Here is a 178,952-nt window from a genome sequence, read left to right as displayed (position 1 = left end):
CTCGCCGCCCGCCCGTCCGTCCTGCATCTGGTCGCCCATGGCGAGCCGGGACGGGTCCTGATCGGCGCCCAGCCGCTGGACGCGCAATCGCTGCTCGACCGCTCCTGGCCGGACGCGCGCGGCACCGAGATCCACATCCACGCCTGCCATGCCGGTGCGGGCGAGGCGGGCCGCCTGCTCCTCGACCGCTTGGCCGCCGCCACGGGTGCGGTGGTCGCCGCCTCCTCGGGGCCGGTCGGCCCGGCGGAGCGGGGAGCCTCCTGGAAGCTCGATGTGCGCACCGCGCCCGTGTTCACCCCCTCCCCCTTCGCCGGGGTCGAGGGCGTCGGAGCGCGCGGCTGGGCCCACGAGCTGGCCGTCACCGGCACCCCGACCGACGGCAACGACACGCTGACCAGCGATGACGCGGCGGACAACATCAACGGCGGGGCCGGAAACGACATCCTGTTCGGCAACGGCGGCAACGACACGCTGGTCGGCGGGGTCGGCCACGACACCATGGACGGCGGCGCCGGTGCCGACGTGTTCGACGGCGGCGACGGCTTCGACGTCGTCACCTACGAGAACGCCACTTCCGGCATGGTCATCGACATCGGCAACCCGGCGAACAGCACGGGCGACGCCGCGGGCGACAGCTTCTCGGGCATCGAGCGCTGGATCGGCTCCAACTACGCCGACACCATGGTGGCCGGAAACGACCCCGTGTGGTTCTGGGGCCATGCGGGCGACGATGTGGAGATCGGCGGGGCCGGCAACGACACGATGGAGAGCGGCGACGGCAACGACACCGTCTATGGCGGTGCCGGCGACGACCGCATCTACAGCCGCGCCGACAACGACGTGCTCTATGGCGAGGACGGCAACGACCTGATCTACGGCGGCTGGGGCAACGACATGCTCGACGGCGGCGCCGGCAACGACACCCTGTTCGGCGAAGGCGACGCCGACACCATCAACGGCGGTGACGGCGACGACAGCCTGGACGGCGGCCAGGGCAACGACCTGATGAACGGCGGCGCCGGCAACGACACGCTGGTCGGCGGCATCGGCCACGACACCATGGAGGGCGGCGCCGGTGCCGACGTCTTCGACGGCGGCGACGGCTTCGACGAGGTGACCTACGCGAACTCGACCGCGGGTGTCGTTCTGGATCTGCGCAACCCGGCGAACAGCACGGGCGACGCCGCGGGCGACAGCTTCACCAACATCGAGCGCTGGATCGGCAGCGAGTTCGACGACCGGCTGGTCGGCAACGACAACGGCGTCTGGTTCTGGGGCCACGGCGGCAACGATGTCGAGATCGGCGGCGCCGGCAACGACACGATGGAAAGCGGCATCGGCAACGACACGATCTACGGCGGTGGCGGCGACGACCGGGCCTTCGGACGGGCCGACGACGACATGCTGTACGGCGAGGCCGGCAACGACCTGCTGGCCGGCGGCGGCGGCAACGACATGCTCGACGGCGGCACCGGCAACGACACGCTGATCGGTGACTGGGGCGTCGACACGATGGTCGGCGGCGACGGCGACGACGTCTTCTACAGCGGCGCGCACGATCCCCTGCCGGAGGCCGACGTCATCCAGGGTGGGGCCGGCAACGACACCTTCATCATCGCGGCGCAGAGCGACGCCGGTACGGTCTCCTACGACGGTGGCGACGGCACCGACACGCTGCGCATCAGCTCCGACAACGTCGCCGATCCGGAAAACAAGATCACCACGGCAACGCCGCAGATCGACATTTCCGGCATGACCCTGGCCAGTGTGGAAAGGCTGGAGCTGGTCGGCAGCGTCCGCCACGCGGTGACGATGACCACCGCCCAGGCCAATGGATTCACCAGCGGCATCATCGGGGCCACCGGCGGCGACGTCTTCACCATCACGGGCACGGCGATGGCCGGCACGGTTACCGCCGGCAACGGCGGCCAGCTCACCGCCGGGCAGGTCCAGGCGGAGACGGTGAACGGTGTCACCCTGCTGCACATCGGCACCGACGCCACGGCGGGCGCCGACGTCACCCTGCGCTTCGCCGGGGGCTTCACGGCGGACCAGTTCCAGGTCAGCGGCAGCGGGATCACCCTGAGCGGGACTCCCTCGACCCCGCCGACCACCGAGCCTCCCACCACGACTCCCCCGACCACCACCCCGCCGACGACGGAGCCGCCGGTGGACAACCGTCCCTTCGCGTCGATGCAGCGCACGGTGGGCGGCGTGACGGAGGACGTGAAGGCCTACGCCTACGACGGTCCGGTTTCCGGTCTGCAGTGGAGCTTCCTGGGCGACGACCGCGGCGAGGTGCTGGGCGGGTCCGACGGCAACGACTTCCTGAACCTGCTGGGCGGCGACGATGCGGCGGCTGGCGGGGTGGGCGACGACGTGCTGGACGGCGGCGCGGGCTCCAACTGGCTGATCGGCGGCTCGGGCAAGGACACCTTCTTCGTCGACGCCCGTGGGGGTGCGACGACCTGGTCCACCGTCACCGACCTGGAACAGGGCGAGTGGTCCACCCTGTGGGGCTACAAGGAGGGCGTCTCCAAGCTGTCCTGGGAGGAGATGGGCGGCGCCGACGGCTACAAGGGCGCCACGGTCCGTTGCGACATCGACGGCAACGGCACCATCGATGCCAGCATGACCTTCACCGGCAAGGCCGTGGGCGCGATGAGCATGACCACCGGTTCGGTGGGAGACCAAAGCTACATCGCCTTCATCAACCTGTGATCCGAGAACCTGTGATCTGAGACGGCCTGCCAAGCGCCGGCCCGGAGACCGCTCCGGGCCGGCTTTTTTTTCTGGATGGCCTGCCCTGACGACCTTGTCGGGTGGGGTTAGCCCGCTTTGGAGCGCTATCCCTCGAAATTTCAGACTGAGGTCTCCATGTTTTCCTCAATCACCTCTTGATGGGCAAGAACCTTATCTGTCCTTCATAATACGTCGCGCGATCATATGAATAACGAGATTTGTATTATCAAGTAAGATGATGGACTTGTTAAGTTATCATGATGACGACGTGTTATTTCTTCTTGGGCAATTGCGGGATGCATCTCCGAAGGCGCATGTGAATGGGTGTCGCGCTACCCCGTATCCGTGAACGATGCGACCGGGCGCCCCAGCGATCACAACAAAATCCACGGAGAGTCTCCCTTGACCGAAGTCATCATCGCGGACGCTGGACTTGAGGATCTCGACGGGCTGCTCAGCCGCCGCCGTTCCGACGTCCAGGTCACACTCGTCTCCGCCGCCGACGATGGCCACGCCGTGCTGGCCGCGGCCCTCGCCGCCCGCCCGTCCGTCCTGCATCTGGTCGCCCATGGCGAGCCGGGACGGGTCCTGATCGGCGCCCAGCCGCTGGACGCGCAATCGCTGCTCGACCGCTCCTGGCCGGACGCGCGCGGCACCGAGATCCACATCCACGCCTGCCATGCCGGTGCGGGCGAGGCCGGCCGCCTGCTCCTCGACCGCCTGGCCGCCGCCACGGGTGCGGTGGTCGCCGCCTCCTCGGGGCCGGTCGGCCCGAACGCGCTGGACGCCTCCTGGGCGCTCGACCAGAGCACCGCGCCGGTCTCCACCCCCTCCCCCTTCGCCGGGGTCGAGGGCTGGGCTCATGTGCTGGCCGTCACCGGCACCCCGACGGCGGGTCCCGACCTGCTCACCGGCGACGATGAGCCGGACACCATCGATGGTGGCGCGGGGAACGACACCCTGATCGGCGGCGGCGGCAACGACGTGCTGATCGGCGGTGCGGGAGCCGACGTGCTGAACGGTGGCGACGGCTTCGACCAGGCGTCCTACGACAACGCGACCTCCGGCATCGTGCTGGACCTGCTGAACCCGGGCAACAGCACGGGCGACGCCGCGGGCGACAGCTTCATCGACGTCGAGCGCTGGGTCGGCTCCAACTTCGACGACACCATGGTGGCCGGCAACGACCCCGTGTGGTTCTGGGGGCATGACGGCGCTGACTCGCTGGTCGGCGGAGCCGGCGACGACACGCTGGAGAGCGGCAGCGGCAACGACACCGTCCATGGCGGGGCCGGCAACGACCAGATCTTCGGGCGCGCCGACGACGACATGCTCTACGGCGACGACGGCGACGACCTGCTGGTCGGCGGCGGCGGCAAGGACAGCCTGATGGGCGGGGCCGGCAACGACACGCTGGTCGGTGACTGGGACGCCGACACGATGATCGGCGGCGACGGCGACGACGTCTTCTACAGCGGCGAACACGGCACCATGGACGAGGCCGACGTCATCCAGGGCGGCGCCGGCAACGACACCTTCATCGTCGCCGCGCAGGGCGATGCCGGCTCGGTCTCCTACGACGGTGGCGATGGCACCGACACGCTGCGCATCAGCTCCGACGACGTGACCGATCCGGAATGGAAGGTCACCACGGCGACGCCGCAGATCGACATCTCCGGCATGACCCTGGCCAGCGTGGAGAATCTCGAACTGGTCGGCAGCGCCCGCCACACGGTGACGATGACCACCGCCCAGGCCAACGGCTTCACCAGCGGCATCACCGGTGCCGTGGTGGGCGATGCCTTCACCATCACCGGCACGGCGATGACCGGGACGGCCACCGCCGGCAACGGCAGCCAGCTCACCGCCGGGCAGGTCCAGGCGGAGACGGTGGACGGCGTCACCTTCCTGCGCATCGGCACCGACGCCACGGCGGGCGCCGACGTCACGCTGCGCTTCGTCGGCAGCTTCACCGCCGGGCAGTTCCAGCTCAGCGGAAGCACCGTCACGCTGGTGGATGCTCCGCCCACCACCACGCCGCCGACTACGGAACCCCCCACCACGGAGCCCCCGACCACCACGCCGCCGACCACCGAGCCTCCCACCACGACTCCCCCGACCACCACCCCGCCGACGACGGAGCCGCCGGTGGACAACCGTCCCTTCGCGTCGATGCAGCGCACGGTGGACGGCGTGACGGAGGACGTGAAGGCCTACGCCTACGATGGTCCGTTCTCGGGTCTGCAGTGGAGTTTCCTGGGCGACGGCCGCGGCGAGGTGCTGGGCGGGTCCGACGGCAACGACTTCCTGAACCTGCTGGGCGGCGACGACGCAGCCTGGGGCGGGGCGGGTGACGACGTGCTGGACGGCGGCGCGGGCTCCAACTGGCTGATCGGCGGCTCGGGCAAGGACACCTTCTTCGTCGACGCCCGTGGGGGTGCGACGACCTGGTCCACCGTCACCGACCTGGAACAGGGCGAGTGGTCCACCCTGTGGGGCTATCAGGAGGGCGTCTCCAAGCTGTCCTGGGAGGAGATGGGCGGCGCCGACGGCTACAAGGGTGCCACGGTCCACTGCGACATCGACGGCAACGGCACCGTCGACGCCAGCATGACCTTCACCGGCAAGGCCGTGGGCGCGATGAGCATGACCACCGGTTCGGTGGACGGCCAGAACTACGTGGCCTTCATCAACCTGTGATCTGAGACGGCCTGCCAAGCGCCGGCCCGGAGAACGCTCCGGGCCGGCTTTTTTTGCGTTGATGCCGACTGTTGATGCAACGGAGGCGACCGTCAACCTTGACCGATTCGGGGCACCGTCGTATCGGTTGAACACGGCAAGCGCATTCGCTGTGGAGGTTGACGTGCGTGGCGAAGACATGAGGCTCCTGCGCGAGGAGCGCAAACTTTCACAGCCGGATTTCGCGGCTTGGCTGAACGAGCGGCTGGAGCGGCGCTACGACCGGTCCAAGATTTCCCGATGGGAAAGCAACAGCGAGAAGATCCCCGATGCGGTCGTCCGTTTCCTGCTGAAGGAGACGGCGGTGGTGGACGGCCAGCACGGCCCGGCGCTGGTCGTCTGTCTCGCCAACCAGAAGGGCGGGGTCGGCAAGACCACCTGCACGGTCAACACCGCCAGCATCCTGGCGCGCGAGGGCTACCGCGTGCTCATCATCGACGCCGATCCGCAGGCCAACGCCACGGCGCATCTCGGCATCGACCTGATCGAGTATGAGGAGGGCCGGCGCAAATCGCTCGCCCATGTGCTGCGCGAGGAGGTCGCCGTCGAGGACATCGTGGTCCCTGTCGGCGACATCGGGCTGGAGATCGCCCCGTCGAGCATCGAGCTGGCGTCGGTCGAGGTGGAACTGACCGCCGACCCCAGCGGTCCGATGGCCCTGCGGGAGCGGTTGCAGGACGCGCGGGCCGCCTACGACTTCATCTTCATCGACTGTCCGCCGAACCTCGGCCAGTGCACGGCCAACGGGCTGGTGGCGTCGGACGTCATCGTGATCCCCTGCCAGACCGAATATCTGTCCTCCATCGGCGTGAACCACCTGCTGAAGACGATCAACAAGCTGAAGCGGCGCTGCCACCCCAGCCTCGCCGTCCTGGGCATCCTGCCGACCATGCACAACGCCCGCCTGAACCAGCATCAGGTGACCCTGGAGCAGCTTCACAGCGCGCTGGGCGGCACGCTACGCATCTTCCCGCCGGTGCCGCGGGCGACCATTTACGGCGACGCCGCGCTTGCCGGCCGCGCCGCTCTGGAGGCGGTGCCCGACGCGCCGGGTGCGTCCTCCTACCGCGCGCTCGCCGACGCCATTGCCGCGGAACGCCACAAGCGCGTGGAGGTGGCCAATGTCGCGTAAGCTCGGGACCGGGAACCTCGCCCGGCTGAACGCCATGAGCCGCGGCGCGCTCGCCGTCTTCGCGGAGCCGGAGCAGGGCGTGAAGCTCGTCTACCCGGATGTGGAGTGGATCGAGGCCAACCCCGACCAACCGCGCCGCCGCTTCGACGAGGCGGACCTTGCCGCGCTGACCGAGTCCATCCGCAAACACGGCCTGCAACAGCCGATCGGTGTGCGGGAGTTGGGGCCGAGCCGCTTCCAACTCGTCTTCGGGGAGCGGCGCTTGCGTGCGGTCCGCGCGCTCGGCCAGCAGACGGTCCCCTGCATCCTGGTGCCGGACGGCATCGACACCGCCGAGGTGGCGGTGGTGGAAAACGTGCTGCGCGCCGACCTGACGCCCTTCGAAGAGGCAGACGCCTTCGTGGCGCTTGTCGAGCGGCACGGTTATTCCCACGCCGACCTTGGCCAGATCATGGGGCGTGATCGGGCCGAGATCACCCGGACCATCGCCCTGACGAAGGTGTCCGCCGCGGTGCGGGAGCGGTATGAGAACGCCCCCAGGAAGCTCGCGCGCTACAAGCTGTACCAGGTCGCCGCCCTCGACGATCCGGATGCACAGCTGCGCCTGTGGGACTCGCTGGTCAGCGAACCCCTGCCCGCCGCCCAGTCCCAGGCCGGGAATGGCGGCTCACCGGTGCAACGGACGGCCCGCCGGGAGGACGAGCCCGAGGTCGTGCTGAGCGCCTTCAGCCTGCGCGTGTCCCGCAACATCCTGCGGACACGGGAAGCCCTGCAGGCGTTCCAGGAAAAGCCGAAGCGGCTGGACGGCGTGGACCGCGAGGTTTTGCGCGCGCTGCGCACCACCATCGACGCCATCCTGGACGGCGACCCGGAGTGACAGGCGGCGGTGAGAATTCTCACCGTTATTCTTTTCTGGACATAACGGTGAGAATTCTCACCGCCTGCCAATCACCTTCTTCGGCGGCAACGCCCCGGAACCTCGTGTCTCGGAGCCAACAGCTCGATAGCCAATGTTCCGGCTCCGGAGGGGCAGTCACGACGGTGGATCGCCGCATCGCGCCACTTTCCTGAAGGTCCGCGGTGCAGCTGCGGGGTGAAAAGCCCCCGCTTGTGTCCTCTGGGAACCGTTTCCACACCTCGGTTGCATTTTGCCGTGATCGGTATCACTGTGGCGCCCGCCCGTTGGACTGTCGTCCGGACCACCGGCCTTTGCCGGCTGCCGTGCTTGGCTTGCCCAGTTCGGCGGAGGCCCGGTTGCTTCCGAACACGTTGTCACGGACCGTATTCATGACTGTTGAAAGTTTCGAGGGCACTGCAGCCGGTGCTCCCACCCGAACCGGTGACGCAGCTTCCCTGTCGCCCCGTCAGGAGAGCGTGCGGATGCTGTTCGACAGCCTTGCTCCCGAGCGCGACCGCTGGGTCGAGCGCAACCGGGCCTTCCATGAGGCCGACCGCGCCTATCTGCGTTTCCTTATTCCGGAAAACGCGTCGGTCCTGGAGATCGGTTGCGGCACGGGCGACACGCTGGCCTTCCTGGAGCCGTCGCGCGGGGTCGGCATCGACCTCAGCCCGGCGATGATCGAACGGGCACGGCAGCGCCATCCGGGCTTGGAGTTCCACACCGGCAACGCGGAGGACCCCGCCGTCCTGGCGGGGGTCGAGGGACGCTTCGACGTCATCCTGCTGTCCGACACCGTCGGCTTCCTCGATGACATCGAGGAGACGCTGCGCCAGCTCCATCGCTTCGCCACGCCGCAGACGCGCATCATCGTCAGCTACCATTCCCGCCTGTGGGAACCGGTGCTGGCCGCCGCCGAGCGGCTCGGCCTGAAGATGCCGCAGGGGCAAATGAATTGGCTGTCCAGCGCCGACATCGCCGGTCTGCTGACCCTGGCCGGCTGGCAGCCGGTGAAGCGCGAATGGCGGCAACTCGTGCCGCGCCGGCTGCTCGGTCTCGGCACGCTCATCAACCGCAGCATCGCCCCGTTGCCGGGAGTCCGGAAACTCTGCCTGCGCAATTATGTCGTGGGGCGTCCGATCGCCAGGGAGCAGGAGCGGCAGCCGTCCTGCACCGTGCTGATTCCCTGCCGGAACGAGCGCGGCAACATCGAGAACGCCATCCGCCGCATGCCGCGCTTCTGCCCTGATCTGGAGGTGATCTACGTCGAGGGCAACAGTCAGGACAACACCTACGAGGAATGTCTGCGTGTCCAGGCCGCCTATCCGGACTGGGACATCAAGGTCATGAAGCAGCCGGGCAAGGGAAAGGGCGATGCGGTGAGAGCCGGCTTCGCCGCGGCGCGGGGCGACATCCTGATGATCCTCGACGCCGACCTGACCGTGCCGCCGGAAAGCCTGCCGAAATTCTACCGCGCCATCGCGTCCGGGCAGGGAGAGTTCATCAACGGAACCCGGCTGGTCTATCCGATGGCCGATGAGGCCATGCGCTTCCTGAACTGGATCGCCAACCGCGCCTTCGCCCGCATCTTCTCCTTCCTGCTGAACACGCGCTTCACCGACACGCTGTGCGGCACGAAGGTGCTGTGGAGGCGCGATTACGACCAGATCGTCGCCAATCGCCATTACTTCGGCGATTTCGATCCGTTCGGTGACTTCGACCTGATTTTCGGCGCGTCCAAGCTGAATCTGGAGATCGTCGAGGTGCCGATCCGCTACGCCGACCGCAGCTACGGCGAGACGCAGATCAGCCGTTTCACCCATGGCTGGCTGCTTCTGCGGATGGTGCTGTTCGCCTGGAAAAAGCTGAAGGCGCTTTGATCCTGTCAGGCAACGCGAAGGCCTGCCCCATCTGAAAAGCGGGGGACATGCCAGACCGCGATGGGCCAGACCGCGATGGCGAAGCGGCCGTCGCGGCAGGGGCGGGGCGTATCATCACGGCGATGCGCCCGCCGTTCCCTCACCCGATCATCCTGGGTGACGGTAACGATTCCTTCCACGAATTCACATCAGCCATTTGAGGCCGGGCTCCCGATCACCGGCACGTGCAAGGAATCGGGCATGGGTGGCTCGGTAAAGCGCTGGGCCGCATGACGGCTGCCCGCTATCCGAACCGCGTGGATTGGCCGCTCTCATGGAAGCGCCTGTCGTGCGGCATCACTGAGGCCTTCGGTAGGGGATCTCCCTGAGGCACACGCCGGATGGCCGCCCGGCGATGCGGCACGATATTTCGTGGCGTGAGTGCGGGAGAGCGGGTGTGCAGCGACCTCGTCCAGCGGCGTCAATCCCGGCGTTCCTCGACCCCCCTGCCACGCTGTCGAGGGTGACGACCGCCTCCGAAGCATGATCTGCACACCGCCGCTGAAGGCCCTCCACCGGCGGAAAGCTCGACCCCGGACCTCCGGCTCACCGCCCCACGGCAGGCCGGAGGATCTCAGTCCACAGGCACGTTCGGGAGCATCCAATGGGCGTTTGCGTGAAGCGAGAATGGCTGCGTGAGGCACCGGGGGCATCCGCCGAGGGGAAGCCCTCCTCCGAGCTCCAGCAACGGCCGGCTGTCCGCAGCAAGGTTCCGGATCAGCCGCAGGAACGAGACGAATCGCGCGGTGAAAACACGAGGGACCGGTAGCATGCCGTTCGCTCTATACAGCCCGGCCTTCCCAAACGGGCAGACGATCCCGTCAAGGCACACGGCGGATGGCGACAACATCTCGCCACCGCTGGAATGGAGGGATGCCCCCGCCGGCACCCGCAGCTATGCCCTGATCGTCGAGGACCCCGATGCGCCACGCGGCGTTTTCCATCATTGGGCCGTCTACAACGTAGCCGGCGACCGCGACCGCCTGCCCGAGGGCGTCACCGCGGGCGCCAAGACCGAAAGCCTGGGGCACGGGATCAACGATTATGGCCACGCGCATTACGACGGCCCCAATCCCCCCCGCGGGCACGCCGCGCACCATTACCGCTTCCTCCTGATGGCGTTGGACGTGGACGCGCTCGGCCTCGGGCCCAACGCGACGGTTGACGAGGTGCGCAAGGAGGCCGGCAAACATCTGCTGGGCGAAGCCGAACTGGTCGGCACCTACGCGCACTAGCGCTTCGGCCCGCCAAAAGCCGCAAAGAACGCGACAGCCGATACGGAGGACAAGAATGGACAGACCAGCCGCGATCAACCGGACGGTCCAGGAAGCCGACATCTGGCTCAACGAACTCCTTGAGGACATGCAGGCCGCGAGCAAGGACACCGCCTATGCGTCCCTGCGGGCCGTTCTCCACGAACTGCGCGACCGGCTGACGGTCGATGAGGCGGCACAGCTCGCGGCACAGCTGCCGATGCTCGTCTGCGGCCTCTATTTCAACAGCTGGAAACCCGCGGCCAACCCCACGCGGGTGCGGACCGTCCAGGAATTCCTGGACGGCGTGCGCGACCGGGCTCCCGGCCACGAGGAGATCGATCCGGACCTGGCGACGCGGTGCGTCTTCGCGCTGCTCGCCCGCCATGTCTCGCCGGGCGAAATCGACGATGTCATCCGGCAGCTTCCCATGGAACTGCGCGCCCTGTGGACCTCTCCGCGCGCGGAGCGCAGCGCCATTGCGGAAGCCGCGTTGACGCTGGTGGAAATCGACCGTGGGACGGTCCTCGACGAGGATGCCGGCCGGGCCTCGCCGACACCGCCGACGGAGGTGTCGCGCTGACGCTTTGCGAGGGAACCATGAACAGGACGTTGAAAGTCGACATCAACCGCGCGAGTAAGGAGCAGTTGCTGTCGATCCCGGGCATCGGCGAAGAGCAGGCCGCCGCCATCATCGACTACCGCAAGACGCACGGCCGCTTTCGCCGCGTCGAAGAGATCGCCCTCGCCACGACACTGCCGGGCGTCACCATTGACGACCTGCTCGACCGGGTCGAGGTGTGAGACGCAGACGGATCTTGAACAGACTTTGAGAGGAGACAGCCATGACCGAAGACGACGACCATCTCCGTCGCAAGGCCGTCAGCGGCAGCAAGAGCCGGCCGAACGACCGGGACGGCGGTGATCACATCCGCCAGGCGCAGGAATGGAACGGCGGGTCGAAGGGCCGCAAGGGGCCGATCACGCCCAAGGACAAGCGGAACCCGAACACCAGCGTCAAGAGCTGATCGTCGACCGTTCGCCCGGCCTGAGCGACACGCCACTCAACGGTACGGCATCGAGGAACAATGGGGCACAAAGAGGCGGCGCTCCTGGCGAGCCTTGCACATTGGCCTGAGCGCGGGCAGCGGCCGCATCCTCGCCGCCACGCTGACCGACCGTGGTGTTGATGACGTTTCCCAAGTCGCCCGGTTGCTCAATCAGATCTCCGGGCCGGTGGCCTCTGTGACCGGTGACGGCGCGTACGACCGGACCGGGGTCTGCGCGTCTGTGCACAAGCGCCACGGCCGAGACGGTGCCGACCCAGCGCGACCACACATCCAGACGATCACGGAGAAAGGCCGCATGGCTTGGCAGCGGGCCGGCGGGTACAGCAGGCGGGCTGGTGTTGAGAGCCAAATGGCGCGCTGGAAGGGTATCCTCGGGGACGCGCTGCGTTTCCATTCCGACGCGGTGCTCAACCGCATGCTTGGTCTTGGACGCCCGAACTCCGTCCGCGTCGCCTGATCAGCGGTAAGGCTGGGGCGCTCTGGTACCTCGCCCGCCTCGCTGCAACACACCGTCTCAAATGGCTGAAGTGTGAATTCGTGGAAGGAATCGTTACCGTCTCCCATCATGGGAGTGTCGGCGTCCCAGGCATGCCGGAGCCATGCCCCCGACGCTTTCGTTGGCACGAACGATGATACTGTTTCATGATTTTGCTTCCGTGAGTGAGTGGTCTGTTGCCTCTCTCCGCGATTGATAGCCATCATGTCCTTAGGCATGGTGCAGCATGCCGGCTTCATTCCGTCCGACAAGAGGCATTTCCGGACGGAACCCTTGCGTGCGGCGCCGCGATCCCGCATCCTCCGCGCGAACCCCCCGCCCTCGCCGTCGGGAAGCCCGATGCCGCACGACACGCCGGACGATCCGATCCCCCGCCTTTCCCCGGACGGGATGGGCACCTCATGGCCGGCGCCGGACTCCGGCGTCGCCGTCGAAACCGGGATCTTCGGCCGCCTCGTCGTCCCGGCGGACCCCGCGCGCGCCGCGGAGATCCAGGACCTCGCCCGGCAGGCCGCCGTCTGGGCGACGCGGGCGCGCGGGGAGGGCACGCTGCGCGCCTACCGCTCCGCCTGGACGGCCTACACCGCGTGGTGCGAGCGCCTCGGCTTCGCCCCGCTGACCGGCGCGGCGGACGTCATCGGCATGTATCTGGTGAAGGCGGCCGAACGGCTGACCGTGCCGACGCTGCGCGTCCACCTCGCCGCCATCGCCACCGCCCACCGCCTCGCCGGGGTGCCGGTCGATCTCAAGCACCCGCGCATCGCCCTGGTGCTCGACGGCCTCGCCCGCGGCCAGGCCGACCGCCCGATCCGCCAGGCCGCGCCGATCCTCCTCGACGCCCTGCCGCGCCTGCTCGCGGCGCAGCCCGACGGGCCGCTCGGCCTGCGCAACCGCGCCATGCTGCTGATCGGCTACGGCGCCGCGCTCCGGCGCTCCGAGCTGGTGGCGCTGCGCGTCACCGACGTGGCCCGCCATCCCGACCGCGGCGTCGAGGTGACGGTGCGCCGCTCCAAGACCGACCAGCGCGGGCGCGGCGACGCGGTGGCCATCTGGGCGGCCGCCGACCCGGACCTCTGCGCCCTGCGCGCCCTCGATGCTTGGCTCGCCGCGCGCGGCGCCTTGCGCCCAGAGGACCCGCTGTTCTGCGGCGTGCTGAAGAACGGCGTGGTCACCGGCAAGCCGCTCTCCGACAAGGCGGTGGCCCGGCTGGTCAAGGAGAGCGCCGTCCGGGCCGGGCTGCCCGAGCCGGAGCGCTTCTCCGGCCATTCCCTACGCGCCGGCCTCGCCACCGCGGCGGCCGAGGAGGAGGCCCAGCTCCACGACATCATGCGCCAGACCCGCCACAAGTCCACCGAGGTGGCGCGGCGCTACCTGCGCTCGCGCGACCGCTGGCGCAACAACGTCACCGAGAAGCTTTTCCGCTCATGGGGTGACGGCGGCTCCTGATCGCAACCGCGCGCGTGCCCTTCGATGGTGCCTCGATGGCGCCGGTGTGCTTGCGTGCAGGCCGGCCGGAAACGGTGAGAATTCTCACCGGTCCCTCTTGCGGTCCGCGGGCAAGGAAAAGGCCCTCCCCGCACCCGCAGGGAAGGGCCTTTTCCGGTGGATACCGTCAGTGGGCGCTGCCGCCATCCTCGAAGGAGGGGGCCTGGAGGCCGGACGCCGCCAACTGCGCGACGACCATGTCCTTCAGCCGCTCCAGCCCTTCGGGGGTTCCGGATTCCGCACGGGCCACCAGCACGTCCTGGGTGTTGGAGGCGCGCAGAAGCCACCAGCCGTCCGCCGTCGTCACGCGAACACCGTCGATGTCGTTGACGTTGGCGCCCTCGGCCGTCAGCCGGTCCTTGACCTCCTGCACGACCTGGAACTTGCGCTCCTCGCTCACCTGGAAACGGGTTTCCGGGGTGTTCACCACCGCCGGAAGGCGGTCGCGCAGCTCCGACAGCGGCACGCCGAGCTTGCTGACTAGGCCGATCAGCCGCAGGGCGCAGTACAGCGCGTCGTCGAAGCCGTACCATTTGTCGGCGAAGAAGATGTGGCCCGACATCTCGCCGGCCAGCGGCGAGCCGACCTCGGCCATCTTCGCCTTCAGCAGCGAGTGCCCGGTCTTCCACATCAGCGGATTGCCGCCCAGCCGGGCGATCTCGTCGAACAGCGTCTGGCTGGCCTTCACGTCGGCGATGATGGTGGCGCCGGGATGGTCCTTCAGCACGTCGGCGGCGTAGATCGCCAGCAGCTGGTCGCCCCACACCACGCGGCCCCGGTGATCGATGGCGCCGATGCGGTCGCCGTCGCCGTCGAAGCCGATGCCGATGTCGCAGCCCTTCTCCGCCACCGCGGCCTTCAGATCCACAAGGTTCCGCTCGACCGTGGGGTCGGGATGGTGGTTCGGGAAGGTGCCGTCGATGTCGTCGAACAGCAGGGTGTGCGTGCCCGGCAGACGGGCGGTCAGGCGGCGCAGGATCTCGCCGGTGGCGCCGTTGCCGGCGTCCCAGGCGATCTTCAGGTCGCGGGTGCCGTCATAGTCCTTCAGCAGCCGCTCCACGTAGGCGTCCCGGACGTCGATCCGTTCCGAGGAGCCCTCGCCCGACGCATAGTCGGCCTTGGCGGCGATGACGCCGAGATCGAGGATCTGCCGGCCGTAGACCGGACCCTTTCCCAGCATCATCTTGATGCCGTTGTAGTCCGGCGGGTTGTGGGAGCCGGTGATCATGACGCCGGCCGCCGCCTCGCGGTCGCGGGTGGCGAAATAGAGCATCGGGGTGGGGCCGAGCCCGATGCGCAGGACATGCAGGCCGCAGGCGACCAGCCCCTCCACCAGGGCCGCTTCCAGCTCCGGCGAGGAGAGACGGCCGTCGTAGCCGACGCACACGGTCTTCCCGCCGCCGCGGGCGACCACGGTGCCGAAGGAGCGCCCGACCGCGCGGGCGTCGTCGGGGGTCAGGGTGCTGCCGACGATGCCGCGGATGTCGTATTCGCGCAGCACCGTCGGATGGAACGTGTGGGCCTCGTTCATGGTCTCGACCGACCTCCTTGGAGCGGTTCCGTTTCAGACGTTCTTGGGCTCCGCGGGCCGCCCGATGGAGGAGTAGGCGAAGCCGGCGGCGGCCATGTCGGCGGGATTGTAGATGTTGCGCAGATCGATCATCACCGGGCGCTTCAGCAGCGCCTTGACCCGCTTCAGGTCCAGCGCGCGGAACTCGTTCCATTCCGTCAGGATGGCGACGCAGTCCGCCCCCTCCAGGGCGCCATAGGCGTCCTTCGCCCACTCCACGCCGGGCAGCAGCCGGGCGGCCTCGTGCATGCCGGCGGGGTCGAAGGCGCGCACCGTGGCACCGGCAGCCTGAAGGGCCGGGACGATGTCCAGCGACGGGGCGTCGCGCATGTCGTCGGTGTTGGGCTTGAAGGTGACGCCCAGCACGCCGACGGTCTTGCCGGCCAGCGACCCGTCGCAGGCCGCGACGATGCGCTCGGCCATCCGCTTCTTGCGCGCGTCGTTGATCTCCACCACCGTCTCGACGATGCGCAGGGGGCTGCCCGCCTGCTGGGCGGTGCGCACCAGGGCGAGCGTGTCCTTGGGGAAGCAGGAGCCGCCGTAGCCCGGACCGGGATGCAGGAACTTCTTGCCGATGCGCCCGTCCAGCCCGATGCCGCGGGCCACGTCGTGGACGTTGGCGCCCACCTTCTCGCACAGGTCGGCGATCTCGTTGATGAAGGTGATCTTGGTGGCCAGGAAGGTGTTGGCGGCGTACTTGGTCAGCTCCGCCGTTTCCAGCGAGGTCAGGACGATCGGCGTCTCGATCAGGTAGAGCGGGCGGTAGAGCCGGCGCATCACGTCGGCGGCGCGCTCCGAGGAGGCGCCGATCACCACGCGGTCGGGGCGCATGAAATCGCCGATGGCCGAACCTTCGCGCAGGAATTCCGGGTTGCTGGCCACGTCGAAGTCGGCGTTCGGGTTGGCGCGGCGGATGATCGCCTCCACCTCGCGGCCCGTTCCGACCGGCACGGTCGATTTGTTGACCACCACCGCGTAATGGTCGAGATGGGCGGCGATCTCCTCCGCGGCGGCGTAGACGTAGGAGAGATCGGCATGGCCGTCGCCGCGGCGGGTCGGGGTGCCCACGGCGATGAAGACGGCGTCGGCCCCGGCCATCGCCTCCTTCAGGTCCAGCGTGAAGGACAGCCGCCCGGCGGCGACGTTGCGCGCGACGAGATCGTCCAGCCCCGGCTCGTAGATCGGGATCTCGCCGCGCTTCAGCCGCTCGATCTTGCCGGCGTCCTTGTCCACGCAGGTGACGTGCACGCCGAATTCCGAAAAGCAGGCGCCGGACACCAGCCCGACATAGCCCGTACCGATCATCGCTATGCGCATGAAAGTTCCTTTGCTGAAAGCCACGCGCCCTCGCCCGTCTCCGGAGCGGGAGGCGGTTCCTGGCGTTCAAACGCTGTGCGGTGCGTTTCGGGCCGCTGTCTGGGTGGCCCGGTCCGTTTGCAAGCGGCGGCCGCGGGCCGGACCGGCCCATGGCCGCACGCCGCGTCTCATCGGTGCGATCCGGCCTTCATGAGGCCATCCGGTCGGGGTGCCGCCTCAAATCGCCTGGAGATAGGCGGGGTCGAGGGCGCCGTGGCGGAACGGGATCCAGTCCTTGTGGTCGGCCCGGTACTGCAGGCCGTAGGGATTCTTGAAGAAGATCTTCTGCAGCGGCTGCCCGCCCTCGGCGCGGGTGCGCTCAAGGTCGATCAGGGGGGAAGGGGCGAACACCTTGTCCCACAGCTCGGCGTTGTCCACGTCGCGGCCCGCGTTCTTCACGTAGTCGCGCGCGGCGTCGCTCAGTTGCCAGGCCTCTTCGACCATCGCGTAATAGTCCACAGTACCCTCGGCCATGACCCTGCTCCGAAGCGTTCGAGATGACGCTTGGCATAGCGCATTTTTGGAAGGGAGAAAACCGTTCAGCAAGGGCGCCCGGGGCGTCACGCCGGAGCGGGCAGGCCCAGCGCCGCGGCCAGGGCGGCGGCGACCCGGTCCACGTCGGTATCGGCCATCGCCGGAAACAGGGGCAGCGACAGGGTCCGCGCGTAGTGCGCGTCGGCGCCGGGCAGGGCGAGGCCGCCGTGGCGCTTGCGCCAGTAGGGCTGGCGGTGGACCGGGATGTAATGGACCTGGGTGCCGATGCCCCGCGCCCGCAGTTCGGCCATGACCTGCGCCCGCGTCCGTCCGGCGGCGGCGAAGTCGATGCGGGCGGCGCAGAGATGCCAGGCCGGGCGGCACCAGGGAACGCGGGCCGCCGGCCGGACCAGCGGGGCGAGCGGGGCCAACCGCTCCGCATAGAGGTCCATCAGGCGGCGGCGGCGCTCCACGAAGGCATCCAGCCGCGTCAGCTGGCTGAGGGCGAGCGCCGAGTGGATGTCGGTCAGGCGGTAATTGAAGCCCGGCTCCGCCATCTCGTAGTACCAGGGATTGGCGGTCCCGCCTTCGGTGATTCCGTCCGCGCCGAAGGCGGCCTCGCGGTCCTCGAACGCCGTCGGGTCCCGCTCCATGCCGTGGTTGCGGAAGCGGCGCAGGCGGGCGGCGAGATCGGCGTCGTTGGTGGTCACGGCCCCGCCCTCGCCCGCCGCGATGGTCTTCACGGGATGGAAGGAGAAGGCGGTGAGCGTGCCGAAGGCGCCGCCGCCGACCGGCAGGGCGCGCCCGTCGGGCGCCAGATCCAGGCTGCCGATGGCGTGACAGGCGTCCTCGATCACCGCCAGCCCATGGCGGGCGGCGAGCGCGCCGAGCGCGGCCATGTCCGTGGTCTGCCCGGCGAAATGCACGGGCGCCAGGGCGCGCACCCGCCAGCCGGCGCGGGCGGCCCGCTCCATCGCCGCCGCCGCCTGCTCCGCCCCCATCAGGCCGGTGTCGGAATCGACGTCGGCGAAGGCGACCTCCGCCCCGACATAGCGAGCGGCGTTGGCGGTGGCGAGGAAGGTGACGGCGGGCACCACCACCGCGTCGCCGGGGCCGAGCCCCAAGGCGAGCGTGGCCAGATGCAGGGCGGCGGTGCCGTTGGCGCAGGCCACCGCGTGGACCGCGCCGGTGCGCTCGCACAGCGCCCGCTCGAAGGCCTCCACCGCCGGCCCCTGGGTCAGCCAGTCGCCGCGCAGGACGGCGGTCACCGCGTCGATGTCGGCCTGGTCGATGTCCTGGCGCCCATAGGGCAGGAAGCGCGGCGGTGATTGCGGCACCGGTTCGCCCATCACGGGGCTTCCGCGATCAGCCGCATCAGCCGCGCGCCGTCCAGCCAGTCGGCGTTGGTGTCGCTGGCGTAGCGGAAGCCGTCGGCCACCGGCTGCGCGCCCAGCCGCTGGTAGGGTTCGTGCGTCCAGAAGGCGAAGGCCGGCTCGATGACGAAGCGGTCCGGCAACTCGAAGGTCTGGCGGGAATCGTCCTCGGTGATCATCACCTCGTGCAGCTTCTCGCCGGGGCGGATGCCGACCGGCTTGTGCGGCAGGTGCGGCGCCATCGCGCGGGCCAGGTCGGTGATGCGCATGCTGGGGATCTTGGGCACGAAGATCTCCCCGCCCTGCATCATCGCGATGCAGGAGACGACGAAGTCCACCCCGTGCTGGAGCGTGATCCAGAAGCGGGTCATCCGTTCGTCGGTGACCGGCAGCGCCTCGGCCCCTTCGGCGATCATCTTGCGGAACAGCGGGATCACCGACCCGCGCGAGCCCACCACGTTGCCGTAGCGCACCACCGAGAAGCGCGTGCCGAGCGAGCCCGACAGGTTGTTGGCGGCGATGAAGATCTTGTCCGAGGCCAGCTTGCTGGCGCCGTAGAGGTTGACCGGGTTGGCCGCCTTGTCGGTGGACAGCGCGATCACCCGCTTCACGCCGGTGTTCAGCGCGGCCCGCACCACATTCTCCGCCCCGTAGACGTTGGTGTGGATGCATTCCATGGGGTTGTATTCGGCGGCCGGCACATGCTTCAGCGCGGCGGCATGGACGCACACGTCCACCTCGCGCATGGCCAGCTCCAGCCGCTCGCGGTCGCGCACGTCGCCGATGAAGAAGCGCAGCGTGGAGGCCCATTCCGGCCCCAATTGCTGCTGCATCTCGTACTGCTTGAACTCGTCGCGGGAGAAGACGATGACCCGGCGCGGGTTGGCCCGGCGCAGCACCGTTTCCACGAAGCGGCGCCCGAAGGAGCCGGAGCCGCCGGTGACCAGGATCGACCGGCCGTCCAGCAGGCCGAAGCCGGATTGCAGAGCCTCGGTCGGCGCGCCATTCGAACGGTCAAGCTGCTGCATGGTCACCGTGGTCGCACATATGGTGTATGAGGTCGTCCCGGCCGACCTTAGCCTGATACCCCTATCAGTGGGTTAATAAATCGACAACCGGTCGGGCGGTGCGAAGCCGGACGGGACAAGACACGAAACTCCTGACCGGTCAGGGCTTTGCAAAAAACTGTTGCGCCGGCACGGTTCCTTTGCACTCTGGCGTGCATGCCGACCAGCGATCCTTCTTTATTGGCGACACGGTCGGGAGCGCCCTCCTGCCCGCCTGCGGGCGTCGTCCATGACGGGGAGGCGTTCCTCCGCGCCGTTCTTCGCGACGATCCCCGCAACGCCGACGCCTTGCTCGGCCTGGGCGTGCTGTGTCTGGACACCGGGCGCGCCGGGGAGGCGGAGGCCCTGTTCCGGGCGTTGGCATCCGTCCGCCCGGGGCCGGACTGCAGCTATCATCTCGGGCTTGCGCTGACGGCTCTGGAGCGGGCGGATGCGGATGCGGCGTACCGGCAGGCCTTGGTCTTCCAGCCCTGTTTTCCCGAGGCGCTGTGCAATCTCGGCGCCTGCCTCAACGCGCAGGGACGGCTGGAGGAGGCCGGACGGATCTACCGCCGGGCCCTGGCGGTCCGGCCCGACCATGCCGAGGCGCTGTCGAATCTCGGCCTGATCCGGCAGGCACAGGGGATGCTCGATCGCGGGGTCGCGGCTCTTTGCCGCGCCCTGGCGGTCCAGCCCGGCAACCCGGACATTCTGCACAACCTCGCCCTCGCGCTGGACAAGCAGCGGCGGCTGGACGAGGCCGCCGCCGCCGCCCGGCGCGCCGTGGCGGTCCAGCCCTCCCACGCCGAGGCCCTGTCCACGCTCGGCAATCTCCTGCGGGAGCTGGACCGTCTTGCATCGTCCATCCTGGCGCAGCGGAACGCCATCCTCTTCCGGCCGGCCTGTGCGGAGGCGCTGAACAACCTCGGCAACAGTCTGCACGATCTGGGGCGGCTGGACGAGGCGGTCACGGCCTACGGCCGGGCCGTGGCGAGCCGCCCGGACTTCGCGAACGCCCATTGGAACCGCGCGCTGTCCCGGCTGCTGAGCGGAGACTTGTCCCGCGGCTGGGACGATTACGCGTGGCGGCTGCGCCAGGAGGGGTTCCAGGCGCCGGGCGGCCCCTTCCCGCAGCCGTTGTGGCAGGGGGAGGAGCCGGCTCGCGGAACCCTCCTCGTCCATGCCGAGCAGGGTTTCGGGGACACGATCCAGTTCATCCGCTACGTTCCGGCCGCCGTGGCGCGCGGATGGCGTGTCGTGGTGGAGGCACCGCGTCCGCTGCTCCGCCTGCTCGGGTCCCTGCCGGTTCCCGAGGGCCGTGTGGCGCTGGTGGCCAAAGGCGATCCCTTGCCGCCCTTCGACGCCCATTGCCCGCTGCTCAGCCTGCCGCGCGCCTTCCGCACGGAACTCGCGTCGATTCCGGCGCCCATCCCCTACCTGGGCGCCGAGCCCGACCGGGTCGCGGCCTGGGAGCGGCGGCTGCCGCCCCGCATGGCGGACACCGATGCGCAGGGTGGCCTGCGGGTCGGCATCGTTTGGCAAGGCAACCCGCAGGCGGCGGTCGATCGCGGGCGCTCCATGCCGCTTGCGGAATTCGCGCCGCTTGCGCGGATCCCCGGCTTGCGGCTGATCAGCCTGCAAAAGAATCACGGGCTGGAGCAGCTCGACCGGCTGCCGGACGGCATGACGGTGACGGTGCTCGGACCGGACTTCGACGATGGACCGGACGCCTTTCTCGACACCGCGGCGGTGATGATGGGGCTGGACCTGATCGTCACTTCCGACACGTCGGTCGTGCATCTGGCCGGCGCTCTCGGCCGCCCGGTCTGGCTGGCGCTGAAGGCGGTGCCGGACTGGCGGTGGCTGATGACGCGGGAGGACTGCCCCTGGTACCCGACCATGCGGCTGTTCCGCCAGACGAGACCGGGAGACTGGCGCCCCGTCTTCGCGCGGATGGCCGGGAACCTGTTCCAGATCATGATGGCGAGGGCGATGCGGAAGACGGAAATCCTTGTGGAAACCGCTCCGGGAGAACTTCTGGACAAGATCTCCATCCTGGAGATCAAGCTGGAGCGAATCCAGGACCCGCTCAAACGGCGCAATGTGGAGACCGAGCACGGCATCCTGACGCGGACCGCGGAACGGCATATCCCGGCGACCGCCGGGCTGCGCGAACTGGCCGCCGCCCTGAAGACGGTCAACACGGCCCTGTGGGAGATCGAGGACGCGATCCGCGACTGCGAGCGTGCTCAGGATTTCGGGCCGCGTTTCATCGAGCTGGCGCGGGCCGTGTACCGGACGAACGACCAGCGTGCCGCCATCAAGCGGCAAATCAACGAACGGCTCGGCAGCGCGCTCGTCGAGGAGAAATCCTATGCGGCCTATTGAGGCCATGCATGGGGGACAAAGTGTCGGGAGAATTGACCATCGCGATACTGGAGCGGGCGAAGGGATTCGAACCCTCGACCCCAACCTTGGCAAGGTTGTGCTCTACCCCTGAGCTACGCCCGCGCCGCTCCAACGAAGGAGGCAGGGAGATACCGCACCGACCCGGCGGAACGCAAGCCCCCTGTTCGGCTTTCATGGAGATTTTTTCTTCGGACACCTCCATCTGTCTTCTCTGGCGCATCGGAAGGGGGCGTTAGGCTTAAAGTTATACCCCGCTCAATGCTGTTGACTTCCCTGCGTCGACTGTGGAAATTTCCTCTCACAAAACAAAGGCCTTGAGGTCTGGGGAGGAAACCAAAAACATCATGATGCTCCAAGAGCATTAGGCTGCCGCGCCGACCTTGTGTCCGGGCGCGGCTTTTTTTTGCCCAGCGCCGTTCTTCTGTCGGAAGCCGGTAATACCACTCCGGGCGACGCCACATCGAGCAACGGCGGGCGGGATTTGGCTCCGCCCGCTTTTCCGCAGCGCTTCGCGTCACAGAGCGATGCCGCCGGCCTCCAGGTAGGGTTCCAGCGTCAGCGCCTCGACCGTCGTCCGCCCGGCGCGGAGTTGTCCACGCAGGCCCTCCTCCATCCGTTCGCGCTCCGCGGCCTTGGCGAGCGTGGCGGCGGCTTCGGCCTGGGGCACCACGACCACCCCGTCATCGTCGCCGACCAGGATGTCGCCCGGCATGACCATCACGCCGCCGCAGACGATCGGGGTGTTCACGTCGCCCGTGGGCTGGGTCTTGGTGGTGCCCTTCATGCTGGTCCCCCGGCAGAAGACCGGGAAGCCCATCTGGCGGATGGCCGCGGCGTCGCGCACGCAGCCGTCGATCACCAGCCCGGCCAAGCCCCTTTGGATCGCCGCCTCGGTCAGCACATCGCCCCAGGGGCCGGCTTCGGTCATGCCCTTGAAATCGACCACCAGCACGTCGCCTGGACGGGTCAGCGCCATGGCGGCGTGGATCATCAGGTTGTCGGTGGGGCCGCCGGACACGGTCACCGCGGTGCCGAACAGCGTCATGCCTTGATAGAGCGGCTTGATCGGAAAGGACATCGCACCCTTCTTGCCCATCGCTTCGTGCAGCGTGGCCGGGGACTGGCCGCGGAAGGCCGCGACCAGATCGGGGGCGGGACGGGGGAACTCTTTGACGACGGTCATCGCACAGGCACCTTTCACGGCGTGAAGGCCGCCGGCCTTCGGAAGAAAGGACCGGCGGGGGGTAGGGAAGCGTTTGGGGCTCACTCGTCCTTGAATGCCTCGTCGCGGCGGCGGCGCACCGTCGGCATCACCATCAGGAGCAGCAGAAGGGCGGCGACGGCCAGCAGGCTGCCGCTGATCGGTCGGGTGGCGAAGACGGTGGGGTCGCCGCCCGACAGCAGCAGGGCGCGCCCCAGATTCTCCTCCAGCAGGGGACCCAGCACGAATCCCAGCATCAGCGGCGCCGGCTCGCAGTCCAGCTTGCGCAGGACGTAGCCCAGGACGCCGAACAGGGCCATCAGCAGGATGTTGAAGCCGCTGTTGTTCAGCGTGTAGGTGCCGATGCAGCAGAAGACCAGGATGGCCGGGAACAGATAGCCGTAGGGCACCCGCAGCAGCCGCACCCACAGCCCGATCATCGGCAGGTTCAGGATCACCAGGATCACGTTGCCGATCAGCATGCTGGCGATCATGCCCCAGAACAGCTCCGGCTGTTTGGCCATGATCTGCGGCCCCGGCGTGATGCCGTGGATGGTCATGGCGCCGATCATCAGCGCCATGATGGCGTTGGGCGGAATGCCCAGGCTCAGCATCGGGATGAAGCAGGCCTGCGAGGCGGCGTTGTTGGCCGCCTCCGGGGCCGCCACCCCCTCGATGGCGCCCTGGCCGAAGCGTTCCGGCCGGCGGGCCAGCTTCTTCTCCAGCGAATAGGCGGCGAAGGAGCCGAGCGTGGCGCCGCCGCCGGGCAGGATGCCGAGAAGCGCCCCCATCACCGTGCCGCGCACCGTCGCCGGCCAGGCTTGGCGGACGTCCTCGCGCTTCGGCCACAGGCTGGCGATGGGGGCGGTGGTCCGCCCGGCGCCGCCGGTCTGCTCCAGGCTGGTGATGATCTCGGCCAGCCCGAACAGGCCCATGGCGAGCGGCACGAAGTCGATGCCGTCGTAGAGCTGCGGCAGGCCGAAGGTAAAGCGCGTGTCGCCGGAATTGACGTCGGTGCCGACCATGCTCAGCAGCAGGCCCAGCAGGATCATCGCGATGGCCTTCACCACCGATCCGTGGGCCAGCGTCACCGCCCCGATCAGGCCGAGCAGCATCAGCGACACATACTCCGCCGGCCCGAAGGCGAGCGCCACCCCGGCCAGCGGCGGACCGGCGACGGCGATCAGGACGGTGGTGACGATGCCGGCGAACAGGGAGGCGAGCGCCGCCGTGGCGAGCGCCACCCCGGCCCGGCCCTGCCGCGCCATGGCGTGGCCGTCCAGGCAGGTGACCACGGACGAGGACTCGCCCGGCAGGTTCACCAGGATCGCCGTCGCCGATCCGCCATACTGCGAACCGTAGAAGATGCCCGCCAGCATGATCAGCGCGCCCACCGGCGGCAGGTGGAAGGTCAGGGGCAGAAGCATCGCCACCGTCGCGGTGGGGCCCAGACCGGGCAGGACGCCGATCAGCGTGCCGATCAGCGCCCCGCCGAAGCAGAGCAGCAAATTGTCCGGGGACAGCGAGACCGACAGGCCGAGCAGAAGGTTGCCGATGAGGTCCATCACGGCGACACCCACAGGGGCCACACCCGCAGGGGCAGGCCCAGCCCCCAGACGAACAGCGCGACGCAGCCCGCCGCCAGAGCGCCGCCGAGCAGAGCCAGCGGAACCGGGCGGAGCGGCTGGCCGGCCAGATTGCCCAGCCCCACCAGGATCAGCACCGCCGGCACCAGCCCGAGCGCTTCCACCGTCCCGGCGAAGGCCAGCACCGCCGCCGTCACCCCAAGCAGTGGGCGCCAGCCCCAGGCCGGCAGGCCGGCCCCGTGGGTCAGCAGGCTTCGACCGGTCACCACGGCGCCGGCCAGCACCATCAGCAGCCCGATCATCCGTGGGAAAAAACCGGACTGCACGTAGGCGAGCGTTCCGGTGGGCCAGTCGCGCCCCATCCACAGGGCGGCCAGCCCGAAGGCCGCGATCAACAGGCCGGCGCCCAGATCCTGCGGGGCCGGCACCGGAAAACGCAGCGGCGTCCGTTCGCCGCCGGCCGCGTTCCGGGGCGCACTTCGGGCGGTGTCGCACGGCGCGGGAGACGAGTCACGGGGCGGGGCGGCCACGGAAGAGGATGGGCGAAGGTTTGAGAGGGGCAGGCTCGGCATGGGGCTTCCACGGCTTTCAATGAGCGGCTTTCGGAAGGATGGATTTCGGCTGCGGTCGGCAGCCGTCCGCGTTCTGCAAGCGTAAGGATAAAATTTAACGGAAAATCCTTATTCAGCGTTGTTTGTTCATCCTAAACTGATTACCGAGGAGAGCAATAGCGTCGGTTACGCTCGCCAAAAAGGCTGTCATGTCTCGGCGCGCATCGGAAAGTGCTTGATCTGTTGACCGCCAAGCCCCTGCGCGGTTGATGAGTGTTTTCGAATGCGCGCGGGGAATGCGAAACCGGGCGTTGCCTTTTGATGTTTCTTGCCTTCGGCGGCGACCACCCGTTACCCAGGCGCGCCGCGAACGAGGATGCGAGGATGAGGAGACCCAGGGATGACGCACCGCCTGCGCCCGTGGACCGTGCTTGAAAGCCGCGAACTGCTCGACGCCGATCCGTTCCTGAAAGTTCATGTCGAGACGGTGGAACTGCCCGATGGGCGGGTCATCCGGGACTACTACCAGTTCGACATGCCGTCCTTTGCCTGCATCTTTGCCGAGACGGAGGACGGGCGCGCCATCGTTTATCGGCAGTACCGGCACGGCCCGCGGCGCGTGAACCTGACCTTTCCCGGCGGCCATCTGTCGCCGGGCGAAGACCCGCTGGAGGCGGCCCGGCGGGAGCTTCTGGAGGAGACGGGCTTCGTCTCGGACCTCTGGACGGCGCTGGGCGGCTACATGGTCAACGCCAACCAGGGCGGTGCGGTGTCCCACATGTTCCACGCCACCGGCTGCCGGCGGGTGGCCGATCCCTTGTCCGACGACCTTGAAGAGACGGAGATCCTGTTCATGACTCGGGAGGAACTCCTGACCGCCGTCGGGCAGGGCGAGATCGCCCTGCTCACCCAGATCGCCCTGGTCAGCATGGTGTGGCAGAACGACATCCGGGCGGCGCTCAGCCACCGGCGTCGGTGACGCGGCTTCGCTTGCCGCTGTGCCGCACGCCGCCCTTTCCCAGATCAAGCGGAAGCTTGGCTTTTCCGGACTTTCTCAAAAAATGAGTATGTCTTCGGAATACATGGCCTGTTTACGTGCTGTTAATCAAATCAGTTCATAAATGGCCTCACCAAGTTCTCTTGGTTTCCTCCCTCCCAGAACTAGGCTGCGCCTCACCGGCTGCAGCCTTTTCTTTTTCCGGCGAATGTCATCCAAGGGGGTGCAGGGAGGGCCAGTGGAGGACGACGTCTTTTCAGAAAAGATTGCTCAGCAGGGGCTTGACCTTTGCTGCGTTGCAACATAAATTGAGTCCCGGATGCCCTTTGGGCGTTTCCTCCCTAGACTTGAAGGCCGCGCCGTCCTGGCTGCGGCCTTTTTCTTGCCTGCGGCCCGCGGGTGTGCGCCCGGCGCCCGCGCGATCGTCTCTCGCGGCGCGGTAACGCCCGTGATATGCAAGCCGGACCATACAGAACCCCGTTCGTTGAACCGAAGGCCCGCACCATGGCCGAGCGCCGCACGTCCTCCCTGTCCACCCTCCGCACCCTCGGGCGGGGGCTGCTCGTCCTGCTCCTGCTCGGTGGGGCGGGGGCATGGTGGGCATGGCATGGGACCTTCGGAATGGACGCGCTCCAGGACATCCTGCGCCATCACCCCGCGGCACCGGTCCTGTTCCTGTTCCTGCACATCCTGGCCAGCCTGCTGTTCTTCCCGCGCTCCGTCATGGCGATGGTCGCCGGGCTGGTCTTCGGCGTCTGGTGGGGCGGGGTGCTGGCGGCGGCGGGCAGCGTGATCGGCGCCTCCACCGGCTTCCTGCTGACCCGCTACGTCTGCGACGGGCTGGTCCCGGCCCTGGACAGGGCGCGCTGGGGCGACGTCCTACGCCGGCTGGAGACCGGCGGCTGGCGCGCCGTCGCCATGCTGCGGCTGGTTCCCGTGCTGCCGCACAGCGGGGTGAATTACGCGCTCGGCCTGACGCGGGTGCGGCTTGGCGCCTACGCCTTCGGGTCACTGGTCGGGCAGTTGCCGATGACCGTGGCCTTCGTGCAGTTCGGTGCGGCGGGCGACCACGCCCTGGCTGGCAAGCCGGACTGGATCGCGCCGACCGTCATCGGGCTCAGCCTGTTGATCCTGTCGGTTCTGCTGCCGAAGGTCGGGCCGAAGCTGCGGGAGAAGTTCGGCGCCGGGCGCGCCTGACGGCTGGAATCATGAAGGCGCCCCGTCCGGCGGTCCTTGCGGAGGCATCATGAACATCGTCTTCATCCACCAGAACATGCCGGGCCAGTACAAGCATCTGGCCGCCCGTCTGGCCGCCGATCCGGCGAACCGCGTCGTCTTCATCACCAAGCGCACCGACCGGGAGATCCCGAACGTCCGCCGCCTCTCCTACCAGCCCAGCCGCAAGGCGCGGGAGAACGCGCACCCCTATCTGGCGTCCACCGAGAACGCGGTTCTGCACGGCCAGGCGGCGGCCCGGCTGCTGATGGGCCTGCGCGAGGAGGGCTTCCGCCCCGATATCATCGTCGGCCATCCGGGCTGGGGCGAGACGCTGTTCGTCAAGGACGTCTTCCCCAACACCCCCTACCTGAACTACTGCGAATTCTTCTACCGCGCCCAGGGGCTGGACGTCGGCTTCGACCCGTCGGTTCCGGTCAATGTGGACACGGTGCTGCGGCTGCGCATGCGCAGCACGCCGCTGCTGCTGGCGCTGGAGGCCTGCGACCGCGGCATCGCCCCGACCGAATGGCAGCGCGATTCCCACCCGGCGCCGTTCCACCCGAAGATCGAGGTCATCCACGACGGGGTGGACACCGCGCATCTTCTGCCCGACCCGGACATCCGCGTCACCTTGGCCAACGGAACGGTGCTGACGCGCCAGGACGAGGTGCTGACCTACGCCGTGCGCAACCTGGAGCCCTACCGCGGCTTTCCCAGCTTCATGCGCGCCCTGCCGCGCATCCTGGAGGCGCGGCCAAAGGCCCATGTGCTGATCGCCGGCGGCGACGAGGTCAGCTACGGCGCGGCGCCCCCCGGCGGGAAGAACTGGCGGGAAACCATGCTGGCCGAGGTGCCGCTGGACCCGGCGCGCGTCCATTTCCTGGGACACCTTCCCTACGACCAGTATCTGTCGGTCCTGCGGGTGTCGCGGGCGCACGTCTATCTGACCTATCCCTTCGTCCTGTCCTGGTCGATGGTGGAGTCCATGGCGCTCGGCTGCGTGGTGATCGGCTCCGACACCGCGCCGGTGCGGGAGGTCATCCGGGATGGCGGGAACGGGCTGCTGGCCGATTTCTTCTCCCCCGAGGACATCGCCGCCAAGGCCATCGCGGTGCTGCAGGACCCCGGCGCCTTCGCCCCGCTGGCCCGCGCCGCGCGGGAGACGGCGGTCGAGCGGTTCGAGCTGTCCCATTGCCTGGAACGCCAGATCGCGCTGATCCGCGCGATGGCCTGAGGCGGGGAAAGCCCCCACTCCGGGCGGCAATATTTTCCCGGCGGGTGGGCAGCCGCCGTCGCCCAGGGGGAGGTTTTTGCCGGGCACACAGGCCGGAAAGGGCTTTTTTGCGCCCGCGAAACGCGGGGCCCGCACCCAGGGCGACGGCGGGGCGGACTCCCCGGCATTGGTTTGATTTTGAGATAATTTCCAAACGAAGGCCGGGAGTGGCCGGATCGGGGCACGGCGCATGGCATGACCCTTGCGATGGTGTGGGTACCAATCCGGCGAACCCGAACACGAGTGCCTGCCATGTCCATGACCGCAGTCCAGCCGATGCCGGCTGCCTCGGCGACCGCCCTGGAGGCGGACGACGTTTCCACCACCCCGCGCCGCGGCGGTTTCGCCTGGGAAGCCGTGAAGACGCTGATCGCCGTCGCCGTCTTCGCCGCGATGCTGCTGCCGGTGGCCTTCCCGTCAAAGGCGAGCCAGCAGGGCCGGCTTCAGCCGTTGTCCTCGGAGGACATGGCGCCGCCCGCCGTGAAGGCCGTGGCGAAGGCCGAGGTTCAGAAGGCCGTCCGCAAGCCGGTGGCAAGCAACTGAGATTCTGACAGCGCTTCCATACGCGAAAGGCGTCCGGTGCCGCCACCGGACGCCTTCGTCGTTCCTGCCGGACCGACGCCGCTCAGAGCGGTCGGGCGCCGTTGCGGATGCTGGTATGGATGATGGTGCCGACATGTCCGCCGCGCAGCGCGGCGGTCAGGCGGCCCGGAACCAGCCCGTTCACGATCTGCACGCGCTCCAGGTGGCGGGCGTTCGCCATCACCTCCAGCAGCGCGCCATCCAACGGCAGCGTGCCGCCTTGCTTCGCCAGCTCGGCGGCGGTGGTCTCGCGCAGCAGCTCCGCCGTGCCGGCCTCGGGGCCGCTCGGGTCGGCGGTATAAACACCGTCCACATCCTCCACGATGGTCAGCCCGGCTGCACCCAGAGCGTCGGCCAGCAGGAAGGCGCCCGTGTCGGCCCGGTGCTGCGGGATGCGCGAGCCGGGGAACTCATGGTGGTGGTAGGGCGGGAAGGCGCTGCCCACCACCGCGCGGGCGGCCGACAGATGGACCGCGAGCTGGTTCGCGATGGTCCCGTGCTCGACGTAGGACACACCGTCCGGTGAGAGCAGCGAGGCCAGGATGTGGCCGTTCTGCCCGGCCTCGGTCGCGGCGAGCGGGGCGAGCGAGCCGACCGGCAGGCCGAGATCCAGCCCGACGCTGTAGAGATGGCGGGCGCGGATGCCGGCGCCGGTCAGGATCAGCAGCCGGTGCTCCGGCAGGACGCTCCGGATCTCCTCGACGATCGGCAGGATCGCCTCGTGCCCGCGGTCCATGATCGACCGCCCGCCGATCTTCACGACCTGGAGCCAGGGCAGCAGGCGGATCGGGCGGACGCCGGCGACCGGGGCGGTCAGGCTGCCGTCGAGAAGGGTCTGGCGCGCGAGCGGCGAGGCCACATGCTTGATGCTGTTGGTGGTGTCGGACATGGCGTGTGGTCCTTCAGCGCGCGGTGATGATGGTGCCGACATGCTCGCCGGCGAGCGCGCGGGTCAGGTTTCCGGGGACGAGGCCGTTGATGACCTGCACCTCGCGGATGTGGCGGGCGTTCTTCAGCAGGTCGAGCACCGGAAATTCCAGGATCGAGTCCTGCAGCCCCTTCGCCTTCATCTCGTCCACCGAGATCTTCGGGATGAAGGTGGCGTTCATGGAGGTCTTCGGGTTCCCGGTGTAGAGCCCGTTCTCGTCCTTCACGTAGATCATCGCCTTGCAGCCGAACTGCTCGGCCACCAGGAAGCAGCCGGCGTCGGTGCGGTAGGGTGGAATGACGCCCTCGGCGGCGGGGCGCATCCACAGCTTGTAGGGCGGCATGCCGCTGAAGACGACGGCGTTCACTTCGGCCAGGAATAACGGTACCGACGACAAACCGGCGCCGTCCACCGCGGAGATGCCGTGCTTGGCGAGGAGCTGGCCGAGCATCGCGGCGTTCTGGTCGGCGACCGAGCCGCCGAGCTGCGAGAGCAAGCCCGCCGGCAGGTTCAGCCCCGCCGCGATCGAGTAGAGGTGGCGGGCGCGGGTGCCGGCCCCGGTTCCGATCAGCAGCTTGTGGTCCTTGCGGGCGGCGACGATCTCGTCGACCAGCGGGTAGACGGCGGCGCGGCCGCGGTCGATGACGCTCTGCCCGCCGATCTTGAGCACCGTCGCGTTCGGCAGGATGCGGAAATCCGCCGCCGCGTCCGCCGCCGCCAGAAGCTGCGCGTCGGTCAGCGACCGCTGCATGAGGAGCGCTTCAAGCTCCGCTGTCGTGCTGGTCATGAGGGACTGTTCCTTTTCGGTTCGGAGGCAAGCCGGTGCATTTCCGCCCTGTCGATCCCGCGAAACGGCGTATCGGAGACTGGGTTTTTTACTATCCGTTGTTCAAACCGTGATCCCTTCCCGTGTCATCGTCAACCCCGATAATAAAAAAATCGTTGTTTTCCATAGCGTTATGAAGGGCGCGGTGATAACGCGCGATGAAACGCGCTTCGCCCGTCCCTGCCGTCTGCCGGGGCGTGCGCGTGGGTCCTGCGGCGCATGGTGGGAAGGAGGAGGAGCCGGCTACAGGGTGATGAAGGCGATGTAGGAATCGTTGCCGGCCATGCCGGTGGTGACGGTCATGGTGCTCACGGCCAATCCGGTGAAGGTCATGCTGGCGTCGATGGTGCCGTTGCCGTCGATGTCGCAGCGGACCGTGGCGCCCCTGTAGCCGTCGGCGCCGCCCATCTCCTCCCAGGTCAGCCGGGACTGGCCGGGCACGAACCCCCAGAGGGTCGCCCATTCGCCCCGCTCCAGATCGACGATGGTGGACCAGGTGACCTCGCCCCCACGGCCATCGACGAAGAAGGTGTCATGACCCGGCCCGCCGATCAGCCAGTTGGAGCCCGATCCGCCGTCCAGCACGTCGTCGCCGGCACCGCCCCAGGCCGCGTCGTTGCCGCCCATCAGGTGGATGAAGTCGTTGCCGTCCGACCCGCCGACCACCTCGTCCTCGGCCATGCCCAGGAAAGCCCACTGCAGGTTGGCCACCGGACCCTCATAGGCATAGGCGGCCACCGTTTGCTGCACCCCGTTCACGGTGCGGCTGAAAGGCACGAACGGGCGTTCCGGCGCGGAGTCGGGAAGCGGGGAAGAGGCCGGCGGGGTCGGGAGCGTGCCGCTGTCGGGCTCGAGGACCGGCGGTGTGGCGGGTGTCCCGTTATCGGGCACCGGCTCCGGGGCCGGCGGCTGGTTGGTCTGGGGATCGGACGGGGGCAGGGGAGTGATGCCCCCGCCACCCTCCTGTGGGGGCGCCGTTCCGCCGGCGGAGACGATGCCCATCAGCGTCCAGGCGAGATCCTGGAGGCCAACGGTGAGCGCCGGGGACAGCGGCAGCAGGCTGTAGTCGTGGTTGTAGGCGTCGGCGAACAGCGGGTCCCCGGTCCGGTCGTTCGCCCCGTAGGTGCCGACCTGGTGCAGGAAGTTGGCGTCGATGGCGTTCTGCCCCGCCGACAGGATCGTCACGTAGCCGCCGAGCGGCGCCGCCCCCGACACGAGGTTGCCGGTGACCGTGTTGTTCGCCGGGATGCCGGCGGCGCCCGCCAGGGGAACCCATTCGAGGCGGATGAAGCTCTCGCCGTTGGCGCCCAGTACGCTGATGTTGTTGGTAACGGTGTTGTCGTGGCCGCCATGGATCATGACGGCGGCCCAGGCGGTGTCGTGCAGGAAGTTGCCTTTCACCGTCACGCCGCTGGTCAGGTCGTCCAGATAGATTCCGTAGCCCTTGTAGTCGCGCAGCCACTGGCCGGTGCTGGTGGTGGCGATGCCGCCGGTGTGCTCGACCCAATTGCCTTCGATCCGCGTGCCGGTGTGCAGGTTCGACCGCCCGAGCAGTTCGATGCCGCCGGAGTCCGCGGTTTCCTCGCCGGTGTTGCGGACGCGGTTGTGGAGGATGGCGTTGTTCAGGCTGATGGTCGCGCTGTCCCAGTTCTTGACCGAGATGCCGTAGCGCGAGCTGTGGTCGATGTCGTTGTGGGAGATCACCGTGTCGCTGATCCCCGACGCCATGATGCCGCCAGCGTATTTGCGCACCTCGCCGATGTGCTGGATGCGGTTGCCGGTGACCATGTTGCCGATCGACTGGCCGGTCAGCGCGATGCCGTTGATGCCGAGATGGTCCAGATAATTGCCGCTGACCAGATTGCGGTCCGATCCCTGGGTCAGTCGGATGCCGGTGCCGACGTTCACGAAGCTGTTGCCGGCGATGGTGTTGACGTCGCCGTTGAGGACGTCGAGCGCGTTGCCGTCCGTCGTCGTGTTGGCGAAGGTCAGCCCTTGGACCGTCACCCCGTTGGCGCCGTTCAACCGGATCAGCGTGCCGAGCCGGGCGACCTCCACCCCGGTCCCGGTGAAGTCCTCCCCCGCCTTGATGACCAGCCGCCCGTCCGAGGCGCGGTAGGCGAACTCCCCCACCTGGTCGACATGCGCGCTGTTGCCCAGCAGCTTGAAGGTGGAGCCGTCGCGCATGGTGAAAGGCGCGTCGGCGGTGAAGGTCAGCGTGCGCGTCACCGTGTCGATGCCGGCGACGGTCAGGATCGCGTCCTGGAGCCGTTCGGTGTCGAAGACCTGGACCCGGCTGCCCGGCACCAGATCGGCGGTCGTGACGTGCCCGGCCTGGTAGCGCAGGGCGTTCTTGCTGGCGCCATAGGCGCTCGCGTCGGCGACGAACCAGCCGGTGGTCGGGTCCTGCGGGTCGTAGGCCGCCTTGGAGGCCAGACGGTAGCGCACGCCGTCGACGGTGACGTCCAGACCCGGCGCCGCGGACAGGGGCGCCGACCAGACGCCGTTGCCCTCGTAGGTGAAGCCGGTGACCCGCTCACCGCCGCTGAGGACCGCCTGCTCGCCCGGGTAGCCGAGGATGCGGACGCCGCTGTCCGGCGCGCCGAGGCCGAGCGTGCCCGTCAGATTGTAGGAGCCCTCGCGGACGTAGGTGGTCTTGATGGTGCCGGCGCGCATGGCCGCCTGCGCCCGCTCCAGGCTGGCGAAGGGGCCGTCGGTGCCCTCGGCGTTGGGAGCGGCCAGCCGTCCGGACCAGGCGTCGTTGCCGTTCTTCGCCACGTAGAAGGCGTCGCCCTGCGGGGCCTGAGCGTCCGACGCGGTGCCCTGGAACACGGGGGCGGCGACCGCGAGGGTGACGGAGCCGTCCTGGGCGGGCGCGGGGGCGGCGAGGGTCTTCCCGTTCACCGCCACGGTTCCGATGGTCAGATCTCCCACAGGCAGGATCTGCACCGTGTGGGCAACGGACGGGTCCAGGGTGACGCCGAAGGTGAAGCGTTCGGCGGTGCCGGACGCGGCCTCGGCTTCCCCGACCAGCGTGCCGTCCACCAGAACCTTGACGCGCACCGCCCCCGTGGCGGACGCACCGCGCGCCGCCTCGACGGTGATGGGGATGGGCCGGGTGATGACCTCCTCCGGTTTCGGCGGGGGGCGGACCAGCGGACCGCCGAACATCTCCTCCCCCAGCCCGAAGGACAGCAGGCCGCCCCAGTAGAGCCCCGTCTGGCCGGCGACCACGTCCTTTCCATCCACCGCGCCCTTGTCGTAGGTGGCGCGCGCGTCGGTCGACCTGACCTCCTGCCCGTCGACGACGATGGAGCCGACAAACAGGTTGCGGTCCACCCCGTTCATCACCCCGTCGTTGTCGTACCAGATCGAGATCCGGTGGGCCTGATCGGGATCGACCGTGGCGGTGAAGCGATAGGGCGTGCTGGAGGTGGCGGCGACCCAGGCCTCGCCGATCATCACGCCATCGACCAGCAGACGGAAATGCGGCGCCTGGCCGGCGGACACGCCCCAGGCGTTCACGACGATCGGGATCTCGATGGTCCGTTGCGGGGACGTGGACATGCGGGACCCTGGAGCCTGCGGGCGGGAGGCCGCCCGTCCCAAGGGTTGCGAAATGCTCCCTCGAGTCCCAGAATTGACATACCACTATCGATTGGATGTGTGACAACGGTCCCAAAATGGCCACAGCGGGATCACTGGTCACAGCCGGTGCGGGAAGGCTTGCCGGGCCTTGCCGAGCAGCGGTAGATAGCGGTGCCTTTCCCGCCTCCCTATGCCGAGCCCCCATGACCCTGCCGCCGCTCTTCGACGCGGACGCCCTCGCCCGCTACGCGGCGGCGGACGTCATCTTCCTGGCCCAGGACGGCTTCAGGCAGCCCTCCGCGCGGGTGCGCTGCTACAACTTCGCCAAGGCGCTGCGCCAGCAGGGGCTGCGGGCGGAGGTGCTGTCCTTCTTCGACCATCTGGGCGCCACCGACCAGGCCGGCGCCTTGTCCACCATCCCCGAGGAGGAGAAGATCCGCCTGAACCTGGAGGCCCACCGGGTGCTGGCGACCAACCCGCGGGCGGTCCTCTATGTGCAGAAGGTCGGCTACCACACGCTGGCGGCGGCCCTGGCGGCGGAGCGGGGCGGCAACCGGATCGTCCTAGACTACGACGACTACGAGCTGGACATGCAGTCCTTCCGCCGGCTGGAGCCCTGGTTCCCCAGCCTGCGGCCCGATCAGCTCTTCCACACGGTCGCCAACCGGGCCGGAGCCTGCGTGGCGGCCAGCCACCGGCTGGAAAATCTGCTGGCCCCGCTGAACTCGAACACGCACCTGATCCACACGGTGGCCGACCAGGACCTGTTCACAGCTGACCGGCGCGAGGCGCCACGCCGCCGCTTCGGCGAGCGCGTGAACATCCTCTATTCCGGCGACTTCTGGGGCGACATTCCCATGAAGGACGTGCTGTTCGCGGTGGACGCCTTCGCGCTGGTGCCACGCGCCATCCGCGACCGGGCGTGCTTCCACATCATCGGCTTCGGCCGCGCCTGGGAGGAGCTGAAGCTTCGCGTGCGGGAGCGCTACCCGGACCTGCCGAACATCGACCTGCACGAGTTTATTCCGCCAACCGAGATTCCGGCCGTGCTGCGCGAGATGGACATCGGGGTGCTGCCCTACTCGCACAACGAGTTCAACATCGCCAAGAGCCCGACGAAGATGTTCGAGTTCCTGCTGGCCAAAGTGGCGGTCTGCGCCACGCCGGTGGGCGAGGTGACGCACTGCCTGGAGAACGGTGTGTCCGGCCTGCTGGCCGAGGGGATGGAGGGCTACTCCGCGGCGCTCGCCCGGCTGATTGGCGACGACGCCTTCCGCCGGGACGTCGCCGAGGCCGCCCACCGGGTGGCGATGCAACGTTTCTCCCTCCAGGGCATCGCCCCGCGGCTGGCCGCCGTCGTCCGCGGCCTGCTGGAGCCGGAGCCGCGGGCGGAGGCCCAGCCCTTGACGACGCTGGAGGATTTCCTGGCCGCCCGCCTCGCCCGGCCGGTCCCACCGGCCCCGCGCGAGGTGCATCTGATGCGCCGCGACCTGGAAGCCCTGCTGGCCACCGAGGACCTGGAGGCCGCCGACCCGCGCCGCTGGAGCGGGCCGCTGGTCGCCGCCCTCGACTGGCCCGGCCTGACCAGCGTGGAGCGGGTGGCGCCGGACCGGGTGGCCGCCCTGAAGGCCGCGGCGGCGCGCCACCGGAACGCCGCCCGGCTGCGCCCGGAGATCCTCCTGCCGGCGCAGGAACGCCCCTCCGGCCCCCCGGCGCTCAGCAAGCTCGCCGCCGCCGAGGATTGGGATGACCCGTCCTGGCGGCCCTGGGCGGTGCGGGTGCGGACCAACGTCTCCACCTTCCAGGCCCCTTACATCGATGATGCCGACGCGGAGCGCCGCCGCGACGAGGACGCCCGCAACAACATCGACAATTTCTTCAAGCGCAGCCGCGGCACCTGGGAGCGCGCCCAGTTCCTCTACGGCCTCGACCGGCTAGGGGTGCTGGAGCGTCCGTCCCGCGCCCTGGTGTTGAGCGCCGAGGTGGACGGCTTCTACCTCATGCTGACCGAGCTGGCGCGGGCCGTCGGGGTGGTCGATGTCGGGCCAGGGGCGGCGGCCCACGCGGAGCGGGTGGCGCGCGGCGACCGCGACCCCTGGCTCGCCAAGCCGCGCCGCTTCCACCGCGACCGCATCGCGATCCATCACGGGATGCCGGGGCGGGATCTGTTCGCCGACGCGCCGTGGGACGCCGCCGTCCTGCCGCAGAACACGCTGCCGCGTCTGGCGGCGGAGGGAAAGGCGGCGGAGGTGCTGGCCTGGATCGACCGGCGCCTGGCGCCGGGCGGGGTTCTGGCCTTCTCGGCGGAGATCCGGCTGAACGGGCGTCCGGGCGTGCCGGGGCTCACCCCGCGTCAGGCGGCGTCCCTTGGGGGCATCTTGTCGGAAAGCGGGCTGGAACCGCGGGGGCCGGTGGACCTGTCGCTCAGCGACGCCACGCTCGACCGGTTCGTGGCGACCGGCGCGCCGGGGTCTGGAAACCCGAACTTCGCCGCCCGCACCGGCGAAGCCCTGCATGTCACCGCGGTCTGGTTCGCCTGCAAGCGGACCCCGACTCCGGATGGCGGGTGGGAGAGGCTGGCCCGGTTCCTGGCCTGACCGCCTCTCCCCCGCCCGTCATTCCGCAGGAACGGGCGCGTCGTTGTAGAGATCGCGCAGGGCGGCGGCGGGAATTCCCAGCCGCGCCGCGTCCTGCCGCATCGCCGTGCGGGAGGAGACGATGCGCGGCGTGAGGAAGACCGGCCCGGCGAAGCCGGGCAGGGCGGCAGGGGCCTCCACCGGGGCGCCGTCCAGCGACTGCCCGGCCAGCTTGCCGTCGAACAGCCGCACGCGGCCCTCCGTGATGAGCGGCTTCAGCGCCGGCACCTGCCCCAACGTCTCGAAGAAGTCGGTGCCGACGCCCCACAGGGCCACCGGGCCGTCCGCCGCCGCTTCGGTCACCGCGGCACCCAGCGCGCGCCACTGGCGGATCAGGTAGTCGGAGCTGCTCTTGGCCTTGTCGGCCCCGATGGCGAGGTCGCCTTCGGACAGGAGGCGCATCTTCTCGCCGCCGTCGGGCACATAGAGATACTGCTCGTCGAGCGCCGCCCCCGCGTAGCGGTCGAGGTGGCCCTTCTCGCGCAGGGTGGACATGGGCGTGCCCTCGATCTCGCCGCAGCCCGTCTCCTGGAAGGTGTCGAGCGGCAGGCTGGCGATGTAGGCCTTGGTGTCCTGCATCTGCTCGCGCGTCTCGCCCGGCAGGCCGTAGGTGAAGGTGCCGTGCACCGTCATGCCCAAACGCTTGATCTCATGCACCGCGGCGCGCGCGGTCTCCAGGTTCAGGCGCTTGTTGACGATGTTGTCGTTGACCCACTGGTTGCCGCTCTCGAAGCCCAGCTTGACGCCAAAGCAGCCGCTGTCGCGCATGGCCTGCCACGTTTCCAGCTTGATGGTGTCGGCGCGGCACATGGCCGACCAGGGCAGGCCGATGCGGGTCATCACCTCGCAGATCCCCAGGACGTGCTTGTCGCCGAGGTTGAAGGTGTCGTCGTCGAAATAGATCGACCGGTAGCCGTAGCGTCCGACCAGCTCGCGCAGCATCCCTTCCACGTAGTCCGGCTCGTAGAAGCGGACCGAGCGCTTGCCGGTGCCGTCCGGGTCGTTGCCGGTCATGGTCGCCGGCCAGACGCAGAAGATGCACTTGTACGGGCAGCCGCGGCTGGCCCAGACCTGGAGCTGCGGCGCCTTCTGCCCGGCGGGGTTCACGTCCCAATAGCGGTGGGCGATCACGTCGTCGAAGTAGGGATAGGGGGCGGCGTTCATCTCCGCCACCGTCAGCAGCTCGTGGGAAAGCACGCCGGTGGCGCCGTTCAGCACGCGCACGCTGCCCTTCTCGTACTCGCCCTGGATGACAGCGTGGACCGGATGGTCGGCCAGCACCGCCTCGCCCTTGGCGGACAGGGCGCCGGTCAGCACGATCTTCGTGTCGGGCAGGATCTCCTTGATGCGGCGGACGATGGTCTGGTCGTGGTCCCAGCAGGGCGTCGCCGTCTCGATGAAGATGTACTCGTACCGCTCGTCCCGCAGATGCTGGAAATAGCTGTCGTAGGACTCGCGCAGCGCGATGGAATCGCGGAACGTCACCTTCGCCCCGGTGGCCTTGGCGGCGTAGGTCGCGGCGTAGCCCATAAAGAAGGGATAGGGCATGTATTCGCCGAACACGAAGTTGCCGGGCGAGGAGTGGGCTTGGTTGGTGTGCGGCCACCGCGAACCGGCGCGCACGCCGCTGAACCACGCCGAGGCCGGGGCGTCGTCGCCATCGAACTCGAACCGCTTGACCCACCAGGGCGGATTGCTGAACAGGACCTTCATCGCGCTTCCTTCCACCGCTCCCTGCGGATCGTCATTCTCAGGCCAATCATCACTGGCGGGCGAACCGGTCAGCCATTTCGGCGTGCATCTCGGCCAGGATGCCGTCGATGTCGCGGGTCAGCGACCAGTCCGGATAATGCTCTTGAAAGCGCCGGATGTCGCTGATCCACCAGATGTGATCACCGATTCGGTTGGTCTCGTCGTAGCTCCAGACCATCGAACGGCCGGTAAGTTGCTCGGCCTTGGCAATGGCCTCCGCCATCGAGCAGTTGGAATGGCGACCGCCGCCGATGTTGTAGACCTCGGCGCTGCGCGGCTTCTGGAAGAAGTGCCAGAAGGCGTTCACCAGATCGAAGGAATGGATGTTGTCGCGCACCTGCTTGCCCTTGTAGCCGAACACGCGGTAGGGCGTGCCGGTGACCGCGCATTTCATCAGATAGGCCAGGAAGCCGTGGAGCTGAGCGCCGGAATGGCCCGGCCCGGTCAGGCAGCCGCCGCGGAAGCAGGCGGTCTTCATGCCGAAATAGCGCCCGTATTCCTGCACCATCACGTCCGCGGCGACCTTGGAGGCGCCGAACAGGCTGTGCTTGGTCTGGTCGATGCTCATGTCTTCTGGGATGCCGTGTTCGGCCCAGGGGTGGGACGGGTCCAGCTCCCAGCGGGTCTCGCGCTCCACCAGCGGCAGGGCGTTGGGTGTGTCGCCGTAGACCTTATTGGACGAGGTGAAGATGAAGGGCGCGTCCGGGCAATGACGCCGGGTCATCTCCAGCAGGTTCAGCGTGCCGTTGGCGTTGACCGAGAAGTCGGTGAAAGGCTCGCGCGCCGCCCAGTCGTGGGAGGGTTGCGCGGCCGTGTGGATGACCAGCGCGATGGCCGAGCCGTAGCGCGCGAAGAGCGCGTCCATGGCGTCCTGGTCGCGGATGTCGGCCGTGATGTGGGTGTAGGACGGATGTCGTTTCTCCAGCCGTTCCCGGCTCCAGGTCGTGCTGGCCTCGTCGCCGAAGAAGTAACGCCGCATGTCGTTGTCGACGCCGACGACGCCAAAGCCCTTTTCCGCAAAGAACCCGACGGCTTCGGCGCCGATCAGCCCAGCCGACCCAGTGACAATGAGGACGGACATCTCGCTTCTCCTTATGTGTTCTTGGCCGTGGCGGCGACATTTCTTGTGTGCTTTCCGGCACGGCGTCAGCGGAGAACAGGTTCCAGGACATGGCGATGGTCGCCGAGCCATTGGAAGATGTCGTCGAGGATCATGTCCACCGAGCGGGTCGGAGTCCATCCGGTGGCTTCGGTGACGGCCGTGTTGTCGGTCACGTACCAGGGAATATCCGCCGGCCTAGTCTCGGGCGTCGACGCCACGGCGACGCGACAATCCACGCGGAGTGCGCAGGCGTCCGTCAGCTCGGCCAGCGACGTGCTGTTCGCCAAGCCGCCGCCGACGTTGAACACCTGCCCGCGGACGTGATCCATACCGGCGATCTGCCGGCGAACCAGGTCAAACAGATCATCGACATGAAGAATGTCGCGCACTTGGATGCCTTCGCCCCCGAAGCCGGAATAGCCAAGCGGGCCACCGAAGAGATGGCGGGCTGCCCAGAGCACAACGAATCCCTGATCCACCTTCCCCATCTGCCAGGGGCCGGTCAGGACCCCGCAGCGGTTGACGACGGAACGAAGCCCGTAGAGCGCCGCGTACTCCTCGATCAGAAGTTCCGAGGACAGCTTTGTCGCACCGTAAAGAGAACGGCTGCCGCGCATCGGGAAATCGACGGTGATGCCACGGGCCGACCATCCGGTGCCCGCGGCTCCGTCGCGGATGACCAAGCGATCGCCGCGCCGCTCCAGAGGCAATGCGCGCAGGCTGTCGATCGGATAGACGCGGCTGGTGGACAGGAAGATTATGTCGCCGCCGCACCGGCGCGCCGCATCCAGGCAATGGACTGTGCCGACGAGGTTCGTGTTCACGAGGTAGGAGGGGCTGCCGTCGTAGCCAGCGTGGACGGATGGTTCGGCTGAGCATTCGATCAGGAGATCGAAACGGCCGGCTTCGGCAAGATCCTCCGGATTGCGGATGTCGCCATGCTGGAAGGCGACACCCGCCTTGGACAACCGCTGCAGCGCCAGTTCGGATCCACGCCGCTTCAGGTTGTCGAGGCAGAGGATGCTTGCTCCGTCCAGATGGTGGGCCAGCCGCACAGCGAGATTCGATCCCACGAAGCCGGCACCGCCGGTGATCAGGATCCTATACGGGCGAGACGCAGACATGAAGGGACGGTGTCCTTAGGAGCAGTGCCGGCCTTGAGCGTGCGCACCGCCGTCGAAGCGTATGCGGTCCGCAACAATGTGGTGGCATTGGTAAATAAAGCTTCAATTTTGCACGGCACGCTGCGCCGCTCGCCCGTTGTCCGTTCAACGGTTGATTTCCTCCAGCCGGTCCGGTCCTGTCTCCATGTAGCGCCGCCCTTCGGAAGGGCAGGTCAGGTTGGGGCCGAGACGGTGCCCGGCATGCGACATCCAGCCGATGCGCCGCGCCGGTACACCGGCCATCAGGGCATGGGGAGGAACGTCGCGGGTCACGACCGCGCCGGCGGCGATGAAACTGTAGGCGCCCAGCGTGACGCCGCACACGATCGTCGCATTGGCGCCGATGGACGCACCCCGCCCGACGAACGTGGTCCGGAATTCGGTCTTGCGTTCGATCTCGGCCCGGGGATTGATGACGTTGGTGAACACGCAGGACGGGCCGCAGAAGACGCCGTCCGACAGTTCGACGCCCGGATAGATGCTGACGTTGTTCTGTATCTTGCAGCCATTGCCCACCGTCACGCCGGGGCCAATCATCACGTTCTGCCCGATGTTGCAGTTGCGGCCGATGCGCGCGCCGGCAAGCACATGGGTGAAATGCCAGATGCGCGTCCCCTCGCCGATCTCCGCGGGGGCGTCCACCCAGGCGCTTTCATGGACGCTGACGCCGGGAATCGTGGTGATCCTTCCCGTCCGGGCGTGCCTATCCCCTTCGCCAGCCGCGCGTGCGGCGTCCATCACGCGCAGGACCGGCATCGCGTCGGTGGCGTCGGTCAGTGGGCGCGATCCCTGCCGGACGACGTCAAGGAAATGCGCACAGGCCCGGTGGATTGCGCTTTCCGGGCCGACCGGCGCGGGAGCGCCGTCCTCGTCCCCATCCTCGCGCATCGGGAACAGCCGAAGCGCCCGGTGCGGCTGGGCGTTCCAGTCCAGGACCGCCCGCCGGCGGTCGCCGGCCACGGCGAACAGGTCGTCGCGCGCGTTTAAGAGCGTGGTCGCCGTCACCTCCGCCGTTTCCCCCGACGGGAAATCGAGAAGAACGGTGACCGCAGCCGGCAACATTCGCGAGGCGGTGGTGACGACACGGGCCTGGACCGTGGAGGGATCCCGCCCGACCAGCGCCATCACCGCGCCGATAGCCTCGTGACAGGCGGTCCAGGGATCGCTCCCGTCTCCACACGGCCGGAGGGCGGTGATGTGCCGCAACCGGCCGAGCGCGCCTTCCGCTTTGAGCGCTCTCAGCCGCAGGAAGGCGGGGGCGTACGCCCAGCGGTTCCAGACGCATAGGAACAGACCACGCGCGTCCGCCTCCCGTGCAAGCGCTTCGAGTGTTCCAGTCGACACCGCCGACGCTTCCATCATGACGTGCTTGCCGGCCGCGAGCGCGTGACGCGCCAGATTCGCTCCCGTGGCGGGCGGAGTGACGATGACGATGCCTCGCACATCCGGATCCGCGCATGCGTCCGGCCCTGGGGAGGCAAGGGCTGCCAGATCGGTCAGGGCTGCCGCGATGGCGGAGGCCTCCTCGCCATGGCTCGATGAGATCAGGGCAATGCAGCCACGCGGCATCAATCTATGCTCCATGCTGTGTCTGGATCATGCGATATACGGCAGAGGGCATGTTTTCCTTTCGAGAAAGCAAGGTCGTTTTCTCCCCGGAAAGATATTTTTCTTCTGTGCCAAAACATTCAGGAGAATATTTCGATGTAATTTCTTACGTGGCTGGCAACGCTGGTGTTCAGGCGACGGCAAAAGTGCCATCTACGAGGACGCGGATGGCGTTCCAGGCGGACTGGCCTTGCAAGCGGGCGGTTCCGGTGACAGATCGATAACCGGCATGGATCCCCAGCCCCCAGCTTGATCGGAACCCGTCCGTGACCTTGCGGAAGATGACGAAGGGTCGGATTTCCTGTTCGCTGGCGTTGTTGGTGGGCGGGACGCGGCGGTCGGCGAGGAATACGAAGAACTTGCCGCGCCACGCCTTGATCTGGCGCTGCAGGTCGCGTCCGGCTGGATGGGCGGCGGGAACGCCGAGCAGGGCATTGAGCCCGTGGCCAGCCCTGGCGGCATAGGCGGCGAACGTGCTGTCCTTCAAGCTGGGGCGTCGCTTGCCGATGCGGATGGCCCAGCGCAGATGGTCGCGGATTTTGGGAGCGACGACGGTGTCGCCGCAGTCGATGGCGTACTGGACGTCGCGCAGGACATGGGCGAGGCAGACCTGATGAAGGTGGGCCAACTCCTGCTGCCTGGCGTAGCGGTCCGACACCCAGATCTCCGGCCGATAATCGCCGAGAAGCTGTTCCGCCACGCTCCGAGCCCGGCTGGAGACGATATCGTGCAGCACGCCCTTGTCGGAATGGAGGACCCACTGCCACTGGGTGGCGCCGTTCACCCGCGTGGTGGTTTGGTCCGATGCGATGACCGGCGCCGTCAACAGCTTGGCCTTGATCGCTGCGCGGGCCGTGCCGAACGCTGCCCCCATCCGCCAGAAGCTGTTGGCGATGGCGCCTTCGGAGATGGTCAGCCCGAACAGTTCCTTCAGCATCCGCGACAGCCGCTCGAAGCCGACGTGATGGCTGTGGTGAAGGTAGGCCAGCAACGAGTGGATTCCCGGCCCGGTAGCGCCGCTCGCAGCCGCCGCAGCGACCGCCGAACAGTTCCACCCGTGTCACCACCGGGCGGATGACCGGAAGGTCGATGTGATCGTAGCGATGCCGGCAGCGCTGGAACATCGCCGACACCACCATCCCGCAATGCGGGCAGGACTCGGCAAACCGGCGCTCCGCCTTGTCCGGCTCCTCGCTCAGCGGACGCGACACACCGGGACGGGATGGCCGCGGCTTACGCCGACGCTTGGCCGCCGCCTTCGAGCCGGGGCGACCGAGGCCATCCTGTGACGGCGGCATGTGGGAGTTCGACGACGTCTTGCGCGGCTTGCCGACCAGCGCCTCGAGTTCCGTGATCCGCGCCGCCAACCGCTCGATCAACGCCGCCTGCTCAAAAAGCAGGGCGTCCTTCTCAGCATCACTCAGGCGGTGGCGCGGCGGTTTTTCCATTCGGACGTTGACTCATATTCAACGAGGTGGCGCAACCCATTTCGCCAGCCCCGTGAGCAGTTACATTTCGATTTCATTTTCGTTGAGCGGCATGGAATGCATGATGGAATTCATAGGAACGAACCGGCAGAAAGTTCATTTTAATATAAAGTTAAGCAATAAGGGGGCATAGGATTCGTTTCTGCAATTTTGTCCCTCGGCGATTGCCCCCGCAGCCCCTTTTTCCTGATGGCCTGAGTCGGTCCTGTCCATGTGCGCTATCGCAGGCTTCCTTCATCGTACCCAGCCGGCCGATCGCGGCGCCTTGTCTCGCCTGACTGATGCCATGGCTCATCGTGGCCCGGACGGGCAAGGGCTCTGGCTGGAAGGGCCGGTCGGGCTGGGGCACCGCCGCTTGGCCATTCTCGACCTGTCCGATGCCGGCCGCAATCCCATGGGGTACGGCGGCGAGGACGGGCAGCGTTATTGGATCGTCTATAACGGCGAAATTTACAACTACCTTGAACTTCGAAGCGTGCTGCAGGCTGCGGGGCACCGCTTCCGGACGGCTACGGACACGGAGGTCGTGGTCGCCGCCTTCGACCAGTGGGGGCTGGATTGCCTGCCGCGTTTCAACGGAATGTGGGCGTTCGCGATCTGGGACCGGCAGGAGCATCGCTTGGTGCTGGCGCGCGACCGGTTCGGCATCAAGCCCCTGTACTACACGCAGGACGACGAACGGTTCGTCTTCGCCTCGGAACTCAAGGCGTTCGCCAGCCTCGACGGGTTCACCCGGGCGCTGGACGGGGAGCAGGCGGCCGCCACCCTGGATGGGTTGAACGCTGCGGAGGGAGAAGGGCCGCGGACGCTGATGGCGGGTGTCCTGCGACTGATGCCTGGCCACGCCATGGTCGTCGAGCCGGACAAAACCCTGCGGGTCACGCGCTGGTGGGAAACCCGCGACCATGTTCCGGCTGTCCCGGAACGCTACGAGGAGCAGGTGGAGGCTTTCCGTGCCCTGCTGGTCGACGCTGTGCGCCTGCGGCTGCGAAGCGACCGGCCGGTTGGGGCAAGCCTCAGCGGCGGCGTCGACTCCGGCGCGATTGCGTCCGTGATGGCCATGCTGCGCAAGGAGACCGGGAGCGACGTGCACGCCTTTGTCGCGACCTTCCCCGGCACGGAACTCGACGAGCGCCCCTATGCGGACGCCGTCGTTGCCGGCGGCGGCATCACGCCGCATTACTGGGCCTTCGAACCGCAGGGTGCCCTCTCGGATGTTCTCGACAGCATCTGGGCCATGGAAGACGTGTGGAGCACCATCGCCGTTCCCATGTGGAGCCTTTACCGGGAAATGCGCCGTCGCAACATCACGGTGTCGCTGGACGGCCATGGCGGCGACGAGCTGCTGTGTGGCTATCACTGGTTCCTCGACTGGCCAATGGGCGTGGTCAATGACAACCTGTACCGCGCGGTGCATGTCGATCCGCTGCCGGCCATCCTGCGCAATTTCGACCGTTGCTCCATGGCGCATGGCGTCGAGGTCCGCATGCCCCTGCTGGACTGGCGCCTCGTGTGCTTTGCATTCGGCCTGCCGCCTGCCGCCAAGGTCGGCGGCGGCTACACCAAGCGCATCCTGCGGGATGCCATGGCGGGGATCATGCCGGAGGCCGTGCGTCGCCGCCGCTCCAAGCTGGGGTTTAACAGCCCGATGGTGACTTGGTTCAACGGCGCTTTGCGTCCTCTCATCCGCACAGTGCTGGACCATCCGCTGTGGTTGGAAAGCCCGTGGTGGGACGGTCCCGTCCTGCGGCGGGAGATTCTGGACCGGAGCGAAGCCGGAACCTGGACGAGCGAGGATTGGGACGGCGTGCTGCGGCATTGGACACGCATGAACCTCGTCCTGTGGCGGCTGCTCTTCGTGGAGGGGGAGCGCCTCGACCGTCTGCGGTGGGCCTCATGAAGCTGTTGCAGATCAACACCTTCTATGACGAGTACCTGCGCACGTTCTATCGCGCGCAACCGTGGCTGAGGGCCGCTGCTCCGGAGAAGCAGCGGAACGCCCTGCTGGCTGACGGCTTCAGTGCCGCGCACATCCTGGCGCCCTGGCTTGGACGTCACGGATACGAGGCGGATCTCCTGATCGCCAACGCTTGGCAGGAGCAGGCCCGCTGGGCGATCGACCGGGCGCTGACGCCGCCGTTTTCACGCCAGGACCTGATCGCGCTGACCGCCCGGCGCATTGAGGATGCTCGTCCGGATGTCCTGTACATCGTCGATCCGATCATGTTCGACAGCCGCTTCCTCCGTGCGCTGTCGTGGAAACCCCGCCTCGTCGTCGGCTGGCGTGCTGCGCCGATTCCCACGGATGCCGACTTTTCCGAGTACGACGTCATGCTGTCCAGTGACGATGGCTTTGCCCGTCAAGCCCTGGAGCATGGCGCCCACACCACCGAGCGTTTCCGGCCGGGCTTTCCATCTTGGATAGCCGAAGCGGTCGCTGAAGAGCCGAAGGCTTGGGACGTCGTCTTCGCCGGCCAAGTGTCGCCCGACCACCGGACGCGGCTTCGGCGGCTGACGTCCGTGGGCAAGCTGCCGTTGCGGTGGTCGCGGGAGGTCGGCGTTCGCTATCGTCTTCTGTGCGGTGCGCCGGACGACCTGCCGGCCGCCGTCCACATGCATGATGGGGGGCCGGTGTGGGGCGTCGCCATGCACCGCTTCCTGCGCAGTGGCCGCATCGTCTTCAACGTTCACATCGATTCTGCCGAGCAGGCCGGCCAGAATATGCGGATGGTCGAGACCGTCGGAACCGGCAGTTTCCTGCTGACGGAGGATGGGCCGGGCGTGCGGGCGCTGTTCGAACCGGGTCGTGAAATCGAGGTGTTCCGCGACGGTTACGAACTGCACGACAAAATCCGCCATTACCTGGACCATCCGGAAGACCGGGAGGCGATCGCCCGGGCGGGGCAGAGGCGCTGCCTTGTGGAACATTCCATGGAGCGGCGGGCGGAGGAATTCGACGCGATGCTGCGTCGTGCCTTGGCGCGCGCCGCCAACGGTGCGCGCACGTGGGGGGGCAGTGGTTCCGATCACACGGCAAGCGGCCTCGGCGCGCTTGCGGCCGGGCGCCCCATGGCCGCGTTCGGGCATCTGTGCCGGGCGGCCGCCCACTCCACGGACTTGGCCCTGAGGGGCGCTCTTGCCGCCGCAGCAGCGGGCCTCGGCGATCTGGACGGGGCCGAGGCGGAGTTGCGGCGGCTGGCCGGGGAGCGGCCCGGCGACCCGGCCGTCGCCGATGCTCTGGCCCGAATCGCCGCCACGCGGTGCATGGCGCCCATTTCCGTGGCGCCGCACCCCGCCGGTTCCATGACCGACCTCCTGGTCGTCACCGGAGTCAATCCGGGCGAAGGGGGAGCCGGGGCCGCGCTTGCCGGGATCGTTGCCGCTGCGCAGTACGGGGGCCGCCGTGTTTCCTGGCTGAAGCCGGGGCCGGTGTCCGACGACTCAGATCTCGATGCAGCACTTCTCTCCGGCGTGCCGGTCCTGTTGTTCCACCCCCAACTCATCGGGTTTGCCCGCACGCTGTCCGTGATCGAACGGAGCGCCCGGCCGCCGCTGCTCTACCTGCTGGACTCCAGCTTTTTCTGCGTTCGCAGCTACAACCACCGGACCGGGGAAACGGGGGCCTGCACGGCCTGCCTGGGCGGTGCGACGGAGTGGGCAGAGGCCAACGGCTGCCTTCCGTTTCCGGTGTCCAACCCCGACGCCGTGGCGTGGATCGACCGGCTGCGGCCGCTCGTCCGGGCGGGGCGCGTGCGGCTGCTTGCCCAGAATGCCCGGCAGGCCGCGTTGGCGAGGTCGCAGTTCGGTGAGGCGGTTCCCATTCCGGTCATCGGCATGTGGACCGAGGAACTCGGGCGTTTGCTTGCCCCGGCTTCTCCCGGCCCCCCGCCAGCCCCGGATGACGCGCACACCGTGGTGTTCCATGGTACCGACCATCCGGCCAAAGGCGCGCGGTGGAGCGTGGAGGTAGCGCGACATGCGCCGCGCCTGCGTTTCCTGTTTCCATTCGGGGTGCCGCTCGCTTGCGATCCACCTGGGAATGCGGTTTTTCAGCCCGCCCGCTGGGACAACGGGCTGGCCGATGCGGTGGCTCGCTCCGCCATGACGCTGGTTCCCTCGCTCTGGTCCGCTCCCATCGAAGCCGCGCTGGTGAAAAGCCTGGCGTGCGCACCGGCCGTGGCGGTGTGCGGCAATCCGACAGCTTTCTCCGATGAATTGCCCGGCGACCTCGTGCTTCGGCTGCCGCCGGATCCGGGTGCCGCGGCCGTCCTGCTCGAAGAGAAGGTGCTGAATGGCTGGAGACCCGCCGACACAACCCGTGCGGACTGGCTGATGCGCTTCCGGCGGGACAACGCCGGCATGGCCAACGCGGTTTTCGATGCGGGGGCGCAAGCGACGGCCGTGATGCCAGCTTGCAGGTTGCCCTTCCTGCATGGCCGATGATGGCGCCGGTTCTTGACCATCTCTCGGGAGAAGACGCACCATGACCATAACGACGCCCGGCGTCTCCAATTACCAAATCTGCGTGCGTTGCGTGATGGACACCTCCGACACGCACATCCGCTTCGACTCGGCCGGCGTTTGCAGCTATTGCCATGGGTTCGACCGTGCGGTGGTCCACGAAGGCCGCCTCGGCGAGGACCCGCACGGTATCCTTCCGCGCAAGATTGCAGAAATCCGGGCGGCGGGGGCCGGGCAGGACTACGATTGCATCGTGGGGCTCAGTGGTGGGGTGGACAGCACCTACCTTTTGCATTGGGTGGTGACGCAGGGATTGCGTCCGCTGGCGGTGCATGTCGACACAGGCTGGAACACGGATCTGGCCCAGCGCAACATCGAGATGGTCCTGCGCAAGCTTGACCTCGACCTGCACACCGAAGTCATCGATTGGCAGGAGATGCGGAGCCTGCAATTGGCCTTTCTCCGCTCGGGGGTTGCCAATCAAGACGTTCCCCAGGATCACGCGATCTTCGCCAGCCTATTCCGGGTGGCGCAGGCTCACGGCATCCGCTATCTGATCAACGGCTTCAACCGCGCGACGGAAAGCGTGCTGCCCCGCGTCTGGGGGTACGACAACCTCGACGCCGTCCAGATCCAGGCCATCAACAGGTTGTTCGGCGATCGCCCCTTGCGGACCTACCCATTGCTGAGCTTTATGGAGGCGACCGCCATCACCTGGGGCTATCCAGCGGATCTGCGGCTGGAAACGCTGTCGCCGCTCAACTTCATCCCCTATGTCAAGGAGGAGGCGACCGCCTTCCTGGAGCGGGAATACGCGTTCCGGCGCTATGAGGGCAAGCATGGCGAATCGCGGTTCACGGTGTTTTTCCAGAATGCGCTCCTGCCGCGCCGGCATGGGTATGACAAGCGGCGCGCCCATCTGGCCAGCTTGGTCCTGTCCGGACAAATGGCGCGAAGCGAGGCGTTGCGGCGGCTGGAGTTGCCCCCCGCTCCCGACTCCGAAATCCATCGGCAGACCCAGTATGTCCTGAAGAAGCTGGGCCTTTCGGAGGCAGAGTTCCAAGAGATCATGGCCCGCCCCGCCCGTGCCTTCATGGATTATCCGTCAGCCTACGACGCCAAGGTGGTCATAGGCTGGCTGTTGTGGCATTCGGACATGCCCTGCGGTGCGATCGACGAGGAGATCCTGAAGGTTGATTCGGCGCTCCTCGGCATCGAGGACGAGGCGGCCCTGCGGGCCACTCTGCGGAAGGATGCCCCGATCCACATCTACGGTGCGGGCGTGCATGGCCGGACGCTGCTGGAGATGTTGCGTGCGAGCGGCTACGACAACGTCGTCGGCTTCCTTGAAACGGAGCGGTCTGGCGAGGAGGCCGGATTGCCGGTACAATCGCTTCGCCAATATGTTCCGCTGCATCGGGCGACACACCAGATCCTCATCGCATCCGTGGGGTCGCGTTTTGCCATAGCCCGGACGCTGGCCAGGGCAGGGATCTCAAATTTCCGCTATTGTCACCGCCTGTTCGTCGCCGAGGGCTGAGGCAGAGCCGTGTGTCGGGCGGGGCGTGTCGTGCCGGCCGGGCGGCGTTCAACAAGGGAATGCAATGATCGACCTTCCTGATTTCGAGAAAGCCTTCGCTTACGAGAATGACTTCTACTTGACCTGCCAACCGAGCCGGATCGCCAAGGCGATCGCGCATTATGAGGCCTTCAAGATGATACGGGATGTTCCCGGCGTCATTCTTGAGTGCGGCGTGTTCAAGGGAGCGTCATTCGTTCGTTTCGCCGCCTTTCGCGAGATGTTTGGGGGCGCCGAATCCCGGCGGATGATCGCGTTCGACACCTTCGCGGAATTTCCCAAGACGGGTTATGCGGACGATCAGATGTTGCGGACGGGATTCATCGCTGCCGCTGGTGCAAGCAGCATTTCCGACCGGCAGCTGATGGATGTTCTGCAGCGCAAGGGCTGCGCCCGGAATGTCGAGTTGATTGCCGGCGATATTCTGGAAACGGTGCCGGCGTTTGTCGAGCGCAATCCTGGCCTCAAGATCGCCCTTCTGAACCTCGACACCGACGTCCTCGAACCGGCGCGCATCGTGCTTGAGCATCTCTATCCGCGCATGTCGCGGAACGGCGTCGTTCTCTTGGATAATTACGGAGTGTTTCCGGGCGAAACCGCGGCCATCGACGCCTGTTTCGCCGGTATGTGGGCCGATGGTGGGGGCGTCCGGCGTTTTCCCTTCGCTGCCACGCCGTCCTACATGGTGGTCGGCTGATCGCCCAGAATAGCGTCCTTGCGGGCACTACCCTTGAAGGCGCACGTGGGCGACCAGCGTGTCGGTCCGATCGAGTGCGTCCAGCGTCGCGGCATAGGCGTTGTGCAAGGCCTCGCCGGCAAGCTCGCTCCACAGCGCGTGCCCGCCCGGACGCCCGTGCCGAAGCCAATGCAGATGATTTGCGACGGGATAGCGCTGATACCCGGTGATGGTCACGTCGGTGTACCCGGCTGCGCGCACGAGCGCTTCCAGGCTCTCGCGCGTGTGCAGGACGAGATGCTCGCTCCATAGGGTGAAGCGGCGGAATGCCTCGCAATCGTACAGATCGAGCAGCGCGTCGCGTGCGTGGGGCACTTCGATGACGAGTTGTCCGTCCGGCGCCAGCCGTGCCCTCAGATCCGCCAACATTCGTTCCGGCTCCAGCAGATGCTCGAACACGTGGAACAGGGTGATCGTATCGAAGCGGCGGTCTCCCAACTTGGTCAGGGAGCCAACCACATGAAGGCCCCGCCGTGTCGCCGCGCCGCGCTGGGTCGCGTTCGGTTCGACACCGACGGCCTCCCGGGCATCGGAGTGGAGACGATCGAGGACGCCGCCCCGTCCGCAGCCGACGTCCAGCCAGCGGCGCCCCCGGATGAAAGCGCCGAAATCCGCGGCGCGCCGGGCGCTGTCGTCCAGTTCTGCTGGCGTGAGAACGCTGTCGCCGTCCTGGACCGCGAAGGCGCCGTCCTTGCCCTCGTAGTGTGCGAGATTCATGTGATCAGTGCGCGCCAGGAAGATGACGCCCGACCGTGTGCACCGGAGAACGGTGACGTCGTCGCGGTCGCGGACGCGGGGGTGATAAGGAATCACCGCGTCGCGGTCGATGACCCCCAAGGAGGCCAGCCGTTCGGCGATCGGGTTCTGAAGGCGGGGTGTGGCCGGACGGTCTTCTTTCCCTGGCATCGGGTCCATGGCGTTACGGATAGAGTATCGGGGAAGGCTTGCTGTGTCAGGGACGGGCTGTCCCCAGGAACGCGTCGCAGACGCGGTGAGCCTCGTCCTCGGTGAGGGAACCGCACAGGGGCAGGCTCATCACCCGGTCTGCCGCCGTTTCCGTCACCGGCAGGCTGCCGGTGCCGTAGCCCAGTCCGTCGAAGGCCGGCTGCCGGTGCAGGGGCACCGGGTAATGCACACCGGTGTCGATGCCCTGGCGGCGCATCGCCTCCATGGCATCCTCGCGGTTTGACGTCTCGACGACGTAGAGATGATAGGCCGGCAGGGACCCTGCCCTCGGCTCCAGCACCTTGAAGCCATGGGCTTTCAGGCGCTCGTCATAGAGCGCGGCGAGCGACCGGCGCCGCGTGGTCCAGGCGGGCAGATGGGCCAGCTTGGCTTCGAGGACTGCCGCCTGGAGATCGTCCATGCGATGGTTGTAGCCAACGATGTCGTGCACGTATTTGGAACGCCGGCCGTGGTCGATTAGGCGCGACACGCGGTCCACGACCGTGGCGTCGCGCACGACGATGAAGCCGGCATCGCCGTAGGCCCCCAGATTCTTGCCGGGGTAGAAACTGAAGCAGCCGGCGTCTCCGAGCGCTCCCAGGAACCGTCCGTTCAGGGTGGCGAGATGGGCCTGCGCGGCGTCCTCGACCACCTTCAGCCCATGCCGGGCAGCGATGGCCGACAGTGTGTCCATGTCCGCGGCCGCGCCATAGATATGGACTGGAAGAATGGCCCGTGTCCGCGGGGTGATGGCGGCTTCCACGGCCGTGGGATCCAGGGTGTAGGAGGCCCGCTCGATGTCCGCGAAAACCGGTGTGGCGCCGACATGGCGAATCGCTTCTCCGGTGGCGAAGAAGGTGTGGGCGCTGGTGACAACCTCGTCGCCGGGGCCGATGCCCAACGCCTCCAGTGCGATCGACAGGGCGGCCGTTCCGTTGCTGCATCCACTGCCGTGGCGGGCGCCGATCGCGGCAAGCCAAGCCGTCTCGAACGAACGAACGGCGGGGCCCTTGATGAATTTCTGGGACGCAAGGACAGCGGCGATGCCGCGCTCGATCTCGTCCTTCACCTCAAGGAACTGACGGTGGAGATTGACGAGCGGGATGGAGATTTCGGTCATCGGCGGAGGCCGAGGCGGCTGTGCTGAGGGCGGAAGCGCAGGCGCACTTCCTGACCGCTGAAGATCGATTCGTAGATGGCAGAGATCAGCTCAAGCGACTTCCGGCCTTCCAGCCCGTCCACGAGCGCCTTCGCGTCGTTCCGGATGCAATCGACCACATGATTCAGATAGGTCCTGTGGCCGAAGCCGTAGACGTCCGGCGGCATGGTTTGGTAGCGCTCGAAAACCTCCGCATCTTCCGCGCTTGCGTTGGCGAATTGCCAAGTACGGACTTCATTCACGGCAAAGCCGGCGATCTCGACCGTTCCATGCTCGCCCAGCAGCGACAGGGATCCTTCCAGATCCTTGGGGCGCGCTGCCGTCGTCGCCTCTACGATGCCTATGGCGCCGTTGCGGAAACGGATCACCGCGACCCCGGTGTCTTCGGTTTCAATGTCCACGAAGGCGGTTCGCGCGGTCGCGTACACGCTTTCCGGTTCGCCGAGAAACCATTCCAGAAGGTCGATGTGGTGGCTCGCCTGGTTGGCGAAGACACCGCCGTCGTCCGCCCAGGTTCCACGCCACGCATCCTGGTCGTAGTAGCGTTGATCGCGCCGCCAGCGAACGCGCACCGAGCCCATGGCGATCCGCCCGAAGCGTCCGGCTTCGAACGCTTCCCGCATTTTCATGACCGGGGGATTGAAGCGGTTCTGCTTGACCACGAACAGCTTCACCCGTGCCAGATCGCAGGCGCGAATCATCGCCTCCGCGTCGTCGAGCGTCAAAGCCATCGGCTTCTCGACCACGATGTGCTTCCCATGGGGGGCGAGCGCGATGCACATCGGCGCGTGATTGCCGCTGGGCGTGAGAATCGACACGACGTCGATCGCATCGCCTATGGCAGCCATCATCGCCTCCGCGCCGGTGAAGGCCGGGACGTTGTAGGCGTCTCCATAGGCTTTGGCCCGTTCCGGCGCCGTATCGCAGACGGCGACCAGCCGGGCATCGGCGATCTGGCCGTTGGACAGCAATTCGGCATGCTTGCGGGCAATGCGGCCGCAGCCAACAAGAGCAAAACCAAGAGGTTTCGGGAGCGGCATCGCTGGGAGCACTCACTGGAAAAAGTGGCTGCGATCTTGGTCGCACATTATTGCAGAATCGTAAATAGCCTTCCGCTTCCAGTAAAGTTCTTTGACATTAAGAGTTCTCGTTCGAGCGTTTATAGGAATGGATCATGGCCGGGAAGCGGAAAGAGCGGCCGGTTTGGAAGCGATCCGACCAGGTCAAGCAGGGTGAAGATTGGCCAAGGATTGCCGCGCCGATGCGGCCTCTTTCTGGAAGAGAGACATAATGCGGGTAGCATGCAGGTAGGTCCAGACGAAATTGGCGGCCCGCGGCTCGTTCTGCGACAGGAAATATTCGATAACGTCCGCCAAGGCCCGGCCGTCCCAGATCGATGATTCCAGGAATTCCTGCGACCGCAAGGTGTCGGTTAGCCAACTTTTCAGCGGCCCCGTGACCCACTCCTGGGTCGGCGAAACGAAGCCGAGTTTGGACTTGCGGGTTCGGACGCTTTCCGGGAGGAGGCCGCGCATCGCTTCGCGCAGAACCAGCTTGGTGAAGCCTTTGCCTATCTTCGCGGAGGAAGGTAGGGAAAAGGCGAAGCAGACCAGCCTCCAGTCGAGGAACGGGGCCCGGACTTCCACGCCGTGCGCCATGGAGGCGCGGTCGAAGTTGCGCAGGATGGTCGGCAGGATATGGTTGTGAAAGTCCGCGTAGCTCTGGCGGGTCAGCCGGTCGCAGGGGGCGTAGCGCTCGGCATCCTCGGTGCGGCCGGCGAAGGGGGGATTGGCCTGCTCCTGGCGTATGAACATCTCGTGGGTCAGGCCGAAGCCGCCGTAAGCCTGATTGAAGCCGGGAGCGTTGAGTTCGTGGCGGATGCGGATGCGCTCTACCAGGGTCTGCGAGTTCGGCGCGGTTTCGATGGCGGTGGGCAGGTGGTGATGGTAGCCGAGAAACAGCTCGTCACCCCCATGGCCATCCAGCGAGACCACGACGCCGGCCTCGCGGTAGGCCCGATAGAGCATCCACACCGGCGTATGGTTTGCCTGGATGTCCTCATAGGCGTAGATCGCCTGCTCGACCGCCGCCGCGACATCTTCGGTCCGCATGGTGCAGATGTGGGCCGATGTGCCGACGTGCCGGACGACCTCCTCGGCATAGGCGCGCTCGTCCTGGACGCTTCCCGGGAAATCCGCCACAAAGGCGCGCTGCCAGTCTTGGGAGGCTCGCCCGCCCGCCCGTCGCGCCCGCGCTGCTTCGACCAGCGCGACATGGACGGAACTGGAGTCCATGCCGCCGCTGAGCGCGGTTCCGACCGGCACGTCGCTGCGCAGACGAAGCGCGCAGGCGTTCAGCAGCAACTCCCGCAGCTGTTCGGCTTGTTCCGCCAGGGTGTCCGGAACCGCGACCAGATGGTCCAGCGTCCTCCACCACCGCTCCAGCTTGGGTGGGGAACCCGCGCGGACGACGAGGTGATGGCCCGCCGGCAGGCGGTGCACGTCACGGAGCAGGCACATCTCGGTGCCCTCGACACGCGTCTGATTGGAAATGGCCAGGGCGACCATGGATGGATCGAAACTGGGATCGAACCATGGCAGGGGAAGAAACGCCTTCATCTCGGACGCGAAGGCAAGGTAATCCCGTCCCACGGTGTAGTGCAGCGGTTTAACGCCGAACCGGTCGCGTGACAGAAAGAGCAGCTGTTCCTGCCGGTCCCAGATAGCAAAGGCCCACATGCCGTTGAACTTCATCTGGCATGCGGGTCCCCATTGGGCGAAGGCGGCGAGGATCACCTCCGTGTCGGTTTCCGTGGCGAAGGTCCAACCGCTTTGCCGGAGTTCGTCCCGCAGTTCGATGAAGTTGTAGATTTCACCGTTGAAGGTGACCCAGTAACGGTTGTTGCACAGGGCCATGGGCTGCGCGCCGGACTCAGAGACGTCCAGGACGGACAGACGCGTGTGACCGAGGCCGATCCCGTTCTCGATGTGAAGGCCATCGCCGTCCGGACCGCGATGCCGCAGCATCGCGGTCATGCGCTCCACCTCATGCCGCTCTACGGGAACACCGCTGAGAGAAGCAATTCCCGCAATACCACACATGAATTTCTCCCTTCTTTAAACATGTAACGCTTCAAATCACGTGTTGAGAAGCGAGTTTTTATTGATTTACGTCCGCTAAAGTTTAAAAAAACTGCTCGAGCCGGTCCAGAGCAATCCAGAATCCCTCACCGGCGTTTTTGTGTCCCTGCCAAATTTCCGGGATGAAGCTGGCATGGGGAGCAAGCTGATCGAGCTGGTCGGCAAGGGCCGCGAAGTCCACATCACCCTCTCCGATCTGCAGTCCTTCGCCATCGACTCCTCGCGCGTCGACGATGTGAAGGTGCGCAATGTATGGCGCTACCGTCGCGACGAACCGCCCGAAGGACCATTTGAAATGGTTACACGCCAGTTTTGAATGGGAAATATCCAGGCAAATCCTGAAATTCATAGTGCTCAAACAGAATTCTACGATTTCCTGAGGGTCGACGAACAGGTTGTGGAGGCGCTGTCCGCCAAAATGCCAGGGAAACGGCGGCATGGTCTGGGCAATGATCTCGACGCCGCTTGCGTCCAGGCGGCCAAGGCTGTCCTGCAAGAGCTCGTAACGCTTCTCCCGTTCAGCGGTGCTGAGCGGTTCCTCGTCTGTGAAGCCCCCAAGGTTGGTGACGATTAGCGGCCTTTGTGTGCGTCTGTGGAAGCCCTGGAGGGCGCGGGTTACGGCAATCACACGCCGCATTTCCTCGATGGAGCGGAGTCTGTAGGCCTCGTCGGGCGAGCACAGATCCAGGATATGGTCGTGGGCGAACAGCTCCGGTGCGTGCACCACCAGACCAGTGTCGAGCGGCCGGTCGAAATAGTCGCCCAGCGCGATATCCAGATCCTTATAGCTCAGATGATATTCGAGGAAGTCCGGGGTGACCCTGGACAGGATCTCCTGGTGGTCGTGATACCGCACCGGCACGCCCCAGGGACGGCGGAACCGGTATTGCCGCGGCGCAGCCCCCTTCTCGCCAAGGTCGCTGGGATAGAAGAAGTCGCCCCGACGGATCGGGCGGATGGCCGGCCGGCCCATCAGGCGGTTGCGGTGGTTTGGCTGCAACCCGCGCCCGGGGCTCTTGACGTCGATGGAATCGGACGTGATGATCTCGCCGGCCGCGATGTCACGCGCGGCGATCAGGCTCTTCGCCAGAACCTCACGGTTCATGATCTCGCCCTGGGTCAGTTTCCGTTCGCCGGCTGAGCCCAACGCCTGCTCCACTTCGCGGATCGCTTTCACCATCGCCGCGAACTCGGCCGGAAGCAGACTGACCTTGTGGTCGTTCCCTTCCATGGAGCGGTCGAGCGTCAAATGCTTCTCGATGACACGCGCCCCTTGCGCCACCGCGGCGACGGCCACGTTGTAACCGCGCTCATGGCCGGAATAGCCGACCGGGCATTGTCCGATGCCGCGCAGGCGCTCCATGTAGCGGAGATTGATGTCGCGGAAGGGGGCTGGATAGGTCGAGTTGCAATGGAGCAGGACGAAGCGTGCACCGCAGGCACGCAACTCGGAGACCGCTTCGCGGATTTCCTTGTCGGTGGACATCCCGGTCGACAGCAGGATCGGCTTACGGGTCTGCGCGACCCTGCGCAGCAGGTCGATGTTCGTCAGGTCCGCCGATGCCACCTTGTAGGCCGGCATCCCGTATTCTTCCAGGGCGGCGACGCTTTCGGCATCCCAGGGCGTGCAAAGTGGGATTATGTTGCGGCTGTGGCAGTGGTCGAAAGCCGCGAACAATGCCTCCTTGCTCAGATTGAAGCGCGACAGAAGGTCCAGCGTGTATTGCGAGCCGAGATCCTCGGACGGGTCGTCGGCCTGTGCCGCGCTGCGGTACAGCGATCCCAGGTTGCGCATCTGGAACTTGGCGCAGTCGGCGCCCGCCCAGGCTGCGGCATCGATCAGCTTCCGGCATAGATCCAGGTCCCCGTTGTGGTTGTTTCCGATCTCTGCCACGATGAAGGCGGGCAGTTCATCGGCGATGCGGTGGGGGCCGATCAGGATGCCGTCGGCCTGGAGGTAAGCGACTCCCGAGAGATGCATTTGGCGGTCGACGATCGGTACATGCGTCACCCGATCGTTGAACAGGCCCAGAATGGAAGACTGCGGATCATCCGAGAAGGCGAACACGAAGTCTTTGTTTGAGATCGTCTTGGCCGGGATGGAGAGATTGACGGACGGCTGGCTTACCAGCCAACGCCGGAGGTCACCGTCCGTCAGCACGCCTTCGAGCCGGCCACTTTCCGTGAGCAGGAAGATGATCCGGCAACGGTTGTCGCTGATCCGGCGCAACGCCTCCAGGACGCTGTCCTCGGCGTAGACGATGAAGCGCCGCAGGTTCCGGTCGATGATCATGATGCCCGCACGCCGCGCCGGGAGAGCAGCGCTTCTGCCAGGATGAGGTCGTCCGGCTCGTCGATCTCCAGGCTTCGCGCGGCGTCGGCGACATGGAGGGCGATCCGGCCGAAAAAGCGGTGGCCGCCCCGGCGGAAGCCGTCTTTCCGCATGACATAGACGGCACCGTTCTCCAGGTATTCGGGTTCCCGGTCCTGGCGCCGCGCGCGGACCGAGGAGGTATGGTTGATGCCGCGGAGCTGCCCGTCGGGCAGGTGGCGCCACAGAAAATGGTGGAAGGGGACGGCGGAAAAGGCGCAGTCGGCGGCGGCGTTCAGCAGGGCCGCGATGGTCCCGTCGATGTCTTCCGGCAGCATCAGCGGCGAGGTGCACTGGACCAGGGCGACCAAGTCCGGGTCGTACCCTTTCTCGTCCCGCAGCACGTCGAGGACGTGCAGGACCGCGCTTTCCGAACTGGCCGTGTCCCCGCTGATGTCCGCCGGGCGGCGCACCACCTCGGCGCCGGCCTCGGCGGCGATGGCCGCGATCGCGTCGCTGTCGGTGCTGACCACCAGCCGGGACACCGCGCGTGCGCCCAGGGCTGCCCGGATCGCGTGCACGATCAGAGGCAGTCCGCAAAGCGGGACGATGTTCTTGTTCGGTATGCCCTTGGAGCCTCCGCGGGCCGGAATGACGGCGAGGCAGGAAGGATGGGCGGGAGGTATCGGTTCGGTCATCTCGGTGACGGCTGGGGCCCGTGATTGGTGACGGCGATGATCCGTCCGCAACTCTGAACAATCTCTAAAAAATGCCCTTGCCGCCTCAGGCCTTCTCAGCCGGGTTCGGAACGGAACACAGTGGTTCCACGACCCGGCGAAGGTCCGACACCAGCCCACGGAACGTGAAGAGGTCGCCGGTCGCCTCGTAGCCCGCACGCATGCATGCCAGTTCCTCTGGCGCGGCAAGCAGGCGCCGGAGGCTCATTCCCAGGCTTTCCGCCCGGGAGCAGTCGGTCACGGCGCCGATCCCGTAGCGCTCCACCAAGCGGGCGCAACCCCTCATGGACGCGTCGAGAAGGATCGGAAGGCGGGCCTGGAAATAGTCGGCGAATTTGGCCGTCATCCAGGTTCGGTAGTAAGGGTTGAGCGCGATGTAGGGCAGAACGGCGAGGTCGCCGTGCGCAAGATGGTGTGCAATGTCGTCGTAGGCCATGTCGCCGAGAAAGAGCACGCGCTCCGCCCGCCCTTCGGTGTTCAAGACACGTTCCATGACGGCCCGCTGGCGACCGTCGCCGATCACAACCAGCGCTTGGCCATCGGCCAGCCACCGCGTCGCTGCCATGAGGGTTTCCAGGTTGCGCAGGGGCGTCAGGTTGCCCAGGAAGACGGACACCCGCGTTCCGGCTGGGACGCCGTAGCGGTCTGTCCAGAAGTCCGGAGAGGAAGCGTTCGGCGAGGTTTCGACGGCCCGAAGCTCGGCGCAGATGTAGACCGGCGCGAAGGGCACCGACAGATGGGCTTCCATGGCTTCGGCCAGTTCCTCGCCAACCGTGATGCGGGCGTCGGCGCGCGGATACAACTCCCGCTCCAGATCGTCGAACGCGGCGATGCGGTCCCGCGCGTCCGGCCACCAAGTCCGTTCCTGCCACATCCACCACTCGTGGGCGTCGTAGACGAGCGGGCTGCCGAGACGCTCCTTGAAGGCCAGACCCAACGGAAGGAGCGGTGCATCGGCGACGAAGATCAGCGCCGGCCGCTCCCGCGACACGGCGGCGAAGTGCTGCGCGCTAAGGCAGGCGGAATGCCGACGCTCGTAGCCGGGCCAGAGTCCCCGCGCCACCCTCATGTTGAACGGAGCCAGATCGATGGGCTGTACCGGCACCAGGGCGAAAGCGGACGCGCCGCCGCCCAGGCCGCCGAATCGGGTCTCCGGATCATACCAGGGACCGCCGTCGGCGGTCGACGCCGCCGGCACCGCCGCAACACCCCATATGGCATCGAGCGGCGGAACCACGGCCGTGCCCAGATCCTCAGCGAAGCGCTGAATGTTCGCGAGCAGGACAGCCCGTGTCGCGGCGCCGGGTGGCATGTTCGAATGGAACAGCCACCCGCCGGACGAGAGATGGCAGAAGACGCGGCTGATCTCGGGGTTGTGGTCGGGATGTTCAAGGAGTATGGCGTGCCCGCCGTCCCACACCGCGGCCTCTGCCGTCCATCCGCCGTCCAGATCGAAGTGTCGGACCACGCCGTCCGGCGGCGCCGAGGCGCACCGGGCGATGAGGGGATCCAGCATCCGCCGTGTGCTGGCGAACTCCACCAACGCATAGGGTTGCGCCGTCACATGGTAGGCCGTACGGGCGTGGAAGTCCTGGGTCATGACCGGCGTCGGGTCGGCCATGGAATGGGGATAGCGGATACGGTGGAAGGCCCGCACCAAGAAGCCGAGCGCGCGCAACGCTTCCACGACGGAGAAAATCCGTCCGCCGCCATGATCGTCATGGGTCAGGAGCCAAGCGACCGGGCGGGCGTCGTCCCCCGGCCGGGGCAGCGTGATGGAGGGCATCATGAGTGGGCACCCAGGTTCAGGACATCGCCGATCACCCGGTGGGCCAGCGTGCCGTCCGGCTCGACTGGCAGGCGGTTCGGTCTGATCAGCCCCTTCCACCCCTGCTCGATGCTAGCGATGATCCCGTCCGGGGTCGCTTCGAAATACGCATGCCGGGCATCGATCAGGTCTTTGTAGAAGCTGAGGCTGTACGGATTGATGTAGGTTGTCGGCACCCCGTCCTCCAGGCAGTTGAGCCCGGTGCTGGAGAGCTGGGAGACATGGTGGTCGCTCAGCGCGATGACCGGTTCGAGCGGGGCTCTGGTCGCGGCGCGGCATTCCGTGTTCGTGATGCCGGCGCTGCGCAGTCGGGTTTCGGCGCCACGCCAGCCGGTGGGACTGTCCTCCGGCACCAGCGGGTGGCTGCGGATCAGCCAGAACCAGTCAGAGGGTGCGCGCCGGATTGCGTCGACGAGGGATGGAGACAGCCCCTCGTTCATCAGGTTCCCCGGCGGAAGAGTGACGAGCACCACTTTGCGGCAGGCCTTGCGGATGCCGTTCAGGACGGCTCCCTCTTCCGGCGGCATCGGCGACGGCTCCCTTGTCATGGCTGACGGCCGCCCGCCGACGAGGATGCGGTGCCGCGTCTGCCGCCGGGAGAAGTGGGCATCGATGTTGCGGGCGGAAGAAAGCCCCCACACCACGAAATGCGTGGGCAGCAGATGGTAGCCTTCGTCCGGAACAACCGTCCACAGGCTGTAGGCCGGATGGAAGGGGCCGTTCGCTCCGTGCTGGATCTCCAAGGTCGGAATGCCCCGCTCGGCCGCCGACCAGATCAACCCCATATGATCCGTATCATAATAATTCTGGAAAAGAATGGCTTCCGGCTGAAGCGCCGTCAGCAGGTCGTCGAACATGAATTTTCTGATGATGGTCGAATAGGCGATCGTCCTCATGTCTTGAGAGACAAAATGGTAAAGGTCGAAGCCATACCGTTCATTGACGAAGGCGACCGTGCAGGCCAGGGCGGCCATGAAGGTCTGGATGAAGTGCTCGACCTCCGCGTCGCGTCCACGCTGGCGCACCGTCTCCATCGTCCATGGGACGATCAGGAGCGACGGATGCTTGCGGCGATGCAGGTTCTGGGCGGCGTCGGACGCGATCTCGACCTTGAGGACGGGACGGTGTTCCGCCAGGATCTCGATCCAGGGATCGATTACCGGCTCGATGACACCGGCGGGCGTGTTCAGCGTGTGGAAGGTTGGCGAGGCCGCGAAGACCAGCACCGGGCGGCCGTTCCGGGTGGGGGCGGCGTCCGCCGGGAAGAAGCGGTCTTCCGGGCAGGGCGGGTTTTCCGGCTGGTCGGCCAGGATGGCGGCGAAGCGGTGATTGACCGCCTCGGCGAACGCTGCCCACGGATGTCGCTCGGACAGCCAACCCTCGAACCACTGCATTCCGATTTCCCGGACATGCTCGTGAAGGCGGAAATACAGGACGATGCGAAGAAGCGGCCAGACCCGCACGCCATGGTGCATGAAGCTGTTGACTTGGCTGTCGTTCTCCAGAACGGCCAACAGCTTCGACGTGAAGCCGTAATACCGTTCCATGTCCTCCATCCGGTCTATCCGGTTCTGATCCATCAGACGCGAAGGGCGCTGTCGGGAAGGTCAAACGGATTGACGCTAGCGCCCATACGGGGACGTTCCAGCAGCAGCGTGCGGACCGCGTCGTCTACCGGTTCGACGGCATCCTTGAACAGCAGGTACAGCAGGTGCCGCCGGCCCTCAAGGCCCGGCAGGTCATCCATGTCGAACGGGGTCCCGGCCGCCTGCTGCTCGCGCAGGAACACGGCCAGCTCGGTCGGCACCGCGAACGCGTTCGCCCAGCGGACGTTCAGCAGGCAATAGCCGTCCTCCTGCCGGAACCGGATGCGTGGCGGGACCACTACCTGTGCCTTGCGGTCGACGGTTTGGACGATCTCAGCCGGGATGTCGAGCGTGTAGGGCACCCCGATCCTGTCGAATCCGACGAACAGGGGGTCTTGGGCGTCACGCCGCTTATAGTAGGAGTTCGCGGCCATGCGGCAGCCTGATCCGCAGATCTCCTGGTACGCACACCCGGCGCAGCCCTGGTAGCGGTAGCTGCCGTCGTGCCACCGGCTCATCCGGCCGAAGGCTTCCGTCAGCCCCACCTCGAAGACGTTTCCGTAGTTTTCCTCTTCATGGGTGCAGGCGTGGGAGTCGCCGTTCGCGTTCAAGACCATGCGGTTGCCGGTCTGGGCCGGGCAGCCGCGCCCCACGAAGTCGGCATAGGTGGCGAGATCGCCCAGAAAACAGAGGGGATAACTGATCAGCGTGCCAACATCGATGCCGAAATCGCGCTTGGCGCGCGCCAGATCCTCGACGGCGCGGCGCGCACCGGCGATATCGAGTTCGAGGATCGTCCCGTGGGGATCCTCGACCGTGACCGACGGGACGAGCCGCGTCGCGAAGATCTTCTGTACGCCGAGCGCCGCCGCAAGCCGTGCGGTTTCATATACGTGCTCGGCGTTCGGCGTGGAGATGACCATGTTGGCGCTGACGCGGATGCCGGCGGCGCGTGTCGTGCGGATGCCCTCCTTGATCCGATCCAGCGCGCCCGGCTTGTTCATCATGTGGTCGTTGGTCGCCGGGTCGTAGGAATTGAGGCTGGTCAGAATGTGGTCCAGCCCCGCCACCCTCAGACGCTCCATTTTCGTCGGGGTCGCCAGCATCAGGTTCGAGTTGGTGCTGATCGACAACCCCGCCTCCGACAGGCGGCGCGCGGCGTATTCCATGACAGGGAAATTGAGCAGCGGCTCCCCGCCGGTCAGGATGACGTGGAAGACCTTCGATGCGACGATCATCGCGACGAGTCGGTCGATTTTTTCCATCGACACGCTGTCCTTGAAGCTCGCCGGATCCTCACGCCAGAAATTGTAGCAATGGCGGCATTGTATGTTGCATCCGGACGTCAATTCCAGGTTGATGGAGATCGGCGCTGACAGGGGGGCACGCTTGGCTTTTCGCGAAACGACGCTATGAGCCATGCCGTCCATGTCTTTTCCCCTTGCCTTTTTCATTGTCGACGGTGTCGCTGCGGCACCCAGTGCCGGACCTGTGTGGGTTTTGGAAGCGAAATGCGTTATCCAGTTCACAAGAAATATGTTAATGACGCCTTAATTTGTACTTCTGTTGCAGCAATGGAAAAGCGGTCTTTCCGGCGCCGATCGAAATCCATAATGTTTCTGCGCAATTAATGAGGTCGTTCACAGTCCGGCTATGGATTCAGAGAAGCGGTGCCAATCGTTGGAAGGGTGATTGCCGCTCTTGCGGGCGAACCATACGGCTGGCATGTGCAGCGTCTTTCCTGTGCGGATGATGAAATGGGGATTCTCTGCATCGGCGGCGCCCGTCTCGACCATCCGGTCGAGGGTGGCGTCGCTGAGCGACGGGTCGAAGCCGTCCAGCATGCGGAACCCTGTGTGGTCAAGAAGCGGGGTGCCGAGCCCTTCCAAAGCGGTGGTAATGGACAGCCCCGGGGCGTCGCTTCCCGCGTTGAGCCGCACATCGCCGGCGAACGCGAGAACGCCGCCATCGGTCAGGCGCGGCGCAGCCCAATCCATCACCCGTGGGAAGGTCGGATTGAACAGGACGTTGCGCGGCGCAACCACCGCGTCCCAGCGGCGTTCGTCGAACGCTCCGTCCTCGACCGCGCCGTGATGAACGGTGAGGCGTCTGCGATCGAACAGGCGCGGGCGGAGCAGCCAGAGATCCAGGCCGCCGCGGGCGACGCGCTCGGCCATGGCCGGCGCCTCGTCGCCGATGTCGAGCACGTCGACGCGGGTGCTCCATTGCGTCAGGAACAGGTACAACCCATCGACATGCTCGCTCAGCACAAGGAACCGCGCATCGCCGGACAGCAAGCCGAGTCGGTCGAGCCCGTAGAGTATCTGCACCCGCTCCCACGCTCCCCGGCTGCGCTTGAAGTAGCTGTAGATGGCGTCGCGTTCCATCTCGCAGGCCGGCAGGGCATCGGGGCCCGCCACATCCGTCCCGTTTCCGTAGAAGGTCGAGCAGTTTGTCTTGAAGCGGCGGACCCAGGCGAACCAGGACGGATCTTCCCAATCCTCTGCCGCCGCAAGCTTGCAAAGCTTGGGAGGCCCGTCCGGCCGCGCCGTGCCCGGCAGGGCGATCTCGGGGCGTAGGCGCGCAGCCACCCGCAACGCGGACGCCGAGGCGCGCAGGGCTTCGACGCGCTCCGCCGGAATTTTCTCGGCGTCCGCCAGCCTGGGCCAGCCGAGCATCGCGATGAGCGGCGCGGACCAGCGCCGCCCCCCGGTGGTGGAAAGGTCGGGGGCCTTGGTCAACCCGTGCAGATCCTGCCGTGCCAGGAAAAGCTCCCGAGGGGCGATGTGTTGGGTCCGGCCGAGTGCGTTGCGGACGAACGCCTCGACGCTCTCGTCAGGGGAAGCCGTCCCGTCTCGCCGCGCCATGGCCGCACGGACGATGGACACGAGGCGGTTGCCGACGCCCTGCAACGAATACTTTGCGATGGCCAACTCGTGGGCGGCATCCGCAATCGAACGAAGCAGCGTGGGCTCCGCGATGAGCCGGGCCAGCTGTTCGGAAAAACCCATGAGGCCTTGGCCGAACAGGGCCGTCCGGCCATGCTCCAGGCAATGCACGGCTTCTCCCACCGGCGTGGCGCAGACCGCCACCTTGGCCAGCAGGTACTCGAACATCTTCGTCGGGCTTTTGGCGGTGTTGAACGGGTTCGCGTCGTAGGGAAGGATGCCGATGTCCATTTCGGCCAGGACGTTCCCGAACTCGGACGGTGGGATATGCTCATGGAAGACGAGATTGTCCATGTCCGGATAGCGGTGGCGCAGGCGGCGCTTCAATTCTTCCCATGCTTTGCCGAAGCCGATGATGTGAAAACGCGCGTTGCGCCGAACGCCAGCCGGCACCAGCGCGAAAGCGTCGACACCGAAGAATATGTCCTTCATCGGCAGGTCACCCCAGACATCGCCGCACCATAGGATGTTGACGGCGTTTCCGAAGCGGCGGCGCGGCGCGCTGCGCCCACGCGGATGGAACGTTTCCTGGTCCGCGACCGTGTGGATGAGATGCGTGTTGGGGTTGTGTGGCGCTACGAGGTCGAAAATCCGGCGGCTGGACACCACGCAGGCTGCGGCCCGAGTCGCCGTGTTGGCCAGGAGCTGGTCGGGCTTCAGGTTCGGCAGCCACGCTTCCAGGCGTGGAAACGACCGGTTGTCCACGTCATAATCGTCGTAATCGAGAATGATCGGGTTGTCGTTGCGGGCGGCTGCCAGAAAGCAGGACAGCGTGTGATAGCCGGTCTTCTGGACATACAGGATGGCATTCGGATTCTGCGACAGGATCTCCGCCGCCCGCAGGTTGAGGCGAAGCTTGTCGTCCTCCGGAATGCCGAGTACCGGTCCGCCCTGGTCCGCGGCGCCCAAATGGTCGTAGAAGGACAACACCGCCGCACGGATGCTGCGCTGTTCCAGCAATCTGGCGAAGCTGTAGCAGCGCACCCGGGCCGGGGCCAGCTTGAACCCGTCCTGCGCGACGAAGATGACCTCGGCCTCCCGGTAGCGGGCGAGATCTTCCGGGCTCAGGGGCGGTGTGACGGGCATAAGTGCTTCCAAGGGCATCTGGTCGGCAGTCACGCACACCCTTCAACCGCCGCTGCGGATGGTCAAGCCAAAAGATGGTTTGTCTGCCTTCGAACGGGGGTTGCGCCGGATCATGCGCTGCACCAGGATGCATGCATAGCAATACGCCGTTTTTTCCTTTTGGTGGCCTTCGATGATTTCAATTGTTGTCTATGGTCGGAACGATAGTCATGGCTATAACCTTCACAAGCGTGCGGCTTTGAGCCTGAATTGCATTGCCGAAGTCCTGACGGAAGAGAATGATGAAATCATTTTTGTGGATTATAACACGCCGGACGATCTGCCGACTTTTATTGAAGCCATTCGCGACACCTTGACGGAACGGTGCCGGAGGCGGTTGCGCGTCATCCGGGTTCGCCCGGCCCAGCACGCCCGCTTCGCTGGCCGGACCAGCTACGCCACCATTGAATCCGTTGCCCGGAACGTGGGAATTCGCCGTTCCGACCCGAGGAACCGGTGGATCCTGTCGACGAACACCGACATGGTCTTCGTAGGGCGGGAAGCCGGATGGTCCCTGTCGGACCTGGGGAAAGGGCTACCGGACGGATTCTACCAGAATCCCCGCCTCGAAGTGCCGGAATCGCTCTGGGAATCGTTGGATCGCCGCGATCCGTCCGCCGCCGTCGAAGCGCTCCGCCGCTGGGGCTCGGGCCTTCACCTGAACGAACTGGTCCACACCGACCCGGTGACCCGCTTCGACGGCATCGGCGACTTCCAGATGGTGTTGCGCGCCGATTTCTTCGCCATCCACGGCTTCAACGAGGAGATGCTGGCCGGCTGGAATGTGGACATGAATCTCTGTCACCGCCTGCACCGGCTACGAGGCGGGGTGGAGAGCGTCTTCGACCGGGTTCTCGCCTATCACTGCGGACACACACGCCTTCCGACGGCGATCCACCGGGAAGATACGGTCATGAACGACCCGGTCCGCTACATCCGGGGGGTGACCGCCCCCGAACTGGACGGGCAGGCTGGCAGTTGGGGGCTGGCGAACGAGACGCTGGAGGAGTTCCGGGCGGACGATCCGCCGACAGGCCGTCTCCCGGCGGTCCTGGAAGCGGTCTTGCCGCCCATGGATCGTCTCCATTACGAATCGTGGAACGACTTCGCCAATTTCGACGCCGGATTCCGCCTGTCGATCGATGCCGGGCACGTCCTGCCCTATATCATGGATCTGCTGGTCACGGCGCCGCCGGGAAGCGTGCTCGGATACGTCGGCAATCATCGCGACCTGTTCGACCTCGTTCTGAACGCCTGGCGCGCCCTCGGCCAGTGGAACGACGTCCTCGTCCCGTTGGGGTCCGTCAACGAACGCTCCGGGCAGGAGCGTGTGGACGCGGTGGACGATGCGGAACTTGATCGCCGAGCCTCCATCTTCCTGTTCGAGTTTGCCCTCGACGACAAACGGCTCACTCGCGAACCGTACCCCTGTTTCGACGGACTGCCGGAGGAGGCGCGCCGGCGCTTGGGGCATGTCTACGGACTCTTCGTCCAGCAGACGGAGCGGGAGCGGCAGCGCCTGTGCAGCGGCGCACCCGTCGGTCGCCGCTTCATCGGCGTGTCGGTCGTCAACACCTTCTTTGGCATGCGTTTTTCCGAACGGGTCGTCTTCACACGCACCATGTTCAGCACGCGCGTCCGGCATGGGGTCGTGCGCGCCGGGGGGCCGGTGTTCCGGATCGACCAGCAGGCGGATTCGGTGGGGCGGTGTCTTGCGGCCGCCCTCGGGCGGCGCTTTCCCATCGCGCGCCAGGAGGTCGAGATGGCGCGGAGCGATCTGGATCACGTTCTGGCGGCCGACAGCGCGGCCGACATCGCTCCCCATCGCTGTTCGGCCGTTGTCCTTGCCCTGCTGGACGCACCCGACCCGGCTGTACCCGACCCGGTGCGGGAGGAGCGGCGGCGCTGGGTCGAGGAGCGCCGTCCAAGCCGGGCTTGGCGTGGCCGGCTCACCCTGGCAATCGCCACGGCCGCTCGGCCGGACGGCGCTCCGGCGCTGAACAAGCTTTGCGCGGCCGAGGACTGGGAGGATGCCCGGTGGCTGGCCGCCGCCGAAGAGTTCACGCGCGAGGGGCTGCCTTTCCGCAGTTCCACCTACGTCTACTTCAAGCGCAGCCGCGGCGTGTGGGAGCGGGCGCAGATGGTGCATGGGCTGAACGTCCTCGGCAGGATCGGAAGCGGGGTGCGCAGCGCCGTTGTCAGCGATGCGCCGGACGGCTTCGGCCATTTCCTGTCGCTGCGCATGGGCGGGGTGGACGTCGTTGACGTCGGGTCCGCTCATGCCGGGGGGGGCGGCTTGCCGGAGCAGCGGCCGGACACGGATCTGTGGCTGGCGAAACGGCGACTGTATCGGGCGGACCGGCTGTCGATCCATCACGGCGGCTTCCAAGCCCTAGCGAGGGCCGCCGATCCGTGGGACGCCGTCGTCGTTCCACAGAACACGCTGCTGTCCGGGGGCTTTGACCGGACGGTCGATCTCTTGGAGGCTCTGGATCGTCACCTGAGCGTGGGGGGGGGGGTTGCCTGGTCCATCGAGATCGCGTTGGATGGACAGGAACGGGATGGCTGTCTCACCCCATCCCAGGCGGTCGATGCGGCGGCATTCCTGTCCGGAGAATGCGGGCTGCAGCCGGTTGGTGGCTTCGACTGGAGCATCAGCGATGCGACGCTGGACCGCGTCGGCGTGATCGATACGGGGCCGGTGAACCGCCCGCATCTGGTCACCCAGGATGACCGGGGGCTGCGCACCTGCTCGGTTTGGGTCCTGCGCAAGTGGCACTCGACGCCGGAGCGCCTATGGCGGCGGGTCGCCGAGGCCCTGCACCGGAAAGGTTGATCGGGAAGCCTGCCGGCTCATTCACCGCCGCAGAGCGCCAGGGTGCGCTGTTGGGAGCTTTAAAAGCTTGTTAACTGGAGGAAACGCAACGTCGGCGGAGATGCGGACGTCTTGCTTTTCTGGAAAGAATTTTGGGAGAGGCACAGAAACAGATGGACGGGTTTTCCTCGCAAGCGCTGGGCGATGAACCTCTGACGTTGAAGCGTTCCCTGCGCTGCTATCACCCGTTCCAAACCCTGAACGCCGACCGTACGGGAACAATCCATGCCTGTTCCTGCCCGGTCCATCGCCAGCGGGAGATGGGGCCGGACGGCAATTCACGGGAGCAGAGCATCGAAAGCATCTGGAACGGTGAACGGCTGCGGCAGATGCGCGAAGCGTTCCTGGCTGGAGACTACGGGCGGTTCTGCAATACCCGGAGCTGCTCTTTGCTGTATGGTCCTCCCGCCCTTCCCCCGACCGACCCGGAGGTTATAGCGGCGGTCAACGAGGGCAAGACGGTTCTCGATTACGGCGTACGAACCCTGATCCATGAGATCGATCATGGCTGCAATCTTCATTGCGTTCACTGCCGTGAAGAGAAGATCCCGGTCGATAGGAGCCATACGAAGCCCAACATCGAAGAGGTTCGCGATCTTATTCGCGCTAAAAAGCTCAAAACCTTTTACCCGCATGGCTGGGGCGAAGTCCTCATCATGAAAGATGTCGTCGAGCTTCTAGCCTCGAATCTTCTTGTCGACAACGGCGTCAGCGTCGAGCTGCACACCAATCTTTTGCCCCTGCGGCCGTCCCTTTGGGCGCGCATCGGCCACAACACCTTCTCGCACATTGTGTTTTCCGTTGATGGCTGCTCCAGCGCAACCTACGACGCGGTCCGGCGCGGCGGATCGTGGGAGCGCGTTCACGAGAACATGCGGTACCTTGCCTCGTTGCGGGTTTCCGGCCACGTTCAGCGCATGACATGGGCCTATTGCGTGATGAAGCGGACCATGCCGGACGTGCAAGCCGCCGTTCGGCTGGCGCGGGAACTGCCAGTGGATTTGCTGTATTTTCAGGCGCTTTCTGGACATCTGCCCGGACGGGGCGAAAACATTTTCGAGGAGAGCGACGTCGCTGCCCTTGATCACCTGCACGATGCGTTGGCGGAGGTCGGCGCGTTCGATGACCCGACAGTCAGGGTAGCGGCCCTGCGGTTGGAAGGGCGCCCCTATCGCCGCTTCGACACCCGCGTTGCAGCGGCCTTGAGGCTTGAGCGGGAAGGCGAACCCGAGATGGCGCAACGGGTGCTCGGCGCGCTTCTCGACGACGCCGAACAAGGTACGGTGAGCGTTCCGACGACCTTGGAACCGTCGGTGCGGAATTGGGTGCGCTGGATGGTTTCCGGACCGCTGGCATCGGACGCCCGGTCTCCGCGGGCTGGCTTCGCCCCCTTCGCTCTTCGCCATGCCTTGCTGGAGAATCCGGAACAGTTGGCGGGCAGCCGGAGGGTGTTCGTTTACGGTTCCGGGGCGAGTGGCCGGGACTGCATTGCCTGGTTGAGACAGGGCGGCGTGGAGCCGTTGGGGGTGATCGACAGTTTTCGCGCGGGACGTTTTCTCAATCTTCCTATGACGACGTTAGAGGATTATGCGCATGCGCAGGAGGACGGAGACGCGATCGTCGTTGCCTCCATGTTCCGCCATGAGATTCTTGCCGGCCTGGAGGCGACTGGTGTCAAACAATGCTGGTGGGTTTGAAGGGACATCACGCTTGGCACTGCCGTATGCCGCTACCTGAGCGTCGAGACCCAGCGGCAAGACGGCAATGATCGGACCCGCAATCGCCGGATCGCTCGCTGCTTGGGCGGTTTTCGCTCGCCACGCTGTGGGCTGACGAGACAGGAGCCACACGGCCACACCCCTCGTGACCGTGCCCCAGGGTGTGGTGTCTGAGGGGGCCTCTGTGCTCTTCGGCGAGGTGAAGTCGCCGGCCTACTCCGCGGCAATGGGCAGCGGATCAGCGGTTTGAGGGTGGCACAGCTCGTTCAGGCTTTTTCCATGGTCATGTACCGCCGGCACACCGCCCACTCGTCGTGCTGTTCGAGCAGCAAGGCACCGACGAGGCGGGTGACCGTCCCTTCCCCGGGAAAGATGCCGACAACGTTGCTCCGCCGCTTGATATCGCCGTTCAGACGTTCCAGCGGATTCGTGCTGTGCAGCTTGGTGCGTAGGTCCTTGGGGTAAGCCATGTAGGCCAGCACGTCGAACTCCGCTTCATCCATCAGTGCCGCCAGCTTGGAGAAGTGCGATCGCAGGCTGTCCGCCACCATCGTCTGGTGCGCCTTGCCAACGCAGGCGAGGAGATTCCTCATGCAATAAACACGACAGCGTTGGAGTGTCGCGCCCAGCACTTTGGAGGCGGCGGCCTTCAGCCCGAGATGCGCGTCGGCGATGACCAGCTTCACCCCACGCAGGCCTCGGCGGGTGAGCGAGCGCAGGAAGTCGCTCCAGAAGGTCTCAGCCTCCGATAGCCCGAGGCCGAGACCCAGCACTTCACGCCGGCCGTCGGTGTTAACGCCGATGGCCAGTATGGCGGCGAGCGACACGATGCGGCCGTCCTGACGCACCTTCACGTAGGTTGCGTCCAGCCACACGAAGGGGCAGTCGCCCTCCAGCGGGCGGTTCAGGAAGGCGTGGACCCGCTCGTCGATGTCCTCGCAGAGACAGCTGACTTGGGACTTGGAGATGCCGGTCATGCTCATCGCCTTGACTAGGTCATCGACGCTGCGGGTCGAGATGCCCTGCACGTACGCTTCCTGGATCATCGCGATCAGCGCCTTCTCCGTGGTGCGCCGCGGCTTAGGGATGCGCAGGTCGATGGCACCGGCGCGCGTCTCCCAGGTCCGCTCGCGGTAGCCGTTGCGCTTGTTCTGGCGGTCCTCGCTGCACTCACCGTAGCCGGCGCCGCACAGGCTCTCCACCTCCAGTTCCATCAGGCGCTGGGCGGCGAAGCCGACCATCTCGCGTAGGAAGTCGGCGTCAGCGCTCTTTCCAATCAGTTCCTGAAGAGCAATCCTGTTCTCGGTCATCGTGGTCTCCGTTCCAGTTGACAGTCGTCAAGCAACCTCAATTTACCGAAGACACACGGTGACCGCCCGCTCCCGAACGGCCGGCCCGCCTGCGCCAGCTATAGGGAGCGCTCCGACGGGCCGGCCCCACGCCTCAGACACCACTTGGCGGGACACTGCCGACCGTATGCGGCTCCCTTGTTCTGGTTGTCGGGATTTTGTAGGGAGCGTACTATCCGGCGGCTTTCGATAGTGGGATCTTATGAACGCCACCGACATCCACACCCAAGTCTCCAGCGAAGGCATTGCGTCCATCGATTATGCCGCTTGGCGTGAGCGCATCCGCATCGAAACGTTTGCGAACTATCATTGCGAGATGGGTTTGGCCATTCAACGCGCCGGCGATTTGGCTGCCGCCGTAGCCGCCTTCGACCGTGCGATCGAGATCGATCCGCTCATGCCCAGGGCGTATTTCGGTCTCGTCCAATGCCTGCGCGCCATGGGCCGGTCGGACGAGGCGGAAGCCGTGCACCGCCGGGCGGTGCAGGCCGATGCCGCGTATTACGTCAAGGTGTGCGACGCCGAGGCCGACGAGCACATCAGCAATCTGCGCGTGGACGAGGCGATGGACGTTTATCGCCGGCTTCTCGCCCACGACCCCGCGTCCACGTCGATCGTGGCCGCCCGCTTCGGTGCGCTGGCGCGCCGGATCGACAACTGGGGCGAATCCACCCATGCAGAGCATCGTGCGCGTGAAGCCCTGAAACTTGTCGGACACCCCAATCTGCACGGCCTGCTTGCCTTCCTTTGCCTGCGCAACGGCCGGCCCGCCGAGGCGGAGGATTGGGCAAGACTGTCTATCGGAGCTGGCACCAACGAGCCGGACGCAGACTACACGCTGGGCACCATCTACCAGTGGTTCGGCCGCTACGGTGAGGCGATCGAGCATTTCAGGGCCGCTGGCACCAAGAACACCGGGCAGATCGTTGCGCTGTTCATTCCCCTGCACACGGGCGTATCCATGATCGCGGCGGGGCGCTTCGCCGAGGCGGCGGATGCGTTGGAGCAGGCCCATGCGCTGCAACCGGCCTACGGCCTCGCATGGGCCTGGAAGGCCTGGGCGCTGTTCCTGAAGGGGCATGCCGACGAGGCGGAGGGCCTCGCGCGCGAGGCCCTGGCGCTGTCGCCGGACGAAGGAGTGTGCCACAGCATTCTCGGCCTCATCCTCCAGCGGCGTGGCCGGATCGCGGACGCCCTCCATCATCAGCGGCAGGCTGCGGCTCTGCGTTGCAACGACGCCTGGTGCCTGTCCAATCTCGCGCTCGCCGAACAGGAAAGCGGGAATCACGGCCCGGCCGTGCGGGTGCAGGCACGCGCCAAGCTCATCACGCCACCGCGCCATCGGTTGCTCGACGACATGCGGCCTTGGGCGGCAGACGCCTTGCGCGCGCTCAACGGTTAGACTGGTTTCCCGTTGCCTCTTCAAGGGCGAGGGTCTCCTCCATCCGGCGCAGGTCCCCGTCCAGGGAACGTGCGGCCGGGTGGCCGAACAGGGCGATCTGGCGGGAAATGTCGGGCACGAGGCAGCGCATCTCCGTCGGCCGATGAGGCAGCGTGCCGAACCGAAGCAGACTTTCCGCATCGTACCGGCGCGCGATCGCCCTGAGGAAATCCCGCAGCACGACGGCCTGTCCGGATCCCAGGTTGACGATCGATGGCGGGCATGGTTCGGCTACAGCAAGGTCGATTAGCCAATCCGCCATGTCCTCGACGTATGTGTAATCGCGCACAACATCACATGCGGTCAAAGCGACCGGGCGCCCCGTGCGACACGCCGCCAGCACCTGCGGAACCACCCGCTGCGCCGCTTCCCACGGTCCCCAGATGGCAAACGGCCGCGCAATGACCGTCTGCATGCCGAGGTTGTCCGCCCATTGCCGCACCAGAAGCGATGCCGCGGCCTTCGTTGCGCCGTACAAGGCCGTCGGGCGCAGCGGTGCATCCTCCGGAATGGGCGGTCCGCGATCGCCATACTCGAAGCAACTGCCGACATGGATCATGCGGCGCACCCCTTGGCGGGCTGCATGATCCAGGACGGTCAGCGTTGCCTGCACATTGACAGTGAAGGCCCGCTCCCGGTCCTGGTCGGCGTAGTTGACGCCGTAGGCGGCGGCATGCACGACGCACTCCGGCCGGACCAGCGCCATGGCGCGCGCCACAGCGTCCACGTCGGTCACGTCGGCCACCATGGCGGCGTCACGGACCTGCGGTGGAAAGCGGCGCGCCTGTTCCGGTGAACGGACAAGCGGAACAGCCTCCATTCCCCTGGCGCAGGCCCGGGCAATGACATGCCGTCCTACGAAACCTCCGGCCCCGGTCACCAGAATTCGAGAATTCGTCCGCATCGGAACAGATCCACAGCCCGCGCCACGCAAAATCAAGCCCGATTTAACGTTTTTTTACCCCGCTTGGTCAATCTTTGACCATGATCGGGCAAAAGTCACGTACAGGAGCATCCCGGATATGAAAGCCGTCATTCTCGCAGGCGGTTACGGCACACGCATGTCTGAGGAAACCACCGTGCGCCCCAAGCCGCTGGTCGAGGTGGGGGATCGGCCGATACTTTGGCATATTATGAAAATTTACTCGTCGCACGGCATCAATGACTTCATTGTCTGTCTTGGATACAAGGGTTATCTGATCAAAGAGTATTTTGTGAACTACCTTTTGCACACCTCCGATGTAACGGTGGATGTGGCGAATCGCCGTGTTGAACTGCGGCACAATGCAGCCGAATCTTGGCGGGTCACCCTCGTGGATACGGGGATCGACACGCTTACGGGAGGACGCATCCGCCGGATCCGCCCCCATGTCGAGGAAGAGGGCGACGGAACCTTTTGCCTGACCTACGGCGATGGGGTTGCCGACATCGACATCGCGGCGTCCGTACAGTTTCACAAGGCTCATGGGCGGCTCGCTACCGTCGCCGCGGTGCGTCCTCCCGCCCGGTTCGGCGCCATGGCCCTGGAAGGGGACTCGGTCCTTCGCTTCGAGGAGAAGCCGCCGGGAGACCGGGCCTGGATCAATGGTGGATTTTTCGTGCTGAACAGCCGGGCAATCGATTACATCGATGGCGACGACGTGTGGTGGGAGCGCGAGCCGCTCGAGCGCTTGGCAGCGGACGACGAGTTGAGGGCTTTCCGGCACGAGGGCTTCTGGCAGCCGATGGATACCTTGCGCGATCGCAACGCCTTGGAGGCACAGTGGAAATCCGGGAAAGCGCCGTGGAAGGTCTGGTAACCGGAAGTAATGCCCCGACGACCGCCTTCTGGAATGGGCGGCGCGTCTTTGTGACCGGGCACACCGGCTTCAAGGGGGCATGGCTGTGCCTGTGGCTGCAGCGTCTCGGGGCGCACGTCGCCGGCTTTTCCCTGCCTCCGGCGGCGGAGCCGAACCTGTTCGACCAAGCTCGTGTGTCCGAGGGGATGACGAGCCGGTTCGGCGACATCCGCGATCTCGAAGACCTGAGCCGCTCCGTTGCCGACCACCGGGCCGAGATCATTTTGCACCTTGCCGCACAGGCGTTGGTCCGCCCCTCCTACGACGACCCGGTGGGGACGTTCCTGACCAATGTGCAGGGCACGGTGCATGTCCTGGAGGCCGCGCGGCGCTCCCCAACGACACGGGCCGTCCTGGTCGTCACGAGCGACAAATGCTACGCCAATGTCGGCTGGGAGTGGGGATATCGCGAGAACGATCCCCTCGGCGGACATGATCCCTACAGCGCGAGTAAAGCCTGTGCCGAGATGGTCGCCGCATCCTGGCGCGCGTCCTTCGCCACCGGTTCCGCTCCAGCCATCGCCACCGCGCGCGCCGGCAACGTGATCGGCGGCGGCGACTGGTCGGTCGACCGCCTCGTGCCGGACATGGCGCGCGCCTTTCTCGGGAACCATCCCGTAACGCTCCGCAACCCCGACCATGTGCGCCCCTGGCAGCATGTGCTGGAGCCGCTGTCGGCCTATCTGTGCATTGCGGAAGCCCTGTGCTCCCAACCGGAGCGGGCGAGTGCAGCGTGGAACATTGGTCCCAGTCAGGACCACGCATGGCCCGTGGAAACACTCGCCCGGCAGTTCGCATCCGATTGGGGCGACGGAGCCCAGCTTCGGGTTCTGCGCGAGGGCGGCCAACGCCACGAGGCGTCAATCCTCATGCTCGACTCCTCCCGGATCCGCCGCCGCTTGGGCTGGTCTTCCCGCTGGGCGTTGCCACGGGCCATTGCCGAGACAGCCGCCTGGTACCGTGCCTTCCGAGACGGTGACGACATGCGGGCGGTCACGCTCGACCACATCACACGGTACGGGCGGAGCGCCATCACCGATACGCCCCCCATCCCTCAGGCAGCCCTCGAGCCCACTCCATGACAGAGCACCACCATGACGAGGCCGAGGCGCTGCGACAGGAGATCCTGCGCCTGACGCAGCGGTATGCTGAGATCACAAGCGCCCGGCCACCCTTCGATCCCGCATCGAGTCCGGTGCCGGTGTCCGGCCGGGTGTACGGCGCACAGGAAGTCCATAACCTCGTCGATGCTTCCCTGGAGTTCTGGCTGACCACGGGACGCTTCAACGACGCCTTCGAACGGCGCCTTGCGGAAACCGTTGGCGCCCGGCATGCATTGACCTGCAACTCGGGATCGTCGGCGAACCTCCTAGCCATCAGCGCGCTGTGCTCTCCTCTGCTTGGCGATCAGGCCCTGCAGCGCGGAGATGAGGTCATCACCTGCGCGACCGGTTTCCCGACGACCGTCAACCCGATCATCCAGAACGGGCTTGTCCCCGTCTTCGTGGACGTCGACATTCCAACCTACAACGCTGACCCCATTGCGGTCGCCGAGGCTGTAACGCCGCGCACACGCGCCATCGTCCTGGCCCACACGCTGGGCAACCCGTTCGACCTGGGCGCCGTCATGGACGTGGCCCGGCGGCACAATCTTCACGTCGTCGAGGATTGTTGCGACGCTTTGGGGGCTCATTATAACGGGCGCCCGGTCGGTTCTTTCGGCACCGTCGCAACGCTCAGCTTCTACCCCGCGCACCACATCACCACAGGCGAGGGAGGGGCGGTCGCCACCAACGTCAACCGAATCAAGCGCGCTCTGGAATCGATCCGGGACTGGGGCCGCGACTGCTGGTGCGCGCCGGGACGGGACAACACATGCGGCCGACGATTCGAACGCAAGCACGGCGGCTTGCCGGAAGGGTACGACCACAAATATGTCTATTCGCATGCAGGCTATAACCTGAAGATGACGGACCTTCAGGCCGCGGTCGGGCTTGCCCAAATGGACCGGCTCAGCGATTTCATCACGATCCGTCGGCGGAATTACGAAACCCTGCACAACGCGCTACGCGCGTTCGACGATCTTCTGGTCCTCCCCCAGGCAACGCCGGGATCGGACCCGTCCTGGTTCGGCTTCCCCATCACCTTGCGCGAGGAAGCCGGCGTAAAGCGGGAGGCTTTGCTGCGTTGGCTGAACGGTCGGAGGATTGGAACCAGGCTGCTGTTCGGCGGCAACCTGACCAAGCAACCCTATCTGATGGGGCGAGCCTGGCGCACACACGGCGACTTGGCCCGAAGCGACACCGTTATGAACCGAACATTCTGGGTCGGCGTGTATCCGGCGCTTGATGACGCGGCGCTCGGCTATGTGGTGGACAGCATCGCCGCCTACTTTGGGCGCTCCGTCTGACGGCCTTTAGAGCGGCTTCCAACCGAGCTGAATCGAAAGCGCGCGAGGGACTCCCGAGGGCCGGTAAATCGGCGAATTGATCTGCTCCATGAGGGGCCTCCTCGCGCGGGGGCTGTGATGAGACTTGTGCGCGGCTGGGAGATGTCGGCGGAAAATCCAGGCGTTGAGCGCCAACGACCTGATTTGTCGGCAGCCGTGGGCGCTGAAGACAGCGCCAAGCGCGCCGCAGACACACTCCTCCCCTGATCATGCCGGAACGGACTTCAGGATGGTCGCCGCCCGGCGCAGGTTGTAGGCGAGGGCCGTAAGCCGGACCTGGAGGCCGAAGCGGGCCAAGCCGCGGTAGCGAGCCCGCCGCAAGCCGTAGCTGCGCTTCCACGTCCCGAAGATCTTCTCCACCCGGCGCCGGATCATCCCGACTTGGCGGTTCCAGGTCTCCAGCCGCCGCAGCGCCGCCTCGCCACCCCAGGTGCCGCGAGCGGGAAGGAACGGACGACCGCCAGTGGCAAGAATGTGCTGGCGATTGGCATCTCCCACGTAAGCCAAGTCGGCGTAGACATCCCCTGGTTCCTGCGGAAGAACCGATTCCAGCATTTTCCCGTCGTGCACATTGGCGGGGGTCACCTCGATCGCACGCACGATGCCGCCCTCACCATCGGCGGCGACATGCGCCTTGAAGCCATGGACCGGCGCCTTGCGACGGTGCCCCACCCACTGGGCTTCGGGATCGCTGACGCTCGCCGAGGCGATGACCGTGGCGTCAATAAGTGTGCCGGTCCGGACAACGACGCCACGCGCGGCAAGCTGGTCGCCGACCGCGTCGAAGAGAATGCGGTCCAGGCCACGCTTCACCAACTCACGGCGGAAGCTGGCGCGATCGTCCACCGCCTCGGCGAGTTTGACATCGGACAGGTCATACCAGACCGCCAGCAGCAGCGCCTTGAACAGAGCCAAGGGAGGCCAGGCACGCTCCCCCTTCTCCGCGGCGTAGATGGGGGCGAGCAGGCGATCGATCCCGGACCAGTCGAGCAGGGCAGAGGCCTCATCCAACGCGCTGCTGCGCCGTCCCCCTTCAGCCGGGAACCGGAACTCTTCCTGCCCGATCCGACGCCGCGCCATTGCTCGCCTCCATCGCCACCAACACCATGGAATCAGCGATGCCGCGCCGCCTCAACAGCTCCCAAGGTGAGCGCCGCGCCCCTTTCGCGCACAGGTCTCATGACAGACCCAGCATGACACAGCGGTGCGGTCGAGGGCCGTCCACGCCAACAGCTATGCAACCTGATCAGAAACCTTCTAGGCGCAGCCGTTCCTGGCGTGCCAACGCTCGGCCACGGCGGCCTGGAACTCATCGTAGGTTGGCGGGTTAATGAGCACCGCGCGGCGGCGGCCGTAGAAGACGAACAGGCTACCCGCGGCTGCAGCCGTGGCATGGCCATCGACGATGACTGCGGCGAGGTCGTCGAGGCTGGACGCGCCACCGCAGGCGATGACCGGTACTTGGACGGCGGAGGAGACCGAGCGCACCAGCGCCAGATCGTACCCTTCGCGGGTTCCGTCCCGATCGACAGCGTTCAGAAGAATTTCACCCACACCAAAGCGTTCCAGCCGAGACGCGTAGCCCACCGGGTCAACGCCAGTATCACGGGTAGCGCCGTGCGTCCAAACGGAATACCGCCCATCCGGACCGGCGCGCACATCGATCGACGCGACAACGCTTTGCCGCCCGAACATATTGGCCACCTCCAACGCGAACTCCGGGCGTTCCCCCAGTGCGCTGTTGATGACCAGCTTTTCGATGCCGCTGCTGATAAGCCGGGCGCAATGATCCAATGTCGATATTCCGCCGCCGTAACTCACAGGCATGAAGCATTCGCTGACGATTTCACGGATTACGTCAAAATCGGGCGGGCGCCCACTCTTGCAGGCTTCGATGTCGAGAAGGCACAGTTCATCGACCTCTTTCTCATTGAAGATGCGCACAATGTTAATCGGATCACCAAGATAGACGGGTTCGGCGAAACGGGTCGTCTTGTAAAGACCACCGTTTGACAGAAGAAGGCATGGAATGGTCCGGGCATCCACCACGATCACACTCCCATCGCATGCGACGCGTGCAGAAAACCTTCCAAGAGCCGCTTGCCGAAGCGATGGCTCTTTTCCGGGTGGAACTGCGTTCCGGAGATGTTGCCATGCGCGACTGCAGCCATGAACTCGACGCCGTGCGTGCAGAAAGCCAGAGCATCGTCGGGATTGCTGGGCCGCATATGGTAACTATGGGCGAAGTAAAACCGCCAAGACGGTTCATCGACGGGGAACAGAGATGAAGATGTCCGCAAGGTGACGGGCCTCCAGCCTATGTTCGGCAGGCGGATGTCCGAATCGTCCGGAAGCTGGAACCGGACCACGTCGGCGTCGAGCCAGCCGAGCCCACTCACCCCTCCTTCCTCGCTGCCTTTGCCGAACAGTTGCATGCCAAGGCAGATTCCAAGAATAGGAGTGCCCTCGCCGACGACCTTGTCCGTCAAAGGACCGATGAAGTCGCGGCGCTTCAACTCCGCCATGGCCGCCGCGAACTGACCAATGCCAGGCAGCACCAGGGTCCTGGCCGCGGAGATGTCGGCCGGCGTTTCGGCGATCTGCACGGTCGCGCCGACGGCCTCGAACATCTTTGCGAGAGAGGCGATGTTGCCGATGCCAAAATTAACAATCGAGATCATGTTACTCTCCAACGGTCTCCGCTCGTCACGTTTCGGAAAATCGGGAGAGCAAAGCACATCGAGATGCACATCCCTTGTCAATGCCGTACGTGGATCGATGTGGCTTGGTCATTAAAGGCGGTTCAGGAAAGCTCTTAAATCACTTTCTGGTACTATAAGCGGTACCATGCCCTCAAGCTCCGCCTTCTCGAGGGTCAGGTCATTTCCCGGCTCCCCCGCTACAACGGAGCGTGTATAAGACAGCCCTTTCCCGTTCCGTTTTCCTCAAAGAAGCTTGTCCGCTATGACCCATTCCCGCCGTATTGCGGTGATCGGACTCGGCTATGTCGGCCTGCCGGTGGCCGTCGCGTTCGGCCGGACGGACGATCCCGCTGGTGCACCCGTCGTCGCTTTCGACATCAACGCGCACCGCATCGCGGCGCTGCGGGCCGGGCACGACCACACGGGCGAGGTTCCGGATGCGGATCTGGCCGCGGCCAATCTGCACCTGACCGACGACCCGGCGGATCTGGCGAAGGCCGATTTCCACATTGTCACGGTCCCGACCCCCATCGACAACGCCAAGCGCCCGGACCTGCGCCCGCTGTTGGCCGCCAGCCGCACTGTCGGGCGGCATCTGAAGCGCGGCGACGTGGTGGTCTACGAGTCCACCGTCTATCCCGGCGCCACCGAAATGGACTGCGTGCCGGTGCTGGAGGCCGAATCAGGCCTGACCTATGGGCGGGACTTCACCGTCGGCTATTCGCCGGAGCGCATCAACCCCGGCGACAAGGAGCACCGGTTCGAGACGATCACCAAGGTCGTCTCCGGCTCCGACCCGGCGACGCGGGCGCTCGTCGCCGCGGTCTACGGCAGCGTGGTGAAGGCCGGCGTGCATGAGGCCGCCTCCATCGCCGTGGCGGAGGCCGCCAAGGTGATCGAGAACACCCAGCGCGACGTCAACATCGCGCTGATGAACGAGCTGGCGGTGATCTTCCACCGCATGGGCATCGACACCCGCGACGTGCTGGCCGCCGCCGGCACCAAATGGAACTTCCTGGCCTTTCAGCCGGGCCTCGTCGGCGGCCACTGCATCGGCGTCGACCCCTACTACCTGACCCACCGGGCGGAGCAGCTGGGCCACAACCCCGAGGTCATCCTGGCGGGCCGGCGCATCAACGACACCATGGGCCAGTATGTGGCGCAGGAGACGGTGAAGCGGCTGCTGCGCGCCCACGGCGGCCGGCCCGGCCCGCTGCGCGCCACTGTGCTGGGGCTCACCTTCAAGGAGGACGTGCCCGACATCCGCAACACCCGCGTCGTGGACATCGTGGCGGAGCTGCGTGGCTTCGGGGTGGAGGTGGCGGTGCACGACCCGCTCGCCGCGGCGGACGAGGTCGCGCACGAATACGGTCTCACCCTGACCCCGCGCGGGGACCTGCCGCCGGCCGACGCCGTGGTGCTGGCCGTCCCGCACGCCGCCTTCCGGGCCGAAGGCTGGCGGCTGGTGGCCGGCCTGCTGAGGGACGGCCGCGGTCTGGTGATGGACGTCAAGGGCCTGCTCGACCGCGCATCGGTGCCGGGCGGCGTGGAGCTGTGGCGGCTGTAAGGCCGCTCAGCCCGGCAGCGAGCGCTCCCAGGCGAGCGCGTTGCGCACGATCTCGTCCAACCGGTCGTGCTTCGGGACCCAGCCGAGCCGCTGGCGAATCCGGTCGGCCCCGGCAACAAGTTGGGGCGGGTCGCCGGGGCGCCGATCGGCAAAGGTGGCGGGAACCGTCTCGCCGCTGACCGCCTCCAGCGTGCGCACGACCTCCAGGACGGAGGCTCCGCGCCCGTAGCCGCAGTTCAAGGTCAGGCTTTCGCCGCCACGGCGCAGGTGGAGCAGCGCCAGGACGTGGGCCTCGGCGAGATCGCTGACATGGATGTAGTCGCGGATGCAGGTGCCATCCGGCGTCGGGTAGTCGGTGCCGAAGATCGACAGGGCCGGCCGCCGGCCGAGCAGGGCTTGGCAAGCGACCTTGATCAGGTGGGTCGCGGTTGGTGTCGCCTGGCCGGTGCGGCCTGCCGGGTCGGCGCCGGCGACGTTGAAATAGCGCAGGATGACGCTGCGCAGGCCATGGGCGGGCTCGGCGTCGCGCAGCATCCGCTCCGTCATCAGCTTGGAGGCGCCGTAGGGGTTGATCGGGGCGGTCGGCGTCTCCTCGTCGATCGGCACGCGGTCGGTGGCGCCGTAGACGGCCGCGGTGGAGGAGAAGACCACCTTGTCGATCCCGAACCGCGCACAGGCGTCAAGCAGGGTCAGGCTGTTGACCGTGTTGTTGCGGTAATAGGCGAGCGGCTTTTCCACCGATTCCGGGACGACGATGGACCCGGCGAAGTGCATCACCGCGTCCACGCCATGCGCGCGAATCACCCGCTCCAGCAGATCGGCCGACCCGACATCCCCTTCCACCAGGGGCACGGCGTCCGGCACGGCGGCGCGGCGGCCGGTCGACAGGTTGTCGATGGTCACCGCGGGAATCCCGGCGTCGGTCAGGGCATGGAGGACGTGGCTGCCGATGTAGCCGGCCCCTCCGGTCACCAGGACGCGGCGCGGAGCCGCCGGTTGGTCGAGCATGCTGGGCACTTCCTTATCCCGTGTCGTCCGGACAGCGCCGGCCGGTTTCCCAGGCGGCGTGCTCCGGAACTAAGTGGGAGGGAAATGCCTGTCAACCTGACCGGAATGGCCGGACCAAACCGGACCGGCCATGTCGCGGCGTAAGGGGATTGCCCCGATCGACGGCCAGCCGGCTCCTGGAGCGACGCGAATCACTCCCCTCGATGCCCACCGGAATGCGAAGACCGCGGCGAGGAAAGGCCGTTCATTGCCAACGGAACCCAACACTTCAATTCCGACATGGACCTCATGCGTCCGACCGCGTGAATCCCTGACCGTATTAGGGTTTTACGCAACCCCACGAGCATATTTTAGAAATGAAACATTATCGCCCAGGAGCATCGGTCTGTGACATAGGTAACCTGATGGTGGTCCCCCCGATGACATGTTCCATTCCGCACTTGCAAAAAAGGATTACCAATGGTATCCGACCCTTAGGCATAAGTTTTATTCGCTTTTGCGGGGGGTCCTTACTATGTCCACGGTCACTACGGTCACAGGTGGTATCACCAATGCCGCCGCTCCGTCCACGCTGGCGGGTGCGATTCTGAAGAATACGAGCTTGGTTGATTCCAACAAGCTGGACGCCAACGCGATCGTCAACGCCACCGTTGGCGGCGTCTACTCGCTGTCGACCGTTTCGGGCGGCGCGGTCATCGCCTCCGACAACACCGCCCCGGTCACCCTGATCGGCGGCGCCGGCAACAACCAGCTCCTCGTCGCCAACGACAAGGCTGGCACGATCCTTCAGGCCGGCACGGGCACGAACCAGACCATCGTCGGCGGCGCCGGCGGTCAGCTGCTGGGCACTTCGACGGTCGCCGGCGGTTCGGCCACCATCCTCGGCGGCACGGGCGCTGACACCGTTGTGGCCGCGGCCGGCAACAACGTGCTGACCGCCGGTGAAGGCAACAACCTGATCGGCCTCGTCGGCGGCAACAACCAGGTCTTCGCGGCCGGCAACGACACCGTCATCGCGGGCGGCGGCAACGCCACCATCGGCGCCGGCGCGGGCAACGCCGTGATCAACGTCGTCGGCGGTTCCAACCTGGTCATCGGTGGTTCGGGCAACTCGACCATCGCGTCCGCGGCCGGCAACAACACCCTGTTCGGCGGCTCGGGCAACACCACGATCGCCGGCGGCGGCGGCAACGACCTGCTGATCGGCGGCACCTCCAAGACCAGCAAGGCGGTCCTGGGCGGCTTCGCCGGCAACGACACCCTGATCGGCGGCGTCGGCAACGACACGCTGTTCGGCGGCGACGGCAACGACGTCTTCGTGTTCAGCACCGTGTTCGGCGGCGGCAAGCACATCATCGGCGACTTCAAGGCCGGCACCGACCTCATCGCGGTCCAGGGCTACGGCCTCTCCGCGTCGCAGGTGGCGGCGAAGGTCACGGTGACGGGCGGCAGCTCGGTCATCTCCCTGTCGGATGGCACGCAGATCACGGTTGCCGGCGTCACCAACCTGACCGCCAGCAACTTCGCCGTCTGATAAGAGGGCCCCTGCAAGACCGCGATGGACCTGCCGAGCGATCGGCAGGTCCATTTTTATGCCGTTTTTGTGCCGTGCCTTTTCCTTGGGTGGCCTTCATCATGAAGCCTTCCCAAGAGGCACGTTGAGCGGTCCAGACACCGCGTTCCGCCACACCAACTCGGGACGCTTCGTCCGTGCCGTCAGCGTCGGGTGGATGCGGAACCGGCGGGGCATCCGGCCATCGTCGCCATTCCGTTCACGGGCCAGGGCCTGACGTCATGATGAATCTCCGTTCTGCCGGTGTGCAGGTTTCCACGCGGCGCATCGGATGAGTCCCCCGAAGACGCCCAAACCCGATCCGGGACCTCTGGAACGCGCCATCGCCGACGGCCGCTGGGCCGAGGCCGAGCGGGAAGCCCGCGCCCTTCTGCGCGACGATCGCAGCCACATCAATGGCGCCACCGGGCTGGCCCGTTGCGCCGTCGCCCGCGGCGACCTCGGCGAGGCCCTGCGCTGGGCCGAACGCAGCGCGCGCTTCGCGCCCAACGACATCGCGCTCAAGGCCTTTTTCGCCGCCCTGCTGGTCGCGGCGGACCGCCCTGGCGACGTGCCCCCCCTGCTGGAGACGGTGGCGGAGCGGGCGCCCACCCCGACCGCATCGATCGTGCTCGGCCAGGCTCTGGCCCGGCTCGACGCCATGGACCGCTTCATCCCGCTCGTCGAGCGGCTGCTGCATCGCTTTCCGGTGAGCGTCGCTCCGCTGCTGGCCGATCTCGCCGACCACGCCGCGCGGTCCGGCGCCGCCGCCGGCTGGGCGTCGGCCGACCTCGGCCTGCGGATCGTCGGCGCGCTGCACCCGGACCGGGCGGGGGCGGGCAGCGTCCTGCGCATCGAATCCGGGCGGGGGCCGCTTCTGGTTCTTGACGGCCCGTCCTTTCTGCAACGCCATGGCCAGCCCGATCCGGCCTCCGGCCTCGTCCGCTTCACCCTGCCCCTGGGACCGGAGGCCGAGGGCGAGACCCTGTCCGTCACGCTGGACGGCCGGCCCCTTCTTGGCGCGGCGCTGCATCCGTGCCGCCACGCCGCCGTCGAAGGCAGCGCCGTGCTCGAAGACGGGCCGAACGGCGCCACGTGCCTGTCCGGCTGGGCTTGGTGCCCGGGCGACCCGCCGCAGCGGGTGACGGTGCGGGTCAGCGATTCCGCCGGCCGCTCCATCACGCTGGACACCGACCGAGCCATGGAGGCCGCCGAGGCCTTTGGCATCGAGGAGGGTGACTACGCCTTCGCGCTCGACCTGGACGGCAGCGGCCTCGAACCCGGCCCGCTGCAGGTGGTTGCCGGACCGGGGGAGGTTCCGCTCGCCGGCAGCCCTCTGCCTTGGCCGGGTCCCGGTCGTCCGCCGTTCCGGCCATCGCCGGTCGGGCCGATCCCGGCCCGCCCGTCAGGAAGAACACCCGCTTCCCCCGTGGTCGACGTCATCGTCCCGGTCTACCGCGGACGGGAGGAAACGCTGGCCTGCCTGCGGTCGGTCGTCGCGGCTGCGCGGGAAGACGGCACACCGCACGAGATCATCGTCATCGACGACGCCGGCCCGGAACCGGATCTTGCCCGCGACCTCGCGGCGCTTGCCGGGGAAGGGCGAATCACCCTGCTGCGCAACGACCGCAACCTCGGCTTCCCGGCCACGGTCAACCGGGGCCTGCGCCTGCACCCGGACCGCGACGTCGTTTTGCTGAACGCCGACACGTTGGTCGCCGGGGACTGGCTGGCCCGCCTGCGCGCCGCCGCCCATGACTCGCACGACGTCGGCACGGTCACGCCCCTGTCCAATGACGCCACCATTCTCAGCTACCCCTCCGGGAAGGACCGCCCCTCTCCTCCCTCCCCCGCCGGGACGGCGCTGCTCGACCAGCGGGCCCGCGCGGTGAACGCCGGCGTCCGGGTCGATCTGCCGACGGCGGTCGGCTTCTGCATGTACATCCGCCGCGACTGTCTGGAGGAAACCGGCCCCTTCGAGGAGCGCCTGTTCGGCCGCGGCTACGGCGAGGAGAACGACTTCTGCCTGCGCGCACGGGGTCTGGGCTGGCGCCACCTGGGGGCGGCCGACGTCTTCGTGGCCCATGTCGGCGGCCGGTCCTTCGGCCGGCAGAAGACCATCCTGGCCGCGCGCAACGGCCGCCTGATGGAGCGGCGGCACCCCGGCTACGACACGCTTGTGCAGGCGTTCATCGCCGCCGACCCGCTGCTGGCGGCACGGCGGCGCCTGGACCTCGCCCGCTGGGCCGCCGAGGAGCCGGAGCCGCGCCCCCCAGCCATCCTGCTGGTCACGCTGTCCGGCCGCGGCGGCGTCGCCCGTTTCGTGGCCGAGCGCGTCGCGGCGTTGCGCGCGGAGGGCCGGCGCGTCCTGCGCCTGACGCCGGAGACCGGGGAGGACCCGGACGCGCCCCCCGCCGAGGATGAGGATGGAAGCGGGAGCGACGGGGCACCGGCCCGCCCCCCGGCCGACCCGCCCGAACGGCGCTGCCGGCTCGAGGTGGCGGACCGGCCCGAGCTGCGCGACCTGGTGTTCCGCACGCGCGCCGAGTTCGAGGAGCTGGTCGCGGTGCTGCGGCAGGCCGGAACGGCGGCGGTGGAGATCCACCACACGCTCGGCCACGATCCCGCCGTGCTCGACCTCGCGGCCCGGCTCGGCGTGCCCTACGACGTCACCGTCCACGACTATGGGCTGATCTGCCCGCGCGTGAACCTGGTGGATGGGAGCGGGCGCTATTGCGGGGAGCCGGATCTGGCCGCCTGCGAGCGCTGCACCGCCGACCCGGACGACCGCGCCGACCCGGACCTGACAGTGACCGCTCTGCGCCGGCGCACGCGCGCCCTGGTCGCCGGGGCCCGCCGGGTGACGGCCCCGACGCGGGACGTCGCCGCCCGCCTGGCCCGTTACACGGCCCCGCGCGCCATCGACCTGCGCCCCTGGGAAACGGTGGAGCCCCCCCGCCGACCCCACCTCCGACCGATCCTTCCGCCGGGGGGCCGTTGGCGCGTCTGCACCATCGGCGCCGTCGGCATCCAGAAGGGCTACGAGGTCCTGCTCGCCTGCGCGCGGGACGCCGCGGCCCGCGACCTGCCGCTGGAGTTCGTGGTCGTCGGCTTCAGCGAGGAGGACCCGCCGCTTTTCGAGACCGGGCGCATCGTCGTGACCGGCCGCTTCGCCGAGGAGGAGGCGGTCGCCCTGGTGCGGGCGCAGCAGGCCCACCTCGCCTTCCTGCCCTCCATCTCGCCGGAGACCTGGTGCTACGCGTTGTCCACCGCCTGGCGGGCCGGGCTGGAGGTCGCCGCCTTCGATCTGGGGGCGCTCGGCGAGCGGATCCGGCACGATGGCGGCGGCCATCTTCTGCCACCGGAACTCGCCCCTGCGACAATCAACGATATGCTCCTGGGTATCCTTGACGCTCACACAGTGCATAGCGTAGCAATCGAAAGGCCTATTTCCTTTCGGCCTGATTACAGGCGTGCCGGTCCAGTGACGGATTCGGAAGCGCCCGTTCATCATTTCTCAACCTTTCACGCCCGCAGGGGGTCGTCGATGATCGGTAGCGTTGCGTCCGCAGAAGCCACTCAGTCCAGCCAGATCAAGGCCACGGCGCAGACCCTGTCCTTGGTGCCGGGATTCTACTCCCTGATCGTCACGGGCGGCGGCGGCGCGGCGGCCCCGGGCGAGTTTCCGCTGCCGAGCGTGCAGTTGGCCGTCGCTCCCAACGGCCTGGCCGGTGCCGCCGTGGAGATGATCGGCAGCGTTCCGGGCAACTGGCTGACCAAGCCGGGCGACACGGTCATCATCAAGGTCACGGGCGGCCCCGCCAATGTGATCCTCAGCTCCTACAAGCACATCGACCGCACGAACGCGCTGCTGTCGCTCCAGTTCGCCCGCATCGACGACGTTCCGGCCGCCGCCCAGCCGTCGGTCGCGGCCCCCACGGCCGCCGCTCCGGTTGTCGCACCGGCCCCTGCACCGGTTCCGGCCGTCCGCCTCCCGCGCACCGAGATCCTGGCCCATGTCCAGCGCCAGGGCGACCTGCGTTTCGCGGACTCCAACTGGGCCGGCGCCGTCGGGCAGCGGCTGTGGATCGAGGCCTTCTCGATCACCCCGGTCGAGGGGATGGCGCCCGAGGATCTCGAGTACAAGGGCCTGACCGCCAACGGTTGGGAAACGCCCTGGATCACCGGCGGCGGCATGTGCGGCAGCCGCGGTCTCGGCACGCCGCTGATCGGCTTCTCGATCCGCCTGCGCGGCGCCACGGCCGAGCGGTTCGACTGCGTCTACGAGGGCGCCTTCGTCAGCGGCTATCGCTCGCCCACGGGGCAGAACGGCAGCCCCTGCCGGTCGGACGCCATCGGCGACCCGCTGGAAGGCATCCTGCTGCGCCTCGTCGAGAAGCAGGGCGCCCAGGCCCAGCCGCGCCCCTTCTGATCCGGAGTGGATTGCAGGCCGATGCCTCAGAGCGTTCCGGAGCTTGCCGGCCCGGAGGCCGTCGGCGACCAGCCGGCGGCACCAGCCCCGCGCAAGACCGTGCTCAACGTCGGGAGCGGTCCGCGGACCGCCACCGTCATCGGCACCGCCTTCCCGGCGACGGAGTGGCAGGAGCTTCGGCTCGACATCGACCCGGCGGTCGATCCCGACATCGTCGCCTCCATGACCGACATGCCGGCCGTCCCCGACATGTCGATGGACGCCGTGTGGTCGTCGCACAACCTGGAGCACCTCGACCGGCACGAGGTGCCGCGGGCCTTGCGGGAATTCCTGCGCGTGCTCCGGCCGGGGGGCCAGCTCCTGCTGGCCGTGCCCGATCTTCAGGCGGTGGCGCGGCTGGTGGCTGCGGACCGGACCGACGAGCCGCTCTACCGGACCGACGGCCGCCCGATCTATCCCCTGGACGCCCTCTACGGATACGAACCGGCGCTTGCCGGCGGCAACCGCTTCATGGCCCACCGCACCGGCTTCACGCCGCGGACGCTGGGCAAGGCGCTGCAGGACGCGGGTTTCGAATCCTTCGCCATGTGGCGCTGGGCCGAGGCTTACGAACTGCAGGTCAAGGCCTACCGATCGCCGGCGCCGGCCGGCGCGCTGGACGGCATCGTCCAGAACATCCCGACGACCTGACGGCGATAGACCTGACGGCCACAGATTGACGATGACACGGCCCATGACGGGCCCCCTGCGGAATCGGCGACGCGCATGAATTACCTCTTCGTCCACCAGAACTTTCCGGGCCAGTACCAGCACATCGTCCAGCATCTGGCGGCGCAGCCCGGCAACCGCGTGGTCTTCATCTCGCACGACAGCCCCGTGCAGATTCCCGGGGTGGAGCGCGCGATCTACCAGCCGTTCCGCGCGGCGCGGCCATCGACCCACCACTATCTCCAGGAGCTGGAGCAGGCGGTCATCTACGGGCAGGGCGTCTACGAGGTCTGCCGGCGCCTGCAGGCCGAGGGCTTCCGTCCCGACATCATGATCGGCCACAACGGGTGGGGCGAGACGCTGTACATGAAGGACGTCTGGCCGGACGTGCCGCTGCTCGCCTATTTCGAGTTCTTCTACCACCTGGCCGGGGCCGACATCGGCTTCGACCCGTCGCTGCCGGTCAGCCTGAACGACGGCCCGCGGGTGCGCACCAAGAACGCGATCAACACGCTGGGCTTCGAGGCCGCCGACTGGGGCCACACCCCGACCGGCTGGCAGTGGTCGCTCTACCCCGACTACATGCGGTCCCGCATCAGCGTCATCCACGAAGGCGTCGATACCAGCATCGTGCGGCCGGAACCGGACGCCTGGCTGCGCCTGCCCTCGGGCCTGACGCTGACGCGCAAGGACGAGGTGATCACCTACGTCGCCCGCAACCTGGAGCCCTACCGCGGCTTCCACGTCTTCATGCGCGCCCTGCCGGACATCCTCAAACGGCGCCCCAAGGCCCATGTGCTGATCGTCGGCGGCGACGAAGTCAGCTACGGCCATGCGGCTCCCGGCGGCCGGAGCTACCGCGACATCCTGCTCGACGAGGTCGGGGCCGGCATCGACCGGGAGCGGGTGCATTTCCTCGGCAAGGTGCCCTACCCCAGCTTCCTGACCATCCTGCGGGTCTCCTCGGCCCACGTCTACCTCACCTACCCCTTCGTGCTGTCCTGGTCCTTCCTGGAGGCCATGGCGGCCGGCTGTCTGGTCATCGGCTCCTCCACCATCCCGGTCGAGGAGGTGCTGCGCGACCGGCAGAACGGGCTGCTGGTGGACTTCTTCGACGGCGCCGGGCTGGCCGACCGCATCGAGGAGGTGTTCGAGCACCCGGACCGCATGCAGGCGCTGCGCGACCGGGCGCGGCGGACCGCGGTGGAGCATTACGACCTGCGCACCGTCACCCTGCCCCGCTTCCTCGCCCTGACCGACGACCTGATCGCCGGGCGGACGCCGTCCCAGGGGGCGTTGGCGGATGGAAAACTCGCGGAAAGGACCCCGGCATGAACGGTTGGAGCGACGGCTACAACGCCGACATCGCCTACACCCACGGCGCCTACCGCGAGCTGGCCCCCGGCTATCTCGCCTACGTCTGCCTGCTGAACGGCATCCGGCCGCCGCGCACCGACCGGCCCTTCCGCTATTGCGAACTGGGCTGCGGCCAGGGGATGACCCTGAACATCCTGGCCGCGACCCACCCGCAGGGGCGCTTCACCGGCATCGACTTCAACCCGCTGCACATCGCGGGCGCCCGCCGGCTGGCCGAAGAGGCGGAGCTGCCCAACGTCGCCTTCTACGAGCGCAGCTTCCAGCAGGTCGCCGCCGACGGCCTGCCCGCCGAGCAAGGCGGGGACAGGGAGGGGTTCGACATCATCGCCCTGCACGGCGTCTACAGCTGGATCAGCCCGGAGAACCGCCAGGCGGTGGTGGACATCCTGGAGCGGATGCTGAAGCCGGGCGGTTTGGTCTATCTCAGCTACAACAGCCAGCCCGGCTGGGCGCCGCTGATGCCCCTGCAGAAGCTGATCCTTGCGCACGCCGCGGCCAACCCGGGGCGCAGCGACCGCCAGTTCGACGCGGCGCTGGGCTTCCTCAACCGGCTGAGCGAGGCCGGAGCCGGCTATTTCGCGGTGAACAGCGCGGCCGGGCAGCATCTCGGCATGATGGCGGGGCAGGACCGCCGTTATCTCAGCCACGAGTACCTGAACGCCCATTGGGAGCCGCTGGGCCACGCCCAGGTGGCCAAGGATCTGGCCCGCGCCAAGCTCGGCTACGCCGGTTCGGCGACCATCCCGCAGAATTTCGACGACCTTGCGGTGCGTGCGGAGCTGCGCGCCATCCTGGGGGAGATCGCTGACCCGACCCTGGCCCAGACGGTGCGCGATTTCGCGGTGAATCAGGTGTTCCGCCGCGACGTCTTCGTGCGCGGCCCGGAATTGATGCCACCGGCCGAGACGGAGGCGGCGCTGCGGCGGCTGCGCTTCACGCTGCTGGTCCCGCGCGAGGACGCGAGCCTGGCGATCCCAGTGCCGCTGGGCGAGCTGCGCCACGACCCATCGCTCGGCCAGCCGATCCTCGACGCGCTTGCCGCCGGTGCGCCGAGCCTGGGCGAGATCGCCGCGATGCCGGAGATGGCCCGGCACGACTTCGGCACGCTGTCGCGGTTCCTGGCGCTGCTGGTCTCCTCCAACCAGGCGCATCCCCTGGTGGACGCGCCGGAGGAGGGTCGTGCGGCGGCCGGCCGGCTGAACCGGGCGGTGGCCCGGCGCATGAACCTCGATGAGTCGCTGTTCCATCTGGCCGCGCCGGTCGTCGGGCAGAACGTGGCGGCGGACTCGCTGGACCGCCTCGTCCTGGCCGGCCTGCTGACCGGCCAACGGGACGGCCAAGCGCTGGACATCCAAGCGCTGGACATCCAAGCGCTCGGCGGCTTCGTGGCCGGGGCGCTCGAGGGGCTCGGGCGGTCCGTGCTGGCCGAGGACGGCAGCCCGGTCACCGATCCCGCGGCCATGCGGGACCGGCTCGCCGTGGTGCTGCCCAACCTGCTGAACAGGAAACTGCCCGTCTGGCAGCGCACCGGACTCCTTTGAACCTCCCTCCCGATTCGCCAAGGGGGACCGCCACGCGGCCCGCTGCGAAGGAGGGTGGGAAAGACAGGATGGCGCCGCCGGGCGCCGCCATCGTATGGTGCGGGACGAAGGACCCGCCCTCCCGACGTTTCCAGGAACCTCTCATGACCCACCCCGCCGACCGCGTCCGCGATGCCTTTCTCGAGACGTCCCGCAACTTCGCCGCCTTCGCCGATCAGGCGGACTCCATCGTGGCCGCGGCCGCGCTGATGATCGACGGCCTCCGGGCGGGCGGCAAGGTGCTGTTCTGCGGCAACGGCGGTTCGGCGGCCGACTCCCAGCATCTGGCGGCGGAACTCACCGGGCGCTACCTGCGCGACCGGCCGCCGCTGGCGGCGGTGGCGCTGACGGTCGACACGTCGGCCCTGACGGCCATCGCGAACGACTATTCCTACGATGAGGTCTTCGCACGCCAAGTGCGCGGGCTCGGGCGGGCGGGCGACGTGCTCGTCGGCATCTCGACCAGCGGCAACAGCCGCAACGTGGTCGCCGCCCTCGAGGCGGCACGCACCATCGGCCTGCGCACCATCGGCCTGACCGGCGCCGGCGGCGGGCGGATGAAGGAGCTGTGCGACGTCTGCCTGTGCGTCCCCTCCTCCGACACCCCGCGCATCCAGGAAATGCACATCGCCGCCGGCCACATGCTGTGCGAGCTGGTCGAGAACGCCTTCGTCTGACGCGAACCGCAAGCCGCCTCGGCCCGGCGGGACACCCGAACCGTCCGCCCGGCCGTTGCGTCCGGGCGGACGCCGAACATTCGGGTGAGAGCATCCAGGCGTCCTGCCAAGCGGATGAGTGATGTGGAGACGCCCCGGCGCGACCGGGGCGCCGCCTTCATGCGGACCTCATCCGATCCGCTGTCCCCTTTGCGCACCCCGGCGCGGCCGGTTGCGCCCACAGACAACCCGGCGCACACCGATGGTATCCGCGATCCGGCGGAGCTACGTCCTCGCGCCACAGCAATTCACAAAAGAAATAAAATAATACTGCTTTAAATGCTCTCCCTATGGCGGCGAATGCTTCTGGATAGCCGCTCGTTCGAATAATTGTCTGTCTCAAATCCATCCTGAAATGAGGATCAATCCGCTCCGCGCGGCCCTTCTTCATTTCAGGAAATTGAGTGATGAGCGCAATTGATTACGCGTATCCCGTATCCGGGATTACCGCGAGCGGCACCATCGCGATCGATTCCTTGTTGTGGGGTTACAAATGGGGGGCGGACAGCACGCCCGGCACCGGCGTTTCCCTGACCTATTCCTTCGGTGTGGCCGGGCTCTCCGCCTACCGCGACGGCTATGCGACGCCGGACCCGGCCAGCGTCTGGACGCTGTCCGGCACGGCCGAGGCGGCGATCCGCCAGGCGATCGGCAGTTGGAGCGCGGTGGCGAACATCACCTGCACCGAGGTCGCCGACACGGCCGCCTCCTGCGGCGACCTCCGCATCGGCGGCAGCGCATCGCCCGCGGTCGCCTATACGATCATGACCACGGCCGATCTGCCCGAAGGGGGAGACGTCTGGTTCGGCACCACCTTCGCCGACCCCTCCCTGTCCTGGAGCAGCGGTTCCTACGCCTATCTCACCGCCATGCATGAGATCGGGCACGCGCTCGGTCTGAAGCACACGCACGAGGACGGCGGGGCCGGCTTCCCCGCGGCGCCCACCGCCATCGACAGCCAGCTCTACAGCGTGATGAGCTACAAGTCCTTCGTCGGGGCCTCACCAACGATGGGGTACTGGCAGGACCGCTTCGCCACCACGCCGATGGTCAACGACATCCGGGCGATCCAGTATCTGTACGGCGCCAACATGGCGACCAACGCCGGCGACACCGTCTATTCCTGGGCGCCGGGCCAGGCGATCTACGAGACCATCTGGGACGGTGGCGGCAACGACACCATCAACTGGGCCAACCAGACGACCGACGCGCGGATCGATCTGCGCTCCGGCCATTACAGCGATCTGGGCCCGGCCTGGTCGTCGGGCTTCCTGCTGGAGAGGCGGACGCTCGGCATCGCCTACGACTGCTGGATCGAGAACGCGATCGGCGGATCGGGCAACGACCTCCTGATCGGCAACGAGCGCGGCAACCTCCTGATCGGCGGCGGCGGCAGCGACACGCTGATCGGCGGCGGCGGCAACGACACGCTGGACGGCGGCGAGGGGATCGACACCGCCCTGTTCGAGAATCCGCCCGAAGCCTATAGCATCCTGCACACCGGCGACGGCGAGGTCACCGTGACCAGCTCCCAGGGCACGACAACCCTGCGCAGCATCGAGCGGCTGTCCTTCGGCGACATGACCCTGGCCCTCAACCCCGACGCCCAGGCCGGGACCGTGCCCACCACCTTCTACGCGGTGGCCGACAGCGCGACCGGAAAGGGCATCCTTCAGGAAGCCTCGTCCTACTCCGGCCCCTTGTCCTCCCTGAAATGGCAATGGATCGGCAGCGGAACCAACGAAGCCATCGCCGGCAGCGCCAGCAACGACTTCATCAACGGCCTGGGGGGCGACGACGCCATCAACGGCGGGGCCGGCGACGACGTGCTGGACGGCGGCACGGGGTCGAACTTCCTGACCGGCGGGGCGGGGCGGGACGCCTTCTTCGTCGACGGGCGCACGGGGGAGCCGGTCTGGTCCACCGTGACGGACCTGGAGGCGGGCGAGACGGTGACCGTCTGGGGCTGGCAGGACGGCCGCTCGGCCTTGTCCTGGGCGGAGATGAACGGAGCCGAGGGCTACAAGGGCGCCACCGCCCAGATCGACATCGACGGCGACGGACGCATCGACGCCAGCCTGACGCTGGCCGGCAAGACGGTCGGGGCGGTCGCGACGCTGCCCGGCACCGTGCAAGGCAACGGCTACCTCGCGCTCTGGCTGAACGGGTAACGCACGGCGCGGCGTTCAGGCGCGTTGCCCGGGGCGGGTAGCCCCGCTACTCTCCGGCGGGCATCTCCGCTCCGCCGCAACATCCAGGACGTCCGCCGCCCGTGTCCAACGCCGCCATCTACTTCCACCCCGAGGGCTACGAGACCGCGCGGGCGGACCTGAAGGGCCGCCATGTCGCCGGCGAGTCCTTCCTCATCGGCTTCTTCCGGCATTCGGGGCTGGACAGCTTCGCCTGCCACATCGACCGGCCGGAGTTGGCGGGCCTGTTCACGGATCTCGCCGCCCGTCACGCCCCGGGGCGGCGGGTGGCCCTCTACCCCACGTCGGAGCCGTCGAAGCTCGCCGCCGTGGGCTGTCTGTTCGTGCCAGGACCGGGCATCGATCACTACGCCTGGCGCCGACGCTCCCGCGACCAGCGCGGCTACAGCCTGTGCGGAATCACCCACACCACGTCGGAATCCCCGGACAATCTGGGTGCTCTGGCGACCGCGCCGCTGCAGCCCTGGGACGCGGTGATCTGCACCTCCCAGGCGGCGCGCGCGTCGGTGGAAGCCGTTCTGCGCCCCTACGCGGCCTATCTGCGCGACCGGCTGGGCGCCACCGAGGTGCCGATGCCGAACCTGCCGGTGGTCCCGCTGGGTGTGGACACCGACGCCTTCGGCTTCGACCCGTCGGTGCGCGCGGCGGAGCGGGCGGCGCTCGGCATCGGCGCCGACGAGGTGGTGGTGCTGTTCATGGGGCGCCTCAGCTTCCACGCCAAGGCGCACCCGCTGCCCATGTATCTGGCGCTGGAACAGGCCGCCCGCCTCACGGGCAAGCGCATTCACCTGATCCAGGCCGGCTGGTTCGGCAACGACGCCATCGCCACCGCCTTCGCCGAGGGGGCAAGGCGCTACTGCCCCAGCGTCAACGCGATCTTCCTGGACGGCCGCAAGCCGGAGGTGCGCACCCGCGTCTGGGCCGCGGCCGACCTGTTCACCTCGCTGGTGGACAACATCCAGGAAACCTTCGGCATCACCCCGGTCGAGGCGATGGCCGCCGGGCTGCCCTGCGTCGTCACCGACTGGAACGGTTACCGCGAGACGGTGCGCCATGGCGTGGACGGCTTCCGCGTGCCGACCGTCCTGCCGCCGCCGGGCGCCGGCGCCGACTTGGCCGACCGCTACGCCGCCGGGCTGGACAATTACGACCATTACATCGGCCGCACCTCGCAGATCAGCGCCGTGGACGTGCAGGCGGCGGCCGAGGCCTACACGCGGCTGATCGCGGACGAGGGCCTGCGCCGCCGGATGGGCGAGGCCGGGCGCGCCCGCGCCGCCGCCCTGTTCGACTGGCGGGCGATCATCCCGCAGTATCTGGACGTCTGGCGCCAGTTGGCCGACATCCGCCGCCACGCGCCGGAGCGCGCGCCGCGCCCCCCCGGAGGGGACGGCAACCCGTTGCGCCCCGATCCGCTGCGCATGTTCCAAGCCTACCCGACGCGCGTGCTGGAGCCGGGGCTGCGGCTGGTGCGCGCCGACGGCGCCACGCGGGAGGCCGTCAGCAACGCCCTGGCAATCCTGCAGGCCGACCCGCTGAACTCCCCGGCGCGCGCCATCCTGTCCCCGGCGGCCGACCTCGTCCTGGCGTTGGACGCCCTGAACCCGCCGGGCCTTGCGGTGGACGATCTCGCGGCGCTGGTGCCGCCGGAGCGCCAGTTGCTTCTGCTGCGCAGCCTCGTCCATCTGATGAAGTTCGGCCTTGTGCGTACGGTCGAGCCACTCGCCGCACGGGAGCCGTAGGGCCGGACGGCGCCGGCCGGGTGCGGAAGGGGATCCCCATGACCATCGTCCCCGAAGGCTGTCTCGACCCCGAAGGTTGTGTCGATATGGTCGGCCACCGGGTGTCCGGTTGGGCTTGGCTGCCGGCGGAGCCGGGCCGCCGCCTGCGCGTGGAGGTTCTGTTCGGCAATCCTCCCATGCTGGTCGAGGCCCTGGCCGACCAGCACCGCCCCGATCTGGAATCCGCCGGCAAAGGGGATGGGCAGCATGGCTTCGCCGTGCCGCTGCCCGACTCCCTGGCGGGACGGGAGCCTGTGGTGGACGTGCGTCTGACGGACTTCCCCGGCGTCCGGCTGCGGGGCACCCCGCGGCGGGCCATCCTCACGCTCGGCCTCGTCACACTGCGGGCCATCCGCACGATGGACGGGGATCTGAGGCGCCTGCGCGGCTTTCTGGCCGGCATGGTCCGGCTGAATGGTGGATGTGTCGACACCGCCGTTCCCAGTGTGGCGGACCTTCACGCCTGGCTGACCGGGCGGGATACCGGCCGCAATGGGGAGGACGATTGCTGGACCGACCGTTGCTGGCTGGTCGCGGAACGGGGTGGCCGCATGGTCGGGCACTGCCGGATCGGTCCGGGCTGGCCCGCCCCCCCGGGCTCGGGAGCCCTCGCCCTCGGCATCGAGCTGCACCCGGACATCCGCGGCTTCGGCCTCGGCCGGCAGCTCATGCTGGCCGCCCATCGTTGGGCCGCCGGACGCTGCGCGCGGCTGGAGCTGGCGGTCCTGCCGCACAACGCGCACGCTCTCGCGCTCTACCGCGCCCTGGGCTACGTCGACCTGGGGCCGGCCGCTCTCCCTGAGACGGGAGAGATCCACCACCGCATGGCCGTTGCGCTGCCCGCGCCTCACGGGTCCGTCTGGCACACCGGGCGGAGCGTCATCCTGGTGAACTGAGCCGGCCGAACGGCGTCATCCCTCGCCGGCCGCGCGGAGCTGGCCGGGAGAGTGGCCGTCGAATTGGCCATGAACGGCACCGGACGGATCGGTGGCAGGCAACCGCTCCAGCAGCATCTTGGCCCGCTCATCGCCGAGGGCCGCCGCACGCTCCAGCCAGGCGCGGGCGCGGCCGATGTCTTTCTGTTCGCTCCAATGCCCGTGCAGTTCGCCGAGCGCCGTCATGGCCGACGGCTCCTTCTGTTCGGCGGCGGCGGTCAGCCAGCGGAGCGCCTCCTTGATGTCGCGCTCCATACCCAGCCCCTGCATACAGAAACGGCCGAGGTTGATCATGGCGCCGACATGGCCCTGTTCGGCGGCCTTGCGCGACCAGAAGGCGGCGCGGGCGTAGTCCTGCGGCACTCCGTCGCCAGCGGCGGACATGGTGCCGAGCCGGAATTGGGCCAGCACGCTGCCCTGCTCGGCCGCCCGCTCGTACCAGGTCAGGGCGCCCGCCGGGTCGCGCGGCACGCCGAGACCGAGGCTGTGCAGCGTGCCGATGTTGTAGACCGCGTCGCTGTTGCCCTGTTCGGCCGCCCGACGGAACCAGTCGAGCGCCCGGTCGTAGTCGCGGGCCACACCGCGCCCTTCGGCGTACAGCGCGCCGATGCGCAGCTGGGCCTGCGGATCGCCCTGGCCGGCGGCGCGCTCCAGCCAGCGGACCGCCTCCATCTCGTCGCGCGGCACGCCGGACCCGGCGAAATACATTTGCGCGATGATCTTCTGCGCCTCGCGGTGCCCCATCTCCGCCGCCGCCCGATACCAAGTCGCGGCGTCGAACAGGTTGGGCTGCATCCCCGCGCCCCGGCTGTTCAGGTGGCCGAGCTGCAGCATCGCCTCGGTGTCGCCCTGGACCGCCGCCTTGCGCAGCCAGGTCTCGGCCATGTGCGGATCGGCCGCCACGCCGACCCCCCGCGCGTACAGCAGACCGAGCGCCCGCTGCGCCGCCGCGGCGCCCGCCTCGGCGGCGCGGCGGAACCAGGAGACCGCCTCGGCGGGGTCCTGCGCCACCCCCACGCCGGCGGCGTACTGGGTGCCGAGATAATACCAAGCCATCACGTTCTTCTGCTCGGCCGCCTTACGGAACCACTGGTGGGCGGCCTCGGGGTCGGACTTCCCACCGTAGCCGCCGGCCAGCAGCGTCCCGAGCCCGAGTTGCGCCGCCGCATTGCCCTGCTCCGCGGCGATGCGGTACCAGCGTTCGGCCTCGGTGTAATCCGGAGTGATGCCGAAGCCCGAGGCGTGCATGTAGCCGAGCATGGCCTGCGCAGCGACGACGCCCTGTTCGGCGGCGGCGCGCGCCCAGCGCAGGGCCTCCGTGTAGTCCTGCTCGATCTTCAGCCCTTTGGGGAAGAGGACCGACAGGGCCTCGTCGGTCGGGGTGATCCCCTTCGGCGCGTCGCAGCCGTAGTAATAGATCTCGGCCAGTCGTGCCTGGGCCTCGCCATGGCCGTTGTCGGCCGCCTGCCGGTACCAGCCGACCGCGTCGACGGCGTTGCGCACCACGCCTTTGCCGAGATCGTACAGGCGACCAATCTGGTGCTGGGCGCCGGCATGGCCGGCCTGGGCCGCCGACATCCAGGATTCCAGGGCCGCCTTGTGGTCCCCCCGCTCGAGCGCCTTCAGGCCCCTGGCGTAGTCGTCGTCCGGCGAAGCGGCGCCGAACAGCCGCCCGGCTGCCTTGATAAGCTTGCGCATCGGCCTCAACACCCTTTCCTTCCGTACCGATCACTGGCCGGCTTCTCACCGGCCGCGGCCGGTGCCTTCAGGTCTCGCCTTATTACGGTTCGCGCATGCCTTCGGCACCGCTCTTCAAGGCCCCTTCGACGAGATAGGCCATGATGGTCCTTGCGCCGACCACGATGTCGGCCGTCAACGGCATGCCCGGGACCAGCCGGAAATCGGAGGGCACGTCGCGCAGAGACACGTCGGTCAGCTCGATCCGGGCCCGGAAGAAGGGACGAGGCGCCTGGGACTGGTCCTCACGCTTGGTGAAGGAGTCCTCGCTGATCGTCTTGACCACGCCCTTGGCCATCCCGTGCTCGATATAGCGGTAGGCGTCGAGCTTGACCTGCACCGGATCGCCCGGCTTGATGAAGCCCTGGTCGAGCCCGGCGATTTCGGCTTCCACCTCCAGCTTCGCGTGCAGCGGCACCAGAGTGTAGATCGGCTGGGCCTGCTCCACCACCGACCCGACGGAGTACTTCCCGACCTCCAGCACCACGGCGTCATCCACCGCGCGCAGCTCGACCAGATCGCGGCGCTTCTGGGCTTTGGACAGCTCCTCGCGGACGCGCTCGAGGTCGACCTGGCGGGTCGACAGGTCGGTCAGCAAGGTGCTGCGCCACTGCTGGATGTAGACCTCGCGCTCGGCGCGCAGTGCCTCCAGATCGTGGCCGGCGGTGCGGATGGTGCTTTCGCTGTTGCCGAGGTTGCGCTCCGTCTCCACCCGCGTGTCGCTGGCGATCAGGGAGTTGAGACGGCTGCCGGTCTGGTTCTTTTCCAGAGTCCGCCGCATCGACTCGATCTCGCCGACGATCTTCAGGCGCGAGCGGTAATGCTCGGCGTCCGTCTGGTTGTTCTTGATCGTCGCCTGCAGGGTGGCCATACGCTGGTCGAAGTTGGCCAGCTTGGCCGCATACTCCGCCTGGCGGAAGCGCCAGATGGATTCCTGCAGGACCATGTCCGGGTCGTTCCCAGCCACCGTGAAGGCCGCGTTCTTGGCCTCCGCGTTCAGCCGGGCGATCTCGGCCGCCAGCTTGGACGCCTGGCGTTCCAGCTGGGCGACGTCGGCCGACGAGAAGGTCGGGTCGAGCGTGGCCAGCACCTCCCCGCGCCGCACGGTCTGCCCGACGCGCGCGTTGAGGCTGCGGATGATCGAGGTTTCCAGGGGCTGGACGACGATGGTCGGCGCCTGGGACACGACACGCCCCGAAGCGCTGACCACGCGGTCGAGCTTCATCACCGACGCCATCACGATCAGCACGACCAGCATGGCGGCGAGCGTCCAGATCACCACGCGCGCGCCTTGCGGGTCCGGCTGGCCGGTGATTTCCGAAACCTCGCCCTGGAAATCGTTGATCGCCTGCTCGGCGAAGCGGTCAGCTGTTTGCGGCCGACGTAAGAGGAGCGCGGTCATGAGTGCTTCCCGGGGAAAGGTGGCGGTTCTGCTGGAACCAGAGATGCCGGTAGACGTCGCAGCGCTGGAGGAGCTCGTCGTGCTTGCCCATGTCGTAGAGCCTGCCGCGCTCCATCACGATGATCTGGTCGCAATTCACCAGCGAGGCGAGGCGATGGGAGATGACGATCATCGTCCGGTCCTGGGCGATGCGCGTCAGGTTGTTGTTGATGATCGCTTCGCTGTCGGGGTCGAGCGCGCTGGTCGCCTCGTCGAGGATCAGGACGCTCGGATCGACCAGCAGCGCGCGGGCGATGGCGATGCGCTGCTTCTGGCCGCCGGACAGGTTGGCCGAGCCTTCCTCGATCATCGTCTCGTAGCCGCGCGGCAGGCGCTCGATGAACTCCTCCGCGCCGGCGAGACGGGCGGCCCGCATCACCTCTTCGAGGGAGGCGCTGCGGTTGGCCGCCATGATGTTCTCGCGGATCGTGCCGCTGAACAGGAAGTTGTCCTGCAGCACGACGCCGAGGTTGGAGCGCAAGTGACTGAGGTCGATCTCACGCAGGTCCACGCCGTCGATCTTGATCAGGCCGTCGTAGTTCTGGTGCAAGCCCTGCAGCAGGCGCGTGACCGTGGTCTTGCCCGAGCCGGACCGCCCCATGATGCCGATGACCTGGCCGGCCTTGATGGCGAAGCTGGTGCTGTCGAGCGCCGGGTTCTGCGAACCCGGATAGCGGAAGCGCACCTCCGAGAAGGAGATCTCGCCCTTGATCACCGGGCGCACGCCCTGGCGGCCCAGCCCCTGCTCCTGCGCCTGGTTCACGACCGACGACACCTGGGCGACGGCGCCGCGCGCCTCCTGGAACTGCTGCATCAGGCTGGCGATCTGCACGAAGGGCTGCGTTGCGCGGCTGGCGATCATGCTGAAGGCGACCAGCGAACCGCCGTAAACGATCGCCCCTTCGCCGATGGCGAAGTAGGCGCCGATCGCCAGGGTCCCGGCGTAGATCGATTTCTCCAGGGGCTGCAGGATGGTCTGCGGCTGGTTGGACAGCATCTGCATGGCCGTGTTGGCACGCACCGCCTCGGCGACACGAACCTCCCAATCGAGCCGCTTGCGCCCTTCCAGGGCCAGCGACTTCACGGTGCGCATGCCGTGCAGCACCTCGATCATGAAGGAGCCCTTGCGATGCTCGGCCTGGATGACCTTGCCGTAGGCGCGGGCCAGCGGGCCGATGTAAAGCACCACCACGAGGCACATGAGGGACGCGATGCCCAGGACGACGAAGGCGAGCGGCGGGCTCAGCACGAACATCGCCGGGATCAGCACGATCAGCGTCATGGAATCCAGAAGCGTCCCGAACAGTTGCCCGGTCAGGAAGCCGCGGATGCGCCAGACCTCGTTGAGCGAGTGGGAGATGACGCCGGTCGGCGTCCGCTCGAAGAAGTCGATCGGCAAGCCGATCATCCGGTCGAAGATGTAGGTGCTGATGCGTGCATCCACCTTGGCCGTGCCGATCGCCACCAAGCGGCGGCGCAGATAGCCGAAGAGGGTGTCGAACACCAGCATGATCGCAATCGCCGTCACGAGCAGGGTCAGCGTGGACATCCGCTGGTGAACGAGCACGCGATCCAGGATGACCATGAAGATCAGCGGCGGCCCCAGGGCGAACAGGCTGAGAACCAGCGCGGAGATGGCGACGTCGCCGAAGATCCGCTTCTCGCGCAGGATCTGTCCGACCAGCCAGATGAAGCCGAACGGCTGCTCCGTATCGGTCATGCGGTAGCGGCGCTTGACGAAGATGGCATCGCCATCCCAGACCGAAGCGAGGCGGAGTTCGTCCACGGCGACGCAGGCTTGGTCGGGGCTCAGCGGGTCCTGCAGCATCACCGCCGGGGTCCCGCCGTCCTTGCGGAAGGAGACCAGCACCATCGTGCTTCCGTCGCGCAGACGGAGCAGGAGCGGCAAGGCCTTGCCGAGGCGGGACAAATGCTTCCAGCGCAGCTTCGCGGCGCGGGCGGTCAGCCCGTTGCCCTCGGCGATCTTGACCAGATGCTGCGGGGATGGCTCTCCGGCCTCGACTCCGTAGTCACGCTTCAGCTGGTCCACCGAAAGATGGAGTCCGTGATGACGCGCAACGATGGCAAGCGCATGGAGGCTGGTGGTCCGTGGAGCCTCAGCAGAGGCCTTTTGCGGATCGGTGGCGGTCTTGCTCTGCATCGGGCCCCTGTGTTCCAGTCGCTCTTCCGGTGGCTTCCCAATGGCGCGACTGTACTTTACTACCTTCATCAGACACAAGCGCCGCACTGGGAAGCCTCAATTTGGGCGAGCTTTAAATGGCCATTGGGGCAACGTCGCCGGTTGTGACGTATTTGTGGGTACCCAAAAGGGCACAGCCTGCCCCGCCTTATCGCGCGGTCGGCGTGCAGCGACTGCGACACCGCGCCGCAGCGGGTCTCGGCCCGCCGGGTCGCCCTCAGCAGTCGTTCGGGGAGGGAGGAGGCAGCCCGCGCAGGGTGCCGGAGCCCAGATTGTCCACATACCAGCGATAGGTCCGCGCGAACCCCTCGCGCAGCGGCGTGGGCGCGGTCCATCCCATGGCGGCGAGCCGGCCGCCATCCATGATCTTGCGCGGCGTGCCGTTCGGCTTGGACGTGTCGAAACGGAAGCCACCCCGATAGCCGATCACCTCGGCCAGCAGTTCGGCCAGCCCGCGGATGGAGATCTCATGGCCGGACCCGAGGTTGACGTGGGGTTCGCCCGAATAGCCCTTCGCCAGGAAGACCAGCCCGTCGGCCAGATCCTCGACAAACAGGAATTCGCGCAGCGGGCTGCCGTCGCCCCACAGCACCACGCTGTCCGCCCCCTCTTCCTTGGCGCGGTGAATCCGCACCATCAGGGCAGCGGCGACGTGTCCCTGCGCGACGTCGAAATTGTCGCCGTAGCCGTAGAGGTTGGTCGGCATCGCCGCGATGAAGTCGCAGCCGTACTGCCGGCGGTAGGCCTGGCACATCCTGATGCCGGCGATCTTGGCGATGGCGTACCATTCGTTGGTGGGTTCCAGCGGTCCTGTGAGCAGCGCCTCCTCGCGCATCGGCTGCGGCGCCAGCCGCGGGTAGATGCAGGAGGAGCCCAGAAACACCAGCTTGCGCACCCCGACCGTCCGGGCGGCGTGGATGACGTTGGTCTCGATCGCCAGGTTCTCGTAGATGAACTCGGCCGGGCGGCTGTTGTTGGCGTGAATGCCGCCGACCAGGGCGGCGGCGAGGAACACGACGTCCGGCCGCGTTTCGGCCATCCAGTCCTCGACCTCCGCCTGCCGGCGCAGGTCGACGCTCTCGCGGCCGACCGTGAGGATCTCGCAGGGTTCCCGCTCAAGCCGACGGACGATCGCCGAACCCGCCATGCCACGGTGTCCCGCGACCCAGACCCGCTTGCCCTCCAGGGAAAAGGGCACGTCCGTGGTCATGACCCACCCCCCACGGAACCGGCGGCGGCGACATGGGCGTGATACGCCGCCAGCACCTCCTCGACCGGTCCGAAGCGCTGGACGCTCCCGCGCTCCAGCCACAGCACCTTGTTGCACAGCCGCTTCAACACCTCCTCGACATGGGAGGCGACGACCATGATGCTGGACCGGTTCACGAATCCCTCGGCGCGGCGCTGGGCCTTTTCCAAGAACTTCGTGTCGCTGACGGCGAGCCATTCGTCCATCAGCAGGATCTCCGGATCGACCGAGGTCGCCGCGGCGAAGGCGAGGCGGAGCGTCATGCCCGCCGAATAGGTGCGGACCGGCAGGTTGAGATAGTCGCCCAGTTCGGTGAAGGCGGCGATGTCGTCCATCTTCCGCTCCACCTCGTCGGCGTCGATGCCGAAATAGGCCGCCCGCATCCGGATGTTGTCGTAGCCCGACGCGTCCATGTCGAGCCCGAGGCCGAGGTCGAACAGCGGCGTCACGCGCCCTTCGACGCGAATCCGCCCGGCCGTCGGCTCGTAGACGCCGGCGAGCACGCGCAGCAGCGTCGTCTTGCCGGCACCGTTCCCGCCGATCAGCCCCACCCGGTCGCCGTGCTCCAGCGTCAGCGAGAAGTTGCTCAGCGCCTTCACGGTGACGCGGTGATGGGCGTCATGCTTCAGGACGCCGCTGGTGGAGGAGCGCAGCAGAGTCTTCTTCAGGGAGCGCGCGCTGCCCTGGTAGAGGACGAAATCGACCGATACGTCGTCGAGGTGGATCGCAGCCATCAGAGCCAGTAGGCGATGCGTTTGCGGAAACGGGCGAAGACGGCGAAGGTGAGCGCCCAGCCGGCCACGGCGAACAGCAGGCCGAACGCCCAGTTCTCCCAGTGCGGAAGCTGGCCGAGCAGCGGCGCCCGGATGGCCTCGATCAGATGGTAGAAGGGGTTGAGCACCATCAGGTAGCGCCGGTCGCCCAGCAGCTCCGGCTTCCACATGACCGGCGTCACGAAGAACAGGAGCTGGATGACGCTGGCGACGATGGGCGGCACGTCGCGGAAGCGCGTGCAGATCATGCCGCACAGAAGCATGATCCAGCTGGCGTTGACCAGCAGGAGCCCGAGCCCCGCGAAGGCCAGCAGAATGCCTCCGATCCCCGGCCATATCCCGAAGACCACCGCCACCCCCGCGAAGATGACGATGTTGTGGGCGTAGATGATCAGGTTCCGCCACAGCACGCGCAGGATGTGCAGCGACATCGGGATGCGCACGTTCTTGATCAGCGGCTCCAGGTCGATGAAGCTCGTGCAGCCTTCGTTCAGGAAGGACGCGATGAAAGTCCAGGTGGCCAGGCCGATGGCGAGGAACGGCAGGTAGTTTTCCAGGTCGAGCCGGAACAGCGTCCCGTAGATGAGGCCGAGACTGGCCACCATGACCGCCATGCTGAGCGTCAGCCAGAAGGGCCCGAGCACCGAACGGCGGTAGCGCTTGCGGATGTCGTGCCAGCCGAGCGTGCTCCACAGCCGCCAACGCCGGCCGCCGTCCAGCAGGTCTTCCCAGGCCCGCTCCGGCTGGCCGCGGTCGCCGGAATCATAGACGTCCGCGCTTTGCTTGCGGAACCGCAGGCAGGGCATGCTCTCACTCGTCATTGCGGGCACCCTGGGTGCAAGCCGCGACCGTACACAGGCGGCGCCACGGCGAGGAGGCTCTGGACAACACCACGCGAACTCCGGAACGAAACAAACCGAACGGCAGCTTGTATACTCCCTTCGTCAGTGGCTTCACAGCCTTAACCCGCGGCCCTCCCAAGGGGGGAAGGGAGCCCCGGGTCAGGCACGGCGCCCGGCTTCCTGCCTGAAACGGGCGAGATCGCTCTCCATCATCTCGCGGACGAGGTCGGGGAAGCTGGTGGTGTGCGTCCAATCCAGCCTGGCCCGCGCCTTGGACGGATCCCCCAGCAGCAGATCCACCTCGGTCGGGCGGAAATAGCGCGGATCGACCTCGATCAGCACCTCGCCGCTGTCGGCATCGACGCCCTTCTCGTCCACCCCCGTTCCCCGCCATACGATCCGGCGCCCGACATGGCTGAAGGCCAGCTCCACGAACTCGCGGATGGAATGGGTTTCGCCGGTGGCCAGCACATAGTCGTCCGGCTGTTCCTGCTGGACGATGCGCCACATGCCTTCCACGTAGTCGCGGGCATGGCCCCAGTCGCGCCTGGCGTCCAGGTTGCCGAGGTACAGCCTTTCCTGCAGGCCCAGCTGGATGGCAGCGACGGCGCGGGTGATCTTGCGCGTGACGAAGGTCTCGCCGCGGGTCGGTCCTTCGTGGTTGAACAGGATGCCGTTCGAGGCGTGCATGCCGTACGCCTCGCGGTAGTTCACCGTGATCCAGTAGGCGTAGAGCTTGGCCACCGCGTAGGGGCTGCGCGGGTAGAAGGGCGTCGTCTCCGTCTGCGGAACCTCCTGCGCCTTGCCGAACAGCTCCGACGTGGAGGCTTGGTAGAAGCGCGTCTTCCCCTCCAGCTTCAGGATGCGGATCGCCTCCAGCAGGCGCAGCGTGCCGAACGCGTCGGCGTTCGCCGTGTATTCCGGCGTCTCGAAGCTGACCTGCACATGGCTTTGGGCGGCGAGGTTGTAGATCTCGTCCGGCTGGACCTCCTGGACGATGCGCAGCAGGTTGGTCGCGTCGGTCAGGTCGCCGTAGTGCATCCGGAAGCGGACATCCTCCTCGTGCACGTCGCGGTACAGATGCTCCACCCGCTCCGTGTTGAAGGACGAGGAACGCCGTTTGACGCCGTGGACGATGTAGCCCTTCGCCAGCAGCAGTTCCGCCAGATAGGCGCCGTCCTGTCCTGTGACGCCGGTGATCAGTGCAACCTTGCTCAACGCCCGCCCCTGCTTTTGCGACTGCCATTGTTGCGTTCGTTCAGGGCGACGTGACTCTGAACCGGGGGCCGTGGCCGCACGGCGGCCATCCCGGCAACGCCGCCCCTTGCCGAAGCCGTGCATCAGTGCGCGGTTCCCCCGCGCCCGTCAACTTCTTTGCGTGGAACCCCATTGTGTGCGGGGGCAAGCAGACGGGCGCCGGCTGACCGCACAGCTGCATCGGCTCCGGATGGCAAACACTTTTATTTCTTCGCCCAATTTTGCAACCTTGGACATCAGGGCTCCGACAGCCGACAGGCTCATCCTTCGGCAAGCACGCAATAATTCAAAAAGCACGAAGGTCGAAAACATTCTTAAAATGACCCATGTCAATCGGATATTGCTTCGTCTGGCTTTAAAGCCCAGAGACTTCACCCCTCAAATACAATTCTCGATTTGCTTTTCTGCAATTGCAGAAACGACTTCACATCCGGCATGGTCCACTTCGCCTGTGACATTGCATCAAGAAGGTGGCATAGTTATGTTTTAACTATTTATCATTGACAAATTTATTTAAATAGTTTACCGGCATTGCGGCCTTCCAACGGCTATAAGAGCTTTCGGCAAGGACAAGACGCCGAATTTTTTCAGATTTCGGAAAATCTACAAACAGATCCGAGTGAAGGTGCATCATGTCGGGGCTTCAAATGAACATAAGCGAGAACCTGAATTATCAGGAAAACAAGCTCTTCATCACGAAGCGCTCAGACGAAATCGCATCGCTTGTGGACGCCGCGACCTTCATACAAGGAGGCGAGGGACACATTGTCACCGCGCCGGCCTCTGACATCGCCCTCAAGATTCCTGAAATCGCCAACCTCCCGCTGGACCATGTGCAGATCCAGCGTCCCGTCGGCATGCCCGCCCACATCAATGGGTTCATGGAGCGCCTCCCATATCCGGCCATAACGCTCTCCCGGCTGCACAACGTTGCCTGCTTGCCGGGGGGCTTGGCCATAGCCCAGGGCAACATTGTCCTCAAGGACTGCTTCACGTCGGATTGGAGCACCGATTTTCATCCGCTTCTCACCCAGATTCCCGACGGTCGGTATCAACCGCAGGCGGATTGCACCCCGAGGACCATTCTTTCGGGAAAGTTCATTTATTTGGATTACATGCATCAAAATCATTACGGACACTTCATTGTCGATGTCCTATCGAAGGCCTGGGCTTATCACTATTGCACCGACTATCTGAAGATGGCGGATGTGTCCGTGCTTCTGACCAAGAGCACGGCCAAATTCATCCCGGAACTGCTCGTCGGCTACGGCATTCCCAAAGAGGCGATCGTTTGGCTCGAAGAACCTGCGCTGGTGCAGGAACTGCTCGTGCCAAAGCGCAGCTTCATGATCCAGGAGTACACCACCCCGGTTGCCGGGGGCATTTGGCGCCGCCTGCGCGACGGTTACGACCGCCGTTCCGGAGGGTCGAAGCGCGTCTACATCTCCCGCTCCCACAACCCGCAGCGCATTCTGGTAAACGAGCACAGCGTGGAAGACATTTTCCGCAAGGAAGGCTTCCACATCGCCCACCCCCAAGACCTGTCCATTGCCGAGCAGGTTGACATTGTCGCCAATGCCGAACTGATCGCTGGCGCGAGCGGAAGCAACATGTTCAATCTGGCTTTCCAAAGAAAGCTGAAGTCGGCTTTTATCTTCGCCTCGCCTAATCTCGTGCATTATCACGATGTCTTTTTCAACGAGCCGTACAGCAGCAAAATTCGGTATTTCATCGGCGAGATCGACACGGGGCATGAGCAGTACAACCCCCACAACGTGCACACGCCTTGGAAGCTCCCGGATCTCGATGCGTTTGCCCAGGCCGTCCGGCAATGGATTGCCGATACAGAGGCGACAACGGCGCACGCCCCCGTCACGGGCACGCGCTTGCCGAGTCTCGACGACATCGGCTTCAAGCACGGGACCGACAAGTCGTCGAGGCACCATAATTTCCTCGACTTCTACGAACGCTTCGTCGGAGAGATGCGGTTCGACGAGATGACGATCCTCGAGATCGGCGTCAACCAGGGCCAATCCATGGCAATGTGGCTGGAATATTTCCCGAATGCACGATTTGTTGGGCTTGACACGAATCGGGAATGCCTCCGCTTGGCGTCCGGGCGGGCCAGGATCGAAATCGTCGATCAATCCGATCCGATCGCCTTGACGGACATCGCCCGCCGATTTGGGCCGTTTGGCTTGGTGATCGATGATGGCTCACATTACTGGAGTGACCAAATCACCGCCTTCCAGTATCTGTTCCCGCACGTTGCACCGGGCGGCTATTATATTCTTGAGGATCTCGACACCAGCTATGGACAATATCGCAACACATACAAAAAGGGCGACATTCCGGCGGCACAATATCTTCATCGGGTTTGCGATTTCCTGGTTGGGAACCAGGCGATGACCGAGGAGGAAGCCGGGGAACCTTTTGTACGTTCGTGTGCGGCCCACGTCGAATTCATGGCCTACTTTCCGCGCACGTCCCTGTTTCGACGCAAAATCCGATGATTGCTCCAGGCTGCCGGTCATGAACCGGCGGCGGCACGGCCTTCCGGACTTCTTTCCAGGATTTCCCCCATGACCAACGCCTTCCCGACGACGCCGGCCCCCGACACCACCACCGGCGACCTCGGGCGGCGGTCGGCGACCGAGCCCTTCTATGGGCGGCTGGAGGAGCGGGAGGGAACGCGGCTGCGCGGCTGGGCGCTGTCGGTGGCGGCGCCCGACGCCCCCGTGCCACTGCTCGTCTCCGCCGGGTCGGCCAGTGTGACCATCCTGCCGGACCGCGACAGCGGCGTGCTCTCCCACCTGCTCCGCCGGCCGGTGCGCTGCGGCTTCGAGTTGGACCTCGCCCAGCTCTTTCCAGGCATCGACCCGCAGCGGACGACCGTCGGCGTGCGCATCGCCGCGACCGGCCATCTGCTGGAGAACGGCCTGTCCGTCCCCGTCGCCCCGCGCGCCGTTGTCGCCAACCTGGACAGCGTGGATGGACCGCGGATCGTCGGCTGGGCGGTCAACACGGAGGATGAGCAGGAGGCCGTTGAAGTCGACATCCTGGTGGACGACCGCGTCGTCGCCGGGGCCGTGGCTAACCAGCAGCGCCGGGACCTGCTGTCGCGCTTCGCCACCTGCGACCACGGATTCGAGGTGCTGCTGTCCTTGCGGTCGGGACGGGTGCTGGAGGTTCGTGACCGGCGCGACGGCACGGTTCTCTGCGGCCCCGTCTCCATCGCGCTGGACGAGGCCGGGGCCGGTCCGGACGAGCGGCTGGCCGGACGGCTGGACGAGGTCTCCCGCATTCTTCAGGAACTCCGCGACGAAGTGCCGCGCCGCCGCGCCGCCGCCGCCCGCTCCATCGCGGACTACGCCGCCTATTTCGACGAGCATTACGCCGACACGGCCACCCGCCGCCTGCGGCTGTCGACGCGCGCGGCGGGGCTGGACCGGCGCCCGCTGTTCTCGGTCGTCATGCCCGTCTGCGACCCGCCCCTGTGGATGCTGGCGGAGGCGATCGAGTCCGTGCGCGCCCAGGCCTACGGGCACTGGGAGCTGTGCATCGCCGACGACGCCTCGCGCGACGACGCCGTGCGCCTGCTGATCCGCCAGGAGGCCGCCCGCGATTCCCGCATCCGCGCCGTGTTCAGCGCGACCCGCGGCGGGGTGAGCGCCAACACGAACCGCGCCCTGTCCCTGGCGTCGGGCGACCATGTGGCCTTCCTCGACCATGACGACCGGCTGGCCCCCGACGCCCTGCTGGTCATGGCCGAGGAACTGGCGAAGGCGCCCGTCCCGGTGCTCTACAGCGACGAGGACCGCATCGCCCCGGACGGACGGCACGTGGCGCCCGCCTTCAAGCCGGATTTCGATCCCGAGCTTTTGTCCTCCCTGAACTACGTCTGCCATTTGCTCGTGGCCGAGCGGCGGCTGGTGCTGGACGTCGGGGGCTTGCGCGAGGGGTACGAGGGGGTCCAGGACCACGACCTCGTGCTGCGGCTGCTGGAACGGGTCGGCGCCGCCGGCATCCGCCACGTCCCGCGCATCCTCTATCACTGGCGCATCAACCCCGCCTCGTTGTCGGGCAGCGGCGACCCGGCCGGCATCCTGGCCGGCATCGAACGCGTGGTCGGGGAACACCACCGCCGGACCGGCAGCCGCGCCACCGTGACCGCCGACCGCGACACGCACGCCCGCTCCGGCGGGTTGTTCTGCACCCGCGTCCGCTACCCCCTGCCCGCCCCGCTGCCGAAGGTCTCCATCGTCGTCCCGACCAAGGACGCGGTCGGGCTGGTCCGCGACTGCGTGTCAAGCCTGCTGGCGAAAACCGATTACCCGGACTACGAGATCGTCCTGGTCGATCACGACAGCGCCGACCCGCGCTCGCGCCCCTTCTTCGACAGCCTCGCCCGCGATCCGCGGGTGCGCGTCGCCGACTTCCATGGCCCGTTCAACTGGGCCGCGATCAACAACGCCGCCGCGGGGGTCTGCCGGGGCGACGCGCTGTGCTTCCTCAACAACGACGTCGTCGCCACCCACCCGGACTGGCTGGGCGAGATGGTGTCCCTGCTGGCCCGGCCGGGGGTCGGGGCGGTCGGGGCGAAGCTGCTCTACCCCAACGGCACGGTCCAGCACGCCGGCGTCGTGCTGGGCGCCGAGGGAGCGGCCGGGCACGCCTTCGTCGGGCTGGGCGCCGACGAGCCCGGGCACCTCGGCCAAGCGGTGCTGCCACGCACGGTCTCGGCGGTCACCGGTGCCTGCCTGCTGACCTCCCGCGCCGCCTTCGAGGCGGTCGGCGGCTTTGACATGGTGCGCCTGCCCGTCGCCTATGCCGACGTGGACTACTGCCTGAAGCTCCAGGGCGCCGGCCTGCGCGTTCTGTGGACGCCGCACGCCCGGCTCTATCACCTGGAAACCCAGACGCGCGGCACCGACGACACGCCGGAGAAGATGGAGCGGCTGGCCGGAGAGGCCCGCCAACTCCGTGCCCGCTGGGGCGAGCGGCTGAGCAACGACCCCTTCTACAACCCGCACTTCGAACGGCTGGGGCCGAGCCACCGTCGGCTGTGCCCGCCGCCCGGTCCGGAGCAAAGAGAGTGACGGCTCCAGATATAGGATAATTTTCCTTTATTTCCTAAGAAAATTTCCTTATTCTGCGCGCAGGACCAACCCGTGGAGCCTGCCGCCATGCCCACCCTCCTGCCTCGCGACGAAGACTCGATTCCCATCCCCGCTCTGCGCCTGCGGCCCGGCGGCGCCCAGTCCATCGCTGTCGGCGCGAGCAGCGCCAGAAACGCGCAGCCCTTCAACCCCACGACCCGCGTCATCGGAATCTACGCCACAGGGCCGGTCTTCCTGCGCAGCGGCACCGCGGGAGTGGTGGCCGCGACGGCGGACCATTATTTCCCAGCCCACACCTACTACGACCTGTCCCTGGGCGACGAGCGCACCGGCCGCCACACCCACATCGCCGCCGTGCGCGCGGTGGCCGATTGCATGCTTTACATCTCGGAAAAGGAGTGACGGGATGCTGCTCCGCCTCGGCCGCCTGACCGGCCGCGCCATCCTCGCCGCCATCCTCGGGCGCCTTACCGTCGGAAACGGTACGATCCTTGCGGCCCGCGACGGCCGCACCCTGGCCCGGAGGTGAGACCATGAGCGACGTCTTCATCGGCGACCTGCCGGCCGCCGCCAATCTGGCCGACGGCGACACGCTGCCGCTCGACCAAGGCACCCGCACCGTCAAGGCCACGGTCGCGCAGATCCGCGCCATCCCGCCGAACGGACTCAGCGGCGACGCGATCCACGGCGGCACGGTCACCGCCTTCGCCTCGACCGGCATCGCCGATCAGGCCACATCGCGGGTGCTGACCCTGTCGGCGGCGGGAAACGTCGGCATCGGCGCCACCACTCCACCCACTCCTCTGACCATTGAGCGAACGGACGGAAGCCCCCTTGCGGCTCAGCTCCTGCTCCGCAATCCAGGCGTCGCCAGCAACGCCGCCGGTATCGCCCTGCAGGTCTCGCACCCATCGGAGCTGACCAATTATGCGCCAAAGGCGGGCATTCTGTTCCAGCGAATCGCACCCACCGGCATCGGTTCCTTCAAGCTGTATAACCGCATGTCCGGTGACACGCAGGGCTATGGAACCGGTGACGCCTTCCTCACCCACAACGGCTGGACGGGTACCCTGGCGTTCACTCCCACCGGCGGTACGTCGGTAGCCGGGGCGCGGGGCGAAGGGCAGACGGTTTTGGATGTCCTGACCGGTTCCAGTTCCACCACGACCCTCTGCGAGGCGACCGGCACCGGGGCGGGCCTGCCCGCCACCGCCATCCGCGTGCAGAAGAACAGTGTCACCGGAAGGTCGATCAATGCCGCCGGCACGGTCAACGCCACCGGCCTGGACTACGCCGAGTACATGGAAAAGGCGGTGGACTGCGGCATCATCGCCAAGGGACAGCTCGCCGGGGTGGACGCCGATGGGCAGCTGACCGATCGCTTCGACCGCGCACACAGCTTCGTGGTGAAGTCCACCAGCCCCAGCTACGTCGGCGGTGACGCGCTGACCGAGGCCCGGCTGGGGCCGCCACCCGCCGAGCCGGTGTCCGCGCCGGACGAGGTGGGGAGCGAGGCAACCAAAGTCTTCGCCGACCAGTACGGAGCTTGGATGGACGAATTGACGGCTTGGCAGGCGCGCGCGGAGGCTCAGCGGGCGCGCTTCGACCGCATCGCCTTCTGCGGTCAGGTGCCGGTTGCCATCACAGGCCCTTGGAGCGTGGGCGACTATGTGCTGCCCGAACGAGTGAACGACGGCGCGCCGGGCGGCGCCATTGCCGCGGTGGCGGTGCCGGCCGGCGCTCTCGACGAGGCCTGCTACCGGCGCGCGGTGGGCCGCGTCTGGCGGACCGCGCCCGACGGCCGCCCGGTGATCGTCGTCAAAACAGTGTGAGATGGAAACCCTGATTGATCTGCCAACCCACGGATCAGTCAGGGTCCATAATTTTCACCATCTCCATTCCTCTATTTAATCAACTATCTCCGGCTCATTTTCATAACTTTCATCTTGGATTTCCTTGCAGTGGTTTTTGTTATTATCGTACTCTTCGTTCTTTATTAACTCCTCTCCTGCATTCCAGAGAATATATGACTTGTATCTGGCTTTTTGGACAACTCTACGTTCTATAGCGCTTTGTATCCTGTTTATAGAGTCGTCGACATTCGAGTAATCAATCTCGTTCGTCAGCGGGCTGAGATCAAAATCCCACCACTTAAGTTTCATCAGTCTTTCAATAGTTTTGCCGTCAAACCGGAACTTGATATGCTTGGCAGGGCATCCACCCACGACCGCATAAGGGGGAACATCTCTTGTCACGACGGCGCCAGCCGCAACGATTGCACCATCGCCAACCGAAACGCCTCGCTTTATTATGGCACCATGGCCAATCCACACATCATTCCCTATCCGGCATTGTCCAGGCTGGCCATGAAATCTTGTTGATTTTGCTCCAAACCAAGCCCGTGCTTCAGGATATATGCTGCTCACGCCAACGACGACGTCGTTTGGATCGCAAACAAAAGGGTGAGTGGACAGCCAATCGACGGGATGCTCACCACCGCCGATGCACGTCGATGCTGCAATCGAGCAAAATCTTCCAATCTCGGTTCCTTCGATTATTGTGTCCTTTTGCAAATAAGTAAATGCTCCTATGCTGCATCCCCGCCCAACATTTCCCAGTATTTTTAATGGAGCCTCGACTCGGCACGGAGCGGAAAAGCTGTTCTTGAATGCGACAACACCAATGTGCAAAAAATTTTCACTCATCACCGTAACTCCGCAAATTTGCGAAAAATCATGCTGTATGCGGAATATTTTACCCTTATTCCATTGTATTGCAAACATGAATTGCTCATCTCGCTGGCGGATTAAATCTGATAAACGTAAATCACCAAGACCGATGCACTCGAGCCGTCCGAGTCAACGAATCACCGAGCGACGCCCCATTCGCTCGTTAACAAAAAATTCACGACATCACCAAAATACTTGAGTTCCGACTAATCATCTGCATTTGATGCTGAAAAACAACTCTAAAAGAGGATTAACGGACAGCATGAAGAATGGCATATATTTCCTTCATATTCCCAAATGTGCGGGGACAACTTTCAGGGCGTGGATCGAAAACAACTATTACAAAGACGATGCAATAGGATTTTGGGATGATATCTCTGTCATCAAGACTCCACCAAGTGTATTGAAATCAAAGCATTGCATTTCGAGCCATAGCGGATGGGGTCTTATGGAGCACTTGGCGGATACCCATCGTGTTGTCACTGTGCTGCGCGACCCTATCGAACGCACCATATCAAGCTACAGATTCATTCAGCAGATCACCGGACATGCCCTGAACAAGTTGGCGCACAGCGTTGATACATTGGAATTCTTTCAACATCCGACCGTAAGACGATGCATGGCCAATGGCCAGACTCGTCAATTGGCCTTCAGTTCCATGAAAAACACAATAGAAATACAATCATTAACCGGCACGCTCATGCAACATGACCATGAAAAGAAATTAATCGACGATTTTGACAAGAACATGCTTCAAACGGCAATTGGCAGTATCAGTAAAGTTGATTTCCTGGGAACAAGTGAAAATATCAACCAGCTTGTTCTGTCAATGTGCGATTTTTATGGATGGTATCCGCCAAACAATCTCCCAAAATTGAATGTCACGCACGCCGAGTTCACGGCAAATGTAACGAGCGAGGTCATCGAAGAAATAAAGTCGATAAATGAAAAAGACATCATTCTTTATGAAAAATTTGCCAGAGATGGCGTCAGCGGAAAAACAACACCTCTCCAGAGGAACGAAGTAATTAGGAAATTTGAGGTTGCGATGCAAAGCGCAACGCCACGTTCAGATTTTCGGTTTGACTTCGAAAGCCCTCTCAGCGGTGAAGGATGGTATGGACGCGAACAAGAGCATGGCGGCTGGATTGTCCGATGGACGGGCCCGGAAGCATCTTCCTCTCTGTATCTGCGGCTCGATCCGTCCATCAATCATGCCATAACATTGATGGCTTCGTCTTATCTTCATGAAATAATGGACGGAATAGAAATATTTGCAAATGACAGGAAGCTGAATATGTCATTCATACAATTGGAAAGTCCGGCCGGATGCAAAAGGGTAATCAAGACAGCCATCGATTCCACTGTTTTGTCAACACGGGATGGCCTGCTAGAATTCAGAATCCAATTGCCATACACCATGATACCGCACGAGTTGTCCAGCACGGACCCGGACCGGCGTGCGCTTGGCATCTATGTGCACTGGTTGGATTTCACCAGGGCGTAGCGTCGCCCAAGCCGTGGGCCAAAGCCGAGCACTCTTGAGAACGGAGAACCTGTGCTGGGAATCGGCGCGCAGTTCCCGCCGGCTCCCATTCGGTCAGCGGATGCCGTCGAAGCCGGTCAGCGCGATGGTTCGCAGGCCGTTGTCGCGCCCGCTGGAGCGGGTGGACGATGCTCTCCGAATTGCCCGAGGAGCTGGCCGTGATCAGCAGATCGCCACGGAGCGCCGTTTCAACAGGCATAGACCCAATGGCTCGCTTACGATCACGGTTGGACGCTTAGATAGATACACAAAATTTTAACCTATAAATTTTAACGTGCAAAACTGAACGAAAGAAGTTGCAAGAAAATGTTTCCTGCAGCATTTGTGGAAATCGCGAAGAGGTAGAGTGGTTATGGATAAGGATGGGATCTACTTTTTGCACATTCCAAAATGCGCAGGAACCACATTTAGAACGTGGCTAGAGAACAATTTTCATTGCGATGATATAGTCAGCCTTTGGGATGATATAAATATTTCTAAAATTCCTCCAAGTATTCTTAGGAATAAGAAATGCATCTCAAGTCATAGCGGGTGGTGGCCAATGGATTACTTGGCACGTACCCATCGGGTGGTCACAGTGCTACGAGACCCGACAGAACGGACCATATCGAGCTACAGATATATTTTGCAGTCAAGCCATCATATATTGAATGGCGCAGCCAAAAGCATGGATATACTGGATTTCTTCAAGCATCCAAAAATTCGCCGATACATGGCTAACTGGCAAACTCGCCACTTAGCGTTTCAGTCGATTCAAGAATCCACAGACATTCAGGCATACGATACACCGTTGGACAATGAGTCCTTTATTGAATCGTATGATGAGAAGGCTCTTGAGAGAGCTATAAGGAACGTCAAAAATGTCGACTTCCTTGGGCTAAGCAAAAATGTAAATGAACTCATGCACTCAATTTGCCATTTTTACGGATGGTATCCTCCGGAATGCCTTCCCAAGTTCAATATGACACAGCCAGAATTCACTGCAAACACGACACAAGAAGTCTTGGACGAAATACGTTCTATAAATGTGATTGATCAGGCTGTTTACGATTTTGCCGTTGAAGAAATAGAAAGGAGAAATAACAAAATATTCAGCAGGGATGAAGCGATGGATAAATTTATCAAGCAAATAAGTTCACAAAATAGGCAAAATGGCGATTTTAGATTTGATTTTAATGAGCAATTCAGTGGTGAAGGCTGGTATGGCCGAGAGAGCGAGCAGAATGGATACACTGTTCGATGGACCGGGCCGGAAAACTCATCGTCTGTCTACGTCCGTCTCTGCCCATCCAATGATTATAACATCACTATGATGGCATCATCATACCTTCCAGACATCATTGATGGCATCGAGATGTATGCCAACGATGTAAAACTGCCACTATCACTTTACCAACCGCCCAATGTCCCCAGTCATACAAGGATGGTATCAACACGCATTGAGGCAAGCGCGCTAAAGGCAAGCAACGGAATTGTCAATTTCAGCATACATTTGCCACGCACTGTGGTTCCACATGAGATCAACAGCGCAGACTCTGACAGACGCGCATTGGGCGTCTACGTACACTGGTTAGACTTCACCAAATTGTAATATCAATCCACCATGAAGGAGCCGCTCATTCGAGCGGCTCCTTCATGCAGGAACCAGGAACGCTAAAACTTCAGCGTGGCAATGTCGCCGGCGGGCATGACGCTCTGGCGCACGAACTGGGCTAGGATGTGCATGACCGACTGGTGCACATCCTCGACGATGCCGTAGTTGTTGGCCGCGACATGGATGTTGACGTCGGCGAGCGGCGCGGAGCGGCCACCGTCGAAGCCGGTCAGCGCGATGGTGCGCAGGCCATTGTCGCGCGCCCACTGGAGCGGGCGGACGATGTTCTCCGAATTGCCCGAGGAGCTGACCGTGATCAGCAGATCGCCGGGCTGCCCAATGCCGCTCAGCTGGTAGGAGTAGATGTCGTCGTAGGAGAAGTCATTGCCGATGGCCGTGATCATCTCCAGATGCGCCGACAGGCTGTGGATGCGCGGGCGCAGGTTGGTGCCGGTGCGGATGCCCTTGCCGAAGTCGCAATGCAGATGATTGCAGATCGCCGCGGAGCCGCCGTTTCCGCAGGCATAGACCCAGTGGCCCGCCTCGATCGTGCTGCGCAGCAGATCGGCCGCCGCCCGCATGGCGTCCGGGCGGATGGTCTCGCTCGCCTCGTACAGGCGCTTGAAATACTGCGTGGTGTAGTCGGCGGCGTCGGGAATCGGAACAGCGGGAAACTTGCCGGACATGGCTGCCTCAGGTCAGTTCGAGAACACGCTCGGCCCGCTTCGGGGCCACAGCTTTGCGGACGGGCGGTTGGTAGAAGATGATCTTACTGCCTTCGCGCGCAAACGGCATATCCACCCGGCGCAGGTCGCCGAGCGCCCGGGTGATCGCCTCGTGCCGCTCGGGCGGCGCGTAGATCATCAGGAAGCCGCCGCCGCCGGCGCCCAACAGCTTGCCGCCCGTGGCGCCTTCGGCGCGGGCGCGCTCGTAGAAGCCGTCGATGGCCTCGTCGGTGATGCCCTGCGACAGGCCCCGCTTCAGCACCCAGCCCTCGTGCAGGATCTCGCCCAGAATGTCGATGTTGCCGGCCCGCAGGTAGCCCAGGAAGTCCTGCGCCAGCGACACCATGGTCTGCAGCGACGCGATGGTGGACGTGTTGCTGGCGCTCTTCTCCGACTGCTGCTTCAGGATGTTCGACGCGGAGCGGGTGCGCCCGGTGTAGAACACCAGGATGCTTTCCTCGAACCGCTGCTGGGCTGCCGGATCGCAGACCACCGGCGTGACCGTCACCGTGTCGTTCGGGTGGAACTCGATCGCGTTGAGGCCTCCGAAGGCCGCGGCGTACTGGTCCTGCTTGCCGATCGGCTCGCCGCAGACGTCGATCTCGATGTGGCAGGCGCCGCGCGCGAGGTCCTCGGCCGCCATGTAGGTGCCCTTGTAGGCGCTGAGCGCGTGCAAGAGCCCGACCGTGAAGGAGCTGGACGATCCCAGACCGGTCCCGCTCGCCGGGATGTCGGCGATGGAGGTGATCTCAAGGCCGCCCTCGATGCCCAGCTGGGCGCAGGACGCGCGCACCAGCGGGTGGGCGACCTCCTTGGCCGATCCGACGGTTTCCGTGACCGAGTAGCTGACGCGCACGCCGTCGTCGAATTTGGGGTTGACGTTGACGAAGACGTACTTGTCGATGGCCGTGCTGATGACCAGCCCGCCATGCTGGCGATAGAAGGACGGAAGGTCGCTGCCGCCGCCCATGAAGCTCATGCGCAGGGGGGTCTTGCTGATAATCATGGCAACTCCTCGGCAGAAGCCATCAACCTCTGTAACCGTACCGCGGCAGCCCGCCTTGGCGGCGGGCCGCTCGTGGACACTCTTGTCGCTGCCGGCAGGCGCCGGTGGAGGGAAAGGGCCGGTCCGGCCGGCCCCCTCCACCGGCGTCGGCTCATGCTGTGACCGCCTGCGCGTCGATCAGGTCAAGCCGCTTCAGCAACAGGCCTTCGACCCGGCGCACCGCCTCCACCTCGCTGGGGAAGTCCAGGATGAACTCCTTGCCCTTGCGGACGCGCTCCGCCCGCGCCGCGGGATCGTCGAGCAGCGCGATGACTTGGTTGGCGAAGGCGGTCGGATCGGGATCGCCGAGCAGGGCGATGTCCTCGCGCCCGCCGTAGTTCGTGATGTTGTCCTGGAAGCGGACGTCCACCACGGGCAGGCCGCAGGCCATCATCTCGTACGGCACCAGGCTGGGGTTGGTGAGCGAGAAGACGATGCCGAGATCCGCGTTGGAGTAGAGGCGCGCCAGATCGTCGATCGTCGGCAGGATGCCGAGGTTGCGCGCCTCGAACGGCAGACTGCCCGTGTCAACGTGGTGGGAGCCGTACATCAGAATCTGCACGCCCGGCCGCCGCATCTTCACCTCGGCCAGCATCATGTTGCCGAACTCGAAGCAGCGCCGCGGCATCTCCGGCCGGGCGAAGTACAGGATGGTCCCTTCCGCCGAGGTCTCGGTCCGCGGGCGCTGCCAGTAGTTCAGGCGATCAAGCGGGAACTTGAAGTGGTCGGCGTCGTTCGAATAGGTCTGCTTGAGGATGCGCTCGCAGTAGGGACCGGAGGTGATGTGGTACAGGCCCTTCCGGTAGGTGTTTTCCGCCATCAGATACTCCGAGCCCAGCGGCACGAAGCCCGGCTCGAAGTCCTGGACGAAGTAGCAGGCCTGCTTGGCGGCGGTCCGATGCCGCACCACGATCTCCACCGTCGTCCAATGGGTGGCGAACAGGATGTCGCAGGGCGGCATGCTGCCGTTGTAGTTCTGGACGCTGCCCTTGAACGGGTAGAAGTGGTCGTTGATCAGGCGGTGCGTCTCCACCGCCGGCCGGGACGAGTCCTTCACCACGATGCTGACGGTGTGGCCGAAGGTGGTCAGATAGTAGGCGAAGCGCAGGATGTTGCGCTGCCCACCGCTGCCCGCATGGATGTCGGGCACGACCCAGACGATCCGCATCTTGCGCTCGTTGAGCGGAAGGCCGAAACGCGCCGGGACCATGGCGCCCGCAGCGTCCGAGGACGCGGCTTTGGGGAACAGGCCGGCGATGGCCTGCTTCAGCGCGGGCTCGGAGAACTGGGTGAGCGCCCGTTTGCGGGCACGTTGGCCCATGGCGGCCCGCAGGTCACCGTCGGCAACCAGCCGCTCCAGCCGCTCCAGCCATTCCTCCGGCGTCGTCGCCAGGAAGCCGTCCACCCCGTCGGTGACGGCCTCGCGGAAGGACCGGGTCGCCGAGGCGATCGAGGGCACGCCGAACAGCCCCGCCTCGAACACCTTCAGCTGGCTCTTGGCTTCGCAATAGGGGTTGCCGACCTCGAGCGGCGCGATCGAGATGTCGATCTCGCGGTAGAAGGCCAGCATCTCCTGGTGGGACATGAAGCCGACCGGGACGATGCGGTCCTTGAACTCCTCCCATTCCGGGCCGAGGTCGATGCGGCCGACCGCCATCAGCGTAACGTTGGGATGCCGCGCCATGATCGTGCGCAGCGCCTGTTCGCACTGCGCGAAGTCGAGATGGTGGGTCCAGGACCCGCTGAGATAGGCGATGCGCACCTCGGAGCGCGCCGGCGCCGGCTCCTGCAGGAGCACGGAAGCGAGCTTCTCCTGCAGCGGCCCGAAGGTGTTCGGAACGACCCGGGCCGGTCGGCCGAGCGCCGCCAGTTCCTCGACCAGGAAGGAGGTCGAACCGGTGGCGCCGTCGGTGAGCATCAGCGCCTGGCGGAAATGCTCGATGCATTGGGCGGTGCCGGCGAAGGCCTCCGGGCTCATCAGCGCGGCGCCGGCGATCATCGGCAGCACCTTCGGCACGAAGAACAGGTCGTCGATGTCGTAGAGGAACTGCGTGCCCTGCGACCGGAACGTCTCCACCACGTTGCACAGGGTGCTCGTGTAAGCGGACCGGAAAATGACCATGCAGCGGATGCGGTTGCCTTCCGAGATCACCGTCGGGAATTCGGGCTCGGTGAAGCAGCCGACCCGGTAGCCGAGGCCGATCAGCGTGTCCATCAGGTTGAGCACGCGGTAGCGCTTGGACTCGCTCGTCGCGTCGCCGATGTAGAAGACGACGTCGTAGGTCTTGGCGCCCTTCGTGCCCTCAAGCCGCTGGTCCTCGAGGGACTTCGGATTCCTGCCCATCCGGCGGCCGGGATCCTGCCAGAACAGGGCATAGGCGTCGCCGATGCACCGGGCGGCCTCCTCCTGGTCACCGTCCTTGAGCCGGTCGAGACCCTGCTCGATCAGCGGCACGATGCGCCGACGCAGCCCGTCGCGCTTCCAGCCGAAGGTCTCGTTCGCCAGGGAGGTTGCGTGAATGGTTGCGTCGACCAGCCTGCCTTCGGCAAGGTCGAGCATCCCCAACTCATAGGTCGCCCGCTCGAACACGATGACATTGGGACGTGGCCGAGGCAGCGGCCGGTCCTTGTACTTGAAGCCGAGATCCCAATGGTCGCGCCGGATGCCGGTCAGCACGGCCCGGGCCTCGTCGGAACGGCCGTTGGCGCGCAGCAGTTGCGCCGCGCGCAGTCTGCTCCAGCCGCACACCTGTTCCGCCCAAAAATCCTTGCGGACAGCGTAATAGCGCGCCGCGGTTTCGCTCAGGATCTGGTATTGCCGAATCGATTCCTTAATGGAGCAACCCGTCAGCTCTTCAAAGACACGCCGATAATACAGCAAGACAAAGAAATCGACGGGAAGCTCGGCGCGGACATCCTCCGGATCCTCGATCTCCTCGATGTAGGAGCGCAGCCGGGGCAGGTTCAGCAGTTCGTCGATCTGGGGAAAGTCGGTCAGCTGGTTGAGGCGCCATTCATCGAAGGCGGACGACGCCAGCCCCATCTTAGCAGTGCAGACGGCGTCGATGAACAAGAGCTGTTCGGCGACCAGCGGCTGGGGAATGGAAAGCGGTGCATCGTTGGACACGATGCGGCTCTCCTTGGCCCCATACTGGAGCCAATGCTGGTAGCCGCTGGCGAACACGCCGCCGCGGATGGCCGCCTTCACGTCCGGGTAACGGCGCGTGTATTCCTTCTCGTTGAAGCCGCCGACCTTGTAGGTCAGATTCGTCGCGAGCGGCTGTGCGATGTCCTGGAAGATCCGGTCCTTGTCGACCACGGGGCCGCGCTCGTCAGCCTGCATGGCTGGCGGCGCCACGACGACCTCGCGCGGGCTGCCCGTCAGATGGAGATCCGTGCCGGCAACAAAGACCGTGACCATATGCGGGTTGCCATCGGCGAAAGCGGCCGGAATGTGAAAACGAAACCCCTTGTTGTCATAGCCGGTGCTCGCGGCAACGTCCGGCCGGGGGAGGTTGGCCATGACCGTCGCCACGCTCACGCCGTCGATGCAGATTTCGACGGCGGCGCTCCGCGCCGGGGCGTCCTGGTCGATCAGCCAGCCGCGGATCAGATTCCTATCGACAGGGTCGAAACTTCCCACCCACCGCTTCAATTCCGCTTCATCAGGAATATTTGTGCCGAATTCGATGGTTGTGGTCGCGACGGTCATGATCGAACCTTCTGAGGATATCACCCTGTGGACCTGGCCTTGGGCCGGATGAAAAACGCCCGCTTTAACAGAAACCGATGCAACGCGCGCCAAGCAAAGCCATGGCCTGCATTGGCCGAATTAGGGCGGCACAACGTTACTATGTCGTTAAGAACCTCTGTAATCTCCAACCCTGCTGAGCATTGATCCCGCACCAATTTTGACGGCGGGTTGCAGCCTTTTCACGGCGGGTCGATCGTGAAGCACGCTCGCGCATCATGCGTACCCGCGCGACTGGTAGCACTGCCCGGAGACAGGATAAAGCCGTGGGCTGTACCATCGGCTTGCGAACGGAACCGCCACGCCGAGACGGGCCAGCAGATCCTGGGACGGGATCTGAGGCTGGACGTTCATCCGTGCCATCAGCCGCCAGGGGCTGAAAGGCGTGTAGAGCACACGCTTCCCCTCGCCATGGGCGCGGAGCGCGATGGCACCGGCGATCTGGCCCGCCCCGGTGTCCGGAGCGAGGCGTCCCAGCAGGCCGCGCAGGAAACCGGCGCGCGCCAGCCAGTGGCTGGGCGACACGCCGTCCACGAACCTCTGGCAGAAGAGCATGCCGTGATAGCCGCTGTCGTCGGCGGCGCGCCCATAGTCGGCCGTCGCCAGGAAGCCGCCGATGCCGAAGAAGCCGCCGGCCCAGGAGACCTTGCCGTCGGGACCCAACACACGGCCGCCGATGGCCACCGCCTCCTCCACCCCATTGAGAAGGCCCGCCAGTTCCGGCAGACAGCCGGCCTGCAGCGGCAGGCAGCCGGCCTGCACGAAGGCGACGCACTCCCCATCCTCGCAGGCCTCGGCGAGAAGCGCCGTCAGGGAGCCGCCCTCATGGATGGTGGTGTTCGACAAGGCGCGCGAGCCGACGCCGTGGCGGTCCAGCAGCGTGGCGAAGGCCGCCGCCTCACCGGCCGGCACCAGCATTCGCACCGACGCGATCCACCGGTTCCGCTGCGTCAGCAGGGCGGCGACCGACCCGGCGGCCGCGTCGTCCACCACCGCGACGGCGATGACCAGCGCCGTGCACGGCTGCGTCGCCGCATCGGGCGCCAGCCGCCACATTCCCGGATGGGCGAACAGCGCGTTCTCGGCGACGCCGAGCTTCTGGTCCAGCCCGGTCAGCGCCAGATGCTGCTCCAGAACGTGCCGCTGGCTGTGCAAGGCCGCCGGCTTCAGGCTGCTTTCCACCGAGGCCGTCGAGCCGGGGTTGATCCGCCAGGCGTAGAGCAGGTGCGGAACGTGGACGATGGCATGGCCGGCCCGCTCGACGCGGGTGAAGGTGTCCCAGTCGTGGCTCCATGTCGCCTTCAGGTCCGTGTAGGCGCCGATCTGCACCGCCACGTCCCGCCGCAGGGCGCAGAGGTGGCAGGTGAAGCAGATGTTCATGTGCAGGACCCAGTCGAAGTCCGGCTTGTGGAAGGGGGAGAACAGCCGGGATTCGGGGTTGCTCTTGAACTCGTCGGAATACAGCACGGCCGGGCGGCCGTGGGCGTGGATGTGCTCCGCCATCACCTGCAGGGCATCGAGCGTCAAGAAGTCGTCGGCGTCCACCGGCAGGACGTAGTCGCCGGACGTGGCCCGGAAGGCCAGGCCGTAGCCCGCCATGATGCCCTGGTTCTCCGGCGCGACGATCACCGTGACGTTCTCGTGGACCGCCACCTCGCGCAGCCAGTCGAGCAATTCCGGCCGGTGGTCGCCGTCGCTCACGATCACCCACTCGAAGTTCCGGTAGAACTGGTTGAGGATCGTCTTCTCGATCTCCCGCAGGAACCGGATGGGTTGCTTGTAGGTACTCATGAAGAAGGAGAAGCGGATCGACTCCTCCACCGGCGGCCGGGACCGCGACGCGGCGATGCGCGTCATGATCTGCTCCTGCACGTCGCGCACCGGACGGTCGGCGGGATGACGCTCGATCTCGTAGAAGGGGCGTTCGGCTGAGAAGGCCGGATTGACGTAGGGGTCCTTCACGATGCCCCAGCGCCGGATGAGGTTCTGAAGTTCCCAGTTGAAGGTGCCCGACTTTGACAGGGATTCGAAATGGTAAAGCTCGATCGCCGGATCGACGACGATCCGCAAACCCCTGGCGCGGACCTTGTTGCAGAAGTCGACATCGTTGTAATTCAGCCAGAGGCCGGTGTCGAAGCCGCCGACCTCTTGGTAGAGCTTGCGGGACACCAGCATGCAGGCGGCGGTGACGGCCGCCGCGTTGTGCACCAACTGGCCGATCCCCTGCGGTCCCGGCGTCAGGCGGTGCTCGCCGATCAGGGCGTGGGTCGGCGAGCCGTTCAGCATCAGGATGCCGACATGCTGGATCGTGCCGTTGGCGAACAGCAGGCGCGGGCCGACGATGCCGACGCCGGGCTGGCTGGCCAGCCCGACCATGTCGCGCAGGAAATGCTTCGAGATGGCCTGGACGTCGTCGTTGAGCAGAAGCACGTAGTCGCCGCGCGCGTGCTCCACGCCCAGGTTGACGCGGTCGGAGAAGTTGAAATCCGCCCGCCGCGCGTTGACGTCCCGCACATTCGGGAAGGAGCGCAGGAAGCGCAGGGTCGAGGCCCCAAGCTCGCCGTTGTGCACGACGACGACCTCGACGTTCTCGTAGCACTCGCTGCCGAACAGGCTGGCGACGCAGTTCTTCAGGATGTCGACCTGCATCCCGAAGACCCCGCCCATCCGGCCGGCGCTGGGGATGACAACGCTGACCAGCGGAGCCTGGGCCGGCGGGGCGTACACGACGCGCCAGTTGCCCGTGGACCAGTGGGGCCGCACCTCGAACGGCGTGGCGGCGCCCTGCGCGACGGCGTCCTCGATGGCCCTCTTCTGCCGGTCGATCGCGTAGCTCTTGGCCGACAGCACCTCGGCGGTCGATCCCGGAATCGCGACCCAGTGGTAGAGGATTTTCGGGACATGGACGAAGCGGTCGGTCACCGCGGCGACGCGGAGCGCCAGGTCGTAGTCCTGTGTCCCGTCATAGGCGCTGCGGAAGCCGCCGACCGAGCGGACCACCGAGGCCCGGTAGCAGGTCAGGTGCCCGATGTACATGGTGCTGCGCAGCAGGTCGGGCGACCAGCCAGGCTTGAAGGTCGCATCGTAGAACCGCCCGTCAACGGTCATCTTGTCTTCGTCGGAGTAGACCGCGTCCGGGTCGTGCTCGACGATGGCGGCGGCGATCTCGTAGAGCGCGTCCGGCGTCAGCTGGTCGTCATGGTCCAGCAGCGCGACCCACTCGCCCCCCGCCAGCGACAGCGCGGCGTTCGACGCGGCGGAGATGCCGCCGTTGGCCGGCAGGGCGGTCACACGGATGCGGCGGTCGCGTGCCGCGAATTCCTGCAGCAGTTCCGGCACATGCGGGCTGGGCGACGCGTCGTCGACGATGCACAGCTCCCAGAACGGGTAGAGCTGGTTCAGCACGGACTCGACCGTCGCCCGCAGCCACCGCTCCGGCGTCTGATAGACCGGCATGACGATGGAGATCGTGGGCCAGCGGTCCCGCTCGGCGATCCGCTTCAGGATGTCGTTGGACGCGATGGTCCGCGCAGGTGGCTCGCCGAGATCGAGGCCGCCCTTGCGCCCCTCCCGGTACCCATAGCTGAGGAAGTGGTGATAGCCGGAGGGAAGCGTGCGCTGGGCAACCGCCGCGGATACGTCCGGGTTCTCGGCGAGGTAGCGGTGCTCGCAATAGCCGTTCAGGCGCGGCGTGGTGCCCGCCATGTCCTCCAGGAGACCGTGGCCCACCCAATGGGCGCAGGCCGAAGCCAGATGGCCTTGGGCGACCGCGCCGTCCACGTCGGGCCGCAGCGCGCGGTAGAGATCCTCGGCAAAGGCGTTCGACGGGTCCTGGGCCGGCGTGCTCCGGGCGTTGAATTCCGCCCAATTCCGGCCGCTCGGGCCGGGCAGCGACCGGGTGCCGTTCAGGATGGCCGCGAACTCCGGCCGTTCCAGCAGTGCCTGGGTGTGCTGCGGCGGCAGCGCGGCGCCGGGGGGCGGCCGGCGGTTCTCCAGGGCGCCGTACATCAGGTAGTGACGATAGCCGCTGACCAGTTGCCGTTCGTCCACCAAGGCTTGGACGTCGTCGTTGGCGTGCAGATAGGTCTGTTCGTCGAACCCCGGAACGGCGTCGAATCCGAAGACGCTGCCGACGTTGTAGTAATGGTCGACCAGGCTCCGGGCCTCGGTCCCGTGCATGCTGCGGATGACGTTCCCGTAGCGCTCCAGATACCAGGCCTCGTTCATGGGAACGTGCGGCCAGCGGTTCTGGGAACGGCCGATGAGCAGGTAATGCAGATAAGGCGAGCCCCCGGTCTCGCGGCACCAGTCGGGAACGTCCGGGTAGACCCGCTCGTACCAGTGTGCGTCGAAGACGCCGCCGTCGCGCAGCATGGCCACGTCGCCCACCACGTCGACCGGCATGTCCTCCGGCCGGACCCCGGCCTCGGCCAGGGTGGCCGGCCGACGGGCCTGGCTGCCGAACAGGGTCTGCAGCGGCGAACGGTCGTCGGGCCGCGTGAGCGTCGCGCTGCCGATCAGGTCCCCGTTGCCGACCACATGGAAGATGCGGGCCTCCTGCTCGAGGAGATGCTCCGAAGGAATCAGGATGGAGAAGGCGCTGAACCCGCTTCCCGTACCGTTTGCGAACAGATCGCGATGGAAATAACGGGCCCAGGACGTCGCAATGCATTGCCCGTCGACGACAACGCCGATGCCAACCTTCGCGGCCGGGTTGCCGACATTGATGGCCCAACCGGACAAGATGCAGCCGAAGCCCTTGTTCAGATGGACCGCATCGAGGCTGCCTGCCGTCTTCTTTCCCATATGCCCACAACCTTTTTTTGAGAGTCAGCCTCGCCCGAACGCGCACCGGTCACCGGAGGAGTCCTGCCTCCTCCCTCCCGGATCAGAAGCCGTTCCGGTCATGATCGCGCGCCCGCGAAATGGGTTTTCCCGAACGAAAGTTTTCTACGGAAAGCCGCCCGAACTCGGGCCATGGGAATAGATCCATACCATCGAGAGATACGACGAAATTTAACAAAAATAGAACGAATAGCCGGGACAAATATCGGAAAAAGCGCGACCACGGCTATTTTACTGCGGTGGGAAAAATTACACGCGCCCGGCCGCGAAATCTTTCGCTCCAGGAAACAAATTTCGATGCAATGAATTTTTTCTGCACGCAAGACGAGACGCCACTTTGGGATGTATAACCATTGACGACCAATCGATAAACCAGTGCTCCATTCTATTGATAATGTCAACGATTCCATGACTGATAAAGGGGTTTCTCAAATCTTGTTTCGACCAAGAATTCATTATTTCAAAAAAGAAACAAACCCACCCACGGAGCAGTAAAGACAAAGGGCTCACCGCTTGTGGAACTTATTGTTCGCGCCATGAACGGTCTGGAAAGCGAAAGGCTACGGGTGGCCATCGCGATGCACCCGTCACGCCCGACCGGCGACGCGCAACAGGGCGGACAAGGCCGCTTCCGGTGTGGTCTGGGAGACGACGAAGCCGTTTGGCCAGCACCGCAGCCGCTCGGCCGGCGCGCCGATGTCGAAGGCACCGACCGGCAGCCCCAGCCCGACCACCTCGTCCAGCACATAGCAATAGGTTTCCGGCCAGATCGAGGGCAGGAAGACCGCGTGGCACCCCCGTTCCGCCAGAAGCCGAGGAAGCTGCTCCGGCTCGTAGGGGCCGTGATCGTTGAAATGCGCCGAGCGCAGGGAGCGGTCGATGTTGCCGAACAGCTCGAACCGGATCGGCAGCCGATGCACCTCCGCCAGACGCACCATGCCCTCCAGGATTCGCGCGCCCTTGGCCACGTTGATCCCGCCGATGACGGCCACCCGCAAGACCGGGCCCGGCGCCGGCGGGGGCAGCGGCGTCACCATCACATGGTCGGCCAGATGCGGGATGAGCCGCACCCGATCGTCGCGCAACGTGAAGGCCCGGCGCAGAATGGCGAGCGCGCTGCGCGAGAAGACGACGTGGCGGTCGGCGAGGTCGAACAGTTCCTGCCACGCCCGGCGGTGGGCGGCCACGTCGGTGCCAGTGTCGGTGCCGGCGGCACTTCCCTCCCGCCACTGGACATGCGCGTTCGCCGGGGCGCAGGTCCGGCAGCGCTCCAGGGCCGGCACGCCGCAGAAGCGGTCCTCCGCGTCGATCAGGTTGAGGGACGGGCAGACCGGAAAATAATCGTGGTGCAGCAGGCGCAACGGCACGGCACGCCCACCGCCGCCCGACCGGAGCGACCGGATGAAGGCCATGACCCTGCCTGTGTCCGCGTGGCCCACCAGGGAACTGACCACCACCTCCGACAGCGGCAGCGCGGACACCAGGGCGGCGAGGTCGTCGAGACCGTTCGCGGGGAAGCGGACCGCAGCGTCGCGGTGGAGAAGCTCGATGTCCAGCGCTCCCTCGGGCATGCCGCCTTCGGACATGTGAAGGACCGGCTGCACCGTCGGCCGCACCAGCAGGACAGCCTGCCCCTGCCCCTGCAGGCGTGCGACCTCCTTGGCGCGGAAGGTGGCGGCCCCGCCTTTGCCCGGATGGTCGAACAGCAGCACCGTCCGCGGCCGGTCGGGCAGCCCCCGGATCGCCCCTTGGGCCGACAGAATGCGGACGGCCGCCGCGGCCCGGACGGGACGCAGCGGATCGGCGCGGATGAAATCCTGCACCTCCGCATCGAACTCCGGATAGCGCTCCCGGATGACGGCGCCGGACGCCTCGACCAGGGCCGCCTTCTCCGCGCCCAGGAAACTGCCGCCGTGGCGATGGTGCACGTAAAGGTCCGGCACGATCACGTTGGTGAAGCCGCGCCGCATGGCGCGCCGGCACCAGTCCACCTCCTCGCCATAGCCGCGCCCGAAGGCCGCCTGGTCGAAGAAGCCGATCTCCCGCAGTACGCGGCGGTTCAGGGCCATGCAGAAGCCGACGCCGGTCGGCGCCTCGACCGGCGGCAGCACGGCCATCGCCGCGAAGGCGGCGTCGATCTCCCCGACCGGGGCGTCGAGGAAGGGCGCGTTGTCCTCCGGCATCGCGGGAAAGCCGCAGATGGTGCCGGCGTTGGTGAAGGGGGTGGTGCTGGCGATCGACGGTGTGCGTTCGATCGGCCGGACGAGCCGCTCCAGCCAGCCGGCGGGCACCTCGACGTCGGTGTTCAGGAGGACGACATGGCCGTCCGGGTTGAGACGGGTCGCGACCTCCATCCCATCGATCACCGCCTTCAAGTAACCCTCGTTGCGCGGCTTGGTCACGACCGTCACATGGTCGAGCGAGACGCCGAGCGCCACCAGGAAGGCGGTGATGCTGCGGTCCGGGTTGCCGTCGTCGATGAAGATGAGCCGATGCCGCGGCTCCACCGTCTCCACCAGCGCGTGGACAAGCGGCGTCAGGAAGCTCTTGCCACCATAGACCGGCACGATGATGGACACGGGCGCGGCGAGCGGAGGGGCAGGCGGCGGGGCCTCGGCGAACAGGCCGAGCGCTACCCGCGCACGGGTCAGCGGCGCCGGCAGGGCGGCGGCGTAGCGCAGGCCGCGCTCGGTCAGGAAACGGTACTCCACCGCCGGCACCGCCTGTTCGCAGCCCACCTCCCAACTGCGCAGCGACAGGCCGGTGCGCAGCATCAGCGGGACGATCTCCTGCGCGTCCCCGGCGCTCAGCCGCAGGACGACGGCGGACGTGCCGGCCGGCAGCGCCGCCACCACCACGAAGCCCGACCGTTCCGCCATCGGCGTGCCGCGGGCCAGAGCGACGTCGCGGCGGCCGATGCCCCGTTGGACGTGGATGGCCGGCGGGCGGCCACCACCGTCGATCACCACGTCGAAGCCGCAGGGGCCGTGCCGGTCGTGGAACGCCCAGCCCTCGACCCGCAGTTCGGTCCCGACCTCGATGCGCTCGATGAAGAAGGCGAAGGCTCCGCGCGTGGTCATCGCATCATGCTCCTGCCTCACTCCGCGAAAATCCGGTCCCGGTCTTCCATGGACAGGACCAGGTCGGTGTCCCAGGGCATGACGCCCCGCACGGGACCGCTCTGCGGGCAGCGGACCTCGGTGTAGTCGAGGCCGCGCAGCGTCGCGATGAACCAGAAGAAGGTGTCGGGCATGCCGGCGGGCGTCAGGGTGACGACCTGCGCGCCGGGCGCGGCGAAGGCGATGTTGGTCATCGCCGCCCCCATGACGCCGATGATTCGCCTGGCCCCCTTGAACAGCGACACCTGCTGGGGCAGCGTCAGGGTGCTTGGCTCGACCAGCGTGTAGCCGCAAGCCTGGGCGTGGGCCATCAGCGCGTCCTCGCCGACGACGCGGCGGAAGCCGGTCGCCCGGCGGGTGACGAACAGCCGCTCCGCCCCCGCCGCCGGAACGCCGCCGGCCAGGGTGTCCAGGCCGTCGAGGACGAGCGGCGACATGTAGCCGCCATGCTCGCTGAGCCCGTCCACCACCAGCAGGTCGTCGAAGCGCCGGGGCGCGTCGTCGGCGACGATGGTCCGGGCCAAGTCGATTCCCAGCATGGACAGCGACTGGGCCATGCTGTCGTTCAGGTGCCCCGGCGCATGTGCGACGAGGAAGCGCGCCCGCAGTTCCGGCAGGTGGCGGTGGACGAGCTGCGCCTTGGGCAGCATCTCCATCATCCAATGGCCGTAATTGCCGATGCCGCGCTTTTTGCACAGCAGGACCGGGCCGCTCGCGTCGGGCACGGCCTCCGGCCCACCCTGCCCGATCGCCTCCAGCACGGCCGCGTGGGCCTGGTCGACCTCCGCCTCGGAATGCTGCGTGATGGTTTCGCGGTAGAGGTTGCCCTCGCGGTCGAAGACCAGCCCTTCCTTGGCCACCCACACGTCGGGCAGACGCAGGACGCGGACCGGGCGCTCTGGAAAGCGCGGGGTGTTCCACGCCCATTCCATCGATTGCAGGATCGGCTGGGGAATCAGCTCCCTGTTGACCACGCGCGGGTAGGCGGCGTCGAACGCCGGCGAGGCCAGGGTCAGGATGACGGAATCGTCGGGCGGGCTGATCGGTGTCGGACGCATGCGGGGGTGGAGGGCCTTCCATGGCGGAAGGCCCATCCTATGAAGTCCCGGCGTCAAAAAATCGATCCAAAAATCGGGCAAAGGCCGAATGACGACGGGAGCGGCCCGTCAGCCGCGTCAGGGACGGCCGTAATGGTCGTCGACGCGGACGATGTCGTCCTCGCCCAGATAGGCGCCGGACTGCACCTCGATCAGGTTCAGCGGCACCTTTCCCGGATTCTCCAGCCGGTGCATCGTGCCCAGCGGGATGTAGACGGACTCGTTCTCGCGCAGCAGGATCTGCTCCTCGCCACGGGTGACCAGGGCGGTGCCGTTCACCACGACCCAATGCTCGGCGCGGTGATAGTGCTTCTGCAGGGACAGACGGGCGCCGGGCGCCACCGTCAGCCGCTTCACCTGGAAGCGGTCGCCGGCGTGCAGCGACTGGTAATAGCCCCAGGGCCGGTGCACGCGGCGGTGCTGGCGCGGTTCGTCGCGGCCCTGCGCCTTCAGATGCTCGACCAGCGGCTTGATGTCCTGCGCCCGGTCCTTCGCGGCGACCAGGACCGCGTCCTCGGTGGCGACGACCACCGCGTCCTCCATGCCGAGCAGGGCGACGAGCGTGCCATCCTCGCTGCGGACGTAGCAGCCGCGGCTGTCCCAGGCGATCGTGTCGCCGTGGCAGACGTTGCCGTCCTCGTCCTTGGCGCCGATGTCCCACAACGCCGACCAGGCGCCGACGTCGGTCCAGCCGATGGCGCAGGGCACCACGGCGGCCGCGTCGGTGCGCTCCATCACGGCGTGGTCGATGGAGATGGACGGGGCGGCGGCGAAGGACTCCTCTTCCAGCCGGAAGAAGTCGAGGTCGGCACGGCCCCCGGCGAGCGCTGTGCGGCAGGCGGCGAGCACGGCCGGCTCCCAGCGCTCCAGCTCCTCCAGATAGCGGCGCACGGGCAGCAGGAACATCCCGCTGTTCCAGAAGACGTCCCCTTCGGCCAAGTACCGCTCGGCCTCTGCCCGCGGCGGCTTCTCGACGAAGGCGGCGACGTGGTAGGCGCCCTTCCGCCCGTTCAAGGAGCCATCCAGAGGGAGGCCCCGACGGATGTAGCCGTAACCGGTCTCCGGCGCGGTCGGCACGATGCCGAAGGTGGCGAGCCGGCCGGCGTCCGCGACCCGGGCGGCAACGCTCACCGCCTCCAGGAAAGCGGCCTGGTCCTGGATGACGTGGTCGGCCGGCAGCAGAAGGAGCCGCCCGTCGGGATCCTGCTCCGCGACGATCAGAGCCGCGATGGCGGCGGCGGCGGCGGTGTTCCGACCGACCGGCTCCAGCACGATCCGCGCCCCACCCAGCCCGCGTTCGCGGTCCTGGCCGCGCATCGACTCGACTTGGCGCATCTGCTCGGCGATGACGAAGCGGTGCTCCTGGTTGCAGACGACCAGCGGCGGCGCGAAGAGCGCCGGGTCGGCGACCCGCAGGGCGGTCTCCTGCAGCATGGAGCGCTCCGAGCACAGCGGCAGGAACTGCTTGGGATACTGTTCGCGCGACATCGGCCAGAGCCTGACCCCGGAGCCGCCGGAGAGGATAACGGGGAAGATGCGGGCGTGCTGGGAAGTGTTGGTCATGACCGCCGATCGTGTGCGTCGCAAGGGACCACCGCCCGACGTGCCGTGCGGCAGCAACCCATTGTGACTACGGGAGGTATCCGATTCCTGTCAACTTGGCCAAAGTGGGTCCTCCCTTCGGTGCCCCACCGGCGCCCGACCCGCATCAAACGCTGCGGTTCTTCAGCGACATCTCCAAGTGGCGCAGGATGAGGTCGGTGTCGTAGTCGGTGGAATTCTGGACCACCCGTTCCCAATAATTCAGCAGCGGGATGTGCGCCGGGTTCTTCTGGAGCAGGTCGCGCTTGATGAACGGGAACTCCATGCGGGCGATCAGGTAATCCCAGAAGAAATGCGTCCCGTTCAGCGGCACGCCCGCGTTGATCGTGTGGAAGACCTGCTGGATGAAGCGCTTGCGCACCGGGTCCTGCAACGCGTCGCCCGTGACGTTGCCTTCCACCACCGCCTCGATCAGGGCGGCGGCGGCCTGCCGGTACGGGAAGGCGGCCCGGCAGTGCAGGCCGGACCGGCGCAGGGCGCGGGTCAGCCCGATCTCGTACTTGCGCACGATCCACATCTTGGACTGGACGTAGCGCAACTGCCGCCAGAAGGCGGCGAAGGCCGGCGCGGTCAGGGCCGTCTTGTGGAACAGCAGGAAATAGCTTTGCAGATGGAAGGACCGCTCCCAGCTGTCGGACGCTCCCCAGACATCGGCCTCCTCCGGTCCCATCCGGTCCAGCAGGCCGCCCAGATGGTACAAGGGACCATAGACGCTGTCGTTGGCGAGCAGCAGCATGTCCAGGGCGCCCAGCTCGGGAACGGCCGCGATGCCCTCCTTGTAGGCCCCGAAGTCGTAACCGACGTTGTCGCGCCGGATGACCAGAGCGCAGATCTCCTGCAGCGCCTCCACCTGGACCAGACGCGGCGCGTTGCTCACGAAGACGATGGCGAAGCCGATGTCGTGGAGTTGGCGCAGGTAATGCCGCACGAAGTCGTGGACCACACCTTGGCGGTCGTAGTGGACGAACACCGCCACCCGGCGGGCGGTGGCCAGCGGCCGGTGCCCATCCCAGCGCTCGCGCACGTAGCTTTCCTTGCGGAAGAAGCTGGCGCCGTAGGAGAAATAGCCCCCCAGCAGCTTGACCTGGGCGACCACCCAGAAGAAGCCGATGCGCAGACGCATGAGAAGGCGGGCCAAAATGCTTGTCATCGGGACGGTCCCACCCTCGGCGCGGTCAAACGGAAAGCCGCTGGGAGCGGGCCAGATTCTCGGCCCGGATGCGCAGGTCGGCCGGCACCGCCGGCAGGCCCGGCGCGGGGGAGAGGAGCCCGCGCAACGCCTCGGCCGCCTGAGGCTTCTTCCCGGCGGCGGCCAGGGCCTCGGCCTGGTGGTAAAGCGCCGGCCACAACAGCGGGTCGCCCGCCTCCCGGCTCGCCTCGGCGGCCTTGCCGAACCAGCCGGCGGCCGCCTTCACCGCCTTGCGATGGTTGAGGGACAGGATGGCGATCGCAAAGGCCGCCGAGGCCGTCTCCGCCGCTCCCCACTGCGCAAGGTCGTCCTCGACGTCCCGGGCGAGGCGGTCGGCGGCGGCGTAATGGCCCAGATTGACCAAGTCGATGAAGGTCTGCCGGCGCAGGCCGGTCAGGATGGCCGTCGGGACGCGCTCGCCCAGAATGGGGCTGGGGTCGCGGGCCAGGCGCTCAATGCCGGCGGCGGCCTCAAGCGGATCGCTCCAGGCCAGGATGCCGGCGGCGTGGCCGCGGGCGCGCCAGGCGAGGTCGTCCGTCTCGCCGTCGTCGGCACCGGCCGCCTGCAGCGCGGCGCGCGCCCGCTCTCCGGCCTCGCCCGCCACCTGGAAGCAGAGGCGCGCCCGGTCGCGGTCGTCGTCATGCAGCCACGCGGCGATGCCCAGGCAGTAGAGGATGCCGCACAGGCTGAACGGGGCGCGGTCGTGGAACCCCGCGATGTCGGCCGGCCAGTCGGCCATGGACGGCAGGGCATCCGGCTTGTCCAGCTCCAGACCCCAGCGCGCGCGGCAGGCCTCGATCACCGGAACCGCCGCCTCGCGCGCCTCGGCGAAACGCCCGGCGTGGGTCAGTTCCTTGAGGCGGCGGTAGCGCAGGCCGAGGCCGAGCGGGGTGTCGGCGGCGACGGTCCGCGACCGTTCGGCGAGGTAGTCGAGGTAGCGCGCCCGGTCGAGCCGGCGCGACAGGTCGGCCGTTCCTTCCGTCATCGCGGCGGTGGCGCGCAGCGTCGGCCCGTGCTCGGACACCGAGACGGCGGTGAAGCCGGCGCGGCGCAGCAGCGCCTCGAAGCCCTCGCGGCTGTAGAGCGTGACGTGGTAGCCGGGGCTGAGCAGCGGCACCAGGACGCCGGCGGCGGTCTCGGGCGCGATCGCGCCGGCGTTGGGCGTGGTCAGCAGCAGGGTGCCGCCCGGCGCCAGCACGCCCCGCAGGATGGACAGGAAATCCAGCGGCTCGAAGATGTGCTCGACCACCTCGGAGCAGAGGACGAGGTCGAAGGGGTCGGGCCCGGCATCGGCTGGCGTGCGCAGGTAGGTGGACGAGATGTCCAGCCCCAGCAGGTCGCGCCCGGCGCGGGCGGCGAAGCCGGGGTCGATGCCCTGGACCGACCAGCCGAAGACGGTGCGCGCGACGTCGAGCGAGAAGCCGAAGCCGCAGCCGATCTCCAGGTAGCGGCGGACCTTGGACGGATCGATGGCGAACAGCGGCTCGGCCATCACGTCGATGCCGGCCCCCTGCTCCAGGTAGAAGGCGAGCGCGGCGTCGGTCGCCTGCGCGCTTTCATACTCCGGCTGCTGAAGCGTCGGAAAGAAGGCGGTGCCGCAGCGGCCGCACAGGGCCAGAGGCAGCAGCGGGTTGGGCGGGACGGCCGACTGGACGGTCAGGCGGACGGACTTCGGGCTGGCGTCGGCACAGGCCGGGCAAACCGCGTCGATGGGCGCGGCGCTGCTGGTGTTCCAGTCGATGTGCATCCTGCTCACAACCTGAATGGGGTCCGGAACGACCGGAAGGGGGAGTAGAGCCGCAATAGCAGAATACGCAACGAACAGGCAACCGCGCTGACGCCGCGCTCCGCCGCAGGCCGCCTGTTTCCCGCCCTTCTCCGAAATCAGCCGGCGCAGCAGCCTTCGACGGGCCAGAGGCTTCGCCAGACGCCCAGAACCTCCACGAGCACGGCCCCGCTCAGGGCCAGGGCGGCGGCGAAGAGGGCGAAGCGCAGGCTCCGGCGTGGCGCGGCCGGACGCCAGGCACCGGCGGCGGCGGCCAGTCCCAGCAGGACCAGCGCGTGCATGGGCAGGAAATAGCGCCCCTGGACGCCGTCCACGGTGGCGGAGCCGACCGGCGTGTAGCCGACCCAGAAGGCCACCAGGAGCAGCAGCGCGTAGCCCGGCGCCGGGATGAGGCAGCCGGCCGCGAATCCGGGATCGCGCCGCCGCGGGCCGTCGCACAAGGACAGGGCCAGCAGCACCCAGAAGGCCGGCAGCACCCAGCGGTCGGGCGCGTAGCCGTGCCAGGGCGGAGGGTGGCCGCCGTAGCGTCCGTAACCGTCGCGCCACCACATCACCGCCCAGTCGCGCACCGTGGCGGCGAGCACCCGCAGACCGTCCAGAGGATCGGCGCGCAGGCGGGCGACCTGCGCCGCCGGATCGGCGCCGGTGCCCCAGTAGGGTCCTGGGACGAAGGGATAGGCCGCGTTCCACAGAACGGCGGCGCCCAGCGCGACGGCGAGGCACAGGCCGCTGAGGCCAAGGCGCGACCGCCAGGAGCCCCCGGCGACCGCCGCGGGCAGGTAGAGCACCGCCCCGGCGAAAGGCGCCATGGTGAGCTTGAGCAGGCCGAGCGCCGCCGACAGGGCGACCAACCCCGTCCCCGTCACCCAGCCGATCGGCGCGCCGCGGTCGCGCAGCCGCCAGACCAGCGCCAGCATCAGGACGGGCAGGGTCAGGTTGAGGGGATCGGCGCTCAGCGAACAGGCGCTCTGCAGCGCCACCGGCGACAGGGCCAGGGCCAGGACGGCCACCCGCGCGCCCGGAAGCGCGCGCAGGATCGCCGCGACCATCAGGGCGTAGACGGCGAAATTGCCGGCGCGTCCCGCCTGCATCTGGCCGAGCGGCCCCAGCCCGGCGGCACGCGCCGCGGCGACGCCCGCCGCCTGCGGCACATAGGCGAGCGGCGCGAAGCTGGCCGAGCTGGGGAAAGCCACCACCTCCAGAGACCGCGGCTGGGCGGCGAGGTGATCGGACAGCGCCTGGGCCTCCACGGGATCGACCGGCCCGTGCTTCTGTATCCGGCCGATATGATAGAGCATCTGGAGATAACCGGCCCGGTCGATCGGGCCGCCCCAGGCGTTGGGGCCCAACGTCTCCGCCAGGAGATGGCCGTCGGCGATCTGCAGCACGCGTTGCCAGTGGAAGGCCTCGTCCTGGCCGGCGAAGGGTGGGGTCCGGGCCAGGAGCAGCACGCCGAACAGCAGGCCGTAGGCGGCGGCCATAACCCCGATCACAAGCGGCTCCAGCCGGACGGTGACGCCCGCCCGCGCAAGGAGCCGGCGGCCCATGGGTGGACTGCCGATGGGTGTGCCGCTGGACATCGGCCTTTCCCTGTTCCGTGTTTCTTTGGGACAGGCCGCGATCCGGAGCGGCCAAGCGCGGGCAGACAGAAGCACAACGCAGCCCCGCTTGGGAATGGTGAAGCGTCCTCGCCACACCGCCGGAGGGCTGTTAGAGTGCGCGCCCCGCTCAACCCCGTCACCGCCGCACCGGTTCTCCCGAAGGCCGAGGAATGTCCGCCACCCTCCTGCATCTCGATCCCGGCCTCCCTCCCCGCGTTCCGCCGCACCGCGACCTGGTCTGGGGCTTCTCCGGATGGGCCCGCCGCCCGGGCGCCCGCCTGCGCGCGGCCGCGGTGGTCGTCGGCGCGGCGCGCTTCCCGGCCACAGGGTTGAACACGCTCCGTTTCGACGCCGAGGCCGCACAGCGCCGCCACGGCGTCGAGCCGGATCTGGCCTGCGGATTCTGGGGGCTGGCCACAGTGCCGGCGGCCGGTGCCGGCGGGACGCATCGGCCCGTCCTGACGCTGGAATGGACGGACGGCACGCGGGAGGAATGGCCGGCGGGGCCGGTCATCGTGGAGGATGCGGCGCCCCCGCTGCCGGTTCCACCGCCGGAGAACGGGCCACAGCGAAATGAGCCATTGGGCGGCGGGCCGCTCGTCGCCATCGCCATGGCCACCTACAATCCCGACCCGGCCCTGTTCCGGGCTCAGGTCGACTCCATCCGCTCCCAGACGCACGAACGCTGGGTGTGCCTGATCGAGGACGACGGTTCCGACGACGCCCACTGGAACCATATCCTGGAGGCGACCGCCGGGGACGACCGCTTCCGCCCGGTGCGCAACGGCGTCAACCTCGGCTTCTACCGCAACTTCGAGCGCGCGCTGGGCCGCGTCCCGGCCGAGGCGGAGTTCGTCGCCCTGGCCGACCAGGACGACCGCTGGGCGCCCGGCCGGCTGGCCGCCCTGGTGGGCGCCCTGGTGGCCGGCCATCGGGACGGGATCGTCCTGGCCTTCGGCAACATGCGGGTGGTGGACAGGGCCGGCCGGGTCGTGTCGGAAACCTTCTGGCCCGGCCTGGACAGCCGCCACGACAGCCTCGACGCGCTGCTGATGGCCAACGCCGTCACCGGCTGCGCCTGCCTGTTCCGGGCCTCGCTGCTGCGGCTGGCCCTGCCCTTCCCGGCGCTCGGCCGGATCGCCTTCCACGACCACTGGATCGCCTGCTGCGCCGCGGCGGAGGGCACGATCGCCTATCTGCCGCAATCGCTGGGCGACTATATCCAGCACGGAGCCAACAGCCTGGGCTACCGGCGGCGCCCCGGCCTGAGGCTGGCCGCCAAGCTGGCGGCTGCCCTCGCCCTCGCCCCGGCCCTGGCGCTCGCGGCCCAATCGGCGGCGGCCCGTCGGCGGCTGGCCAAGCCTCTGCAGCTTCTGATTGGCTTGCCGGACGCCGAGCTGGTCTGCCGCGCCGCCTTCGCCGAGGCGCTGCGCCGACGCGTCGATTTGGAGGGCGGGCCGGAAGGCGCCGCAACAGGGCGGCGGACGGCGACGGCCACCTTCCTGCCCGGGCCACGGCCGGGCCGCCGCCTGCTGGCCGCCCTGCTGCGGCGCGGGCCGCGCGGGCGGGCCTTCCGCGGGGTGGCGGCGCGGCTCCTCACCGGCTTGGTCATCGGACGGCTGACGGGCCTGCTGGCGCGGTTGCGCCCACCCTCCGGAGCGGCGCGGTAACAAAACTGAGCGAACCCGCCGGCGCCCTTGGCACGGCGGCCGGCGTTGCGGTAAGCCCGGTGATGGCCCGCCAGGGTTGTCCCCCGGCCAATTCCGCTGGCCTCTTCATGTGTTTAATCTGAGTGTTTTCCTGGGAACGCGATGCCAAACCTGCCGGACGACCTGCGACTGCTCGAAGCGGAATCGATTGCCATACTGCGCGAGGTCGCGGCGGCCTTCAGCCGGCCGGTCCTGCTCTATTCCATCGGCAAGGACAGCGGCGTCCTGCTGCACCTGGCGCGCAAGGCTTTCCACCCCGGACGGGTGCCGTTCCCGCTGCTCCACGTCGACACCGGGTGGAAATTCCGCGACATGATCGCCTTCCGCGACGAGACGGCACGCCGGCTGGGGTTGGACCTGATCGTCCATGTGAACCAGGAGGGCGTGGCGCAGGGGATCGACCCGATCCGCTCCGGCTCCGCCGTCCACACCCGGGTCATGAAGACGGAAGCGCTGCGCCAGGCGCTCGACCGGCATGGTTTCGACGCGGCCATCGGCGGTGCGCGCCGCGACGAGGAGAAGAGCCGCGCCAAGGAGCGCGTCTTCTCCGTGCGCACCGCCGCCCACAGCTGGGACCCGCGTGACCAGCGGCCGGAGCTGTGGCACCTCTGGAACACGCGCATCCGGCCGGGGGAGTCGGTCCGCGTCTTCCCGTTGTCCAACTGGACCGAGATGGACGTCTGGCGCTACGTCGCGGCGGAGGGGCTGCCGGTGGTGCCGCTCTACTTCGCGGCGGAGCGCCCGGTCGTCCATCGAGCGGGCACGCTGATCATGGTGGACGACGGCCGCCTGCCGCTGAACCCCGGCGAGGTGCCGGAGAAACGCCGGGTCCGCTTCCGCACGCTCGGCTGCTACCCGCTGAGCGGGGCCATCGAGTCCGACGCCGTGACGGTGGAGGGCATCATCGCGGAGATGCGCGCGTCGCGCACCTCCGAACGGCAGGGACGCCTGATCGACGGCGACGAGCCCGCCTCCATGGAGCGCAAGAAGCGGGAAGGATATTTCTGATGGATTCCACCGGGCACATTCCCGCGCCTCTCCCCACACGGGGGCTTCTGCGCTTCCTGACCTGCGGGTCGGTGGACGACGGCAAGTCCACGCTGATCGGCCGGCTGCTGCATGACGCCGGGCTGGTGCCCGACGACCAGCTGGCGCAGGTGTTGCGCGACAGCCGCGGCCGCACCGACGAGGAGGGCGGGATCGACTTCTCGCTGCTGGTGGACGGGCTGGAGGCCGAGCGCGAGCAGGGCATCACCATCGACGTCGCCCACCGCTTCTTCGCCACCGACCGGCGCAGCTTCATCGTCGCCGACGCGCCGGGGCACGAGCAGTACACCCGCAACATGGCCACCGCCGCCTCCACCGCCGCCCTCGCGGTGCTGCTGGTCGACGCGCGCAAGGGCCTGCTGACGCAGACGCGCCGCCACGCCGTCGTCTGCTCCCTGATGGGCATCCGCCACGTCGTGCTGGCGGTCAACAAGATGGATCTGGTCGGCTGCGACGAGGCGGTCTTCACCGCCATCGCGCAGGCCTTCGCGGATTTCGCCGCCCCGCTCGGCTTCGCCACGGTGACGGCGATCCCCCTGTCGGCGCGGCGCGGCGACAACGTCGTCCACCGCTCCGCCGCCATGGGCTGGTATCACGGCCCCGCCCTGCTGGAGCATCTGGAGACGGCGGCGGTCGAGGACGGGAACGCGCTCGCCGGACCGCTGCGCTTCCTGGTGGACTGGGTGAATCGGCCCTCTCCCGATCTGGCCTCGGACTTCCGCGGCCTGTCCGGAACGCTGCTGTCGGGCCGCCTGGCGCCGGGCGACGCGGTGACGGTGTGGCCGTCGGGGCAAAGCGCGCGGATCGCCCGCATCGTCACCTTCGACGGCGACCGGCCAGGGGCGCAGACCGGCGACGCGGTGACCGTGACGCTGGAGGAGGCGGTGGACGCCGCACGCGGCGACCTGCTGGCCGGCCCGGCAGAAAGGCCGGCCGAGACGCCGGAGGTGGCCGACCAGTTCGCCGCGCACCTGCTGTGGATGGCGGAGGAGCCGCTGATCCCCGGCCGCTCCTACTTGCTGCGGGCCGGGGCGCGCTGGGTGCCGGCGACCGTCACCGCGCTGCGCCACGCGGTGAATGTGGAGACGCTGGAGCACAGCGCGGCCACGACGCTGACGATGAACGCGGTCGGCCTGTGCAATCTGTCCACGGCGGCGCCTCTGGCCTTCGACGCCTACGCGGCGAACCGCCACACCGGCTCCTTCATCCTGGTGGACCGCTTCTCCAACCGGACCGCCGGCGCCGGGATGATCCTGCACCCGCTGCACCGCGCCGCCAACCTGCACCGCCAGGAACTGGCCGTCTCGGCGGCCGAGCGCGCCGCGGCCAAGCGGCAGCGGCCGGCGGTCCTGTGGTTCACCGGCCTGTCGGGGTCCGGCAAGTCCACCGTCGCCAACCGGCTGGAGCGGCGGCTGCACGCGCTCGGCCACCACACCATGATGCTGGACGGCGACAACGTCCGGCTGGGGCTCAACCGCGACCTCGGCTTCACCGACGCCGACCGGGTCGAGAACATCCGGCGCGTGGGGGAGGTGGCGAAGCTGATGACGGAGGCCGGGTTGATCGTGCTCTGCGCCTTCATCGCCCCCTTCCGGGCCGAGCGGGAGGCCCTGCGCGCCCTGTTCCCGGAAGGCCTCTTCCTGGAGGTGTTCGTGGACACGCCGCTGGAGGAGTGCATGCGGCGCGACCCCAAGGGGCTCTACGCCAAGGCCCGCTCCGGGAGCTTGCGCAACTTCACCGGCGTCGACTCCCCCTACGAGCGGCCGGACGCGCCGGACCTGCGGCTCGACACCACGGCGGAGGACGCCGACGCGCTCGCCGCGCGGGTGGTGGAGAATCTGCGCGCGCGGGGCATTCTCGGCGCCTGACCGGGGCGCGGCACCATCCCGCGCCCCAAACCTCTGGACATCCGGCCACCGGCGCGCGCATTCCTGCCCGTCGGGGGTCGGGCCACCGTTCCGGGCACGGGCGCGGCCGGACAGCCCGCACCGTTGCCCTGGAGGACACCATGACCGGAATCCGCAGCTACAATCGACGCGTCCTGGTGACCGGCGGTGCCGGCTTCCTCGGCTCGCACCTGTGCGAACGCCTTCTTGCGCGGGGCGACGAGGTGGTGTGCGTCGACAACTACTTCACCGGCTCGCGCACGAACATCACCCATCTGCTGGCCAACCCGCGTTTCGAGGCGATCCGGCACGACATCACCTTCCCGCTCTATGTCGAGGTGGACGAGATCTACAACCTCGCCTGCCCGGCCTCGCCGGTCCATTACCAGCACGACCCCGTGCAGACGACCAAGACCAGCGTGCACGGCGCCATCAACATGCTGGGGCTGGCCAAGCGGCTGAACGCCCGCATCCTCCAGGCCTCGACCAGCGAGGTCTATGGCGACCCCGTCGTCCACCCGCAGCCGGAGGAGTATTGGGGCAACGTCAACCCCATCGGCCCGCGCTCCTGCTACGACGAGGGCAAGCGCTGCGCCGAGACGCTGTTCTTCGATTACCACCGGCAGCACCGCGTGGAGATCAAGGTGATGCGCATCTTCAACACCTACGGGCCGCGCATGCACCCCAACGACGGCCGCGTCGTCTCCAACTTCATCATGCAGGCCCTGCGGGGCGAGCCGATCACCGTCTACGGCGACGGCGCGCAGACACGGTCCTTCTGCTACGTCGACGACCTGATCGACGGCATGATGCGGCTGATGGAGTCCGACCCCACGGTCACCGGCCCGATCAACATCGGCAATCCCGGCGAATTCACCATGCTGGAACTGGCCGAGCGGGTGATCGCGCTGACCGGCTCGGGCTCGCCCATCGAGCACCGCCCGCTGCCGCAGGACGATCCCCGGCAGCGCCGCCCGGACATCGCCAAGGCCAAGGCCCTGCTGGGCTGGGAGCCGGCGGTGCCGCTGCACGAGGGGCTGGCCCGCACGATCGAGGATTTCCGCCGCCGCTTCTTCGCCTGACGCCGGCCGCGAACGAGCCCTGCGGGGTTGGAGTCTTGTCGCGCCCCCTTTGTCCCATCCATCCCGTCCACCCCGGCCAAGCGGGGCCGGCGACGCCGGAATCCCCGCCGCCGCCGGCTCCAGCCCCGCCCCGGCGAGTCGCACGGCGAATCACGGACGCGCCCGATTCGCCGCAAACCCGCGATTCGCAAGGCTAGACCTGGAGTTTTGTCGCATCACCCCAAGCTTCCACAGGTGGAACGAGTTATCCCCTGGAGTGTTGTCGCGGGATTCCTGGACTCTTGTCGCGCGACTCGCGATTCTCTACTGGAGTCTTGTCGCTCAAACAAATAGGTAAATCTAGTAACCTTACAAATAGTCTGCGCGACAAGATTCCAAATTGCCGCCACCAACCTGCCGTGTTATGGATCGAAACCTAAATTGACCTGGAACAAACGGCGAGAACAGCGCGCTATGGGCCAGTTGCATCGCCTGATCAGTCAGGTTGGTCGCGAGCAAGCGAAAGCACTCCAGAGCGATCCGGATCAGCGCTCGCTGGTCGACATCGCTGCGGCGGTCTTGGAGGAAGAACGGCAAGAGCTTGGCATTACCTATTCAGGCTTTGCCTTGACCGCCCTTCCGCATCGTCGCCTGCCGGATGACCAGCCTTGGGAAAGGCGAGGTCACCGAATTCGTCTGCTGATCGAGCCCGGTCGACTGCCGGTCCGCGGTGGCGGCTTTAAGCTCTACGGCGTTCCTTATGGAAGCCGGGCCCGGATGATCCTGCTTTACCTTCAGACCCGCGCGCTTCAGACCGACAGCCGCGAGGTCGAGCTGGGCCGGAGCATGCACGACTGGCTGGACCGCATGGGGCTGTCCGTGGGCGGCCAGACCTACCGCGACATCCGGGAACAGGCCTCGCGCATCGCCGCCTGCAACCTGACCTTCGCCTGGGAGGATGCCAACAGCCTCGGCTTCGAGAAGGATTCGATCGTCAAGGGCGGCATCCATTTCTCGTCGGAGCACAATTCCCCGCAAGGCACGCTGTGGGAAGACCGCGTCCTGCTCTCCGAAGCCTTTTTCCGCGAACTGAAGGCTCATCCGGTGCCCATTTGGGAACCGGCGCTGCGGCATATCCAGAACAACAGCACGAGCATCGACATCTACATCTGGCTGGCCTACCGGCTGCACAGCCTGAACAAGTCGACGACCATCACTTGGCCGGCGGTGTTCGAGCAGTTCGGCGCCGGCTACGCCCGACTGCGTGATTTCCGCAAACGCTTCATCGAAGCCTTGCAACTGGCCCTCGCCGTCTATCCCGACGCGCGGGTGGACGTGGAGGAGCACGGCCTGCTCCTGCACCCCTCGCCGCCGCCGATTCCCGAACGCAACATGGCGCAGTTGATGCGCTGACCCGGCGGACCAGGGTCTTTCCGGGCCTCGCGACAAGACTCCAAACGCTTCCACGAACCGGGGAGCAGCGGAAGCCGGAGGGTGCGGCTTCCCTCGTGACACCATTCCAGGCGCGGCGCTGTCCCCGGTGGCCGCGAGGCTGTATCCTCCCCGGCCTTCGATCCCATCACCCGGTCCCCCTCCGATGCTTCCTGACGCCACGACCGGCCCATCGGTCCTCCTGCTGAGCCGCTACGGCCGGCTGGGCGCCAGCAGCCGGCTGCGCTTCCTCGCCTACCTGCCGGCTCTGCGGGAGGCCGGCCTCCGGGTAACCGAGGCGCCGCTGCTCGACGACGACTATCTGCGGGCGCTCTACGCCGGCCGGCGGATCGACCGGACCCGCATCGCCGCGGCCTACGCGCGGCGGCTCGCGGCCCTGCGGTCGGTGCGGCGCCATGACCTGGTCTGGCTGGAGAAGGAAGCCCTGCCCTGGCTGCCCGCGCAGGTCGAGGCGACGGCCGGGCTCGGCGCCGTCCCCTACGTCATGGACATCGACGACGCCTGGTTCGAGCGCTACGCCCGCCACCGGCTGGCACCGGTGCGCGCCCTGCTCGGGACGAAGTTCGCGACGCTCGCCCGCAACGCCCGGATCGTGCTGGCCGGCAACCCCTATCTCGCCGATTGGGCGGCCGGCGCCGGCGCACGCGACGTCCGTATCCAACCGACCGTCGTCGACTTGGCCCGCTATCCCGTGCGGGCCCTTCCGCAGCGGGACGGCGGCGATGCGGGAACGGCGACGGTCGGCTGGATGGGCTCGCCCTCCACGGCGAGCTACCTGGCCGCGATCGGCGGCGCGCTCGCCCGGCTCGGCTCGGCGGTTCGGCTGCGGGTGGTCGGCGCGGCCGGCCTCGAATTCCCCGTGCCGGCGACCTTCGTGCCCTGGCATGAGGAAAACGAGGCCGAGGAACTGGCCCGTTTCGACATCGGCGTCATGCCGCTGCCCGACGAGCCTTGGGAGCGCGGCAAGTGCGGCTACAAGCTGATCCAGTACATGGCGGCCGGCCGGCCGGTCGTCGCCTCGCCGGTCGGCGTCAACGCGACGCTGGTCCGGCATGGGGTGAACGGCTTCCTGGCGGAGGACGAGGAGTCCTGGGCGCAGGCGCTCGGCCGGCTGGCGGCCGACCCGGAGCTGCGCGCCCGCATGGGTGCGGCCGGCCGTCGCATGGTGGAGGAGCGCTACAACCTCGCCGTCGCCACGCCACCGCTCGCCCAGGCCCTGCGCGAGGCGGTCCAGCCGCTGTCCCCCTGACGACCGGGCCTCGGACCGAGTGCGCAAGCGCTCGCGTCCGCATGGATTTCTCCAGGTTGGCCACAAACAATGTTCAAGGCATGCGGCTTGCGTTCGTCGAATGGCCCGCGTATGCCTGTCACTGGCCGCACAGGGCGACAGGGCCTCATCAACCACAACAGTCACTCAGGTTTGACAGCGTGCTGCCGCATAAGGAATACGAATTCGTCGGGTCCTGGACGATAGTCTTTCGGGAGACAGCCGAAGGGTGGGCATCCGTGGGTGCGGGACTGGACTTGTCGGGACAAAGGCGATTGTGGACTCTTCTATGAAGGACCTGGGTTCCGATAGGTTGCGTCGTCTGCGCCGGCCGGTCAGGCTCCTTTCTCCACAGTCCATGACATCGACCTTGGGGGCGACCCTGGGGACGGCGCTGACGCGCGTGCTCGGCGCCGGCAAAGGGGCCGGGCGCCTCTACCGGCGCCGGCTGCACCGGATGACGCTGGAACCGTTGCGCGACCTCAAGGCGGGCCCGGCGGGGGGGTATGAGAGCACCGGCGGCGACCCGGCCTTCCTGCTGCGCTCCGACCGCGGCCGCGCGCCCAGCGACTGGTGTCTGATCTCCTACACGGTGCGCCGCGCGTCGGCCCCGCTCACCCCGGTCCTGTATGTGGACGAGGGCGGTGGCTTCAGCGACCGCTCGATGATCCGCCTGCCGGTGGACACCACGGGCACGGTCCGCCAACTGGCCTGCCTGCCGCAGAAGACCAGGGCCCTGCGCTTCGACCCGGCGACCCGGCCGCTGTCCTTCGAGATCGCGGATTTCACGATCTGCGAGATCGGCAAGGGCAACCTCGTGCTCGACCACGTGCGGCGCCACCGGCCGCTCCCCGTGCTGACGCATCTGTGGCGCCACGGCTGGACCGCGACCAAGCAGCGGGTGCTCCAGGAGATGCAGCCGGGCAAGACCGCCGATTACGAAACCTGGATAAGGCTGTATGACGCGCTGGTGCCCGAGGAGCTTGCGGCGATCCGGGCCGACGTGGCGCGGCTGGCCCGGCGGCCGCTGATCTCCGTGGTCATGCCGGTCCACAACACGCCGGAGTCCTTCCTGCGCGAAGCGTTGGATTCCGTGCTGGGGCAGCTCTATCCCGACTGGGAACTGTGCATCGCCGACGACGCTTCCACCGCGCCGCACGTCCCGGCGCTGCTCGCCGAGTATCAGGCGAGGGACCAGCGCATCAAGGTGGTCCGGCGCGCGCGCAACGGCCACATCTCGGCCGCCAGCAACAGCGCGCTGGAGCTGGCGGCCGGCGAGTTCGTCGCTCTCATGGACCACGACGACCGGCTGACGCCGCACGCGCTCTACATGATCGCGGTCGAGCTGAACCGGCATCCCGACGCCGACATCCTCTATTCCGACGAGGACAAGATCGACGCCCAGGGGCGGCGCCACGACCCGTACTTCAAGTCGGACTTCAACCTCGACCTGCTGCACGGCCAGAACATGATCAACCACCTCGGCGTGTTCCGCCGCTCGCTGGTCGGGCGGATCGGCGGCTTCCGCGAGGGGTTCGAGGGCAGCCAGGATTACGACCTGACCCTGCGGGCGGTCGAGGCCACCGTGCCGGAGCGCATCCGCCACATTCCGGCGATCCTCTACCATTGGCGGGTCTTCCCGGAGTCCACGGCCTTCTCCATGGTCGACCTGCCGCGCGCCACGGCGGCGGCGCACCGGGCGCTGACGGAGCATTTCCAGCGGCGCGGCGTCCAGGCCAGCGTGGAGGTCTCGCCCTCCACCCACCGCTTCACCCGCATCCGCTACGCCCTGCCCGACCCGGCGCCCCGCGTGTCGCTGATCGTGCCGACGCGCGACAAGGTCGGGTTGCTGAAGGGCTGCGTCGACGGGCTGCTGCAGCGCACCGACTACCCCGACCTCGAAGTCATCATCGTGGACAACAACAGCGAGGAGGCGAAGACCTTCGCCTACTTCGACACGCTGAAGGACGAGCCGCGGGTCCGGGTCCTGCGTTACGATGCGCCCTTCAACTATTCCGCGATCAACAACTTCGCCGTGGCGCAGGCGACGGGCTCGGTGATCGGCCTGATCAACAACGACATCGAGGTGATCGGGCCGGACTGGCTGACGGAGATGGTCGGCCACGCGCTTCGCCCCGAGGTGGGGGCGGTCGGCGCCAAGCTCTACTACGCCGACGGCACGATCCAGCACGCCGGCGTCATCACGGGCATCGGCGGCGTAGCCGGCCATGGGCACAAGGGGTTTCCGCGCGATGCCCATGGCTATTTCAGCCGGGCGCAGCTGACCCAGAACCTGTCCTGCGTCACCGCCGCCTGCCTGGTCACGCGCAAGGCGGTGTTCGACGAGGTCGGCGGCCTGGACGACAGGAACCTGGCGGTCGCCTTCAACGACGTCGATTTCTGCCTGCGCCTGCGCGAGGCCGGCTATTTGGTCGTCTGGACGCCCTTTGCCGAGCTGTACCATCTGGAATCCGCCTCGCGCGGGCCGGACACGGCCCCCGACAAGGTCCAGCGGTTCAACGCCGAAGCCGACTACATGAGCCGGCGCTGGGGCGACCGGATGGCCCGGGACCCGTACTACAACCCCAACCTGACCCTTGATACCGAGGATCTCGGGTTGGCCTTTCCTCCGCGCGTCACGAAGCCCTGGTTCGACAAGGAAAGCACCTGACCCATGGACGTCATCTCTCTTGCCATTCCCGACGTGAAGATCATCCGCCCCAAGAAGTTCGGCGACTCCCGCGGCTTCTTCTCGGAAACCTACAGCAAGAAGGCGTTCGAGGCGGCGGGTCTGCATTACGACTTCGTTCAGGACAACCAGTCCCTGTCGGCCGAGGTGGGCACGGTGCGGGGCCTGCATTTCCAGCTGGCGCCCTTCGCCCAGGACAAGCTGGTGCGTGTGGTGAAGGGCGCCATCCTGGACGTCGCGGTGGACATCCGGAAGGGCTCGCCCACCTACGGCCAGCACGTCGCCGCGGTCGTCAGCGCCGAGGAATGGAACCAGATCCTGGTCCCCATCGGCTTCGCGCACGGATTCTGCACGCTGGAACCGGACACGGAAGTCATATACAAAGTGACGAATTTCTACTCGGCCGAGCATGACCGCGGCCTTCTGTGGAACGATCCGGATCTGGGGATCGACTGGCCCGTCGCGGCCGACAAGGCCCTGCTTTCGGACAAGGACCGCAAGCAACCCCGCCTCGCCGACCTCGGCGACTGGTTCTGACAGGATAACAGGTGCCTCAATGAAGAAGATCATTGTCACGGGGGGAGCCGGTTTCATCGGCTCCGCCGTCGTCCGTCAGCTCCTGGCCGAAACCGACGCCTCCGTCGTCAACCTCGACAAGCTGACCTACGCGGCCAACCTGTCCTCGCTGCCGGGCGCGGCCGAAAATCCCCGCTACGCGTTCGAGAAGGTCGACATCTGTGACGGTGACGAGCTGCGCCGGGTCTTCGCGGAGCACCAGCCGGACGCCGTCATGCATCTGGCCGCGGAGTCCCATGTGGACCGCTCCATCGACGGGCCGGGCGAGTTCATCCAGACCAACGTGGTCGGCACCTTCCGCCTGCTGGAGGCGGCGCGCGGCTACTGGACGTCGCTGCCGGCGGAGAAGCGCGCGGCCTTCCGCTTCCACCACATCTCCACCGACGAGGTCTTCGGCACGCTGGGCGACGAGGGCTTCTTCACCGAGACGACCTCCTACAGCCCGAACTCGCCCTACTCGGCCAGCAAGGCGTCGAGCGACCATCTGGTGCGGGCGTGGCACGAGACCTACGGGCTGCCCGTGGTCCTGACCAACTGCTCGAACAACTACGGCCCCTACCATTTCCCGGAAAAGCTGATCCCGCTGATGATCCTGAAGGGTCTGAAGGGGGAGCCGCTGCCGGTCTACGGCAAGGGCGACAACATCCGCGACTGGCTCTACGTCGAGGACCACGCCCGCGCCCTGCGGCTGGTGCTGGAGAAGGGCGTGATCGGCGAGAGCTACAACATCGGCGGCTACAACGAGCGCACCAACCTGGACGTGGTGCGGACGCTGTGCGCGCTGCTGGACGAGCTGGCCCCGGCCGGCGCGCCGCACGACCGGCTGATCACCTTCGTCGCCGACCGGCCGGGCCACGACAAGCGCTACGCCATCGACGCCTCCAAGATCACCCGCGAGCTGGGTTGGCGGCCGCAGGAGACCTTCGAGACCGGCCTGCGCAAGACGGTCGCGTGGTACCTGGAGAACCGGTCCTGGTGGGAGGCCATCCTGAACGGCTCCTACCGCGGCGAGCGCCTGGGGCTCGACGCGGCATGAAGATCCTCATCCTCGGCACCAGCGGGCAGGTCGGCACCGAGCTGATGCGGGCCGCCTGGCCGAAGGGCACGGAGCTGGTCGGGCTGGCCCGGCCGGACGTCGACATGGCCCGGCCGGAGACGGTGGAGGCGGCGGTGGCCGCCCACGCCCCCGACCTCGTCGTCAACGCCACCGCCTACACCGCCGTGGATAAGGCCGAGGGCGACCGCGAGGCGGCCCTCGCCGTCAACCGCGACGGCCCGGCCCGCCTGGCGGCGGCTTGCGCGGCGTGCGGCGTGCCGCTGGTCCACATCTCCACCGATTACGTGTTCGACGGCACCAAGCCGGCCCCCTACACGGAGGACGACCCGGTCGCCCCGCTCGGCGCCTACGGCGCCAGCAAGGAGGCCGGCGAGGCGGCGGTGCGCGCCGCGCTGCCGCAGCACGTGATCCTGCGCACCTCCTGGGTCTACGCCGCGCACGGGGCCAACTTCGTCAAGACCATGCTGCGTTTCGGGCGCGAGCGCGAGGAGATGCGCGTGGTCGCCGACCAGCACGGCGCGCCGACGGCGGCGTCCGACATCGCCGCCGCGATCGTGGCCATCGCCGGGCGGATTTCCGCCGCCAGGGACACCGGCAGCGACGTTCCCTGGGGCACCTACCACTTCACCGGAACGGGCGAGACGACCTGGCACGGCTTCGCCGAGCGCGTCTTCCAGCGGCTGGAGGCGGCCACCGGCCGGCGTCCGCGGCTGCTGGCCATCACCACGGCCGACTACCCCACCCCGGCCCGCCGGCCGGCCAACTCTCGTCTGGACTGCGCCCGCATCCGGGCCGTGTTCGGCATCGAGGCACCGCGCTGGGAAGACAGCCTGGACCGGGTGCTCGACGAGTTGCTTTCCTCCCCCGCATCCTAAGACGACTCCACGACAGGCGGCGCGATCATGAAGGGCATCATCCTGGCCGGCGGGTCCGGCACGCGGCTTTATCCGGTGACCCGGGCGGTCAGCAAGCAGCTTCTGCCGATCTACGACAAGCCGATGATCTACTTTCCGCTCAGCACGCTGATGCTGGCGGGGATACAGGATATCCTGATCATCACCACGCCGCACGACCAGGCGCTGTTCCAGACCGTGCTCGGCGACGGGTCGCAGTGGGGCATCAACCTGACCTACGCGGTGCAGCCCTCGCCCGACGGCCTCGCCCAGGCCTTCATCATCGGCCGCGAGTTCGTCGGCAACGACAGCTGCGCGCTGGTGCTCGGCGACAACATCTTCTACGGCCACGGCCTGACCAGCCTGCTGCGCCAGGCGGGTGAGAACACCCAGGGCGCCCGTGTCTTCGCCTACGGCGTCCGCGACCCGGAACGCTACGGTGTGGTCGAGTTCGACGAGCAGGGCCGCGCGCTCAGCATCGAGGAGAAGCCGGTCAACCCGCGCTCCAAATGGGCGGTCACCGGGCTGTATTTCTACGACAACGACGTTCTGGACATCGCCGCAGCGGTGAAGCCCTCGGCGCGCGGCGAGCTGGAAATCACCTCGGTCAACGCTGCCTATCTGGAGGCCGGCCGCCTGTCGGTCGAGCAGATGGGCCGCGGCTACGGCTGGTTCGACACCGGCACCCACGACAGCCTGCTGGAGGCGGCCGAGTTCGTCCGCACCATCCAGCACCGGCAGGGCCTGCAGATCGCCTGCCCCGAGGAGATCGCCTTCACCTCCGGCTGGATCGACGCCGAGCAGGTGCGCCGCCTCGCCGAGCCGCTAAAGAAGAATGAGTACGGCCGCTATCTGCTGAGCCTGACGGAGTAGCGGGATGGCGTTCGGCCCCCTGCGCGTCAGCGCAGGTGGGGAATGAGGTCCGTCAGGCGGCCGATCGTCAGGGAGGCCGCCGGATCGCCGTCTTGCGCGTCGGCCTGCGCGTTATGGGCGCCGTTCAGCCGCACCCGCAGGCCGACGCCGGCCGCAAGGGCGGCCTGCATGTCGGTTGCCTGGTCGCCCAGGAACACCGATCGCGACAGACCCAGGTCCAGCCGCCGCGCCGCGTCCAGGATCATGCCGGGGTTCGGCTTGCGCCAGAAGCTGTCGCGCGTGTAGCGCGCGACCGGGCCCTTGGGGTGGTAGGGGCAATGGAACAGCCCGGCCAATTCCACGCCACGTTCACGGAACACGGCGCACATCCACTGGGACAGATCCAGAAAGGCGGTTTCCGTGTAGTAGCCGCGGGCAATCCCCGACTGGTTGGTGACCACCACGACGCGGAATCCACGGTCCACGGCGTGGCGCGTCAGGTCGAAGATGCCGTCCATGAAGGCGAAGCGTTCCCGCTCCACAACATAACCGTGATCGACGTTCACGACGCCGTCGCGGTCGAGCAGCAAGGCCCGGTTCGGCATGATCCGTCGCCTGTCGTCAGAGCGGCGCATGGGGCTGGCCGACCGCCAGCCATTGGCCCCAGCCCCGTCCCTCGTCCTTCGCCTGAATCTCGATGGTCCTTACGGACCCGTCCTCGGGCAGGGCGATCTCCCACAGCTGCCAAGGTATTGCGTTGGCGAGAGGCAGTTCTGACAGTATGCGCCCGGTGGTTGGATCGGCGATCCGAAGCATCAGCCCCTCCGTTCGCGGTCCCGTAACCACCGGGATCAGAAGCGATCGCGTGTCGCCAAGCGGACCGCTGCGCCATTGCAACTCGCCAGTGTGGGCGTCGCTGCCGGTCCAGGATGCATAGATAGTGCCGTCGACTGGTGCCGGGCCGGCGGCGCTGTTGAAGGCGTCGATGCCCCAATCGCCCTCGATGGCGGGGCTTTCCATCGGCACGGCCCGTCCGGCCTTCGCTGCGGGGGCGAAGCGGACGACATCATGGACGTTGAAGTTTTGGGGCTGTCCCAGGGGGCAAGCCGTCTGTCCGCCATTGGTGATGGCGTAGGCCGTCACGGCGGACCCTCGTTCTATGGACACATGTCCATGCCACCCTGCCTGCTTAGAACGGACCTCGGACAGCGCCTTGAGAACGTCCGGCCGCGGCGAGCCGGACAATGCGTAGCCAACCACAGTGCCTTCCGCGTCGGCCAGGACGATGCGCTCGGGGACACGCCCTGCCTTCCGATCCCATGCCCAACCAGCCACCCGCCACCCCGGCTTGTCCGGGGTCACGATGGGTTTCACAATATCGAAACTGCCCAGACAGGCGCCGGGCATCTCCAGCTTGACCTGATCGGCCAGCTTTGTGCCCCGCCAGGCGCTCCAATCCTGGGCAAAGACGGAGAGATGCTCTTCGCGCAGCCGCCCGATCCGATCGAGGATCTGGAGCGGAGCAGGGTAGATATACCGAAGAAGGTCGGTGTCGTCCGCACCGGCCAGCATCGCCGTCACTGTTTGGTTGCGGGTCGAACCAATGGCTTCGGCTTCCTTGATGATGGATGGTTGTGTTCCGGCAACCAGCAGGCAGAGTGCGGACAGGCCCACCATCCACACTTGGCGCCACCGTCCGGCAGGCAGCAGGCTCAGGATGAGCAGAGCCCCGGCGCTCCAGAACACCACCACGCCGGCACCATAGCGTTGCGACATGGCCTGATAAAGCGGCAGATGCACGCGCCCGAGGCCGGTCAAGAAGGCTGTTGCGGCCACGAACACCATGCTGCTGAGCAACGCCAGTCGTGCCGGATGCGCCACGCCCCTGCCCAGAAGCAGCCGAACTCCCACGGCGGTGGCCAACAGCGCACCCAGGCCGCCAACCACAAGAGCAGCGGAAACCAGCGATGCAGCCTGTCCGGGATCAATGGCGCTTCCACCATCGCTCAAAAGCCGGGTGAGCGGTCCGCCCAAATAGGTCAGCGCGTAGGAAACGACCAGATCGGCGTGCCGGATTATGTCTTTCGGATCGGCGTGGCTTGCCGGCCGCTGGTAGCCTGACAGGTAAGACCAGAGCAGAGCGGCGCAAGCCACGACCAGCGCGGCAAGATGCCACTTGGGCAGGCGCAGCCAAACGCCCAGAGCAATCAGCAGAACTGGCACCAGCACACCGTTTGCCATGGAGTAAACGGCGATGGCGGTGCACAGAATGGCCAGGACAAGGCCGGACAGGGTTCCGGCCCGCAAAGCCAAGGCGGCGAAGGCCGCGGTTGCCGCGGCGTAGACGCCGACGAATTGGACCTGGAAACCCCAGGAGAAGTTCTCCAGTTGGTATCCCCAGAACAGGAGGACGATCAGGAAGCCGGCGCTCCACACCGTCATGGCGCCGGCCTCGATGCCGCTGCGGCGTGCCAACAGCAGCAGGATCGCCACATGCACCGCCTGGATTGCAAGAATAGAGGTTAAATTAAAAGCATTTGATCCTTTGAACAAAACGGAATCGATGATGAAGAAAATCCGAGCAACCGCAATCCGGTGTTCGTTATGCTGGTCGAACAAATGGGACCAGTGCTCGCTTGGGGTGATCATTTCCCATTGGTCCCAATGAGGGACCGGCGAGTAAGCTGAAAACACCGCGATTACGGTGGTCACGACAACATATATAGAGATTATAAGAAAAGATAGGGGAAGAATATAAGAACGCGCCGTGTGATGGTTCATTTTTTCTTCCATAATAGCTTTTCGAAACTCAGGTAATGGCAAGATACGCGTGCGAGTGGGGTGTTGCCGACCCTCGGGTCCATGGCCTGGAAATCCCAGCCCTTTTCACCATGAAGATGCGGCATTCCCACATCAAAGGGTCACTGGCTTTTTGTCCACCACCGCCGGAGTGGCGACCAGTTTCCTGCGGGTGTCGATCAGCCGTTTCAGGCGCTGGTAGAGCGTGAATTCGCAGGAACCGAAGAAGATTCCGCCCGCCAGAGCCATCAGAAGACCGGTCAGATAAATGCCGAGGCCGTGCTGCCCAGAGCCGGCGTAGACGCATCCCAGGATGGTCACGTGCATCAGGTAGAGGCCGTAAGACGCGTTGCCCCAACGCACCAGGGCATGGTCGGCGGAGAAGCGCCCACTAAACTGGGGATCCGATGCGCCAAGCACGATAAGGGATGCGCCAGCCACGACGAAAAGTTCCCGCATCAAGGGCCAAGTGATGATCAGGTCCCCGAGCAGCAAGGTAATGCCGAGAATGAAGAAGTCGCGGAAACGACCGACTCCCATTCCTTTCAGATGCCAGCAGAAATAGCCTGCGATGAAGCCCAGATTGTACTGTGAAAGAAGGATTTGGGACGCACTCGGCAACAGATGGGTGGACTCGCCGCCGAAGGCCATGATGGCCACCATCCAGACCAGCATCACGGCAATGCGCACAGCCGGATAGCGCAGCGCGATGAGAACCGCGATCACCGCGTAGAAGGCGATTTCATAAACCAAGGACCATTCGACGCCCAGGGGATAGCCGATCTCTCCGAACGGCAGCAAGGAAACCGATTTGAAGGAGATCAGCTGCATGGGGTACGAGCCGAACACCGCTGTCTTGGCGGCAACGGCGATCGCGATGGCGGCGATGTACCCGAAGTAAATGCGCAGAGCGCGATGCCATAGGAATTTGCCGATGGATAGTCTTTCGGCCGACATCGCCATGATGAAACCCGAAATCACGAAGAAGATCGCGACTCCTCGCGATAGAAGTCCGGGGTCGAAATAATCATGAAACTTTATGGGTGTTCCGCTCAAATTGTCATAATAAATAAAACTGTGATAAATTGTGACCATCGACGCGGCAACAAAACGGAGCACCTGAATTCCGTTGTATTGGTGCTTGGGTGGGTTATCCGAGCTCAATTTTTCGCTCCCGCGTCAAAAAACCGAATGGCCATCATCATATTCCTTAAATCCATACCAATTCATTGATTCAAGGAACAAAGGGATTTGGCGTGGAGAGTGGGTCATTCCTCCCAGCCCGGCATCCGGACGCCGTCCACCTCCAGCGCGATGTCGTGCATGGGCAGTCCGATCAGGCCGCGGATCAGGTGGCTGGAATGGACGCGGAAGAACATGGCGTCGTCCAGCCAGTGGTGCTGGACGTGGTCGTCCTGGGTGCCCTCGGCCACCGCGACGGTGACGGCGAAGTCGCCGGTCGGCAGGTAGGGAAGCTGGAAGCGGAAGGAGGCGGTGAAGCTCCGCCCCGCCGGCACGGTGACGGGCAGCCCGCGGTAGGTCAGGTAGGTGTTGTCGCCGAACAGGTTCTGGCCCAGCTTGTCCTTGACGTAGAAGCCGACGATGGGGCCGTTGATCTCCTTCTGGGTCTGGCAGGTGACCTTCAGCACCACCTCCTCCCCGCCCTCCAGCGAGGGCAGCACCTCGCCCTGGGTGTTGAGCAGGTTGATCCCGACGATCCGCGCGCCCTGCGCCCCGAACCAGGGGCTTTCGTCATTGAAATCGAAGATCTCGATCTCGTTGCGGTGCTGGGACGACTTCAGCAGCTCGCTGCGCGGGTCCCTGACCGGGGCCGTCGCGACCGGGGCGGTGGCGCGGTTGCCGCCGATGCGGAAGGCGTTGGAGGTGTCGCGCTCGCTGTGCAGGTCCGCGATGTAGTGATAGCAGACGTCCTTGGCCGGGCCGATCTCCTGCACCTGGCCGCGGTCCAGCCACACCGCGCGGTCGCACAGGCTGACCACCTGGGCGGTGTCGTGGGACACGAAGAACAGCGTGCCGGTCTCGCGGAACTTGTGGATGAAGCGCATGCATTTCTGGGTGAACGCCGCGTCGCCGACCGCCAGGATCTCGTCGACGATCAGGATGTCCGCGTCCACATGGGCCGCGACGGCGAAGGCCAGGCGGGCGTACATGCCGCTGGAATAGAGCTTGACCGGCTGGTTGATGAAGTCGCCGATGTCGGCGAAGGCGGCGATGGCGTCGTAGCGCTGGTCGATCTGCTCGTTGCTCAGCCCCAGGACCGAGGCGGCGAGATAGACATTCTCGCGCCCGGTGAATTCCGGGTTGAAGCCGGCCCCCAGCTCCAGAAGCGCCGCGATCCGGCCGTTGACGGCCAGCGTGCCGCAGGTGGGGGTCAGCGTGCCGCACACCAGCTGCAGGAAGGTGGACTTGCCCGATCCGTTGCGGCCGATGATGCCGATCGTCTCTCCCTTGTGCACGGTGAGATCGATGCCGCGTAGCGCCCAGTACTCGTCGTAATAGCGCCGCCGGCCGCGGGCCAGCATCTGCTTCAGGCGGTCCTGGGGCTTCTTGAAGATGGCGTAGGCCTTGCCGAGCCCGGCAGCGTGAATGGCAATCTCAGACGACATCGGCGAAGCCTTTGCGGGTCTTGACGAACCAGGCGTAGCCCAGCCAGGCGACGGCGTAGCTGAAGACCACCGACAGCAGCCACGGCCCCCAATCGGGCAGCGTTCCCCAGAACAGCAGGCCGCGCGCCTGCTCCAGGATCGGCACCAGGGGGTTGAGCGCCAGCAGCGACCGCAGCTCCTCGGGGATGGCGGACGCCGGGTAGAAGATCGGGCTGAGGAACATGAGCATGGTCACCGCCACCCCGATGAATTGGCGGATGTCGCGCAGGAACACGCCGGCCGACGCCAGGAACCACGACACCCCCAGTGTCAGCAGCGCCAACGGCACCACCACCAGCGGGGTCAGCAGCACGGTCCAGGGCGGCACCCCGAACACCGGCCCGTAGAACAGAGCCAGGACCACGAGGCCGATCCCGGCGTTGTACAGCGCCCCCACCAACACCACGGCGGGCAGGATCTCCAGCGGGAACACGACCTTCTTGATGTAGCTGACGTTTTCCAGCATCAGCCCAGGCGCGCGGTTGACGGATTCGGCGAACACGTTGAACAGGATCAGACCGGCGAACAGCAGGAGCGCGAACTCGCCGTGGCCGCCCCCCGACGCGTCGGTGGTCCAGCGGGCCTTGAACACGGTGCGGAAGACGAAGGTGTAAACCGCCAGCATCATCACCGGGGTCAGGACCGCCCACACCATGCCCAGCATCGAGCCGCGATAGCGGGCCATCAGTTCGCGCCGGGCCAGCCGGCCGATCAGGACGCGGTGGGCCCACAGATCGCGGATCATGGCCAACGGCCCGATGGATGCGGGCTTGATCGATTGTCCGCTGATCACTCTCAATTCACCCTTGCGCTTGCTTCGGCGGCAATCACCGGCGATCCGTCCGCCGATGGCCGCGGAATTTAGAGCAGAAACGGATTCGTGCTCTAGTGTTTTGTACCGTCGTTCTTTTTGCACCGGGCTGGGCGACCGGCGGAGAACCGGACCCGACGCCGCGAAGCCCCGGCCTTTTCTGCGACGCCCTTTTCTGCGACGCCGGAGCGCGCCTTTGTAACATGCGCCCCGCCGGGTAGACGTTTACGGGATGGATGCGTCGGTGTATAGGTCCTGCCGTCCGCACGCAATGCCCGCCCCCCAGGGAACAGACACCGTTTCGCCTCATGATCATCAGCAAGACCCCCCTGCGCATGAGCTTTGTCGGAGGCGGAAGCGATCTTCCGGGCTTTTACCGGCGTTATGGCGGCGCGGTGCTCAGCACCAGCATCGACAAGTTCATCTATGTGAACGTCAACCGCAAATTCGACGACGGCATCCGCATCGCCTATTCCCGGACCGAGGAAGTCTCCAGCATCGACGAGATCGAGCACCAGCTGGTGCGGGCATGCATGGAGCACCTGACGCTGGCGGGCGGGATCGAGATCACGACCATCGCCGACATCCCGGCCAAGGGGACCGGGCTGGGCTCCTCCAGCTCCTTCACCGTCGGGCTGCTGCACGCGCTCAACGCCTACCAGGGGCGCTACGTGTCGAAGGAGACGCTGGGCGCCGACAGCTGCCACATCGAGATCGACCGCTGCGGCGAACCGATCGGCAAGCAGGACCAGTACGCCGCCGCCTACGGCGGGTTCAACCTGATCGAGTTCCACCCCGACGACCGGGTGGCGGTCACGCCGGTGATCTGCCGGCCCGAAACCCTGCAGACCATCGAGGAGAGCATCCTCGTGTTCTACACCGGCATCACCCGCTCGGCCTCCAAGCTGCTGGCCCAGCAGTCGGAGCAGGTGGACCGGCAGGCGGACAAGCAACAGGTCCTGCGCCGCATGGTGCAGCTGACCTACGACCTGTACGCGGAGATCCAGGGCAACAACGAGGCGGTCTTCGGCGAGATCCTGCACGAGAACTGGATGCTGAAGAAAAGCCTGACCCAGGGCATCAGCACCGACGACATCGACGATTGGTACGCGGCGGCGCGCGCCGCCGGGGCCACCGGCGGCAAGATCCTCGGCGCCGGCGCGGGCGGATTCCTGATGCTGTACGCGCCCAAGGAGCGGCACGAGGCGATCGCGGCGGCCCTGCCCGGCCTGCGCCGCATCAAGATGGGTTTCGACCGCCAGGGCAGCGCCATCATCTTCTACCAGCGCAACCAAGGGGCCTGAACATCGCCGGGCCGCGGGGAACGGGCGGCCCGGGGAAACGCCGGTCGCGCCGCCGCGATTACCGTTACGATTCCGCGCCGACACCGCCTTACCAACGGAAAAGCCCGTCATGCCGGCAAGTCTGAACGACGACATCGCCCATCTCCTCCGGTCCGCGGTGGTCTGCGCCGAACCCCAACGGCTGGTCTGGCCGCCGCCCTGGGTCGGTCACATCCCCTTCGCCTTCTGGGTGATGGAGCAGGCCCGCCCCGGCTGCCTGGTCGAGCTGGGCACCCACACCGGCAATTCCTACTGCGCCTTCCTGCAGGCGGCGGTCGCCTGCGACCTGCCGATCAAGGCCTACGCCGTCGACACCTGGGAGGGCGATCCGCAGGCGGGCTACTACGGCGACGAGATCCACGACGCGCTCGCCGCCGACCACGACCGGCTCTACGGCGGGATGTCGCGCCTGATGCGCATGACCTTCGATCAGGCGCTGACCTACTTTTCCGACGGCTCCGTCGATCTGCTGCACATCGACGGCCTGCACACCTACGACGCGGTGAAGCACGACTTCGACAGCTGGCTGCCGAAGATGAGCCCGCGTGGCCTGGTGCTGTTCCACGACATCAACGTGCGCGAACGGGATTTCGGCGTCTGGAAGCTGTGGGAGGAGGTGACGGCCCGCTATCCCACCTTCGCCTTCGACCACTCCAACGGCCTGGGCGTCGCCTATGTCGGCGGGGAGCCGATGCCGGACGGCCTGCGTTGGCTGATCGAGGAGGTCGCGCCGTCGCCCGAGCGGCTGGCCACGGTGCGGCGTTTCTTCGCCCGGCTGGGGGCCGGCCTGTTCGACCGGCTGTGGTCGCAGGAGCGCGCCCGCCTGCTGGATGAGGGAACGGCGGAGATCCGGCGCCTCAGCGACATGGTGGTGGAGCGCGACAGCCGTCTCGCCGCCCTCTACGCCGAGATCGACCGCCTGAACCGGGTCGTCGCCGACACCGCGGCCGCCCATCAGGCGGAGATGCGCACGCTCGGCGACGAGATCGCGGCGCGCGACCGGCGGCTGGGCGAGCTGTATGCGGAGATCGAGCGCCTGAACGGGGCGATGGACGGGATGCGGGCCGGCCATGAGGCGGAGGTCCATCGCCTGACCGGTATGGTGGTGGAGCGCGACGGCCAGCTGGGCTTGCTGTACCCCGAGGTCGAGCGGCTGAACGGACGCATCCGGGAGCTGGAGGCCCGGTTGGCGGCCGTCCACGGCTCTTCCTCCTGGCGCCTGACCGCCGGCCTGCGCTGGGGGACGGCGCGCGCCCGGCGGCTGAAGGGCAAGGGTTGCATCGCCGCCCGGGCCGGCCTGCGGGTTGTCCGGGTCCTGGCCAGCCGGCCGCAGACCATCCCCGGACGCTTGGCCGCCGCCGCGGACCATTTGCGCCGCCATGGGCCGCGCAGCGCCTGGCGTCGCCTGATCGGCAAGCTCCGACCGACCGGCGTCCCGGAGGTCGATCCGGGCGCGCTGTTCGACCGCGCCTGGTACCTGGAACGCCATCCCGACGTCCGCGCCGCCGGCGCCGACCCCTGGGTGCACTACGCGACATCCGGGGCGGCGGAGGGGCGCGACCCCAACCCGCTGTTCGACACCGCCTGGTATCTCGGCCGTTACCCCGACGTGCGGGCGGCGGGCTGCAACCCGCTGATCCATTACCTGCAGACCGGGGCGGCGGAAGGGCGCGATCCCGGCCCCGGCTTCGACACCGACTGGTACCTCGCCTGCAATCCCGACGTGGCGCGGACCGGGGTGAACCCGTTGCTCCATTATCTCACTTCCGGCAAGGCCGAAGGCCGTGCGCCCAAGCCGGTCGCCGGGTCCGGCGGCTGGCAGGCTCCGGAGCCTCTGGCCCCCTACGAGGCCTGGATGTCGGTCAACCGGCTGAGCCGGGCCGATGTCGCCGAGCTGCGCGCCGCCCTGGCCGAGCGGGCCGGGCGGACGCCGAAGATCTCGCTGGTCACCCCGGTCTACAACACCGACCCCGCCCTCTTCGGGGAGCTGGTGGATGCGGTGCTGGCCCAGGTGTACGACGACTGGGAGCTGTGCCTGGCCGACGACTGCAGCCCGTCGCCCCATGTGGCGCCGATGCTGGCGGCCGCGGCGGCCCGCGACCCGCGCATCAAGGTCACCCGGCTGGCGGCGAACGGCGGCATCAGCGCCGCGACCAACGCCGCCGTGGCAATGGCGGGCGGCGAGATCGTCGCCTTCCTTGACCACGACGATCTGATCACCCCGGACTGCCTGGCGGAGCTGGCGCTCTACTACGCCGACCATCCCGACGCCGACATCGTCTACAGCGACGACGACAAGATCGACATGGAGGGGCGGCGCTACGCCCCGCAGTTCAAGCCCGACTGGTCGCCGGTGCTGCTGCTGTCCTTCATGTATTTCGGCCACGTCTTCAGCGTGCGCCGGTCGCTGTTCCAGGAGCTGGGCGGCTTCCGCAAGCCGTTCGACGGCTCCCAGGACTACGACTTCGCCCTGCGCGCCACCGAGCTGGCCCGCCATGTCGGGCATGTGCCGAAGATCCTCTACCACTGGCGCGCGGCGCCCGGATCGACCGCCGTGTCGGCCGACGGCAAGCCGGCCAGCATCGAGGCCGGCCGCCGCGCGGTGGAGGAGGCGATGGCGCGCCGCGGCGTCGCCGACGTCCGGGTGATCCATCCCGATTGGGCCGCCGCGGCCCGCTGCGGCATGTTCGAGATCCGGTTTCCCGACCACGGCCCGTCGGTGACCCTCGTCATCCCGACCAAGAACCAGACCGGCTACCTGAAGACCTGCCTGGAGTCCCTGGAGCAGACCACCTACCGCGACTACGACGTGCTGGTGGTGGACAACGAGAGCGACGACCCGGCCGCCGTCGCCTACCTGGACTCGCTGCGGTCCAACCCGCGGGTGCGGGTGGAGCGCATCCCGAGCCCGGGCGGCCGCTTCAGCTTCGCCAACCTCAACAACGAGGCGGTGCGGCGCTGCACGGCCGACTACGTGCTGTTCCTCAACAACGACACCAAGGTCATCACCCCCGGCTGGCTCAGCCAGATGATGGGCTACGCCCGCATGCCGGGTGTGGGCGCGGTGGGGGCGCGGCTGTATTTCGAGGACGGCACCATCCAGCATGCCGGCATCGTCCACGGCTATCACGAGGGGCTGGTCGGCCACGCCTTCCGCAACAACCCGCCCCACGACTGGGGCTACATGGGCTTCGTGAGGACGGCGCGGGAATATTCCGGCGTCACCGCCGCCTGCATGCTGACTCCGCGCGCCCTGTTCGAGGAGCTGGGGGGCTTCGACGAGGTGAACTTCGCCGTCGCCTACAACGACGTCGACTACAGCTACCGGGTGGTGCGCGCGGGCCGGACCTGCGTCTATTGTTCCACCGCCGAGCTGTTCCACTTCGAGGGCAAGTCGCGCGGCTTCAGGGACGACCCGCAGGAGCGGGTGAACTTCCGCCGCCTGTACGGCGACTGGCACGACCGCTGGTACAACCCGAACCTGTCGCTGGAGAACGAGCGCTTCGAGCCGGCGACGGTGCGCCCGCAGACCCGGCGGACCGGCCCGGTGCGGGCCGTGATGGTGACCCATAACCTCAACCATGAGGGAGCCCCGGCCACGCTGATGGACCTGACCATCGGGCTGGTCGAGCGGGGGGCGGTGTCGGCCCAGGTGCTGTCGCCGTCCGACGGTCCGCTGCGCGCCGTCTACGAGGCGGCGGGCATCGCCGTCCATATCCTTCCCCACCCGCCGCTCCAGGGCGTGCACGACGGCCCCACCCTGGAGCGGGCGCACAACACGCTGGGCGCCTGGCTGAAGCAGGCCGGGGCCGAGGTGGTGGTGGCCAACACGCTGCAAAGCTTCTGGGCCGTCACCGCCGCGTCCCGCGCCGGGCTGCCCGCGCTGTGGTGCCAGCATGAGAGCGAGCCGTGGGAGACCTATTTCGACCATCTGCCGCCGGTTCTCCGCGCCGCCGCCTACGGCGCCTTCGCCCAGGCCTACCGGGTGCTCTACGTGGCCGAGGCCACGCGCCGCAGCTGGCGGGCGCTGGACAGCCGCCGCACCTTCCAGGTCATCCGCCACGGCATCCCGCCGCAGCGTCTGGCCGAGGAGGTGTCCCGCTGGAGCCGCACCGACGCCCGCGCCCGGCTCCAGGTGGCCGACGACGAGCTGGTGATCGAGATCGTCGGCACCGTCTGCGGACGCAAGGGCCAGATCGACATGGTCAAGGCCTTCGCTCTGCTGCCCGAGGCGGTGCAGAAGCGGCTGCGCGTGTATCTGGTCGGCCGGGTCGGGGAAGCGGATTATGGCGAGGCCATCGCCGCGGAGATCGCGCGCCTGCCGGCGGCGGTGGCCGACCGCGTGGTGGTCACCGGGCCGGTGGACGACCCGTTCCTCTATTACGCCGCCGCCGACATCTCGGTGTGCACCTCGCTGATCGAAAGCGCGCCGCGGGTGATCGTGGAGGCGATGGCCTGCGGCCTTCCCATCATCACCACCCCGGTGTTCGGCATCCCCGAGCTGGTGCGTGAGGACGTCAACGCCCTGTTCTACCCGGCGGGCGACGCCGGGGCCCTGGCCGGCCTCACCGCCCGGCTGGTGGAGGACGACACCCTGCGCCGCCGCCTCGCCTCCAAGAGCCGCGCGGTGCTGGACGGCCAGCCGGGCTTCGCCGAGATGGTCGTGGGCTACGCCGAGGTGCTGCGCCAAGCCGTCAATCTCGACATCGTCCCGAACGACGGGGTCGCCGGCGGGACCATCCTGGAAACAGTCTCCTGATTTTTCCCAAACCAACCGGATAAAGGTTCGCCATGACGATTTTCATCACCGGCGTCGCGGGTTTCATCGGCTCCAACATCGCCCGCCGGCTGGTGGCGGAAGGGCACCGGGTGGTCGGCTTCGACAATCTGTGCCGGGGGGTGGAAAGCAATCTCGACGGGCTGATCGGCAACCCGCTGTTCGCCTTCGAGACGCTGGATCTGTCCGACCTCCCCGCCTACCGCGCGGCGCTCGCCCGCGTCCACGCCGCCGAGCCGGTGACCGAGGTCTGGCACATGGCCGCCAACTCCGACATTCCGGCCGGCATCGCCGACGCCAACGTCGACCTGCGCGACACCTTCATGACCACCTTCAACACGCTTGAGGTGATGAAGGAGCTGGGCATCAAGACGCTGGCCTTCGCCTCCAGCTCGGCCATCTACGGCGACTTCAAGGGCGAGCGCATCCGCGAGGACATGGGCCCGCTGCTGCCCATCTCGAACTACGGCGCCATGAAGCTGGCCTCCGAGGTCGCCATCAGCGCCGCGGTGGAAAGCTGGCTGGACCGCGCCCTGCTGTTCCGCTTCCCCAACGTCATCGGCATCCCCGCCACCCACGGCGTGATCTACGACTTCGTGCACAAGCTGCGCGCCACCCCGGACCAGCTGGAGGTGTTCGGCGACGGCACCCAGCAGAAGGCCTACCTGCACTGCGACGATCTGATCGACGCGATGATCTTCATCCGCGACAAGGCGCCGGAGAAGCTGGCCTTCTACAACATCGGCCCGGAGGACGACGGCGTCACCGTGCGCTCCATCGCCGAGGAGGTGGTGGCGGTGGCCGCCCCGCAGGCCCGCATCAAGTTCGGCGAGGGCAACCGCGGCTGGGTCGGCGACGTGCCGAAGTTCGCCTACTCCACCGAGAAGCTGCGGACGCTGGGCTGGGCGCCCCGTCTGGATTCCCAGGCCGCCATGCGGCTGGCGGTGCGCCAGATCGTCGAGCAGTCCTTCTAAAGCGAATTTTCATTCGCTTTAGACTCATATGGCCTCATGTGCCGGCCGGGCTCCGGCCGCACGTGCGGCCGGGACCGCGGTCGCGGTCCAACGCGGATTGCAATCCGCTTTAAGTCCGGGCGTTCTCAGGAAGGAGTGGAGATCATGCGGCAGGCCGTCATTCTGGCGGGGGGCAAGGGAACCCGCTTGCGCGAGCGTCTGGGCGGCCTGCCCAAGCCGCTGATCGACATCGTCGGCATGCCGCTGCTGGAGCGGCAGATCCTGCTGGCCAAGCATCACGGCATCGACGACATCCTGATCCTGGTCAACCACGCGGCGGAGCACATCGTCGATTTCTGCGCCCGCCGCGACAACTGGGGCCTGAACATCGCCTGCATCGACGACGGCGAGCCGCGCGGCACCGCCGGGGCGACGCTGGCGATCCTGGACCGTCTGGCCGACGAGTTCCTGGTCATCTACGGCGACACCATGCTGGAGGTCGACCTCGACCGCTTCGTGGCCTTCCACCGCGCCCGGCCCGACGCGGCGGCGACGCTGTTCGTCCATCCCAACGACCATCCCCACGATTCCGATCTGGTGGAGGCGGCGGAGGACGGGCGCATCGCGGCCTTCCACCCCTACCCCCACGATCCCGACCGCCATTACCCGAACCTGGTGAACGCCGCGCTCTACTGCGTGCGCCGGGCGGCGCTGGAGCCGTGGCGGGGCACGCCCGGCATGCTGGACTTCGGCAAGGACCTGTTCCCGGCGATGCTGGAGCGCGGGCTGACGCTGCAGGCCTACAACAGCCCGGAATACATCAAGGATTGCGGCACCCCGGCGCGGCTGGACAAGGTGTGCGGCGACCTCACCTCCGGCCGCATCGCGCGGGCCAGCCTGTCCGTGCCGCAGGCGGCGGTGTTCCTCGACCGCGATGGGACCATCAACCTCGACGGCGGCCACATCGCCAGCCCGGACCGGTTCGAGCTGCTGCCCGGCGTCGGTCCGGCGATCCGCCGGCTCAACCGCTCCGACTACCGCGCCATCGTGGTGACCAACCAGCCGGTGCTGGCGCGCGGCGACTGCGACGCCGCCGGCCTGACCGCCATCCACAACAAGATGGAAACCCTGCTGGGCCGGGACGGCGCCTATCTCGACCGCATCTATCACTGCCCGCACCACCCCGACCGGGGTTTCCTAGGCGAGGTGCCGGAACTCAAGGTCGCCTGCGACTGCCGCAAGCCCGCCATCGGCATGATCGAACGGGCCGTCGCCGAGCTGAACGTCGATCCCGCGCGCTCCTGGATGGTCGGGGACACCACCGTGGACATGATGACCGCCCGCCGCGCCGGCCTGCGCGCGGTTCTGGTGGAAACCGGCGAAGGCGGACTGGACGCCCGCCACGGCGCCGTTCCCGATTACGTGTTTCCCGACCTGTCGGCGGCGGTGGACTTCATCCTCGACGGGCATCCGCGTCTGCTGGCCCGCTGCGCCGAGCTGACCGCCGACGTCGCGCCCGGCGACGTCGTCGTCGTGGGCGGGCTGGCGCGCGGCGGCAAGAGCACTCTGGCCGCCGGGCTGGCGGAAAGCCTGCGCGCCCGCGGTCTCGCCGCGGCGGTGATCGCCACGGACCGCTGGCTGCGGCCGGCGGCGGAGCGGCAGGACGGGGTTCTCGGCCGGCACGACATGGCGGAACTCGCCGCCGTGATGGGGCGGCTGGTTGCGGCCCCCGGCGGCGGGACGCCGGAGGTCCCCGTCTACGACAAGAAGGCCCGCGGCCCGGCCCGCCACCGCGAGGTCCTGGAGATTCCCGCCGGCGCGGTGCTGGTGGTGGAGGGCGTGGCCGCCCTGTCGTTGACGGAGGCGCTGACGGGGGCGCTGTCCGGCACCGGGAGGCGGCTCCACGCCCTGGCCGTAGAGACGGACGAGGTGGTCCGCCACCAGCGTATCCTGCGCGAATACGCGCGGCGCGGCCTGGCGCCGGACGCGGCCGAGGCATTGTATCGCAGCCGGATGGAGGACGAGGCCCCGGTGATCCGGGCGGCCGTTCCCGCCTCCGCCCGGCGCGTCCGGCTGGACCTGTCGGACGAATGACTCCGAACCGTCACGCGGGGCGCTTTGACATCGCGGGTTGTTTTTGCGACTTTCACCGGGATTTCGCACCCTTTTCTCCCAATGCGCTCCAAAAAGGATCACGGCCCTGTCTGTGGTGATGTCCACCCGTTCCGACGCCGGTGAGATGGCGGATACGCACCGATCGCTGAAGGACGACGTTCCGCCGCTCGTCGTCGACGTCGACGGCACGCTCCTGCGCACCGATCTTCTCTACGAAAGCGTCATCCTGCTGCTGCGGCACCGCCCGTGGTGCGTCTTCCTGCTGCCCTTCTGGCTCCTGGCCGGCAAGGCGGTGATGAAGCGCGAGATCGCGCGTCGGGTCCAGCCCGACATCGCCAGCCTGCCCATCCATGAGGAGCTTCTGGCCTGGCTCTGGGAAGAGCGCAGGAAGGGCCGCAAGCTGGCTCTGATCTCGGCGTCCGACGAAGGGCTCGTCCAGCGCGTCGCCGCGCGCTGCGAGGGCCTGTTCGACGTGGTGGCCGGCAGCGACGGCGCGACCAACCTCGCCGGTTCCGCCAAGCTCGCCGCCATCGAACGGCTGTTCGGGCCGCGCTTCACCTATGCGGGGGACGGCAAGCACGACGTCGTCATCTGGGAGCGTTGCCGCTCGGCCGTTCTGGTTGGCCGCACCGCGGCGCTGGGCCGCCTCCTGTCGCCGTCGGTGACGGTTGCGACCTCCTTCGACGTGCCCCAGGCGGGCCCGAAGACCTGGATGCGGGCCCTGCGCCTGCACCAGTGGGCCAAGAACACCCTGCTGTTCGTGCCGCTCCTGCTGTCCGGACGCATCTTCAGTCTGCATGACGTGGCTCTGGTCCTGCTCGCCTTCGTGGTGTTCGGGCTGCTCGCGTCCGGGTCCTATCTGGTCAACGATCTGCTGGATCTGGCGGCCGACCGCCAGCATCGCTCCAAGCGCAACCGTCCATTGGCCTCGGGCGAACTGCCGACGCTGCATGGGCTGCTCGCCATTCCCGCGATCGCGGCGGTGGTGGGCGTCCTGCTCCTGCTTCTGCCCTCCGCCTTCGCCGCCGCGGCCGGCGCCTACCTCGTCATCACGCTGGCCTACTCGCTGTGGCTCAAGCGCAAGCCGATCCTCGACATGCTGGTGCTGGCGCTTCTCTTCACGCTGCGCATCGTGGCCGGCATCGCCGCGGTGGGGACCGCGATGTCGCCGTGGCTGCTGGCCTTCTCGATGTTCTTCTTCCTCAGCCTGGCCTGTATCAAGCGTTACAGCGAGTGCCTCGTGATGAAGGAGCAGGGCGGCAAGACCATTCCCGGACGCGGCTACCGGACCGACGACGCGCCATGGCTGATGAGCATGGGCGCGGCGAGCGGCTTCTGTTCCACCCTGGTCTTCTTCGCCTTCCTGACCGATGCGGAGTCGCCGATGTGGCATTACCGCACACCGGAGTGGCTGTGGCTGATTTGCGGTATCCTGGGCTACTGGCTGGGCCGTGCCTGGCTGCTCGCGGGGCGGGGCGAGATGCATGACGATCCCGTGCTCTTCGCCGTCAGGGACCGGTTGTCGCTGCTCCTGGGTGCGCTCTGCGCGGTGTCCGTCCTGCTCGCCAACTTCCTGTGAGGCGGCCGAAGCCTGCGATGTCCTCCTCCCTTCACAGCGGCGGTCCTTTCCGCGACGGCACCGGTCCCTTGTCCTGGGGGCGCATCGTGCGCGCTCCGCACCGGGTGGCGCGGCCGGCCGGCCGGGCGGAGGCCGCCGCCGCCCTGGCGGCGCTCCCGCCCGGCGAGACGCTGCTCGCCCGCGGCATGGGACGCTCCTACGGCGACAGCGGCCTCAACCCCGGCCGCTGCCTGATCGACATGCGCGGGCTCGACCGCTTCATCGCCTTCGATCCCGACGGCGGTGTCCTGGAGTGCGAGGCCGGCGTCACGCTGGCGGACATCCTGCGCCTGCTCGACCGGCGCAACCGGCCGGGGCGCTCCTGGTTCCTGCCGGTCACGCCGGGGACCAAGTTCGTCACCGTCGGCGGCGCCATCGCCAACGACGTGCACGGCAAGAACCACCACGGCGCGGGATGCTTCGGCAACCATGTGCTGTCGCTGGAACTGCTGCGTTCCGACGGCACCCTGCTCTGTTGCGCGCCGGACGAGAACGCGGCGCTGTTCGCCGCCACCATCGGCGGGATTGGCCTGACCGGGCTGATCCTGTCGGCGCGCATCCAGCTGAAGCCGGTGCCGGGGCCATGGCTGGAGAGCGAGGACATCCGCTACGGCGATCTGGACGCCTTCCATGACCTGGCGGAGGAGTCGGTCGCCGACTGGGAATACACGGTCGCCTGGATCGATTGCCTGGCGCGCGGCCCCCGGCTCGGCCGCGGCATCTTCTCGCGGTCCCGCCACACCGCGGACGGCCCGGCGGACGGCCCGGCCGGGGCGGCGGCGTTCGAACCGCGCTTCTCCATGCCGGTCGAGCTGCCCAACGTCGCGCTCAATCACCTGTCCATCGCCGCCTTCAACGCGCTCTACTGGCGCAAGGCGCCGCCGCGCCCGGTCAGGCGCGTGCTGCCCTGGGACCCGGTGTTCTACCCGCTTGACGCCATCGGCCAATGGAACCGCATGTACGGCCGGCGCGGCTTCTACCAGTTCCAGTGCGCCGTGCCCAAGGCGACGGCGCGGGATGCCGTGCGCGAGCTGATGCGCACCATCTCCGCGGCGGGCGAGGCCTCCTTCCTGGCGGTGCTCAAGACGCTGGGCGACCGGCCCTCGCCCGGCCTGATGTCCTTTCCCATGCCGGGGGCGACTCTGGCGCTCGACCTGCCCAACAACGGGCCGCGCACGCACAGCCTGCTCGACCGTCTGGAGCGCATCGCCGGAGAGGCGGGCGGGCGCGTCTACCCGGCCAAGGACGGGGCCGTCTCGTCCGGGGCGTTCCGGCGCGGCTACCCGCGGCTGGAGGAATTCGCACGGCACGTCGATCCTCGCTTCTCCTCCGGCTTCTGGCGGCGGGTCGGTGGCGCGGGGGAGCCGGCGGGACCGGGGGCGAGAGCGAACGAGGAAGAATCCACATCATGAAGCGTGTCCTGATCTTCGGCGCGACCTCGGCCATCGCCGAGGCCACCGCGCGTCTCTTCGCGGCCGAAGGTGCCCGGTTGTTCCTGGTTGGCCGCAACCCCGACAAGCTGGAGGCGGTGCGCCGCGACCTGCAGGCCCGCGGGGCCGAGGCGGTGGAGACGGCCGTGGCCGACCTTGCCGACCCGGCGCTGCACAAGGGCCTGGTGGAGCGGGCCTGGGCCAGCCTGGGCGGCATCGACGCTGCCCTGATCGCCCACGGCACGCTGTCGGACCAGCGGGCCTGCGAGGGCGACTCCGCCCTGGCCCTGTCGGAGATCACCGGCAATTTCCTCAGCCCCGCCTCGATCCTCACCCACCTCGCCAACGCGATGGAGGTGCAGCACCGCGGCGCCATCGCCGTCATCGGCTCGGTGGCCGGCGACCGCGGACGGCAGAGCAACTACGTCTATGGCAGCGCCAAGGGCGGCCTGCGCGTCTTCGTCGAAGGGCTGCGCCATCGCATGGGGCCGAAGGGCGTAGCGGTGACGCTGGTCGAGCCCGGCTTCGTCGACACGCCGATGACGGCGGCCCTGCCCAAGGGCGGCCCCCTGTGGGCCACGCCCGACCGCGTGGCGCGTGACATCCGTAAGGCCTTGAACAGCGGCCCGGCGGTGCTCTACACCCCCTGGTTCTGGCGCTGGATCATGCTGGTCATCCGCCACGTGCCGGATGCGATCTTCCAACGAACTCGGCTTTGAGGGCCACCTCCCCCATGTCCAACAGCGTGCCGCACACCTCTCTCGTGAAGCCGGACGACAAGCTGGTCCTGTTCGGCGGCGCCGGTCTGGTCGGGCAGAACCTCGTCGTGCTGCTCAAGCAGCAGGGCTTCACCAACCTCGTGGTGGTGGACAAGCACCCGGCCAACAGCGCCATCCTGCGCCGGCTGCACCCCGACGTGACCTTGATCGAGGCCGACATGGCCGAGGCCGGTCCATGGGAGGACTGCGTCGCGGGTGCGGCGGCGGTGGTCATGCTGCAGGCCCAGATCGGCGGCGAGATCGAGGAGGAGTTCAACCGCAACAACATCGTCTCGACGGAGCGGGCGCTCGCCGCCTGCCGCCGGCACGAGGTGCCCTACATCGCGCACATCAGCTCCTCCGTGGTCAATTCCATGGCGCGCGACTGGTACACCGAGACGAAGAAGGCGCAGGAGAAGCTGGTGGTGGAAAGCGGGCTCGCCCACTGCGTGCTCCGCCCGACGCTGATGTTCGGCTGGTTCGACCGCAAGCATCTCGGCTGGCTGTCGCGCTTCATGAAGCGGATGCCGGTGTTCCCGATCCCCGGTCACGGGCGCTACATGCGCCAGCCGCTCTACGTCATGGATTTCTGCCGGATCATCCTGTCCTGCCTGCAGACGCGGCCGAACGGCGGCGCCTACAACATCACCGGGCGCGAGAAGATCGACTACATCGACATCATCCGCACCATCAAGCGCACGACCGGCGCCCGGGCGACGGTCCTGACCATCCCCTACGGCCTGTTCTGGCTCCTGCTGAAGACCTACGCGGTGGTCGACAAGAACCCGCCCTTCACGACAAAGCAGCTGAAGGCGCTGTCGACCCCCGACGATTTCGAGCTGATCCCCTGGTGGGACATCTTCAAGGTCCCGCCGACCCCCTTCGAAGAGGCGGTGCGCAAGACCTACGGCCCCGGCGAATACGCCGACGTGGTCCTCGAATTTTAAGGGCGAGTTCCAAGGGAGTGTTTGCGCAATGACCGATGTGGCCGTGATCGGCGCCGGCGCCATGGGGCTGGCGGCCGCCTACCATCTGCTGAAGGCCGGGCACCGGGTGGAGGTGTTCGAGGCCGACGACCGTCCGGGCGGAATGGCCGCGCATTTCGACTTCGACGGCCTGTCGATCGAGCGCTTCTACCATTTCCTGTGCAAGGCGGACGCGCCGACCTTCGCGCTGATGGAAGAGCTGGGCATCGCCGACGCGATTCGCTGGCGGCCGACCCACATGGGCTATTTCTACCAGGGCCGGCTGCACCCCTGGGGCGATCCGCTGTCGCTGCTGCGCTTCCCGCATCTGGATCTGCTCACCAAGCTGCGCTACGGCGCGCAGATGTTCCTGTCCACCAAGCGGACGGACTGGCGTCCGCTCGACCGGGTGCACGCCGACGACTGGGTACGTGCCTGGGGCGGCGAGCGTGCCTGGACGGTGCTGTGGGAGAAGCTGTTCACGCTGAAGTTCTACGAGCTCAGCCACGACATCTCGGCGGCCTGGATCTGGACCCGCATCAAGCGCGTCGGCACCTCGCGCCGGAGCATGTTCCAGGAGGAGCTGGGCTACATCGAAGGCGGGTCGGAAACCCTGGTCCGGCGGCTGGTCGAGCGCATCGAGGCGATGGGCGGGCGCATCCACCTGTCCTGCCCGACCAGCGAGATCCAGGTCGAGGACGGCAAGGTCACCGGCATCGTCGCCGGCGGCGAGCGGCGGCCCTTCGGCGCCGCCATCAGCACGGTGCCGATGCCGCTGATTCCCGCGATGATCCCCGGCCTGCCCGACGCGTTGAAGGAGCGCTACGCCGCGCTGCGCAACATCGGCGTCGTTTGCGTGATCCACAAGCTCAAGAAGCCGGTCACCCGCAACTTCTGGCTCAACACCAACGACGACCGGATGGCGATTCCCGGCATCATCGAATTCTCGAACCTGCGGCCGCTGGGCAAGGACCATGTGGTCTTCGTCCCCTATTACATGCCGCAGGACAATCCGAAGTTCACCCAGCCGGACCAAGCTTTCATCGACGAGTCCTTCGGCTACCTGAAGATGGTCAACCCCGACCTGGGCGATGCCGACCTTGCGGCCTCGGCGGTGGGGCGGCTGAAATATGCCCAGCCGGTCTGCCCGCCGGGCTTCCTGGACATGGTGCCGCCGGTGGTCACGCCGATCGGCGGGCTGCAGATCGCCGACACCTCCTCCTACTATCCGGAGGATCGCGGCATCGCCGAGAGCGTGCGCATCGCCAGGGAGATGGCGGAGCGCGTGTCGTGATCCAGCGGCTGCGGGAAAGCCAATTCATCCGCTTCCTGGTGACCGGCGGCATCGCCGCCGGCGTGAACGTGGCCTCCCGCTATCTCCTGATGTCGACGATGAGTTACCGCTGGGCGGTCATCGTCGCCTATCTGTGCGGCATGACCACCGCCTGGCTGTTGTCGCGCCTGTTCGTCTTCAAGAGTTCGGGCCGGAGCTGGGCCGAAGAGTACGGACGCTTCGCCCTGGTCAACATGGTGGCCGCAGCCCAGGTCTGGCTCATTTCGGTCGGGCTTGCCGAATACCTGTTCCCCGCCGTCGGCTTCACCTTCCATCCCGAGGACGTGGCGCATCTGATCGGCGTCGTCGTCCCGGTGTTCTCGAGCTACATCGGCCACAAGCATTTCAGCTTCGCCCGCAAGGGGACCGCGCACGGGGCCGGGTGACAGCGCTGGGGCTCAGGCCAGCCGCGCCGCCACCTCGTCGGCGATGGCGAGGCAGGAGGTCAGGCCCGGCGATTCGATGCCGAACAGGGTGACGAGGCCGGGGACGCCGTGCGCCTCCGGCCCCTGGATCAGGAAATCGGCCTGCGGCTGGCCGGGGCCGCTCAGCTTCGGGCGGACGCCGGAATAGGCCGGGACGAGGGCGCCGTCGGGCAGGCCCGGCCAGTAGCGCCGGACCTCGCCGTAGAAACTGTCGGCGCGCCGGGGATCGACCGCATAGTCGATGCGGTCGTAATCCTCCGGGCCCAGCCATTCCACGTCGGGGCCGAAGCGGGCCTGTCCGGCAAGATCGAGCGTCAGATGGACGCCCAAGCCCCCCTCCACCGGAACCGGATAGACCAGACGTGAAAAAGGGGAGCGCCCCTGGGCCAGAGCGTAGTAGTTGCCCTTGGCCAGCACGCGCGGGGGAATCCGATTCGCGGGGAAACCGCCCAGGTTCCGCACCACGGCCCAGGCGTCCAGCCCGGCGGCGTTGACCAGGGTGGTGCAGGCGATGCGCATCGGCTCCGCCCCGCCGACCTCCAGCTCGAAGCCGTCGGCGGCGCGGTGGGCGCGCTCCAGCGGGCTCAGCAGGGCGAGCATGGCGCCGGCCTCTTCCGCATCGCCCCGAAGCGCCAGCATCAGGCCATGGCTGTCGATGATGCCGGTGGAGGGCGACAGCAGGGCGCCGACGCAGCGCAGGTTGGGTTCCAGCGCCGCCGCCTCGGTGGCGGAGATCCGGCGCAGGTCGTCCACCCCGTTGGCTGCGGCCTGCGCCTGGATGGCCGCCAGCCTGGGCAACTGGGCCTCCTCGGTGGCGACGATGAGCTTGCCGATGCGCTTGTGTTCGACTCCATGCGCCGCGCAATAGGCGTACAGCGCGTCGCGTCCGGCCACGCACAGCCGCGCCCGGACGCTTCCCGTGGGATAATAGATGCCGGCGTGGATGACTTCCGAATTGCGTGAGCTGGTGCCCGTGCCGATGGCGTCGGCCGCTTCCAGAATCACCACCTCCCGGCCGGCGCGGGCCAGCCGCCGGGCGACCGCCAGCCCGACCACTCCGGCCCCCACCACCACGCAGTCCACCCGCTCCATCGCGTTCCTCTCCGATCCGCCAGCCTGATCCACGAGGCCCAATCTCCCGGGCCCAATCCCCGGGCATGGCATAGAAACGCCAGACCGGCCCCGCCGCACAAGGCCGTACAAGGTCGCGCCGCGCCGTTCCCCGTGGAGACCGGGAAACCGGTGTGGGAGTTCACCCGTCCTGGGCCGCCGCCTCTGCCGGAAGGCGGTGCGACGACCGGGGCGCCGAAGGGGGCTGGGCGTACCGCGAAAGGAGAGCGGGTGCATCCGTGTGACGGCCATCCGCCCTTCCCCTCCCTTCGAAAATGCGGAGTAGGAAGGGGGCTAGCCCCTCCCGCCCCTCTTCCGGAAGCGCCGGATTATCAGGGTGTCGCCAATAAAACCAAAAATATGCGACTGATAAATTCACTTCAGACGGGCTTGTCTTTTGGCGGATCATGGTAATACGGAGGAGCTTGGATTATTTCTTCTTAGAGGATTGCAGGAATATACCATCAAAATTCATGTCATAGGATGTCGCCGCCTTCCCAATGTCCGCGAAGGAGGCGATCTGGCATCCCAACGATCACAACAAAATCCACGGAGAGTCTCCCTTGACCGAAGTCATCATCGCGGACGCTGGCCTTGAGGATCTCGACGGGCTGCTCAGCCACCGCCGCCCCGGCGTTCAGGTCACGCTCGTCTCCGCCGCCGACGATGGCCACGCCGTGCTGGCCGCGGCTCTCGCCGCCCGCCCGTCCGTCCTGCATCTGGTCGCCCATGGCGAGCCGGGACGGGTCCTGATCGGCGCCCAGCCGCTGGACGCGCAATCGCTGCTCGACCGCTCCTGGCCGGACGCGCGCGGCACCGAGATCCACATCCACGCCTGCCATGCCGGTGCGGGCGAGGC

General features: G+C 67.0%; 120 protein-coding genes, 1 tRNA gene and 2 pseudogenes. 66 read left to right on the top strand and 57 right to left on the bottom strand.

The window, feature by feature from the left end:
- The 11 genes and pseudogenes from H0B54_RS15915 to H0B54_RS15865 form a co-directional block, all read left to right on the top strand.
- Positions 1-2,721: DUF4347 domain-containing protein (locus H0B54_RS15915; RefSeq protein WP_188261135.1), on the top strand; the 2,721-nt coding region annotated here is incomplete at its 5' end.
- 423 nt (positions 2,722-3,144) lie between these two features.
- Positions 3,145-5,442: a DUF4347 domain-containing protein gene (locus tag H0B54_RS15910; protein WP_188261134.1), complete on the top strand. Its 2,298-nt coding sequence runs from the start codon at positions 3,145-3,147 to the stop codon at positions 5,440-5,442.
- Positions 5,443-5,605: 163 nt separating this feature from the next.
- Positions 5,606-6,613 (top strand): AAA family ATPase, encoded by a 1,008-nt coding sequence (locus H0B54_RS15905; protein WP_247895277.1) that lies wholly within the window; start codon positions 5,606-5,608, stop codon positions 6,611-6,613.
- Entirely contained in the window at positions 6,603-7,490 is an 888-nt protein-coding gene (locus H0B54_RS15900) for a ParB/RepB/Spo0J family partition protein (RefSeq protein ID WP_188261133.1), read from the top strand. Before H0B54_RS15905 ends, H0B54_RS15900 begins: the two co-directional genes overlap by 11 nt.
- Before the next feature lie 503 nt (positions 7,491-7,993).
- Complete coding sequence (locus tag H0B54_RS15895) at positions 7,994-9,391, top strand: bifunctional class I SAM-dependent methyltransferase/glycosyltransferase family 2 protein (RefSeq protein WP_246472551.1); 1,398 nt, start codon at positions 7,994-7,996, stop codon at positions 9,389-9,391.
- A gap of 809 nt (positions 9,392-10,200) precedes the next feature.
- Positions 10,201-10,665 carry a YbhB/YbcL family Raf kinase inhibitor-like protein gene (locus H0B54_RS15890; protein ID WP_188261131.1) on the top strand — a complete coding sequence of 155 codons (465 nt, stop codon included), beginning with the start codon at positions 10,201-10,203 and terminating at the stop codon, positions 10,663-10,665.
- A 55-nt stretch (positions 10,666-10,720) separates the two neighbouring features.
- Positions 10,721-11,266, top strand: a complete 546-nt coding sequence (locus tag H0B54_RS15885; RefSeq protein ID WP_188261130.1) for a DUF2267 domain-containing protein — start codon at positions 10,721-10,723, stop codon at positions 11,264-11,266.
- A gap of 29 nt (positions 11,267-11,295) precedes the next feature.
- Positions 11,296-11,487: a ComEA family DNA-binding protein gene (locus H0B54_RS15880; protein ID WP_211109397.1), complete on the top strand. Its 192-nt coding sequence runs from the start codon at positions 11,296-11,298 to the stop codon at positions 11,485-11,487.
- A 41-nt stretch (positions 11,488-11,528) separates the two neighbouring features.
- Positions 11,529-11,711 carry a hypothetical protein gene (locus H0B54_RS29825; protein ID WP_094305514.1) on the top strand — a complete coding sequence of 61 codons (183 nt, stop codon included), beginning with the start codon at positions 11,529-11,531 and terminating at the stop codon, positions 11,709-11,711.
- A gap of 37 nt (positions 11,712-11,748) precedes the next feature.
- A pseudogene (locus H0B54_RS15870) lies at positions 11,749-12,210 on the top strand (transposase); the annotation flags it as partial.
- A 378-nt stretch (positions 12,211-12,588) separates the two neighbouring features.
- On the top strand, positions 12,589-13,695 hold the full coding sequence (locus H0B54_RS15865) for a tyrosine-type recombinase/integrase (protein ID WP_188261128.1): 1,107 nt from the start codon (positions 12,589-12,591) through the stop codon (positions 13,693-13,695).
- A gap of 166 nt (positions 13,696-13,861) precedes the next feature.
- Here H0B54_RS15865 and pgmG read toward each other — a convergent pair whose 3' ends face one another.
- From pgmG to pseB, 5 genes are all read right to left on the bottom strand, one after another.
- A complete protein-coding gene (gene pgmG, locus H0B54_RS15860) occupies positions 13,862-15,265 on the bottom strand; it encodes a phosphoglucomutase/phosphomannomutase PgmG (protein WP_188261127.1) in 1,404 nt (467 codons plus the stop codon).
- A 33-nt stretch (positions 15,266-15,298) separates the two neighbouring features.
- Entirely contained in the window at positions 15,299-16,621 is a 1,323-nt protein-coding gene (locus H0B54_RS15855) for a UDP-glucose dehydrogenase family protein (protein ID WP_188261126.1), read from the bottom strand.
- 216 nt (positions 16,622-16,837) lie between these two features.
- Positions 16,838-17,134 carry a hypothetical protein gene (locus tag H0B54_RS15850; RefSeq protein WP_145689746.1) on the bottom strand — a complete coding sequence of 99 codons (297 nt, stop codon included), beginning with the start codon at positions 17,132-17,134 and terminating at the stop codon, positions 16,838-16,840.
- Positions 17,135-17,220: 86 nt separating this feature from the next.
- Positions 17,221-18,483 carry a UDP-4-amino-4,6-dideoxy-N-acetyl-beta-L-altrosamine transaminase gene (pseC, locus tag H0B54_RS15845; protein ID WP_188261125.1) on the bottom strand — a complete coding sequence of 421 codons (1,263 nt, stop codon included), beginning with the start codon at positions 18,481-18,483 and terminating at the stop codon, positions 17,221-17,223.
- The gene (pseB, locus tag H0B54_RS15840) at positions 18,483-19,535 is read right to left on the bottom strand and encodes a UDP-N-acetylglucosamine 4,6-dehydratase (inverting) (protein ID WP_211109395.1); all 1,053 of its coding nucleotides are present in this window, start codon (positions 19,533-19,535) and stop codon (positions 18,483-18,485) included. Before pseB ends, pseC begins: the two co-directional genes overlap by 1 nt.
- A 195-nt stretch (positions 19,536-19,730) precedes the next feature.
- Between pseB and H0B54_RS15835 the strand changes: the two genes are divergently transcribed.
- The gene (locus H0B54_RS15835; protein WP_188261124.1) at positions 19,731-21,941 is read left to right on the top strand and encodes a DUF6165 family protein; all 2,211 of its coding nucleotides are present in this window, start codon (positions 19,731-19,733) and stop codon (positions 21,939-21,941) included.
- 48 nt (positions 21,942-21,989) lie between these two features.
- Here H0B54_RS15835 and H0B54_RS15830 read toward each other — a convergent pair.
- From H0B54_RS15830 to H0B54_RS29820, 4 genes are all read right to left on the bottom strand, one after another.
- Positions 21,990-22,064, bottom strand: a tRNA-Gly gene (locus H0B54_RS15830).
- A 412-nt stretch (positions 22,065-22,476) separates the two neighbouring features.
- A complete protein-coding gene (locus tag H0B54_RS15825) occupies positions 22,477-23,145 on the bottom strand; it encodes a 4-carboxy-4-hydroxy-2-oxoadipate aldolase/oxaloacetate decarboxylase (protein WP_188261123.1) in 669 nt (222 codons plus the stop codon).
- 80 nt (positions 23,146-23,225) lie between these two features.
- Positions 23,226-24,728, bottom strand: coding sequence for a tripartite tricarboxylate transporter permease (locus tag H0B54_RS15820; protein ID WP_211109394.1), 1,503 nt, complete (start codon positions 24,726-24,728; stop codon positions 23,226-23,228).
- Complete coding sequence (locus tag H0B54_RS29820) at positions 24,728-25,177, bottom strand: tripartite tricarboxylate transporter TctB family protein (protein ID WP_343068954.1); 450 nt, start codon at positions 25,175-25,177, stop codon at positions 24,728-24,730. Before H0B54_RS29820 ends, H0B54_RS15820 begins: the two co-directional genes overlap by 1 nt.
- A gap of 523 nt (positions 25,178-25,700) precedes the next feature.
- Here H0B54_RS29820 and H0B54_RS15810 point away from each other — a divergent pair.
- The 4 genes from H0B54_RS15810 (at position 25,701) to H0B54_RS15795 (ending at position 29,331) form a co-directional block, all read left to right on the top strand.
- Positions 25,701-26,279: an NUDIX hydrolase gene (locus tag H0B54_RS15810; RefSeq protein ID WP_188261120.1), complete on the top strand. Its 579-nt coding sequence runs from the start codon at positions 25,701-25,703 to the stop codon at positions 26,277-26,279.
- A 522-nt stretch (positions 26,280-26,801) separates the two neighbouring features.
- Positions 26,802-27,494, top strand: coding sequence for a TVP38/TMEM64 family protein (locus H0B54_RS15805; protein ID WP_094305533.1), 693 nt, complete (start codon positions 26,802-26,804; stop codon positions 27,492-27,494).
- 49 nt (positions 27,495-27,543) lie between these two features.
- Positions 27,544-28,749 (top strand): glycosyltransferase family 4 protein, encoded by a 1,206-nt coding sequence (locus tag H0B54_RS15800; RefSeq protein WP_188261119.1) that lies wholly within the window; start codon positions 27,544-27,546, stop codon positions 28,747-28,749.
- A gap of 291 nt (positions 28,750-29,040) precedes the next feature.
- Positions 29,041-29,331, top strand: coding sequence for a hypothetical protein (locus H0B54_RS15795; RefSeq protein ID WP_188261118.1), 291 nt, complete (start codon positions 29,041-29,043; stop codon positions 29,329-29,331).
- A gap of 82 nt (positions 29,332-29,413) precedes the next feature.
- Here H0B54_RS15795 and H0B54_RS15790 read toward each other — a convergent pair whose 3' ends face one another.
- The 3 genes from H0B54_RS15790 to H0B54_RS30255 form a co-directional block, all read right to left on the bottom strand.
- Positions 29,414-30,259 carry an amino acid kinase family protein gene (locus H0B54_RS15790; protein WP_188261117.1) on the bottom strand — a complete coding sequence of 282 codons (846 nt, stop codon included), beginning with the start codon at positions 30,257-30,259 and terminating at the stop codon, positions 29,414-29,416.
- A gap of 13 nt (positions 30,260-30,272) precedes the next feature.
- The gene (locus H0B54_RS15785; RefSeq protein ID WP_188261116.1) at positions 30,273-31,085 is read right to left on the bottom strand and encodes an amino acid kinase family protein; all 813 of its coding nucleotides are present in this window, start codon (positions 31,083-31,085) and stop codon (positions 30,273-30,275) included.
- A 282-nt stretch (positions 31,086-31,367) separates the two neighbouring features.
- The gene (locus tag H0B54_RS30255) at positions 31,368-34,691 is read right to left on the bottom strand and encodes a carbohydrate-binding domain-containing protein (RefSeq protein ID WP_188261115.1); all 3,324 of its coding nucleotides are present in this window, start codon (positions 34,689-34,691) and stop codon (positions 31,368-31,370) included.
- Positions 34,692-34,915: 224 nt separating this feature from the next.
- Between H0B54_RS30255 and H0B54_RS15775 the strand changes: the two genes are divergently transcribed.
- Complete coding sequence (locus H0B54_RS15775) at positions 34,916-37,309, top strand: glycosyltransferase (RefSeq protein WP_188261114.1); 2,394 nt, start codon at positions 34,916-34,918, stop codon at positions 37,307-37,309.
- A gap of 18 nt (positions 37,310-37,327) precedes the next feature.
- Here H0B54_RS15775 and H0B54_RS15770 read toward each other — a convergent pair whose 3' ends face one another.
- The 5 genes and pseudogenes from H0B54_RS15770 to tnpC form a co-directional block, all read right to left on the bottom strand.
- Positions 37,328-39,061, bottom strand: coding sequence for a B12-binding domain-containing radical SAM protein (locus H0B54_RS15770; RefSeq protein ID WP_188261113.1), 1,734 nt, complete (start codon positions 39,059-39,061; stop codon positions 37,328-37,330).
- A gap of 49 nt (positions 39,062-39,110) precedes the next feature.
- Positions 39,111-40,181 carry an NAD-dependent epimerase/dehydratase family protein gene (locus H0B54_RS15765; RefSeq protein WP_188261112.1) on the bottom strand — a complete coding sequence of 357 codons (1,071 nt, stop codon included), beginning with the start codon at positions 40,179-40,181 and terminating at the stop codon, positions 39,111-39,113.
- A gap of 65 nt (positions 40,182-40,246) precedes the next feature.
- Entirely contained in the window at positions 40,247-41,326 is a 1,080-nt protein-coding gene (locus H0B54_RS15760; RefSeq protein ID WP_188261111.1) for an NAD-dependent epimerase/dehydratase family protein, read from the bottom strand.
- 144 nt (positions 41,327-41,470) lie between these two features.
- Positions 41,471-42,934, bottom strand: coding sequence for a DapH/DapD/GlmU-related protein (locus H0B54_RS30250; RefSeq protein ID WP_188261110.1), 1,464 nt, complete (start codon positions 42,932-42,934; stop codon positions 41,471-41,473).
- A gap of 169 nt (positions 42,935-43,103) precedes the next feature.
- Positions 43,104-44,421 (bottom strand): annotated as a pseudogene (gene tnpC / locus H0B54_RS15750) (IS66 family transposase).
- Positions 44,422-44,671: 250 nt separating this feature from the next.
- Between tnpC and asnB (H0B54_RS15745) the strand changes: the two are divergent.
- The 4 genes from asnB (H0B54_RS15745) (at position 44,672) to H0B54_RS15730 (ending at position 51,197) form a co-directional block, all read left to right on the top strand.
- Positions 44,672-46,360, top strand: a complete 1,689-nt coding sequence (gene asnB, locus H0B54_RS15745) for an asparagine synthase (glutamine-hydrolyzing) (RefSeq protein WP_188261109.1) — start codon at positions 44,672-44,674, stop codon at positions 46,358-46,360.
- Complete coding sequence (locus tag H0B54_RS15740) at positions 46,357-48,903, top strand: glycosyltransferase (protein WP_188261108.1); 2,547 nt, start codon at positions 46,357-46,359, stop codon at positions 48,901-48,903. The genes asnB (H0B54_RS15745) and H0B54_RS15740 overlap by 4 nt, the downstream gene beginning before the upstream one ends.
- Positions 48,904-48,943: 40 nt before the next feature.
- Complete coding sequence (locus H0B54_RS15735; RefSeq protein ID WP_188261107.1) at positions 48,944-50,461, top strand: N-acetyl sugar amidotransferase; 1,518 nt, start codon at positions 48,944-48,946, stop codon at positions 50,459-50,461.
- A 64-nt stretch (positions 50,462-50,525) separates the two neighbouring features.
- Positions 50,526-51,197, top strand: coding sequence for a TylF/MycF/NovP-related O-methyltransferase (locus H0B54_RS15730; RefSeq protein WP_188261106.1), 672 nt, complete (start codon positions 50,526-50,528; stop codon positions 51,195-51,197).
- 27 nt (positions 51,198-51,224) lie between these two features.
- Here H0B54_RS15730 and H0B54_RS15725 read toward each other — a convergent pair whose 3' ends face one another.
- The 10 genes from H0B54_RS15725 to H0B54_RS15680 form a co-directional block, all read right to left on the bottom strand.
- On the bottom strand, positions 51,225-52,142 hold the full coding sequence (locus H0B54_RS15725; RefSeq protein WP_211109393.1) for a class I SAM-dependent methyltransferase: 918 nt from the start codon (positions 52,140-52,142) through the stop codon (positions 51,225-51,227).
- 46 nt (positions 52,143-52,188) lie between these two features.
- Complete coding sequence (locus H0B54_RS15720; RefSeq protein WP_188261104.1) at positions 52,189-53,301, bottom strand: DegT/DnrJ/EryC1/StrS family aminotransferase; 1,113 nt, start codon at positions 53,299-53,301, stop codon at positions 52,189-52,191.
- A complete protein-coding gene (locus H0B54_RS15715; RefSeq protein ID WP_188261103.1) occupies positions 53,298-54,380 on the bottom strand; it encodes a Gfo/Idh/MocA family protein in 1,083 nt (360 codons plus the stop codon). The genes H0B54_RS15720 and H0B54_RS15715 overlap by 4 nt, the downstream gene beginning before the upstream one ends.
- A 183-nt stretch (positions 54,381-54,563) precedes the next feature.
- Positions 54,564-56,441: an asparagine synthase (glutamine-hydrolyzing) gene (asnB, locus tag H0B54_RS15710; protein ID WP_188261102.1), complete on the bottom strand. Its 1,878-nt coding sequence runs from the start codon at positions 56,439-56,441 to the stop codon at positions 54,564-54,566.
- Between the two features lie 82 nt (positions 56,442-56,523).
- A complete protein-coding gene (locus H0B54_RS15705) occupies positions 56,524-58,773 on the bottom strand; it encodes an N-acetylneuraminate synthase family protein (protein WP_188261101.1) in 2,250 nt (749 codons plus the stop codon).
- Positions 58,770-59,489 (bottom strand): acylneuraminate cytidylyltransferase family protein, encoded by a 720-nt coding sequence (locus H0B54_RS15700; protein WP_188261100.1) that lies wholly within the window; start codon positions 59,487-59,489, stop codon positions 58,770-58,772. The genes H0B54_RS15705 and H0B54_RS15700 overlap by 4 nt, the downstream gene beginning before the upstream one ends.
- A gap of 85 nt (positions 59,490-59,574) precedes the next feature.
- The gene (locus H0B54_RS15695) at positions 59,575-61,317 is read right to left on the bottom strand and encodes a glycosyltransferase (RefSeq protein WP_188261099.1); all 1,743 of its coding nucleotides are present in this window, start codon (positions 61,315-61,317) and stop codon (positions 59,575-59,577) included.
- Positions 61,314-62,903, bottom strand: coding sequence for a hypothetical protein (locus tag H0B54_RS15690; RefSeq protein WP_188261098.1), 1,590 nt, complete (start codon positions 62,901-62,903; stop codon positions 61,314-61,316). Before H0B54_RS15690 ends, H0B54_RS15695 begins: the two co-directional genes overlap by 4 nt.
- A gap of 32 nt (positions 62,904-62,935) precedes the next feature.
- Positions 62,936-64,372 carry a radical SAM/SPASM domain-containing protein gene (locus H0B54_RS15685; RefSeq protein WP_211109392.1) on the bottom strand — a complete coding sequence of 479 codons (1,437 nt, stop codon included), beginning with the start codon at positions 64,370-64,372 and terminating at the stop codon, positions 62,936-62,938.
- A gap of 210 nt (positions 64,373-64,582) precedes the next feature.
- Positions 64,583-66,976, bottom strand: coding sequence for a glycosyltransferase family protein (locus tag H0B54_RS15680; protein ID WP_188261143.1), 2,394 nt, complete (start codon positions 66,974-66,976; stop codon positions 64,583-64,585).
- A gap of 172 nt (positions 66,977-67,148) precedes the next feature.
- On the opposite strand from H0B54_RS15680, the gene H0B54_RS15675 reads away from it, so the two are divergent.
- Together H0B54_RS15675 and H0B54_RS15670 are read left to right on the top strand one after the other, a co-directional pair.
- A complete protein-coding gene (locus H0B54_RS15675) occupies positions 67,149-69,851 on the top strand; it encodes a hypothetical protein (RefSeq protein ID WP_188261097.1) in 2,703 nt (900 codons plus the stop codon).
- 152 nt (positions 69,852-70,003) lie between these two features.
- The gene (locus tag H0B54_RS15670; RefSeq protein ID WP_188261096.1) at positions 70,004-71,587 is read left to right on the top strand and encodes a radical SAM/SPASM domain-containing protein; all 1,584 of its coding nucleotides are present in this window, start codon (positions 70,004-70,006) and stop codon (positions 71,585-71,587) included.
- A 287-nt stretch (positions 71,588-71,874) separates the two neighbouring features.
- Here H0B54_RS15670 and H0B54_RS15665 read toward each other — a convergent pair whose 3' ends face one another.
- On the bottom strand, positions 71,875-72,918 hold the full coding sequence (locus tag H0B54_RS15665; RefSeq protein ID WP_188261095.1) for an IS256 family transposase: 1,044 nt from the start codon (positions 72,916-72,918) through the stop codon (positions 71,875-71,877).
- A gap of 241 nt (positions 72,919-73,159) precedes the next feature.
- Between H0B54_RS15665 and H0B54_RS15660 the strand changes: the two genes are divergently transcribed.
- Positions 73,160-74,359 carry a tetratricopeptide repeat protein gene (locus H0B54_RS15660; RefSeq protein ID WP_188261094.1) on the top strand — a complete coding sequence of 400 codons (1,200 nt, stop codon included), beginning with the start codon at positions 73,160-73,162 and terminating at the stop codon, positions 74,357-74,359.
- Here the strand turns inward: H0B54_RS15660 and H0B54_RS15655 are convergent.
- Positions 74,349-75,302 carry an NAD-dependent epimerase/dehydratase family protein gene (locus tag H0B54_RS15655; protein WP_188261093.1) on the bottom strand — a complete coding sequence of 318 codons (954 nt, stop codon included), beginning with the start codon at positions 75,300-75,302 and terminating at the stop codon, positions 74,349-74,351. The two genes, H0B54_RS15660 and H0B54_RS15655, sit on opposite strands and share 11 nt — an antisense overlap.
- Positions 75,303-75,420: 118 nt before the next feature.
- Between H0B54_RS15655 and rfbF the strand changes: the two genes are divergently transcribed.
- From rfbF to rfbH, 3 genes are read left to right on the top strand one after another with little or no spacing between them, the layout of a single operon-like run.
- Complete coding sequence (rfbF, locus tag H0B54_RS15650) at positions 75,421-76,197, top strand: glucose-1-phosphate cytidylyltransferase (RefSeq protein WP_188261092.1); 777 nt, start codon at positions 75,421-75,423, stop codon at positions 76,195-76,197.
- A complete protein-coding gene (gene rfbG / locus H0B54_RS15645) occupies positions 76,182-77,318 on the top strand; it encodes a CDP-glucose 4,6-dehydratase (protein ID WP_343068953.1) in 1,137 nt (378 codons plus the stop codon). Before rfbF ends, rfbG begins: the two co-directional genes overlap by 16 nt.
- Positions 77,315-78,646, top strand: a complete 1,332-nt coding sequence (gene rfbH, locus H0B54_RS15640; RefSeq protein ID WP_188261091.1) for a lipopolysaccharide biosynthesis protein RfbH — start codon at positions 77,315-77,317, stop codon at positions 78,644-78,646. The genes rfbG and rfbH overlap by 4 nt, the downstream gene beginning before the upstream one ends.
- Positions 78,647-78,892: 246 nt before the next feature.
- Here rfbH and H0B54_RS15635 read toward each other — a convergent pair whose 3' ends face one another.
- From H0B54_RS15635 to hisH, 3 genes are all read right to left on the bottom strand, one after another.
- Entirely contained in the window at positions 78,893-79,765 is an 873-nt protein-coding gene (locus H0B54_RS15635) for an IS5 family transposase (RefSeq protein WP_188261090.1), read from the bottom strand.
- Positions 79,766-79,942: 177 nt separating this feature from the next.
- Entirely contained in the window at positions 79,943-80,740 is a 798-nt protein-coding gene (locus H0B54_RS15630; protein WP_211109391.1) for an AglZ/HisF2 family acetamidino modification protein, read from the bottom strand.
- Complete coding sequence (gene hisH, locus H0B54_RS15625) at positions 80,737-81,366, bottom strand: imidazole glycerol phosphate synthase subunit HisH (RefSeq protein WP_188261089.1); 630 nt, start codon at positions 81,364-81,366, stop codon at positions 80,737-80,739. Before hisH ends, H0B54_RS15630 begins: the two co-directional genes overlap by 4 nt.
- Positions 81,367-81,649: 283 nt before the next feature.
- Here hisH and H0B54_RS15620 point away from each other — a divergent pair, with 283 nt between their 5' ends.
- On the top strand, positions 81,650-82,954 hold the full coding sequence (locus H0B54_RS15620; protein ID WP_188261088.1) for a nucleotide sugar dehydrogenase: 1,305 nt from the start codon (positions 81,650-81,652) through the stop codon (positions 82,952-82,954).
- 6 nt (positions 82,955-82,960) lie between these two features.
- On the opposite strand, the gene galE is transcribed toward H0B54_RS15620, so the two are convergent.
- The gene (gene galE, locus H0B54_RS15615) at positions 82,961-83,962 is read right to left on the bottom strand and encodes a UDP-glucose 4-epimerase GalE (protein WP_188261087.1); all 1,002 of its coding nucleotides are present in this window, start codon (positions 83,960-83,962) and stop codon (positions 82,961-82,963) included.
- A gap of 601 nt (positions 83,963-84,563) precedes the next feature.
- Between galE and H0B54_RS15610 the strand changes: the two genes are divergently transcribed.
- The 9 genes from H0B54_RS15610 to H0B54_RS15570 all read left to right on the top strand — a co-directional run bounded on the left by H0B54_RS15610 (position 84,564) and on the right by H0B54_RS15570 (position 99,214).
- Entirely contained in the window at positions 84,564-85,496 is a 933-nt protein-coding gene (locus H0B54_RS15610) for a calcium-binding protein (RefSeq protein ID WP_246472550.1), read from the top strand.
- Positions 85,497-85,806: 310 nt separating this feature from the next.
- Positions 85,807-89,946, top strand: a complete 4,140-nt coding sequence (locus H0B54_RS15605) for a glycosyltransferase (protein WP_188261086.1) — start codon at positions 85,807-85,809, stop codon at positions 89,944-89,946.
- 21 nt (positions 89,947-89,967) lie between these two features.
- Positions 89,968-90,636, top strand: a complete 669-nt coding sequence (locus H0B54_RS15600; protein WP_188261085.1) for a class I SAM-dependent methyltransferase — start codon at positions 89,968-89,970, stop codon at positions 90,634-90,636.
- 75 nt (positions 90,637-90,711) lie between these two features.
- Entirely contained in the window at positions 90,712-91,989 is a 1,278-nt protein-coding gene (locus H0B54_RS15595) for a glycosyltransferase family 4 protein (protein WP_188261084.1), read from the top strand.
- A complete protein-coding gene (locus H0B54_RS15590; RefSeq protein ID WP_188261083.1) occupies positions 91,986-93,572 on the top strand; it encodes a class I SAM-dependent methyltransferase in 1,587 nt (528 codons plus the stop codon). The genes H0B54_RS15595 and H0B54_RS15590 overlap by 4 nt, the downstream gene beginning before the upstream one ends.
- 143 nt (positions 93,573-93,715) lie before the next feature.
- Positions 93,716-94,288, top strand: a complete 573-nt coding sequence (gmhA, locus tag H0B54_RS15585; protein ID WP_188261082.1) for a D-sedoheptulose 7-phosphate isomerase — start codon at positions 93,716-93,718, stop codon at positions 94,286-94,288.
- A gap of 446 nt (positions 94,289-94,734) precedes the next feature.
- Complete coding sequence (locus H0B54_RS15580; protein WP_211109390.1) at positions 94,735-96,498, top strand: M10 family metallopeptidase; 1,764 nt, start codon at positions 94,735-94,737, stop codon at positions 96,496-96,498.
- A 101-nt stretch (positions 96,499-96,599) separates the two neighbouring features.
- Positions 96,600-98,279, top strand: coding sequence for a glycosyltransferase (locus H0B54_RS15575; RefSeq protein WP_188261081.1), 1,680 nt, complete (start codon positions 96,600-96,602; stop codon positions 98,277-98,279).
- Positions 98,280-98,317: 38 nt separating this feature from the next.
- The gene (locus H0B54_RS15570) at positions 98,318-99,214 is read left to right on the top strand and encodes a GNAT family N-acetyltransferase (protein WP_188261080.1); all 897 of its coding nucleotides are present in this window, start codon (positions 98,318-98,320) and stop codon (positions 99,212-99,214) included.
- Between the two features lie 15 nt (positions 99,215-99,229).
- Here the strand turns inward: H0B54_RS15570 and H0B54_RS15565 are convergent, their stop codons facing one another.
- The 7 genes from H0B54_RS15565 to gmd form a co-directional block, all read right to left on the bottom strand.
- Positions 99,230-100,951: a tetratricopeptide repeat protein gene (locus tag H0B54_RS15565; protein ID WP_188261079.1), complete on the bottom strand. Its 1,722-nt coding sequence runs from the start codon at positions 100,949-100,951 to the stop codon at positions 99,230-99,232.
- Positions 100,952-101,033: 82 nt separating this feature from the next.
- The gene (locus H0B54_RS15560; RefSeq protein ID WP_094306812.1) at positions 101,034-102,392 is read right to left on the bottom strand and encodes an HlyD family type I secretion periplasmic adaptor subunit; all 1,359 of its coding nucleotides are present in this window, start codon (positions 102,390-102,392) and stop codon (positions 101,034-101,036) included.
- Entirely contained in the window at positions 102,355-104,592 is a 2,238-nt protein-coding gene (locus H0B54_RS15555; RefSeq protein WP_094306813.1) for a peptidase domain-containing ABC transporter, read from the bottom strand. The genes H0B54_RS15560 and H0B54_RS15555 overlap by 38 nt, the downstream gene beginning before the upstream one ends.
- A gap of 256 nt (positions 104,593-104,848) precedes the next feature.
- Positions 104,849-105,841, bottom strand: a complete 993-nt coding sequence (locus H0B54_RS15550; RefSeq protein WP_281390055.1) for a GDP-L-fucose synthase family protein — start codon at positions 105,839-105,841, stop codon at positions 104,849-104,851.
- Positions 105,838-106,614, bottom strand: coding sequence for an ABC transporter ATP-binding protein (locus H0B54_RS15545; RefSeq protein WP_094306815.1), 777 nt, complete (start codon positions 106,612-106,614; stop codon positions 105,838-105,840). The genes H0B54_RS15550 and H0B54_RS15545 overlap by 4 nt, the downstream gene beginning before the upstream one ends.
- Positions 106,614-107,474, bottom strand: a complete 861-nt coding sequence (locus tag H0B54_RS15540; protein WP_246472549.1) for an ABC transporter permease — start codon at positions 107,472-107,474, stop codon at positions 106,614-106,616. The genes H0B54_RS15545 and H0B54_RS15540 overlap by 1 nt, the downstream gene beginning before the upstream one ends.
- A gap of 180 nt (positions 107,475-107,654) precedes the next feature.
- The gene (gene gmd, locus H0B54_RS15535; RefSeq protein WP_246472548.1) at positions 107,655-108,713 is read right to left on the bottom strand and encodes a GDP-mannose 4,6-dehydratase; all 1,059 of its coding nucleotides are present in this window, start codon (positions 108,711-108,713) and stop codon (positions 107,655-107,657) included.
- A gap of 671 nt (positions 108,714-109,384) precedes the next feature.
- On the opposite strand from gmd, the gene H0B54_RS15530 reads away from it, so the two are divergent.
- The 5 genes from H0B54_RS15530 (at position 109,385) to H0B54_RS15515 (ending at position 115,704) form a co-directional block, all read left to right on the top strand.
- Positions 109,385-111,265, top strand: a complete 1,881-nt coding sequence (locus H0B54_RS15530; protein ID WP_188261077.1) for a glycosyltransferase 61 family protein — start codon at positions 109,385-109,387, stop codon at positions 111,263-111,265.
- A 69-nt stretch (positions 111,266-111,334) separates the two neighbouring features.
- Positions 111,335-113,851: a glycosyltransferase family 2 protein gene (locus H0B54_RS15525; RefSeq protein WP_188261076.1), complete on the top strand. Its 2,517-nt coding sequence runs from the start codon at positions 111,335-111,337 to the stop codon at positions 113,849-113,851.
- An 87-nt stretch (positions 113,852-113,938) separates the two neighbouring features.
- Entirely contained in the window at positions 113,939-114,274 is a 336-nt protein-coding gene (locus H0B54_RS15520) for a hypothetical protein (protein WP_188261075.1), read from the top strand.
- Between the two features lie 4 nt (positions 114,275-114,278).
- Positions 114,279-114,401: a hypothetical protein gene (locus tag H0B54_RS30245; RefSeq protein WP_281390053.1), complete on the top strand. Its 123-nt coding sequence runs from the start codon at positions 114,279-114,281 to the stop codon at positions 114,399-114,401.
- A 4-nt stretch (positions 114,402-114,405) separates the two neighbouring features.
- Positions 114,406-115,704, top strand: coding sequence for a hypothetical protein (locus tag H0B54_RS15515; RefSeq protein WP_188261074.1), 1,299 nt, complete (start codon positions 114,406-114,408; stop codon positions 115,702-115,704).
- 75 nt (positions 115,705-115,779) lie between these two features.
- On the opposite strand, the gene H0B54_RS30240 is transcribed toward H0B54_RS15515, so the two are convergent.
- Complete coding sequence (locus tag H0B54_RS30240) at positions 115,780-116,577, bottom strand: CatB-related O-acetyltransferase (RefSeq protein ID WP_188261073.1); 798 nt, start codon at positions 116,575-116,577, stop codon at positions 115,780-115,782.
- Between the two features lie 286 nt (positions 116,578-116,863).
- Between H0B54_RS30240 and H0B54_RS15505 the strand changes: the two genes are divergently transcribed.
- Positions 116,864-118,108 (top strand): sulfotransferase family 2 domain-containing protein, encoded by a 1,245-nt coding sequence (locus tag H0B54_RS15505; protein WP_188261072.1) that lies wholly within the window; start codon positions 116,864-116,866, stop codon positions 118,106-118,108.
- A 391-nt stretch (positions 118,109-118,499) separates the two neighbouring features.
- Positions 118,500-119,738: a sulfotransferase family 2 domain-containing protein gene (locus H0B54_RS15500; protein ID WP_246472552.1), complete on the top strand. Its 1,239-nt coding sequence runs from the start codon at positions 118,500-118,502 to the stop codon at positions 119,736-119,738.
- 62 nt (positions 119,739-119,800) lie between these two features.
- Here H0B54_RS15500 and H0B54_RS15495 read toward each other — a convergent pair whose 3' ends face one another.
- From H0B54_RS15495 to H0B54_RS15450, 10 genes are all read right to left on the bottom strand, one after another.
- A complete protein-coding gene (locus tag H0B54_RS15495; protein ID WP_188261070.1) occupies positions 119,801-120,427 on the bottom strand; it encodes an SIS domain-containing protein in 627 nt (208 codons plus the stop codon).
- A 7-nt stretch (positions 120,428-120,434) separates the two neighbouring features.
- Positions 120,435-121,472, bottom strand: coding sequence for a GHMP family kinase ATP-binding protein (locus H0B54_RS15490; protein WP_188261069.1), 1,038 nt, complete (start codon positions 121,470-121,472; stop codon positions 120,435-120,437).
- 151 nt (positions 121,473-121,623) lie between these two features.
- On the bottom strand, positions 121,624-125,223 hold the full coding sequence (locus H0B54_RS15485) for a glycosyltransferase family 4 protein (protein WP_188261068.1): 3,600 nt from the start codon (positions 125,221-125,223) through the stop codon (positions 121,624-121,626).
- Positions 125,224-125,478: 255 nt separating this feature from the next.
- Positions 125,479-130,068, bottom strand: a complete 4,590-nt coding sequence (locus tag H0B54_RS15480; RefSeq protein WP_188261067.1) for a glycosyltransferase family 2 protein — start codon at positions 130,066-130,068, stop codon at positions 125,479-125,481.
- Positions 130,069-130,694: 626 nt separating this feature from the next.
- Entirely contained in the window at positions 130,695-133,187 is a 2,493-nt protein-coding gene (locus tag H0B54_RS15475) for a glycosyltransferase (protein ID WP_188261066.1), read from the bottom strand.
- Between the two features lie 17 nt (positions 133,188-133,204).
- Complete coding sequence (locus tag H0B54_RS15470) at positions 133,205-134,284, bottom strand: glycosyltransferase family 61 protein (protein WP_188261065.1); 1,080 nt, start codon at positions 134,282-134,284, stop codon at positions 133,205-133,207.
- A gap of 117 nt (positions 134,285-134,401) precedes the next feature.
- Entirely contained in the window at positions 134,402-135,886 is a 1,485-nt protein-coding gene (locus H0B54_RS15465) for a mannose-1-phosphate guanylyltransferase/mannose-6-phosphate isomerase (protein WP_188261064.1), read from the bottom strand.
- A gap of 145 nt (positions 135,887-136,031) precedes the next feature.
- Positions 136,032-137,075 carry a rhamnan synthesis F family protein gene (locus tag H0B54_RS15460; protein ID WP_188261063.1) on the bottom strand — a complete coding sequence of 348 codons (1,044 nt, stop codon included), beginning with the start codon at positions 137,073-137,075 and terminating at the stop codon, positions 136,032-136,034.
- A 25-nt stretch (positions 137,076-137,100) separates the two neighbouring features.
- Positions 137,101-138,861, bottom strand: a complete 1,761-nt coding sequence (locus tag H0B54_RS15455; RefSeq protein ID WP_188261062.1) for a class I SAM-dependent methyltransferase — start codon at positions 138,859-138,861, stop codon at positions 137,101-137,103.
- 137 nt (positions 138,862-138,998) lie between these two features.
- Positions 138,999-140,480 carry a DUF2142 domain-containing protein gene (locus H0B54_RS15450; protein ID WP_246472547.1) on the bottom strand — a complete coding sequence of 494 codons (1,482 nt, stop codon included), beginning with the start codon at positions 140,478-140,480 and terminating at the stop codon, positions 138,999-139,001.
- 191 nt (positions 140,481-140,671) lie between these two features.
- Here H0B54_RS15450 and H0B54_RS15445 point away from each other — a divergent pair, with 191 nt between their 5' ends.
- From H0B54_RS15445 to rfbA, 11 genes are all read left to right on the top strand, one after another.
- Positions 140,672-142,171: a glycosyltransferase gene (locus H0B54_RS15445; protein ID WP_188261061.1), complete on the top strand. Its 1,500-nt coding sequence runs from the start codon at positions 140,672-140,674 to the stop codon at positions 142,169-142,171.
- 141 nt (positions 142,172-142,312) lie between these two features.
- On the top strand, positions 142,313-143,218 hold the full coding sequence (gene cysD, locus H0B54_RS15440; protein WP_094305483.1) for a sulfate adenylyltransferase subunit CysD: 906 nt from the start codon (positions 142,313-142,315) through the stop codon (positions 143,216-143,218).
- Complete coding sequence (cysC, locus tag H0B54_RS15435; RefSeq protein ID WP_188261060.1) at positions 143,218-145,125, top strand: adenylyl-sulfate kinase; 1,908 nt, start codon at positions 143,218-143,220, stop codon at positions 145,123-145,125. The genes cysD and cysC overlap by 1 nt, the downstream gene beginning before the upstream one ends.
- A 140-nt stretch (positions 145,126-145,265) precedes the next feature.
- Entirely contained in the window at positions 145,266-146,225 is a 960-nt protein-coding gene (locus H0B54_RS15430; protein WP_094305485.1) for a UDP-glucuronic acid decarboxylase family protein, read from the top strand.
- Positions 146,226-146,645: 420 nt separating this feature from the next.
- On the top strand, positions 146,646-147,617 hold the full coding sequence (locus tag H0B54_RS15425; RefSeq protein ID WP_425490044.1) for a replication protein RepA: 972 nt from the start codon (positions 146,646-146,648) through the stop codon (positions 147,615-147,617).
- Between the two features lie 184 nt (positions 147,618-147,801).
- Positions 147,802-148,905, top strand: coding sequence for a glycosyltransferase family 4 protein (locus H0B54_RS15420; protein WP_188261059.1), 1,104 nt, complete (start codon positions 147,802-147,804; stop codon positions 148,903-148,905).
- 376 nt (positions 148,906-149,281) lie between these two features.
- Positions 149,282-151,594 carry a glycosyltransferase family 2 protein gene (locus H0B54_RS15415; RefSeq protein WP_246472546.1) on the top strand — a complete coding sequence of 771 codons (2,313 nt, stop codon included), beginning with the start codon at positions 149,282-149,284 and terminating at the stop codon, positions 151,592-151,594.
- Between the two features lie 3 nt (positions 151,595-151,597).
- On the top strand, positions 151,598-152,149 hold the full coding sequence (gene rfbC / locus H0B54_RS15410; RefSeq protein ID WP_188261057.1) for a dTDP-4-dehydrorhamnose 3,5-epimerase: 552 nt from the start codon (positions 151,598-151,600) through the stop codon (positions 152,147-152,149).
- 19 nt (positions 152,150-152,168) lie between these two features.
- A complete protein-coding gene (rfbB, locus tag H0B54_RS15405) occupies positions 152,169-153,224 on the top strand; it encodes a dTDP-glucose 4,6-dehydratase (RefSeq protein WP_188261056.1) in 1,056 nt (351 codons plus the stop codon).
- On the top strand, positions 153,221-154,120 hold the full coding sequence (gene rfbD, locus H0B54_RS15400) for a dTDP-4-dehydrorhamnose reductase (protein ID WP_188261055.1): 900 nt from the start codon (positions 153,221-153,223) through the stop codon (positions 154,118-154,120). Before rfbB ends, rfbD begins: the two co-directional genes overlap by 4 nt.
- A gap of 27 nt (positions 154,121-154,147) precedes the next feature.
- The gene (gene rfbA / locus H0B54_RS15395; protein ID WP_094305492.1) at positions 154,148-155,011 is read left to right on the top strand and encodes a glucose-1-phosphate thymidylyltransferase RfbA; all 864 of its coding nucleotides are present in this window, start codon (positions 154,148-154,150) and stop codon (positions 155,009-155,011) included.
- 26 nt (positions 155,012-155,037) lie between these two features.
- Here the strand turns inward: rfbA and H0B54_RS15390 are convergent, their stop codons facing one another.
- From H0B54_RS15390 to H0B54_RS15370, 5 genes are all read right to left on the bottom strand, one after another.
- The gene (locus H0B54_RS15390) at positions 155,038-155,595 is read right to left on the bottom strand and encodes a D-glycero-alpha-D-manno-heptose-1,7-bisphosphate 7-phosphatase (protein WP_188261054.1); all 558 of its coding nucleotides are present in this window, start codon (positions 155,593-155,595) and stop codon (positions 155,038-155,040) included.
- A 16-nt stretch (positions 155,596-155,611) separates the two neighbouring features.
- Positions 155,612-157,771, bottom strand: a complete 2,160-nt coding sequence (locus H0B54_RS15385) for a hypothetical protein (protein ID WP_188261053.1) — start codon at positions 157,769-157,771, stop codon at positions 155,612-155,614.
- 132 nt (positions 157,772-157,903) lie between these two features.
- A complete protein-coding gene (locus tag H0B54_RS15380) occupies positions 157,904-158,953 on the bottom strand; it encodes an acyltransferase family protein (protein WP_188261052.1) in 1,050 nt (349 codons plus the stop codon).
- 104 nt (positions 158,954-159,057) lie between these two features.
- Positions 159,058-160,416 (bottom strand): ABC transporter ATP-binding protein, encoded by a 1,359-nt coding sequence (locus H0B54_RS15375; protein WP_094305496.1) that lies wholly within the window; start codon positions 160,414-160,416, stop codon positions 159,058-159,060.
- Positions 160,406-161,248: an ABC transporter permease gene (locus H0B54_RS15370; RefSeq protein WP_343068952.1), complete on the bottom strand. Its 843-nt coding sequence runs from the start codon at positions 161,246-161,248 to the stop codon at positions 160,406-160,408. The genes H0B54_RS15375 and H0B54_RS15370 overlap by 11 nt, the downstream gene beginning before the upstream one ends.
- A gap of 353 nt (positions 161,249-161,601) precedes the next feature.
- Here H0B54_RS15370 and H0B54_RS15365 point away from each other — a divergent pair, with 353 nt between their 5' ends.
- The 10 genes from H0B54_RS15365 to H0B54_RS15320 all read left to right on the top strand — a co-directional run bounded on the left by H0B54_RS15365 (position 161,602) and on the right by H0B54_RS15320 (position 176,944).
- A complete protein-coding gene (locus tag H0B54_RS15365; RefSeq protein ID WP_211109389.1) occupies positions 161,602-162,570 on the top strand; it encodes a GHMP family kinase ATP-binding protein in 969 nt (322 codons plus the stop codon).
- Between the two features lie 109 nt (positions 162,571-162,679).
- A complete protein-coding gene (locus tag H0B54_RS15360; RefSeq protein WP_188261050.1) occupies positions 162,680-167,368 on the top strand; it encodes a glycosyltransferase in 4,689 nt (1,562 codons plus the stop codon).
- Between the two features lie 32 nt (positions 167,369-167,400).
- Positions 167,401-168,360: an NAD-dependent epimerase/dehydratase family protein gene (locus H0B54_RS15355; RefSeq protein ID WP_188261049.1), complete on the top strand. Its 960-nt coding sequence runs from the start codon at positions 167,401-167,403 to the stop codon at positions 168,358-168,360.
- A 144-nt stretch (positions 168,361-168,504) separates the two neighbouring features.
- Positions 168,505-170,433 carry an HAD-IIIA family hydrolase gene (locus H0B54_RS15350; RefSeq protein WP_188261048.1) on the top strand — a complete coding sequence of 643 codons (1,929 nt, stop codon included), beginning with the start codon at positions 168,505-168,507 and terminating at the stop codon, positions 170,431-170,433.
- 118 nt (positions 170,434-170,551) lie between these two features.
- Positions 170,552-172,033 carry a UbiA family prenyltransferase gene (locus tag H0B54_RS15345; protein ID WP_188261047.1) on the top strand — a complete coding sequence of 494 codons (1,482 nt, stop codon included), beginning with the start codon at positions 170,552-170,554 and terminating at the stop codon, positions 172,031-172,033.
- 17 nt (positions 172,034-172,050) lie between these two features.
- The gene (locus H0B54_RS15340; RefSeq protein WP_188261046.1) at positions 172,051-173,484 is read left to right on the top strand and encodes an FAD-binding oxidoreductase; all 1,434 of its coding nucleotides are present in this window, start codon (positions 172,051-172,053) and stop codon (positions 173,482-173,484) included.
- Positions 173,481-174,221: an SDR family oxidoreductase gene (locus tag H0B54_RS15335; RefSeq protein WP_094305504.1), complete on the top strand. Its 741-nt coding sequence runs from the start codon at positions 173,481-173,483 to the stop codon at positions 174,219-174,221. Before H0B54_RS15340 ends, H0B54_RS15335 begins: the two co-directional genes overlap by 4 nt.
- A gap of 14 nt (positions 174,222-174,235) precedes the next feature.
- Complete coding sequence (locus H0B54_RS15330) at positions 174,236-175,207, top strand: NAD-dependent epimerase/dehydratase family protein (RefSeq protein WP_188261045.1); 972 nt, start codon at positions 174,236-174,238, stop codon at positions 175,205-175,207.
- Positions 175,208-175,235: 28 nt separating this feature from the next.
- On the top strand, positions 175,236-176,519 hold the full coding sequence (locus tag H0B54_RS15325) for an NAD(P)/FAD-dependent oxidoreductase (protein ID WP_188261044.1): 1,284 nt from the start codon (positions 175,236-175,238) through the stop codon (positions 176,517-176,519).
- Positions 176,516-176,944, top strand: coding sequence for a GtrA family protein (locus H0B54_RS15320; RefSeq protein ID WP_172428566.1), 429 nt, complete (start codon positions 176,516-176,518; stop codon positions 176,942-176,944). Before H0B54_RS15325 ends, H0B54_RS15320 begins: the two co-directional genes overlap by 4 nt.
- A 12-nt stretch (positions 176,945-176,956) precedes the next feature.
- On the opposite strand, the gene H0B54_RS15315 is transcribed toward H0B54_RS15320, so the two are convergent.
- Complete coding sequence (locus tag H0B54_RS15315) at positions 176,957-178,147, bottom strand: NAD(P)/FAD-dependent oxidoreductase (protein ID WP_188261043.1); 1,191 nt, start codon at positions 178,145-178,147, stop codon at positions 176,957-176,959.
- A 509-nt stretch (positions 178,148-178,656) separates the two neighbouring features.
- Here H0B54_RS15315 and H0B54_RS15310 point away from each other — a divergent pair.
- A partial coding sequence (locus H0B54_RS15310; RefSeq protein WP_188261042.1) for a DUF4347 domain-containing protein occupies positions 178,657-178,952 on the top strand: 296 nt, incomplete at its 3' end.

Source organism: Azospirillum tabaci, from assembly GCF_014596085.1.
GTDB lineage: Bacteria > Pseudomonadota > Alphaproteobacteria > Azospirillales > Azospirillaceae > Azospirillum > Azospirillum tabaci.
Note: the sequence above shows the minus strand (reverse complement) of the source record. Positions and strands in the feature narration are given on the sequence as shown.

Coding starts and splice junctions, on each gene's coding strand:
- H0B54_RS15900 (WP_188261133.1), top strand. CDS start 6,603: ATGTCGCGTAAGCTCGGGACCGGGAACCTCGCCCGGCTGAACGCCATG.
- H0B54_RS15895 (WP_246472551.1), top strand. CDS start 7,994: ATGCTGTTCGACAGCCTTGCTCCCGAGCGCGACCGCTGGGTCGAGCGC.
- H0B54_RS15890 (WP_188261131.1), top strand. CDS start 10,201: ATGCCGTTCGCTCTATACAGCCCGGCCTTCCCAAACGGGCAGACGATC.
- H0B54_RS15885 (WP_188261130.1), top strand. CDS start 10,721: ATGGACAGACCAGCCGCGATCAACCGGACGGTCCAGGAAGCCGACATC.
- H0B54_RS29825 (WP_094305514.1), top strand. CDS start 11,529: ATGACCGAAGACGACGACCATCTCCGTCGCAAGGCCGTCAGCGGCAGC.
- H0B54_RS15865 (WP_188261128.1), top strand. CDS start 12,589: ATGCCGCACGACACGCCGGACGATCCGATCCCCCGCCTTTCCCCGGAC.
- pgmG (WP_188261127.1), bottom strand. CDS start 15,265: ATGAACGAGGCCCACACGTTCCATCCGACGGTGCTGCGCGAATACGAC.
- H0B54_RS15855 (WP_188261126.1), bottom strand. CDS start 16,621: ATGCGCATAGCGATGATCGGTACGGGCTATGTCGGGCTGGTGTCCGGC.
- H0B54_RS15850 (WP_145689746.1), bottom strand. CDS start 17,134: ATGGCCGAGGGTACTGTGGACTATTACGCGATGGTCGAAGAGGCCTGG.
- pseC (WP_188261125.1), bottom strand. CDS start 18,483: ATGGGCGAACCGGTGCCGCAATCACCGCCGCGCTTCCTGCCCTATGGG.
- pseB (WP_211109395.1), bottom strand. CDS start 19,535: ATGCAGCAGCTTGACCGTTCGAATGGCGCGCCGACCGAGGCTCTGCAA.
- H0B54_RS15835 (WP_188261124.1), top strand. CDS start 19,731: ATGCCGACCAGCGATCCTTCTTTATTGGCGACACGGTCGGGAGCGCCC.
- H0B54_RS15825 (WP_188261123.1), bottom strand. CDS start 23,145: ATGACCGTCGTCAAAGAGTTCCCCCGTCCCGCCCCCGATCTGGTCGCG.
- H0B54_RS15820 (WP_211109394.1), bottom strand. CDS start 24,728: ATGGACCTCATCGGCAACCTTCTGCTCGGCCTGTCGGTCTCGCTGTCC.
- H0B54_RS15810 (WP_188261120.1), top strand. CDS start 25,701: ATGACGCACCGCCTGCGCCCGTGGACCGTGCTTGAAAGCCGCGAACTG.
- H0B54_RS15805 (WP_094305533.1), top strand. CDS start 26,802: ATGGCCGAGCGCCGCACGTCCTCCCTGTCCACCCTCCGCACCCTCGGG.
- H0B54_RS15800 (WP_188261119.1), top strand. CDS start 27,544: ATGAACATCGTCTTCATCCACCAGAACATGCCGGGCCAGTACAAGCAT.
- H0B54_RS15795 (WP_188261118.1), top strand. CDS start 29,041: ATGTCCATGACCGCAGTCCAGCCGATGCCGGCTGCCTCGGCGACCGCC.
- H0B54_RS15790 (WP_188261117.1), bottom strand. CDS start 30,259: ATGTCCGACACCACCAACAGCATCAAGCATGTGGCCTCGCCGCTCGCG.
- H0B54_RS15785 (WP_188261116.1), bottom strand. CDS start 31,085: ATGACCAGCACGACAGCGGAGCTTGAAGCGCTCCTCATGCAGCGGTCG.
- H0B54_RS30255 (WP_188261115.1), bottom strand. CDS start 34,691: ATGTCCACGTCCCCGCAACGGACCATCGAGATCCCGATCGTCGTGAAC.
- H0B54_RS15775 (WP_188261114.1), top strand. CDS start 34,916: ATGACCCTGCCGCCGCTCTTCGACGCGGACGCCCTCGCCCGCTACGCG.
- H0B54_RS15770 (WP_188261113.1), bottom strand. CDS start 39,061: ATGAAGGTCCTGTTCAGCAATCCGCCCTGGTGGGTCAAGCGGTTCGAG.
- H0B54_RS15765 (WP_188261112.1), bottom strand. CDS start 40,181: ATGTCCGTCCTCATTGTCACTGGGTCGGCTGGGCTGATCGGCGCCGAA.
- H0B54_RS15760 (WP_188261111.1), bottom strand. CDS start 41,326: ATGTCTGCGTCTCGCCCGTATAGGATCCTGATCACCGGCGGTGCCGGC.
- H0B54_RS30250 (WP_188261110.1), bottom strand. CDS start 42,934: ATGCCGCGTGGCTGCATTGCCCTGATCTCATCGAGCCATGGCGAGGAG.
- asnB (WP_188261109.1), top strand. CDS start 44,672: ATGTGCGCTATCGCAGGCTTCCTTCATCGTACCCAGCCGGCCGATCGC.
- H0B54_RS15740 (WP_188261108.1), top strand. CDS start 46,357: ATGAAGCTGTTGCAGATCAACACCTTCTATGACGAGTACCTGCGCACG.
- H0B54_RS15735 (WP_188261107.1), top strand. CDS start 48,944: ATGACCATAACGACGCCCGGCGTCTCCAATTACCAAATCTGCGTGCGT.
- H0B54_RS15730 (WP_188261106.1), top strand. CDS start 50,526: ATGATCGACCTTCCTGATTTCGAGAAAGCCTTCGCTTACGAGAATGAC.
- H0B54_RS15725 (WP_211109393.1), bottom strand. CDS start 52,142: ATGCCAGGGAAAGAAGACCGTCCGGCCACACCCCGCCTTCAGAACCCG.
- H0B54_RS15720 (WP_188261104.1), bottom strand. CDS start 53,301: ATGACCGAAATCTCCATCCCGCTCGTCAATCTCCACCGTCAGTTCCTT.
- H0B54_RS15715 (WP_188261103.1), bottom strand. CDS start 54,380: ATGCCGCTCCCGAAACCTCTTGGTTTTGCTCTTGTTGGCTGCGGCCGC.
- asnB (WP_188261102.1), bottom strand. CDS start 56,441: ATGTGTGGTATTGCGGGAATTGCTTCTCTCAGCGGTGTTCCCGTAGAG.
- H0B54_RS15705 (WP_188261101.1), bottom strand. CDS start 58,773: ATGATCATCGACCGGAACCTGCGGCGCTTCATCGTCTACGCCGAGGAC.
- H0B54_RS15700 (WP_188261100.1), bottom strand. CDS start 59,489: ATGACCGAACCGATACCTCCCGCCCATCCTTCCTGCCTCGCCGTCATT.
- H0B54_RS15695 (WP_188261099.1), bottom strand. CDS start 61,317: ATGATGCCCTCCATCACGCTGCCCCGGCCGGGGGACGACGCCCGCCCG.
- H0B54_RS15690 (WP_188261098.1), bottom strand. CDS start 62,903: ATGGAACGGTATTACGGCTTCACGTCGAAGCTGTTGGCCGTTCTGGAG.
- H0B54_RS15685 (WP_211109392.1), bottom strand. CDS start 64,372: ATGGACGGCATGGCTCATAGCGTCGTTTCGCGAAAAGCCAAGCGTGCC.
- H0B54_RS15680 (WP_188261143.1), bottom strand. CDS start 66,976: ATGCCCGTCACACCGCCCCTGAGCCCGGAAGATCTCGCCCGCTACCGG.
- H0B54_RS15675 (WP_188261097.1), top strand. CDS start 67,149: ATGATTTCAATTGTTGTCTATGGTCGGAACGATAGTCATGGCTATAAC.
- H0B54_RS15670 (WP_188261096.1), top strand. CDS start 70,004: ATGGACGGGTTTTCCTCGCAAGCGCTGGGCGATGAACCTCTGACGTTG.
- H0B54_RS15665 (WP_188261095.1), bottom strand. CDS start 72,918: ATGACCGAGAACAGGATTGCTCTTCAGGAACTGATTGGAAAGAGCGCT.
- H0B54_RS15660 (WP_188261094.1), top strand. CDS start 73,160: ATGAACGCCACCGACATCCACACCCAAGTCTCCAGCGAAGGCATTGCG.
- H0B54_RS15655 (WP_188261093.1), bottom strand. CDS start 75,302: ATGCGGACGAATTCTCGAATTCTGGTGACCGGGGCCGGAGGTTTCGTA.
- rfbF (WP_188261092.1), top strand. CDS start 75,421: ATGAAAGCCGTCATTCTCGCAGGCGGTTACGGCACACGCATGTCTGAG.
- rfbH (WP_188261091.1), top strand. CDS start 77,315: ATGACAGAGCACCACCATGACGAGGCCGAGGCGCTGCGACAGGAGATC.
- H0B54_RS15635 (WP_188261090.1), bottom strand. CDS start 79,765: ATGGCGCGGCGTCGGATCGGGCAGGAAGAGTTCCGGTTCCCGGCTGAA.
- hisH (WP_188261089.1), bottom strand. CDS start 81,366: ATGATCTCGATTGTTAATTTTGGCATCGGCAACATCGCCTCTCTCGCA.
- H0B54_RS15620 (WP_188261088.1), top strand. CDS start 81,650: ATGACCCATTCCCGCCGTATTGCGGTGATCGGACTCGGCTATGTCGGC.
- galE (WP_188261087.1), bottom strand. CDS start 83,962: ATGCTCGACCAACCGGCGGCTCCGCGCCGCGTCCTGGTGACCGGAGGG.
- H0B54_RS15605 (WP_188261086.1), top strand. CDS start 85,807: ATGAGTCCCCCGAAGACGCCCAAACCCGATCCGGGACCTCTGGAACGC.
- H0B54_RS15600 (WP_188261085.1), top strand. CDS start 89,968: ATGCCTCAGAGCGTTCCGGAGCTTGCCGGCCCGGAGGCCGTCGGCGAC.
- H0B54_RS15595 (WP_188261084.1), top strand. CDS start 90,712: ATGAATTACCTCTTCGTCCACCAGAACTTTCCGGGCCAGTACCAGCAC.
- H0B54_RS15590 (WP_188261083.1), top strand. CDS start 91,986: ATGAACGGTTGGAGCGACGGCTACAACGCCGACATCGCCTACACCCAC.
- gmhA (WP_188261082.1), top strand. CDS start 93,716: ATGACCCACCCCGCCGACCGCGTCCGCGATGCCTTTCTCGAGACGTCC.
- H0B54_RS15580 (WP_211109390.1), top strand. CDS start 94,735: ATGAGCGCAATTGATTACGCGTATCCCGTATCCGGGATTACCGCGAGC.
- H0B54_RS15570 (WP_188261080.1), top strand. CDS start 98,318: ATGACCATCGTCCCCGAAGGCTGTCTCGACCCCGAAGGTTGTGTCGAT.
- H0B54_RS15565 (WP_188261079.1), bottom strand. CDS start 100,951: ATGCGCAAGCTTATCAAGGCAGCCGGGCGGCTGTTCGGCGCCGCTTCG.
- H0B54_RS15560 (WP_094306812.1), bottom strand. CDS start 102,392: ATGACCGCGCTCCTCTTACGTCGGCCGCAAACAGCTGACCGCTTCGCC.
- H0B54_RS15555 (WP_094306813.1), bottom strand. CDS start 104,592: ATGCAGAGCAAGACCGCCACCGATCCGCAAAAGGCCTCTGCTGAGGCT.
- H0B54_RS15550 (WP_281390055.1), bottom strand. CDS start 105,841: ATGACCACGGACGTGCCCTTTTCCCTGGAGGGCAAGCGGGTCTGGGTC.
- H0B54_RS15545 (WP_094306815.1), bottom strand. CDS start 106,614: ATGGCTGCGATCCACCTCGACGACGTATCGGTCGATTTCGTCCTCTAC.
- H0B54_RS15540 (WP_246472549.1), bottom strand. CDS start 107,474: ATGACGAGTGAGAGCATGCCCTGCCTGCGGTTCCGCAAGCAAAGCGCG.
- H0B54_RS15530 (WP_188261077.1), top strand. CDS start 109,385: ATGTCGGGGCTTCAAATGAACATAAGCGAGAACCTGAATTATCAGGAA.
- H0B54_RS15525 (WP_188261076.1), top strand. CDS start 111,335: ATGACCAACGCCTTCCCGACGACGCCGGCCCCCGACACCACCACCGGC.
- H0B54_RS15520 (WP_188261075.1), top strand. CDS start 113,939: ATGCCCACCCTCCTGCCTCGCGACGAAGACTCGATTCCCATCCCCGCT.
- H0B54_RS30245 (WP_281390053.1), top strand. CDS start 114,279: ATGCTGCTCCGCCTCGGCCGCCTGACCGGCCGCGCCATCCTCGCCGCC.
- H0B54_RS15515 (WP_188261074.1), top strand. CDS start 114,406: ATGAGCGACGTCTTCATCGGCGACCTGCCGGCCGCCGCCAATCTGGCC.
- H0B54_RS30240 (WP_188261073.1), bottom strand. CDS start 116,577: ATGAGTGAAAATTTTTTGCACATTGGTGTTGTCGCATTCAAGAACAGC.
- H0B54_RS15505 (WP_188261072.1), top strand. CDS start 116,864: ATGAAGAATGGCATATATTTCCTTCATATTCCCAAATGTGCGGGGACA.
- H0B54_RS15500 (WP_246472552.1), top strand. CDS start 118,500: ATGGATAAGGATGGGATCTACTTTTTGCACATTCCAAAATGCGCAGGA.
- H0B54_RS15495 (WP_188261070.1), bottom strand. CDS start 120,427: ATGTCCGGCAAGTTTCCCGCTGTTCCGATTCCCGACGCCGCCGACTAC.
- H0B54_RS15490 (WP_188261069.1), bottom strand. CDS start 121,472: ATGATTATCAGCAAGACCCCCCTGCGCATGAGCTTCATGGGCGGCGGC.
- H0B54_RS15485 (WP_188261068.1), bottom strand. CDS start 125,223: ATGACCGTCGCGACCACAACCATCGAATTCGGCACAAATATTCCTGAT.
- H0B54_RS15480 (WP_188261067.1), bottom strand. CDS start 130,068: ATGGGAAAGAAGACGGCAGGCAGCCTCGATGCGGTCCATCTGAACAAG.
- H0B54_RS15475 (WP_188261066.1), bottom strand. CDS start 133,187: ATGACCACGCGCGGAGCCTTCGCCTTCTTCATCGAGCGCATCGAGGTC.
- H0B54_RS15470 (WP_188261065.1), bottom strand. CDS start 134,284: ATGCGTCCGACACCGATCAGCCCGCCCGACGATTCCGTCATCCTGACC.
- H0B54_RS15465 (WP_188261064.1), bottom strand. CDS start 135,886: ATGACCAACACTTCCCAGCACGCCCGCATCTTCCCCGTTATCCTCTCC.
- H0B54_RS15460 (WP_188261063.1), bottom strand. CDS start 137,075: ATGACAAGCATTTTGGCCCGCCTTCTCATGCGTCTGCGCATCGGCTTC.
- H0B54_RS15455 (WP_188261062.1), bottom strand. CDS start 138,861: ATGCACATCGACTGGAACACCAGCAGCGCCGCGCCCATCGACGCGGTT.
- H0B54_RS15450 (WP_246472547.1), bottom strand. CDS start 140,480: ATGTCCAGCGGCACACCCATCGGCAGTCCACCCATGGGCCGCCGGCTC.
- H0B54_RS15445 (WP_188261061.1), top strand. CDS start 140,672: ATGTCCGCCACCCTCCTGCATCTCGATCCCGGCCTCCCTCCCCGCGTT.
- cysD (WP_094305483.1), top strand. CDS start 142,313: ATGCCAAACCTGCCGGACGACCTGCGACTGCTCGAAGCGGAATCGATT.
- cysC (WP_188261060.1), top strand. CDS start 143,218: ATGGATTCCACCGGGCACATTCCCGCGCCTCTCCCCACACGGGGGCTT.
- H0B54_RS15430 (WP_094305485.1), top strand. CDS start 145,266: ATGACCGGAATCCGCAGCTACAATCGACGCGTCCTGGTGACCGGCGGT.
- H0B54_RS15420 (WP_188261059.1), top strand. CDS start 147,802: ATGCTTCCTGACGCCACGACCGGCCCATCGGTCCTCCTGCTGAGCCGC.
- H0B54_RS15415 (WP_246472546.1), top strand. CDS start 149,282: ATGACATCGACCTTGGGGGCGACCCTGGGGACGGCGCTGACGCGCGTG.
- rfbC (WP_188261057.1), top strand. CDS start 151,598: ATGGACGTCATCTCTCTTGCCATTCCCGACGTGAAGATCATCCGCCCC.
- rfbB (WP_188261056.1), top strand. CDS start 152,169: ATGAAGAAGATCATTGTCACGGGGGGAGCCGGTTTCATCGGCTCCGCC.
- rfbD (WP_188261055.1), top strand. CDS start 153,221: ATGAAGATCCTCATCCTCGGCACCAGCGGGCAGGTCGGCACCGAGCTG.
- rfbA (WP_094305492.1), top strand. CDS start 154,148: ATGAAGGGCATCATCCTGGCCGGCGGGTCCGGCACGCGGCTTTATCCG.
- H0B54_RS15390 (WP_188261054.1), bottom strand. CDS start 155,595: ATGCCGAACCGGGCCTTGCTGCTCGACCGCGACGGCGTCGTGAACGTC.
- H0B54_RS15385 (WP_188261053.1), bottom strand. CDS start 157,771: ATGAACCATCACACGGCGCGTTCTTATATTCTTCCCCTATCTTTTCTT.
- H0B54_RS15375 (WP_094305496.1), bottom strand. CDS start 160,416: ATGTCGTCTGAGATTGCCATTCACGCTGCCGGGCTCGGCAAGGCCTAC.
- H0B54_RS15365 (WP_211109389.1), top strand. CDS start 161,602: ATGAGCTTTGTCGGAGGCGGAAGCGATCTTCCGGGCTTTTACCGGCGT.
- H0B54_RS15360 (WP_188261050.1), top strand. CDS start 162,680: ATGCCGGCAAGTCTGAACGACGACATCGCCCATCTCCTCCGGTCCGCG.
- H0B54_RS15355 (WP_188261049.1), top strand. CDS start 167,401: ATGACGATTTTCATCACCGGCGTCGCGGGTTTCATCGGCTCCAACATC.
- H0B54_RS15350 (WP_188261048.1), top strand. CDS start 168,505: ATGCGGCAGGCCGTCATTCTGGCGGGGGGCAAGGGAACCCGCTTGCGC.
- H0B54_RS15345 (WP_188261047.1), top strand. CDS start 170,552: ATGTCCACCCGTTCCGACGCCGGTGAGATGGCGGATACGCACCGATCG.
- H0B54_RS15340 (WP_188261046.1), top strand. CDS start 172,051: ATGTCCTCCTCCCTTCACAGCGGCGGTCCTTTCCGCGACGGCACCGGT.
- H0B54_RS15335 (WP_094305504.1), top strand. CDS start 173,481: ATGAAGCGTGTCCTGATCTTCGGCGCGACCTCGGCCATCGCCGAGGCC.
- H0B54_RS15330 (WP_188261045.1), top strand. CDS start 174,236: ATGTCCAACAGCGTGCCGCACACCTCTCTCGTGAAGCCGGACGACAAG.
- H0B54_RS15325 (WP_188261044.1), top strand. CDS start 175,236: ATGACCGATGTGGCCGTGATCGGCGCCGGCGCCATGGGGCTGGCGGCC.
- H0B54_RS15315 (WP_188261043.1), bottom strand. CDS start 178,147: ATGCCATGCCCGGGGATTGGGCCCGGGAGATTGGGCCTCGTGGATCAG.